This is a genomic window from Pseudomonas sp. RIT623 (genome assembly GCF_004519305.1).
Taxonomy (GTDB): Bacteria; Pseudomonadota; Gammaproteobacteria; order Pseudomonadales; family Pseudomonadaceae; genus Aquipseudomonas.
Window position 1 is genome coordinate 1 of record NZ_SOZA01000007.1, and the last position, 191731, is coordinate 191731.

Sequence of the window (191731 nt, forward strand, 5' to 3'; positions counted from 1 at the left end):
CACGCGCCAGGGCCATGCCCGGCAGGCTGTATTCCCCGGCGCCCGCAGCCGCGCGCCACCCCTTTCGATCCAGGTCTGACCACAACGCTATCAACGCCCGAAGCCAGGAGGCTTCGCGCTGACTCATGACTGATCGACTGGAATCATTATGTCCGGCTGCACCCCTGTTTTTGCCCTTTCCCTGCGTGGGACCATCGCCGTGCTGTGCGGCTCGCTGCTCGCGCCACTGGCCCTGGCCGCCGAAACCGGCCACGAAGACCACATCCACGACACGGCCGAGCTGAGCCCGACGGTGATCACCGCCATCGCCCCGAGCTCGCCGCTGACCGTGGTCACCAACCCCAAGGACCCGCGCCAGCCCGTGCCGGCCAGCGACGGCGGTGACTACCTCAAGACCATCCCCGGTTTCTCGGTGATCCGCGCTGGCGGCACCAATGGCGACCCGGTGCTGCGCGGCATGTTCGGCTCGCGCCTGAACATCCTCACCAACGGCGGCATGATGCTCGGTGCCTGCCCGGGCCGCATGGACGCCCCGACCTCGTACATCTCCCCGGAAACCTACGACCGCCTCACCGTGATCAAGGGCCCGCAGAGCGTGATCTGGGGCCCGGGCGGCTCCGCTGGCACCATCCTCTTCGAGCGTGACCCGGAGAAATTCGGCGAGCTCGGCAGCCGCGTAAACGGCAGCGTGCTGGCCGGCTCCAACGGCCGCTTCGACAAGGTGCTCGACGCCGCGGCCGGCAACCAGCTTGGCTATGTGCGCTTCGTCGGCAACCAGTCGCACTCGGATGACTTCGAAGACGGCAACGGTGACACCGTGCCGTCGCGCTGGGACAAGTGGAACGGCGATGTCAGCCTCGGCTGGACCCCGGACGCCGACACCCTGCTCGAACTGACCGCCGGCAAGGGCGATGGCGAGGCGCGCTCCGCCGGGCGTGGCATGGACGGTTCGCAGTTCAAGCGTGAAAGCCTGGGGCTGCGTTTCGAGAAATCCAACATCGGCGAGGTGCTCGACAAGGTCGAGGCGCAGGTCTACTACAACTACGCCGATCATGTGATGGACAACTACACCCTGCGCTCGCCCGGCATGATGGCCATGGTCAGCAATGTCGACCGCCGTACCCTGGGCGCGCGGATCAAGGCCACCTGGCGCTGGGCCGATATGCAGTTGATCAGCGGCATCGACGCGCAGACCAACGAACACCGCAAGCGCGGCGGCATGGGCATCGACGCCTACAAGGGCAAGCCCTGGGACAAGGACGCCGACTTCCATAACTACGGCGTGTTCGGCGAGTTGACCTGGTACGCCACCGGCGAGGACCGGTTGATCACCGGCGCGCGCCTGGACCGCGCCTCGGCCCGCGATTTGCGCACAGGCATCGCCACCAGCGGCGACACTCGCGCCGACACCCTGCCCAGCGGCTTCGTGCGCTACGAGCACGACCTGGCGGCCGTGCCCGCCACCACCTACATCGGCCTGGGCCACACCCAGCGCTTCCCGGACTACTGGGAGCTGTTCTCGCCGACCCTGGCCCCGACCGGTTCGGTGAACGCCTTCGACGGCATCAAGCCAGAAAAGACCACCCAACTCGACTTCGGCATCCAGTACCGCGACGAGCGCCTGGAGGCCTGGGCCTCGGGTTACGTCGGGCAGATCCGTGACTACATCCTGTTCGACTATGTGCCGGGCAAAGGCGGCATGGGCAGCAAGTTGGTGTCCCAGGCGCAAAACATCGACGCCCGCATCATGGGCGGCGAACTGGGCGCGGCCTACAAGCTGACCGAGAACTGGAAGGCCGACGCCACGCTCGCCTACGCTTGGGGCAAGAACAGCAGTGATGGCAAGGCGCTACCGCAAATGCCACCGCTGGAAAGCCGCCTGGGCCTGACCTACAGCCGCGACACCTGGAGCGTCGGCGCCCTTTGGCGGCTGGTAGCGGAGCAGAACCGTATCGCCAAGAACCAGGGCAACGTGGTCGGCAAGGACTACGACACCAGCTCAGGCTTCGGTGTGTTCTCGCTCAACGGCGCCTACAAGATCAACAGCAACCTCAAGCTCAGCGCGGGCGTCGACAACCTGTTCGACAAAACCTACGCCGAGCACCTGAACCTGGCCGGGAACGCCGGGTTCGGCTACCCGGCGAACAGCGTGCAGCCGGTCAACGAGCCAGGCAGGACCTTCTGGACCAAGGTCGACTTCAGCTTCTGACAACAACAAACGGGCGCGGGACCTGACCGCGCCCACTCAAGGTCTACGGGAGCCTCCCATGAACAAACCAAACGTTTCCTTCTACAACCTGGCGTGGCGCTGGCATTTCTATGCCGGGCTGTTCGTGGCACCGTTCATGATCCTGCTGGCGCTTACCGGGATCATCTACCTGTTCAAGCCGCAGCTCGACCCATTGATGTACCGCGAACTGATGGTGGTCGAGGCCGGCCATCACCGACAGGCTGCCGATACGCTACTGGCAAACGTGCGCCAGGCTTATCCACAGGGACAGGTGGGCCAATACCTGCCAGCGATCGACGCCGAGCGCAGCGCGCAGTTCGTGGTGCACGACGGCGGTCGTGAGCTGAATGTGTTCGTCGACCCCTACAGCGGCAAGGTGCTGGGCGATCAGGACGGCAAGCAGAACCTGCAGGCCATTGTCCGCGCCCTGCACGGCGAACTGATGGTCGGCACGGTCGGTGACCGGCTGGTGGAACTGGCGGCAGGCTGGGGCATTGTCCTGGTGGTGTCCGGCCTCTATCTCTGGTGGCCACGCGGGCGCAGCAGCGCGGGCGTGCTGTGGCCACGTTTCAGCGCGCGCGGCCGCTTGCTGTGGCGCGACCTGCATGCCGTCACCGGCTTCTGGGGTTCGGCCCTGCTGCTGTTGATGCTGCTCAGCGGCATGACCTGGACCGGGCTGTGGGGCAAGCAGTACGCCGACCTGTGGAACCGCTTCCCGGCGGCCATGTGGAATGACGTGCCCAAGTCAGATAAAGAAGCGCGCGACCTCAACAGTGCCCATCGCCAGACCGTGCCATGGGCGATGGAAAACACGCCAATGCCAGTGTCCGGCGCCCATGCCGAGCATGCCGGGCACCACATGATGGACCAGGCCCCGGCGGCGCCGCAGGTGAGCCTGCAGCAGGTCGAGGACGTCGCCACCTTGCGCAAGGTCGAACCGGGCTACAGCATCACCCTGCCGACCAGTGCCGAGGGCGTGTTCACCATCGCGGTGTTCGCCGACGACCCGCGCAACGACGCCACCCTGCATGTCGACCAGTACACCGGCCAAGTGCTGGCCGACGTGCGCTGGCAGGACTACAGCCCCGTGGCCCGCGCCACCGAGCTGGGGGTAATGCTGCACGAGGGCAAGATGTTCGGGGCGTTGAACCAGCTCGTCATTCTGCTGGTGTGCCTGATGATCCTGCTGGGCTCGGTGAGCGGGCTGGTGATGTGGTGGAAACGTAAGCCCAACGGCGGATTGGGGGTGCCGCCGCTGCGTCATGACCTGCCGCGCTGGAAGATGGCGGTGGGGGTGATGCTGGTGCTGGGCGTCGCCTTCCCGCTGGTGGGGTTGTCCATGGTGGTGATGTGGGTGGTGGATAGCCTGGTGGTCAGGCGCCGGGGCATGGTCCAGGCTTGAGACCTGTTCGCCGGCAAGCCGGCTCCTACGGGATCGTCGTAGGAGCCGGCTTGCCGGCGAAAGGGCCAGCGAAATCAATCATTGATTCCCGTCATGTCGAGCACCGCGCTGTACCGCCAAGATCGTGCCGATCTGCCACACCCGCGATTGGAACGCGACGTGATAGCCTACTCGGCTTTCGCTCACAAAAAGACTGACCCTCAATGGAATGCAGCCTATGACCCGGACCTCCCAGACACCCTCCGAAGAGCAGCACCTGCAACGCAACCTGACCAACCGTCATATCCAGCTCATCGCCATTGGCGGCGCCATCGGCACCGGCCTGTTCATGGGCTCGGGCAAGACCATCAGCCTGGCCGGTCCGTCGATCATCTTCGTCTACATGATCATCGGCTTCATGCTGTTCTTCGTCATGCGCGCCATGGGCGAGCTGCTGCTGTCGAACCTCAACTACAAGTCGTTCATCGATTTCTCCGCCGACCTGCTCGGCCCCTGGGCCGGCTACTTCACCGGCTGGACCTACTGGTTCTGCTGGGTGGTCACCGGCATCGCCGACGTGGTGGCGATCGCCGCCTACACGCAATTCTGGTTCCCCGACCTGCCGCAGTGGATACCGGCGCTGAGCTGCGTGGCGCTGTTGCTGTCGCTGAATCTGGTGACGGTGAAGATGTTCGGCGAAATGGAATTCTGGTTCGCCCTGATCAAGATCATCGCCATCATGGGCCTGGTCGCCACCGGCCTGTACATGGTCATCACCGGCTTCCAGTCACCGAGCGGGCATACCGCCACCCTGACCAACCTGTGGAATGACGGCGGCATGTTCCCCAACGGCCTGCTCGGCTTCTTCGCCGGCTTCCAGATCGCCGTGTTCGCCTTCGTCGGCATCGAGCTGGTGGGCACCACCGCGGCCGAAGCGAAGAACCCCGAGCGCACCCTGCCGCGGGCGATCAACTCGATCCCGGTGCGGATCATCGTGTTCTACGTGCTGGCCCTGATCGCGATCATGGCCGTGACCCCCTGGCGCGACGTGGTGCCGGGCAAGAGCCCGTTCGTCGAGCTGTTCGTGCTGGCCGGCCTGCCGGCGGCGGCGAGCATCATCAACTTCGTGGTGCTGACCTCGGCGGCCTCGTCGGCCAACAGCGGCGTGTTCTCCACCAGCCGCATGCTGTTCGGCCTGGCCCAGGAGGGCGATGCGCCCAAGGCGTTCGAGAAACTCTCGCGCCGCGCCGTGCCGGCCAACGGCCTGTACTTCTCCTGCACCTGCCTGCTGCTGGGCGCGGTGCTGATCTACCTGGTACCCAATGTGATCGAAGCCTTCACCCTGGTGACGACGGTGTCGGCGGTGCTGTTCATGTTCGTCTGGACGCTGATCCTGCTGTCGTACCTGAGCTACCGCAAGCAGCGCGCGGCGCTGCATGAGCAATCCACCTACAAGATGCCCGGCGGGCGCTTCATGTGCTACGTGTGCCTGGTGTTCTTCGCCGGCATCCTGGTGCTGTTGAGCCTGGAGGCCGATACGCGCTCGGCGCTGGTGGTGACGCCGATCTGGTTCCTGATCCTGGCGGTGACCTATCAGTTCGTGCGTAGCAGGCGCCAGCCGCGTACCGCCGTGCGCGGGGCGTCGAACCGCTGATCGCGGGGGCTGCTGCGCAGCCCATTCGCCAGCAAGGCTGGCTCCTACAGGTACAGCGCACGCTCCGAAACCTGCGCTGGACCTGTAGGAGCCAGCCTTGCTGGCGAATGGGCGCGCAACACCCCTACTGTCTCAACCCTGCTCCAACCCCTCGAGCACCGCCTCGGCCAACGCCAAGCCTTTCTCCAACGAATTCTCCGTCGCCGTCAGCAAACTGCGCAACGGCTCCCCCGCCTTCTCCAGCGCGGCGGCATTGGTCTCATACGCCGCCTTCAACGCCGCCACGGCGCACACCAGCGCATCCTCGCTATCGACGCCAGCCTGTACCGAAAGCATCGGGGCATGGGCGTGATTGCAGGTGCCGAAACGGGAACTGGCGGTGACCGGACGTGATTTGCGCGGGGTGAGGTTGACCAGCGATTCCTGGTTCATGGCTGCACCTCTCGATGAAAGGCGGCGATCTCGATAAATGCGAACGGTGGATCGGGAACGATCTTCTTGAGCATGGTGCTACTCCTTGCAACATTTCCGAAGTGTTTCTCCGAGCCCATACGCCAATATGGGTGGACGGAGCCGTGCGGGTTGGCGTTACCGGTCGGAAGGCCGGCGAGCCCGAAGGCTCCCACACACAGCTCCGCCCATAACGGGTGCAACCATGCGGGGCACAGATTTCGCGAGAGCGAAGTGCCCGGTTCCGAATCCGGGACGCCAATCCCGAACCGCAGAATCTACTGCGGTGCGGCACGGTACTCAAGTAACTGGGGTGTGTCAAAATGTTCACCGGCAACGCCCACTAACAGTGCGCGGACTCAAACCCGCGCACCCAATCGGCGCACAAATTGCCCCGCCCTGGACAATTCCACGCCTACCCAGCCCGGCACGTGCCTTGCTTGAGCATCGAGCACAGTTTGCAGCCTTCCGCCTTGCGAGACCGCACCATGAATTATCAGCTGCGCGATGCCCTGCCCGACGACCTGCCGGGCATCCTCGACATCTACAACGACGCCGTGGCCAACACCACGGCGATCTGGAACGAAACCCCGGTGGACCTGGCCAACCGCCTGGCCTGGTTCGAGGCGCGTGCGCAACAGGGTTACCCGATCCTCGTCGCAGTCGATGAATCCGGTGTGTTGGGCTATGCCTCGTTTGGCGACTGGCGGCCGTTCGAGGGCTTTCGCCATACCGTCGAGCACTCGGTCTACGTGCGTGGCGACCAGCGTGGCAAGGGCCTGGGCCCCGACCTGATGGAAGCGCTCATCGAGCGTGCGCGCCGTTGCAACAAGCATGTGATGGTCGCCGCCATCGAGAGCGGCAACGCCGCCTCGATCCGCCTGCACGAACGCCTGGGCTTCAACATCACCGGGCAAATGCCACAGGTGGGCGTGAAGTTCGGGCGCTGGCTGGACCTGACCTTCATGCAGCTTTACCTGGATGACAACCCTCTCCCCCCTTCAAGGAACTGAAGCCCATGAACAGCGCGCAAACGCACCGCGTGACCCACGAAGGCCTGGCGTACTACCGCGACGGCCTGGTGAACCTTTTGCTCGATGCGGTGCGTCAGGGCGCTTCGGTGGGTTTTCTAGCCGATATCGATGAGCAGCAAGCCAAGGCCTACTTCGATGAGGTGAAGGCAAAGCTGGCCAGTGACGAGCAGTTGCTCTGGGTCATTGCGCAAGGGCAGGAGGTGCTGGGTAGCGTGCAACTGGGGCTGTGCCTGAAGCCCAATGGACTGAACCGGGGCGAAGTGCAGAAATTGCTGGTGCACAGCGATGCCCGACGGCTTGGGCTGGGGCAGCAGTTGATGGGCGCACTGGAGGCCGAGGCGCGGCGGATTGGGCGGGGGATGTTGTTTCTCGATACCGAGGCGGGGTCTGCGGCGGAGGCGTTCTATCGGGCGCTGGGGTACAGCAAGGCGGGGGAGATTCCGGACTATGCCTGCGGGCCGGAAGGGGGGTACCGGGCTACAGCGTTGTACTTCAAGGTGATCGCGAAAGCTTCATGAACCTGGGGGCGCTTTGCGCCCCTATCGCGACACAAGGCCGCTCCTACAGGGGAACGCGATCTCCTGTAGGAGCGGCCTTGTGTCGCGATAGGGCTGCGCAGCAGCCCCAGGATCTGATCTCACAGGCCATACCCGTCACATCTGGGTAAACCGCCCCAACCGCTGCTTCAGCATGCTGTTCTCGCTGCGCAACTGCTGCACCTCTTCCAGCAATTCCAGCGCCAGCGCCACCCCTTCCCACTCCAGTTCCAGTTGCTCATGCAACTTCACCGCGCGCTTGAGCGTCACCGGCGCGCGGTCGTCGAACACCCACTCCTCCGGCGTTCGCCCCGAAGGCTCAACAATGCCGTGCTCGACGATCTCGATCACGCAATCGGCCGTGATATCGGCCTCCTGACACAGGGTACGCATGTCCAGTTGAACGATCAGGGTGCTGCTCATGATCACTTACTCCATTGAGTCCTCGGGTTGAACGCGGCTTTCTCGGAGAGCTGGGTCCACAGTGCGCGAGTTGCGTCATCGGATTGGGCGGGCATCACTACCTTGAGCTGGGCGTACAGGTCGCCACGCTCGCCCTGCTTGTTCAGCAGGCCCATGCCCTTGACCCGCAGGCGCTGGCCGCTCTGGCTGTCGGGGCGGATGGTCAGGTTGATCTTGCCGGTCAGGGTCGGCACGGCCACCTTGGCGCCGAGCGCCGCTTCCCACGGTGCCAGGGGCACGGTGATGATCAGGTCATGACCTTCGACATCGAACAACGGGTGCGGTGCCATGCGGATGGTCAGGAACAGGTCGCCATTGGCGCCACCACCCACGCCCGGCGCGCCCTGGCCCTTGAGGCGAATGCGCTCGCCGTCGGTCACCCCGGCAGGGATCTTCACGTTCAGGGTCTTGGTGGTGAACCCGGTGCGCTGCCCGGCGGCATTGGTTTGCGGCACCTGGAAGCTGATCTGCTTGGATTCCTTGTTCAGGGTTTCCTCGAGGAACACCGCCAGTTCCAGTTCCACGTCCTGCCCTCGCCTGCCAGCACTGCGTTGTTGCCGGCCACCGCCGCCACCGAAGGGGTTGCTACCCCGGGCGCCGAAGATCGAGCTGAAGAAATCGGAAAAATCGCCGCCCTCGAAGCCACCGCCGCCGCCATTACCGCCACGTGATTGCCAGCCAGGCGGTGCCTGGAACGGCCGGCCATGCTGGCCGCCATACTTGCGGATCTCGTCGTACTCGGCGCGCTTGTCCTTGTCGCCAAGCACTTCATAGGCCTCGTTGGCCTCCTTGAACTTGTCCTCGGCGTCGCGCTCCTTGCTGACGTCGGGGTGATACTTGCGCGCGAGCTTGCGGTACGCGGCCTTGATCGCCTTGTCGTCCGCGCTCGCCTCGACGCCGAGTATCTTGTAGTAGTCTTTGAAGTCCATCTGGGGATCACCGATGTGAATGTGCGTATTGCTACTGAAGATTGGGGTCAAGCATAGCCTTTCAAGGTGCATCCGGGGTTGCGCTATCGCAGACGACCGGTCTTGATTTAGCCGCAGACTGGCATAAACTGCGCGGCCGTTTTGCCTCCGGAAGCACTCCCCCATGTCTGACGTATCCCCGGCCCGCGCCCTCGGCATCGACTTCGGCACCTCCAACTCCACGGTCGGCTGGCACCGCCCGGGCGTCGAATCGCTGATCGCCCTGGAAGACGGCAAGATCACCTTGCCCTCGGTGGTATTCTTCAATATCGAGGAGCGTCGCCCGGTGTACGGCCGCCTGGCCCTGCACGAGTACCTTGAAGGCTACGAAGGCCGCCTGATGCGCTCGCTGAAAAGCCTGCTGGGCTCCAAGCTGATCAAGCACGACACCAGCGTGCTGGGCAGCGCCTTGCCGTTCAAGGACCTGCTGGGCATGTTCATCGGCGAGCTGAAAAAGCGCGCCGAGGCTGCCGCCGGTCGTGAATTCGAGCAAGTGGTGCTGGGCCGCCCGGTATTCTTCGTCGACGAAGACCCCGCCGCCGACCAGGAGGCCGAGGACACCTTGGCGGAGGTGGCGCGCAAGATCGGCTTCAAGGACGTATCGTTCCAGTACGAGCCGATTGCCGCGGCGTTCGACTACGAGTCGGGCATCAGCCGTGAAGAGCTGGTACTGATTGTCGATATCGGCGGTGGTACCTCGGACTTTACCCTGATCCGCCTGTCGCCCGAGCGCCACCTTGTGGCCGAGCGCCAGAGCGACATCCTCGCCACCGGCGGCGTGCACATCGGCGGTACCGACTTCGACAAGCAACTGAGCCTGCAGGGCGTGATGCCGCTGTTCGGCTACGGCAGCCGAATGAAGAGCGGCGCACTGATGCCCACCAGCTACCACCTCAACCTGGCCACCTGGCACACCATCAACGCCCTGTACTCGCAGAAATCGCAGTTGGCCCTGGGCAGCATGCGCTACGACATCGAGGACACCCTGGGCATCGACCGCCTGTTCAACCTGATCGAACAGCGCGCCGGGCATTGGTTGGCGATGGAGGTGGAGGCCAGCAAGATCGAGCTGACCGAGCGCGACAGCCGGAGCATCGACTTCGGCCGGATCGAGCCGCAGCTGTCGGCCGAGCTGACCCGGGTGCTGTTCGAGGAGGCTATCGACGGGCTGCTGGAGCGGGTGCGTGGCAGCGTCAGCGAGTTGCTGGCCAAGGCCGGCGTCAGCGAGGGGCAGGTGGACACGGTGTTCTTCACCGGTGGTTCCAGCGGGATTCCGGCGCTGCGCAACAGCGTGGCGGCGATGCTGCCCAATGCGCGGCATGTGGAAGGCAACATTTTCGGCAGCATCGGCAGCGGGTTGGCGATCGAGGCGCGCAAGCGTTACGGCGCGGCCTGAGGCTCCCGTCCTGTAGGAGCCAGCTTGCTGGCGAACCAGGCGCCGCGGTGGATGGCACCGGCTACGCCGGTGTTCGCCGGCAAGCCGGCGAACAGGATCAAACCAACTCCGCCCGCTTCAGCTCACTCTTCAGGTAGGCGTAATAGATCGGCCCCGCCACCACCCCAGGCAAGCCGAACGCAGCCTCGAACACCAGCATCGCCAGCAACAGCTCCCAGGCCTTGGCGCTGATCTGCCCACCGACGATCCGCGCGTTGAGGAAGTACTCGACCTTGTGGATCACGATCAGGTACCCCAGCGCCGCCATCGCCACCCAGATCGACAGCGACAAGCCGACGATGGTGATCAGGGTGTTGGACATCAGGTTGCCGATCACCGGCAGCAGCCCGAGCAGGAAGGTCAGCACGATCAGGGTCTTGGTCAGCGGCAGGTGCACGCCGAACAGCGGCAGCACCACGGCCAGGAAGACGCCAGTGAACACGGTGTTGAGCAGCGAGATCTTGATCTGCGCGAAGACGATGTTGCGAAACGCCTGCACCAGCAGGCTCAGGCGCTCGAACAGGGCCGCGGCCAGCGGCTTGCGCCGTGACACATCGGGGATGCGCTGCAAGGCGACGATGGCGCCGAGGATCATGCCGATCAGCAACGTCACGAACATGTGCGCCATGCCCTTGCCCACCAGTTGCAATTCGCTCAGGTGGCTCTTGAGCCAATCGCCGATGGCCACCTTGAACTCGGCGGCGCTGGCCGGCAGGTAGGCGTCGATGAACGGCGGCAACTGGCCACGGGCGCGCTCGACCAGGCCCATGAACTTGTCCAGCGAGGCGCCGGGGTTTTCGGCCTCGTGCAGAAGGAAACTGAAGGCGCCGGCGATCAGCAACGTCAGCGTGCTCACCACCAAGGTGCCGAGCAGCGCCACCGCCAGCCAACGCGCGCGCTGTCCGGCGATCAGCGGCTGCAGGCGCGGGGTGAGCATGTTGACCAACTCGAACACCAGCAGCCCGGCGAGCAGGCTCGGCAGCAACTTCAAAGGCAGCGCCAGCAGCAGCCCGGCGACGACGATGAGCAGGCTGGCAAGGGTGATCTGGCGGGGGGTGAAGGTCATACAGCCTCGACGGCAGACAGCGGAAAGACCCGCAGTCTGCCAGCCTTCCTGGCAGAGGCATAGGCGCAGGTCATTTCTTCTTCAGGCAGTCGCTCATGAAGGCTTTACGCTCGTCGCCCTTGAGGGCCTTGGCCTTGGGGTCGGCATTGCAGGCTTTCATGCGCTCTTGCGGGGTCATCGCCTTGGCCGGCTCGCCCTTTTTCAGGCACGTGCTCATGTATGCCTTGCGCGCATCGCCCTTGAGCGCCTTGGCCGTGGCGTCGGCATTGCAGGTGGTCATTTTTTCCTGTTGCGCGGTGGCGGCGAATCCTTGCCCGGCGATCAACATGCCCAACACCAGCAGAGGTACGTGCAGCAGCTTCATGGAGTGGTCTCCTTGTTCCCGCGCCCGATGCGCGGTCGTCGAGCAGAGTGTAGACAACAATTCTTACATCTCTGTCCGCGCTTGCCGCCGGTACTGCTCCGGTGTGCAGTGGGCCTGACGCTGGAACATGGCGATGAACGCCGAGGCGCTGCTGTAGCCAAGGTCGAAGGCGATGGCCTGGATCGGCAGGCCCGCCTCCAGCGCCTCGATGGCCCGCAGAAAACGCAGGCGCAGGCGCCATTCGCCAAAGCTCATGCCCAGTTCGCGCAGGCAGTGGCGCGCCAAGGTGCGTTCGCTGACATGCACCTGGGCGGCCCAGTCGGCCAGCGGGCGGTTGTCGCCGGGCTCGGCATGCAGCGCCTCGAGTACCCGGCGCAAGCCCTCGCTACGGGCGTAGGGCAGGTAGCAGGCCTGGGTCGGCGCCAGATGCAACTGGTCGATCAGGACCTGGACCAGGCGCTGGTCACGCTCGTCCTGGGCGATGTGCAGGTCGCGACGGGCAAAGTCACCAAGGATCGCCTTGAGGATGTCGCTGATCACCAGGCTGCAGGGCTGCGTCGGCATCTCGGCGCACAGGCTGCGCTCCAGGTAGACCGAGCGGTAGATGATGGCCTGAGGGTTGTAGCAGCCGTGCTCGGTGTCCGGCGGTACCCAGACGGCGTAGTGCGGCGGCGAGATGAAGCGCTGGCCCTCGACGTCCAGGTGCATCAGGCCATGGGAGGCATAGTTGAGCTGGCCCCAAGGGTGGCGATGGGGGGCGCTGTGGGTGTCGGCGCCGAACTCGTCGTAGCGGAAGTACACCGGGGCCGGGAGTTGCTCGAAACGGGGAATGTCGAGGTATTTGCGGGCCATGCTGTCTGCTTCGCGGGGCGGGTTGTCTGGATGGAAGTATAGGCTTACTAACAGACAGGCGATAATCATCGCCAGCCTGGACGGCCTTGCGGCCCCCAGGAAATCCCGCATTACCGAGAACCTGTGCAGCATGAACTACCTCTTCCCCCTCCTCGCCATCCTCATCTGGGCCGGCAACACCGTGGTCACCAAGATGTCCGCCGGTGCCATCTTCCCCGCCGAGATCGGCTTCTATCGCTGGCTGCTGGCCGGCCTGCTGTTCACCCCGTTCCTGCTGCCCAAGGTCTGGCGCAACCGCGCGGCGATTCGCCCGCACCTGGGCAAGGTGTTCGTCCTCGGCGTGCTGGGCATGGCCATCTACCAGAGCCTGGCCTACTTTGCCGCCGGCATCACCAGCGCCACCAACATGGGCATCATCCTTTCGCTGATGCCGCTGATGTCGCTGGCGCTGTCCATCGCCTGGCTCGGCCAGCGCCTGAGCTACGGCGCGCTGCTGGGGGCGCTGGTGTCGTTCGTCGGCGTGCTGGAGGTGGTCTCGGCCGGACAGCCGGCGACGCTGCTGCACCAGGGCCTGAACGGCGGCGACCTGCTGATGCTGGTGGCTACCCTGGCCTATGCGCTGTACAGTTTCCTGCTGAAGAAATGGCAACTGCGCCTGCCGCCGCTGCAACTGCTGTACCTGCAAGTGCTGGTGGCGATTCTGGTGCTGTTGCCGCTGTTCGTGCTGTCGCCCAAGACTGGCCTGAACAGCCATAACCTGGGCCTGGTGCTGTACGCCTGCGTGCTGGCCTCGATGGTGGCGCCGTTGGTATGGATGCAGGCCGTGCACCGTTTGGGGCCAAGCCGTACCACGCTGTTCTTCAACCTGCTGCCGGTGGTCACGGCGGTGATTGCGGCGGCGGTGCTGGATGAGCAGTTGGCCAGTTATCACCTGGTCGGCGGCCTGCTGACCTTGGTCGGCGTGCTGCTGGCCGAGCGCTGGACCACGCCTGTGCGTCGTTGACAGAGCGGGAGCGCTACGCGCTCCTTTCGCGGCACAAGGCCGCTCCTACGAGCGAACGCAATTCCCTGTAGGAGCGGCCTTGTGCCGCGAAAGGGCTGCGAAACCGCCCCAGGCTTCTCACAGCCCCGCAGCCTTGAGGCGGGCGGCATGCTCGGTGAACAGCCGCACCGGCTCGGCGCCCTTGCCCACCGCACCCAGCGACTGGTTGACGATATCCAGGTGATCGAGCGGATAGTCGTCACCAATCACCTGGCCCAGGTGCGAACTGAAGCGCCCGACCATGCCATCGCACTGCCCCTTCTCCCTGACGAAACTGCGGGCGAACAGCCGGCAAAATCGGTTGCTGCCATCGAAGCGATTCAGGCCCTGGTCGGTACGCCCGGGCTGCAGGGTGCCGGACCAGGAGTAGTAGCGCACCCCGTTCACCTGCGCCGCGCCCTCGCCACCCCAGACCTGCGGCAGTCCCTGTGGATAAGCCTGGTTGAACAGCGCCACCCCGGCGCTGGTCAACGATTGGTGCGAGGCATGCACATCGATAGGCAGCGGATCGCGTCGCCAGCCGGTCTCCAGCCAGCCCAGCACGATGGCCAAGGCATGCAGCGCGGCCTTGAGGATACGCCCCCGGGCTGAGTCGCCCGGCGCCGTGCGCTCCAGGTGATCGGCCAGCTCGGAACCGTGGTTGGGGCCGGCCACCGAGGTCACCGAGGCCACCCGCTCAGGCCGAATCGCCGCCGCATAGCGGGCACTGAGCGCACCCTGGCTATGGCCGACCAGGTTGACCTTGTCGGCCCCGGTGCGCTGGCAGATGTCCTCGATGATGCCGAGCAGCTGTTCGCCCCGCACCTCGCTGGAATGCAGCGGCGACACCTGCACCGGGAACACCTGCGCGCCGCCCCGACGCAATGCCGGGACGATGCCGAACCAGTAGGGATACACCAGCGCCCGGACGAAGCCGAGCATGCCCGGTACCAGCACCAGTGGATAACGCGTGGCCAGCTCCTGACTCATCAGCCTTGCCCTCTTCCGTGGACGAGCGACCCACACTACAGCGCGCCCCGGGTCATTCGCAATCGAACTCCCGGCGCCCCCTGCGGTTCCAAGCAGAACAGACCCTGAGCAAGGAGCGGGACCATGTACAAGCAGACCCTGGCCATCCTTCTGGCGAGCGCCACCCTGGTGGCCTGCGGCAGCCGCCCGGAAAACCCGGTGGACTACGTCACCTACCGCGACGAACCGCTGGTCAAGCAGGTGGAGCATGGCATGACCATGCAGAAGGTCATCGCCATCGGCGGCAGCCCGTCGAACGTGATCGACCTGCCCCACGGCGGCACCTGCAACGACTACATCCTCAACCGCGACGGCCACCAGCAGCCCTACTACGTGCGCTTCGACGCCACCGGCCACGTCGATGCCAAGGGCTTCAAGACCTGCAAGCAACGCCAGGAAGACAGCGACGCCGTGCACGGCGCATGACACCCCATGACCACCCTGATCGTTTCGGAGATGAACATGAGCGTTGAACTGACCGATGTGAAGACCCTGCGCGAACGTGCCCGCCAGCATGTCGAGCAAGGCGCGGTGACCGAGGGCTACCACGCCGACCGCGAGAAGATCCTGCGCCTGCTCAACGAGTCGCTGGCCACCGAGCTGGTTTGCGTGCTGCGCTACAAGCGCCACTACTTCATGGCCAGCGGCATCAAGGCCAGCGTCGCCGCGGACGAGTTCCTCGAGCATGCCAACCAGGAAGCCGAGCACGCCGACAAGCTGGCCGAGCGCATCGTGCAGCTCGGCGGCGAGCCAGACTTCAATCCGGACAACCTGACCAAGAACTCCCACGCCCAGTACGTGGCGGGCAGTTCGTTGAAGGAGATGGTGCTGGAGGACCTGGTGGCCGAGCGCATCGCCATCGACAGCTACCGCGAGATCATCCAGTACATCGGCGACAAGGACCCCACCACCCGGCGCATCTTCGAGGACATCCTGGCCCAGGAGGAAGAGCACGCGGACGATATGTCCGATCTGTTGCAGGGGCTGTGATTTCTGGGGGCGCTGCCCCTGAATCTGGTGCTGGACCTGTGGGAGCCGAGAGGGCCGCAAAGCGGCCCTATTTCTTGCCTTTCACCGCCGCCGGCGCCTTGCCGGCGCGCATCTGCTGCAGCAACGGCGTGCACTGGTTGGGCGCATCGCCGCTGCTCGGCGCAATCAGCGCCAGCAGCCCCGCCGCCGGCCCGACCACCACGCCCAGGGCCACCATCCCGGCGCCGCGCAACGCCAGCGGCACCGCCTGCACCCCGGCACTGGGCTTGGCGAACGGCCCGCGTACATACAGGGGCGAGCGCAGCGAGAACAAGCGCAGGCCTTTCGATTCCGGGGTGATCTTCAAATCCAACTGCTCGCTGGCGAAATTGGCCGTGCCGTTGATATAGATGATCGCGTTCTCGGTATCGAACACGAACAAGCGGGTAGTGGCCAGGCCATCCTTGATGCCGACATCGGCCGCCGCGCAGTTGATCTTCACCTCTTCGTCGCCGAACAGCTTGCCGATCACGTAGTTGCCGACGTTGAGCCCGGCGATTTCCATCAGGCTGCGGCTGATCGCGCCGTCGTTGATCAACAGGCGCAGGTCACCGTTGGCGGTGCCAAGCAAAGCTGCCACCGAGTTGCCCCGGCCCGTGATGTCGGCGTCGCCATTGAGCTCGCCGAAACTGGTCTGCATGGGCGCGAAGCTGGGGAACAGCTGCTTGAGCTTGAAGCCGCGCGCGGTCAGCTGGGCACGCCCCTGCATCGGCGTGCTGCGCCCGTCCAGACGGATGTTCGACGCCAGGTTGCCACCGGCCACGCCGAAACGCAGCGGCTCCAGGCGCAACAGGCCGTCCTCGAGGATCACATGGGCCGACAGGTCGTTGAACGGCAGCTTCTCGCTGTGCACGATGCGCTTGCCGGCGAAGGTCACGTCGGCATCCATGGCCCGCCAGCGCTCGGTACGAAATTCCTCCACCGGCAATACCTTGTCCGCCGGTTGCTTGCTGGCGCCACCCCGGGCCTTCTGCTCGCTGTTGGAGTCGGCGCCGATCAGCGGCGCCAGGTCCTTGAACAGCAATTGGTTGGACACCAGGTTGCCGGACAGCTTGGGCCGGGGCTGACTGGCGACGAAGGCCAGGTCGCCATGGATATCGCTGTCGCCGATCTTGCCGTTGAAGCCCTCATAGTGAAAGCGCGCGCCCTGCGGCGCATGCAGGTTGGCAGTCAGGTGGCCGTCGGTGGCGTACGCCGGGGTATCCGGCAGGGTCACCCCGGTCAGCGGATACAGGTTGCCCAGGCTGCTGCCGGCAAGTTTCAGGCGCAGGTCGAGGGCGCCGAGGTTGCGTGGGTCGGTCAGGGTTCCGGCGAGGGCGACATGGGTGTCGCCGATGCGCACGTCGGCCTGCAAGGGGAACGGCTGGGCGGCGTCCTGCAATGCCAGCAGGCCACCGATCTTGCCGGTGCCGACCACCGCCTGGCCCTTGTAGCTACCCTGGGCCTTGAGGCCGAAGGCGTAGTCCTGGGCATTGCCGGCTTTCTCGGCGCGGGCCTTGCCGACGATGTCGCTGAACGGCACCGGCTTGCCCAAGGGGTCCACCTGGACCTTCATGCGGGTCTTGAAGGTCTGGTCGTCGAAGCTGATGTTGCCCTGGTCGAAACCGATGGCACCGATATCCAGCTCCCAGCTGGAGGGTGCCTGGTTCTCGTCCTTGGGCCCGAAGTCGAACACCCAGTTGGCCCGGCCATCGGCCAGCCGGGTCAGGCTGGCAGTGGGCTTGACCAGGTCGATCCGCGGGATGCTGATGCGCTGGACGATCAGCGGCAGCGGTGCCAGGCGGAACTCCACCCGTTCCAGGCCGACCATGCGCGGCTCCTTGAGCCAATCGGGGTTGCCCAGGCTCAGGTCCTCGGCGGTGAAATGCGGCCAGGGCACGAACGCCCGCCAGCCGCCCTCCTCGGGCTCGGTGCGCCAATGCACGGCGAGGTTGCCATTGATGGCGAAGGGGCGGTGCAGGGCCTCGGAAACTTTCTCGTTGAGCAGCGGCTTGACGCGGTTCCAGTCGAAGGTGGCGATGACCACCACCAGGATCGCCAGCAAGGTGGCGAGGGTGGCGAAGGTCCAGATGAGGATTCTGGCAGGGCGCGTCATTGCGGGATTCTCCTGACTGCATGGCACAAGGGCGGCGCGATAATGGCACTCATTATGTCGGACTGATGAAAACCCGCCGGGTTTAATCCGCAGGCCATGATAACCAGGTTTTTCCTGACGCCTTTCTCAGCTTTTGGTCGGTGGCGATCGCCGTTGTTACCGGGTCATTGGCGTGCCACTTTCTTGGAGGGGGCCCTGTAAACATTGCGCCAGAGCGCCTGCGACTCAGTATCAATCACGTCGATTGTTACCATTATCCTGATGAACTTCTCTCTGTGGTTACCGAGCGTAGCATTGGCTCCGTACCCACTTTCCAGCCCCCGAGAGGAGCACCGAATCATGAAACGCCATCTGCTGCTGAGCCTGACCCTGTCTGTCCTTGCTGCCAACGCTTTCGCCCTGCCGGCCGCCGACCAGCATCTGAACGCTGAATCGCGCTCCAGCACGGCCACTGTAGCGCAACCGCTGAACACCCTGGCAGAAGGTGGCGCCGAACGCCTGCAAGAACGCGCCGGCCGTGTTGCCGAAGGTGGCTCGGATCGCTTGATCGAACGCAACAACCGTGTCGCCGAAGGTGGCTCGGATCGCCTGATCGAACGCAACAACCGTGTCGCCGAAGGTGGCTCGGATCGCCTGATCGAACGCAACAACCGTGTCGCCGAAGGTGGCTCGGATCGCCTGATCGAACGCAACAACCGCGTCGCCGAAGGTGGCTCGGATCGCCTGATCGAACGCAACAACCGTGTCGCCGAAGGTGGCTCGGATCGTCTGGTCGAACTCAGCCGTGTGAGCTGATCGTCATGGCCGAAAACAACAGCCCTGCGCACAGCAACTGCTCCCCTCCAAGCCCGGTCCATTGACCGGGCTTCGTTTTTCTATCCAGAATGCCCAGCCGTACCGTCATAGAAGCCTGCCCCATGCTGCCGCGCGCCGAACAGAAGCTACAAACCCGCCAGGCCCTGCTGGATGCCGCCTGCCAGCTCATGGAGAGCGGCCGAGGCTTTGGCAGTATCAGCCTGCGTGAGGTGGCCAAGGCCGCCGGTATCGTGCCCACCGGTTTCTATCGCCACTTCCCCGACATGGACGCCTTGGGCCTGGCCCTGGTGGCCGAGGTCGATACCACGTTCCGCCAGACCATCCGCCTGGTGCGGCACAACGAATTCGAGCTGGGTGGCATCACCGACGCCTCGGTGCGCATCTTCCTCGATGTAGTCACCGCCCACCGCGCGCAGTTCCTGTTCCTCGCCCGCGAGCAATACGGCGGTTCGCAAGCGGTGCGCCAAGCCATCGCCCGCCTGCGCCAGGACATCAGCAGCGACCTGGCCACCGACCTTGCGCGCATGCCGCGCTGGCGACACCTGGACGGCGCCGCCCTGGCGGTGATGGCCGACCTGGTGGTCAAGACCGTGTTCGCCACGTTGCCCGAGCTGATCGACAGCCCCGAACCGGGCCATGCACAGGCGCTGACGGCACAGGAAAAGATCACCCAGCAACTGCGCTTCATATTCGTCGGTGCGCGGCACTGGCAGGGCCTGGGCAATCCTGGTTGACGCTTTTGCCCAAACCGGATCGTGGGAACGAACCCCTTGTCACTTCTGCTACCATGGCGCCCTGCCCGACCGTCACGAGCGTCACCATGTCCAACCCCTGCCTTGCATTGACCCGTTTCCGCCAGCATTTCGCCGAGCGCATCGTGCCGCTGTGGCAGGGGCCTGGCTGGAACGCCGACATGGCCCTGCCGTACGAAGCCCTGGACACCCTGCACCGGCCACTGCCAGTGCAACGCTATCGGGCCATGGCCTGCGCCCGCCAGCTGTACCTGTTCAGCAGCCGCATCGAACAACCTGGCGCGGCCGAACGCGCCGCGGCATTGTTCCGTTCGTTGCAGAAGCATTTCCACGACGCCGAGCACGGCGGCTGGTTCTATAGCATCGACGCCCAAGGCAAGCCGCTGGATCGGCGTAAGGACCTCTACACCCATGCCTTCATCGTCTTCGCCTGCGCCCATTACCTGGGCAAGGTCGGCGAAGGGCTGGTGCAAGCCACGCTCAATGGCGCCCTCGAGGTGATCCACGAACAGTTCGCCCGCGACGATGGCCTGTACGAGGCCAGCCTGGGTGAGGATTGGTCGGACCTGGGCAGCGGCCCGCTGCAGAACCCGCAGATGCACCTGGCCGAAGCCTTCCTGCAGGTGCTGGCCGTCCGTGAGGACGAAGACGTTCGCGATTCGCTGCTGCGGCTGTGCGAAGCGCTGCAGGCGCAGTTCATCGAACCGGCCCATGGCCTGATGCTGGAGAAGCCGCGCGGGGCTGTGGATAACTGGTTCGAGCCGGGCCATCAGTTCGAGTGGTTCTACTTGCTGGACACCTCGCCGCTGCTGCGCGGGACAGCGCTGCACGCCTCCATCACCCGCGCCTTCGACTACGCCGAGCAGTGCGGAGTGAAGGATACGGCGGTGCTGGCAATGCTGGATGTGGACGGCAAGGTCATCGATGCCACTCAACGGATCTGGGCCCAGGCCGAGTACCTGCGGGCGCTGGCCTTGCGGCCAGGAAGCGAGGTGAGGTTGCTGGCGCAACTAGAGGCGCTGGAATCGCGATTCCTGCATGACGGTGGCTGGCATGAGTGCCGTGATGGCAATGGCGCGGTCAGCCGCCACGACATGCCATCGACGACGCCGTATCACCTGGCGACCTGCCTGGAAGGCTTGCAGCGCCTGAACTGACGCTTTCGCGGGTAAACCCGCTCCTACAGGGACCGCGTCACGTTCTAGATCGGCGCCATGCCTGTAGGAGCCGGCCTTGCCGGCGAATGGCCCGCAAAGCGGGCCCCATCACAAGATTCAGCCCTTGACCGAGCGGTCGATGGAGAACCCTGCCCAGTCCTGGCTCACCGGCATCAGCTCAAGGCTGTTGATATTGATGTGCGCCGGCTGGTTAAGGATCCAGAAGATGGTCTCGGCGATGTCCTGCGGCTGGATCGGCTCGGCACCGGCGTAGGTGGCGTCGTACTTGGCCTGGTCGCCGCCGAAGCGCACCAGCGAGAACTCGCTTTCGCACAACCCCGGCTCGATGTTGCTCACCCGTACCCCGGTGCCACGCAGGTCGCAGCGCAGGCTCAGCGAGAACTGACCGACGAAAGCCTTGGTGCCACCATAGACGTTGGCGCCCGGGTACGGATAGTTACCCGCCACCGAGCCGACGTTGAGGATCGACGCGCCGCGCCCATGGGCGATCAGCCGCGGCAGCAGCAGGCGGGTGGTGTACATCAGGCCCTTGATGTTGGTGTCGACCATGGTTTCCCAGTCGTCCAGGCTGCAGTTCTGCGCGGCATCCACGCCCAGCGCCAGGCCGGCGTTGTTGACCAGCCCCTGGAGCTTGTCGAAGCTCGGCGGCAGGCTGGCGATGGCGGCCTCCATCGCCTGGCGATCACGCACATCGACCACCAGGCCGTGCACTTCGGTCTTGGCCGACAGTTCCTCGCACAGCGCATCCAGACGCTCCTTGCGTCGACCGGTGAGCACCAGTTTCCAGCCGGCGTCGGCGAACCGGCGGGCGGTGGCCTCACCGAAACCGGAAGTCGCGCCAGTGATGAATACGGTGGACGTCATGCTCTTCTCCTTTCCTTAGCGGTGGGTTGCCTTTTGCAAGCCTCGCAGCATGCCCAACGCGCGGCTTGCCGACAACCGTTTCCAGCACTGTGCAAAAAACCAACAGATGCACCAAGCCCCCGCAACAGATGGCTTTGCCAAGGCTATGCGCATCTTATCCACAAGGCTTTCCCCATGGATTGGGGGCAACTCGTCGGGTCAGGGGAACCCAGGGCTGCCGCGGAAATCCGCCCATGATGGCTCAAGGCTTTCAAGCATGCTGCCTGTGGCGGTCTGTCCAAGGTTTTTGCACAGAGTTATCCACAGCATTGAGCAAGGCTGGGCAGCAATGCCGAATGGTCGAAAATACGCTGTGGAATCAGCCAGCAAGGGGACTGATCAAAAAACAAACAACTCGCTACAGGCTTTGAGAATCAAGGGATAGCGAGAGATGCCACCATGTTTTCCACAGGCGGTTCCACATAATCCGTGGAAAGTTTTCCACCTGTGGAAACAAGGGCTTGCAGCGGGGTTGTGGAGTGCTTCAAGAAAGATATGCGACAAGTTGTCCACATTTGCCGTCTGGCATAAAACGCATCGCGGGGCAAGCCCGCTGCCACGTAGCCAATAGGCACCCGTGGCAGCGGGCTTGCCCCGCGATCTTTGCAAACTCAATCAGTGCCCGCCTAGATAGGCGCTGCGCACCTCCTCGTTGACCAACAGCTCCTGCCCGGTGCCCGTCATGCGGATCTGTCCGTTGACCATCACGTAGGCGCGGTCCGACAGCTTCAGCGCATGGTTGGCGTTCTGCTCGACCAGGAAGATGGTCATGCCGGTCTGCGCCAGCTCGCGCAGGGTCGCGAAGATCTGCTTGACCACGATCGGCGCCAGCCCCAGCGACGGCTCGTCAAGCAGCAGCAGCTTGGGCCGACTCATCAACGCCCGGGCAATCGCCAGCATCTGCTGCTCACCGCCGGACATGGTCATCGCGCGCTGGTTGCGCCGCTCCTTGAGCCGCGGGAACAGCTCGTACATGCGCTGCATGTCGGCATCGGCGTGCTTGTCGCCAATGGGAATGGTACCCATCATCAGGTTTTCCTCGACGGTCATGTCGGGGAACACCCGGCGCCCTTCCGGGGACTGGGCGATGCCGTTGGAGGCGATGTAGTGCGACGACTTGCGGGTGATGTCGGTGCCGCGGTAGACGATCTGCCCGGACGCCGCCCGCGGCTGGCCGAAGATCGACATCAGCAGCGTCGACTTGCCCGCGCCGTTGGCGCCGATCAGGCTCACCGTCTCGCCCTCGTCGATGTGCATCGAGACCTTTTTCAGCGCCTGGATCGGCCCGTAGAACACGTCCAGGTCCTTCAGCTCGAGAATGGGTGCACTCATACCAGTTCCTCTTCATCGGCACCCAGGTAGGCGGCGATCACCGTCGGGTTGTTGCGGATATCCTGCGGCGCGCCCTCGGCGATCACGTTGCCGTGATCGAGCACGACGATATGGTCGGAGATGCTCATGACCATGCCCATGTCGTGTTCGATCAGCACCACGGTGATGTCGTGCTCGTCGCGCAGCACGCGGATCATGCGGCTCAGCGCCTCGGTTTCCTGAGGGTTGAGGCCAGCGGCCGGTTCATCCAGGCAGATTATCTTCGGCCGCGTGCACATTGCCCGGGCGATTTCCAGACGCCGCTGCTGGCCGTACGACAGCTCGCCGGCCAGGCGGTTGGCGCAATCCACCAGGTCGACCACCTCCAGCCAGTAGAAGGCATGGTCCAGCGCGTCGCTCTCGGCCTTGCGATAACCGGGAGTGTTGAGCACCCCGGCCAGCAGGTTACGGTTGACCCACATGTGCTGGGCCACCAGCAGGTTTTCCACCACCGACATTTCCTTGAACAGGCGAATGTTCTGGAACGTTCGCGCCAGGCCTGCGCGGTTTACCAGATGGGTACCGCCGAACATCTTGTAGTACAGGCGGTTGGCGAAGCGCGCCGGGGAGACGAAGTCCGCCGCCTGGAAGCGTTCGCCCAGCAGTTGGATGACATTGGTGGTGCTGCCGCGCACGTTCAGCTCGATGCACCCGCCACTGGCCTTGTAGAAGCCGGTCAGGCAGTTGAACACAGTGGTCTTGCCGGCACCGTTGGGGCCGATCAGGGCGAAGATCTGGTTGCGCCGGACCTTCAGGCTGACATCGCTGAGCGCCTTGATCCCACCGAACTGCATCATCAGGTTGTCGACCGACAGAATGATATCGTCGCTCATGGCGCCACTCCTTTACGCGGGACCACGCCGGTACGGCTGATGCGGATCAGCCCTCGCGGTCGCCAGATCATCATCAGCACCATCAGCACGCCAAACAGCAGCACCCGGTATTCCGAGAAGCTGCGCAGCAGCTCCGGCGCCACGGTCAGCACGAAGGCGGCGATTACCACGCCCACGGTCGACCCCATGCCGCCAAGCACGACGATGGCGAGGATCAGCGCCGACTCGAAGAAGGTGAACGACGACGGGTTGACGAAGCCCTGGTAGGTGGCGAAGAACACCCCGGCCAGGCCGGCGGTGGAAGCCCCCAGGGTGAACGCCGAGAGCTTGACCAACACATGGTTCAGGCCCATCGAGCGGCAGGCGATCTCGTCTTCGCGCAACGCTTCCCAGGCGCGCCCGACCGGCATGCGGGTCAACCGGTGCTTGATGTACAGCACCGCCAGCACCACCAGGAACAGCACCGCGTAGATGAACACGAACTTGAGGTTGGCGTTGTATTCGAAGCCGAAGAACTCATGGATCGGCACCCCGCCGTCCTTGGCCCGGCGGCCGAACTCCAGGCCCAGGAAGGTCGGCGCCGGCGCTGGCATGCCGTTGGGGCCGCCGGTGAACGACAGCCAGTTGTTCAGCACCAGGCGGATGATCTCGCCAAAGCCCAGGGTGACGATGGCCAGGTAGTCGCCGTGCATCCGTAGCACCGGGAAGCCGAGTATGCACCCGGCCAGCGCCGCGGCGATGGCCGCCAGTGGCAGCACGCTCCAGAAGCCCAGGCCCAGGTACTGGTAGCCCAGCGCCAGGCCGTAGGCGCCGATGGCGTAGAACGCCACATAGCCGAGGTCGAGCAGGCCGGCCAGGCCCACCACGATGTTCAGCCCCAGGCCCAGCAGCACGTAGATCAGGCCGAGGATGACCACCGTCAGCAGGTACTTGTTGGCGAAGATAGGGAACACGATGGCGATCACGATCAACGCCGGGATGATGTAGCGCAGCCGCGTCTTGTAGTTGGGCGCCAGCACATGCACGCCGGAGCCGCCGCTGTCGAAGCCTTGCTGGATGCGCTGGCCGGCGGCGGTCTGCAGGAACAGGCTGAGCACGAAGCGCCCCAGCATCACCGCGCCGACCAGCCAGGCCACGCGGGAGGGTTGGGCATTGAAGCTATAGCCGTCGAGCACCACGCCGACCACCGGGCCGAACACGATCAGCGCCAGCAGGCCGGCGACCAGCGTTTCGATCAGGCTGCGCTTGAGGTCGAAACCTTTGCTTTGTATAGCTTGGGCAGTATTGGCAACAGACATGTTCACACCTTAGCCACGAGTGGGCGGCCCAGCAGGCCTTGTGGACGGAAGATGAGGATGATCACCAGCAGCGAGAAGCTGAACACGTCCTTGTAGTCGGAGTTGATCATGCCCGAGAACAGCGACTCGGAGATCCCCAGGATAATCCCGCCGAGCATGGCCCCCGGCAGCGAGCCGATACCGCCGAGCACCGCGGCGGTGAAGGCCTTGATGCCGATGATGAAGCCGGCGTAGAAGTCGAAGGTGCCGTAGTTCATGGTGATCAGCACGCCGGCCAGCGCGGCCATCACCGCACCGATGACGAACACGTAGGAAATCACCCGGTCGGTGTTGATGCCGAGGATCGAGGCCATCTTGCGGTCTTGCTGGGTGGCCCGGCACATGCGTCCGAGCTTGGTGTACTTGATCACGTAGGTGAGCAGGCCCATGCCGACGAAGGCGGCCACGAGAATGAAGATCTTGGTGTAGGTCAGTTGCACGAAGCCTGTGCCCACCTCCACGCGCATGGCCCCTTCGAGCAGGGTCGGCACGCCTTGCTGGCGGGCGCCCTGGCTGATCTGCGCGTAGTTCTGCAGGATCAGCGAAATACCGATGGCGCTGATCAAGGGCGCCAGCCGTGTGGAGTTGCGCAGGGGTTTGTAGGCGATGCGTTCGATGGTGAAACCATAGACCCCGGTGACCACGACGGTGAACAACAGCGTGCCGAGCATCAGCAGCGGGAACGACTCGATGCCGAAATAGGCCAGCAATGCCAGGCTGATCGCCGCCAGGTACGCGGAGATCATGTACACCTCGCCGTGCGCGAAGTTGATCATGCCGATGATGCCATAGACCATTGTGTAGCCGATGGCGATCAGGCCGTAGACCGACCCGAGGGTCAGGCCGTTGACCAGTTGCTGCAGGAAAATACCATCCATAACGCAATCTCACCTGATTGAGATTGCACGAGCGCCGACCACGCAGGGCCCGGATGCAGCGGCCCTCGCAGCGCAGAACTGTGCACATCTACTGACAATGACAGGTACCGCGGGGCAGCGGCCCGGGGCGTCGCGCGCCCGGGCCGGAGGCCGTTGTTATTGTTGTTTTTCCAGCTGGTGGTACTTGCCGTTGGCATCCCACTGGTAGACCACGTAGTCGGAGACGGTCAGGTCGCCCTTGCTGTCCCACTTCTTCTCGCCCATGACGGTCTTGACCGGGTTGGCCTTGAGCCACTTGGCGGCGTCCTCGCCCTTGTTCGACTTGGCGCCGTTGAACGCGGCGGCCAGGGCCTGGACCGAGGCGTAGGCATACAGGGTGTAGCCTTCTGGCTCGGTGCCGTTCTTGCGGAACTCCTCGACCACCGCCTTGCTGTCGGGCAGCAGGCGCGGGTCGGCGCCGAAGGTCATGTACACGCCGTTGGTGTACTGGGCGCCGCCGGCGGTGGCCACCAGTTCGTCGGTGACGATGCCATCGTCGGACATGAACGCCACGTCCTTCAGGCCCTGCTCGCGCAGCTGGCGTACCAGCGGGCCGGCCTCCGGGTGCAGGCCGCCGAAGTAGACGACATCGGCACCTGCGGCGCGGATCTTGGTGACCACGGCGCTGAAGTCTTTCTCGCCGCGGGTCAGGCCCTCGTACAGCACCGGGGTGACGCCGCGCTTGACCAGCTGCGCCTTGGTCGCGTCGGCCAGGCCCTGGCCATAGGTGTCCTTGTCGTGCAGCACCACCACCTTCTTGCCCTTGAGCACGTCGACGATGTAGTTGCCGGCGACGATGCCCTGCTGGTCGTCACGGCCGCACATGCGGAACATGGCGTTCAGGCCGCGCTCGGTGACCTGTGGGTTGGTTGAGCCTGGAGTGATGGCGATCACCCCGGCCTCGTCGTAGACCTCGGAGGCCGGGATGGTGTTGGAGGAGCAGAAGTGGCCGACCACGCCGATCACCTTGTCCTGGTCGACCAGGCGGTTGGCCACGGCCACGGCCTGCTTGGGCTCGCAGGCGTCATCGCCCTTGACCAGGACGATCTTCTCGCCGTTGACGCCGCCGGCCTTGTTGATCACGTCGGCCGCGGCCTGCGCACCTTTCATGTACTGCTCGCCAAACGCTGCGTTGGCTCCGGTCATCGGGCCCGCGACGCCGATCTTGATGTCGGCCTGAACATACGAAGAAACACCCAGTGCGGTGGCTACAGCCAGTGCCAGGAAACCTTTCTTGTAAAACGTCTGCGACATGAGGTGGTGCTCCTAGAATATTTTTTTTGGTTGGCACTACAACTTCTCAGCCCTCTGCTCCGAGCAAGGGCCGTGCCATTGGATTTGTCTTCTGGGAAAACACACTGTGAAGGGCGCGGGGATGCGACCGACGGCCTTTTCTTTATTGAGCGTGCAACCGTCTGCCATGAGGCAAGCGCCACCGACACGCCTAGACAAGGAGCAACCGTCGAGTGCCATCATTGCAACCCTGGCAAGTGTTAACGTGCAACCACGCTGTAACAGCGGACGTCACCGAACTGCACACCACTGGTGCGCGACTGCTACAGGGAGCACTGTTTGAAGGCTAGCTGGCGCACGGAAAATTACCTGCTCGGCCACCAGGTGTAGGTTGCCTGTAGGAGCCGGCTTGCCGGCGAAGAGGCACATCAAAGCCGCAAAGGCTGGCACAATACCCAGCATTGCCCGCCCTGGAGCTTCCCCCTGATGAGCGAGAGCGCATTCGCCGAGCGCATCGTGCACAACCTGCTCGACACCGACTTCTACAAACTGACGATGATGCAGGCCGTGCTGCACAACTACCCGGACGCCGATGTCGAATGGGAGTTTCGTTGCCGCAATGGCGAGGACCTGCGCCCCTACCTGGGCGAGATCCGCCACCAGCTCGAGCTGCTCGCCGAGCTCACCCTGGATGACAGCCAGCTGGCCTTCCTCGAGCGCATCAGCTTCCTCAAGCCGGACTTCCTGCGCTTTCTGCGCCTGTTCCGCTTCAACCTGCGCTATGTGCGTATCGGCATCGACAACGACCAGCTGTTCCTGCGCCTGAAAGGCCCATGGCTGCACGTGATCCTGTTCGAGGTGCCGCTGTTGGCGATCATCAGCGAAGTGCGCAACCGCCACCTGCATCCGCGCATGCGCCTGAGCGAAGCCCGCGACCAGCTGCACCGCAAGTTCGACTGGCTGCGCGCCCACGCCAGCGCCGACGAGCTGGCCGAACTGCAGGTGGCCGACTTCGGCACCCGCCGGCGCTTCTCCAGCCGGGTGCAGGCCGAGGTGGTGCAGGTGTTGCGCGATGACTTCCCGGGGCGCTTCGTCGGCACCAGCAACGTCGACCTGGCCTGGAAACTGGACATCAAGCCGCTGGGCACCATGGCCCACGAATGGATCATGGCCCACCAGCAGCTCGGCCCACGGCTGATCGATAGCCAGATCGCCGCGCTGGACTGCTGGGTCCGCGAGTACCGCGGCCTGCTCGGCATCGCCCTGACCGACTGCATCACCATGGATGCCTTCCTGCGCGACTTCGACCTGTACTTCGCCAAGCTGTTCGACGGCCTGCGCCACGACTCGGGCGACCCAGTACAGTGGGCGGAAAAAGCCATCGCCCATTACCAGAAGCTCGGCATCGACCCGATGACCAAGACCCTGGTGTTCTCCGATGGCCTGAACCTGACCCGCTCGCTGGAAATCTTCCGCGCCCTGCGTGGGCGCATCAATGTCAGCTTCGGCATCGGCACCAACCTGACCTGTGACATTCCCGGCGTGGCGCCCATGAGCATCGTGCTTAAAATGACCGACTGCAACGGCTCGCCGGTGGCGAAGATCTCCGACGAAGCCGCCAAGACCCAGTGCCGCGACGCCAACTTCGTCGCCTATATGCGCCACGTATTCAAAGTCCCCAGCAAGGAGTAACCCATGCAAGCCGTACAGCAAGAGATTGCCCAGGCACTGAAGGTGCAGCCGCCGTTCGCCGATGCCGCCGCGCTGGAGACGGAAGTCGCCAGGCGCGTGGCGTTCATCAAGGACTGTCTGGCCAATGCCCGGCTCAAGACCCTGGTGCTGGGCATCAGTGGCGGTGTCGACTCGCTGACCGCCGCCCTGCTCGCCCAGCGCGCCATCAACGAACTGCGCGCCGAAACCGGCGACAAGGCCTATACCTTCATCGCCGTGCGCCTGCCGTACCATGTGCAGCACGACGAGCACGACGCCCAGGCCTGCCTGGACGTGATCAAGGCCGACGAGGTGCACACCATCGACATCGCCCCAGCCGTAAAGGCCTTGGCGGCGGAGGTCGAGGAACTGAAAAACGGCTCGCCGACCCTGGTCGACTTCGTCGTCGGCAACGTCAAGGCGCGCACGCGCATGGTCGCCCAGTACACCGTCGCCGGTGCCCGTGCTGGCCTGGTGATCGGCACGGACCATGCGGCCGAAGCGGTAATGGGCTTCTTTACCAAGTTTGGTGATGGTGCCTGCGACCTGGCGCCGCTGAGCGGGCTGGTGAAGAAGCAGGTGCGGGACATCGCGCGCAGCTTTGGCGCGCCGGAATCGCTGGTGGAGAAAGTACCGACCGCAGACCTGGAAGATCTCGAACCGGGCAAGCCGGACGAAGCGTCCCACGGCGTGACCTACCAGCAGATCGACGCCTTCCTGCACGGTGAGTCGGTGAGCCAGGAGGCGTTCGACATCATCGTCGCCACCTATCGCAAGACCCAGCACAAGCGCGAACTGCCGTTCGCCCCTTGATCAGGTGTAGAAACAATTGTGGGAGCGGCGGTGCGCCGCCGCTCCCACAGGGCATTGCGTCAGGTTTTGATTACTTGACGACGACCTTGCCCTTCATCATCGAGATGTGGCCCGGGAAGGTGCAGAAGAAGCTGTAGTCGCCGCCGGCTTCCAGCTTGGCGGTGTCGAGCTTGATGGTGTCTTTTTCGCCGGCGCCGATCATCTTGGTGTGGCCGATGATCGCGGCGTTGTCGGCCTTGATGTAGTCCTTGTCCAGGCCTTGCGACATGCCTTCGGTCGCGATGGCCTGCATATCAGCGGTCTTGCTGATGACCAGGTTGTGGCCCATGACGTTCTTCGGCAGGCTGCCACCGTGGGTCAGTTCGATCTCGACGGTCTTGCAGCTCTTGTCGATGGTGAATTCCTTGGTGTTGAACGACATCTGGTCGGTCGAGTCGACAGTCACCTTGCAGTCGGCGGCAAAGACGGAGGCGCTGGCGAGGGTCAGCAGGGATACCGCTACAGCTTTCGCAAACATCATGAATCTCCTTGGCAGGGTTTTATCAATTGCGAGATTGCCTGAAACCGGAACGCCCGTCCCTGATATGGGTCAAGAGCCGTCAAGTGGCCAGGCAGTAAATTTGTTCAATAGATTGTATACAACCAATCAAAGTGCACATCATGCCCTCTTGATAGACGATGGGACAACCTCTCATTTAGGAGTTGAATGAAATGTCCCTTGCCAGTTTCATGAACAGCCTGCTCGCCGCCTATGCCCACGGTGCCAGTGGCGCCATCTGCGAGTTCGCCCGCCCCGAATGATCTGCTTGGAAGCGACAGGCATGCGCCTTACCCTGTGCGCGCATGTAAAGGGAGATAAGCAATGCCTGTACGTTCCGTTTGTGTCTTCTGTGGCGCCAGTATCGGTGCCAACCCTGCCTACCGTGAAGCGGCCATCGCTCTCGGCCAGGCCATCGCCCGCCGCGGCCTGACCCTGGTCTACGGCGGTGGCGCGGTCGGCCTGATGGGCACCGTCGCCGACGCCGCGCTGGCCGCCGGTGGCGAAGTCATCGGCATCATTCCGCAGAGCCTGATGAACGCCGAGATCGGCCACAAGGGCCTGACCCGCCTGGAAGTGGTGGACGGCATGCATGCGCGCAAGGCGCGCATGGCCGAGCTCAGCGACGCCTTCATCGCCCTGCCCGGTGGCCTGGGCACGCTGGAGGAATTGTTCGAGGTATGGACCTGGGGGCAACTGGGCTATCACGCCAAGCCGCTGGGGCTACTGGATGTGAATGGCTTCTATGAAAAGCTCAGTGGTTTCCTCGACCATATCGTCGAAGAGGGCTTCGTGCGCCCACAGCACCGGGCGATGCTGTTGCTCGGGGAGCAACCAAATGAACTGCTGGACGGGATGGAGCAATTCGTCGCGCCGGTGGCGCCGAAGTGGGTCGACAAGAAACCGGATTGAACGCTAAGGGGACCGCTTTGCGGTCCTTTCGCGGCACAAGGCCGCTGCTACAGGGCAATGCGCTCACCTGTAGGAGCGGCCTTGTGCCGCGAAAGGGCCGCAACGCGGCCCCGTGCATGATCAGCGCGGAATGACCGGCTGACGCGGCTTCTTGCCCTTGCCGCCACCACCCTTGGCCGCTTCCTTGCGCTCCTTGGCCGCCTGCTGGTTGCGGGCGAACGCCTCGGCCTTGGCCTTCTCGCGCTTGTCCCACGGCTTGCTGCCATCGCTGGCGCGTGGCGGCAGGCCGCTGTGCTGGGTGAGGATCTTCTGGTCCTTGCCCACCTTGTGGCTGCCGGCCGGGGTCGAGTTCTTGCGCCGGGCACTTTGGTAGCTATCGGTCTGCGGCTGGTGCAGCGGGATCAGCTGGTGCTTGCCCGGCCCGATCAGGTCGGCACGGCCCATGCGCTGTAGCGCTTCACGCAGCATCGGCCAACCTTTCGGGTCGTGGTAGCGCAGGAACGCCTTGTGCAGGCGACGCTGCTCCTCGCTCTTGACGATCTCAACCCCTTCGCTCTTGTAGGTGACCTTGCGCAGCGGGTTCTTGCCCGAGTGGTACATGGCCGTGGCCGAGGCCATGGGCGAGGGATAGAACGCCTGCACCTGGTCGGCGCGGAAGCCGTTGCCCTTGAGCCACAAGGCCAGGTTCATCATGTCTTCGTCGGTGGTGCCCGGGTGGGCGGCGATGAAGTACGGGATCAGGTACTGCTCCTTGCCCGCCTCTTTCGAGAACTTCTCGAACATGCGCTTGAAGCGGTCGTAGGTGCCGATCCCCGGCTTCATCATCTTGTCCAACGGACCACGCTCGGTATGCTCCGGGGCAATCTTCAGGTAGCCACCGACATGGTGGGTGACCAGCTCGCGCACGTACTCCGGCGATTCCACCGCCAGGTCGTAGCGCAGGCCCGAGGCGATCAGGATCTTCTTCACCCCCGGCAGTGCGCGAGCCTTGCGGTACAGCTCGATCAACGAGCTGTGGTCGGTGTTGAGGTTCTCGCAGATGCCCGGGAACACGCACGACGGCTTGCGGCAGTGCTTCTCGATGTCATGGCTCTTGCAGGCGATGCGGTACATGTTGGCGGTCGGCCCGCCAAGGTCGGAGACCACGCCGGTGAAGCCCGGCACCTTGTCGCGCATTTCCTCGATCTCGTGCAGGATCGACTCGTGCGAGCGGTTCTGGATGATCCGCCCTTCGTGCTCGGTGATCGAGCAGAAGGTGCAGCCACCGAAGCAGCCACGCATGATGTTGACCGAGAAGCGGATCATCTCGTAGGCCGGGATGCGCTCCTTGCCATAGGCCGGGTGCGGGATGCGCGCGTACGGCATGCCGAACACGTAGTCCATTTCCTCGGTGGTCATGGGAATGGGTGGCGGGTTGAACCACACATCCACCTCGCCATGCTTCTGCACCAGGGCGCGGGCGTTACCCGGGTTGGTCTCCAGGTGCAGCACGCGGTTGGCGTGGGCATAGAGCACCGGGTCATTGCGCACCTTCTCGAACGACGGCAGGCGGATGACCGATTTCTCGCGGGTCACGCTCGGGCTGTCGAGGATCTGCACCACCTTGGCTTCGTTCGGGTCTTGCTGGTCGCCCTTGGCCTGCTCGATGGCGCAGGCCTGGGTGTCCTGGGTGTTCACATAGGGGTTGATGATCTTGTCGACCCGGCCCGGGCGGTCGATGCGGGTGGAGTCGATCTCGAACCAACCCTCGGGGGTGTCACGGCGCACGAAGGCGGTGCCGCGAATATCGGTGATGCTTTCGATACGCTCGCCCTGGGACAGGCGCTGGGCCACCTCGACGATGGCGCGCTCGGCGTTGCCGTACAGCAAGATGTCGGCGCTGGCGTCGATCAGGATCGAATGGCGGACCTTGTCCTGCCAGTAGTCATAGTGGGCGATGCGGCGCAGCGAGGCCTCGATGCCGCCGAGCACGATCGGCACATGCTTGTAGGCTTCCTTGCAGCGCTGGCTGTACACCAGGCTGGCGCGGTCCGGGCGTTTGCCGGCCAGGCCGCCAGGGGTGTAGGCGTCGTCGGAGCGGATCTTCTTGTCCGCGGTGTAGCGGTTGATCATCGAGTCCATGTTGCCCGCGGCCACGCCGAAGAACAGGTTCGGCTCGCCGAGCTTCATGAAGTCGTCTTTGGACTGCCAGTTGGGCTGGGCGATGATGCCTACACGAAAGCCCTGGGCTTCGAGCAGGCGGCCGATGATGGCCATGCCGAACGAGGCATGGTCGACGTAGGCATCCCCGGTCACGATGATGATGTCGCAGGAATCCCAGCCGAGCTGATCCATCTCCTCCCTGCTCATGGGCAGGAAAGGCGCCGGCCCGAAGCATTCGGCCCAGTACTTGGGATAGTCGTAGAGTGGTTTGGCTGCTTGCATGTCAGTGACCGGTTCTGGTGTGCAGGAAAATCGCGGGCGCGGAATATAGCACAAATTTTGACCAAATCCGACGGTGATGGTCGGATTCATGGGCGAGCGATACCAGCCTGCTCGCCGGCAAGCCGGCTCCTGCATCCACCCATAGGAGCCGGCTTGCCGGCGAAGCGGCCAGTGGCTTATTCGTCGTCGTCGAAGTTGTACATGCCCGGCGCGAGATTCTCGAAGCGGGTGTACTTGCCGATGAACGCCAGGCGGATAAAGCCGATGGGGCCGTTACGCTGCTTGCCGATGATGATCTCGGCCACGCCCTTGTGCTCGGTCTCGGGGTGATACACCTCGTCGCGGTAGACGAACATGATCACGTCGGCGTCCTGCTCGATCGCACCGGATTCACGCAAGTCGGAGTTCACCGGGCGTTTGTTCGGGCGCTGCTCCAGGGAGCGGTTGAGCTGCGACAGGGCGATCACCGGGCAGTTGAATTCCTTGGCCAGGGCTTTCAACGAGCGGGAGATCTCGGAAATCTCGTTGGTCCGGTTGTCGCCGGCAGAGCCTGGAATCTGCATCAACTGCAGGTAGTCGACCATGATCATGGCGATCTCGCCGTGTTCACGGGCCAGGCGCCGGGTACGCGCGCGCATTTCCGACGGGCTGATGCCGGCGGTATCGTCGATGAACAACTTGCGATCGTTGAGCAGGTTCACCGCCGAGGTCAGGCGTGGCCAGTCGTCGTCGTCCAGCTGGCCGGAACGCACCTTGGTCTGGTCGATGCGCCCGAGCGAGGAGAGCATACGCATGACCAGCGACTCACCTGGCATCTCGAGGGAAAACACCAGTACCACCTTGTCGCTGCGCAGCACGGCGTTTTCCACCAGGTTCATGGCGAAGGTGGTCTTGCCCATCGACGGACGGCCGGCAACGATGATCAGGTCGGCCGGCTGCAGGCCGCTGGTCTTCTCGTCCAGGTCGGTGTAGCCGGTGGAGATGCCGGTAATGTCGCTGTCGGAGTTGAACAGCGTGTCGATGCGGTCGATGGCCATGGTCAACAGCTCGTTGACCCCCACCGGGCCGCCGGTCTTCGGCCGCGCTTCGGCGATCTGGAAGATCTGCCGCTCGGCGTCGTCGAGGATCTCCTCGGCATTGCGCCCTTGCGGGTTGAAGGCGTTGTCGGCGATGTCGGTACTGATGCTGATCAGCTGGCGCAGCGTGGCCCGCTCGCGAATGATCGCGGCGTAGGCCTTGATGTTGGCCACCGACGGGGTGTTCTTGGCCAGCTCGGCCAGGTAGGCCAACCCGCCGACCTGGGTCGACAGGCCTTCCTTGTCCAACTGCTCGTGCAACGTGACCACGTCGAACGGCTGGTTCTGGTCCGCCAGCTTGTGGATGGCGCGGAAGATCAGGCGATGGTCATGCCGGTAGAAGTCACCGTCCGAAACCTGGTCCAGCACCCGCTCCCAGGCGCTGTTCTCCAGCATCAGGCCACCGAGCACGGCCTGTTCGGCCTCGATGGAATGCGGCGGCACCTTCAGCGCAGCGGTTTGCAGGTCGAGCTGTTCGGAGGTAGTGATCTCGTTCATGGCCACGAAAAAATTCTGGAAGATGAAAAAGACAAAGGGCACGGCCTGTAGGAAACAGGACCGTGCCCGATGTTAACCGCCTGACCCACCAGGGGCCAGTCGATTAAAGCCGCTTAGGCAGCTACGACGACCACGCGTACGGTGGCTTCGACGTCGCTGTGCAGGTGCACGGCTACGTCGTATTCGCCAACCTGACGGATGGTGCCGTTCGGCAGACGAACTTCAGCCTTGGCCACTTCAACGCCGGAGGCGGTCAGGGCGTCAGCGATGTCGTGGGTGCCGATCGAACCGAACAGCTTGCCTTCGTCGCCAGCGGTGGCAGTGATGGTCACTTCCAGCTCGGCCAGTTGGGCAGCGCGGCTTTCAGCCGAAGCTTTCTTGTCTGCTGCAGCTTTTTCCAGCTCGGCGCGGCGCTCTTCGAACGCGGCCAGGTTGGCGGCGTTGGCAACGGTGGCCTTGCCGAACGGCAGCAGGTAGTTACGGCCGTAACCAGCCTTAACGTTTACTTTGTCGCCCAGGTTGCCCAGGTTGGCGACTTTTTCCAGCAGGATCAGTTCCATTTGGTAAAACCTCTTAACTTTTAACCTTCACCGTTCGCGGAGTCATCACCCTGTGAAGGGGACTTGCGACCGCGAAAATCAATCAGGCTGTCGACAATGGCCAGAACCACGAGCAACGGATAAATCAGCTGCATGAGCAGCGGTAGCGTCACGTACAGCCCCACCAGCCAGAAGCCGGCGAGTCGCCCCTGCGCCACCAACCCATGAACCAGGGCGATGGCTGCCAGCAGCAGCACCAGGCTGGAGGCCGATGCCAGCACGATGAACTGCGGCCCGAGAAACGGACCCAGTACCATCAGCGACACCAGTGCCAGCATGGGCACTTTCGGCAACCGCAGTTCGCGAAATTCGCGACCGAAGCCACCGGGGTTGTACAACGCCGCTTGCCAGTAACGCGCCAGCATCAACGCCAGCACACTGAACAACTGCAGCATTACCGCACTGGAGGCGATCAGCAACGGACTGATCAGCTCACCGGGCAGCACCGGCTTGCCTTCGAACTGCGGCAGGGCTTTTTCAAGCGCCTGGGCCAGCATTGCGAAGGTGTCACGCAGTACCACATCAAGGACCAGGCCATACAGCAATGCCAGCACGATGCTCGACAACAGTATCCGGGCCCAGCTGTGCTCGGCGCGCAATAGCGCGGCCAGCCCCAACGTTCCCAGAAACACCAGCAAGGTGCTTGGCTCGCCGAATACCCACATCGCCACGCCAGGCAAAAGGCCCCAGGCAATGACCGATGATGCATCCTTGAACCCGCGCCGCAGGAACACCAGGCTCCCGGCGGCGGCACTCAACCAGAACAGCAGCGGCAGTACCGCGCTGATGACCACCACGAGGGTGGCCTGCACACGACCGCGCATGATGAAACTAGCTAACGCTCGCATGCGTATCCCTTGCTACCTAGTCGACGACCCGGTCTCAGCGGCCGTGGCTGTCGGTGTAGGGCAGCAGGGCCAGGAAGCGGGCGCGCTTGATAGCGGTAGCCAGCTGACGCTGATAACGAGCTTTGGTACCGGTGATGCGGCTTGGAACGATCTTGCCGGTTTCGGATACGTAAGCTTTCAGGGTGTTGAGATCTTTGAAGTCGATCTCTTTCACGTCTTCAGCAGTGAAGCGGCAGAATTTACGACGACGGAAGAAACGTGCCATGTGATTGGCTCCTCAAGAAGGTCCGTGGATTACTCGTCAGCGTTGTCGCTGTTGTCGCTGTCATTGCTGTCGTCGCCATCGGCGCCATCAGCATTTTCAGGACGTTCACGACGCTCACGGCGCTCGCTGCGGTTCTCTTCGGCCTTGAGCATCTCGGACGGGCCGGTGACGGCTTCGTCGCGACGGATGACCAGGTTACGGATCACGGCATCGTTGTAGCGGAAGTTGTCTTCCAGCTCGGCCAGGGCCTTGCCGGTGCACTCAACGTTCAGCATCACGTAGTGAGCCTTGTGAACATTGTTGATTGCGTAGGCCAGCTGACGGCGGCCCCAGTCTTCCAGGCGGTGGATCTTGCCACCATCTTCTTCGATCAGCTTGGTGTAACGCTCAACCATGCCGCCGACTTGCTCGCTCTGGTCCGGGTGAACCAGGAAGATGATTTCGTAATGACGCATGAATGCTCCTTACGGGTTAGTAGTCTGCCAGCAACCTGGTCAGACAAGGAGTGAATGACACTGTATGTCTTGCCCTGAGCGAAGGCGCATGCGCGCCTGCCAACTCGGCAAGGGGCGCAATTGTAGAGAAGGCCGCAGGGACAAGCAAGGTGATTGGCGATTATTTGAACAACCCGGCATCGATCGTTCTTGTAGGAGCCAGCCTTGCTGGCGAAACAGGCACCACAGTGCATGGCACCGGCTACGCCGGTGTTCGCCGGCAAGGCCGGCTCCTACAGAGATAACGCCAGCTTTCAGGTTTTCTGACGCTGACGCACGGCCTCGAACAGACACACCCCGGTGGCCACCGAGACGTTCAGGCTGCTGACACTGCCGCCCATCGGCAGCTTCACCAGGAAGTCGCAGTGCTCGCGGGTCAGGCGGCGCATGCCCTTGCCTTCGGCGCCCATGATCATCACCAGCGGGCCGGTCAAGTCCTGCTGGTAGATCTCCTGCTCGGCCTCACCGGCGGTGCCGACCACCCACAACCCGCGCTGCTGGAGTTTCTCCAGGGTACGGGCGAGGTTGGTCACGGCCACCAGCGGCATCACCTCGGCAGCGCCGCAAGCGACCTTGCGCACCACGCCGGTGAGCGTGGCCGACTTGTCCTTGGGAATCACCACCGCGGTGGCGCCGGCAGCATCGGCGGTGCGCAGGCAGGCGCCAAGGTTGTGCGGATCGGTGACACCATCGAGCACCAGGATCAGCGGCGGGGTTTCGCTGCGCTCGAGCAACTCGTCAAGCATCGCTTCGCCCCACACCTGGCTCGGGCTCACCTCGGCGACCACGCCCTGGTGCACACCCTCGACCCAGGCATCGAGCTCGCGGCGCTCGGCCTGGCCGACCTGCACGCGGTTCTGCGCGGCCAGCTCCAGCAACGCCTGGATACGCGGTTCGCTACGCCCCTCGGAGAGCCAGATCTGCTTGACCCGCTTGGGGTGGTGTTGCAGCAGCGCCTGGACGGCGTGCACGCCGTAGATCTTTTCCAGCTGACTCATGACTTGCTCTTGCCCTTACGTGGCGCGCCGGATTTCGACGGCCCCTTGCGATGCTTGGTCTTGCCCGACGCCTTGGCGCCCTTCTCCGGCTTGCTGCCGGCATGGCGCGCTTCGCCCATCAGGGCCTTTTTCATTTCGCGGCTCTTGCGCACTTCGGCGTTGCGCTGCACGGCGTCTTTCGGGAAGTACGCCTCGGCGGCCTCGCTCTTGCGGCTGCGCGGCTTGGGCGAAATCTTCGCCTCGGACGCTGGGGCAGGCTCGGACACAGCCTTGCCGGCTGCAGCAGCCTTGCCTGCGGCGGCGGGCTTGCGGCCGACCGGCGCGTTGACCGTGGCTTCGGACATTTCGAAGTCGATCTTGCGCTGCTCGAGGTCGACGCGCATGACCTTGACTTCCACGGTGTCGCCCAGGCGGAAGCTGCGGCCACTGCGCTCACCCGACAGGCGGTGGTGCACCGGGTCGAAGTGGTAGTAGTCGCCCGGCAAGGCGCTGACGTGGACCAGGCCCTCGACATAGATATCGGTCAGCTCGATGAACAGGCCAAAACCGGTCACCGCGGTGATCACCCCGGGGAAGGTCTCGCCCACGCGGTCGCGCATGTATTCGCACTTGAGCCAGTTGACCACGTCGCGGGTGGCCTCGTCGGCGCGACGCTCGGTCATCGAGCACTGCTCGCCCATCTGCTCCAGGCTGTTCTCGTCGTACGGGTAGATACGCGCCTTGGGGATGCTCATGGCGCCGGCACGCTTGACGTGCGGGGTGTCGACCTTGGAGCGGATCACGCTGCGAATGGCACGGTGCACCAACAGGTCCGGGTAGCGGCGGATCGGCGAGGTGAAGTGGGTGTAGGCCTCGTAGTTCAGGCCGAAGTGGCCGTTGTTCTCGACGCTGTACACCGCCTGGCTCAGCGAGCGCAGCATGACGGTCTGGATCAGGTGGAAGTCCGGGCGTCCGGCGATGCTCGCCAGCAGGGCCTGGTAATCCTTGGGCGACGGGTCCTTGCCCTTGTGCAGGGTCAGGCCCAGCTCGCCGAGGAAGGCGCGCAGTTTTTCCAGGCGCTCCGGCGGCGGGCCGTCGTGCACGCGGTACAGCGCTGGCACATTGTGCTTTTGCAGGAACTCGGCGGTGGCGACGTTGGCCGCCAGCATGCACTCCTCGATCAGCTTGTGGGCGTCGTTGCGCACGGTCGGACGAATTTCGTCGATCTTGCGGTCATCGCCGAAGATGATCCGGGTTTCCTGGGTTTCGAAATCGATCGCACCGCGGGTATGGCGGGCATCGACCAACACCTTGTAGAGGTTGTACAGGTTCTTCAGGTCCGGCAGGACCTCCTTGTACTCCTCGCGCAGCGCCTTGCCCTCACGGGTACGAGCATGCTCGAGCATGCTGCTGACCTTGTTGTAGGTCAGGCGCGCATGGGAGTGGATGACGCCTTCGTAGAACTGGTAGTCGACCATCTGACCGGCCTTGTTCATGGTCATTTCGCAAACCATGGCCAGACGATCGACGTGCGGGTTCAGCGAGCACAGGCCGTTGGACAGTTCCTCGGGCAACATCGGGATCACCCGCTCGGGGAAGTACACCGAGTTGCCGCGCTGCTGGGCCTCGACGTCCAAGGCCGAACCCAGGCGCACGTAGCTGGACACGTCGGCGATCGCCACGTACAGGCGCCAGCCACCGGAGAACAGGCGCAGCTTGCCCAGGGGTTCGCAGTAGACGGCGTCGTCGAAGTCGCGGGCGTCCTCGCCATCGATGGTGACGAACGGCAGGTGGCGCAGGTCGACGCGCCTCTCCTTGTCCTTCTCCTCGACCTCGGAGCGGAACTTGCGCGCTTCCTTGATCACGTCCTTGGGCCAGACATGCGGGATGTCGTAGCTGCGCAGGGCGATGTCGATCTCCATGCCCGGGGCCATGTAGTTGCCGATCACCTCGACCACGTCACCCTGCGGCTGGAAACGCGGGGTTGGCCAGTGGGTGATCTTGATCGAAACGAACTGACCGATCTTCGCCCCACCGTTGCGCCCGGCGGTGACCAGCACTTCCTGCTGGATCTTCGGGTTGTCCGGGGTCACGTAGCCGATGCCGCCTTCTTCGAAGTAGCGGCCGACCACGCTTTCGTGGGCACGGGAGATGACTTCGACCAGCACGCCTTCGCGCCGGCCACGACGGTCGACGCCAGAGACGCGGGCCAGGCCACGGTCGCCGTCGAACACCAGGCGCATTTGCGCCGGGCTGAGGAACAGGTCCTCGCTGCCGTCGTCGGGGATCAGGAAGCCAAAGCCATCGCGGTGGCCGGAGACACGGCCGCAGATCAGGTCGAGCTTGTCCACCGGGGCATAGGTGCCGCGCCGGGTATAGATGAGCTGACCGTCACGCTCCATCGCGCGCAGGCGGCGACGCAGGGCTTCAATTTGGTCTTCTTCATAAAGACCGAATTCTTCGGCCAGCTGTTCGCGGGCTGCCGGTTCGCCGCGGTCGGCGAGGCGCTGCAGGATCAGCTCACGGCTAGGAATAGGATTGTCGTATTTTTCCGCTTCGCGAGCGGCCTCGGGATCGAGGGATTGCCAATCGGCCATCAGAAGGGGTTCACCTTGGGGTATATAGATAGGAATTCTGGCATAGGCGTATTGAAACCGGAAATCTCAGCCTTGGACAGCCCCGACACGGTGCTTGGCGAGCGACAATAGGCCTGCGGAATCAACAAGTTGAATTTTTTGAGATTTTTTTTGATCGGGGGCTTTACAGGCATCAGGAGCGTCCGTATAGTGCGCACCACAACGACGGACAACCCCGAAGTTGTAGTAGAGATCAACGACGCTGTAAAGCCTCTTTAATCTCGAATGTGTGCCCAGGTGGCGGAATTGGTAGACGCGCTGGTTTCAGGTATCAGTGGCTTAACGGCCGTGGAAGTTCGAGTCTTCTCCTGGGCACCAAAATTTTTCAAGTAACAGATGACCAAGGATCTGTTACTACTGTGTGAAAGCGTACGATAGTCGCCTTCGACAGATGATGCAAAGCTTTGCCCAGGTGGCGGAATTGGTAGACGCGCTGGTTTCAGGTATCAGTGACTTAACGGTCGTGGAAGTTCGAGTCTTCTCCTGGGCACCATACAAAAACCCACTAGCTTGCTAGTGGGTTTTTTCTTGCCTGCGTTTTTTTGCAGGCAACCAAAGCCCTCTCCTACAAACTCATGAATTTCCCGTCATGCGCCCATTTGAGAAACGATTTCGTTTACCATTGTTTCCAAATATGTAGCCGTAAGCGAGGAAGTACCCGCATGACGATCCGCCCGCAACCGCTGATGCGCACCCTGGCCGCTGCAGTTCTGAGCCTGGTGATCGGCGCTCCGGCCGCCCTGGCAGACGACCCCGTCACGTTGACGATGTACAACGGCCAGCACAAGGAAATCGGCGAAGCCATAGCCAAGGCCTACGAGGCCAAGACCGGCATCCACATCAATATCCGCAAGGGCAGCAGCAACCAGCTGGCCAGCCAGATCATCGAGGAAGGCGCGCGCTCGCCGGCCGACATCATCTACACCGAGGAATCCCCGCCCCTGAACAACCTGGGCGAGCTGGGCCTGCTGGCGAAGATCGATGACGCCACCGCGAACATGATGCCCAAGGAATATGTAGGCGCCAACGGCACCTGGATGGGCATCACCGCCCGCACCCGCATCGTGGTGTTCAACCCGAAGAAGATCGACGAGAAAGACCTGCCGACGACGGTGATGGACTTCGCCGGCCCTGAATGGGACGGACGCGTCGGCTATGTCCCCACCAGCGGCGCCTTCCAGGAACAGGCCGTGGCCATCCTGAAGATGCACGGGCGCGAAGCCACCGAGGAATGGCTGACCGGCCTGAAAGCCTTCGGCAAGACCTACACCAACAATATGGTTGCCCTCAAGGCCGTGGAAAAAGGCGAAGTGGCCGCGGTACTGGTGAACAACTACTACTGGTATGCCCTTGAGCGCGAGCGCGGCAAGCTGGACTCCAAGCTTTACTACTTGGCCGATGGCGATGCCGGCAACCTGGTCACCGTTTCCGGCGCCGCGGTGGTCAAGGCCAGCAAACACCCCAAGCAAGCCCAGGCCCTGCTCAACTGGATGGCCAGTGAAGAAGGCCAGCGCGTGATCACCCAGACCACCGCCGAGTATCCACTGCACAAGGGCATGGTCTCCGATCGTGGCCTGAAGCCATTCGACGAACTGCGCCCACCGCAGATCTCGCCAGCCGACCTGGGCAACGCCGAGGAGGCCATCGAGCTCGAACGTGAGGTTGGCCTGCTCTGATGACCGCCGCCCTGCCCTCGCCCGCCCTGGCCCGCTTCGTTCCACGGCGCAAGCGCCCATCCGTCTGGGTGGTACTGCCCGTGCTGTTCCTGGTGGCCATGAGCGTGCTGCCCTTGCTGTACGTCGGGCTCAAGGCCTGGGATGCCGGCTGGCACGAGGCGCTGCGCCTGCTGTGGCGCCCGTTCGTCTGGGGCCTGCTGCGCAATACCCTGCTGCTGATGGTCGGCGTCACCGCGCTGTGCCTGGTGGTCGGCGTGGCCCTGGCCTGGCTGCTGGAGCGCAGCGACCTGCCGGGCCGTCGCCTGTGGGGCGTGGTGCTGTGCCTGCCGTTCGCCGTGCCGTCGTTCGTCAGCAGCTTCACCTGGGTGTCGCTGAGCTCGGACTTCGAAGGCCTCGGCGGGGCGATCCTGGTGATGGCGCTGTCCAAGTACCCGCTGGTGTTCCTGCCGGTGGCCGCCACCCTGCGCAACCTCGACACCGCGCTGGAAGAGTCTGCGCGCACCCTGGGCTGCAGCCGCTGGGGCGTATTCCACAAGATCACCCTGCCGCTGCTGTGGCCATCGATGCTCGGCGGCGCGCTGCTGATCGCCCTGCACATGCTGGTGGAGTTCGGCGCGCTGTCGATCCTCGGCTTGCAGACCTTCACCACGGCGATCTACCAGCAGTTCGAGCTGGAGTTCAGCAACGCCAATGCCGCGATGCTTTCGGCCGTGCTGCTGGCGCTGTGCCTGGCGATGCTGTGGCTGGAGCTGCGGGTGCGCGGCAAGGCCCGCCACGTGCGCATCGGCCAGGGCGTGGCGCGCCGCGCCCAGCCGCTGCGCCTGCGTGGCTGGATGCCCCTGGGGCAGCTGTTCTGCCTGGCGCTGGCGGTGCTGGGCAGCGGCATTCCGCTGGCGATGCTCGGCTACTGGCTGAGCGTCGGCTCGTCGGCGGCGTTCCCGGTTGCGGCCATCAGCAAGGCCCTGGTCACTTCGTTGTCGGTGTCGCTGGGTGGCGCCGGCTTCTGCGTGCTGCTGGCATTGCCGATCAGCTTCCTGGTGGTGCGCTACAAGGGGCGCCTGGCGATCTGGGCCGAACGCCTGCCATACCTGCTGCACGCCCTGCCCGGGCTGGTGATCGCGCTAACCCTGGTGTTCTTCGCCTTGCACTATGTGCCGGCGCTGTACCAGACCACCGCCTTGCTGATCCTGGCCTACGCGCTGCTATTCCTGCCGCTGGCCCAGTCGCCGGTGCGCACGGCGCTGAACAAGGCCTCGCCGAACCTGGAAGAGGCGGCGCGAACCCTGGGCGCGAGCAGCTTCGCGGCGTTCTGTCGGGTCACCCTGCCGATCATCTTCCCGGCGATGGCGGCGGCGTTCGCCTTGGTGTTCCTGGATGCGATGAAGGAACTGACCGCGACCTTGCTGCTCAGCCCCACCGGCATGACCACCTTGGCCACCGAGGTATGGGCGCATACCGCCAACGTCGAGTTCGCGGCGGCGGCGCCTTATGCGGCGTTGCTGATCGTGGTGTCGGGGCTGCCGGTGTACCTGCTGACTACGCGGATGTATCTGAACAAGGCGTGAGCCCCTGTTCGCCGGCAAGCCGGCTCCTACAGGTTTCGTGTAAGAGCCAGCTTGCCGGCGAACAGGGGTCTCGTGTAGGAGCCGGCTTGCCGGCGCACCTCAGGCCCTGAACTGCCCCAGGCTGGCGCGCAACTGCGCGGCCAGGTCATCCAGCACCTTGCTGCTGGCGGTGGTCTGCATCACCACCTCGGCCGAACGCTCGGCCTGAGCGTGGATGGTTTCCACTCGCCCGCGCACCGCCTGCGCGCCATTGGCCTGCTGCTCCGCCGCGCGGGTGGCCAGGCCGATCGCCGCATGCACCTGCTCCACCGCAGCCTGCACCGATTGCTGACGCCGCTCGTTGTCGCGCAGCACCAGCAAGCCTTCGCTGGCCTGGCGCCCTGCCTGGCTGATGGTCGCCACCGCCTCCTTGGCGCCCTGCTGCAGGGCAGCGATGTGCGACTGGATGTCCCCGGTCGAACTCTGCGTCTTGCTCGCCAAGGCACGTACCTCATCGGCCACCACGGCGAAGCCACGCCCGGTCTCCCCCGCCCGCGCCGCCTCGATGGCCGCATTGAGCGCCAGCAAGTTGGTCTGCTCGGCGATGCCGTGGATCACCGTCAGCACCACCTCGATCTGCTCGCTCTGCTGGGCCAGCCGCTCGATCACCTGGGAACCGGTCTGCACCTCGCCGGCCAGGTTCTCGATCAGCCGCGCCAGCTGCGTGGTCGCCTGGCTGTTCTCATCGGTGGCCTGGCGAATGCCCACCACCTGCTGCAATGCCGCCTGCATGGCATGGCTCTCGGCCTGGGCCTCGTCAGCCATGCTCGACAGGTCGCGCAGGCTGGCAGCCACTTCGTCGCGCTGCAACGCGGCGGCGGCATCGGCCCCGGCGTTGCGCTGGGCCATGCTGTCGATCTCCACGCCAGTACGCTGGGCCACCTCGCCAGCTTCGCGGACGATGGGCTGCAGCTTGTCGACGAAGCGGTTGACCGCCGAGGCCATGTCGCCGATCTCGTCGCGGCTGTCGAGCTTGACGCGCTTGGTCAGGTCGCCCTCGCCGGCGGCCAGGTCGTTCAACGCGGCGATCAGCAGGCCAAGCTTGCTGAGTACACGGCGCCCGAGCACCACGGCCACCACCAGCAACACACCCAACCCTACCAGCACCAGGCCCAGGCCGATGCGCCAGCGTAGCTCGGCGGCGGCATCACGCACGGTCTGCGCGGTATTGGCCTGCATCGCCGTGGCGCTGTGCTGTGCTGTCTCCAGGCGCGCACGCAAGGCCTTGCCGCTGTCGGCGGCGGCGGCCACCAGGCTGTCCCCGACCAGTTGCTCGCCACTGGCGATCAAGGCCGCGAAGCGCTGATCGAGGGCCTTCAGTTCCTGGTCGATGCCCGCAGTGGACACGCCCATCAGCACCTTGCCGATCTCTGCGCCGTTGGGGTTGATCGACGCTTCGACGAAGTACACCGACGGATCCTTGCGCGCGGCATCCAGCACCTTGTCCAACGCGCGCTCACCCTGGCCCTTTTCCATCAATGCCTGGTTGATCGGGTTCTGCCGGTTGAGGTAGCGGGTCAGGTGCTGGCCCTGGACATCGTCGTAGATCACGAACAGCACATTGGGATTGCGCTGGGCACGGCGAGCGAAGTCCGAGAGCATCGGCACGTCGTTGTCCCAGATCGCCCGTGGCGCGACCGAGGCCAACAGATCGGCCATTTCATGGGCCGAGTCCCTGAGATTTTCCTCCAGCGTTGCGCGCAGCTGCTGCTGCTCATCCTGCAGACGGCTGGACAGGCCCGCACTCAAACGCTGGCGCGTACTGACCGAAAGGCTGTCGAGCCCAGCCCGGACATCCTCCCCGGCCTGTTCCAGTTCGCCAGCCAGTTTCTGGCTGTCATTGCCCAGGCGCGCCCCCAAATCGGCCTCCAAGGCGGTGACCGTGCTCCGCGTCAGTGCGACGGCAACCAGCACCTGCACCAGAAGAGCGATACCAAGCGCAACAAACACAGGCCGCAACAGGCGGCTTCGTAACAGTGAAAGGATGGCGGACACGTTGTAACCCTCGTGTTTCTGGGGCCATTACTTTGATGGCATTTACAGAAACTTCTTACAGCAAGGGTTGTGCCGGAGGCAGCAGGCATAAACGCCAAAGGGAAGCGCGAGGCAAGGCATTTGTGCGCGCACGCGGGCTGCCCACATGAAAACGCCGCGCCTCCTTGCGGGGGCGCGGCGTTCAGTCGGCTAGCGGGGTAGCTGATCAGGCGAACGGATGACGCAGCACGATGGTCTCGTTGCGGTCCGGGCCGGTCGAGATGATATCGATCGGCGCACCCACCAGCTCCTCGATGCGCTTGATGTAAGCGCGCGCGGCGGCTGGCAGTTGCTCCAGGGTTTTCACGCCCAGGGTCGATTCGCTCCAGCCTGGCATCTCTTCGTACACCGGCTCCAGGCCGATGTAGCTGTCGGCGTCGGAAGGCGCGTCGATGACGGTGCCGTTCTCGTTCTTGTAGCCCACGCAGATGTTGATGGTCTCCAGGCCGTCCAGCACGTCCAGCTTGGTCAGGCAGATGCCCGAGATGCTGTTGACGTCGATGGCGCGACGCAGGATCACGGCATCGAACCAGCCGCAGCGACGGGCACGGCCGGTGGTCGAACCGAACTCGTGGCCACGCTTGGCCAGGGTGGCGCCGGTCTCGTCGAACAGTTCGGTCGGGAACGGGCCGGAACCGACGCGGGTGGTGTAGGCCTTGGTGATGCCGAGGATGTAGTCCAGGTACATCGGGCCAACGCCGGAACCGGTGGAGATGCCGCCGGCGGTGGTGTTGGAGCTGGTGACGTACGGGTAGGTGCCGTGGTCGATGTCCAGCAGCGAGCCCTGGGCGCCTTCGAACATGATGTCCTTGCCGGCGCGGCGCAGGTTGTGCAGCTCGGCGGTGACGTCGAGCATCATCGGCTTGAGCTGCTCGGCGTAGGCCATGCACTCGTCCAGGGTCTGCTGGAAGTCGATGGCCGGCTCTTTGTAGTAATTGACCAGCTGGAAGTTGTGGTAGTCCAGCAGCTCACCGAGCTTGGCGGCGAAACGTTCGCGGTGGAACAGATCGCCGACGCGCAGGCCACGGCGAGCGACCTTGTCTTCGTAGGCTGGGCCGATGCCACGGCCGGTGGTGCCGATCTTGGCTTCGCCACGGGCCTTCTCACGGGCCTGGTCCAGCGCCACGTGGTAGGACAGGATCAGCGGCGCGGCCGGGCTGATGCGCAGGCGCTCACGCACCGGTACGCCCTTCTCTTCGAGCTTGGTGATTTCACGCATCAGGGCGTCCGGTGCAACGACCACGCCGTTGCCGATCAGGCACTGTACGCCTTCACGCAAGATGCCCGAAGGAATCAGGTGCAGAACGGTCTTCTCACCGTTGATCACCAGGGTGTGACCCGCGTTGTGGCCACCTTGGTAGCGCACTACGGCGGCAGCATGTTCGGTCAGCAGATCGACGATCTTGCCTTTGCCCTCATCACCCCACTGGGTGCCCAGGACGACGACATTCTTACCCATAACACTTGTCCTCATTCACGCAAACTTGGTTGCCGGCCCATTGCCGGCGCAGAATCTCAATGGGTCAGCGGCAGAACCTGCCAGCGCCCGTCTTGCTGAATCAATTGCCGATCACAATCCGCCTCGAGAGCAGCACTCAGCGGCTGGCCAGGCAGAGCCTGGACCACACGCTGGCCCTCGTTGCGCAACTGGCAGACCATCTGCCAGAGGGCCGCATCGCTGCTGTCGGGCATCCAGATGCCGCCAGTTGGCAATACGACCTCCGCTCGCCCCAGTGTGACCAGGGTCTTCAAATCCGTGGAGAAACCGGTGGCCGGGCGGGCCCGGCCGAAATCGGCGCCGATGTCGTCGTAGCGCCCGCCCTGGGCGATCGATTGACCCTCGCCCGGGACGAACACGGCGAACACCACGCCGGTGTGGTAGTGGTAACCGCGCAACTCGCCGAGGTCGAAGTACAGCGGCAACTGCGGGTAGCGCGCGGCCAGGCGGTCGGCGATCGCCAACAGGTCGTCCAGCGCCGCCAGCACGCTGGCTGGGGCGCGGCCCAGACGCACGCGGGCCTCGGCCAGCACCTCACGGCCACCACACAGCTCGCACAGGGCGCGCAGCATGTTGCCCAGGTCCTTGGGCAGGTCGGCGGTCAGCGCCTGCACTTCATCGACGGCCTTGCGCTGCAAGGCGTCGAACAGCTGCTGCTCGACCGCGCCGGACAGGTTGGCAGCACGGGCCAGGCCACGGTAGATACCGACATGGCCGAGGTCCATGTGCACATCCGCCACGTCGGTCAGCTGCAGCGTGGCGAGCATCAGGCTGATGATCTCGACATCGCTGGTCGGGCTGGCGTCGCCGTACAGCTCGGCGCCCAGCTGGATCGGGCTGCGCGAGGTGGACAAAGCACGTGGCTGGGCGTGCAGCACGCTGCCGGCGTAGCACAGGCGGCTCGGGCCTTCACGGCGCAGGGTGTGGGCGTCGATGCGCGCCACCTGCGGGGTGAAGTCGGCGCGGAAGCCCATCAGGCGGCCCGATTGCGGGTCGACCACCTTGAAGGTGCGCTGGTCCAGGTCCTGGCCGGCGCCGGTAAGCAGCGACTCCAGGTACTCGATATGCGGCGTGACGACCAGTTCGTAACCCCAACTCTGGAACAGGTCCAACACCTGGCGACGCGCGATTTCGATGCGCGCGGCTTCAGGTGGCAGTACTTCCTCGATGCCATCTGGCAGCAGCCAGCGGTCTACCGTTGCCATTACGCCATTTCCCCTCTGGTCCGGGCGGCCTGCCAGCTGGCGAGCCGTGAGTAAAGCAGGCATTGGCGCACAATAGCGGGCAGCACCGATCCCAGCGCAACCACCGTAGCCAATACCCTCGAATTGCCTTGCGTCCTGACCAAACCGTCAACAGGCCAGCGGCCAATCAACCTTGCAGACGCAAAAAAGCCGGGAATTTCCCGGCTGCCGCATCATACACCCCTTTTCATTCAGGATGCACCCCGCCTGGCATTTTAGCTGCCAGACGGGGCGTTCCCTCATGCGGGCGCCATCAGGGCTTGCTCTTGTCCAGGTAGCGGAAGAACTCGTTCTTCGCGTCCAGGACCAGCACGTCGCTCTTGCTGGAGAAGCTTTCGCGATAGGCCTTGAGGCTACGGTAGAACGCGTAGAAATCGGCGTCCTGGGTGTAGGCCTTGGCATAGATGGCCGCCGCCTGGGCGTCGCCATCACCGCGGGTCTCTTCCGCTTCACGGTACGCTTCGGCCAGCAGCACGCGGCGCTGACGGTCGGCGTCGGCACGAATACCTTCGGCCAGTTCGTTACCCTTGGCGCGGTGCTCGCGGGCCTCACGCTCACGCTCGGTGCTCATGCGGTCGAACACGCTGCGGTTGACTTCCTTCGGCAAGTCGATGGCCTTGACGCGCACGTCGACCACCTCGATGCCCAGCTCCTTGCTGGCCATGCGGTTCAGCGAAGCGGTGATGTCGGCCATCAGCGCGTCACGTTCACCGGAAACCACCTCGTGCAGGGTACGTTTACCGAACTGGTCACGCAGGCCGCTTTCCAGACGACGCGACAAGCGTTCGTCGGCGATCTGCTTCATGCCCGAGGTCGCGGTGTAGAAACGCTCGGCGTCCTTCACCCGCCACTTGGCATAGGCATCGACCATCACCGCTTTCTTCTCCAGCGTCAGGAAACGCTGGGTCGGGGCGTCGAGGGTCATCAGGCGGGCGTCGAACTTGCGCACCTGGTTCACGTAAGGAACCTTCACATGCAGGCCAGGCTGGACATCGGCCTTGACCACGCGACCGAACTGCAGCAGTACCGCGCGTTCAGTTTGCGAGACGATGTAGAAGCAGTTCCAGGCGACGATCGCCAGCACCACGGCGCCGATCAGGGCGAACAGCGATTTATTGCTCATCAGCGGCTCTCCCTGGAACGCAGCGGCGGTTGTGGTTGCAGGTCCTGGGCGGCGCGCGCGGCGGCGTCATTGACCGACGGCGAAACGCTGCTGACCGGCGCTGCAGGGTTGCTGCGGCTGCCTTCGACCATCTTGTCCAACGGCAGGTAGAGCAGGTTGTTCTGCCCGTCCTTGGCCGTGACCAGGACCTTGCTGGAGTTGCTGTAGACCTCCTGCATGGTGTCCAGGTACAGGCGCTGACGCGTGACTTCCGGCGCCTTGCGGTACTCGGTGACCAGCTTGCTGAAGCGATCGGCCTCACCCTTGGCGCGGGCGATGACTTCGTCGCGGTAGCCGTTGGCGTCCTCGATGATGCGCTGCGCCTGGCCACGGGCCTCCGGCACCACGCCATTGGCGTAGGACTCGGCCTGGTTGCGCGCACGCTGCTCGTCCTCACGGGCACGGATCACGTCGTCGAAGGCTTCCTGCACTTCACGCGGGGCTGCCGCGCTCTGTACGTTGACCTGGGTGACGGTGATACCGGTACGGTAGGTGTCGAGGAAACGCTGCAGACGCTCGCGGATGTCCACGGCCATCTGCTCGCGGCCTTCGGTCAGCACCTGGTCCATCGAGGTGGAACCCACCACGTGGCGCAGGGCGCTGTCGGTCGCATGCTGCAGGCTGACTTCCGGCTGGTCGACGTTGAGCACGAAGTCCTGCAGGTTGCTGATGCGGTACTGCACGGTCAGCGGCACTTCGACGATGTTCTCGTCTTCCGTGAGCATCTGCCCCTGCTTGGTGTAGGCCCGCTCGCGGGTCACGTTTTCCATGTACTTGCGGTCGATCGGCGGGAAATAGATATTCAGGCCGGGACCGACGGTCTCGTAGTACTTGCCGAAGCGCAGCACCACGGCCTGCTCCTGCTCGTCCACCACGTACACGGCGTTGTACAGCCAGATTGCCGCCAGAGCCGCCAGGCCGATGCCCAGCAGGCCGTAGCCGCCACCCTTGCCGATATTGCGGTCACCGCCGCCGCCACGTTTCTTGCCACTGCCGAACATGCCGTTCAGGCTGTCCTGCAGCTTGCGGAAGGCCTCGTCCAGATCCGGTGGACCTTTCTTGTCGCCACCACCGCCGCCGCCATTACGGCGACCGCCCCAGGGATCCTGATTGTTCGAGTTGCCACCCGGCTCGTTCCAAGCCATAGCGCTCTCCATCTGATAAAGCAAAGACGCGCCCACGGCGCGCCGTCCAATGCTACAGAATGCCTGTCACCGCTGCCCGCCGACCTCGACGGGCATTTATTGCAAAGTGTGTTGCTCGACAAACACTTGCGGCTCCATGCCTTCGCGGCTGACCAGGCGATTCAGCTCGACCCTGGGCAGTCGCACGCTCAGCAGGCTGCGCCCTTCTTCATCATGCTCTTCACTCTGCACGGCACCCAGGGCAAAGAATTGCGCGCGCAAGCGGGCAAATCGCTGCTCCAGGCACAGGGTGCCGACATACAAGTCGTCCCCCAGCAACTCGGCCACCGCCTGGCCAACCAGCTCCAGGCCACGTCCATCGCGTGCCGATACCCAGACCCGTTGCGGCTTGCCATCGGCATCGCGCTGAATCTGCGGCTCGACATCTTCGAGCAGGTCGAGTTTGTTATACACCTCGAGGATCGGCAAGCTCTCGGCGCCGATCTCGCCCAGCACCGCCAGCACCTGCTCGATCTGTTCCATGCGCTCGGGCTCATGGGCGTCGATCACGTGCAACAGCAGGTCGGAGTTGCTCGACTCTTCGAGCGTAGCCCGAAATGCCTCGACCAGCTTGTGCGGCAGGTGGCGAATGAAGCCCACGGTGTCGGCCAGCACGATCGGCCCCAGGTCGGCCAGCTCGAGCCGGCGCAAGGTCGGGTCGAGGGTGGCGAACAGCTGGTCCGCGGCATACACCTCGGATTGGGTGAGGGCGTTGAACAGGGTCGACTTGCCGGCGTTGGTGTAGCCCACCAGCGACACCGATGGAATGTCCGCGCGCTTGCGCCCGCGACGGGCCTGTTCGCGCTGGCTGCGCACTTTTTCAAGGCGTGCCTTGATCTGGCGCAGGCGCACCCGCAGCAGACGGCGGTCGGTTTCCAGCTGGGTCTCACCCGGGCCGCGCAGGCCGATACCACCTTTCTGTCGCTCAAGGTGGGTCCAGCCGCGCACCAGCCGCGTGCTCATGTGCTCGAGCTGGGCCAGTTCGACCTGCAGCTTGCCTTCGTGAGTACGCGCCCGTTGGGCGAAGATATCGAGAATCAGCCCGGTACGGTCCAGCACGCGACACTCGAAGACACGTTCGAGGTTGCGTTCCTGGCTGGGCGTGAGGGTGTGATTGAAAATCACCAGGTCGGCTTCGGCTGAATGGACCAGGTCGCGTAGCTCCTCGACCTTGCCGCTGCCGATCAGAAACTTGGCGGTGGGCTGATGCCGCGCCACTGTTACCAGCGAGACGATATCGGCTCCGGCCGACAGCGCCAGCTCCTGAAACTCCTGCGGGTCTTCGCGCGCCTCAGGGTTCTGACCTTCCAAGTGAACGAGCAGCGCTCGCTCACCACCACCGTGGCGCTCAAAGAACAATGCAGGCTCCTACTTTCAAGCGTTGCCTGGCTCGCTATCGCCGTGATCGGCATCAGTCGGGCTTGGCAGGCGAACCGGACGGGCAGGGACGACAGTCGAAATGGCGTGCTTGTAAACCATCTGGCTGACGGTGTTCTTCAGCAGCACAACGAACTGGTCGAAGGATTCGATCTGGCCCTGCAGCTTGATCCCGTTGACCAGATAGATCGAAACCGGGACTTTTTCTTTTCTCAAGGTGTTCAAGTAAGGGTCTTGTAGCGAATGCCCTTTTGACATATGCCGCACTCCTGTAAGGATCAATAGTAGAAAATCAAGAAAATCGATAAATTATGCCGCCCCTTCGCAAGAATAGACGGCATTTGGCAGGGACTCAGCTCAATATGGAGACGGTCCCCAGGTATTTCAAGGTGCGGGACAGATTGTCGCAGGCCAGGCTATCCAGCCAGTGCACGCCTTCCCAGCCGCGCAACCAGGTGAATTGGCGCTTGGCCAGCTGGCGCGTGGCAATGATACCGCGTTCACGCATCTCATTCTCAGACAGCTTGCCGTCGAGATAGTCCCAGACCTGTCGATATCCCACTGCCCGTATAGACGGCAGTTCCGCGTGCAAGTCACTTCTGGCCCGCAGCGTTCGGACCTCGTCGACGAAGCCCTGTTCCAGCATCTGCGAAAATCGTAACGCAATTCGCTCATGCAAAATGTGACGATCTGTAGGCGCTATCGCCAGGCTGGCGACAGTATAGGGCAAATGCTCGCCCGCGCTTGCGTCTGCGCCGCGACTTTCCGCGAATTGACGCTGGCGGTGGGCGGTCATTGTCTGGCCGCTCACACGGTACACTTCAAGCGCGCGAACCAGCCGTTGCGGGTCATTCGGATGGATACGCGCGGCCGATTCCGGGTCGACCTCGGCCAGTTGCCGATGCAATTCGGCCAGGCCCAACGTGCCGGCCTGGGCCTCGAGCTCGGCGCGCACTGACGGATCGGCGGCCGGCATGTCGGCCAGGCCCTCTACCAGCGCCTTGTAATAAAGCATGGTGCCGCCGACCAGCAACGGGATCTTGCCGCGCGCGGTGATCTCGGCCATGGCCTCGTGGGCATCAGTGCAGAAGCGCTTGGCCGAATAGCTTTCGGCAGGGTCGATGATGTCGATCAGCCGATGCGGGTGGGCGGCCAGCACTGCTTTGGAGGGCTTCGCGGTGCCGATGTCCATGCCGCGATAGACCAGGGCCGAGTCGACGCTGATCAACTCACAGGGCAGCACCTTGGTCAGCTCGATGGCGAGGTCGGTCTTGCCGGCCGCGGTCGGGCCCATCAGGAATATCGCCGGGGGTTTCGCGCTCATCTCATCGACCCCGCAGGAACAGCTTGTCCAGGTCGTCCAGGCCCATCTGGGTCCAGGTCGGCCGGCCGTGGTTGCACTGGCCGCTGCGCTCGGTGTTTTCCATGTCGCGCAGCAAGGCGTTCATTTCCGGGATGGCCAGGCGCCGGTTGGCGCGCACCGCGCCATGGCAGGCCATGGTCCCCAACAGCTCGTTGAGGTGCGCCTGGATACGGTCGCTGGTGCCGTACTCCATGAGGTCGGCGAGCACATCCTGCACCAGGCGGTTGGCCTCGGCCTGCTTGAGTAACGCCGGAATCTGCCGGATCGCCAGGGTCTCGGGGCCCAGGCGCTGCAGTTCGAAGCCCAGCCGCTGGAACCACTGGGCATGCTCCTCGGCGCAGTCGGCTTCGCGCTGGCTCATTGCCAGCGACTCCGGCACCAGCAGCGGTTGGCCGCTCAGGCCTTCACTGGCCATGGCCACCTTGAGGCGCTCGTACATGATGCGCTCATGGGCCGCGTGCATGTCCACCAGCACCAGGCCGACGGCGTTTTCAGCCAGGATGTAGATACCCTTGAGCTGAGCCAGGGCGTAGCCCAGCGGCGGAATGTCGCCCTGGCTATCCGGCAGGCTGCTGGGCGCAGCGCTGGCGGTATCCAGCGGCGCGTAGAATTCGCGATAGGCCGCCTGGGCCTCGCCGACATTCAAAGGCTGCGCAGGTCGCGGCGTGTACTGGTACTGATAGCCCGCACCCGAGCCACCGCCGGAGAACGTCGGGCGTTGCTCGGCCTGGGGCTGCTCGAGCACCGGCGAAGCCAGGCGCATCTCGCCCTGGGGGCCGAACTCGCCAGCTTGCTGGCCGCTGGGACGGACCATTTCGCTCGCCGCCGCCGGGGCCGCGAGCTGGTCTTCCGGGCGCACATCGGCCAGGGCCCGGTGCAAGGTGCCATAGAGGAAGTCGTGGACCATGCGCCCTTCACGAAAGCGCACTTCGTGCTTGGTGGGGTGGACGTTGACGTCCACCCCGGTCGGGTCGCACTCGAGGAACAGCACGAAGGTCGGGTGCCGGCCATTGAACAGCACGTCGCGATAGGCCTGGCGCACCGCGTGGGCGACCAGCTTGTCGCGCACAGCGCGGCCATTTACGAAGAAGTACTGCAAGTCGGCCTGGCTGCGCGAGAAGGTCGGCAAGCCCACCCACCCCCAAAGGCGCAGGCCGTTGCGCTCGACATCGATCGGCAGCGCCTGTTCGAGGAAGCCCGGGCCGCAGATGGTGCCGACCCGCCGAGCCCGGGCCATCTCATCGCCAGCCTCATGCAGGCTGAAGATGGTCTTGCCGTTGTGGCGCAGGTGGAAGCCTACGTCGAAACGCGCCAGCGCCAGGCGTCGAATCACTTCTTGCAGGTGATCGAATTCGGTCTTCTCAGCCTTGAGGAACTTGCGCCGGGCCGGGGTATTGAAGAACAGGTCGCGGACCTCGACCGAGGTGCCGACCGGGTGCGCCGCGGGCTGCACCCGTGGGAGCATGTCACGGCCTTCGGTCTCCACCTGCCAGGCCTCGCTGGCCTCGGCGGTGCGCGAGGTCAGGGTCAGCCGGGCGACCGAACTGATCGATGCCAGGGCCTCGCCGCGAAACCCAAGGCTAAGTACGCCTTCGAGATCCTCCAGTTCGCGGATCTTGCTGGTGGCGTGACGCGCCAGGGCCAGCGGCAGGTCATCGGGGGCGATGCCACTGCCATTGTCACGCACCCGCAGCAGCTTCACGCCGCCCTGTTCTACCTCGACTTCGATGCGCCGGGCCCCGGAGTCCAGGCTGTTCTCCAACAACTCCTTGGCCACCGAGGCGGGGCGCTCGACCACCTCGCCGGCGGCGATCTGGTTGGCCAGCCGTGGGCTGAGCAGCTGGATACGCGAACCACCACTCATTATTGCGACGCCAAGGCAGTGGTGGGGATATCCAGGTGCTGGCCGACTTTCAGCTCGTCGCTCTTGAGGCTGTTGCTGCTGCGCAGGGCAGCAACGCTCACCTGGTAGCGCACGGCGATCATCGCCAGGGTCTCGCCGGGACGCACGGTGTGCTCGCGCGGGCCCTGGGCGATCTTGCCGCTGTCACGCAGCCAGGCGATGTAGGTGCCTGGCGGCGGGTTCTGCTGGAAGAACTGCCGAACCCCGGTGTGGATCGAGCGAGCCAGGGCCTGCTGGTGGCCACGGGTGGCCAGCTTGGCGGCCTCGTTGGCGTTGGAGATGAACCCGGTTTCGACCAGGATCGACGGGATATCCGGCGACTTCAGCACCATGAATCCGGCTTGTTCCACGCGCTGTTTGTGCAACGGCGTGACCCGGCCCATGTTGCCCAGCACCTTCTGCCCGACATTGAGGCTGGAGCTCAAGGTGGCGGTCATCGACAGGTCGAGCAGCACGCCTGCAAGCATGCGGTCCTTGTCGTCGAGGCTGACGTTGCCGGCACCGCCGATCAGGTCGGAACGGTTTTCCGTGTCGGCCAGCCAGCGCGCGGTCTCGGAGGTGGCACCACGGTCGGACAGGGCAAATACCGAGGCACCGAAGGCGGCCTTGGACGGCGCGGCGTCGGCGTGGATCGAGACGAACAGGTCGGCACCTTTCTTGCGAGCGATCTCGGTGCGTTTGCGCAGCGGGATGAAGTAGTCGCCGGTACGGGTCAGTTCGGCGCGGTAGCCCTTCTCGGTGTTGATCTGGCGCTGCAGCTCCTTGGCGATCTGCAGCACGATGTCTTTCTCGTGCTGGCCACGCGAGCCGGACGCGCCTGGGTCTTCACCGCCGTGACCTGCATCGATGGCGACGACGATGTCACGCTTGCCACTCGGTGGCGGTGGCAACTTGATCGCCGGCTGCGCCGGAGTGACGGGCACCGCCGGCGTGGTGGCCGGTGGCTGCGGTGTCGGCGGCGGCGTCGGGTTGCTGGCGGCGATGGCGTCGGCCTCCTGGTCGTACAGATCGACCACCAGGCGATTGCCGTACTGGGCATTCGGCGCCAGGGTGAAGCTCTTCGGCGACACGGCCTTTTTCAGGTCGACCACCACCCGCAGGTCGGTAGGCGTGCGCTGCGCCGAACGCACGCTGGTGATCGGCGTGTTCGAGGTGGAGACGTTCAGCGGCGCGCCCAGGGTGGCGCCGTTGATGTCGATCACCAGGCGATCGGGAGCGGTCAGGGTGAAGACGCTGTGCTGCACAGGCCCGGACAGGTCGAAGACCAGCCGCGTGTTGTCCGGAGCGCGCCACAGGCGCATGCTCTTGACTTGAGTGACGGCCAGAGCGTCAACGGTCACCGCGGTCAGCAGCAGCCCAACGACAGCGACCAGTGCGCGTATGCGCATACCTTTCCCCACTTACTGTATGAATTCTTTGGCCAGAACGGCACACCAGGCTTCGCCGCGAGCCCCCTGCGGCGACAGGTTCAGCGAACGTCCGCCCGCTTGCGGGCTTATGGTAATGGTCAGGTCAGGCTTTGGCAAAACGCCCGCGCCTTTATCGGGCCATTCGAACAGGCACAATGCATCGCCCTCGAAATAATCGCGAATGCCCATGAACTCGAGCTCTTCCGGGTCGACCAAGCGATAGAGGTCGAAATGGAAGGCGCGAACCTCGCCAATCTCGTAGGGTTCAACCACGGTAAATGTCGGACTTTTTACCGGCCCGATATGGCCCAGGCCACGAATCAGCCCTCGGGACAGGGTAGTTTTGCCGGCCCCCAGGTCGCCCTCGAGAAAAATCACACCATGACCTTTGGTCACTTCGGCCAGTTTCGCGCCAAAGGCGACGGTGGCGTCCTCGTCGCCCAGAAACAGGGTTATGCCTGACACGCTGAATGCTCCTCCAATAACGCTCTTATGACCGGCACCAGATCACTGGCCGCCAGCCCTCTACCTTTGACACCCAACCGCTCGCCGGCACACGCATGCAGCCACACCCCCAGGCACGCGGCCTGCCAGGCATCCAGCCCCTGGGCCAGCAAGGCTGCCAGCACGCCGGTCAACACATCGCCCAATCCGGCACCGGCCATGGCTGGGTGCCCACGGCCGCAAAACGCCAACTGCCCGCCAGGGTCGGCCACCAACGTGCCGGCGCCCTTGAGCACGCAGACGCTGGCGTAGCGACGCGCCAGCTTGCGTGCCGCACCCGGCCGGTCGGCCTGCACCGCCTCGGTGGAAATCCCCAGCAGGCGCGCGGCCTCGCCGGGGTGCGGGGTGAGGATGCTGCCGCTGGGCAGTGCCAGTGGCGTGCGTGCCAGCAAGTTGAGCGCATCGGCGTCCCACACCTGTGGCCGGTGGGCATTGGCCACCGCCGACAACAGGCTGCGCCCCCAACCGGCCTGGCCGAGACCAGGGCCGACCACCAGCACCGTGGCACGCTCGAGCAACGCCATCAGCTGGTTGGCCGAGCTCACGCCCAACCACATGGTCTCGGGCAGGCGTGTCAGCCCCGCAGCTACGTGCTCGGGGCGGGTAGCCACGCTGACCAGGCCGGCGCCGCAACGCAACGCCGCCTCGCCACTGAGCATGACCGCGCCGCCTGTGCCGAGGTCGCCACCGACCACCAGCACATGGCCGAAATCGCCCTTGTGGGCATCAGCGGCACGTGGCGGCAACCTGGCCAAGGTCAGGCTGCTGAGCGGTAATGGGGGGTGTTTGGTCTGAGGCATGGGGTCAAAGGCTCCGATGTCTGGCAGAATTATACGCACCTCCGCTTGTAATGCTTGTTCATCCATGTCCGCCGACCTTCCAGACATCGCCACACTGGCCCAATCGATCAAGGATTGGGGCCGCGAACTCGGTTTTGCCCATGTCGGCATCGCCGGTGTCGACCTTGGCGAGCACGAACAGCACCTGCAGCGTTGGTTGGCCGCCGGCCACAACGGTGAGATGGAGTACATGGGCGAGCATGGCAGCAAGCGCTCGCGCCCGGCCGAGCTTATCCCCGGTACGTTGCGGGTGATCTCGCTGCGCATGGACTACCTGCCCGGCGACACGCAGATGGCCAAGCGCCTGGCGGACCCTGAAAAAGCCTACATCTCGCGTTACGCTCTGGGCCGCGACTACCACAAGCTGGTGCGCAAGCGCGTGCAGCACTTCGCCGACCGCATCCAGGAGGCCATCGGCCCGTTCGGCTACCGCGCCTTCGTCGACAGCGCCCCGGTACTGGAGAAGGCCCTGGCCCAAGAGGCTGGCCTTGGCTGGATCGGCAAGAACACCCTGCTGCTCAACCGCAAGGCGGGCAGCTATTTCTTCCTCGCCGAACTGTTCGTCGACTTGCCGCTGCCGATCGACGGCGTGCAGGGCAGCGATCATTGCGGGCGTTGCCAGGCCTGCCTGGATATCTGTCCGACCCAGGCGTTCGTCGGGCCCTATCAGCTCGATGCCCGGCGCTGCATCTCGTACCTGACCATCGAATTGCGCGGGGCCATTCCACTGGAACTGCGCTCATTGATCGGTAACCGGGTGTTCGGTTGCGACGACTGCCAGATCGTCTGCCCGTGGAACCGTTTCGCCAAGACCACTACAGAAGACGACTTCATGCCGCGCCGGGGGCTGGACAATATCGAGCTGGCCGAGCTGTTCCTGTGGGATGAAAAGCGCTTTCTCGGCTGTACCGAAGGCTCGCCATTGCGCCGGGCGGGGTATGAACGGTTCCTGCGTAACCTTGCGGTGGGGCTTGGTAATGCGCCCTCGACCATCCCGGTACTGGAGGCGCTCAATGCCCGACGGGATGATCCTTCGGAGCTGGTACGCGAGCATGTGGAATGGGCGCTGGCCCGCCACAACGCCCTTTAACGTAGCCCGCAGCCTACTACCCACTCACCCCTCTCGCTTTGGCTTTGGCTTTGGCTTTGGCTTTGGCTTTGGCTTTGGCTTTGGCGATCATCAGGTTATCCACAGCACTCGCTAGCGACAGCTGCGCCAGTGCAGGCGCCGCCCGTAACTTCGCGACTTCAGGAGGCCGAACGCAGGCCTTGCGTAGGGAGGTGACGGGCATGGATGCCCGTCAAGCGCTGGGGCCCAGGATGGGCCCTACAGCGCGGTCCTCCCGGGAGCAAGGCCGGAGTGAGGGAACCCGGAGCGTAGCGGAGGGCCGGATGAATGGAGCGAGGATTTTTTGCTTACTTTTTGATCCTTCAAAAAGTGAGCCGCCGTAAGGGCGGAAAGGTGATTGAGCGTCGACATAGCAAATGAATGCGCTTACACCTGTAGAAACCCACACCGAACGACTTTGACTTTGACTTTGACTTTGACTTTGACTTTGACTTTGACTTTGACTTTGACTTTGACTTTGACTTTGACTTTCAGAGCGTGGGTTTCGAAAGTTATACGCGCATTCATTGGCGATGGCGACGCACACTCACCTTTCCGCCCTTACGGCGGGTCCCTTTTTGAAGGATCAAAAAGGAACCAAAAAATCCTCGCTCCATTCATCCGGCCCCTACGCTTCGCTCCGGGGTTCCCTCGCTCCGTTCTTGCTCCCGTGGGGACCGCGCTGTACGCCCCATCCTGGGGCGCAGCGCTCGACGGCCATCCATGGCCGTCGCCCCACTACGCAAGAACTCCGCTCGGCCTCCTGAAGTCGCAATTTGTGTCGCCTGAACTATCGCGCGCTTAGAAGCAAAATCAAAAACAGAGCAAGAGCAAGAGCAAGAGCAAGAGCAAGAACCTTGAGCGGCTATCGAAGCACTGCTGCGTACATACAGTGATGACCTCTCGCCGGCAAGCCGGCTCCTACAGGGAAACTGAAAACTTCAACGCATTGCCGATGTCACTGTTGATCGTTGTAATGAAACTTCGGCATTTCCCAATGAAACCGAATCGCCAACAACCGCACGAGAAAACCACCGAACAAGGTCAGGAGCATGGCCTGCTCCGCCGGCACCTTGAAGTAAACACACCCCAGATAGAACCAAGCCGCCGCGAACGAAACACTGGCATATAGCTCACGCCGAAACACCAACGGAATATCGTTGCAGAAGATGTCCCGCAGGATGCCGCCAAACACCCCGGTAATCACCCCGCTGATGGAAGCGACAAGGAACCCTTGCCCCATCTCCAGCGCGGTCATGCAGCCGATCAGGGTGAACGCCACGAGCCCCAGGGCGTCGAGCACCAGGAACAACGACCGCAGATGGCGCATCAAGGGCGCGATGAAGATGGTCAGCAGCGCCGCGAAGCTGGTCAGCACCAGGTACTCAGGGTGCTTCACCCAGGTCAGCGGGTAGTGCCCGAGCAGCACGTCACGCACTGAGCCGCCACCCAGCGCGGTAACGCAGGCAATCAACACCACGCCGAACCAGTCCATGCCCCGTCGGCCGGCAGACAACGCGCCGGTCATGGCTTCAGCGGTAATGGCGATGAGGTAGAGCATCAACAACATGGTGCGGCCCCGAGCAGGAAAGGCGCGCAGTCTACCCAGTCGCACGCGGCACCAAAAGAGGGCGCGCCGACAATCGCCGGCGCCCGGCAGGTCAAACCTTGATGAAATGCTCGCGGTAGTGACGCAGCTCGGCAATGGACTCGCGAATATCGTCCAGGGCCAGATGGGTACCACCCTTCTTGAAGCTGTCACGCACTTCCGGCGCCCAGCGCGCGGCCAGTTCCTTGAGCGTGGACACATCGAGGTTGCGATAGTGGAAGTAGTTTTCCAGCTCGCGCATGTGGCGATAGAGGAAACGGCGGTCCTGGCAGATGCTGTTGCCACAGATCGGCGACTTGCCCTTCGGCACCCACTGCTCGAGGAAGGCAATGGTCTGCGCCTCGGCCTCGGCCATGCTTACCTTGCTCTCGCGCACGCGCTGGGTCAGGCCCGAGGCGCCGTGGGTGCGGGTATTCCACTCGTCCATGCGCTCCAGCACTTCGTCGCTGTGGTGGATGGCGATCACCGGGCCTTCGGCCAGGGTGTTCAACTCGCTGTCGGTGACGATGGTGGCCATCTCGATGATGACATCGTTGTCCGGATCCAGGCCGGTCATCTCCAGATCGATCCAGATCAGGTTCTGTGGGTTGTGCATGCAGGTGCTCCTCGAATAGCCCGTCATATTAGCCTAGCCAGGCGGCTCATGGGCGTAGCGTGCTAAACTGCCGCCGTTTTCTTTCTGCCCCGCCGACACGGAACCTTCATGGCCAAACGCCAGCTCAACCGCCGCCAGAACTGGCGCATCGAAAAGATCCAGGGTGAACGCGCCGCCCGCGCCGCCAAACGCGAGCAGCACGTGCTGCAAGAGCTGGAAGGCGGCGACCTGGGGCCGGAGCAACTGGGCCTGGTGATTGCCCACTTCGGCGTGCAGGTCGAGGTCGAGGCCCAGGACGGCGAAGCCGCCGGCCAGGTTTTCCGCTGCCACCTGCGGGCCAACCTGCCGGCGCTGGTGACCGGTGACCGTGTGGTCTGGCGCGCCGGCAACCAGGGCATCGGCGTGATCGTCGCGCAGATGCCGCGCAGCACCGAGCTGTGCCGGCCGAACAACCATGGCCAGCTCAAGCCGGTGGCAGCCAACGTCGACCTGATCGTCATCGTCTTCGCCCCGGCCCCCGAACCGCACCCCAACCTGATCGACCGTTACCTGGTCGCCGCCGAGCATGCCGGCATCCGCCCGTTGCTGCTGCTGAACAAGGCCGACCTGATCAACGACGAGAACGCCCCGACCCTCAATGCCATGCTCGAGGTCTATCGTGGCCTGGGCTACCCGCTGCTGGAGGTTTCGGCGCACCAGGGCGATGGCATGCAGCGCTTGCAGCAGACGCTCGATGGCCATATCAGCGTGTTCGTCGGCCAGTCGGGCGTGGGCAAGTCCTCGCTGGTCAACAGCCTGCTGCCAGATGCAGGCACCCGTGTCGGCGACCTGTCGGAATGGTCCGGCCAGGGCACCCACACCACCACCACCGCACGCCTCTACCATTTCCCCAATGGCGGTGACCTGATCGACTCGCCGGGCATCCGCGAATTCGGCCTGGGCCATGTCAGCCGCGATGATGTCGAGGATGGCTTCATCGAGTTCCGCGAACTGATCGGCAACTGCCGCTTCCGCGACTGCAAGCACGACCGCGAGCCAGGCTGCGCGCTGCTCAAGGCGCTCGAGGACGGCAGCGTCACGCAACAGCGCATGAACAGCTACCGCTCGATCATCGCCAGCCTGCCGGAAGACAGCTACTAATCCACTCGGATGTAGGGCGCATTACCGAGCGGCGTAGGACCGCTCCGGTTTTGCGGTCGCCTATTGTCCCGCTCCAGGCTTTCCCCGATGTTCATGGCTTCATGTTGGCCTGGATCAGGGAGGGCATGCCAATGCCGGTATTTATCAGCTATCGCCACGCTGGACGACTCGACGCCTTCATTCTCAACGAGCGCCTGCTGCTCGAAGGCATTACCACACAACTAGTGATGGTCGATAGCCTGGGGCAAACCTTCGACGACCTGCATGGCGGTTTTTGCCAACAACTGGCCGATGCCACGCACTGGGTCGGCGTGCTGACCGCCGGCGACGAGGGAGACTGGTGGACCGCCTGGCTACTCGGCGCAGCCGCAATGACGGGCCGGCGCGTGAGTTTCTATCTGGGCTGCACAGCTGAAGCGCCTTCACGCCTGGGCAAGTGGCCGGTCATGCGCGAGCGCGAGCACATCGACTTGTTCGTGTGGGCCTACCACGACGAGCGGACGTTCGGCCGAGGGATCCACCCCTCGATGCCACGAGGGGGCGCGGCAGATCGGGACAATGCGGACTTCTTCCATGCCGACCTCAAGGCCAAGATCAGGCGCGGCTTCTAAGCGCCAGGCAAGCAGGCTTTAGCAGGGAACGACCGAGTGGCAGCGGGCTGGTCCTGCGATGGCGTCAAACCAGGCCACCGCTATCGCGGGGCAAGCCCGCTCCCACAAAGCTCAACCGCAGCACGCTGGCGCATGCAGCGTTTCTTTATTGATCCTTGGCCTCATCCATCTTCAACACGCCATCCTCGAAGATGTTCAGCTTCTGGCGCAGCTCGCGCGGCTGCATCGGCGTATCGCCCGGTGTCGCGGCCGCACCTGATTCAGCGCCCGCGGGCGGTGCTTCAGCGGCAGGCGGCGCAGCGTCCGGCTTGCCCTGCTCACCCTCGATATCGCGCTGGGCCTTCTTGGTCAGGACGATGATATCGATGCGCCGGTTGACCGGGTTGAACGGGTTGGCCCGGTCGAACAGCGACGACGACGCATAACCGACCACCCGCGCCACCTGTTCATCCGGATAGCCACCAGCGACCAACGCACGACGCGCCGCGTTGGCGCGGTTGGCCGACAGCTCCCAGTTGCCGAAGTCGCCGGTACCGGAGTACGGCTTGGCATCGGTATGGCCACTGATGCTGATCTTGTTCGGCACCGCCTTGATGGTGTCGGCCATCGCCAGCAGGATGTCCTCGAAGTACGGCTGCAAGCGCGCGCTGCCCAGGTCGAACATCGGCCGGTTCTCGGCGTCCATGATCTGGATGCGCAGGCCGTCCTGGGTGATCTCGAACAGGATCTGGTCCTTGAACTTCTGCAGCTGCGGATTTTCCTCGACCTTGTTCTGCAGCTCTTGCAGCAACAGCTCCAGGCGTTCGCGCTCAACCTGCTCCGCCATGGTCTCGACCTTGTCCTTGTCCAGCTGCAGGCTGGTATCAGGCGTCGGCTCGGACTTCTCTTCCGGGTTGATGGTCCTTTCCGGCGCCAACTGCGGCGTGCCGCCCAGGTCGATGATGTACGGGGTGCCGCTCTCGGAGAAACCGATCGGGTCCTTGAAGTAACCGGCGATGGCGATCTTCTGCTCGGGCGTGGCGGTGGACAGCAGCCACAGCACGAGGAAGAACGCCATCATCGCCGTGGCGAAGTCGGCGAAGGCGATCTTCCAGGCCCCGCCGTGGTGGCCGTCGCCAAAGCGCTTGACGCGCTTGACGATGATGGGCTGATTGTTCTCCATGGCTTAGCGACCGCGTACTGCTTGTTCCAGCTCGGCGAAGCTCGGACGGTGCGCCGGGAACAGCACCTTGCGCCCGAATTCCACGGCCAGCGACGGCGGCATGCCGGAGGCCGAGGCCACCAGCGAGGCCTTGATCGCCTCATAGACGTTCAGCTCTTCCTTGGCGTCGTGGCGCAGGGAGTTGGCCAGCGGCCCGAAGAAGCCGTAGGCGGCAAGAATACCGAAGAAGGTACCGACCAGCGCCGCACCCACGTGCAGGCCGATGGACTTCTGGTCGCCGTCCCCCAGCGAGGCCATGGTCACCACGATGCCCAGTACCGCCGCGACGATACCGAAGCCGGGCATGCCGTCGGCGATGCCGGTGACCGCGTGCGACGGGTGCTCGAGCTCTTCCTTCATGCTCAGCAGTTCCATGTCGAACAGGCCTTCGAGCTCATGGGGCGCCATGTTGCCGGTGGACATGATGCGCAGGTAGTCGCAGATGAACGCGGTCATGCGCTCATCGCCGAGTACCGCGGGATATTTGGCGAAGATCGGGCTGGCCGCCGCGTCCTCGATGTCGCCCTCGATGGCCATCATGCCTTCACGACGGCTCTTGTTGAGGATCTCGTACACCAAGCCCAGCACTTCCAGGTAGAAGGTGTGGGTGAAACGGGTGCCGAACATCTTCAGCGACTTCTTGATCACATGCATGGTCATGTAACCAGGGTTGGCCTGGAGGAACGCACCAAAGGCCGCACCGCCGATGATCAGCACCTCGAACGGTTGGATCAGGGCCGCGATCTTGCCGTGGGAAAGCACGTAGCCGCCGAGCACGCTCGCGAATACGACGATGATGCCGATAATTTTAGCCATAAGTTGGAAGCACTTGCTGTCGTGGTCAGGATGGGGGACGGAAGCTTGAAAACTCTTCTTCTACTTATCGGCAGAACTGCGCCAGACTATAGCCACTCATTGCGAAAAGCCAGTTCGGACTGATGTCAATATGCCAATTGAAACCAAGGTGCCAAGTCAGCCGCCATCGAGTCTAGAGGCCTGGGTAAAGCTGCTCGACGGGATTCGAGTACCCGTGCCCAAAGACAGCCACGACCGCGTTCTACAGGCCATCAACGACAGCCGTCGATCCCTGCGCGACATTGCCGAACTGATGCAGGATAGCCCCGCGCTGGTGCTGTGCGTGATGCGCGAGGCCAACCATTCGGCCAATGCCAGCCAGGCCGAGCCCGCCGAAAGCCTGGAAATCGCCCTCAACCGCCTCGGCCTTGCACGCACCAGCCAGCTGCTGGCGCGCCTGCCAGCGCTGCCGGCCGACGAGATCCCGCCGGTGCTGCGCCAGTTCCTGCTGATCAGCCAGCACGCCACGCAACAGGCCAACGGCCTGTTCGCCAGCCGCCTGGCGCGCCTGTGGCAAGAAATCCACTGGGGCAGCCTGCTGTTCCTCTCGCCGATGTGGCCGCTGGCCCTGGCCTACCCCAAGCTGCTCGACACCTGGGAACTGCGGGTTATCCACAAGGGCGAGGACGCCGCCGCAGTCGAGCAGGAGCTGTTCGGAGTGCGCCTGATGCAGCTGTGCCGCAGCCTGGCCGAACACTGGCGCCTGCCCGAGTGGGTCATCCAGGGCTATCGCCTGCTGCTCGAAGAGCGCGAGCAACTGGCCCAGGTGCTGGCCATCGCCCGCGAACAGGACCCACTGGCGCAGCAGCAACGCCTGGATGAACAGCCGGCCCTGCGTCGCTGGTTCAACCAGCCGCCGAACACCGTGTTGCTGGCCAACGGCCTGGCCCTGGCCGCCCAGGTCGGCTGGGACAACCCGCACCTGCTGCGCTGGCAGCTGCTCACCGCGCTATACCTGCAAACCAGCCTGGACGACGTCCAGCAGCAGGTTCACCAGCAGGCCGCGGCCAGTGCCCGCCATCACGCCCGGCATGCCCTGTTCCATCCGGCCGAGGCACTGATCTGGCCGTGGCACCAGCGCCGCCCGCACCCGGACATGCTCACGCCGCCACCGCCCAGCACCGAGGACCTCGGCCGCTGGCGCGCGCTGTGCCAGACCTTGCTGGCCCAGCCCAGCCCATTCAGCAACGGCGTGCACCTGGCCAGTCAGGCCCGCGATGCCTTGCTGGCCTGCGGCATGCAACGGGTGATGCTGTTGAGCCTGGACAAGGCCAGCGACTACCTGCGCGTGCAGCAAACGGCCGGCCTGCCGAAAGAGGCCGCGGCCATGGCGCTGTCGCTGCCACAGCACAAGCTGCTGCAAAAACTGATGAGCAAGGCCGGCCAACTGCGCCTGACGCCAGACAACCACGCCCAGTTCAGCGCCTTGCTGCCGGCGCCGCTGCGCGCCTTCTTCCGTGGTGAACACTTGCTGCTGCGCTCGCTGGCGGTCGGCGACCAGGTGCTGATGCTGGCGGTGGCCGACCAGGCCGGCAAGCCCCTGGCCGATGTCAGCGTGCAGGCCTTCGGTAAAACCGCGCAATGCATCGAGCGCGCCCTGGCCACCTTCGGCAACCGCAATTGATGAGCCTTGCGCTACAATCGCCCCCTTTGCACCCTGGAGACCGTGGATGACTGACTTTTCCGGCTTGCCCCTGGTGATCGAACCCGGGGACCTGCTGCCGCGTCTGGATTCGCCGCAGTTGATCCTGGTCGATCTGACCAGCGTCAACCGCTACGGCAGCGGCCACATCCCCGGGGCCCGTTTCGTCGATCCCAAGCGCACCCAACTGGGCCAGCCACCGGCACCGGGCCTGCTGCCGGCTCGCGCCGACCTGGAAAAACTGTTCGGTGAGCTCGGCCACCGCGACGACGCGGTATACGTGGTGTACGACGACGAAGGCGGCGGCTGGGCCGGGCGCTTCATCTGGCTGCTCGACGTGATCGGCCACAAGGCCTACCACTACCTCAACGGCGGTATCCAGGCCTGGCCGGCGGACACACTGTCCACCGAGGCGCCTGAAAACGCCGACGGCACGGTAAGCCTACGACTGCATGACGAACCCACTGCCACCCGTGAATACCTGCAGAGCCGCCTGGGCGCCACCGATCTGGCTATCTGGGATGCTCGTGCACCTGGAGAGTACCGTGGCGAGAAAGTCCTGGCGGCCAAGGGTGGGCATATTCCCGGCGCGATCAACTTCGAGTGGACCGCCGGCATGGACCTCAACGACCACCTGCGCATCCGCAAGGACATCGCCGAAGTCCTGCAAAACCTGGGCATCACTCCCGACAAGGAAGTGATCACCCATTGCCAGACCCACCACCGCTCCGGTTTCACCTACCTCGTGGCCAAGGCCCTCGGCTATCCACGGGTGAAGGGCTATGCCGGTTCCTGGGGCGAATGGGGCAACCACCCCGACACGCCCGTCGAAGTTTAAGGACGCTCAATGAAATCCCGCTTGTTCATCATCAGCCAGTACCTGCTGCCGCACCACCTGCTGTCGCGGCTGGCCGGCTGCGTCGCCGAGTGCCGCGCGCGCTGGTTCAAGAACGCCTTCACCGCCTGGTTCGCCAAGCGCTACCAGGTGAACATGTCCGAGGCACTGGTCGAAGACCTCAGCGCCTACGAGCACTTCAACGCCTTCTTCACCCGTGCCCTCAAGCCCGGCGCCCGTCCGCTGGACGAGACCCCCGGCGCGATCCTCTGCCCGGCCGACGGCGCGGTCAGCCAGCTCGGCCCGATCGAGCACGGCCGCATCTTCCAGGCCAAGGGCCACGGTTACAGCGCCCTGGAGTTGCTGGGCGGCGACCCGGCCCTGGCCGCGCCGTTCATGGGCGGCGAATTCGCCACCATCTACCTGTCGCCCAAGGACTACCACCGCGTGCACATGCCGCTGGCCGGCACCCTGCGCGAAATGGTCTACGTGCCGGGCCGGCTGTTCTCGGTCAACCAGACCACCGCAGAGAACGTACCGGAGCTGTTCGCCCGCAACGAGCGCGTGGTATGCCTGTTCGACACCGAGCGCGGGCCAATGGCCGTGGTGCTGGTTGGCGCGATGATCGTCGCCTCGATCGAGACTGTCTGGGCCGGCCTGGTCACGCCGCCGAAGCGCGAGCTGAAGACTTTCCGCTATGACGACGCCAGCCGTGCGCCGATCCACCTGGAAAAAGGCGCCGAACTGGGCCGCTTCAAGCTGGGTTCCACCGCCATCGTGCTGTTCGGGCCAGAGCAGGTGAAGTGGGCCGAGAACCTCGGTGCCGGCTCCGCCGTGCGCATGGGTGAGTTGCTGGCGCAACCGGCCCAGGCCTGATTGACTGCTGCAACAAGAAAGGCCCTGCTCAGCAGGGCCTTTTTCATTGGGACCGCTACGCGGTCCATCGCCGGCAAGCCGGCTCCCACAGTGAGAACGCAAACCTCTGTAGGAGCCGGCTTGCCGGCGAAAGGGCTGCAGCGCAGCCCCAAGGCTCAAGATCAACCGCGCGCTTCGCGATCGCGTACGCCGAGCAGGTACAGCACACCATCCAGGCCCAGGGTCGAGATCGCCTGCTTGGCCGACTGACGCACCAGCGGCTTGGCGCGGAAGGCCACCCCCAGGCCGGCCAGGGACAGCATCGGCAGGTCGTTGGCGCCATCGCCCACGGCGATGGTCTGCTCGAGCTGCAGACCTTCTTCACTGGCCAGTTGCTGTAGCAGATCAGCCTTGCGCTGCGCATCGACGATCGGCTCGACGGCCACGCCAGTGACCTTGCCGTCGACCACCTCCAGCTCGTTGGCGAATACGTAGTCAATGCCCAGGCGTGCCTGTACCTGCTTGGCGAAGTAGGAGAAACCGCCGGAAAGGATCGCAGTTTTGTAGCCCAGGCGCTTGAGCTCGGCGAACAGGTGCTCGGCACCCTCGGTCAGGCGCAGCGAGGCGCCAATCTGGTCCAGTACGCCGACGTCCAGGCCCTTGAGCAGCGCCATGCGCTCTTTGAAGCTGGCGCGGAAATCCAGCTCGCCACGCATTGCGCGCTCGGTGATCGCAGCGACCTGTTCACCGACACCGGCAGCCTTGGCCAGCTCGTCGATGACCTCAGCCTCGATCAACGTCGAGTCCATGTCGAACACCGCCAGGCGGCGGTTGCGGCGGAACAGGTCGTCGCGCTGGAAGGCGATGTCGATGTTCAGCTCTTCGGACAGGGCGAAGAAGTCGCCGCGCAGGGCCTGGGCGTCGCTGGCTTCGCCACGCACGGAGATTTCCAGCGCGGACTTGCCCTTCTCGATCTGGGCACCCAGCGCCACGCGGGCCGACAGGCGCTCGATGCGCTCGATAGTCAGGCCGTATTGGCTGATGATGGCGCTGACCCGCTGCAACTGTTGTGGCGTGACTCGGCGGCTGAGCAGGGTGACGATGTGGCGTGCCTCGCCCTGGCTGTCGGCCCAGTGCTGGTAGTCGGCCTCGGAGATCGGCGTGTAGCGCGCCTGCAGGTTCAGCTCATGGGCCTTGGCCTGTACGCTCTGCAGCAGCGCGGTGGCCACCTCGTTGTCGGGGATGTCGACCAGAATGCCGAACGACAGCGTGCCGTGCATGACAGCAAGGCCGATGTCGAGAATGTTCACACCGCCCTGGAGCAGGACGCCGGTGATGGCCGCGGTAAGACCTGGACGGTCCTCCCCAGTGATGTTGATCAGGACGATTTCGCGCAAGACCGGGCTCCAACTCGATGAAAAATGCGCATTCTACCGATTTTCCGTGACCATCGGGTGCCAACGCCACTTTGCCGACAAAACACGTATCGCTATACTGCGCAGCAACTTTCTCGCCATGAAGAGCCGCGCTCTGTGAACCGGCCCACGCCCGTCAAACCCGACAACTTCTTCCTGATGATCTACCGAGCCCTGAGCCAGCGCCGAATCCCCTTGGCCCTGCGTATCGCCAGCCACAATATTTTCCTGGTGGCCCTGGCCCTGGTGATCTATGCCTGCGTCATGGGCCTGCAGTTCAAGCAGGCCATGCATGAGCAGGCCGACGCCGTGGGTCAGAGCCTGACCACGCAGACTGCCACCTCGGCGACCGAGCTGCTGGTGTCCAACGACATCCTCAGCCTCAACGTGCTGCTCGGCAACCTGGTTAAGAACCCGCTGGTGGCCCACGCCGCCATCTACAGCGTGGACAGCCGAATCCTCGCCGAGGCCGGCCAGCGCCCGCGCAACAGCTTGCTGGGCGAAGCCGAGGGCGTGTACCAGACCAAGATCACCTTCCAGGATGTGACTGCCGGCCAGCTGCGTATCAGCCTGGACATGAGCCAGTTCCAGCAGCCGATGCTGATCAGCCTGCAGAGCATGGGCATCCTTGCCGCCATCTTGCTGGCCCTGGCGCTGACCCTGAGCCTGCGCCTCGGGCGCTTCATCTCCACGCCGCTGCTGCAACTGCGCGTATGGCTGCGCGACCCGCACCCCTACACCCCGGCCATCGACCGCCAGGACGAAATCGGCGACCTCGCCCGCCAACTGCACGCGCGCCTGGCCCCGCCGCCGCCGCCGGAGCCCGAAGTCGAGGACGATGAAGACGACTTCGACGAGCTGCCCGCGCCCAAGCCGGCGCCGCGGGCGACGGCCGTTGCCCAGCCTCAGGCCCAGGCCCAGGCCCAGGCGCATGAGGATGACGACGATGCCTTCGCCGACCTGATGGACCCGCAGAGCGAACCGGCCAAGCCGGCCGTGGTCGAGTCCGACGAGCCGCAGCACAGCGCCGTGCTGGCCGTGCAGCTAGGCTCCCAGGAGCAACTGCGGCGCCTGCCGCGTACGCGCCTGACCGAGTTGCTGGAGCGCTACCGCGACTGCCTGGACCAGGCCACCTCGCTGTACGAAGGGGAAATCCACACCCTCAACGACGGCAGTACACTGCTGCTGTTCCACAGCCGTGACAGCGGTGAAGACTACCTGACCAACGCCATCTGCTGCGGCGAACTGCTGCGCGCCCTGGGGCATGCCCTGCAGATCGAGGTGGCCGATAGCGGCATCACCCTGCAATTGCAACTGGGCCTGGTGCTGGCCGACGACCTGCAGGGCTTGGATCAGGTCGATCTGTTGATGACCGAGCAGGCTCAGGACGCCCTGGCCCTGTCACAGCACAGCCGCAACCTGCTGCTGGTGGAGCGCCGTATCAGCGATGATGCTCTGGTCCGCCAGCGTGCCCGCATCCGCCCGATCGCCAGCCCAGAAGGCGCATGCTGCGTGGAACGCCTGATGGAGCCTTACCCGTCGATGCTCGAGCGCCAGCTGGCGCGGATGGACGAGCACCGGGGCTGAGATTTGGGGGTTATGCGATCCCTGTAGGAGCGGCCTTGTGTCGCGAAAGGGGTGCGAAGCGCCCCCAGGATCTTCGTTCTATCTGAAATCCCCTGGGGCTGCTTTGCAGCCCTTTCGCGACACAAGGCCGCTCCTACAGGGGATCGTGCTCCTGGCTGGGACAAGTCACACAAAAAAGCCCGCATCGCTGCGGGCTTTTTTGTGGCTGTCGCCATCAGAAGCGGAACACTTCCATATCGGTGCGAATCGGCGAGGCCATCGGGATCTTCGGCTTCTCCGGTTCTTTCTTCACCTGTACCGGCGCGGCCTGCTTGCGCGGAGTCTCTTCGGCGATGGCCGGCTGGTTGGCCAGCGGCTTGACCGCCGTGCTCAGTTGTTCGGCCAGCTTTTGCAGCAATTGTCCCTGGGCCTGGACCTGGGCCGACTCACTGCCGGCATGCGGCTGCTCGAGGTGAACGATGCGGTTGTCACGCACCTGGCCACGGCGATCGAGCACACGCCACTGGGCATCGAGGATCGCTGGCTGGTCCTTGCCGGAGTCCAGGCGGGTGATCGACAGCAGCACCTGCACGTCCGGGGTGAAGCCGGCGCTGGCCGGTGCCAGGACCACGCGCTGGCTGTCCAGGCGCCAAGCCAGCTGGCGCACCAGCAACTGGTCGATATCCGACGAAAGGCTGCCGGCCCAACGACCGTCGGTCGCAGCGGTCAGACTGCCATCGGTCTGGCGCTGCAAGAAGGTTTCGCGTTGCAGGTAATCGGCCACCGACACGGGGCCAAGCACCACCGCCATGCCCGCCGCCTGGGTCGGCTGGCCGGGTTCACCGCTGTCGAGCTGATACAGGGCGACTGGCTGGTGCATGCTGCACCCACTCAGGCCCAGCAGGCCAGTCATCAGCAGCGCAAATGGAAGGCGCAGAAATTTCATTCATCCCATCCAGGCGGTCGTCACGGACAGACCGCAGTGATACTCGTGTAGATTCAATCGGGCACTCGGCCACGCCGGCGCCGCAAGGGCCCTATCATCCGCGAAATAGCCGCCAGACTCCAGCATTTCCGCCTCAAGCGGCGCCGAAAGCGCCGCTGCGGACGGCCCATTCACTCAAGCGGGGGTTTCCACCAGCAAGGCATCGACGCGCTGGAAACCACGCGGCAATTTGCTACCACGACGCCCACGCTCGCCCTTGTAATGCTCCAGGTCATCCGGCTTGAGCGACAGCGTACGCTTGCCGGCCTGCAATACCAGGGTCGCCCCCTCGCTGATCACCGCGAGGTCGGTGACATACTCTTCGCGACTGGCCACCCGGTCGCCCGGCACGCCAATGATCTTGTTGCCCTTGCCCTTGCCCAGCTGCGGCAGGTCGGCCACCTTGAACACCAGCAGGCGGCCCTCGGTGGTCACCGCGGCCAGCCAATCCTGCTCGCGGTTGGTCACCGGGCGTGGGGTCATGACCTTGGCGCCATTGGGCAGGCTGAGCAGACCCTTGCCGGCCTTGTTCTTGGCTTGCAGGTCCTCGCCCTTGACCACGAAGCCGTAACCGGCGTCGGAGCCGACCACATACAGCGCATCGTCCTCGGGCAGCAGCACGCACTCGAAGGTAGCGCCCGGCGGCGGCGTCAGGCGACCGGTCAGCGGCTCGCCCTGGCCACGGGCCGACGGCAGGCTATGGGCGGCCAGCGAGTAGCTGCGGCCGGTGGAATCGATCAGCACCGCGAACTGGTTGGAGCGGCCGGCGGCGGCGGCCTTGAAGCCATCGCCCGCCTTGTACGACAGCCCCGTGGCGTCGATATCGTGGCCCTTGGCGCAGCGCACCCAGCCTTTCTCCGACAGCACCACGGTGACCGGCTCGGTGGGCATCAGCTCGTTTTCCGACAGGGCCTTGGCCTCGGCACGCTCGACGATCGGCGAGCGGCGATCGTCGCCGTAGGTTTCGGCATCTTCCAGCAGCTCGCTGCGTACCAGCTTGCGCAGCTTGGCATCGCTGCCCAGCAGGGTGGTCAGGCGCTTCTGTTCCTTGAGCAGTTCGTCCTGCTCGCCACGGATCTTCATCTCTTCCAGGCGGGCCAGCTGGCGCAGGCGCGTCTCGAGGATGTAGTCGGCCTGGATCTCGGTCAGGTCGAAGCGGGCGATCAACGCCTGCTTGGGGTGCTCCTCGGTGCGGATGATGTGGATTACTTCATCCAGGTTGAGGAACGCGGTGAGCAAGCCATCCAACAGGTGCAGGCGCCGCTCGACCTTGTCCAGGCGGTGCTGCAGGCGGCGACGAACGGTGCCGACCCGGTACTCCAACCATTCCAGCAGCAGCTGGCGCAGGTTCTTCAACTGCGGCCGGCCGTCGAGGCCGATGATGTTGACGTTGACCCGGTAGGTGCTTTCCAGGTCGGTGGTGGCAAACAGGTGCTGCATCAGCTCGGCGGCATCCACTCGGTTGGAGCGCGGGATGATGACAATGCGGCAGGGGTTTTCGTGGTCCGACTCGTCGCGCAGGTCGGCGACCATCGGCAGCTTCTTGGCCTGCATCTGCGCGGCGATCTGCTCCAGCACCTTGGCCCCGGAGACCTGGTGCGGCAGCGCGGTGACGACGATGTCGCCATCCTCGATGCGGTACACCGCGCGCATGCGGATCGAGCCCTTGCCGCTCTCGTACATCTTCAGGATGTCGGCGCGCGGGGTGACGATCTCGGCTTCGGTCGGGTAGTCCGGGCCCTGGATATGTTCACAGAGCTGCTCGAGGGTGGCCTTGGGCTCGTCGAGCAAGCGCACGCAGGCGCTGGCTACTTCCCGCAGGTTGTGCGGCGGCACGTCGGTGGCCATGCCCACGGCGATGCCGGTGGTGCCGTTGAGCAGGATGTTCGGCAGGCGCGCCGGCAGCACGGCCGGCTCCTGCAGGGTGCCGTCGAAGTTCGGCACCCAGTCGACGGTGCCCTGGCCCAGCTCGCTGAGCAGTACCTCGGAGTAGCGCGACAGGCGCGCCTCGGTGTAACGCATGGCGGCGAACGACTTCGGATCGTCCGGCGCACCCCAGTTGCCCTGGCCGTCGACCAGGGTGTAGCGGTAGCTGAACGGCTGGGCCATCAGCACCATGGCCTCGTAGCAGGCCGAGTCGCCGTGGGGGTGGAACTTGCCGAGCACGTCGCCGACGGTACGCGCCGACTTCTTGTGCTTGGAATCGGCGTCGAGCCCCAACTCGCTCATGGCATAGACGATGCGCCGCTGCACCGGCTTGAGGCCGTCACCGATATGCGGCAGGGCGCGGTCCATGATCACGTACATGGAGTAGTTGAGGTAGGCCTGTTCGGTGAAGTCAGCCAGGGAACGGCGTTCGACGCCTTCGAGACTGAGTTCGAGTGAGTCGCTCATGCGGGCCTCGTCATTTCAGGTTCTGGCGCAGCAGCATGGTGCCGCCGCGCTGGGTAAATTCAAGTTGTTTCAGGGCGCTCATGCCCAGCAGCACGGCCTGGCCATCCAGGCCGGGCACCACCAAGGCGCGCACGTCGCGCAGCTGGATATCGCCTAGCCGTAGGCTATCGAGCCGGGTGCGGTAACCCTCGGTACGGCCATTGGCGGTGCTCAGTTGCACCGCTGCGCCACGGACCAGGTCCAGATCGCGCGCCAGGGCCTCGGGGATCGCCACATCGGTGGCGCCGGTGTCGAGCATGAAATGCACCACCTGGCCATTGATCGCGCCATCGGCGACGAAATGCCCCTGGCCATTGCTCAGCAGACGCACCTCGATGAAACCGTCGCCCTTTTCGCTGCGCACCACGCTATTGGGATTCTGCTGGCGGTCTTCCCACTGGCCGAAAAAGCGCGTGGCAAGGAACATCGCCGCCGCCCAGGCGACGATCAGCAACACCCTGCCCGCGCGCTTGCCCGGCGGCTGGCTCATGGCCGGGCGCTCCAGCCACCTTGCGGCGCGGCGAAGCGCCAGACCACCGGCCGGCTTTCACCGTCGGCGCGCGGACGATCGTTGTTGTCCACGCCAATCCAGGCTCCATCCTTGTCGATAACCAGAGCTTCGGTCAGGCCATAGGCCTGGTCGTAGCGCCGGCTGTCCTGCAACGCTTCGGCGGCGAACGACCAGCAACGCTCCACCGCGCCACTGTCGGCGTCACGCCGGCAGATGCGATAGGCATTACGCTCGAGGGTGTACAACTTGCCCTCGAACCAGGCCAGGTCGGCGAAATCCCGCGCTACCGGACGCGCGCCGGGAAACTGCGGCGGCTGCATCTCGACCCCGGCCTCGCTGAGCAGTACGCAGCTGCGCCCGCAGGTCCACACCGACTGCTGGCGCTGCACCGACAACAGCCCGCGGCGCTCGCGCTCGGCGGCCAGCCACAGGCGGTCGCCCGCCGGGTTGATCGCCAGGCCTTCGAACAACGCATTGAAGTGCAGCAGCATGCCGCTGGCCCGCGCCTGGCGGACCATGGCCTGATCGATGCGCAACCAGTCCGGTTCGCCTTCCACTGGCAACTGCAGCACTGCGGCGTGGGCCTCGCTGACGATCAGGATATTGCCAACCTGGTCACAGGTGATGCCTTCGAAATCCAGCGCGCCGCCTCGGATATAGGACGCCGCCCAGTTGCGCGACTTCAGCCCCCAGGGCAGGCCGGTGTCCGGTGCCTCGGGCGGGGTGAAGGTCAGCGGCTGGGCATGCCAGGGGCCAGGCTCCTGGTCGAGTCGGTAGATGCGGTCGTCGTCGCGGTCGGACACCGCCCACAACGCACCGCGACAGAACGCCAGGCCCGACAGGTTGCCACCGCGCATGCCTTCGACCACGTGTTCGCTGCTCAGCTTGAGCTCTGGCCAGCTGTCCGCCTGGGCCTGCAGGGCGCACAACGCCAGGCAGGCCGCCAGCAGCAGACGCATCAAACCAGGACCTCGGCCAGGTTGCCTTTGGTCTCCAGCCAGTTCTTGCGGTCGCCTGCACGCTTCTTGGCCAGCAGCATGTCCATGATCTCGGTGGTGCCCGCCAGGTCGTCCAGGGTCAACTGCACCAGACGGCGGGTGTTCGGGTCCATGGTGGTTTCGCGCAGTTGCGGCGGGTTCATCTCGCCCAGGCCCTTGAAGCGAGTAACCTGCGGCTTGCCGCGTTTCTTCTCGGCGACCAGGCGATCGAGGATGCCATCACGCTCGGCGTCGTCCAGGGCGTAGTAGATTTCCTTGCCCAGGTCGATGCGGTACAGCGGCGGCATGGCCACGTAGACGTGCCCGGCCTCGACCAACGGACGGAAGTGCTGGACGAACAGCGCGCACAGCAAGGTGGCGATGTGCAGGCCGTCGGAGTCGGCGTCGGCGAGGATGCAGATCTTGCCATAGCGCAGTTGGCTGAGGTCGGTGGCGCCGGGGTCGACGCCGATGGCCACGGCGATGTTGTGCACCTCCTGGCTGGCCAGGACCTCGCCACCATCGACCTCCCAGGTGTTGAGGATCTTGCCGCGCAGCGGCAGGATCGCCTGGTACTCCTTGTCCCGTGCCTGCTTGGCCGAACCACCGGCCGAGTCACCCTCGACCAGGAACAGCTCGGCGCGCATCGGGTCCTGTCCGGCGCAGTCGGCCAGCTTGCCCGGCAGCGCCGGGCCCTGGGTGATGCGCTTGCGCTCGACCTTCTTGCTCGCCTTCAGGCGGCGGCCAGCATTGCTGATGGCCAGCTCCGCCAGTTGCATGCCCAGCTCGGGATGGGCGTTGAGCCACAGGCTGAAGGCGTCCTTGACCACGCCGGAGACGAACGCCGCCGCCTCGCGGGACGACAGGCGTTCCTTGGTCTGGCCGGAAAACTGCGGTTCCTGCATTTTCATCGACAGCACGAAGCTGATTCGCTCCCAGACGTCCTCGGGGGCCAACTTGACCCCGCGCGGCAGCAGGTTGCGGAACTCGCAGAACTCGCGCATGGCATCCAGCAGGCCCTGGCGCAGGCCGTTGACGTGGGTACCGCCCTGGGCGGTGGGGATCAGGTTGACGTAGCTTTCCTGAATGCTGTCGCCGCCCTCGGGCAGCCACAACAGAGCCCAGTCCACGGCTTCCTTGTTACCGGCCAGGCTGCCGCAGAACGGCTCGTCGGGCAGGCGCTGGAACTCGCTGACCGAATCGACCAGGTAGGAGCGCAGACCGTCCTCGTAGTGCCACTCGACCTTCTCGCCGGTGCCCTTGTCCTCGAAGCTGATGGACAGCCCCGGGCACAATACCGCCTTGGCCTTGAGCACGTGCTTGAGGCGGCTGATGGAGAACTTCGGCGAATCGAAGTACTTCGGATCGGGGCTGAAGTACACGCTGGTGCCGGTGTTGCGCTTGCCGACGGTGCCGACCACTTCCAGCTCGCTGGCCTTGAAGCCGTCGGCAAAGGTCATCTGGTACTCGTTACCGTCGCGCTTTACGCGCACGCGGACCTGGCTCGACAGGGCGTTGACCACCGAGATGCCGACACCGTGCAGGCCGCCGGAGAACTGGTAGTTCTTGTTGGAGAACTTGCCACCGGCGTGCAGCTTGGTAAGGATCAACTCGACACCGGATACGCCCTCCTCGGGGTGGATGTCCACCGGCATGCCGCGGCCATCGTCGCTGACTTCCAGCGAGTGGTCGGCGTGGAGGATCACCTGCACGGACCGTGCGTGGCCTGCCAGGGCCTCGTCGACGCTGTTGTCGATGACTTCCTGGGCCAGGTGGTTGGGCCGGCTGGTGTCGGTGTACATGCCCGGCCGCTTGCGGACCGGGTCAAGGCCCGAGAGGACTTCGATGGCGTCTGCGTTATAGGCGCTAGCGCTGGGATTGGCCATGGGTTCTCGTCGTCAGTCTGGTGAGTGCAAAAGTCAAAATACAGAAAAATCCAGCGCCGCATACTGCCCGCGGGCAATACCGGCGAACGCCAGCAGGGCCGGCAGCTGTGCGGCGAAGCCCTGGTAGCTGTGGTCGCCACCGGCCTGGATACGCAGGGCGCAGGCGCGGTAGTAGTGCTCGGCCTGGCGATAGTCCAGCGTTTCATCGGCGGTCTGCAACCACACTTGATAGCGAGCGGCATCCTGCGGTGCCGGCACTTCCAGTTCGGCCAGGGCGTCCACGTGGTCGTGGGTGAGCTCCCAGGCTTCATCGGTATAGAGGTTGCGCTGGGTGCCGAGGTAGCCGTCGAACAGCCGGTGCGGGGCCACCGCCGGGTTGACCAGCAACGCCTTGAGCGCGTGGCGCTCGGCCAGATGGGTGGCATAGTAGCCGCCGAGGGAGCTGCCGACCAGCAGCGGCGCACCCAGCTCACCGATGGCTGCCTCCAGCTGGGCGATAGCCTGGCGCGGGTGGTGGTGCAAGGCCGGGACGCGCAGTTGCTCGGACAGGCCGAGCTGCTGCATCACCGCCTCGAGCTGACGGGCTTTCTTCGACAGCGGCGAGCTGTTGAAGCCATGGATATAGAGGATGGAACCCGACATGCTGCCCCCGAACGCAAAGACGCGCAGTGTAGCGTGTTCGATGGTCATTGGCGCAGCCTGGGGATTTTCGCAACAAAATCTTCAAATGACAGGGGCAACTGCGCGGCCCTTCAGTAGCCGGGGCTGTCGAAATCCAGCTTCACCACGAAATCCCGCGCCCGCTCTACCCCGGTCTCCAACCGCCCGTCGGCATGCAGACGCAGCCAGCGGTAACCCGGCTGTTCCTCGCTGACCTTGAAGTCCTCGCTGCGCGGCGCGAACTGGATGCAGGTCGAAGGCGTGGCAAGGAAACGGATGCCGTCACGCACTTCGTCCCATTCCTGGTGGATATGCCCCCACAGCAGCGCCTTCACCTGTGGATAGCTGCGCAGACGCCGCAGCAGCTCATCGGCATTACGCAGCCCGATCGGCTTGATCCAGGCGCACCCGATATCCACCGGCTGGTGATGGCAGCACACCAGGCAATGGCGCTCGCCCGCACCGTTCAGCGCCTGGTCCAGCACGAGCAGCTGGTCGTCGGCCAGCAGACCGAAGGTGGCACCGACCACTGCCGAGTCGAGCATGACGATGCGCCAGGCGCCGATATCGGTCACTGCCTGCACCAGTTCCGGCGCCACCTCGGTCATGACCCGCGCCTCGTCATGGTTACCCGGCAGCCAGCGCGCTGGCGCGCCGAGCGTCGACGTCAACTCGCCAAAGGCCACGTAGGATTCGACGCTGGCATCCTGGGAAAGATCGCCCGTGCACAGCAGCAGGTCGATGCGCGGTTGTTCGCGGCGTACCTGGCCGACCACGTGCCCGAGGCTTGCGCGGGTATTGAGGCCCAGCAAGGTGCCCGCCGGGTCGGCGAACAGATGGGCATCGGTCAGTTGCACCACATGGACAGGTGACGGGGGTGAAAGTGGTTGCGGCAACGGCCGTCTCCTCGAACGGATTCAGCACGGATTATGGCGGCGGATTGCTTTCGAGCAAATACTCGAAACCGACGCGCATCACATTTCAGCGCACGGCTTCCAGTTCGTGGCCGCAGGCCAGGCAGTGGCTCAGCCATTCACCGAGGAACAGATTGAGCTGGGCCTTCTCGTCCGGCTGGTGCATCGCCGTGTTGGGATAGGGGTAGATGCTGCGCAGGCGACGCGCATGCTCGGCACTGACCACCTCGGCCATGCGCGCGTCATGGTAGACCTGCACCTCCAGCTCGGGCACCGGCAGCCAGGGCAGGCTGTGCTCCTGGCGCACCTTGAGCGTGGTGGTGTAGGGGCAGGCCAATAGCACTTCAAGCACCAGCACACCGAGCATCTGGTCGCCCTGGGTCATGCCGATACGGCGCGAGCTCTGCGTAGTGCGCATGTCAGGCAACAGGCGCATCAGGCGGGCATAGTTGGCCTCGCAGGCCGATTGCAGCCCGACCAGGTCGACCCGATAGCGCTCGCGCAGCAGGTTCACTTCCACATACCTCGTACTTCGTCTCGGTTCAGCGCCAGCCATTGCAACCCGATGATCGTGGCGGCGTTGCAGATACGCCCGTCGCGTACGGCCTGCAGGGCATCCTCGAACGACCATACGCGCACGCGAATGTCCTCGCTTTCTTCTTCCAGGCCATGCAGGCCACCGGCACCCTCGCTGATGCAACGGCCCAGGAACAGGTGGACGTACTCGTCGCTGCCGCCCGGTGACGGAAAGTACCTGGTCATTGGCCACAGCGCCGAGAAGGTCAGGCCCGCTTCTTCCTCGGCTTCGCGGTGGGCAACCTCCTCGGGTTGCTCGTCCTTGTCGATCAGCCCGGCGACCATCTCGATCAGCCAGGGGTTGGCCACCTTGCCCATGGCGCCAACGCGAAACTGCTCGATCAGCACCACCTCGTCGCGCTGAGGATCGTAGGGCAGCACGCAGACCGCGTCATGGCGCACGAACAGTTCACGGGTGAACTCGCGGCTCATGCCCCCGGCAAACAATTCGTGGCGCAGGTGCAGCTTGTCGAGCTTGTAAAAGCCCTTGAACAATGGCTCCCGCCGCGCGATCTCGACCTGCGTCGGTACTGAATTCAACGTGTCCGTCATGCCAACTCCTTGATACCTCGTTTACCGCATCGCGCAATCCTACTCTGCCAACCGCCCGGTTTCACCCCTTTGCGTCGACCGTTCGGGCGGCCGGGACAGGCGCGACGCTCTCTGTTAGCTTAGTGGCGAACCGAAGGCCGCGCAGGCGGTCCAAGGCCGATCATCACTGCCCCGCAAGGATCAACATGAGGCTAGTCAAACTGACTTCCGTGGCCGTTCTGGCACTGGCGCTCGGCGCCTGCCAGAGCCTGTTCACGCCCAACTACCGGGCCCCGCTCGAGGTCAAGCGCGAGGCCTGGGAGCACGTGAAACCCGGCTGCAGCGAAAGCGACTGCCCGCTGGTGAACATCGACACCGTGCACTTCCCGGCGCTGCCGAAACTCGACGCCATCGTCGAGAAACGCCTGCTGCAACTGACCGAGGACAACCAGCGCGGCACTGCGCCAAGCTCGCTGCAAGCCTATGAACAGGCTTACCTGGCCCGCGCCGACAAACGCAACAGCAGCTACCTGCAGGCCAAGGTACGCGAACAGCATGACGGGCTGGTGATCGTCGAGCTGTCCAGCTACCTCGACAGCGGCGGCGCCCACGGCATGCCGGGGCGTGGCTTCATCAACTACTCGCGCAAGCTGGACAAGGTGCTGACCCTGGATGACATGCTACTGCCCGGCCAGGCCGCGACCTTCTGGAAGACCGCCGAGGAGTCCCACCGGGCCTGGCTGATCAGCACCGGCATGGACAAGGACCCCGAGTTCGTCAAGACCTGGCCGTTCAAGCAGTCGCCGCACATCGCCCTGACCTACGGCGCGCTGATCGTGAAGTACGAGGTCTATGCCATCGCGCCCTACTCCATGGGCCACGTCGAGCTGAAGATCCCCTACCCGCGCCTCAACGGCGTGCTCAAGCCCGAGCTGTTTCCCGGCCGTGGCTGATCGCTAGCAGCCGGTATAGCCCCCCTGCCAGCAGCAGTGCCGGCAGGGTCGCGCCCAACTGCGGCGCCAGGTTGGCCATCAGGTGATAAGCCACCACCCCTGCCGTCCAGGCCAGCAGCGCCTGCCAGCGCAGCCCCTCGACCAGCGTCGGCGAACGCCGACGACGCACCACGAAGTGGTCCATCAGCACCACACCGAACAACGGCGCGAACACCGAACCGATCAGCAGCAGGAAATTCTGATACTGGGCCAACGGCGCCAGCAGGGCGATCAGCGTGCACAGCACGCCGATAGCCAAGGCCAGGTGCTCGACCTTCATTTTCACCAGCAGGCCAGTGGACACTGCCGCCGAGTGGATATCGGCAAAGGCGTTTTCCGTCTCGTCCAGCAGGATCAGCAGCAATGGAATTCCCAGCCCGGCGCCGGCCAGTGCCAGCAGCAGGGCATTTACCTCGCCGCTGGGCGCGAACGCCAAGGTGTAGGCCACGCCCAGGCTCATCAGCCAGGCATTGCCGATGAAGAAGCCCAGCGCGGTACCGCCGAACACCCGGCTGGCACGCTGGCCGAAGCGCGAGTAGTCGGCGATCAGCGGCAACCATGACAGCGGCATGGCAATCACGATATCAAAGCCCAGGGCCAGGGACAGCGAGCCATCACCCGGGCGGCGCCACAGCGCGGCCAGGTCGGCCTTGGCAAACAGGTTCCAGGTCAGCCAGACGCAGGCGCCGAGCAACAGCCAGATCCCCCACTTGCGCAGCACCTTGCGCACGAACGCCAGTGGCCCGCTGACCGCCAACAGGGTGGCCAGGACGCCGAAGCACAGGGTCCACAGCAGCGTGCTGCTCCAGCCGCTGCCCTCGCCGAACGCGCGTGCGCCCAGCAGGCTCGCGGCATCGCGCATGACGATGATCTCGAACGAACCCCAGCCGATCAGTTGCAGCAGATTGAGCACGGCCGGCAGGCGCGCGCCGTGGCTACCGAGCGTGAGGCGCAAGGTCGCCATGGCCGACAGGCCGGTATCGCTGCCGATTACCCCCACCGCGGCCAGCAGCAATACCCCCACCGCCGTGCCCAAGGTGATCGCCAGGATCGAGCCCGCCAGGCCCAGGCCCGGCGCCAGCAGGCCGCCGACCTGCAGGACCATCAGGCCGATACCGAGGGAGAACCACAGCGAGAACAGGTCGCGGGCGCCGAACTGGCGATGGTGGGTGGGGACGGGGTGGTCGGGGGAGAAGTGGCTAGTTGAAGTCATGGGGAAGTTCGCCGGAATGTTGGGGGTGGCGTTGGCGAGGACTAGGTCCTCGTTTCGCGGCACAAGGCCGCTCCTACAGGGAGTTGCGGTCTCCTGTAGGAGCGGCCTTGTGCCGCGAAAGGGCCGCAACGCGGCCCCCAAGGTCTACTTACACCTTCTGGTAAAGCTGGCTGCCTTCCTGGCGGAACCGCTCGGCCTGCTCGCGCATGCCCTGTTCGACCGTGACATCCACGGTTTCGATCTTGGCGGCGTACTCACGGACTTCCTGGGTGATCTTCATCGAACAGAACTTCGGCCCGCACATCGAGCAGAAGTGCGCGACCTTGGCCGATTCCTTGGGCAGGGTCTCATCGTGGAATGAGCGCGCGGTGTCCGGGTCCAGGCCCAGGTTGAACTGGTCTTCCCAGCGGAACTCGAAGCGCGCCTTGGACAGCGCGTTGTCACGGATCTGCGCGCCCGGATGCCCCTTGGCAAGGTCGGCGGCATGCGCGGCGATCTTGTAGGTGATGATGCCGGTCTTGACGTCGTCCTTGTTCGGCAGGCCCAGGTGCTCCTTGGGCGTGACGTAGCAGAGCATGGCGCAGCCGAACCAGCCGATCATCGCCGCGCCGATGCCGGAGGTGATGTGGTCGTAGCCCGGAGCGATATCGGTGGTCAGCGGGCCTAGGGTGTAGAACGGCGCCTCGTCGCAGCATTCGAGCTGCTTGTCCATGTTCTCCTTGATCAACTGCATCGGCACGTGGCCGGGGCCTTCGATCATGCACTGCACATCGTGCTTCCAGGCAATCTTGGTCAGCTCGCCAAGGGTCTCCAGTTCGCCGAACTGCGCCGCGTCGTTGGCGTCGGCAATCGAACCCGGGCGCAGGCCGTCACCCAGCGAGAAGCTGACGTCGTAGGCCTTCATGATTTCGCAGATCTCGTCGAAGTGCGTGTACAGGAAGTTTTCCTTGTGGTGCGCCAGGCACCACTTGGCCATGATCGAGCCGCCACGGCTGACGATGCCGGTGACCCGCTTGGCGGTCAGCGGCACATAGCGCAGCAAGACGCCAGCGTGGATGGTGAAGTAGTCCACACCCTGCTCGGCCTGTTCGATCAGGGTGTCGCGGAACAGCTCCCAGGTCAGGTCCTCGGCCACGCCATTGACCTTCTCCAGGGCCTGGTAGATAGGCACGGTACCGATCGGCACCGGCGAGTTGCGGATGATCCATTCGCGGGTTTCGTGAATGTGCTTGCCGGTGGACAGGTCCATGACCGTGTCCGAGCCCCAGCGAATGCCCCAGGTCAGCTTGGCCACTTCTTCCTCGATCGAGGAACCCAGGGCGCTGTTGCCGATATTGCCGTTGATCTTCACCAGGAAGTTGCGGCCGATGATCATCGGCTCAAGCTCGGTGTGGTTGATGTTGGCGGGGATGATCGCGCGGCCGCGGGCGATTTCCTCGCGGACGAACTCGGCGGTGATCTCTTTCGGGATGCTGGCACCGAAGCTGTGGCCGGCGTGCTGCTGGCTGAGCAGGCCGGCGGCACGGGCCTCCTGCAGCTTCATGTTCTCGCGGATGGCGACGTATTCCATCTCGGCGGTGATGATGCCCTGGCGGGCATAGTGCATCTGCGTGACGTTGGCGCCGGCCTTGGCCCGGCGCGGGTTGCGCACATGGGCGAAGCGCAGCTTGGCCAGCTCGGCGTCGTTCAGGCGTTGTTGGCCGAAGTTCGAGCTCAGGCCCGCGAGGCGCTCGGTGTCGCCACGGGCGTCGATCCATGCCGAACGCACATCGCCCAGGCCCTTGCGCACGTCGATGATGACCTCGGGGTCGGTGTAGGGACCCGAGGTGTCGTACACCAGCACCGGGGCATTCTTCTCGCCGCCGAAATCGGTCGGGGTGTCGTGCAGGCTGATTTCGCGCATGGGCACGCGGATGTCGGGGCGCGAACCCTGGACATAGACCTTGCGCGAATTGGGCAAGGGTTGCACGGACTGCTGATCGACTTGCGCCGACTCGCTGAGGTGGATCGATTTTTCTTGTTTGCTCATCACAGGCTCTCCAGACAGCTTCCAGCGGTGGAATGTCGGGGTGAACCTGAAAGGCGTGGACGCACTCGGGGTGACGAGTGCAGTGCCGGATGTGGGGTGCCCTGGGCTGCAAGCAGCTGTGGCGATCCCGGACCTGGCACAAGAGGCTCCCGGGACTTGAGAGCAATCTTGTTCCCTACGCAGGCGCTAACCTGATCAGGTTCAACGGGATCCGCACCTCTGCGATCTCAGCCTTTGCTTCAAGGCACCCCGACAAGAACATGCGCAGTCTAGACTGGAGTGGTCGGCAAAGCCAAGCGGGTATATCCAGGCGCGATAAATGGCGCAAGCAGCGGATTGTTGGCGAAAGCGCGTGGCACTACACTGGCCAATCGCTCGATACCCGACAGTACAGTAAATAAATCTCGATCAAGGATTGCCCTATGCTGCGCAAACTCTCACTGGCGATTGCCGTGTCTTGTGCGACCAACGGAGTGGCGTGGGCAGTGGACACGCCCACGACGGTGAAAACCGACCTGGTCAGCGTCTACCAGGAAGCGGTCGACAACAACGCCGACCTGGCGGCCGCCCGCGCCGACTATGGCGCCCGCCGCGAAGTGGTGCCCCAGGCCCGTGCCGGCCTGTTGCCCAACCTTTCGGCCGGCGCCGAAATGATGAACACCCGCACCAAGCTCGACGAACCGTCGGTCACCTCCAACCGCAGTGGCAATGCCTGGAGCGCCACCCTGGCCCAACCGATCTTCCGCGCCGACCGCTGGTTCCAGCTACAGGCGGCCGAAGCGGTCAACGAACAAGCCGCGCTGGAGCTGTCGGCCACCGAGCAGAACCTGATCCTGCAAACCGCCGAGAACTACTTCGCGGTGCTGCGCGCCCAGGACAACCTGGCCTCCACCAAAGCCGAGGAGGCGGCGTTCAAGCGCCAGCTGGACCAGTCCAACGAGCGCTTCGACGTCGGCCTCTCGGACAAGACCGATGTGCTGCAATCGCAAGCCAGCTACGATACCGCCCGGGCCAACCGGATCATCGCCGAGCGCCAGGTGCAAGATGCCTTCGAAGCCTTGATCACCCTGACCAACCGTCAGTACTCGGCGATCCAGGGCGTGGTCCACAGCCTGCCGGTGCAGGTGCCGATCCCCAACGACGCCAAGGCCTGGGTCGAGACCGCCGGGCGGCAGAACCTCAACCTGCTGGCCACCAACCACGCCGTGGCCGCGGCCGAAGAGACGGTACGCCAGCGCAAGGCTGGCCACGCACCGACCCTGGACGCAGTGGCCAAGTACCAGAAAGGCGACAACGACAACCTGGGCTTCACCAACCCCTCGCAGAACGGCGTGCGCTATGGCGGTGACGTCGAGCAGACCAGCGTCGGCCTGCAGTTGAATATCCCGATCTACAGCGGCGGCCTGACCAGCTCCCAGGTGCGCGAGGCTTACTCGCGGCTGACCCAGAGCGAGCAGCAACGCGAGAGCCTGCGCCGCCAGGTGGTGGAGAACACGCGCAACCTGCACCGCGCGGTGAACACCGATGTCGAACAGGTGCAGGCGCGCAAGCAGTCGATCATCTCCAACCAGAGCGCGTTGGAGGCCACCGAGATCGGCTACCAGGTCGGCACCCGCAACATCGTCGACGTGCTGGATGCACAGCGCCAGCTGTACACCTCGGTGCGTGACTACAACAACAGCCGCTACGACTACATCCTCGACAACCTGCGCCTCAAGCAGGCCGCCGGCACCCTGAGCCCGCAGGACCTGCAGGACCTGGGCCGGTACCTGAAGGCTGACTACAACCCGGACAAGGATTTCCTGCCGCCGGACCTGGCAGCTGCGGCAGCGAAGAACTTCGAGCGCAGGCCTTGAGCCAAGGAAACACGCGGGCGGTGTAGGAGCGGCCTTGTGTCGCGAAAGGGCCGCACAGCGGCCCCGGCGATCCTGCGGGAGTGCGCAGATCCTGGGGGCGCTTCGCCCCCCTATCCGACCGGCCCGACGCCTCGGCAAGGCCGCGCCTACAGGGATCGCAGCATTTCACAGATCAGCGGATCAACGCAGCCAAGCCATCCAGCAACCGCTGCAACGCCCCCTGGTTGGCCTGCATCACCGCCCTGCCCGCCTCACCCATGCGTCGGGCATCCTGCGGCAGCTCGATCAAGCGGCGCACCGCGCCAGCCAAACCCTCGGCATCGTCCACCTGCTGCAACGCCCCGGCCTCGCGCAACATGGCGCTGATCTCGAGGAAGTTGAACACGTGCGGCCCCATGATCACCGGCAATGCCAGCGCCGCCGGCTCCAGCGGGTTGTGCCCGCCGGTAGGCACCAGGCTGCCGCCGACGAAGGCAATATCGGCCAAGGCATACAGGAACAGCAGTTCACCCATGGTGTCGCCCATCAGTACCTGGGTGCCGGCCTCGACCGCCGCGCCGCCCGAGCGGCGCACCGTGGCGAACTGCCCGGCGCACAACCCATGCACGGCATCGAACCGCTCGGGGTGTCGCGGCACCAGGATCAACAACGCGTCGCTGTGCACCTTGAGCAGTTCACGGTGGGCCTCGAGAATCAGCGCATCTTCGCCTTCATGGGTACTGGCGGCGATCCACACCGGGCGCTGCGTGGCGCCCCACTGCCCGCGCAGCGCCTGGGCGCGGGGCAACAATTGCTCGTCGATCTTCAGGTCGAACTTGATCGAGCCGGTCACCTGCACGCACGCAGGACGCGCGCCCAGGTCGCGGAAGCGCTGCGCCTCGGTCTCTGTCTGCACGGCGATCAGGCTCATCTGCTCGAGCATCGGCCGGGTCAGACCGGCGAAGCGGGCATAGCCACGGGCCGAGCGCGCGGACAGCCGCGCATTGGCCAACGCCACCGGGATGCCGCGCCTGGCGCACTGGTGGATATGATTGGGCCACAGCTCGGTCTCCATGATGACCCCCAGCCGCGGGCGCACATGGTCGAGAAAGCGCCCGGCCGCCCAGGGCAGGTCGTACGGCAAGTAGCAATGCTGTACCCGCGGCTCGCCTTCGAACATCGCGCGGATGCGCTCGGAGCCGGTCGGCGTCATGCAGGTGAGGGTGATCGGCATATCCGGGTACTGCTTGAGCAGGGCGCGGACCATTGGCGCGGCGGCGATGCTTTCGCCCACCGACACCGCATGCACCCAGATCCCCCCCTGGCGCAGCGCCGGCAGCCGACAGGCGAAGCGTTCGCCGATGCGCTGGCGGTAGGCTGGCGCCTTGCGTCCGCGCAGGAACAGGCGCAGCGCGACCAGCGGCAGGCCCAGGTGAAATAGCAAGGTATAGAGAGTTCTGTTCATGGCGGCGGAGTTTACTAGGAAGCGCGGCAAAAGGCCTGCACCCAGTCAAGCCTCAACCGATCGCCCGCAGGTGCACGGCGAAGCGTTCGGCCAACCATTGCGCCGCCGGGCCCAAGGGTTCGTCGCGGCGCCAGGCCAGCTCCACCACCAGCGCTGGCGGGCGCCACTCGCTGTCGAGCTCGACCATCTGCGTCTGGTAGGTGGGGTACTGCACCACATGGCGCGGCAGCCAGGCCCAACCCAGGCCACGCATCAGCAATTCGGCCATGGCGTAGAAACTGTCGCAACGCCAGACTTGCGGGCTGATCGCCTCGCCGCCAGGGTAACCGCTCTGCTGCGGGGTAATCAGCAGTTGCCGGTGGCGCGCCAGTTGCTGGCGAGTGACCTTGGCCAGGTGCGCCAACGGATGATCGATGGCGCAGACCGTGACCATCTCGACGCTGCCCAGGGCCCGTCGCTCCAACGAGGCCGGTATGCTTTCGTGGTGGAAAAACAGCCCCAGGTCGGCGCGCCGCTCCACCAGCTTGCGCGCCACATCGCCCTGGGCGCCGCTGGCCAGTTGCACTTCCAGGTACGGATAGCGGGCGGCGAGTTCATCCAGACTGTCGATCACCGGTTGGTAAGGCATGGCCTCGTCCTGAGCCACCCGCAGCAACGCCTCCTGCCCCCGCATCAATGCCAGCGCGCGACCGTCGAGGCGCTCGCACTGGCGCAGCAGCTCGCGAGCATCCTCGAGCAGCGCGGCGCCGCGCTCGGTCAAGCGTGGCTGGCGGCCGCTGCTGCGCTCGAACAGGGTCACGCCCAGGTCGGCCTCGAGCAGCGCGATGGCAGTGCTCACCGCCGACTGCGCCTTGTGTTGCTCGCGGGCCACGGCGGAGAACGAACGCAGCTCGGCGGTGCGCACGAATAGACGAAGCTGCTCCAGGTTCCACTGCTCAGGCATGGCGACCTATCTCCAAAACAGATAGGAAATGACTTTACCGCATCCAGGGATTCCCTAGAATGCCCATCCAGCAACGGAGGACCCGCACCATGAACGCCTACACCTATCTCGCCATCGCCATCTGCGCCGAAGTCATCGCCACCGCGTCCATGAAGGCTGTAAAAGGCCTGAGCACGCCACTGCCGTTGTTGCTGATGGTGTGCGGCTATGGCGTGGCGTTCTGGATGTTGACCCTGGTGGTGCGCAGCATTCCGGTGGGCATCGCCTATGCCATCTGGTCGGGCCTGGGGATCGTGCTGATCAGCGTGGCGGCGCTGGTGATCTACGGGCAAAAGCTGGATATACCGGCGATGCTGGGCATGGCCATGATCGTCGGCGGCGTGGTGGTGATCCAGGTGTTCTCCAACACCGCGGGGCATTGATGCTCCCCTGAGGATTATGCGGCCGCTTTGCAGCCCCAGGATCGCAAAGCCCACGCCGGCCCGACGCTGTATACTGCGCACCTGTCCCAGCTTTCGAGGTGCCCGCATGCCATCTGCCATTTCCACTGACGTGCTGATCGTCGGCGCCGGGGTCGCAGGCCTCTGGCTCAACGCCCGCCTGCGCGGCCAGGGCTACTCGACGGTGCTGGTGGAACGCGCCAGCCTTGGCGGCGAACAGACCATCAAATCCCAGGGCATCATCCACGGCGGCACCAAGTACGCCCTGCACGGCGCCCTGACCGGCGCCTCCGAGGCCATCGCCGACATGCCGCGGCGCTGGCGCGAAGCGCTGGCCGGCAACGGCGAGCTGGACCTGAGCGGCACCCGCCTGCTGTCCGAGGCCCATTACCTCTGGTCCCCCGGCACCCTGGCCGGCAACCTCAGCAGTTTCTTCGCCAGCAAGGCCGTGCGCGGCCGGGTCGACCAGGTCAAGGGCGAGCAACTGCCGCCGGCCCTGCAAGACCGCGCGTTCAAGGGCAAGGTCTACCGCCTGGCCGAACTGGTCATCGACGTACCCAGCTTGCTGGCCAACCTCGCGCAACTGGCGGGTGACAGCCTGCTGGCCGGCGAGCGAATCGAACCCCTGCGCGACGGCGATGAGCTGGTCGGGCTGACCGTCGATGGCCGCGAGATTCGCGCGCAACGCATCGTCCTCAGCGCCGGTGGCGGCACCGAAGCACTGCTGCGCGCCCTCGGCCTCAGCCAGCCAGCCATGCAGCGCCGGCCGCTGCACATGGTCCTGGCCAAGGGCCCAAACCTCAAGCCGTTGTACGCCCACTGCCTCGGTGGCGGGCCCAAGCCGCGCATCACCGTGACTACCCACCCGGCGGCCGACGGCCAGTGGGTGTGGTACCTCGGTGGCGACCTGGCCGAGGCCGATGGCGTGGCCCGCGAGCCTGCCGCGCAGATCGCCGCGGCACAAAAGGAAGTCGCCAGCCTGATGCCTTGGGTCGATCAAAGCCAGATGCGCTGGGCAACCCTGCGTATCGACCGCGCCGAGCCCGCGCAATCGGGCCTGGTGCGCCCGGACAACGCCTTCCTCGCCGAGCAGCAGCGCCTGCTGGTGGGCTGGCCGACCAAGCTGGCCCTGGCGCCGGACTTCGCCGACCGCGTAATGGCCAGCTTCGAACGCGATGGCATCCGCCCAGCCGCTCAGGCAGAGCTCGCCGACCTGCCCCGCCCGGCGCTGGGCGTGCCGGCCTGGGAGCAACTGCTGCCATGAGTCTGCCAACCCTGCACAATCATCACCGCCCGCTGGGCAGCACCGGCCTGCGGGTTTCGCCATTGGGCCTGGGCACAGTCAAGCTTGGCCGCGACCAGGGGGTGAAATACCCCAACGGCTTCACCATCCCCGATGACGATACCGCCCGCCTGCTGCTGGCCCAGGCCCGCGAGCTGGGCATAAACCTGATCGACACCGCACCCGCCTATGGTCGCAGTGAGGAACGCCTCGGCCCATTGCTGCGCGGCCAGCGCGAGCAGTGGGTGATCGTCAGCAAGGTCGGCGAAGAGTTCGACGCCGGCCAGTCGCACTTCGACTTCAGCGCCGCCCATACCCGCCGGTCGGTGGAACGCAGCCTCAAGCGCCTGGAAACCGACCGTATCGAACTGGTACTGGTGCACTCCGACGGCAACGACCTGGCCATCCTCGAGCAGCAGGGCGTGTATGAAACCCTGGCGGCGCTCAAGCAGGAAGGCAAGATCCTCGGCTATGGGCTGTCCGGCAAGACCGTCGCTGGCGGCCTGAAAGCCCTGGAGCAAGGTGATTGCGCCATGGTCACCTACAACCTCAACGAGCAGGCGGAACGCCCGGTGCTCGACTACGCTGCCGAACACGGCAAGGCCATCCTGGTGAAGAAGGCACTCGCCAGCGGGCATATCTGCCTGGCCCCCGGGGTCGACCCGGTGCAGGCCAGTTTCGAGTTGCTGTTTGCCCACCCCGGCGTGAGCAGTGCCATCGTCGGCACTATCAATCCGCTGCACCTGGCCCATAACGTGGCCACCGTCGCCCGCATTCTCGGCCGGCCCTGAGCCGCCCGGGCCGGAGTCAACGCAAGGAGGAGCCTCGTGCCGCGCACGCTGATCCGCAAGAATCCGAGCAATTTCAAGACCCTGCCGCTGCATGTTGAAGCCAGCCCCGAGGGCCTGAGCTACCAGAGCATCGGCATGCCGCTGAACTTCGCCCAGACCCTGCAGCGGCGCAAGGCCATCCAGCTGGCCGACTCGCAGCGCTTCGTGGTCGAGCTGGCCAACCTCGGCGTGTCGGTGCGCCTGACCTTGCACTGGCAAGGCCGCGACTACTGGGTACTGGTGCGCCAGCGCCGCCAGGACCGCGGCGACGTGGTGCTCAAGCTGATCTCCGGCTACGTGCCCGCCCACGAGTTGAATCTACCGCTGCACACCGCCATCCAGGAAGTCGCCGAGGAGTGCCTGCTGGAAACCCCGGAGGGCTGGCTGGGCGGGCGCTTCAACGACACCTGGCTGCCAGCGCCCTACGCTGCCGCCCTGCATTACCGCGAAGCCCTGCCCTTCGTGCTGACGCCCGAATCCGGTGCCGCTCGCCCGGTGCACTGCGCCAACCTGATGCTATTGGAACGGCCGCGGGCCTATGTCCACCTGCCCACCGCATCGCTGCAACTGATCTACGACCTGCGCCTGCAAGTGCCACGCGAGGCCAAGGGGCTGAGCCTGTTCCATGTCGACGAACGGCTCGAAGGCGATCAATTGGTGGCGCGGCTCAACCGCAAGCGGCCGGATCTCTACCTGATGCCGCTGCAAGAAGGTCAACCGCTGGCTGAGCTGTACACCCTGAAGAAAGACCAGTTGATACAGGCGAGCACGCGCGGCCTGTGGCTGGCCGAGAGCTTTGCGCAGCAGGAGGGCTGGGTGGTGCGGGATGAACGGGTACGCTGGAAGGATTGGCTGAAACTGCAGGGCCTGGTGGAGCGCAAGCGCGAACCGGCGTCGCACCTGGAGCGCTTCAGCGAAAAGGCCAAAAAACTGCTCGCCCGCGTCCTGTAGGCGCCGGCATTGCTGGCGAATACCGCAGCGCCTGGTTCGCCAGCAAGGCTGCCTCCTACGGGTGATGGATGCTGTAGGAGCCGGCTTGCCGGCGAACACCGCAGCGCCTGGGTCGCCAGCAAGGCTGGCTCCTACGGGCGATGGATGCTGTAGGAGCCGGCTTGCCGACGAACACCAGCACAGCCGGTGCCAGGCACCACGCTGATCCGCCTCAGTGCTTGCGGATCTTCTCGACGATCGCCGTGGTCGAGCTGTTTTCCACCAAGCCCAACACCTTCACCGTGCCGCCATAGGCCTTGACGATATCGGCGCCAACCACCTGGTCGATGCCATAGTCGCCGCCCTTGACCAGCACATCAGGTTTCACTTGGCGCAACAGGTTCTCCGGGGTGTCCTCGGGGAAGCTGATTACCCAGTCCACCGCACCGAGGCCGGCCAGCACCGCCATGCGCCGGTCGACGCTGTTGATCGGCCGCCCAGGGCCTTTCAAGCGGCTGACCGAGGCATCGTCGTTGATTGCGACGATCAGCCGATCGCCCTGGGCGCGAGCCTGTTCCAGGTAAGTGACATGGCCGGCATGCAGGATGTCGAAACAGCCGTTGGTGAAGACGATCTTCTCGTTGTGCGCGCGGGCATCGTCGATGGCCAGCAACAACTGCTCCAGGCCCAGCACACCGCGCTCGGAACCTTCCTCGCGCTGGATCGCCCGACGCAGCTCAGGCGCGCTGATGGCCGCGGTACCCAACTTGCCAACGACGATACCGGCGGCCAGGTTGGCCAGGGCCACGGCGTGGGGCAGGTCCTCGCCCGCGGCGATGGCGGCGGCCAGGGTGGAGATCACGGTGTCACCGGCGCCGGTGACATCGAACACCTCGCGGGCTCGGGCCGGCAGGTGCAGGGCCGGATGGCCGGTGCGCAGCAGGGTCATGCCGTGCTCGCCACGGGTCACCAGCAAGGCACCCAGGTCCAGCTCCTCGAGCAGCTTCAGGCCTTTGCCGACCAACTCGGCCTCATCGGCGCAACGGCCGACAATGGTCTCGAACTCGCTGAGGTTCGGGGTGATCAGGCTGGCGCCGCGGTAGATCGAGAAGTCCTTGCCCTTGGGGTCGGCCAGCACCGGGATGCCCTTGGCCCGAGCCGCCTGGATCAGCGCCTGGTGGTTCTTCAGCGCGCCCTTGCCGTAGTCGGACAGCACCAGCACCTTGACGCCTTCGAGCAGGCCATCGACCTCGGCGCCCAGCGACAGAGCGTCGGTGGCGAAGGGCTCTTCGAAATCGATGCGCAGCAGTTGCTGGTGACGGCTCATCACCCGCAGCTTGACGATGGTCGGCTGGTGGGCGATGCGCTGGAAGATCGAGCGCACGCCTGCGGCTTGCAGGCTGTTGGCAAGGCTGTCGGCAGCCTCGTCCTGGCCGGTGACGCCAACCAGCGCCGCTGGCGCGCCGAGGGCGGCGATGTTCAAGGCAACGTTGGCCGCACCGCCGGGGCGGTCCTCGATCTGATCGACCTTGACCACCGGCACCGGCGCTTCAGGCGAAATACGTGAAGTACCGCCATGCCAGTAGCGGTCGAGCATGACATCGCCGACCACCAATACGGGGGCTTGATCGAAACGCGGCATGGACAACTTCATGGGCAACCCATATTGAAAAAGTGAACAGGGGCGGGATATTAGCACAGGGCCAATGTCACCACTTCAACTGCCGATCCGACGCACCCAGAACAGCTCATGGCGGCGCACCGCCTTGCGGAAGAACTCGTTTTCGCCACTGGCCGGCCAGCGACGTCCGGCCAGCCAATGCTGGAGCCAGCGGCGCAAGCGGCGCTTGAGCGGCAGTGGTCCCTGCAAGTCGTGCTGCATGCCCAGAGCCATGGCTTTATCCAACTGTTGCGCCTGGTCAAGCAGTGGGCTCCACAAGCGATCGGCAGGCAACGCCTCGATCGCTGGCGGCAAAGCGATGCCCATGCCTGCCGGGCCCATCGGCCAGCGGTCGTTGTCATGCAGGTGGTTGGCATAGAACAACGCGGTATCCGGTTTGCAGCTGCTCAGGGCGATGGCCTGGACAATCGCCTGGGTGGTGGCGACATGGTCTGCATGGGGGTCCAACTCAGGGTGCGGGGTAATCACCACCTCGGGACGGTAGTGTTCCAGCAGCGCAACCAGGTCGGCCACCAGGTTGTGCCAGGTGGGCGCGCCATCCTGGTCGCCCGGCAACAGCAGCGGATTGTGCTGGCGCACGCTGCGGATATCGCTTTCGCCGGACTCGCGGGAGCCGAACGCCTGCATCGGCTGGGCAGCCATCTGCGGCAGTTGCAGACAGTAGTAGCCCAGCTGCACGCAATGGCTGGCCGGCACCCCGCCCCACAACGGCACGGCCAGGGTGTCCCAACTGCGCAGGCGGCCCTTGAGCCGCGCGGCTGCGGCTTGCGACAAGCCCAGCCGCTGGTAGGCCTCGGCCTCGATTTCGCCCTGGGTCAGGGTAACGATGGCCACGTCGGCGCAGCGGCTGTAATAGCCAAACGCAGCCAGCTCGGCATCGTCGGCATGGGGCGCCAGGATCAGCGTGCGCTGACGGCTATAGTCCGGGTTGCGCATAACATGCAGTTCGCCCTCGCCGGCCAGTCGGCAACGCCGGCCACGCAACGCCAGCTCACCACTGGCCAAGCGCTCGCGCTGACCGGACAGATTCAGGTAGCGCAGGCCGTTCACGCCGCGCTCGAAGTCCTGGCGGTCGTCGCCCACCTCGACGAACGGGTCCAGCCAGCGCCCCAGCCAGCCATGACGCACGCGCAGCGCCAGTACCAGGGTTTCGCCCTCGGCCAGCTCGCCGGACAAGCGCACCCGCCCACCGACAATGCTCACCGCCTGACTGGCGGCATCGTCAGGGAAAGCGTACTGGTAGTCGTCGCTGCCGCGGTAGAACAGGTGGTCGGCGAACCATGCCTCATGGGCCACCCAGCCCAGCACCAGCAGCAGCGGGACCAGCCACCAGGCCAAGGTCACCCCCACCACCAGCAACGCCAACAGGGCTACCAGCAGGGCGATGCGTTTGGCGCGCCGGTGTTTTTTCAACAGCAGTTGCTTGCGTGCGCTCATGGTTCAGACCTGATAGACCGGCACGGTACGACACCAGCGGTCCTTGTATTCGCGATCGGCACGCCCGAACGAGTAGCGCAGCGGTTTGCCCACGGCCCTGGCATCGGCCCAGGCCTGCTGCGTATTGACGAAGCTGAGCACGCTGCCGGGACTGAATTCGCGACTTTGCGGATCGACCCCACCGTTGATGTACTCCAGCGACACCCAGCCCGGCGCTTCGACACGGTATAGCACCTGGATCGCCACCGGCACATCCGCCAGCAGCGCCACCGAACCGGTCATGAATTCGCGCAGCAGGGTAAACACCTCGACCAGGCCTTGCTTGCCCGCCACCTCGAAGCCCCAGCGGCGTTCGAACAGCTCGGTATACATGGCCGCCTGCTGGGCGGGGGTGAAATCCGCCATCGGCCGCAACACCCCGCCGGCTTCCTCGAGCAGGCGCAGTTCACGGCGCTGGTTGTAGCGGAACTTCTTTGAATAGTCCTCGGGCTCGCGGGCCAGGGCCAAGCCTTCGGGCTGACTGCGCAGGGTGGCGATGCGCCCGGCATTGAGCTCGGACACATAGCGCATGCGCTGGCGCACCGGCACCTGCAGCGCTTCGGCCACTGGCAGGATGATCTCGGCGTTGCCCAAGTCCAGCAGGTGGCGCTTGCCTTCGCGCTTGAGCACTTCCTTGGCCAACGCCAGGTAGCGTCCGGAACACGGCATCGCGGCCAGCAACTGGCCGTCGACGTGCCAGCCGAGGTAGCGCACCGGTAACCCGATGAACGCCGACAGCCGCGCCACCACCTCGGGGTGCGTGGCGAAACTGCCGCCAAACTGGTGCCAGGCCCTGGCGTAGTCTGCCTGGTCGATTTCCTGCCAGCCCCGCTCCCGCCATACGCGCAACAGGCTCAGCATGCATCGACCGCTTGTGCAGGTTTACCGTCGTCGTCCTCGAACTCTCGCGCATGCAAACGGGCGTAGTGGCCGTTGCGCGCCAACAACTCGCTGTGCGAACCGCGCTCGACGATCCGTCCTTCCTCCATGACCAGGATCAAATCGGCTTTTTCGATGGTCGACAGGCGGTGGGCGATGACCAGGGTGGTGCGGTTTTGCATCACATGGTCCAGCGCCGCCTGGATATGCCGCTCGGATTCGGTGTCCAGCGCCGAGGTCGCCTCGTCGAGGATCAGCAGCGGTGCGTCCTTGAGCAAGGCACGGGCAATCGCCAGGCGTTGGCGCTGGCCGCCGGACAGCAGCACGCCGTTTTCGCCCACCAGGGTGTCGTAGCCCTGCGGCATCTTGCGGATGAACTCGTCGGCATAGGCTTCGCTGGCGGCCTTGCGCACCGCCTCGAGCGGCGCGCCGGCCAGGTCGCCATAGGCAATGTTATTGGTCACGGTGTCGTTGAACAGGGTGACTTGCTGGCTCACCAGGGCAATGTGCCGACGCAGGTTGCGCAGGGTGAATGCCTGCACCTCGTCGTCATCGAGCAGAATTTGCCCTTGCTCATGCTGGTAGAAGCGCGGGATCAGCCCGGCCAGGGTCGACTTGCCGCTGCCGGAGCGACCGACCAGCGCCACCATTTGCCCGGGCTCGACCACGAAGCTGATGTCGTCGAGCACCTTCTTGTCGGTACCGGGGTACTCGAAACTGAGGTTGCGCACCTCCAGGCGACCCTGCACGCGCTCACGCTCGATGCTGCCGTTATCCACCTCGGGTGCTTCGTCGAGCTGTTCGAAGATGCTTTCGGCGCCAGCCACGCCACGCTGGATGGTCGAGCTGACCTCCGACAGCTGGCGAATCGGCTTGGGCAGCAGGCCAGCCATGGTGATGTAGGCAACCAGGTCGCCGGCCGAGGCCTCGCCACGCAGCAGCAGCACCAGGAACATCACCACCGCCATGGCGCTGTAGGTCACCAATTGCAGGGTGGGGGTATAGACCGCGCCGGTCTTGGTCATCGACAGCTGCTTCTCGGTGTTGCTCTGGCTGGCCTGCTGGAAGCGTGCCTTCTCGTAGCTTTCACCGCCGAAGCTGCGGACCACTCGATAGCCATGGATGGTCTCGGACGCCACATGGGTCACGTCGCCCATGGACACCTGGATCTTCTTGCTCTGCTTGCGGAACTTGCGACTGGTGCTGCTGACCATCAGGGCGATGATCGGCAGGATCGCCACCATCACCAGGGTCAGCTTCCAGTTCATCCACAGCAGCGTGCAGAACAGGAACACCACGGTCATGCCCTCGCGGATCACCACCTTGATGGCGTCGGTGGCCGCGCCGGTGACCATGGTCACGTTGAAGGTAATGCGCGAAATCAGGTGCCCGGAGTTGTGCTGGTCGAAGTAGCGGTTGGGCAGCTCGAGCAGCTTGTTGAACAGCACCACCCGCAGGTCATGCACCAGGCCCAGAGAAACCCTAGCCAGGAAGTAGTTGCCCAGGTAGGAGCCCACGCCCTGCCAGGCGGCGATGGCCACGATCATCAACGGCACCGCCTGCAGCAAACGCAACTCGCCCAGGTACGGATTGTTGGGGAACAGCACCGCATCCGGGTTGGCCAGGCCGTCGACGAAATACTTGAGGATGTAGGCCAGCATCGGCTGCGTCGAAGCGAACAGCAGGAAGCCGGCGATACTGAGCAGGAACAGCCCGAGGTAAGGGCGCACATACGTCAGCAGGCGGAAATAGATCGCCAATGTGGACTGGGGGCGAGGTTCAGGACTGCTCATGGGAATCCGCACACGAAAATGAGGAGGCGATCATAACACAGGGTGTTTTTCGCCAATGAAACCGAGCACGGGCCAGGTCGCGACAAGTCGGCTAAGATAGCCGGCCTGTCGATCGGAGGTTACGCATGCAAGCAATGGATCATCCCACCTACCTGGCCCTGCGCGAGGGCGCCCAGGTGCTGGAAGCCGACGGCTCCGGCGACAAGGTGCTGCGCTTGCGTGACGGGTTGATGCTCAAGCTGTTCCGGCGCAAGCGCCTGCTCAGCTCGGCGCTGCTGTTCCCCTACGCGGGACGCTTCGAGCGCAACGCCCAGGCCTTGCGTGACTTGGGCATTCCCTGCCCCGAAGTACTGGCCACCTATCGCATCGCCAGCATCGAGCGCGACGCCGTGTACTACCGGCCATTGCCCGGGGACACCCTGCGCCAGCTGCTGGACGATCAAGCCCAGGCCCAGCCGCTGCGCAGGCAACTGGGGCAGTTCGTTGCGCGCCTGCACGAAGCCGGGGTGTATTTCCGCTCGCTGCACCTGGGCAACGTGGTGCTGACCCCCGACAACCAGCTGGGGCTGATCGACATCGCCGACCTGCAGCACCAGCGCCGAGCCCTGCGTGACAGCCAGCGCGAGCGCAACTTCCACCATATGCTGCGCTACCCCCAGGACCGCCAGTGGCTGCTGGGCGAGGATGGCGGCGCCACCTTCCTGCAGGGTTATTGCCAGGAGCTGGAGCGGGGCCAGCACAAACCCCGCCCGCGCCTATTGAGCAACCTGCGTCAGTTGCTCGGCTGAGCCGTCAGCGACCAATCACCACGAAGGTCGCTTTCTTGCGGTTGGCAAAGCTGGCCAGCACGCGCATCTGGTGCTGCTCCAGCCAGGCCGTCAGCCAGGGCTCGTCTGGCCGGGCTTCGAACACGAAGTAGTTGTACTGCTGCGCCTTCGGCCCCTCCAGCACCTGCTCGCGCGCGGGCAACGTGGGGTATCCGCGACCCGCGTAGTAGCTGACACGGCTGTCTTCGAAATAGACCTTGGCTTGCGGATCGACGTTGGCGGCGACCCAGCGCCCCGCCTCGACGATATGTGGCTTGCCGGCACCGGTGGAGATGACATTGGCCAGCATGACCAGCAGCGCCACCGCCACCAACGCCTTGCCCAGCCGCGGGAAGCGCTGGGCAAACAGCATCGCGCCCACCGCCAGCAGCGGCAGCGCCAGGAGATTGAGGAAACTCAGGTAACGACTGTTCATGAACTGCTGGGCGATGAAGAACAGCAAGAGCACCAGGCCATAGATCAGCGCAGCCCAGGCAAACGGCCGGAACTCGCGCAAGTAGGTGCGCAGCGCCTGCCAGGTGCCACGCTGCAGAAACGGCAGGCAGAACGGTCCACTCAAGGCAATGAACTTGATGATCAGGGCCGCCAGCAAGCCGAAGAACACGATTCGCCCGGCCTCGTCGCGGGAATACTTGTGCTTGAGGCTGTCACCGAACTGCTCCGCCAATGCCTGGAAAGCCGTCAGCACCTTGCGCGGGTCGACCAAGCCGAGGAAGTAGTCCACTCGCCCCAACGACAAACCACCCTTGGCCAACAGCACCATGGCCGCCGCGATACCGGCAATCAGCGGCACGCAGATGAACTGGACGAATGCCTTCAGGCTGCTGCGTTCGCGCAGGCCAACCAGCATCCACAGGCCCAACGCGCCTTCGAGCATCAGCGCCTCCAGGCGGAACAGCACGGCACCGGCGATCGCCACATGGATGCTGGCCGCGCGCAACCAACCGCCCCGCAGCTGCCATTGCAAGGCCAGCCACAGCGCCAGCACGCTGAAGAACCAGAAGCCATACTCGCGAATGATGTCGTTGCGGAACTGATTGACCGCCGGCATTGCCAGCACCACCAGCAACGCCCAGCCGGCGGCGGCCGGCACGCGCTGGCGTACCGAGTCGACCAGCAGCGCACAGGTACCGGCCATGAACAACGCGCACCACAGGTAGGCGCACCACTCCATCGGCAACCGGGTGACGCCATGGGTGGCGGACAGCAGGAAAGTGAACCACGGCCAGTCGAACGCCTGCCAGGCCACCTGCGGGCCTTCGCTGCTGATGCGTTGGGCGACACTCATGTAGAGCGCCGCGTCGCGGCCCAGCGCGCTGGTACCCAACACGGCGATCAACGAAAGCAACAAGCTACCGATAAATGCCAGTCGTACCGGGTAGGTGCCGACCATCCTTGAAACGTAAGAACCCACCGCGTTCCCCATCCTGTTCAACAGTTAAGTGTGTTTGTTTCAGGCCTTGAGCAAACGCAGGGCCTTGCGCAAATAGGTCCAACGCGCAGCCTGCAAAGGGCTCAGGCGCAGGGCCTTGGCATAGAAGCGCCTTGCCGAGCGGCGGTCGCCAGCCAGCAACGCGGCGCGGAACAGCGACAGGTAGCGCTGCGCCGTATAGCGCCGACGCAGCACCTGGCACTCGGCAGGCAAACTGGAGAACACTTCCCGGACCATGCCCAGGGCGTATTCTTCTTCGTTGTCGCGGTTGTGGCGCAGGCTGTCGGCATGCTTGTGGATGCGCGCCAACGGCTGATTGGTCAATGCGACCTGGGCATTGACCAGCAGGTAGGCGAACACCGGGATATCCTCGCCAGTACGCAGCCCCTGTGGGTACGGACGGCGCAGCAACAGGTCGCGGGCGAACAAGGTGCAGCAGTGCGAAATGGAAATGCGCTTTTCCAGCAGGTAGCGCCGCGCCAGCGCCAGGGCCCCGGCACGCGGCACGGGCGTCGGCAGACGCAGACGCTCCTCGCCGTCGGGGAACACCGAGATCTGCGCCCCCAGCACCAGCCCGGCCTGCGGGTTGGCGGCCAGCACCTCGCGCAGGATGGCAATGGCGTGCGCGGTCAGTTCGTCGTCGGCATCCAGCAGCAGCACATAGGCACCGCGCGCCTGCGCGATGCCGTGGTTGCGCGCGGCTGCCGCGCCCGCATTGGCCTGGTCGAGCACCTGCAGCTGCGGATAGCGCGCGGCATAGCCCGCCAATACTTCACGGGTGTTGTCCGTGGAGCCATCGTTGACCACGATCAGCTCCAGGTCATCCGCCCATTGGCACAACACCGAATCCAGCGCCCGTGGCAACAGGTTCGCGTAGTTGTAGGCCGGCATGACCAGGCTGATCAGCACCTCAGGCGTCGGCATACGCCGGCGCACCGTCTTTGACTACCAGGATGTCTTCCATGATCAGGTACTGCAGGTCCGAGCCGAAGAACATGTTCAGGGCATCGGTCGGCGAGCAGATCATCGGTTCGCCACGACGGTTCAGCGAGGTGTTCAGCGACACGCCGTTGCCAGTCAGGTCCTCGAGGGCCTTCATCATGTCGTAGTAGCGCGGGTTGTACTCACGCTTGAGCACCTGGGCACGGGAAGTGCCGTCCTCGTGGACCACTTCCGGCACACGGGTCTTCCACTCTTCTGCCACTTCGAAGGTGAAGGTCATGAACGGTGCCGGATGATCGATCTTGATCATCTGCGGCGCCACGGTGTCGAGCATCGACGGGCAGAAAGGCCTCCAGCGCTCGCGGAACTTGATCTGGTGGTTGATGCGATCGGCCACGCCCGGCACGCTCGGGCAGCCGATGATCGAACGCCCACCCAGCGCGCGCGGACCGAACTCCATGCGGCCCTGGAACCAGGCCACCGGGTTGCCATCGACCATGATCTTGGCGATCTGCTCGGGCATGTTCTCGAGCTTGCGCCAGGCGGGCTGGTTCGGGTGACGGGCACAGGCGGCGATCACGTCTTCGTTGGAGTACGCGGGGCCCAGGTAGACGTGCTCCATCTTCTCGACCGGCACGCCACGGGCGTGGGATACGTAGGCAGCGGCGCCGACCGCGGTGCCTGCGTCGCCGGACGCTGGCTGGACAAACAGCTCCTTGACGTCGTCGCGGGCGATGATCTTCTGGTTCAGCTTGACGTTCAGCGCGCAGCCACCGGCGAAGGCCAGCTTGCCGGTCTCTTTCAGGGTGTCGCCCAGGTAGTGGTCGATCATCTGCAGCGCCAGCTTCTCGAACAGTGCCTGCATGCTGGCGGCGTAGTGGATGTACGGCTCGTCGGCGATGTCGCCTTCGCGTTTCGGGCCCAGCCACTCGATCAGCTTGGGCGAGAAGTAGAAACCCTTGCCCTTTTCTTTGTAGCGGCGCAGGCCGATGACGTTGGCGTACTCGGTATTGATCACCAGCTCGCCGTTTTCGAAGCTGGCCAGGCGCGAGAAGTCATACTTGCTGGCATCGCCATACGGCGCCATGCCCATGACCTTGAACTCGCCATCGAGCATCTCGAAGCCGAGGAATTCGGTGATCGCGCCATACAGGCCACCCAGGGAATCCGGATCGAAGAATTCCTTGATCTTGTGGATCTTGCCGTTTTCGCCATAGCCGAAGAAGGTGGTGGCGTACTCACCCTTGCCGTCGATGCCGAGGATCGCGGTCTTCTCTTTGAAGCCCGAGCAGTGGTAGGCGCTGGAGGCGTGGGCCAGGTGGTGCTCGACCGGCTCGATCTTGATCTTCTTCGGATCGAAGCCCAGCTGCTCCAGGCACCAGACGATCTTCTTGCGATAGCGCTTGTAACGGCGGTTGCCCATCAGCAGCGCGTCGAGGGCGCGATCCGGGGCGTACCAGTAGCGCTTGGCGTAGTGCCAGCGGGCCTTGCCGAACAGGCTGATCGGGGCGAATGGAATGGCCACCACGTCGACGTCCGACGGTTTGATGCCGGCCTGCTCCAGGCAGAACTTCGCCGACTCGTAGGGCATGCGATTCTTCGCATGCTTGTCACGCACGAAGCGCTCTTCTTCGGCGGCGGCAATCAGCTTGCCGTCGATGTACAGGGCCGCGGAAGGGTCATGGCTAAGGGCGCCGGACAGGCCAAGAATCGTCAGTGCCAAGGGGTTAGCCTCTCAAATCGGTATGAAGTGCGCCACCGGCCATTCAGGCGGATGGCGGCTAAAGGGCGGGATTATAACGCAAAGATGGCGGACACACCGCCCCCTTGTAGGAGCGGCCTTGTGTCGCGAAAGGGGCGCGAAGCGGCCCCAGAGTTTCAGCTTCGCAGCTGAAATTGCAGGGGGCTGCCTTGCAGCCCTTTCGCGACACAAGGCCGCTCCTACAGAGGGGCGCGCACCCCAGGCTACTCGGCGATCAGCCAGTCCATGCGGTAGCTGCCGGCGGTCTGTGCCAGTTCCTTGGCCAGCCACGGCAGCAGTGCCTTGAGCTCGTCCTCAAGGCCCCACGGCGGGTTGGCGATGGCCAGGCCCGAGCCGTTCAGGCCCTGGGGGCTGTCCTGGTGATGCACATACAGCTCCACCCGCAACAGCTTCGGCGCGCCAGTGCTGGTGAGGTCCTGGTAAAAGCGGGTCAGCGAGCGCTGGTCCTTGATCGGGTACCAGATGGCCGCGACGGTCTGGCGCATGCGACCGATCGCCTCCTTCATCGCCACGGTGCAGCGCTTGAGTTCGTCGGCCTGCTCGAACGGCGGGTCGATCAGCATGATCGCGCGCTTTTCTTGCACCGGCAGCAGCGCCCGCGGGATATGCCAGCCCTCGCCCAGGTGCACGGTGACTCGCGGGTCCTTCTTCATGTTCTCTTTGAGCAGCACGCCGTCTTCAGGGTGCTTTTCGTTGAGCTGTGCACGGTCCTGCTCGCGCATCAGGCGGCGAGCCAGTTCAGGCGAGCCTGGGTAGTAGCGCAGCTCGCCGTTCTTGTTCAGGCGCTTGATGACGCCCAGGTAGTCGGCGGTGACGGCCGGCAGGTCATCGCGATTCCACAGGCGGGCGACGCCTTCGAGGTATTCACCGGTACGGCTCGCCTGGTCGCCCTGCAGGTCGTACAGACCAAGCCCTGCATGGGTATCGATATAAGCGAACGGCTGTTCCTTGCGCGACATCAGGGCGATGAGGCGGGTGAGCACGATGTGCTTGAGGACGTCGGCGTGGTTGCCGGCGTGGAAGGCGTGACGATAATTCATGAGGACTCCTGCGGGAGCGCCAAGTTTACCTTGCCTTGCAGCCGGCAAAAAGCATCGCGAGCGATGCGGCGGCCCGACAAGCCCGCCCCCACAAATGCCCGAGGGCGCCTGGGAGCGGGCTTGCCCCACGATAGGGACAACGCCGAGTCAGCAGGTATTACTTGTCGGCGTGATACTGCGCATCAGCGGTTTCAAAGCGCGAAACCATGCTGTTCGACGGGCTGCCAAGCTTGCTCACCACGAAGATCGCGATGCTGGCGAACAGGAAGCCTGGGATGATCTCGTACAGACCCAGGCCGACGTAGCTTTTCCACAGGATCACGGTCAGGGCACCGACGATGATGCCGGCCAGGGCACCGTTACGGGTCATGCCCTTCCACAGCACCGAGATCAGCACTACCGGACCAAAGGCGGCACCGAAGCCGGCCCAGGCGTAGGCCACCAGGCCCAGCACGCGGTTCTCAGGGTTGGCGGCCATGGCGATGGCGATCAGCGCGACGGCCAACACCATCATGCGACCGACCCATACCAGTTCCTTCTGCGAAGCGTTCTTGCGCAGGAAGGCCTTGTAGAAGTCTTCGGTCAGGGCGCTGGAGCACACCAGCAACTGACAGCTCAGGGTGCTCATCACCGCCGCCAGGATGGCCGACAGCAACACACCGGCGATCCACGGGTTGAACAGGATCTTGGCCAACTCGATGAACACACGCTCGTGGTTCTCGGTGACAGGGCCTGCCAGCTCAGGATGCGCCGAGAAGTAGGCGATGCCGAAGAAGCCCACGGCGCAGGTACCGGCCAGGCACAGGATCATCCAGGTCATGGAGATGCGACGGGCGTTGGCGATCGACTTGACCGAGTCGGCGGCCATGAAGCGCGCCAGGATGTGCGGCTGGCCGAAGTAGCCCAGGCCCCAGCCCATCAGCGAAATGATGCCGATGAAGGTAGCGCCCTTGAACATGTCGAAGTGCGCCGGGTTGACCACCTCGATGGCGGCGAAGGTCTGGTCGAAGCCACCGGTGGAGATCAGCACGATCACCGGGGTCAGGATCAGCGCGAAGATCATCAGCGACGCCTGCACGGTGTCGGTCCAGCTCACCGCCAGGAAGCCACCGACGAAGGTATAAGCAATGGTCGCCGCGGCACCGGCCCACAGGGCGGTCTCGTACGGCATGCCGAAGGTGCTTTCGAACAGGCGGGCGCCAGCAACGATGCCGGAGGCGCAGTAGATGGTGAAGAACACCAGGATGACGATTGCCGAGATGATCCGCAGCAGGCCGGTCTGGTCTTCGAAACGACTGGAGAAGTAGTCCGGCAGGGTCAGGGCGTCACCGTTGTGCTCGGTCTGCACCCGCAGACGGCCAGCGACGAACAACCAGTTCAGGTAGGCGCCGACGGTCAGGCCGATGGCGATCCAGGCCTCGGAAAGGCCGGCGAAGTAAATGGCGCCCGGCAGGCCCATCAACAGCCAGCCGCTCATGTCCGATGCGCCGGCGGAAAGCGCGGTGACCACGCTGCCGAGACTACGGCCGCCGAGAATATAGTCGGAAAGGTTCTTGGTGGAGCGATAGGCGGCGAAGCCGATCAGCACCATTGCCGCAATGTAGACCACGAAGGTGATCGTTAGTGGATTGCCCATGAGTTGTGCCCTGGCGTTGTTTTTATCTCTTGCGACCGCCGTGCAGCAGACGGTTGCACCCAGGCGGCGCATCCTATGCAACAACATGAATCAGGTGCAACCATTTTTCATTTGCAAGTTGCACCCGACCCTGCATTTTCAGAAAAAACCCTTTTCTTGCTCCATTTCGGAGCAAAAACAGCCTTTTTCATACTTAAATGCACCAAAGATGGCCATTTCGGCTGTTCAGAAACGCCCTTCAGACGAGTTGCACCCAAGGCACGAAAAATTCGGGTTGCACCCGGTTGCACCCCAATTGTCCTACAGGCTAATCTTGCCGCCAGCTTAGGCCACATCCGTGGCCAATAACGAGGATAAGAAATGGCGACGACCACCCTTGGGGTCAAACTCGACGACCCGACCCGTGAGCGACTCAAAGCAGCTGCGCAGTCCATCGACCGCACGCCGCACTGGTTGATCAAGCAAGCGATCTTCAACTATCTCGAGAAGCTCGAGGGTGGCGCCACCCTGAACGACCTCAACGGCCATGCCGCCGCTGGCGACGACGCCGGCGAAGTCGCCGCCGACCACGCCCACCAGTGCTTCCTGGAGTTCGCCGAAAGTATCCTGCCGCAATCGGTACTGCGCTCGGCGATCACCGCCGCCTACCGTCGCCCCGAGCAGGAAGTGGTGCCGATGCTGCTGGAGCAGGCACGCCTGCCAGCCGCCCAGGCCGAAGCCACCAACAAGCTGGCCGCAAGCCTGGCCGACAAGCTGCGCAACCAGAAGAGCGCCGGTGGCCGCGCCGGTATCGTCCAGGGCCTGCTGCAGGAGTTCTCGCTGTCCTCGCAAGAAGGCGTGGCGCTGATGTGCCTGGCCGAAGCCCTGCTGCGCATCCCCGACAAAGGCACCCGTGACGCACTGATCCGCGACAAGATCAGCACCGGCAACTGGCAGCCGCACCTGGGCAACAGCCCGTCGCTGTTCGTCAACGCGGCGACCTGGGGCCTGCTGCTTACCGGCAAGCTGGTCAGCACCCACAACGAATCCGGCCTGACCTCCTCGCTCACCCGCATCATCGGCAAGAGCGGCGAGCCGATGATCCGCAAGGGCGTCGACATGGCCATGCGCCTGATGGGCGAGCAGTTCGTCACCGGCGAGACCATCGCCGAGGCCCTGGCCAACGCCAGCAAGTTCGAAGCCAAGGGCTTCCGCTACAGCTACGACATGCTCGGCGAAGCCGCGCTGACCGAGCACGACGCGCAGAAATACCTGGCCTCCTACGAGCAGGCGATCCACTCGATCGGCAAGGCCTCGCACGGCCGTGGCATCTATGAAGGCCCGGGCATCTCGATCAAGCTCTCGGCCCTGCACCCGCGCTACAGCCGCGCCCAGTACGAGCGCGTGATGAGCGAGCTGTACCCGCGCCTGCTGTCGCTGACCCTGCTGGCCAAGCAATACGACATCGGCCTGAACATCGACGCTGAGGAAGCCGACCGCCTGGAGCTGTCGCTGGACCTGCTCGAGCGCCTGTGCTTCGAGCCGTCGCTGGCCGGCTGGAACGGTATCGGCTTCGTCATTCAGGCCTACCAGAAGCGCTGCCCGTACGTGATCGACTACGTCATCGACCTGGCCAAGCGCAGCCGCCACCGCCTGATGATCCGCCTGGTGAAGGGCGCCTACTGGGACAGCGAGATCAAGCGCGCCCAGGTCGAGGGCCTGGAAGGCTACCCGGTGTACACCCGCAAGGTGTACACCGACGTGTCCTACGTCGCCTGCGCACGCAAGCTGCTGGCCGTGCCAGAAGCGATCTACCCGCAGTTCGCCACGCACAACGCCCACACCCTGTCGGCCATCTACACCATCGCCGGGCAGAACTACTACCCGGGCCAGTACGAGTTCCAGTGCCTGCACGGCATGGGCGAACCGCTGTACGAGCAAGTCGTGGGCAAAATCTCCGAGGGCAAGCTGAACCGTCCGTGCCGCGTGTACGCACCGGTCGGCACCCACGAGACCCTGCTGGCCTACCTGGTCCGCCGCCTGCTCGAAAACGGCGCCAACACCTCGTTCGTCAACCGCATTGCCGACCACTCGATCTCCATCCAGGAACTGGTTGCCGACCCGGTCGCCAGCATCGAGCGCATGGGCACCCAGGAAGGCAGCATCGGCCTGCCGCACCCGCGCATCCCGATGCCGCGTGAGCTGTATGGCAGCGAACGGGCCAACTCGGCCGGTATCGACATGGCCAACGAACACCGCCTGGCGTCGCTGTCGTGCGCCCTGCTGGCCACCGCCCACAACGACTGGAAAGCCGCCCCGCTGCTGGCTTGCGCCGCCAGCGAGCAGCCGACCGCGCCGGTGCTCAATCCGTCCGATCATCGCGATGTGGTCGGCCATGTGCAGGAAGCCACCGTCGCCGACGTCGACAATGCCATCCAGTGCGCACTGAACGCCGCACCGATCTGGCAGGCCACTCCGCCCGCCGAGCGCGCCGCGATCCTCGAACGCGCCGCCGACCTGATGGAAGCCGATATCCAGCCGCTGATGGGCCTGCTGGTGCGCGAAGCCGGCAAGACCTTCGCCAACGCCATCGCCGAAGTGCGCGAGGCGGTGGACTTCCTGCGCTACTACGCGGTGCAGGCACGCAACGACCTGCGCAACGACAGCTGCCGCCCACTGGGCCCGGTGGTGTGCATCAGCCCGTGGAACTTCCCGCTGGCGATCTTCTCCGGCCAGGTGGCCGCGGCCCTCGCCGCCGGCAACCCGGTGCTGGCCAAGCCGGCCGAACAGACCCCGCTGGTCGCCGCCCAGGCCGTGCGCCTGATGCTCGAAGCCGGCATCCCCGAAGGCGTGCTGCAACTGCTGCCGGGCCAGGGCGAAACCGTCGGCGCCGGCCTGGTCGGTGACGAGCGCGTCAAGGGCGTGATGTTCACCGGCTCCACCGAAGTCGCCCGCCTGCTGCAACGCAACATTGCCGGACGCCTGGACAACCAGGGCCGTCCGATCCCGCTGATCGCCGAAACCGGCGGCCAGAACGCGATGATCGTCGACTCCTCGGCGCTGACCGAGCAGGTGGTGATCGATGTGGTGTCTTCGGCCTTCGACAGCGCCGGCCAGCGTTGCTCGGCCCTGCGCGTGCTGTGCCTGCAGGAAGACTCCGCCGACCGCGTGATCGAGATGCTCAAGGGCGCCATGGCCGAAAGCCGCCTGGGCAACCCAGAGCGCCTGTCCGTTGACATTGGCCCGGTGATCGACGCCGAAGCCAAGGCCGGCATCGAGAAGCACATCCAGGGCATGCGCGACAAAGGCCGCAGCGTTTACCAGGTGGCCATCGCCGAGGGTGAAGAGATCAAGCGCGGTACCTTCGTGATGCCGACACTGATCGAACTGGAAAGCTTCGACGAGCTCAAGCGCGAAATCTTCGGCCCGGTACTGCACGTGGTGCGCTACAACCGCAAGGACCTGGACCAGTTGATCGAGCAGATCAACGCTTCCGGCTACGGCCTGACCCTGGGCGTGCACACCCGCATCGACGAGACCATCGCCAAGGTGGTGGACAACGTCAACGCCGGCAACATGTACGTCAACCGCAACATCGTCGGCGCCGTGGTCGGCGTGCAGCCGTTCGGCGGTGAAGGCCTGTCCGGCACCGGCCCGAAAGCCGGCGGCCCGCTGTACCTGTACCGCCTGCTGTCGACCCGCCCGGCCGACGCCATCGCCCGCCACTTCCAGGCCGACGACGCGCGCGTTGCCGCCGACACCACTCTGCGCGACCAGCAGCTCAAGCCGCTGACCACCCTCACGACCTGGGCGGCCAGCAGCCAGATGAGCGACCTGACCGCGCTGTGCGAGCAGTTCGCCGAGCAGTCGCAGAGCGGCATCAGCCGCGTGCTGCCAGGCCCAACCGGCGAGCGCAACACCTACAGCGTGCTGCCACGCGAACACGTGCTGTGCCTGGCCGACAACGAGGCCGACCTGCTGGCCCAACTGGCGGCGGTACTGGCCGTGGGCAGCTCGGCGGTGTTCCAGGACGGCGAGCCGGCCAAGACCGTGCGCGCTCGTCTGCCGAAGGAGCTGCAAGCGAAGATCAAGCTGGTGGCTGACTGGAGCAAGGACGAGGTGGCCTTCGACGCGGTCATCCACCACGGTCACTCCGACCAGCTGCGCGGCGTCTGCGAACAGGTGGCCAAGCGTGCCGGCGCGATCGTCGGCGTGCATGGGCTGTCGAGCGGCGATCACCAGATCGCCCTGGAGCGCCTGGTGATCGAGCGGGCGGTGAGCGTGAACACCGCGGCAGCGGGTGGTAACGCCAGCTTGATGACCATCGGCTGACACCGACGGTCTAACAAAAGGAGAGCTTCGGCTCTCCTTTTTTGTGGGCGCTAGGCCTAATCGTCATAGTGGTAACGGCACTGCAGGATGGTCAGGGTTCCCGCCTCGTAGAAGTAGACCAATCGGTGTTCGCGAGTGATACGGCGAGACCAGAAACCTGACAAGTCGCCTTTGAGCGGCTCTGGCTTGCCGGTGCCTTTGAAAGGGCTGCGCAGACACTCACAGATCATCGTGTTGATGCGCTGGAAGATAGCGACATCACTGTTTCGCCAGTGGCCGTAGTCTTCCCACCCCTCGGCAGTGAAGGCCACGCTTGTGGTGCTTCGCGCCTCAGTCTTGTTTCGTTGCTTGGCTTTCACATTCATCGAGTGCCAGTTCCTGGGTAACGGCCTTACCAGCCCGGAGCTGAGCAATGGAAGCGCGAAGACGCTTGGCGTTCGCGGACGACTCCAGCAGGTACATGGTCTCGCGCATGCCGTTGTAGTCCTCGAGCGAAATCATCACGACCGGCTCGCCACGCTGACGTGTGATGACTGCCGGCTCATGGTCCCGGCATACGTCGTCCATTGTCTGCTTCAGGTCGGCGCGTGCCTGGCTGAACGTCAGTACATGCATTTTTCTTTCCTTTCCAGGTACCGCCTGGATCAGTTCTCGGTGGTCAACAGGCCTTGATGGCAGGTCGGCGCTGTACAACCTGCCTGCCAAACATTGTACAAACTTGCGTACAACTCGCAAGGCCGAACCCTGAAACTATTTGGAGAACTGATTGCCGTTGGGAAAGGTGGATATGGAACCGGAATTCCCGCAGCGGCAGAACAGCGTTAAATCCTGCTGCCATGTAGGAGCCGTCCCAAACCGGCGCTTGGCGCGATATCAAGACAGCCCCACTCCCGCAGCAGTACCCAGTGGCGTGAGAGCGGGGTTGCCCCTCGATGTCCTTTTGGGGCGTTAACGCCCCATGCCCAGTTCGGCATCGTCCATCAGCGCCTTGGCCAGCGCGCTCAGGTAATACGACGCCCAGAGCAACTGGGGCTTTTCCTCCATGATCCCGGTGATGGTCAGGTCGCGTACGCAGCCCATCAGTTCCGAGGCCTGGTCGCGGGCGTGCTGGCAGGGGATGCCGGGCTCGATGCAGAACAGCGGGTCGGTCATGCCTTCGCCTTGATAGAACTTGGTCTTGCCGGCGGTGGTGGGGGTGTTGCCTGTGGTCATGGTTGTTCTCCCTGAAATGGTCGGTGCCCCGCGATGTGACTCAATGCAACGTCGGCGCCTGCGCTGGCATCTGCACCTGGATCAACGCCGCTTCGAGCAACACACGCAGCGATTCCATTTCATGCATCGACGCCATCATCAACACGGCGGCCGGCGACCTGGGTTTGAGCTGTACGGCGTGATGGGCCACGGTCAAGGCGCACAGGGCGTATTCGGTGGCCTGGATGAGGGTGTCTTCGAGGGAGTGAGGGTTGTGGGGTGGATCGGGGACAATCTTCAGCATGATGAATCCTCAATTTGAGATGGAACCATCACCGTTCGCTGTCAAACAAAGGGTGGCAGCTGTACATGGGTTGACAGACCGGTCAAATAGAGGAAACCCGGCGCACCCAAAGATGCCCCACGCACAGCCGCCATAAAGACAAAGCCATACGGTTCGTATTTGAGTCGGCCTGTCAAAGCCGGTCGCTGATTTTGCAGCGACCGTCCGAGACTAGAGACCAACCCAGAGCACCGCAATGGCTTGAAAGGGCTTGGCAGTATGTTTGGGAATTGGACTACATGGAATAGGGAAAGTCTTGGAATATGCGTAGGAAACGCACTTCGGCTCGGCCATCAGAGCCATAGGGGTGACTGGAAAACTGCGATCAATTTGAGGCTAAGCGGCCATCAGGCCGACTTCTTTTTCACCGTAAAATCAACTTCCAGATCGGCGTTCGCCAGAATATTCACCAGTGCATCCAGCGAAAACTTGTCTATCTTGCCATTGAGCAAGTCACTCAAGCGTGGCTGAGTCAGATGCAGTCGCCGTGCTGCATCTTTCTGCGGCAGATCCCAGGATCGGACCATCTTGGTCAACACCCGCATCAGCTTCGCCCGAAGCCGCAGGTTCTCGGCCTCTTCGGGTGAGTCGAACAGCGCATCCCATACTGAAGTGGAGCGTTCGTTTGTCATCGCAAATCCCTCTGTGCATCCATCTCGTTCATACAGTACTGCCGGTTCTGGCTCAGCAGGCGCCCAACAATTTGTACCGCGCTCTCGCCAGATCGATATCACGCTTTTCCGTCTTCTCGGTCGTCTTGCGAAACGCGTGCAGGACGTAAACCGCTTCTGGTCTACTCACGACGTAGAACACTCGAAATGCCCCGTCCCGACACTTGATGCGGATTTCTCGCGTCCCCGGACCAACGCTTTCCATTGGCTTCCAGTCGAAGGGGTCTTCACCGTCCTGAATCAGCTCCAGCTGGTACCCGGCCCGCTGCCTTGCCACAATCGGAAAGTCCCGCAGGTCCTGCTTGCTGCTACCCAACCATTCGATTGGCTTTTGCTCATCATGCATCCTGCACGCTCCCGCCAATGCACTTGCCTGGCTTGTCCTTATCGGAGGCGTAAGCTCTCCATGAGCGGCAACGATAAAACTATATCGATATCGATATAAGGGCAATTGCGTGACAAGACTTTGCGACGAGTAACACCCAGGTCCATAGCGCCCGGCGCAACCCAGGGAGGCCTGGGCGATGGCAACTTCTGCCCCCATATCACCCACACCAATTAACCTGTCCCCTGCCCCACCACCCCGCCTAGACTCGCTGCATCCCGAACCAGGAATGCAGCCATGTCCGAGCAACTCCTCAGCAGCCGCAACCTCGCCTTCGAACTCTACGAAGTCCTCGACGCCGAGGCCCTGACCCAGCGTCCGCGCTTCGCCGAGCACAGCCGCGAGACCTTCGACGCGGCGCTGACCACCGCCCGCACCATTGCCGAAAAGTACTTCGCCCCGCACAACCGCAAAGGCGATGAAAACGAGCCCCGCTACGTGGACGGGCACGCCGAGCTGATCCCGGAAGTGAAACCGGCCGTGGACGCCTTCCTCGAAGCGGGCTTCCTCAACGCCAACCGCGACTTCGAAGTCGGCGGCATGCAGCTGCCCAGCCTGGTATCGCAAGCCTGCTTCGCCCACTTCCAGGCGGCCAACGCTGGCACCACGGCCTACCCGTTCCTGACCATGGGCGCGGCCAACCTGATCGAGAGCTTCGGCAGCGAAGAACAGAAGCGCCTGTTCCTGCAGCCGATGATCGAGGGCCGCTACTTCGGCACCATGGCCCTGACCGAGCCCCATGCCGGCTCGTCACTGGCCGATATCCGCACCCGCGCCGAACCCGCAGGCGACGGCAGCTACCGGCTCAAGGGCAACAAGATCTTCATCTCCGGCGGCGACCACGAGTTGTCCGAGAACATCGTGCATATGGTCCTGGCCAAGCTGCCGGACGCACCAGCCGGGGTGAAGGGCATCTCGCTGTTCATCGTGCCCAAGTACCTGGTCAACCCCGACGGCAGCCTGGGTCCGCGCAACGATGTGCTGCTGGCCGGCCTGTTCCACAAGATGGGCTGGCGCGGCACCACCTCCACCGCGCTTAACTTCGGCGACAACGGCCAGTGCGTCGGCTACCTGGTCGGCCAGCCGCATCAGGGCCTGGCCTGCATGTTCCAGATGATGAACGAGGCGCGCATCGGCGTCGGCATGGGCGCGGTGATGCTCGGCTACGCCGGTTACCTGTATTCACTGGAGTACGCCCGCCAACGCCCACAGGGCCGCCTGCCGGACAACAAGGACCCGCACAGCCCCGCCGTGCCGATCATCGAGCACAGCGACGTCAAGCGCATGCTGCTGGCGCAGAAGGCCTACGTGGAGGGTGCTTTCGATCTGGGCCTGTACGCCGCCCGGCTGTTCGACGACACCCACTCTGCGCCGGATGAAAACACCCGCCAGCAAGCCCAGGAATTGCTCGACCTGCTCACCCCGATCGTCAAGTCCTGGCCTTCGGCGTTCTGCCTCAAGGCCAATGAACTGGCAATCCAGATCCTCGGCGGCCATGGCTACACCCGCGAATACCCGGTCGAGCAGTACTACCGCGACAACCGCCTCAACCCGATCCACGAAGGCACCGAGGGCATCCAATCTCTCGACCTGCTGGGCCGCAAGCTGGCACAGAGCGGCGGCTCCGGGCTCAAGCAGCTGATCCGCCTGATCGCCGGCACCTGCGAGCGCGCCAGCCATCACCCGAACCTCGACACACTGCGCCAGCCGCTGGAGCAATTGGTCAATCGCCTGCAGAGTGTGACCCTCGTCCTGCTCGGCGATCTAGCCCAGGGTAAAGTCGCCGGCGCACTGGCCAACTCGGCGCTGTACCTCAAGGTGTTCGGCCATTGCGTGCTCGGCTGGCGCTGGCTGGAGCAGGCCATTCATGCCGAAGTCGGTCTGCTCAAGGGCGGCGACCGCGATTTCTACCAGGGCAAGCTCCAGGCCGCGCGTTATTTCCTCACCTGGGAAGTACCGGGCTGCCATAATGACCTCGCGTTGCTCGAGGCCCGCGACGACACTTGCCTCGCAATGCAAGAGGGGTGGTTCTAGGGGGAGCCACCGCGCACACGGAGGTTCCCGCATGTTCGATTCCAGCGCCCTGCTGCGCCAGCGCTTCGCCGCGCTGCGCAGCACGGCCGAAGTGTTCTCGCTTCGCCATGTGAAGCAATCGCACCAGTCCCTGTCGGTTCGACGCAACGTCGCCGAACCGCCGTACTTCAGCCGCGACGAAGGCGCCATGCTCACCGTACGGGTTGCTGGCGTCGAGGCCTACGCGGCCACCGCCGACCTGTCGCAGGGCGGCCTGCAAAGGGCCCTGGAGCAGGCCGAGGCACTGGCCCGGCGAATCAAGGCGCACAGCCTGCTCGACCTCAGCGGCCAACCCGCGCCAAGCGCGCGCCACGACCATGTCTCGCCGAACTTCGCGCAAGCCCTGCCAAACCTCGCCGACTGCCTTGATCTGCTCGCCGCCGAATCGGCCAGCGTGCCCAAGGACGAACGCCTGGTGGACTGGCAGGCCAGCCTGGGCATCAGCCTGGTCGAGCAGACCTACCTGAACTCCGCCGGCGCCGAACTGCGCCATGCCCAACGCTTCATCTACCCAGGCCTGGGCGTCACCGCCAGTAACGGCCAGGACAGCCAGAGCCGCACCCTGGGCCGCGACAACTTCGGCCAGCAGGGTGGTTTCGAGGTGATCGAGCGCTGTGGCCTGGTCGGCGCGGCCCGCCGCGTGGCCGACGAAGCGCTGCAATTGCTGCTGGCGCCCAATACACCCAGCGGCACCCGCGACCTGCTGCTGATGCCCGACCAGATGATGCTGCAGATCCACGAGTCCATCGGCCATCCGCTGGAAATGGACCGCATTCTCGGCGACGAACGCAATTACGCCGGCACCAGCTTCGTCAAGGTCAGCGACTTCGGCCATCTGCAATACGGCTCGACGCTGCTCAACGTGACCTTCGACCCAACCATCGGCGAAGAACTGGCCAGCTACAGCTTCGACGACGACGGCACCCCGGCCCGCAAGCAGTTCCTGATCCGCGACGGCCTGTTGCAGCGCCCGCTGGGCGGCGCCCTGTCGCAACTGCGCTCAGGCCTGGACGGCGTGGCCAACAGCCGCGCCTGCGGCTGGAACCGCGCGCCGATCGACCGCATGGCCAACCTCAACATCGAGCCGGGCGAGCAGACGCTTGCGCAACTGATCGCCGGCATCGAGCACGGCATCCTGATGCGCACCAATCGCTCGTGGTCCATCGACGACGCGCGCAACAAGTTCCAGTTCGGCTGCGAGTGGGGCCAGTTGATCGAAGACGGCGAGCTCAAGGGCATCGTCAAGAACCCGAACTACCGCGGCATCTCCGCCGACTTCTGGCGCAACCTGTCGGCGGTCGGTGATCGCAGCACCTTCCAGGTGCTCGGCACGCCCAACTGTGGCAAGGGCGAGCCCAACCAGGTGGTGCGGGTTGGCCATGCCTCGCCGGCCTGCGTGTTCCGCCAGATCGACGTATTCGGGGGAGACGCCTGATGAGCAGTTATCAACAACGTTTCGAAGACCTGCTCGGCGCCCTGCGTGACGCCGTGGCGGCAGATGAGCAGTTCACCCTCGGCTACAGCGCCGAGCACTCGCAGTTCGTGCGCCTGAACCATGCCAAGGTGCGCCAGGCCGGGCTGGTCAGCCAGGCCAGCGTACAGCTGCGGCTGGTTCGCGAAGGCCGTCAGGCCGAGCAGCACATCACCCTGGGCGACGATGTCGGGCTCGACCGCCAGCGCCTGCAAGAAGGCCTCGAGCAACTGCGCCAGACCCTGCCGCTGCTGCCGCTAGACCCCTACCTGAGCCTCGACGAAAGCGCCTGGCACAGCCACAGCCTGCTGCAGCCGACGCTGCCTGAGCTGGACGAAGTGCTGGCCTTGATCGCGCGCGAAGCCGGCGACCTGGACCTGGTCGGCATCCATGCCGCCGGCCCCATCTGCCGGGGTTTCGCCAGCTCCTTCGGTGCCTTCGGCTGGCACCAGGCCAACAGCTTCAACATCGACTGGAGCCTGTTCCACGCCAATGGCGAGGCGGTCAAAGCCAACTATGCCGGCCAGCACTGGAGCGCCGAGACCTTCGTCGCGCGCCTGCGCCAGGCCCGCGAGCAGCTTGCGCATCTCGGCCGCCCGGCGATCACTCTCAAGCCCGGCAGCTACCGCGCTTACCTGGCCCCGGCGGCGATGGACGAGATCGCCGGCATGCTTGGCTGGGGCGGTTTCTCGGCCCAGGCCCTGGCCACCGGCAACAGCCCGTTGCAGCGCCTGTACAACGGCGATGCGCGGCTAAGCTCGCAGGTGTGCTTCAGCGAACAGATCAGCGGCTCGCTGAGCCCGGCGTTTTCCGATGAAGGCTCACCACGCCGCGACCTGCTGCTGATCAACGAAGGCCAGGCACGGGAACGCCTGGTCAGCGCCCGCAGCGCCGCCGAGTTCGCCCTCCAGGCCAATGGCGCCGACAGCTACGAGTCGCCCTGCGCGCTGAGCCTGGCACCGGGTAACCTGCCCGGCGAGCAGATTCTTGAACGCCTGGGCACCGGCCTTTATATCAGCAACCTCTGGTATCTGAACTACTCGGACCTGCCAGCGGCGCGCATGACCGGCCTGACCCGCTTCGCCACCTTCTGGGTGGAAAACGGGCAGATCCAGGGGCCGGTGAGCACCATGCGTTTCGACGACAGCCTGTACAACCTGCTGGGCAGCCAGCTGGAGGACCTGACCCAGGAGCGCGAGATGATCCTGTCGACCAGCACCTACAGCGAACGCAGCACCGGGTCGAGTCATCTGCCTGGGGCGCTGGTCAAAGGGCTGACCCTGACCTTGTGATCAGCAGGATCGAGCTGTTCGCCGGCCAGCCGGCTCCTACAGGAGGTTGTCCGTAGGAGCCGGCTTGCCGGCGAACAGCTCGGAACGCACAACAGGAGAGGCCAATGCCCGATCGTGCCCCGCTGGACCCCGTCACCGCTCGCTGGATCCCCTGGGTGGTGGCCATCGCCTTCTTCATGCAATCGCTGGACGGCACCATCCTCAACACCGCGTTGCCGGCCATGGCCCGCTCGCTGGCCGAGGACCCGCTGCGCATGCAGGGGGTGATCATCGCCTACATGCTCACGGTGGCCCTGTTGATCCCGGCCTCGGGCTGGATCGCCGATCGGTTCGGCACCAAGCGCATCTTCTTCAGCGCCATCCTGCTGTTCAGCTTCGGCTCGCTGTTGTGCGCCATGGCCAACAGCCTCGGTTTCCTGATCTTCGCCCGGGTGGTGCAAGGCCTCGGCGGCGCACTGATGCTGCCGGTCGGAAGGCTGGTGGTGTTGCGCGCCTACCCGCGCAGCGAACTGGTGCGGATCATGAGTTTCATCACCATCCCAGGCCTGCTCGGCCCGCTACTCGGCCCGACGGTGGGCGGCTGGCTGGTGGAAATCCTCAGCTGGCACTGGATCTTCCTGCTCAACCTTCCGGTGGGCGCCGTGGGTTGCTATGCGGTGTGGAGGTTCATCCCCGACCTGCGCGGCGCCGAGCGCACCACCTTCGACGGGCCGGGCTTCCTATTGTTCGGCGCGGCGATGGTGCTGATCACCATCGCCATGGAGGGCCTGGGCGAACTGCACCTGCCGCACCTGCGGGTGATGCTGTTGCTGTTCGCCGGCATGGCCTGCCTGGCCGCCTACTGGCTGCGCGCCGGACGTGACCCGGAGCCACTGTTCTCACCGTCACTGTTCCGCGTGCGCACTTTCGCCATCGGTATCCTCGGCAACCTGTTCGCCCGCCTGGGCAGCGGCGCGCTGCCGTTTCTGGTGCCGTTGCTGCTGCAGGTGGCGCTGGGCTACTCGCCGGCCCAGGCCGGCATGAGCATGATTCCGCTGGCAGCGGCGGCGATGCTCGCCAAGTCGGTCGCCCGGCCGCTGATCGAGCGCCTGGGCTACCGCATCGTGCTCACCGGCAACACCCTGCTGCTGGGTCTGCTACTGGCCAGCCTCGGGCTGGTCGACGAGCAGACGCCGTATGCGGTGCTGCTGGCGCAGCTGGCCATGCTGGGCGCGGTGAACTCGATGCAGTTCACGGCGATGAACACCGTGACCCTGATCGACCTCGACGACGCCAGCGCCAGCAGCGGTAACAGCTTGTTGTCGGTGGTCGCGCAACTGTCGCTGAGCCTGGGCGTGGCCTGCGCCGGCGCCCTGCTCGGCGGCTTCACCGCCGCCGGCAGCGCCGATGGCGTGGAGACCACCCTGGGCGCGTTCCAGCTGACCTTCGTCACTATTGGCGTGATGGCCATGCTGGCGGCGGCGATCTTCCTGCAACTGGCGCCGACAGACGGAAGGCGCGCCCGTCGTCCGGAAGAGCACGTCGAGTCGTAGGGCGAATGGCCATGAGGCTGGTAGACTGTGCGACATTTTTCGCTTTGCACAACAGGCCCGCCTCGTGACCGTTGAAAACACCGCCTTTGCCACCCTCCCGCTGTCCACCGCCATGCTGGCCAACCTGGACGCCCTGGGCTATGCCTCGATGACCCCGATCCAGGCCCAGAGCCTGCCGGTCATCCTCAAAGGCCAGGACCTGATCGCCCAGGCCAAGACCGGCAGCGGCAAGACCGCCGCCTTCGGCATCGGCCTGCTCAACCCGATCAACCCGCGCTACTTCGGCTGCCAGGCGCTGGTGCTGTGCCCAACCCGCGAACTGGCCGACCAGGTGGCCAAGGAGTTGCGCCGCCTGGCCCGCGCCGAGGACAACATCAAGATCCTCACCCTGTGCGGCGGCGTCTCGCTGGGCCCGCAGATCGCCTCGCTGGAGCACGGCGCGCATATCATCGTCGGCACCCCGGGCCGTATCCAGCAACACCTGGACAAGGGCACCCTGGTGCTCGACGGGCTCAACACCCTGGTGCTCGACGAGGCCGACCGCATGCTCGACATGGGCTTCTTCGACGCCATCGCCAACATCATCGGCAAGACCCCGACGCGCCGCCAGACCCTGCTGTTCTCGGCCACCTACCCAGCCGGCATCGAGCAACTGGCCAAGGACTTCATGCGCCAGCCGCAGCAGGTCAAGGTCGAGGCGCTGCACAGCGATAGCCAGATCGAGCAGCGTTTCATCGAGATCGACCCGCAGCAACGCCTGGAGGCGGTAACCCGTGTGCTCGGCCACTACCGCCCGCAGTCCTGCGTGGCGTTCTGCTTCACCAAGCAGCAGTGCGAGGACGTGGTTGCCCACCTCACCGCCAAGGGCATCGTCGCCCAGGCCCTGCACGGCGACCTGGAGCAACGCGACCGCGACCAGGTGCTGACGATGTTCGCCAACCGCAGCAGCTCGGTACTGGTGGCCACCGACGTCGCCGCCCGCGGCCTGGACATCGATGGCCTGGACCTGGTGATCAACGTCGAGCTGGCCCGTGACGCCGAGATCCACGTGCACCGCGTCGGTCGCACTGGCCGCGCGGGCGAGAAAGGCGTGGCGATCAGCCTGGTGGCTCCAGCCGAAGGCCACCGCGCCCAGGCCATCGAGGACCTGCAGAGCAAGCCGCTGCGCTGGGAGCAGTTGGACAACCTCAAGAGCAAGGGCGGCGAGCCGCTGCTGCCGGCGATGACCACCCTGTGCATCGGCGCCGGGCGCAAGGACAAGCTGCGCCCGGGCGACATCCTCGGCGCGCTGACCGGCGACGCCGGGCTGCCGGGCAAGCAGGTGGGCAAGATTGCCATCTTCGACTTCGTGGCGTTCGTCGCCGTGGAGCGGGCGGTGGCCAAACAGGCCATGCAGCGCCTGAACAGCGGCAAGATCAAGGGCCGGGCCCTGAAAGTCCGTATCGTCTGACCTATTTTGGGGTCGCTTCGCGACCCTTTCGCGGCACAAGGCCGTTCCTACAGGGGATCGCGTACATCCTGTAGGAGCGGCCTTGTGCCGCGAAAGGGCTGCACAGCAGCCCCGGCAATTCTGAAGAGGTAACACCGTGCACTCCACCGACGTGATCATCCTCGGCGCCGGCGCCGCCGGCCTGATGTGCGCATTGCTCAGCGCCCAGCGCGGGCGCCGGGTGCTGGTGCTCGACCACGCCAACAAACCGGGCAAGAAGATCCTCATGTCCGGCGGCGGGCGCTGCAACTTCACCAACATGTACACCGAGCCCGCCAACTTCCTCTCGCACAACCCGCACTTCTGCAAGTCGGCGCTGGCCCGCTACACCCAGTGGGACTTCATCGAGCTGGTGTGCAAGCACGGCGTGCCGTACCACGAGAAGAAGCTCGGCCAGCTGTTCTGCGACAACAAGTCCAGCGACATCCTCGACATGCTCCTGGCCGAGTGCGACCAGGCCGGCGCCGAGCTGCGCATGAACACCAGCATCGACAAGATCGAAAAGACCGCGGCCGGCTACACCCTGCAGACCAGCGCCGGCCCATTCATCTGCCAGTCGCTGGTGATCGCCACCGGCGGCCTGTCGATCCCGACGCTCGGCGCCAGTGGCTTCGGCTATCAGGTTGCCCGCCAGTTCGGCCACGAACTGCTGCCCACCCGCGCCGGCCTGGTACCATTTACCATCACCGAGCCCCAGCTCAAGGCACTGTGCACCGAGCTGTCGGGCACCTCGCTGGACTGCATCGCCAGCTGTAATGGCACGAGCTTTCGCGAGAACCTGCTGTTCACCCACCGCGGCCTGAGTGGGCCAGCGATCCTGCAGATCTCGTCGTTCTGGGAGGCCGGCGACACGGTGGAAATCAACCTGCTGCCCGATCGCGACGCGCTGCAATGGCTGCAAGGCCAGCAGGCCGAACGTCCCAACAGCGAGCTGAAGACCGTGCTGGGCGAGGTGTTCACCCGCAAGCTGGCCAACCTGCTGGCCGAGCAGTGGTTCGTTTCGAAACCGCTGAAGCAGTACACACCGGCGGAATTGACCCAGGTCGCCGAACAGCTGTCGGCCTGGCAGGTGGTCCCGGCCGGCACCGAAGGCTATCGCACCGCCGAGGTCACGCTCGGTGGCGTGGATACCCGCGAGGTGTCCTCCAAGACCATGGAATCGCTGAAAAGCCCGGGGCTGTACTTCATCGGCGAGGTACTGGATGTCAGCGGGCACCTGGGAGGCTTCAACTTCCAGTGGGCCTGGGCATCGGCCAACGCGGCGGCGCAGTTCGTATAGAGTAGAATCCATTCAGCAGCACGGAACGCTTCTTGCTGGTCTGTGCTCGGAGTGCCATTTCGGGGCTGCCTTGCAGCCCTTCGCCGGCAAGCCGGCTCCTACAGGAAAGCGCAATCCCCCGTAGGAGCCGGCTTGCCGGCGAACGGCCTCGAAGCTACTCAACCGATCTCAGCCCAGGGCCATCATGTCATCGAGCTCGTTCCGCCATTCATTGCGTCGCCTGTGGGGCCAAGACAAGTTCAGCTACGCCATCCGCGTGACCATCGCCCTCACCGGCAGCATGGCCTGGTGCTGGTACCAGAACGAGATGAGCCTGCTGATCCCGTTGTTCCTCGGCATCATCGCCAGCGCCCTGGCCGAGACCGACGACGGCTGGCAAGGCCGCCTCAGCGCCCTGGCCGTGACCCTGGTGTGCTTCGCCATCGCCGCGCTGTCGGTGGAGCTGCTGTTCCCCTACCCCTGGATCTTCGCCATCGCCCTGGCCCTGGCGGCCTTCGGTCTGACCATGCTCGGTGCCCTGGGCGAACGCTACGGGGCAATCGCCTCGGCCACGCTGATCCTCTCGGTGTACACCATGATCGGCGTCGACCAGCGCGGTGGCCAGGTCAGCGACTTCTGGCACGAACCGCTATTACTGGTGGCCGGCGCGGCCTGGTACGGAATGCTGTCGGTGCTGTGGCAGGCGCTGTTTTCCAACCAGCCGGTGCAACAAAGCCTGGCCAGGCTGTTCTACGAGCTGGGGAGCTACCTCAAGCTCAAGGCCAGCCTGTTCGAGCCGGTGCGCACCCTCGACGTCGAGGCCACGCGCCTGGAGCTGGCCCGGCAGAACGGCAAGGTAGTGGCGGCACTCAACGCCGCCAAGGAAATCATCCTGCACCGGGTCGGCAACAGCCAGCCCAACTCCAAGGTCAGCCGCTACCTCAAGCTGTACTTCCTGGCCCAGGACATCCATGAGCGGGTCAGCGCCTCGCACTATCCGTACAACGCCCTGACCGACGCCTTCTTCCACAGCGACGTGATGTTCCGCTGCCAGCGTCTGCTGCGCAAACAGGGCGCGTCCTGCCAGGAACTGGCCCGCTCGATCCGCCTGCGCCAGCCGTTCGTGCTGGCCAGCGGCTACCCCGAGGCCCTGGAAGACCTCAACGCCTCGCTGGAGCACCTGCGCACCCAGCACAACCCGGCTTGGCGCGGCCTGCTACGCTCACTGCGCGCCCTGGCCGCAAACCTGTCGACCCTGGACCGCCTGCTCAGCGCCGCCAGCAACCCGGACAGCCTGGCCGATGCCAGCGACAGCAGCCTGCTCGACCGCTCGCCGCGCAACCTCAAGGACGTGTGGAAGCGCCTGCGCACCCAGCTGACGCCGACCTCGCTGCTGTTCCGTCATGCCTTGCGCCTGTCGCTGGCATTGTCAGTAGGCTACGGCATGGTGCACCTGATCCACCCGACCCAGGGCTACTGGATCATCCTCACCACCCTGTTCGTCTGCCAGCCCAACTATGGGGCGACCCGGCGCAAGCTGGTGCAGCGCATCTTCGGCACCGCCGTTGGCCTGACCGTGGGCTGGGCGCTATTCGACCTGTTCCCCAACCCGCTGGTGCAATCGGCGTTCGCGGTGGTGGCCGGGGTGGTGTTCTTCGTCAACCGCACCACCCGCTACACCCTGGCGACGGCCGCGATCACCCTGATGGTGCTGTTCTGCTTCAACCAGATCGGCGATGGCTACGGGTTGTTCCTGCCGCGCCTGTTCGACACCCTGGTCGGCAGCCTGATCGCCATCCTCGCGGTGTTCCTGTTCCTGCCCGACTGGCAGGGGCGGCGTTTGAACAAGGTGCTGGCCAACACCCTGGCCTGCGCCAGTGAATACCTGCGCCAGATCATGCAGCAGTACGCCCATGGCAAGCGCGACGACCTGGCCTACCGCCTGGCCCGGCGCAATGCGCACAACGCCGACGCGGCGTTGTCCACCACGTTGGCCAACATGCTGATGGAGCCCGGACATTTCCGTAAGGAAGCCGATGTGGGCTTCCGCTTCCTGGTGCTGTCGCACACCTTGCTCAGCTACTTGTCGGGGTTGGGCGCGCACCGTGATACCGCGCTGCCGGCGGAGGTGCATGAGCACTTGATCGATGGCGCCGGGAAAGCCCTGGCGGCGAGCCTCGACGAAATTGCCAATGGGCTAGCGGCGCGGCTACCGGTGGCGATCCACAGCGATGCCGAGGAAGCCCTGGCCAACACCCTGGAGCAGATGCCCGAGGAACTGGACGAGCATCAGCGCCTGGTGCAGACGCAATTGGCGCTGATCTGTCGCCAGCTGGGGCCGTTGCGGACCTTGGCCGGGCATCTGATCAAGGAAGGTCAACCCGCCTGATCGCGCGGCGGGCTCAGAAACCATGCTGGCGCAACAGGCGGGCGTAGCTGCCGTCGGCCTTCATGGTGGCGATGGCCTTTTCGAAACGCGCCACTATCTTCTTGTGCTCTGGGTGCTTGAGGCTTACCAGGATGTGCAGGCTGTTCTCGCCCAGCGGCGGGTCGACGAAGGCCACGCCCTCACGCACCTGCTGCGGCTCGCGCTGCAAGTTGTAGCGCGCCACGTATTCATCCTCCACCGCCAGGTTCACCCGCCCGGCCGCCAGCATGCGCACCGCCGACGAAAAGTTGCGCACCAGCACCTTGTTCAGGCGTTCGTCGCGGTCGAATTCGGGGGAATAGGCGTAATCGCGCACCACGGCGATGGTGTAGGGGTACAGGTCAGCCTGACGGACATAGGCAAAAGCCTCGCCTTCACGTTTGAGCAGGCGGATGCGGTTGACCAGGTAGGTCGCGGAGAACTGGCCGATCAGGGTGCGCTCCTGGTTGTACCAGGCATTGATCAAAACATCGTAGCGTCCCTCGCCCACCCCCATCAGCGCTCTGGCCCAGGGCACCTCCTCGAACTCGGTGGCATAGCCGGCGCGGGTCAGCGCGGTGGTGACGATACTGGTGGCCAGGCCGCCGCCGGGCATTGCGCTGTCGGTGAACGGCGGCCAGCTGTCGGCCACCAGCCGCAGCTTGCCATGGGCCATGGCTGGCCCCGCGCATAACAGTCCCAGTAACCCAAGAACGCAAAGCAGTGGCCGCATGCTCAAATCCTTTCGCAGTTGGGGGCCCACGCTGGTGATGGCGATCTCTATTTGCAACCACGATTGCAGATTACACAAGCCGCATCCTGGCGACAGCGGACGATAGTGTCATTTAGCCTCTATTTTGGCCGAACCTGGTACGGTGGTTGGGCCGAGCTGGATTTGCGATGATCGACGGTCAATCCAAGGAGTCCCTGTCCATGTCCATCGAATGGATCTGCAAGCACCATACCGACCTCACCAAGGAACAACTCTACGCCATCCTGCAACTGCGCACCGCAGTGTTCGTGGTCGAGCAACGCTGCCCCTACCAGGAGGTCGACGGGCTGGATCTGTGTGGCGACACCCTGCACCTGATGGGCTGGGACGGCGAGCAGTTGGTGGCCTACCTGCGCTTGCTCGACCCACAATCACAGAGCGGTGAGGTGGTTATCGGGCGGGTGGTGACGGCCGCAGAGGTGCGCGATCAGAAATTGGGGCACCCCCTGCTGCTCAAGGGGTTGGAGGCGGCCGAGCATTGCTGGCCCGGCACCCCGGTGTACTTGTCTGCGCAGGCTCATCTGCAAGCGTTCTACGCCCGGCATGGCTTCGTGGTGGTGGGCGAGGAATACCTCGAGGACGACATTCCTCATATCGGCATGCGCAAGGGCTGAAAGCGCCGGGGGCGCGTCACCTTCAAGGCCAGTAGGAGCGTTGCCCCACTGCGACCACACAGAGATCACGGATAGCCCAGCACATCCCTGATCTGGCGCAGGTGCTGGATGATCCACTGCTTGTCGATCGCCCCCCAGTCACGAATCCGGTAATGCCCGGCATGGTTGCGTGCCCCGGCCTGCTGCTCGAACTCGCAGACGATGTCCAGGTCAGCCAGCGCGGTGATGGTGTCCTGGGCGGTACGCCGCGGCATGCCGGTGGCCTCCATCAAGGCCGGCACGCTGGTGGCGGTCTGGCTATCGATCAACCAGGCCACGTACAGGCGGCGGTAAAAGCTGCTGCGAGTCTTGCTCACTTCCATGGTCATGGGGTACGTGTCCCTCAGGTGTTGCCCGGCAGCTCCCGATAGGTCAGGTAGACGCGCAGGTCGAATTCCAGTTGATGGTAGTCCGGTTCCATGTGCTGGCAGAGCTGGTAGAACGCCTTGTTGTGATCGCGCTCCCTCAGGTGCGCCAGCTCATGCACCACGATCATGCGCAGGAACTGCGGCGCTGCCTCGCGGAACAACGAGGCGACGCGGATCTCCTTCTTCGCCTTGAGCTTGCCGCCCTGCACCCGCGATACCGCCGTGTTCAGGCCCAATGCACGGTGGGTGAGGTCCAGGCGGTTGTCGAACAGGACCTTGTCCAGCGGCGGCGCACTACGCAGGTACTGCTGCTTGATCTCTTGGGCATAGCCGTACAGGGCCTTGTCGCTCTGCACGTCATGGCGTTCGGGATAGCGCTGGCGCAGGTAGTCGCCCAGGCGATCGCTGGCGATCATCTGGCGCACCTGTTCCTGCAGGTGCGGCGGGTAGGCTTGCAGGTAACGTAGGGCAGTCATGGCAGGCGGGTCGGCACAAGGAGACGCGAGTTTAGCCAATCACGAGGCCCATGGGAAAACCGCCGGGAAGTTGCCAGCATCCGCAGCGGTCATCGGCCGCGCCACCAGGAAGCCTTGTACGTAGGCGCAACCGTTGTCCTTGAGCCATTCGGCCTGGGCCTGGGTCTCCACCCCTTCGGCGATCACGGTGATGCCATAGGCCGCGCACAGGCCGATGACACTGCGCGCCAGGGCGATATCGGTGGCCGAACCCGGTAGACGCGCCACCAGATGGCGATCCAGCTTGAGGGTGTCGATGGGCAGGTCGCGCAGCATGCGCAACGAGCAGTCGCCGGCGCCAAAGTCGTCCAGCGCCACGCGGATACCCAAGTCGCGCAGGCGGTGCACCTGTTTCACCGCTGCGTCAATGTTGTACATCAGCGAGGTCTCGGCCACCTCTACCTCGAGCTGGGAAGGCTGCAGTTGTTGCTCATCGATCACCCGCGCCAATTCATCCACCAGCCCGGGCATGGTGAACTGTGCGCGACTGAGGCTGATGCCCAGCACCAGCTCGGGGCCGAAGCGCTCGCCCCAGAGCCGGCGCTGGGCCGCGCCCTTGCGGTAGATCCAGCTGGCCAGGCGGTTGATCAGGCGGGCCTCCTCCAGCAGTGGGATGAACAGCCCTGGCGGCACGTCGCCGACACTCGGGTGCTTCCAGCGCAGCAAGGCCTCGAAGCCCCGCAGCCGGCCATCGTCGAACGCCACCTGCGGCTGGTAGACCAGGCTGAAATCGTTCTGCTCGATGGCCGTGCGCACGCTGTCTTCGAGCATCAGCCGCGAGCGGGCGCGACCGTTCAGTTCCTGGTCGTAGAACCGATACTGCTGGCGCCCAGCCTGCTTGGCGGCGTACATCGCGGCATCCGCCGCGCGCAGCAGCCCTTCGACATTGGCCCCGCAGTCGGGGTAGGTGGCGATGCCTATGCTGACCCCCAGGCTGACGTCCAAGCCATCCACTTGCTGGAAGCTCGACATGCGTTCCAGCAACTTTTCGGCATGGCGCCCAGCCTGCTCGGGGTACGGCAGGCCATCGAACAGCGCGGTGAACTCGTCTCCGCCCATGCGCGCCAGCAACGCCTCGCTGCCCAGGCACTCCTTGAGCTGCTCGGCGACCCAGCGCAGCACCTTGTCACCGGCATCATGGCCCAGCAGGTCGTTGATCCGCTTGAAGCCGTCCAGGTCCATGTACATCAGGGCCTGGGCCTTGTCCGAGCGTTCGCTGCGCAACAATGCGCCCTCGGCGGCCTGGTAGAAACCCCGACGGTTGAGCAGGCCAGTCAGCGGATCGGTCACCGCCTGGTATTCCAGTTGCTGGTGCAGGCTGCGCACCACCGACATGTCCAGCACCGTCACCACCATGGCCTTCTGTTCGGCCGGCAACGGCGCGCAGGACAGCGCCACCGGCACCAACTGCCCGGCCAGGGTGCGCAATTGGGCGTCATGCACGCGGAAAATCTGCCGCCCGAGGTAGGCCTGGTAGAAGTCCGACTCGTGCCACAGGCTGGCGCAGGGCAACTGGATCAAGTCCAGCACATGGGCACCCTGCAGTTTTTCCACAGGCGCATCGAGTAGCCGCGAGATGGCCGGGTTGGCGAAACCTATGGTGCCCGCCTCGTCCACCACCAGGATGCCCTCGGCGGCGTTTTCCAGGATCGAGGCGTTGAACGCCCGCGCTGCCTCCAGCTCACGGGTTAGCCGCTGCAACATGCGCCGGTTGCGCTGCTGTTCCAGCAGGGCCTGCACCTTGGGCTTGAGAATTTGCGGGTCGAAAGGTTTGAACAGATAGTCCACCGCACCACTGGCGTACCCCTTGAGCACGGCGGCTTCGGATTGTTCGTTGGCGGTCAGGAAAATGATCGGCGTCAGCCGCGTGCGCTGGCTGCCACGCATCAGCCGGGCGACCTCGAAACCATCCATTTCGGGCATCTGCACGTCGAGCAGGACCAGGTCGACGTCGTGTTCGAGCAGGGCGCTCAGGGCTTCCATCCCTGAGCTGGCAGTCACGACCTGCCAATCCTGGCGGGACAGCAAGGCCCGCATACTGATGAGGTTCTCCGGATAGTCGTCTACGACCAGCAGCACCGAACTGCTTTCCGGGGTATATGAATAAGCGCCATCCATGTTGCTTCTCTAAGTAAGTCCGACTGCGACTTGCGATTGGATCCGATGGTTACTCTAGCCCCGGCGGGCAAAGACGCAATGGCTGCAGATGGCTATAAGCCATGCGTGATGGTGTTAGCCGACTAACGGTAGAACCGTGCTGGATGGCGCCGGCTGACTGGGGGCCCAGGCACAAAAAAACCCGCATCGCTGCGGGTTTTTTCGAGCAGTGCCGGATCAGTTGATCTTGGCCGCGAGTTCGCCCTTGGCATAGCGCTGGAACATGCCTTCCAGGGAGATCGGCTTGATCTTCGAGGCGTTGCCGGCGGTGCCGAAGGCTTCGTAGCGAGCGATGCACACGTCACGCATGGCCTTGACGGTTTCGCCGAAGAACTTGCGTGGGTCGAACTCGCTCGGGTTCTGCGCCATCAGGCGACGCATGGCGCCGGTGGAAGCCAAGCGCAGGTCGGTGTCGATGTTGACCTTGCGTACACCGTACTTGATACCTTCGACGATTTCTTCGACCGGTACGCCATAGGTCTCTTTGATGTCGCCACCGTACTGGTTGATGATCGCCAGCCACTCTTGCGGCACCGAGGACGAACCGTGCATCACCAGGTGGGTGTTGGGGATGCGCTTGTGGATTTCCTTGATGCGGTCGATCGCCAGCACGTCACCGGTCGGTGGCTTGGTGAACTTGTAGGCGCCGTGGCTGGTGCCGATGGCGATGGCCAGGGCGTCCACCTGAGTCTTCTTGACGAAGTCGGCGGCTTCTTCCGGATCGGTCAGCATCTGGCTGTGATCCAGCACGCCTTCGGCGCCGATGCCGTCTTCTTCACCGGCCATGCCGGTTTCCAGCGAACCCAGGCAACCCAGCTCGCCCTCTACCGAAACGCCGCAGGCGTGCGCCATGGCAACGGTCTGCTGGGTAACGCGAACGTTGTACTCGTATTCGGTCGGGGTCTTGCCGTCTTCGCCCAGCGAGCCGTCCATCATCACCGAGCTGAAGCCCAGCTGGATCGAGCGCTGGCACACGTCAGGGCTGGTGCCGTGGTCCTGGTGCATGCACACCGGGATATGCGGGAACTCTTCGATGGCCGCCAGAATCAGGTGGCGCAGGAATGGGGCACCGGCGTACTTGCGGGCACCGGCGGAAGCCTGGACGATGACCGGAGAGTCGGTCTTGTCGGCGGCTTCCATGATGGCGCGCATCTGCTCGAGGTTGTTGACGTTGAAAGCCGGCACGCCGTAACCGAACTCGGCGGCGTGGTCCAGCATCTGGCGCATGCTAATGAGTGCCATGGTGTATCTCTCTCCCGACAAGCGTCGTTTGTTTCGTGCAAGCCTGCCGCAGGGGCGCTTGCTGTTCAAGTAGTGTGGGCCACCTGCGCGGCCCGGCCAGTCACGGTGCCTTGCAGCCCCGCCCAATCAGATCGTTGGTCGCCACCCAGTACACCAGGCCTTCCTCGCCCTTGGTGTGGAAGGCCAGCATGCCATCGCTGTACAGCGCGCCCGAGGCGCCCGGCTCGGCCTTGAGCCGGTAGACCTGGTCAGAGCCGCCAAGGCGCACGTCAACCGCGTCCTGCTGTGCGTCGGCGAAGCGCCAGAGCACTTCGGCCTGGCTGTCGCAGACCCAGCGGGTCCAGTTATCCGCCGGGGCGGGTTTGGCCGGTTGCAACAGCGCGCAGCCTGCCAGGGGTGCCAAGGCCAACAGGGCCAGTAGCGCTTTCATCCGCTAAACCTCGTCGGGGGCTGCTGTGCAGCCCCAATGTCCAAGACCACAAAACCTGCGTTAGGTTGCCCAGGCCCCGATCAAGGGCAGCCCGGCGCCTTGCGCTGGTGTTCGTCGTCGTACTTTTCCAGGCCATCCGGGCCCAAGCGCTTGTTGATCACCGGTACTGTTTCGGCCTGCCACTGGGACTGGTAGCAACCGCCCTTGGGCGGCTGCGCCGGATCGGCATCGCTGCCCTTGCCGCTGGAACAGGCGCCCAGCAGCATGGCCACGATCATCACAGGCAATTGCTTGACCATCAGGTCGCTCCCTTTGCCAGGCGCCGTCAAAATCAGGCCTTGGCCCGCTCTTCCAGGATTGCCACCGCTGGCAGGACCTTGCCCTCGACGAACTCGAGGAACGCACCGCCACCGGTAGAAATGTAGGAGATATCGGCACCGACACCATACTTGTCGATGGCGGCCAGGGTGTCGCCACCACCGGCGATGGAGAACGCGGCGCTGTCGGCGATGGCCTTGGCCAGCACCTTGGTGCCGTTGCCGAACTGGTCGAACTCGAACACGCCGACCGGGCCGTTCCACAGGATAGTCTTCGAGGTCTTCAGCAGCTCGGCGAACTGCTCGGCGGTTTTCGGGCCGATGTCCAGGATCATGTCGTCGGCGGCCACATCGGCAATCGACTTGACGGTGGCTTCGGCGCTCTCGGCGAATTCCTTGGCGACCACCACGTCCACCGGCAGCGGCACGCTGACCTTGGCGGCGATGGCCTTGGCGGTCTCGACCAGGTCAGGTTCGTACAGCGACTTGCCGACCGGGTGGCCGGCGGCAGCCAGGAAGGTGTTGGCGATGCCGCCGCCGACGATCAGCTGGTCGCAGACCGCGCTCAGGCTGTTGAGCACGTCCAGCTTGGTCGACACCTTGGAGCCGGCGACGATGGCGGCCATCGGCTTGGCCGGGGCCTTCAGGGCCTTGCCCAGGGCGTCCAGCTCGGCAGCCAGCAGTGGGCCGGCGGCGGCGACCTTGGCAAACTTGGCGACACCGTGGGTGGAACCCTCGGCGCGGTGGGCGGTACCGAAGGCGTCCATGACGAACACGTCGCACAGGGCGGCGTACTTCTGCGCCAGCTCGTCGGCGTTCTTCTTCTCGCCCTTGTTGAAGCGCACGTTCTCGAACAGCACCAGGTCACCGGCCTGCACCTGGACACCGTCGAGGTAGTCGGCAACCAGCGGCACGTCGCGGCCCAGAGCCTTGCTCAGGTAATCGGCGACCGGCTTGAGGCTGTTCTCGGCAGAGAACTCACCTTCGGTCGGGCGGCCCAGGTGCGAGCAGACCATCACCGCCGCGCCTTTTTCCAGGGCCAGCTTGATGGTCGGCAGCGCTGCCAGGATACGCGCGTCGCTGGCTACCACACCGTCCTTCACTGGGACGTTGAGGTCTTCGCGGATCAGTACGCGCTTACCTTGCAGGTCGAGGTCGGTCATCTTCAACACGGTCATGAATGCAGTCCTTCAGGGCTGTTTGCTGCGGGTTGGGTGAACGACGCGCAGATAGTGTTCCGCGACGTCGAGCATACGGTTGGCGAACCCCCATTCGTTGTCGAACCAGGCCAGCAGATTCACCAGGCGAGGGCCGGAAACGCGGGTCTGGCTGGCATCGACGATGGCCGAATGCGGGTCATGGTTGAAATCACAACTGGCGTGGGGCAGCTCGGTGTAGGCCAGCAGGCCCTTGAGCGGGCCATCCAGGGCGGCCTCGCGCAGCACCCGGTTGACCTCTGCGGCATTGGTGTCGCGGGCGGTCTGCAGGGTGATGTCCAGGCACGACACGTTGACGGTCGGCACGCGTACCGCTTTGGCCTGGATTCGCCCGGCAAGTTCCGGCAGCAGGCGTTCGATACCACGCGCCAGACCAGTGGACACCGGGATCACCGACTGGAACGCCGAACGGGTACGACGCAGGTCCTCGTGGTGATAGGCATCGATCACCGGCTGGTCGTTCATCGCCGAGTGGATCGTGGTGATCTGCACGTACTCGATGCCGAACGCCTGGTCCAGCACCCGCAACAGCGGCACGCCGCAGTTGGTGGTGCAGGAGGCGTTGGACACCAGCAATTCGCGACCGGTCAGGCAATCCTGGTTGATGCCATAGACCACGGTGGCGTCGACATCCGCCTCGCTGGCCATGGGCTGGGAGAACAGCACCCGCGGCGCGCCGGCGTCGAGGAAGCGCTGGCCGTCGGCACGGGTGTTGTAGGCGCCCGAGCACTCCAGCACCAGGTCGACGCCCAGCGCGGCCCAGTCGATGCCTTCGGGGGTGGCGCTGCGCAGCACTTTCACGCAGCCGCCATTGATATGCAGACAATCGCCGTCGACCTTCACCTCGCCGGGGAAACGCCCGTGGGTGGAGTCGAAGCGCGTCAGGTATTCCAGGCTGGCCTGATCGGCCAGGTCGTTCAGCGCGACGATCTCGGAATCGGCCTTCGCTCCCCGCTCGAACAGTGCGCGCAGGACACAGCGGCCGATGCGGCCGTAACCGTTGAGTGCAACTTTGTAGGGACGCGGGTGGGGCATTCGATGGCTCGCTAGCGCATGATGGCTTTTGGGGCCGCGTTGCGGCCCATCGCGACACAAGGCCGCTCCTACAGGGTACGGTGTACGCCATACCTTGTAGGAGCGGCCTTGCGTCGCGAAACGAGGGCAACGCCCTCGCCTCGCACAGTCTGAATCAGTCTTCCAGCAGCTCTTCGGCGGTGCCCAGGATGTTGTCCAGGGTGAAACCGAACTCCTCGAACAGCGCGGAGGCCGGGGCCGACTCGCCGTAGGTGGTCATGCCGATGACGCGACCTTCGAGGCCGACGTACTTGTACCAGAAGTCGGCATGGGCAGCCTCGATGGCGATACGCGCACCGACTTCCAGTGGCAGGACCGACTGTTTGTAGGCAGCGTCCTGTGCGTCGAACACGCTGGTGCTCGGCATCGACACGACGCGGACCTTGCGGCCCTCGGCGCTCAGTTTGTCGAACGCCTGGACGGCCAGGCCCACTTCGGAACCGGTGGCGATCAGGATCAGCTCAGGCTCGCCGGCGCAGTCCTTGAGGACGTAACCGCCACGGGCGATGTCGGCGATCTGCTGGGCGTCGCGGGTCTGGTGCTGCAGGTTCTGGCGCGAGAAGATCAGCGCCGACGGGCCGTCCTTGCGCTCCAAGGCGTGCTTCCAGCACACGGCGGATTCCACCGCGTCGGCTGGGCGCCAGGTGTCCAGGTTCGGCGTGCTGCGCAGGCTGGTCAGTTGCTCGATCGGCTGGTGGGTCGGGCCGTCTTCGCCCAGGCCAATGGAGTCGTGGGTGTAGACGTGGATCACGCGCTGCTTCATCAGTGCCGACATGCGCACGGCGTTGCGGGCGTATTCCATGAACATCAGGAAGGTCGCGCCATAAGGCACCAGGCCGCCGTGCAGGGCGACGCCGTTCATGATCGCGGTCATGCCGAATTCGCGCACGCCGTAGAACACGTAGTTGCCGCTGGCGTCATTGGCCTCGACACCCTTGCAACCTTTCCACAAGGTCAGGTTGGAACCGGCCAGGTCCGCCGAACCACCGAGGAACTCCGGCAGCAGCGGGCCGAAGGCGTTCAGGGTGTTCTGGCTGGCCTTGCGGCTGGCGATGGTTTCGCCCTTGGCGGCGACTTCGTTGATGTAGGCCTGGGCCTTCTCGGAGAAGTCGGCCGGCAGGTCACCTGCATCACGGCGCTTGAACTCGGCAGCCAGTTCCGGGTAAGCCTTGGCGTAGGCGTCGAAGCGCTCGTTCCAGGCAGCTTCGGCCTTGGCGCCAGCGGCTTTGGCGTCCCACTCGGCATAGATGTCGGCCGGGATCTCGAACGGACCGTGGTTCCAGTTCAGTTCCTTGCGGGCCAGGGCGATTTCGTCGTTGCCCAGCGGTGCGCCGTGGCAATCTTCCTTGCCCTGCTTGTTCGGCGAGCCGAAGCCGATGATGGTCTTGCAGCAGATCAGGGTCGGACGGTCGCTCTTGCGAGCGGTGTCGATGGCCATCTTGATCTCGTCGGCATCGTGACCGTTGACGTTGCGGATCACCTGCCAGTTGTAGGCTTCGAAGCGCGCCGGGGTGTTGTCGGTGAACCAGCCGTGCACTTCGCCGTCAATGGAGATGCCGTTGTCGTCGTAGAAGGCGATCAGTTTGTTCAGGCCCAGGGTGCCGGCCAGCGAGGCGACTTCGTGGGAAATGCCTTCCATCATGCAGCCATCGCCGAGGAACACGTAGGTGTTGTGGTCGACGATATTGTGGCCTTCACGGTTGAACTGCGCGGCCAGTACTTTTTCCGCCAGGGCGAAGCCCACGGCGTTGGCGATGCCCTGACCGAGCGGGCCGGTGGTGGTCTCGACGCCCGGGGTGTAGCCGAACTCCGGGTGGCCCGGGGTGCGGCTGTGCAGTTGGCGGAAGGCCTTGAGGTCATCGATGGTGACATCGTAGCCGGTCAGGTGCAGCAACGAGTAGATCAGCATCGAGCCGTGACCGTTGGACAGCACGAAGCGGTCACGGTCGGCGAAGCTTGGGTTGCTCGGGTTGTGTTTCAGGTAGTCGCGCCACAGCACTTCGGCGATATCCGCCATGCCCATGGGGGCACCTGGGTGGCCGCTGTTGGCCTTTTGCACGGCATCCATGCTGAGGGCACGAATGGCGTTGGCACGTTCACGACGGCTGGGCATCGCTGAGTCTCCTGAGGCTTGAATTAGGTGGTGAAGCGAAAAAAGGTGGCCATTTTCGCCCACTGGGGGGGCCGGGGGCAAACTTTTAAGCGCCAAGCGGCAAGCTTCACGCTGCAAGCCACGCTAGACGGACACCCGATACGCTCTTTCTCTTGCAGCTTGGTGCTTGCCACTTGCAGCTTATCGGCAATATCAAAACTTTTTGATATTGGCCTTGCTAGGCTACCGTTGCCTGTCTAGACTCCCGCCCCATGAACCTGCACGCGCCCATTACCCCTCACCGCAGCGAAGAGCTGGCCGCCCTGTGCAAGGCCGGCGGCGATCCGCTGCGCCTGAACGTGCTGCGCGCGCTGGCCAACGATTCGTTCGGCGTACTGGAGCTGGCGCAGATCTTCGGCATCGGCCAGTCAGGCATGAGTCATCACCTCAAGGTGCTGGCCCAGGCCGAGCTGGTGGCCACCCGCCGCGAGGGCAACGCGATCTTCTACCGCCGCGCCCTGCCCGACAGCCAGCGCCTGGGCGGCCGCCTGCACTCGGCGCTGCTCGAGGAGGTCGATGGCCTCGGCCTGAGCCATGAGGTGCAGGCACGTATTGCCCAGGTGCAGCAGCGCCGCGCCGCCACCAGCCAAGACTTCTTCCTCAAGGTCGAAGAGAAGTTCCGCGCCCAGCAAGACCTGATCGCCGGCCTGCCGCAGTACCGCGAAAGCCTGCTGGCACTGCTCGACAAGCTGAGCTTCGAGGCTGGCGCCAGTGCCCTGGAGGTCGGCCCTGGCGACGGCGGTTTCCTGCCTGACCTGGCGCAGCGTTTCGCGCAGGTCACGGCCATGGACAACAGCCCGACCATGCTCGAGCTGGCCCGCCAGGTCTGCGTGCGCCACGCCCTGAATAACGTAAACCTGCAGTTGGCCGATGCACTGGGTGCAACGGATGTGCAAGCCGACTGCGTTGTGCTGAACATGGTCCTGCACCATTTCAGCGACCCGGCCCTGGCCTTGCGCCTGCTGGCCAAACGGGTGAAGGCAGGCGGCAGCCTGCTGGTCACCGAGCTGTGCAGCCATGACCAGGGGTGGGCCCGCGAAGCCTGCGGCGACCTCTGGCTGGGCTTCGAGCAGGACGACCTGGCCCGTTGGGCCAACGCTGCTGGGCTGACCCCCGGGGACAGCCTCTACGTGGGCTTGCGTAACGGTTTCCAGATCCAGGTCCGGCATTTCCAGCGGGCCACTGGCGACACACACATCGGTAAATTTTAGGAACCCCTCGAGATGAGCGAATACTCCCTTTTCACTTCCGAGTCCGTGTCCGAAGGGCATCCGGACAAGATCGCCGACCAGATCTCCGACGCGGTCCTGGACGCGATCATCGCCCAGGACAAATACGCCCGCGTGGCCTGCGAGACCCTGGTCAAGACCGGTGTCGCCATCATCGCCGGTGAAGTCACCACCTCGGCCTGGGTCGACCTGGAAGACCTGGTGCGCAAGGTGATCATCGACATCGGCTACAACAGCTCCGACGTCGGTTTCGACGGCGCCACCTGCGCCGTGATGAACATCATCGGCAAGCAGTCGGTGGACATCGCCCAGGGCGTCGACCGCTCCAAGCCGGAGGACCAGGGTGCCGGCGACCAGGGCCTGATGTTCGGCTACGCCAGCAACGAAACCGAAGTATTGATGCCAGCGCCGATCTGCTTCTCGCACCGCCTGGTCGAGCGCCAGGCCGAGGCGCGCAAGTCCGGCCTGCTGCCGTGGCTGCGCCCGGACGCCAAGTCGCAGGTCACCTGCCGTTACGAAAACGGCAAGGTGGTCGGCATCGATGCGGTGGTGCTGTCTACCCAGCATAACCCTGAGGTTTCGCAAAAAGACCTGCAGGAAGCGGTGATGGAGCTGATCGTCAAGCACACCCTGCCGGCCGAACTGCTGCACAAGGGCACCCAGTACCACATCAACCCGACCGGCAACTTCATCATCGGTGGCCCGGTGGGCGACTGCGGCCTGACCGGCCGCAAGATCATCGTAGACTCCTACGGCGGCATGGCCCGCCACGGTGGCGGCGCGTTCTCCGGCAAGGACCCGTCCAAGGTCGACCGCTCGGCTGCCTACGCCGGTCGCTACGTGGCCAAGAACATCGTCGCCGCCGGCCTGGCCGAGCGATGCGAGATCCAGGTGTCGTACGCCATCGGCGTGGCCCAGCCGACCTCCATCTCGATCAACACCTTCGGCACCGGCAAGGTTTCCGACGACAAGATCATCCAGCTGGTGCGCGAGTGCTTCGACCTGCGTCCTTACGCCATCACCACCATGCTCGACCTGCTGCACCCGATGTACCAGGAAACCGCTGCCTACGGTCACTTCGGCCGTACTCCGCAGCAAAAGACCGTCGGTGACGACACCTTCACCACCTTCACCTGGGAGCGCACCGACCGCGCCGACGCCCTGCGCGACGCCGCCGGCCTGTAAGCCTTCAGCAGCAATGAAAGCCCCTGCCGAGCGATCAGCAGGGGCTTTTTAACATCTGGCACAAAAGACCAAATGGCCAAGAAACATCGCGAAATAACTGATCCTGGGCAAGAAACCGCTACCCAGGGTTTATAAACCGGAAAAACCAAGGCAGGATTTGCCCCTACTTTTTTGCCGCCCGCCCCGTCAAGGAGGCTTTCATGCAACGCACTTCCATTCTCGCCGTGCTGGCAACCGTCGGCCTGCTCGCCGGCGTCGCGCAGGCCGCCCAACCCGATCCCGGCCTGACTGGTTGCGCCGCCAAACGCAGCGCCATCGAAAACCAACTGAAGATCGCCCGTGACCACCGCAATACCGACCAGGTTGCAGGCCTTGAAGAAGCGCTGCGCGGGGTCGAAAACTGCACCGATGCCAGCCTGCGCAAGGAACGCGAGCAGAAGGTGCTCGATGCCCGTCACGAAGTGGCGCAGCGCGAGAAAGACTTGAAAAAAGCCGAGAAGAAAGGCGACTCCGAGAAGATCAACAAGCGCAAGGACAAGCTGGCCGAGTCGCGCAAGGAATTGCAGGAAGCAGTGGACGACCTCGACCGCTGAGCCCCGCGCCAAACGCGGTCAGTGTAGGAGCGACCTTGTGTCGCGAACGGGTCGCGCAGCGGCCCCGGCGATTGACGCATCGAGGCTGAAATCCTGGGGCCGCTGTGCGGCCCATCGCGACACACGGCCGCTCCTACAGGGATTTGCGGCAGCGCCTGGATGTCGAGAGCGTTCGCTACAACATGCCATCAATGATTGCGGAACTCGCTATGACAGGCCTTGCACGCCGCCTCGACCTTGTCCATCGGTGCTTTGAGCTGCGCGGCGTCCAGTGGCTGGCTGCGGGTCACCGCGACCAGCTCGCCGGTGACGCCCTCGAGCTGCCGAGCCAGGTCATGGAACCGCGCCTGACGCTCCCAGACATCCGCCCGTGCGCTGCTGTCACCCTCGTCGCGCACCTGCGGGAAGTGCTGCCACGGCTCATGGGCCAGGGTATCCAGCTTCACCGCGCCCTCGGCGAACTTCACGCCATCGAAGGGCAACCGCCCGCGCAGCATGCCGCCCATGTCTTCACTGGTCTTGAGCATCTGCTTGAAGATCGCCTTGCGCTGGCCCAGCGGCGAGTTGGGGTCGACGCCATCACAGGCGCTCAAGGCAAGGGCGGCGAGCAGTACCACGGTCAATCGCTTGTACATCACGGTCTCTTTGGCCAGGAAAACGGGCGGCCAGTATCGCCCCGCACCGGGCAAAGACCAATAGCCACACAGAAAACAAGGGCGAATATTCATGTTTCGCCCCACACAGGACCGATCCGATGAAATCCGCATTGCGCCATCTCGCCTGGGCCCTGCCGGCCTTGGCGCTGCTGGCCGGCTGCAACGGTGGCGAAAGCGCCAAGCCGCAACCTCACGCCATCGCCACCTACGTACCGGCCACCTGGAAGGACCTGCCCCAGGTCAGCGACGACGACCTGCTGGCCGGCTTCTACGCCTGGCGCAGCGGCTGCGAGAAACTCAAGCGCGACCCAGTGTGGGCCGCCACCTGCGAAGCAGCGGGCAGCGCCATGGCGAGCGCCGCCCAGGTGCGTACCTTCCTCGAGCAGAACCTGCAGGTGTATGGCCTGCGTGCTGCCGACAACAACGCCAACGGCCTGATCACCGGCTATTACGAACCGGTCTACCCCGGCAGCCTGGCACGCACCGAGGCGGCGCAGGTGCCGGTGTATGGCGTGCCCGAGGACATGATCGTGGTCGACCTGGCCAGTGTCTATCCCGAGCTCAAGGGCAAGCGCTTGCGCGGGCGCCTCGAGGGCCGGGTCCTCAAGCCCTACGACACCGCCGAGGTGATCAACCGTGACGGCGCCAAGGCACCGGTGGTGGCCTGGCTGACGGACCCGATGGACTTGCAGTTCCTGCAGATCCAGGGTTCGGGGCGGGTCCAACTGGATAATGGCCGCCAACTGCGCCTGGGCTATGCCGACCAGAACGGCCACCCCTATCGTCCGATCGGACGCTGGCTGGTGGAACAGGGCCAGTTGCCCAAGGAGCAAGTGACCATGGGCAGCATCCACGCTTGGGCCCAGGCCAATCCGCAGCGGGTACCGGAGCTGCTGGCGAGCAACCCCAGCTATGTGTTCTTCAGCACCCGCCCGGACAGCAACGAAGGCCCGCGCGGCTCGCTGAACGTGCCGCTGACTGCGGGCTACAGCGTGGCGATCGACCGCAAGGTGATTCCGCTGGGTAGCCTGTTGTGGCTGTCGACCACACGGCCAGACGGCTCGCCGGTCGTACGCCCGGTCGGCGCTCAGGACACCGGCGGCGCGATTACCGGCGAGGTGCGCGCGGACCTGTTCTGGGGCACCGGGCCCGAGGCCGGCGAGTTGGCAGGGAACATGAAGCAGCAGGGACAGATCTGGATGCTGTGGCCCAAGGGCCAGCCGTTGCCAGAGGTGCCGAAGGCCCCATGACGCCCCCGAACCCCACCCTGTAGGAGCCAGCTTGCTGGCGAACCACGTGCCTCGGTGCATGACACCGGCTATGCCGGTGTTCGCCGGCAAGCCGGCTCCTACGGGCGAATCAGCCCCGCGCGAGGCTAGATCGACACGACAAAGAACGACACGATCAGCGCCATCCCGACGAACCACACCAGCGAACGCAGCACCGCCCAATCCGCCAGGTAGCAGATGATGTAGAGCAGCCGGCTGGTGATGTACATCACGCCCAGCACGTCCTGGGTCACTTGTTCGGCATTGCCGACGATATCGGCCACCAGCACTGCCGCGGCAAACGCGGGAAACGCCTCGTAGCCGTTCAACTGAGCGGCATGGGCCCGCCGGGGCAGCCCTTCGAGCTTGTCCAGGAACGCACGCGGGTCGTGATTGGCACGCAGGCCGAAATACCCGCTGCTGAGTTTGGCGATCAGTGCGCACAGCGGCGGCAGGACCAGCGCGACGAGAATGCACCACAGGGCTACGGTCATCTACAGGACTCCTTGTTCATAGAGATTCGCTTCAGAGCTTCATCACCAGCATGCCGGCCAGCACCAGCCCGCAAGCTAGGAGTCTTGGCCCGCCAAAAGGTTCTTTGAGGTAGCGCATGCCCAACAGCACCACGAGGATCACGCTCAACTCGCGCAACGCTGCAGCTTCAGCCACCGAGCCCAGGTGCATGGCCCAGAGCACCAGAGCGTAGCTGAACAATACGCAGAATCCGACCGCCAGGCCCAGCTTCCATTGGGTTCGCCAGAACAGCATGAACGGCCCACGTCGGGCCACCACGGCCAGCAGCGGGAACGGCCAGGAGCTGAGCAGGCTCAGCCACACCAGGTAATCCCACGGTTTGCCCCACAGGCGTACGGCCTGGCCGTCGAACCAGGTGTAGCAGCCGATGCACAGGCCAATCAGCGCCACCACCGGCAGCATCGACCAGGGCAGGCGGTCGCCGCCGCCGCCCTGCCAAAGCAAGCACGCCATGCCACAGGGGATCAGCAGGATGCCGATGATCTGTTGCTGGCTCAGCGACTCGCCGGCGAAGGCCAGGGTCAGCCCCAGCACCACCAGCGGCGACAGGCCGCGCATCAACGGATAGACCAGGCCCAGGTCGCCAACCCGATAGGCCTGGATCAGCAGAAAGCGGTACAGCTGCTCGGCCAGCGCCGAGGCCAACAGCCAGGGCCAGATCTCGGCGGGCGGGAAATCTACGAAGGCTACCGCCAGCATGGCGAAACTCAGCGCCACCACGTCCATGCTGGCGATCACCAGCAGCCGCTCGGCGCTGAACTTGATCAAGGTATTCCAGGTGGCATGGAGCAGGGCTGCGACCAGTACGAGGGAAGTTGCCAGCACGCCTTGGAATCCTTGTTGTCGTTTGGTGGGGACCACTATATAGCGCCTGGCATGTTATGGCCCATCGCGGGGCAAGCCCGCTCCCACGCCATTGCCTGACAGGAACCAATTGGAGAAATCCGGTCATAAGGTGTGTCCCGAACGCCGCGCCAGATCATCAAAGAACTGCCCGAGCCACTCGGGTAACGACTTGGAAGCCACTGTCACAGGATTCGGGATGCTTGAATTAGTTGCCGCGTTTATCTGCCTCACCACCCTCCTCACTTATGTGAACTACCGCTTCATCGGCCTGCCGCCGGCCATCGGCGTGATGGTCACCGCCTTGCTGTTCTCCCTCATCCTGCAGGGTTTGAGCCTGATCGGCTTCCCTGGCCTGGAAGAACGCGTCGAAGGCCTGATGAACCAGATCGACTTCAACGACCTGCTGATGCACTGGATGCTCTCCTTCCTGCTGTTCGCCGGCGCCTTGCACGTCAACCTCAGCGATCTGCGCAGCTACCGCTGGCCCATCGGCCTGCTGGCCACCCTCGGCGTGCTGATCGCCACCGTGGTGATCGGCTACCTGGCGCACTGGGTGTTCGCCCTGTTCGGCTGGCAGGTGCCGCTGATCTATTGCCTGCTGTTCGGCGCGCTGATCTCGCCGACCGACCCGATCGCCGTGCTCGGGGCGCTGCGTACCGCCAATGCCTCCAAGCCGCTGAAGACCACCATCGTCGGTGAGTCGCTGTTCAACGACGGCACCGCGGTGGTGGTGTTCACCGTGCTGCTGGGCATCATCCAGCTGGGCGAAACGCCAAGCGTCGCCGACACCGCCATCCTGTTCGCCCGCGAGGCCCTTGGCGGTATTGCCTTCGGCGGCCTGATCGGCTACGCCACTTATCGCATGATCAAGAGCGTCGAGCAGTACCAGGTGGAAGTGATGCTGACCCTGGCGCTGGTGATCGGCGGCTCGGCCATGTGCTACGAGTTGCATGTCTCGGCGCCAATCGCCATGGTGGTTGCCGGCCTGATCATCGGCAACCTGGGGCGCAACCTGGCGATGAACGATATGACCCGCCGCTACATGGACGGTTTCTGGGAGTTGATCGACGACATGCTCAACGCCCTGCTGTTCGCCCTGATTGGCCTGGAGTTGCTGCTGCTGCCGTTCAACTGGCTGCACTTGGCGGCCGGTGGCGTGCTGGCGGTGGCAGTGCTGGCCTCGCGTCTGCTGACCGTGGCCCCGGCGATCGTCCTGCTGCGCCGCTGGCGCAAAGTACCGCAGGGCACCATCCGCGTGCTGACCTGGGGCGGCCTGCGCGGTGGCGTATCGGTGGCCCTGGCGCTGTCGCTGCCACAAGGCGAGGAGCGTGACCTGCTGCTGTCGATCACCTATATCGTGGTGCTGTCGTCGATCCTGGTGCAGGGTCTGACGGTCGGCAAGGTGGTGCGCAAGGTCAGCACACAACCTTGAGACTCTGGGGCCGCTGCGCGGCCCTTTCGCGACACAAGGCCGCTCCTACAGTGGATCGCGTGCTCTGTAGGAGCGGCCTTGTGTCGCGAAAGGGCTGCACAGCAGCCCCGGGATCGTCATTCCACCGCAGAGTCCGGGAACTGGTCCTGGATGTACTTGATCTCGGTACGCCCGTGCGCCGCTGGCAGGCCGTCCTCGCCGAGGTTGACGAAGACCATCTTGTCGACCGTGAGAATCGCCTTGCGGGTGATCTTGTTGCGCACTTCGCACTTGAGGGTGATCGAGGTGCGACCGAACTCGGTGGCGGTGATGCCCAGCTCGATGATGTCACCCTGACGCGAGGCGCTGACGAAGTTGATCTCCGAGATGTACTTGGTCACCACCCGCTGGTTGCCCAGCTGGACGATGGCGTAGATCGCCGCCTCTTCGTCGATCCAGCGCAGCAGGCTGCCACCGAACAAGGTGCCGTTGGGGTTGAGGTCTTCGGGTTTTACCCATTTGCGGGTGTGAAAGTTCATCTTTACTCCTGACCGGCTTGGCTAACGTGCAGCCATGATGGCAGACCACCTGGTCACGCTCCATTGAACATCGACTATCGTCTCGATAAATCGACAGAAAGTCTTGGGTGTGTCATCTGCCCACGGCTATAATCTCCGCCGATTCAAATGGCCCCCGCTGGGGCGGCCATCCCGCCACCCGACCGAGGGGCGCTGCAGCAGGTTCGTCCTGTCAGGCTCGGTTGGGGCGTTGTCCGCCAAGCGGACGCTCAACGCACAACGGCGCCCATTCGCACACTACGAATGGAGGCTCTCGATGAGCGCTGTAAACACGCCTGCTGGTTTTTCCGACTTCAAGGTCGCCGACATCTCCCTGGCCGACTGGGGCCGCAAGGAAGTCATCATCGCCGAATCGGAAATGCCGGCACTGATGGGCCTGCGCCGCAAGTACCAAGCCGAACAACCGCTCAAGGGCGCGAAGATCATCGGCTGCATCCACATGACCATCCAAACTGCCGTGCTGATCGAGACCCTGATCGCCCTGGGCGCTGAAGTACGCTGGTCGTCCTGCAACATCTTCTCGACCCAGGACCAGGCCGCTGCCGCCATCGCCGCCGCCGGTATCCCGGTGTTCGCCTGGAAAGGCGAGACCGAGCAGGAGTACGAGTGGTGCATCGAGCAGACCATCCTGAAAGATGGCCAGCCATGGGATGCCAACATGGTGCTGGACGACGGCGGCGACCTGACCGAAATCCTGCACAAGAAATACCCGGCCATGCTGGACAAGATCCACGGCGTGACCGAAGAGACCACCACCGGCGTGCACCGCCTGCTCGACATGCTGGCCAAGGGCGAGCTGAAAGTCCCGGCGATCAACGTCAACGATTCGGTCACCAAGAGCAAGAACGACAACAAGTACGGCTGCCGTCACAGCCTGAACGACGCCATCAAGCGCGGCACCGACCACCTGCTGTCGGGCAAGCAGGCCCTGGTGATCGGCTACGGTGACGTGGGCAAGGGCTCGGCCCAGTCGCTGCGCCAGGAAGGCATGATCGTCAAGGTCACCGAAGTCGACCCGATCTGCGCCATGCAAGCATGCATGGATGGCTTCGAAGTGGTCTCGCCGTTCAAGGACGGCATCAACACCGGTACCGAAGCCGGCATCAACGCCGACCTGCTGGGCCGCATCGACCTGATCGTCACCACCACCGGTAACGTCAACGTCTGCGATGCCAACATGCTCAAGGCCCTGAAAAAGCGCGCCGTGGTCTGCAACATCGGCCACTTCGACAACGAGATCGACACTGCCTTCATGCGCAAGAACTGGGCATGGGAAGAGGTCAAGCCGCAGGTGCACAAGATCCACCGCACCGGCGCTGGCGTGTTCGACCCGCAGAACGACGACTACCTGATCCTGCTGGCCGAGGGCCGCCTGGTCAACCTGGGCAACGCCACCGGCCACCCAAGCCGCATCATGGACGGTTCGTTCGCCAACCAGGTGCTGGCACAGATCTTCCTGTTCGAGCAGAAGTTCGCCGAACTGCCAGCCGCGAAGAAGGCCGAACGCCTGACCGTGGAAGTGCTGCCGAAGAAACTCGACGAAGAAGTGGCCCTGGAAATGGTCCGCGGCTTCGGTGGCGTGGTCACCCAGCTGACCCCGCAGCAGGCCGAGTACATCGGTGTGACCGTCGAAGGTCCGTTCAAGCCGGACGCCTACCGCTACTAAGCGGCAAGTTTGAAGCTGCAAGCGGCAAGATACGGCAGACCGTGTCGTTGCTGCTTGCGACTCAGCCTTGGAAGCTCTTGTAATGCGCCCAAGCCAGATCGGCCATCACCGATCTGGCTTTTACTTGCAGCTTGCCGCTTGAAGCTTGCTGCTTGAGGAACGAGTGATGTCCCAAGAACGCCGCTACAGTTTCGAATTCTTCCCGACCAAGACCGACGCCGGCCACGAAAAGCTGATGGGCGTCGCCCGCCAGCTGGCCAGCTACAACCCGGATTTCTTCTCCTGCACCTATGGCGCCGGTGGTTCGACCCGCGACCGCACGCTGAACACCGTGCTGCAGCTGGAGAACGAAGTGAAGGTTCCGGCCGCCCCGCACCTGTCCTGCGTGGGCGACAGCAAGGACGACCTGCGCGCCCTGCTGGCCGAGTACCAGGCCGCCGGCATCAAGCGCATCGTCGCCCTGCGCGGCGACCTGCCTTCGGGCATGGGCATGGCCAGCGGCGAGCTACGCTACGCCAGCGACCTGGTCGAGTTCATCCGCCAGGAAACCGGCGACCATTTCCACCTGGAAGTCGCCGCCTATCCGGAGATGCACCCGCAAGCACGCAACTTCGAGGCGGACCTGGCCAACTTCGTGCACAAGGTCAAGGCCGGCGCCGACAGCGCCATCACCCAGTACTTCTTCAACGCCGACAGCTACTTCTACTTCGTCGAGCGCGCAGGCAAGCTGGGCGTGGACATCCCGGTGGTGCCGGGCATCATGCCAATCACCAACTACAGCAAGCTGGCGCGCTTCTCCGACGCCTGCGGCGCCGAGATCCCACGCTGGATCCGCAAGCAGCTGGAAGCCTATGCCGACGACACCGCCAGCATCCAGGCCTTCGGCGAGGAAGTGATCAGCCGCATGTGCGAACAGCTGCTGCAAGGCGGCGCTCCAGGCCTGCACTTCTATACCTTGAACCAGGCCGAGCCGAGCCTGGCGATCTGGAACAACCTGAAGCTGCCCCGCTGATGGTCGCGGGCAAGGCATTGGCCCCGGCCAGCGCCTTGCCCATGCCAACACCCAGCGACAAAAGCCCACTGGTCTTGCCTGGGCTGCCAGCGTAATCTCGCGCTATGCGCCTGCTGATCCCCTCCCTCCTGCTGTTGCTGCTCGCCTGCCTGAGCCCGCTGGCACAGGCGGAACGCTTGCGCATTGTCAGCGACGACTGGGCGCCCTACCTGTTCCAAGCCAACAACCAGCCCCAGGGCATCGACTACGAAGTGACCAACGAGGTGTTCCGACGCCTGGGCATCGAGGTGCAGTGGCAGTTCCTGCCTTGGCGGCGCTGTCTGGCCATGGTCGAGCAAGGCCTGGCGGACGGCGTGATGGATATCTTCCAGGTCGAATCGCGCCGCGACTATCTGGTCTACCCGAACGAACCAATGTCGCAGGTCGAATTCGTCCTGTACCAGGCTCGCAGCCGACCACACCCGGTACAGCGCCTGGAAGACCTGGCCGGGCTGACCGTGGGCACCTCGCCGGGCTACGCCTACAACCCCGCCTTCAGCGACTCGCCGCTGTTCCGTCGCGAATCGGCCCCCAGCCATGAAGCCAACTTTGGCAAGCTGATGCGCGGGCGCATCGACCTGCTGGTGACCGATCGCCGTCTCGGCCACTACCTGAGTCGGCAACTGGGCATCGAGCACGCCGTCGAAGCGCTGCCGCTGGTAATCAGCCGCCACCCACAGTACCTGGGGCTGGCCCGCAAGCCTGGGCGCGAGGCCCTGGCCCAGGCCTTCGCCGAGGAACTGCGACGCTTCAAGCAGGAACCGGCCTATGCCGCGATCAGCACCCGCTACCTCGGCCAGCAGGATTTTCCTTTCGCCGTTGAGCAGCAGGAAAGCGGCACACGCTGATTGCTCTGTTATACTCGAGCCTTCCCGCCCGGCTTACGCCCGGACGCTCGGCCTCGCCATCGGCATCTCGACCCGCAGCAGCGCACCCCTGGTGCCCGCCCGCCGCCTCCAGGATGCGTAGTGAACGCCCAGCTGGACCGGACGCGATCGCATCCCACCGATGCCCGTCGCGCCAGGCAGAACACCCCATCGGGCCCAGCCCCCACGAGAACAGGATTGCCCATGTCCTTTGCTTCCCTCGGTCTCTCCGAGGCTCTTGTCCGCGCTATCGAGGCTGCGGGCTACACCCAGCCAACCCCGGTGCAACAGCGGGCGATTCCCGCCGTGTTGCAAGGTCGCGACCTGATGGTCGCCGCCCAGACGGGTACTGGTAAAACCGGCGGCTTCGCCCTGCCGATCCTCGAGCGCCTGTTCCCGGGTGGCCACCCCGACAAGTCGCAACGCCACGGCCCGCGCCAGCCGCGCGTGCTGGTGCTGACGCCGACCCGCGAGCTGGCCGCCCAGGTGCATGACAGCTTCAAGATCTACGCCCGCGACCTGAATTTCATCAGCGCCTGCATCTTCGGCGGCGTCGGCATGAACCCACAGGTCCAGGCCATGGCCAAAGGCGTCGACGTACTGGTCGCCTGCCCGGGCCGCCTGCTCGACCTGGCCGGCCAGGGCAGCGTCGACTTGTCTCGCGTCGAGATCCTGGTGCTGGACGAAGCCGACCGCATGCTCGACATGGGCTTCATCCACGATGTCAAGAAAGTGCTGGCTCGCCTGCCGGCCAAGCGCCAGAACCTGTTGTTCTCGGCGACCTTCTCCAAGGACATCACCGACCTCGCCGACAAGCTGCTGCACAACCCCGAGCGCATCGAGGTCACGCCGCCGAACACCACCGTCGAGCGCATCGAGCAGCGTGTCTACCGCCTGCCGGCCAGCCACAAGCGCGCGCTGCTGGCGCACTTGATCACCCTGGGTGCCTGGGAACAGGTGCTGGTGTTCACTCGTACCAAGCACGGCGCCAACCGCCTGGCCGAGTACCTGGAAAAGCACGGCCTGAGCGCCGCCGCGATCCACGGCAACAAGAGCCAGAACGCCCGCACCAAGGCCCTGGCCGACTTCAAGGCCAACACCGTGCGCGTGCTGGTGGCCACTGATATCGCTGCCCGCGGCCTGGACATCGACCAGTTGCCCCACGTGGTCAACTTCGAACTGCCCAACGTCGAGGAAGACTACGTTCACCGTATTGGCCGTACCGGCCGCGCCGGTCGTTCGGGCGAGGCCATCTCGATGGTCGCCCCGGATGAAGAGAAGCTGCTCAAGAGCATCGAGCGCGTCACCAAGCAGCGGATCCCGGACGGCGACCTGATGGGCTTCGACGCTTCGCAGGTCGAAGCGGAAAAGCCGGAAGTACGCGAGCGCCCGCAAAACAACGGTCGCGGTGGCCGCAACCAGCAGCCGCGCGGCGAAGGCAGCAAGGACAGCGGTGGTCGCAAGGACAAGGGCAAGGACAAGGGCCGTAACAAGCCTGCGGCCGAGAAGCCTGCCGAGAAGGAAAAGTCCGGCGACAAGCAGCAAGGCCAGCAACGCAAGCCGCGGGACAAGAAACCCCGCCAGCAGCAGTCTGCCCAAGGCCAGAAGGCCATGCCAACGGTACCTGCCGACCGTGACCCGGAAGAATTCCTCGACGACGACGTCGACAACTTTGGTAACCGCGCCGACTACGTCAGCCCCTACCAGAACGCCAAGAACCAGGGCCGCAATCGCCGTCCAGGTGGCGGTGGCCAGGCTCAAGGCCAGGGGCAGCGCAGTGGTGGTGGCCAAGGCCAGGGGCAAGCCCGTGGCACTGGCCAGCAGCGTCAAGGCCAGGGTGGCGACAAGCGTCCGCGCAACGGCGGCGGCAATGGCGGCGCCCGTCGTGACAACAATGCCGGTCGCAACCGCCGTGACGACTCGGCCCGCCAGGAACCGGCAGTGCGCAACCCGCGCGAGTCGCAGAGCGCGCCGGTGATCATCCGCAAGGAATCCAAGCTCGACCGCTACCCGACGCCCGAGCAACTGGACGACCTGCCAGCTCGCCCACGCGGCGAGCGCCCGGCCCTGCTGACGCGCAAAGGCTGATTGAAACACCGAGGGGCTGTTATGCAGCCCTTTCGCGACACAAGGCCGCTCCTACAGGTACTGCGCTCCGCCAAAGGGCTGCGCTGAACTTGTAGGAGCGGCCTTGTGTCGCGAAAGGGCCGCGTAGCGGCCCCTCGGTCGTTCAACTAACGCGGATTACTTCTGCTTCACGCCTTCGACACTGATATCCAGATCCAGGGTTTGCGAAGTCGGGCCTGGGCCTTTGATCCCGAAGTCGTTCAGGTTCAGCGTGGTCTTGGCGTTGAAGCCGGCGCGCTCGCCACCCCACGGATCCTTGCCCTCGCCATTGAACACGGCCTTGAAGGTGACCGGCTTGGTCACACCGTGCAGGGTCAGGTCGCCGGTCACGTCGGCGGTCTTGTCACCGGTCGACTTGACACTGGTGGAGACGAACTTGGCATCCGGGTACTTCTTCACATCGAGGAAGTCTTTGCTGGCGATGTGCTTGTCACGCTCGGCGTGATTGGACCACAGGCTGGCAGTCTTCAGGTCGACGCTGATCTTACTGGCTTCAGGCTTGGCGCTGTCCCAGGTGAAGTTGCCGTCGAAGTCCTTGAAGGTGCCATGGATGAAGCTGTAGCCCAGGTGGCTGATCTTCCAGTCAACGAACGCGTGCTGACCTTCCTTGTCGATCTTGTACTCGGCAGCCATGGCCTGGCCAGCGGAGATCAGAGCGGTACCGAGCGCCAGAGCGGCAAAAGTCTTTTTCAACATCCTTACTTCCTTCCTTTGCAATTGAGGTTGAGATTCAAGCTTTGCGGCCCAGCATGCGGGTGAGGGTCGCGTCACGGTCGATGAAATGGTGCTTGATGGCGGCCAAGGCGTGCAGCACGGCGAAAATCACCAGGCCCCAGGCCAGCCACAAGTGGATAACGCCAGCGGTATCGGCCTGGTCAGGTAGGTCACTGACCAGCGCAGGCACTTCGAACAAGCCGAATACAGGTATACCCACACCGTCGGCGGTGGAGATCAGGTAGCCCGCGGCCATGACCGCGAACAACCCCAAATACAGCGCCAGGTGCCCCAGCTTGGCGGCCAGGCGCGTGGCCTTGCCGTGGTTGACCGGCGCCGGTGGCGGCGGGCTGACGAAACGCCAGAGCACGCGCAGCAGCATCATCGCCAACAACACCAGGCCAATGCTCTTGTGCAGATCAGGGCCGGACTTGCGCCATGGGCTGTAATAGTCCAGGCCGACCATCCACAGCCCCAGGCCGAACAGGCCGAAGACCGCCAGCGCCACGCCCCAGTGCAGGATGATGCTGACCAGGCCATAGCGAGAAGATGAATTGCGCAGTTGCATGTTGGCGTATTTCCCCGTGAAAGCTGTGCACAAGACTAGCGCGTAACTTATCGAATAAAAGCGGAAAAAATTGCTTCGGATGATCGAGAAATCCGATATTAAGTCTGCAAGCTTCCTATTAAGGAAACATTAACGATAGACGTTCAAAGGGGAGATGCCAGGACCCGATCGCGGCCAAGCCCGCTCCCACCTCGAGAGGTGGGAGCGGGCTTGGCGAGCTGGCAGCTATCGATCAGTTGGCCTTGGCCTGGGTATTGACCACAGCTTTCTTGGCAGGCTCACCCTTGGCAGTGGCCTTTTTCGCCGGTACTGGCTTGGCCGCAGGTTTATGCACAGGCTTGGCCGCCGGTTTATGCGCGGCGGCAGGCTTGGCCGGCGCGACCTTGACCGGTTGCTGCTGGACCACCGGTGCCGGGGCCACGGGCGCAGGCGCCGCAGCAGGTGCCGGCGCGACCTCTTCGGCCTTGGCGATCGGCGCGGCCTTGGCCTCGGGCTTGTCGCTCGCCCCGAACAGGCGCGAGAAGAAGCCTGGTTTGTCATCCTTGGCCGCCTCGGCCTGGGCCGGGGCCTTCTTGGCAGAGCCTCCAAACAGCTTGGAGAAGAACCCACCCTGGTCTTTCGCCGCTGCGGCACCGACAGCCGCCGCCGCTACCGGTGCGGCCTTGACCGGATCGAACGACTTGCCCGCGGCCAGCTCCTGGACCTGCCCGGCGGCGCGCTGGCCACTGCGCAGGGCGCCTTCGAGAGTACCGGGATACAGCGCATCGGTGTGCTCGCCGGCAAAAGCGATGCGCTGCACCGGACGCTCCCACAGGCGCCAGTACTTGCTGATCTGCCCTGGGCCGAAGGCCAGGTAGGCGCCGCCCATGCCGGCGTCGGTGCTGTAGCGACGCACCTCGTAGCCGGTGAAGGCGCCCCGGGCCTGCGGGTAGAAGGCATGCAGGCGGATCAGCACCTGGTCGACCATCTGCTTGTCACCGAACGCCTGCAACAGGCGAGCGTTATCGCCGGACAGGTTGATCACCACGTTAGCCCCGCCCTTGAGCGCAGGCTCGATCCACAGCATGCCCAGGCCAGTGTTGCTGAAAATTTCACCGGACATCCGCGCGCGGCTTTCCCAGACCGGGTTCTTGAACTTGAGCATCAGCTGGTCGCGCCAGCCGTAGTTGGTGCCTTTGAGCGCCGCCAGGTGCTGGTTGTCCAGGCCTGGGGTCATCTGGATCTTGGCCAGCGCGCGCAGGGGCACGGCCATGACCAGGTAATCGGCCTGGTAGCCCACCGCGCCGACCTTGACGGTCACGCCATCCTTGTCCTGGACAATGGAAGTGACCGGCGAGCTGGTCTTGATGGTCTTCAACTGCTTGACGAAGGCCTGGGCCAATACAGGGCTGCCGCCAGGCAGGCGCGCGGCGCGCAGGTCACGGTCGCTGACATTGCGGTAGACGCGGTTCTGCTGGGCGAAATACAGCAGCGACAGGCGCGATGGCTCGTCATAGCGGGTACGGATCTGCTGGTTGACCAGCTGACGAGCGGTGGCGGGCAATTGCAGCTTGTCGAGCCAGGTGGAGACGTTCATCTGGTCGAGAGCGAACAAGGTGCTGTTGGCCGCCGGGTTGAGCGGGTCGTCGATCGAGCGGGCCAGGTCGTCGAGGGTCTTCTCGTAACGCTTGAGCGCCTCGGCGGTGGCTGGCTGCTTGGCGGCCAGGTCAGCGGCGCTGAAGTACTCGCCGTCGATCAGGTAGCCGGGGGTCCGCACGAACTCCGGCGCCGGCAAAGTCGCAACCTTGAACTGCTGCAAATAGCGGTTGAGCACCGGCTGGGTCTTGTCGTTGCCTATCCATTCGCTGGTGGCCAGGCCCGAACGCCCACCCATGCCTGACTTGGCCTCCAGCAGGGTCACCTGCCAGCCCTTGTTCTGCAGCTCATAGGCCGCCGTCAGGCCCGCCAGGCCACCACCGACGACGATTGCCGTCTTGTCCTTGGCCAGCGCGGCACCGCTGGACACACCAATCAATACCAACGCGCACAGGCGCACCCAAGCAGCAGCCATGATGGCGAACTCCGGTTGTAGAACGACAGAAAGATCGGGGAAGAACGCCCCGGGAGAGATGCGTTAAGAATACGTCACCCTCGCAGACCCTGCCAGCGCAGTGACATCAAGTGCTTTTGGCAACTGGTAATTTTGTCAGTTGCCCACTCGCCGCTTGGCTAGCAATCTGGGCAGGGCCCCATCAGTATCGGACTCATCACCGTGAGCCAAACCGCGCACGCCTTATCATCAAGACATGACTGGAACCGCTCGACGGGTTGGAAAATCTCGACCCAGGGGGATGTGCTATGGTCGCACTACATGACAGCACAGGGTGAGCGCGCCGTTCAGCTCACACTTACCGGTGAATGCGACGTCACCATCGACTTCCGCCGCCCCGTGCACGATCTATCGCTGGATACGAAAATTTGTCGTTTTGGCGCGCAAGTCGTGCATGCCTACTGGCTGACTTTTTTTGACGGTGACAATGTCTTTGTCCCCAGCCCCACCCAGTTCGGCCACCACCTGCACGAACAATCCAGCCCCCTGTGCAGCCTGACCCTCTCTACCGGCCCGCAATCGACCGTGCACCTGCGCTCCCTGCAATGGTCACCGCTGCGTCTGCATTGAGCGGTTATCCAGCGGTTGTCCTGCCCTCCGGCTTTGCTTAGGCTTACGCGGTCAAACTCGCCGTAACGCCAGGAGCAAAGCCCATGGGCCTCAACGATCAGTGGATGCAACGCGACCTCAAGGTCCTGTGGCACCCCTGCACCCAGATGAAAGACCACGAACAACTGCCGCTGATCCCGATCAAACGCGGTGAAGGGGTCTGGCTCGAGGACTTCGAAGGCAAACGCTACCTGGACGCCGTCAGCTCCTGGTGGGTCAACGTGTTCGGCCACGCCAACCCGCGGATCAACCAGCGCATCAAGGACCAGGTCGACCAGCTCGAACATGTGATCCTCGCCGGTTTCAGCCACCAGCCGGCGATCGAACTGTCCGAGCGCCTGGTGGCGATGACGCCGGCCGGGCTGGACCGGGTGTTCTACGCCGACAACGGCTCGTCGTGCATCGAAGTGGCGCTGAAGATGAGCTTCCACTACTGGCAGAACACTGGAAAGCCGCAGAAGAAACGCTTCGTCACCCTGACCAACAGCTACCACGGCGAAACCATCGCCGCGATGTCGGTGGGTGATGTGCCGTTGTTCACCGAGACCTACAAGGCCCTGCTGCTGGACACCATCAAGGTACCCAGCCCCGACTGCTACCACCGCCCTGAAGGCATGGGCTGGGAAGAACATTCGCGCAACCTGTTCGCCGCGATGGAACACACCCTGGCCGAACACCACGAGACGATCTCGGCGGTTATCGTCGAGCCGCTGATCCAGGGTGCCGGCGGCATGCGCATGTACCATCCGGTGTACCTCAAGCTGCTGCGCGAGGCCTGCGACCGCTACGACGTGCACCTGATCCATGACGAAATCGCCGTGGGCTTCGGCCGTACCGGCACGATGTTCGCCTGCGAACAAGCCGGCATCCGTCCGGACTTCCTGTGCCTGTCCAAGGCCCTGACCGGCGGATACCTGCCGCTGGCGGCCTGCCTGACCACCGACAAGGTGTACCAGGCCTTCTACGACGACTACCCGACCCTGCGCGCCTTCCTCCACTCGCACAGCTACACCGGTAACCCGCTGGCCTGCGCCGCGGCGCTGGCGACCCTGGATATCTTCGCCCAAGACAACGTGATCGAGGCCAACCAGGCCCTGGCCGCGCGCATGGCCAGCGCCACCGCGCACCTGGCCGACCACGCCCATGTCGCCGAGATCCGCCAGACCGGCATGGCCCTGGCCATCGAGATGGTCCAGGACAAAACCAGCAAAGCCGCCTACCCGTGGCAGGAGCGCCGCGGCCTGAAGGTCTTCGAGCACGCCCTGAGCCGCGGCGCGCTGTTGCGCCCGCTGGGCAGCGTGGTGTATTTCCTGCCGCCATACGTGATCACCCCCGAGCAGATCGACTTCCTCGCCGAGGTGGCCAGCGAAGGCATCGACATCGCCACCCGCGATAGCCTCAGCGTGGCGGTGCCGGCCAACTTCTACCCCGACTTCCGCGACCCAGGCTAAACCCCATGCCTTTACGCCGCCTCCTGTAGGAGCGGCCTTGTGTCGCGAAAGGGCCGCAGCCCCGGCAGTTTCTGCCGCGAAGCTGAAAACCTGGGGCTGCTGCGCAGCCCTTTCGCGGCACAAGGCCGCTCTACAGGAACGATGCCTTCATCAGATTCCGAGTAGCCCCATGAGACTTTCCCGCTTTTTCATCGACGCCCCCTTGAGCCTCGGCGAGCACGACCTCCCCGAAGCCCAGGCCCACTACATCGGCCGCGTGCTGCGCATGGCCGCCGGCGACGCCGTGCAATTGTTCGACGGCAGTGGCCAGGAGTTCCTCGGCCAGTTGCTGGAGGTGGGCAAGAAAAGCGTGCGCGTGCAACTCGACCAGGCCTTGCCAGGCCTTGCCGAGTCGCCGCTGCATATCCACCTCGGCCAGGGCCTGTCCCGGGGCGAGCGCATGGACTGGGCGATCCAGAAAGCCACCGAACTGGGCGCCAACCTGATCACCCCGATCGTCAGCGAACGCTGCGAGGTGCGCCTGAAGGACGAACGCGCCGACAAGCGTCTGGCCCACTGGCGCCAGGTGGCGATCAGCGCCTGTGAGCAATGTGGCCGCTCGACCTTGCCGGTAATCCAGCCGCCGGTGACCCTGGCCGAATGGCTGAAAAGCACCGAGGCCGACCTCAAGCTGGTCTTGCATCCGGTGGCGGCGCCGCTTACCAGCCACGAGCAACCGACCAACCTGGCGTTCCTGATCGGCCCCGAAGGCGGCCTGAGCGACGCCGAGGTCGAGCAGGCCAAGGCCGCTGGTTACCATGCCGCGCGCCTTGGCCCCCGCGTGCTGCGCACCGAGACAGCCCCGGTGGTGGCGCTGTCGGTGGCACAGCAGCTTTGGGGAGATTTCTGACCCGCCACCCGCCTATGCCAGGGTTTAGCTCGGACTTTTCCGAAAAACTCATGCCAAACAGCCACTGGCAGTTTTGCCAGTAGCGCCCGGCAGGCCGCTCTCATAAGGTTCCCGATTGTGGAAACTTCCGGAAGTGGCGGCGATGAGAATGTTGACCTTGCTTGGGTTCCTGGCCGTTTGCGTGCTGACCGGCCTGCTATTTTTCGAGCGCAACACGCTGGCACTGCAGCCCGGGCCGGCCCCCTGCAAAGCGGACGCGCCCTGCCCTGCAGTGCAGCCCCACGAGCAAAAACTCGCGTTGTGCAAGGCCGCGATGAAGCAGCGCGGACATGACGGTAAACCCAGGATGCACTTTGGCTTCTGCTACATCGACGCGCTGACGCCAGGGCTGCACGCGACGCTGCTCGCAGGTGCCCAGGCGCTCAGGCCACCGCCGGTGCTGGAGCAGTACGTCGGCCTGGCGCTGGCGGACTTCAACCGCGAGCACCCGGCTGCCGACCCGGCCACTATCGACAGCACACGCCAAGCACTGATCGCCGAGTTCAACGCCCTCTGGCCCCTGATCAAGACAGACCCCACCCCCGAAGCGCCTGCGCAAGGCGGTCACATCGTCCAGACCCTGCGGCGGTTCAATGAGCACTGGTGGAGCGAGCACGCCGAACGCTTCCATGACCACCTCAGAACCACCCAGCGCTTGTGCCAGAGCCACCCGAACAGCTGCGTGATGGGGAATTACAACTGACCTGGCCCTGAGGACCGGTCAGGATACGTAGAAAAACACCGCCACGAAGTGCATCAGGCTGCCAGCGATGACGAACAGGTGCCAGATGCCGTGGGCATGGCGCAAGCGGCTGTCGAGGGCGAAGAAGATGATGCCCACGGTGTACAGCACTCCGCCACTCGCCAGCCAGACAAAGCCGGCGGTACCGAGCGAACGCAGCAACGGCTTGACCGCCACCAGCACGATCCAGCCCATCACCGCGTAGATGACGATCGACAGGATCCGCGCCTCGGAACGTGGCTTGATCTCCTGCAGCATGCCGATCAGCGCCAGCCCCCAGACCACCCCGAACAGGCTCCAACCCCAGGGCCCGCGCAGGCTGACCAGGCAGAATGGGGTGTAGCTGCCGGCGATCAGCAGGTAGATCGACAGGTGGTCGAGCTTGCGCATGACCCTCTTCGCCCGGCCGCGGGTGCTGTGGTAGAGGGTGGAGATGCTGTAGAGCAGCAGCAAGGTGGTGCCGTAGATGGAAAAACTGACGATCTTCCAGGGATCGCCCTGCAACCCGGCCACGACGATCAGCCAGATCGCGCCAATACAGGCCAGGACAGCACCGACCAGGTGGGTCCAGGCATTGAAACGTTCACCGTAGTACATGCAAGCACAGACCTCCCCCACAGCCTCAAGTTTCAAGCTACAAGCGTCAAGAAAGAGCAGATCGCATACACGAGGGTCCTGCCCGCGCGGCCAACCTGCCCTCATCAGCTTGCCGCTTGAAGCTTACAACTTGAAGCTAGCGAAGCTCAGCTTCGCGCACCATCCGCTCCAACCCCGCCAGGTCCGGGACCCGAGCCACCTGCTCGCCCACCTGTACCGCCGCCAGTTCCAACGCGGCCAGGGGCACGTCCACGTAGTTGAGCTGGCTGTCGAGCTTGCACGAACGCGGAATGTCCTGCAGCAACACCGCCAGAAAACGCAACCCGGTATCGCCCAGGGCATTGAGCACGACGATCCGCGCCCGCTCGCCACAGAGGCTCTGCCCGCCGCAGGCGGCCTCGAAACCGATCAACGGCAAGCGTTGCTGGCGCCAGTCGACCCAACCCAGGTGCCACTGCGGTTCGCCCGCCTCGCAGGCAATGGCGCGATGGCCGATCAACTCGGCCACCGCCACGTTGGGCAGCACCAGCGTGCGGTCGCCCAGCGGCAACAACAAACCGGTCAGGCTACTGCGTTGGCCGGCGATATGTTCAAGCATGGTGCTGGCTCCAGTGGGCGATGCTCTGCAACAGCAGCGACTCTTGATACGGCTTGCCCAGGTATTCGTTGACGCCAATGGCCATGGCCCGCTCGCGGTGCTTCTGGCCGGTGCGCGAGGTGATCATGATGATCGGCAACTGCTTCAAGCGCTCGTCACGACGAATTCGCGTCGCCACCTCGAAACCGTCCATGCGCGGCATCTCGATATCCAGCAGCAACACATCGGGGCGATGCTCCTCGAGCAAAGCCATGGCATCTAGCCCATCCTTGGCCGTCAGCACGCTCATGCCGTGGCGTTCCAGCAAGCGGCTGGTGACCTTGCGCACGGTGACCGAGTCGTCCACCACCATCACCAGCAAGGGCCGCCGTGGCGCCGGGCCGATCAGCGCACGCTGGCTGTCGAGCGCGCCGGGCAGGCGCGCCAGGCGACGCTGCTGGCCACGCAACTGGCCGAGCAGGTCGAGAATCAGCACCACCCGGCCATCACCGAGCAGGGTCGCGCCAGACAGCCCCGGTACAGCGGCGAACTGCGGCCCCAAGCTCTTGACCACGATCTCGCGGCTTGGCGACAGGCTGTCGACTTGGATGGCGAACGACTGCTCGTGGGAGTGGGTCAGCAGCACCGGCAAGGGCACGCTCAGGCCCAGCAGGTTCGGCTGGCCGCCGCCCTGCAGCAACTCGCCGAGGTAGCGCAGCGCGTAGTCGTGCCCGGCGTAGGTGTAGCGCGGCGGATCCAGCCTGTAGCAGGCCTCGAGCTCGGCCGGCGGCACCCGGACGATGCCTTCGATGGTGTTCAGCGGGATGGCGTACTGTTCGTCGTCGACATGCACCATCAGCGCCCGGTTCACCGATACGGTGAACGGCAGGCGAATCAAGAAGCGCGCGCCCTTGCCGGGGCTGGACTCGATACTCATCGAGCCACCCAGTTGCTTGACCTCTTCGTGTACCACGTCCATGCCCAGGCCGCGCCCGGAGATCTGGGTGATCTTCTCGGCGGTGGAGAACCCCGGGCGCAGGATGAACTGCAGGATCTCGTGGTCACTCAGGCGCGCCTGCGGATCGAGCAGACCGCGTTTGATCGCCTTTTCGCGCACCGCCGTCAACGGCACCCCGGCACCGTCATCGCTCATTTCGATGACGATGTCGGCGCCTTCGTGCAGCAGGTTCAGGTGGATGGTGCCCAGCTCCGGCTTGCCAGCCGCCAGGCGCGCCTCGCGGGATTCCAGGCCATGGTCGACGGCATTGCGTAGCATGTGCTCCAGGGGGGCGACCATGCGTTCGAGCACGCTGCGGTCCAGCTCGCCCTCGGCGTTGCCGACCACCAGTTCGACCTGTTTGCCCAGCTCGCTGGCCACCTGCCGTACCACCCGCTGCAAGCGCGGCACCAGGCGCTCGAACGGCACCATCAGGGTGGCGGTCAGGCCTTCCTGCAACTGGCTGTTGACCCGTGCCTGCTGTTGCAGGAGGTTGTGCGCCTCCTGGGTGCGCTGGAGCAGGGTTTCCTTGAGGTCGAGCAGGTCCGAGGTGGACTCGAACAAGGCCCGCGACAATTGCTGCAATTGCGAATGGCGGTCCATCTCCAGCGGATCGAAGTCGTCGTAGGCGTCACCCTCGAACTGCTGGCGGCTGGAAATTCGCCCCTGGGTCTCGATATCCAGGCGCAACAGCTGGTCGCGCATGCGCTCCAGCGTGGTTTCCATTTCATTCAGGGCGAACTGGGCATCATTGACCTGTTGCTCGATGCGCCCACGGATCACCGAATGCTCACCGGCCAGGTTGCCCAGGTCGTCGAGCAACTCGGCGTCGACCTTGACCATGTCCCCGGCGCGTTCCGTCGCGGCGGCCGGCACCTCGGCGGGAGCGGCCTCGGCCTGGGGCTGGGTGGTCGCGCTGTCGGTCAAGGCGGCGCTGGAGAAGTTGCGGATGTAGTCGATCAACGCCGCAGCGGTATGCAAGGGCTGATCCAAGCGGACGGCATCGAGCATGTGCGCCAGGCGGTCGTGGCAGTTCTGCAGCAGGCTGAACAGCGCCGGGGTCGGCGGCAGGCGCCCGGCGGCCAGCAGTTCGTAGAGAAATTCCAGCTCATGGGCCAGGTCGCCAATCGCGGCGATCTCGACCATGCGCGCGCCGCCCTTGAGGGTGTGCAGGTCGCGCAGCAGGTTTTCCACCTCCACTGTGCTGCGCGGGTCGGCCTGCCAGCGCGCCAGCGATTCGGCGGCGCTCTCGACGATGTCCGAGCTTTCCTCGAGGAAGACTTCCAGCAGTTCCTTGTCGCCCTCGGCGCTCTGCTCATCGTCCAGCGCTTCGGGCTGGCCCGGCGGCGGCGCATGATGGCGAAACTCACGCAGCTCGCCGAGCAGCGCCACAGCCGACAGTGGGGCATGGCCTTCGCCCAGGCTGTGCAGCATCTCGGCCAGCGCGCCATGGCTGCGGCGCAGCAGCTCGAACAGTGCCGGGCTGGCGCCCAGGCGGCGGTCGACCAGGCCCTCGTAAAGCAACGCCAGTTCCTGGGCGAGCACTTCGATGGCGCCGATCGCGGCCATCTGCGCGCCGCCCTTGAGCGTCTGGATATCGTGCTGCAGCGTGGACAGCGCCGAGACGCTGTCCGGGTCGTGCTGCCAATGCTGCAACGCCTGGTTGGCGCCATCGAGGATATCGCCGGCTTCCTCCAGGAACAGGTCGACCACCGCCGGGTCGGTCAGGTCGCCCAGCGGTGCCAGCGGCGTCACCCCCTGGGCACCGACCACGCCCATGGCAGTAGGGTCGAGGGCATCGTCAAGCAGCCCATGCAAGGCCGCCAGGCATTCCGGGCGGGCACTGAGGTCCTGGCCGGCGGCCACTTCGTCGAACAGGTCGAACAAGGCCTCGTGGGACTGCCGGGCCACCTCGAATATCCGTGGGGTCACCGCCAGGCTGCCCTCCTCCACCGCGCCATACAGGTCGAGCAAGCCTTCGCAGATTTCATCCACCTGCCACAGTTCAGCCTGGTGCGCGCCGTGGCCGAGGGTGGTCATTTCGTCGAGCAGCATTTGCAGTTCATGGTGCTGCGCCGGCTGGGCCTGCCAGTTGGCCAGGCGGGTCTCGGCGTCGAGCAGAATGTCCATGCCCAGGGTCAGGAAGCTGGCGATCATCTGCGGGTCACGCCGCTGCCGGCGCTGCGGATGGCCCTCGGTCTGATGCTGGGCGAGCCGGGCATCGACCACCTGACCGACCTGCTCGATCAGCGCCGCGGCCCCCGGAATCGGCGCCAGCGGCGTGCTGCCCAGTTGCGCCAGGCCAAGGTGGAACAACGCGCGGGCGGCCTCCAGCAGTTCGGCCTCGACCACCTGCAGGGGCAACTGGTGGCCCTTGTATTCGCGTACCAGGCGGTCAAGGGCGGTGGCCAGCTCCGCCACCGGCATCACCCCGGCCATGGCGGCGCTGCCCTTGAGCGTGTGCAGCGCACGCTGCAAGCCATCGCTGACCGGCGTGCCGCGGGCGTCGAGGCTGTGCAAGAAGGCGTCGAGCCCGGCCAGGTGGCCCTGGGCCTCGTTGCGGAAGATCTCCAGCAACTGCGGGTCGAGGCCGTCGATATTGGCGCTGGGCGGCACATCGTTGCGCGCAAGCGCATGCAGGTGGCCGGCCAGTTGTTCAATTTCGCGGCTCGCCGGCATCTGCCCGGCGGCGAAGTCGGCCAGTAGGTCGGGCAGGCGCACGAATACCTGCTGCAACGCCACCAACCCTTCGGGGCTAAGCAGGATGCGCCCTTCGAGCACCCGGTTGAGCAGGTGCTCAGCGCCCCAGGCCAGCTCCGCCACGGCCTCGGCATGCACCATGCGACCGCTGCCCTTGAGCGTGTGCAGGGCCCGGCGCACCTCCACCAGCGCCTCGCGCAGGTCGTTGTCGGCGCGCCAGCGCAACCAGTGCCGCTCGATCTCCGGCAACAACTCGCCCGCCTCTTCGAGAAACACCGCACGCAGCTCGTCGTCGATGCCGTCCAGCGCTGGGGCGTCAGCGGCCGTCTCCACCCGCTGGCACTGCACACCCAATGCGCCCAGGCTGGCATGGGCCATGTCGATGAAACCCTGGGCATCGGCAAGCGGATCGGCCACCTGCCATTGCAGCCAGGCCTCTGCGGCACTCAGGGCATCGGCCAGGTGCGCCAGTTCATCGGGCAGCGGCTCGTCTTCCAGGTGCACCAGCCAGCCCTGCACGTAACCGGCACAAGCACCGAACACTTCGCCGGCCACCGGCAGCATCAGCATCGCCAGGGCCCCGCGCACCTGCTGCAACAGGCCGGGCAAGGCCTGCAGGCGCTGACGCGACCAGTCCGACTCGAGGCAGTCGCCAATCAGGTCCTTGGCCTGCTGCAGGACATTGAGCGATTCGTTGAGCACCAACTGGCGGATCTCGGCCAGATCGGAGCCCGGCAGGTTACCTGGGGTGGTCTCCTCAAGTGGGCCGACCATGCCATTGAGGGTGGCCTCCACGTACAACAGCGCCCCGGCGACGTCCATCAGCACCGCCTCGTCCACCGCGCCGTCCTGCTCGACCAGGGCTTGCAGCGCCAGCACCTGGTCGATGATCACCCGCCGCGGCTGCTGAAACCCCAGCACGGCCAAGGTATCGGCGACATGCCGCAGCGGCGCGAGCAGTGCCTGCAGCGGCTCCTTGGGCGGGCGTTCGCCGCCGACGAAGGGGTCGAGACGGTCCTTGATGCGCATCAGGTCGTCACACAGCGCCATCACCACCGAGCGCAAGGCATCACGACCGGGGCCGGCCTGCATGTGCTCGCGCCAGTTGCCCAGGGACAGGTCAAGGTCGGCCAGGTCCGCCGACCCGGCGATGCGCTGGCCGAGTTCGCCGAGCAGGCTGGCCTGGGCCAACGGCTCGGCGCCGCGGCAGGTGCGCAACTGGTTGAGCAGCGGCAGCACCACCAGTGGCAGGTCGTGCCGCGCGCCGCGCAAGCGGTCCAGGTACGGCGGCAACTGCTCGAGGCCGCGGAACAGCGCACCCAGGCAGTCGCCGCGCGGACTCACCTGGCCATCGGCGATGGCCCGGGCCAACAGCTCAAGTTCTTCGGCCAGGCGCGTGGCCCCAGGCAGCTCGAGCATGCGCAGGCAGCCGTGCACCAGGTGCAGGTTGTCGACAAAGAACGCCAGCAACGACAGGTCGCCCGGCTCACCGGAAAAACGCTCCAGGGCCTGACGGGCCTGCCCCAGACAGTCGAGGATCGGCGCCCGGGCCCAGGCCAGGGCGACCGTGTCGTGACGCGCGTGGTGCAGCGCGGTTGCCGTCATGCCCGCGCCCTCACGACCGCTCTGCCGGTTTTGGCAAGGTGAAACCGGACACCGAGCGGCGCATCTCGCTGGCCATGCGCGCCAGGTGACGAATGCTGTCGGCGGTGGCCCCTGAGCCGGCGGAAGTTTGCGCGGTGATTTGCTGGATCACTGCCATGGTGTGGGAAATCTGCCCGGCGGAAGAGGTTTGTAGCTGGGCGGCGTCGGAAATGCTGTGGATCAGCTCGGCCATGGTCTGCGACACGCCCTCGATCTCGGCCAGGGCCACCCCGGCGTCCTGGGCCAGGCGCGCGCCGCGTACTACCTCGGCGGTGGTCTGCTCCATGGAGATCACCGCCTCGTTGGTATCGGCCTGGATAGTGCGCACCAGCGCCTCGATCTGCCGGGTCGCCGAGGACGAGCGCTCGGCCAACCGCTGCACCTCGTCGGCGACCACGGCAAAGCCGCGCCCGGCCTCGCCGGCCAGCGAGGCCTGGATCGCCGCGTTGAGGGCGAGGATGTTGGTCTGATCGGCAATGTCGTCGATCAGACTGACAATATCACCGATCTCCTGGGATGACTCGCCCAGGCGCTTGATCCGCTTGGCGGTGTCCTGGATCTGCTCGCGAATGTTGTCCATGCCATGGATGGTATTGTGAACCACTTCGTTGCCCTTGTTGGCGATGGCCACCGAACGCTCGGCCACCTTGGCCGACTCGTAGGCGTGGGCCGACACGCGGTCGATCGACTCGACCATGTCGCCCACCGCCTCGGAGGCTTCGCTGATCTGCTCGGCCTGGTGCTCTGACGCCTTGGCCAGTTGGCGCGCGGTGTTCTGCGTGTCCTGCACCGCGGCGGCCACCTGCTCGGCGCTGTGGTTGATGGTGGCGACCAGGTCGCGCAACTGATCGACCGAGTAGTTGATCGAGTCGGCGATGGCGCCGGTGAAATCCTCGGTGACCGACACGGTGACCGTGAGGTCGCCGTCGGCCAGCTCCTCGATCTCGTCGAGCAGGCGCATGATCGCCTGCTGGTTGCGCTCGTTCTTTTCTGCCGTGTCGCGCAGCTGGCGACTGGTGGCGCGCACCATCACCAGGCCGATGAGGATGATCGAGGCCAGCGCCAGCAGGCCCAGGACATAGCCGCCGACGGTATCCAGGGTACGCCCGCCGGCCAGGTTCTCGAAGCCGTTGGCCAAGTGCGAGGCTTCATCGAGCAGGGTTTGCGACAAGCTGAAGATATTGCTCGCTGCCTCGCGCACCCGGAACAGTTCCGGCGAAGTCTCGAGGATCTCGTCCACGGAGCCGGCGACGAACTGGAACAGCTCGGCGATCTCGGCCAGTCGCGCCCGGGCGTCGGCGTCCTCGACCCGGGTGACCTGCAGGGCCGGGTTGCCGGCGAGCATGCCCTCGAGCACCTGGCCGAAGCGGCTGGCGTCGCGACCAAAGGCATCGGCGGCCTGCACCGAGGTTTCATCGCCGGCCAGCACGGTGTTGACCGAGCCCAGGATGCGTTCGGCCAACAACAACTGGCGCTGGGCCACCGCTACCTGGCTGGCCGGGGCACCGCTCTGCAGCAGGATCTCGACGACCTTCTCGTACTCCACCTGCAACTGCGGCACGGTCTCGGCCAGGGTCGCCGCCACCTGGTGCAACGACAGCACGGTCTGCTCGCTGGCAAGGATGGTGTCGGTGTTCTTGCGCAGGTTTTCCCAATCCTGGCGCACCGCGTCCATCTCGTCGCGCACTGTCGCTGGCGCGGCCGGCAGGCCGGTGGTCTGGTCACCTTCGCGCAAGTAGCGCCAGCGCCGCTCGAAGTCATTGCGTGCATCGCTCAGCAGGCGAAACGCCAGGGCCTTGCCCGCCGCCGCCTCGGTGGCATTCTTGGCGATGCGCTGCGACAGCACGCGCAGCTCGCCGGCATGGCCGATGTACTGCTTGTCGTGGTTGGCCTGGGTGTTGAGGTAGGCGAAGTTGGCGAACAGCAGGACGATCGACAGGATCAGCACCACGAACAGCACGGTGATCTGCGCCGTGCTGCGCGGGCGCTGGGCCACGGCGGCCGGGGACACGGCGGCGGGGATGCTGGCAGTGGGAACAGGCTGGCTCACGAAAAAGTCCTCTACAGCGCCACATCGAGAAAACCCGGCGCCTGGGCCAGGGCGAACGGGCTGAAGATCGCCCAATTGCGTTCACGGGGGAAATGCCCCTGCACGAAGGGCACGGCGGCGCGAATCAGCGGTTGCGGCGGCGACAGCTCGAGGCTGCTCAGGGCAAAGTGCTGCAGGCCCACTACCTCGTCCACCAGCAACCCGGCGAACAGCTCTTCGTGGTCCAGCACCAGCACCCGGCGCTGCTTGCCGGCAGCGGCAGGGCCGAGGCCGAAGAATGCGCACAGGTCCATCACCGGTAACAATCGCCCGCGCAGATTGGCCACCCCGCGGACCCAGGGTTGTACCCCCGGCACCCGACTGCTGCGGGGCTCGCGCAGCACTTCGGCGACTTCACCCATGGGCGCGACGAACCACTGTCCGGCAACACGAAAGCCGATGCCGCTCCATTGTTGCAGGCGGATATCCTGCGGTGGCTGGTCGGCCACCAGCAGGCGGCAGCGCCGGTCGATGTCCAGCAGCAGCTCGAAGGCGGTCAGCGACGCGCCCTGGGGCCGGGTGGTCAAGCCTGCAGCACTTCTTTGAGCTTGGCGATCAGCGCGTCTTCTTCCACAGGTTTGGTCAGGAAGTCGCGGGCGCCCTGGCGCTGGGCCCAGATCCGGTCGGTTTCCTGGTCCTTGGTGGTGACCACGATCACCGGGATGGCGCTGGTTTCCGGGTCCTTGCTCAACTGGCGGGTGGCCTGGAAACCGTTCATGCCGGGCATGACGATGTCCATCAGCACCGCGTCGGGCTTCTCCTGTCGCGCCAGGGCCACGCCGTCGGCGCCGTTGTCGGCCTTGAGCACCCCATAGCCGTGCTTCTCCAGCCATTCGGTCAATCTGTACATTTCTGTCGGCGAGTCGTCGACAATCAGAACTCGGGCCATGCTGTTTCCCCATCAGGAAAAGAGAGACGCCGCCCTGCGTGGGCGGCGTCAGGGTGCGTGTGGATCCTGCGCGGCGAAGCCGGGCACGCAGGCACGGATCGCGTCGAGCAATTCTTCCTTGCTGAACGGTTTGGTCAGGAACTGGTCGGAACCGACCACCCGGCCGCGGGCCTTGTCGAACAGGCCGTCGCGGGAAGAGAGCAGGATCACCGGGGTGTCCTTGAACTCGCTGTTGTGCTTGATGATGGCGCAGGTCTGGTAACCGTCGAGGCGCGGCATCAGCACGTCGACGAAGATGACCCGCGGTTTGTGGTCGACAATCTTGGCCAGGGCGTCGAAGCCGTCACTGGCGGTGATCACCTCGCAGCCTGCCTCGCCGAGCAACATCTGCGCGGTGCGGCGGATCGTGCGGGAATCGTCGATCACCATCACCTTCAGGGGTTGTTCCATAGTTGCGCTTCTGCCTGGGAGCGAATTCGCCAAAAGGCCGTGCAGGCCATGTGCCTGGCCTTTTTAGCACACTCCCGAGGGCCATTCCATCCGCCCGCCCCTTGACCGTGGGCGCGCCCGGCGCCACCCTGAGCCACTTTTTCTTTCGTGCCATCGCGGCCAAGCGCCGCCAAGAGGAACTACCCCATGAGCGTTCGCCTCGGGATTGTCATGGACCCCATCGCGTCCATCGCCTATAAAAAGGACAGCTCGCTGGCCATGCTGCTGGCTGCCCAGGCCCGTGGCTGGAGCCTGTTCTACATGGAGCAGCGCGACCTGTACCAGGGCGAAGGCAAGGCCCGCGCCCGCATGCGCCCGCTCAAGGTGTTCGCCGACCCGGCCCGCTGGTTCGAGCTGGGCGAGGAACAGGACAGCCTGCTGAACGAGCTGGACGTGATCCTGATGCGCAAGGATCCGCCCTTCGACATGGAGTTCGTCTACAGCACCTACCTGCTGGAGCAGGCCGAGGCCGAGGGCGTGCTGGTGGTCAACCGCCCGCAGAGCCTGCGCGACTGCAACGAGAAACTGTTCGCCACCTTGTTCCCGCAGTGCACCCCGCCGACCCTGGTCAGCCGCCGTCCGGACATCATCCGCGAGTTCGCCGCCAAGCACGGCGATGTGATCCTCAAGCCGCTGGACGGCATGGGCGGCACCTCGATCTTCCGTCACCGCGCCGGTGACCCCAACCTGTCGGTGATCCTCGAGACCCTGACCGCCCTCGGCGCCCAGCAGATCATGGCCCAGGCCTACCTGCCGGCGATCAAGGATGGCGACAAGCGCATCCTGATGATTGACGGCGAGCCGGTGGACTACTGCCTGGCGCGTATCCCGGCCAGCGGCGAGACCCGTGGCAACCTGGCCGCCGGTGGCCGTGGCGAGGCCCGTCCGCTGAGCGAACGCGATCGCTGGATCGCCGCCCAGGTTGGCCCGACCCTGCGCGAAAAGGGCCTGCTGTTCGTTGGCCTGGACGTGATCGGCGACTACCTCACCGAGATCAACGTCACCAGCCCAACTTGCATCCGCGAGATCGACGCCGCGTATAACACCAACATTGGCGGCCAGTTGATGGATGCCATTGATCGCAAGCTGCAGGCGCGCTGACCGAGGACAGGTGGCAAAGCCGCGCAGTGGGGTATGATGCCGGTCCCTCTCGACTGAACCACTGCCCCGCCTCGCGGTTGCTGGATACCCGATGACGTTGCCCGCCGATATTCCCGCCGACCTGCTGCCACCGCGCATTCGCCCGGTGGACCGGCTCGGTTTCACCCTGTTCCTGGCTGCCGTGGTGCACCTGGCGTTGATCCTTGGCGTGGGCTTCACGGTGGTCAAGCCGGCCGATATCCGTCACACCATGGACATCACCCTGGCCACCTTCAAGAGCGAGAAAGCGCCCGAGAAGGCCGATTTCCAGGCCCAGGACAACCAGCAGGGCAGCGGCACCCTGGACAAGAAGGCGCTGCCCAAGACCACCGAGGCCGCGCCGTTTCAGGACAGCAAGATCAACAAGATCACCCCGCCCCCGGCCGCCCGTCCGGAAACGCCGCCGGCGCCCGCCAAGTCGGTGGTCGCCACCCAGGCGCCGAAACCGCAGAAGGTCGAGCCCAGGCCGAAGGAAAGCAAACCGCAACCCAAGCCCGAGACCAAGGTGCCGGCCTTCGACAGCTCGCAGCTGTCCAGCCAGATCGCCAGCCTCGAGGCCGAGCTGTCCCACGAACAGCAGCTGTATGCCAAGCGCCCGCGCATCCACCGCCTGAACGCCGCCTCGACCATGCGCGACAAGGGCGCCTGGTACAAGGAAGAGTGGCGCAAGAAGGTCGAGCGCATCGGCAACCTCAACTACCCCGAAGAGGCCCGGCGTCAACAGATGTACGGCAGCCTGCGGATGATGGTGTCGATCAACCGCGACGGCTCGCTGTACGAAGTGCTGGTGCTGGAGTCCTCCGGCCAGCCGGTGCTGGACCAGGCGGCCCAGCGCATCGTGCGCCTGGCGGCGCCGTTCGCGCCGTTCACCGGCGACCTGGCCGAGTTCGACCGGCTGGAGATCATCCGCACCTGGCGGTTTGCCCGGGGTGACAAGCTGTCGAGCAATTGACGCAAGGCTTGCTTGCCGGTCCCGCGAGGGTCACCGACAGCCACTCGCGCACCTTGTCAGCCTCGCCACCTGGCGCCACACTAGCGGACATGAAAACCCTCGCCCCCAGCTACCTCAAGCACCAGTTCCTGATCGCCATGCCGCACATGGCCGACCCGAACTTTGCCCAGACCCTCACCTACATCGTCGAGCACAACGCCAACGGCGCCATGGGCCTGGTGGTCAACCGCCCGCAGGAGCTGAACCTGGCCGACATCCTTGAGCAGTTGCGCCCGGACGATGAGCCGCCTGCCAGCACCCTGCACATCCCGATCTACCAGGGCGGCCCGGTGCAGACCGACCGCGGCTTCGTGCTCCACAGCAACGACCGCAGCTACCAGGCCACGGTCGAGCTGGAGGACCTGTCGCTGTCCACCTCCCAGGACGTGCTGTTCGCCATCGCCGCCGGCGAAGGTCCGCGCAAGAGCCTGATCACCCTGGGCTACGCGGGCTGGGAAGCCGGCCAGCTGGAGGCAGAGCTTGCCGACAACGCCTGGCTCAACTGCCCGTTCGACCCCGAGATCATCTTCGGCATGGCCAGCGACATGCGCCTGGACGCCGCCGCCGCCAGCCTGGGGATAAACCTCAGCCTGCTGACCAGCCAGGCGGGCCACGCCTGATGGCCGAACTGCGCTTGCTGCTTGGCTTCGACTACGGCACCCGGCAGATCGGCGTGGCCGTCGGCCAGGTCATCACCGGCCAGGCCCGTGAACTGTGCACGCTCAGGGCGCAGAACGGCGTGCCGGACTGGAACCAGGTCGAGAAGCTGATCAAGGAATGGAAACCCGACGCCATCGTCGTCGGCCTGCCGCTGAACATGGACGGCACGCCCAGCGAGATGAGCGAACGCGCCGAAAAGTTCGCCCGTCGCCTGCACGGCCGCTACAACCTGCCCGTACACACCCACGACGAACGGCTCACCACCTTCGAAGCCAAGGGCGAGCAGATGGCCCGCGGCGGCCGACACGGCAGCTACCGCGACAACCCGGTCGACGCCATTGCCGCGGCCCTGCTGCTGCAAGGCTGGCTGGAGGCCAACACTTAAATCCGCTTTGCCGCCGGCGGCCTGCCGGCGCCCGCCTTCCCGAGGAGCACGCAATGAGCCTACCCAATCCCGCCGAGCTGATCCGGCAGATGGCCGTCGACCTTCGCGCCCACCTGGCCCGCCGCGCCATCGCCGAGCCACGCTTCATCGGCATCCGCACCGGCGGCGTGTGGGTGGCCCAGGCCCTGCAGGCCGAACTCGGCGAGCAGAGCCCGCTGGGCACCCTGGACGTGTCCTTCTACCGCGACGACTTCAGCCAGAACGGCCTGCACCCGCAGGTGCGCCCATCAGAGCTGCCGTTCGAGATCGAAGGCCAGCACCTGGTGCTGGTGGACGACGTATTGATGAGCGGTCGCACCATCCGCGCCGCCCTCAACGAATTGTTCGACTATGGCCGCCCCGCCAGCGTGACACTGGTGTGCCTGCTCGACCTGGATGCCGGCGAACTACCGATTCGCCCCAACGTGCTGGGCGCCACCCTGTCCCTGGCGGCCCATGAACGGGTAAAATTGACCGGACCCACGCCGCTCGCCCTCGAGCGCCAGGACCTCGCTTTTGCACCAGCCCTTTAAGAGTCCCCCGCGATGACGCCATTCGACGCCAAGCGCCCGCTGCAGCTCAATGATCAGGGCCAGCTACGCCATTTTCTCTCGCTCGACGGTTTGCCCCGCGAACTGCTCACCGAGATCCTCGACACCGCCGACTCGTTCCTCGAAGTCGGCGCCCGAGCCGTGAAGAAAGTCCCGCTGCTACGCGGCAAGACCGTGTGCAACGTGTTCTTCGAGAACTCCACCCGTACCCGCACCACCTTCGAGCTGGCCGCCCAGCGCCTGTCGGCGGACGTGATCAGCCTGAACGTGTCGACCTCCTCGACCAGCAAGGGCGAGACCCTGTTCGACACCTTGCGCAACCTCGAGGCCATGGCCGCCGACATGTTCGTCGTGCGCCATTCCGACTCCGGTGCCGCACATTTCATCGCCGAGCACGTATGCCCGGACGTGGCCGTGATCAACGGCGGTGACGGCCGCCACGCCCACCCGACCCAGGGCATGCTCGACATGCTCACCATTCGTCGGCACAAGGGCAGCTTCGAGAACCTGTCGGTGGCCATCGTCGGCGATATCCTGCACTCGCGCGTGGCCCGCTCCGACATGCTCGCGCTCAAGGCCCTCGGCTGCCCGGACATCCGCGTGATTGGCCCGAAGACGCTGATCCCGGTGGGCATCGAGCAATACGGCGTGAAGGTCTACACCGACCTCGCCGAAGGCCTGAAAGATGTCGACGTGGTGATCATGCTGCGCCTGCAGCGCGAACGCATGGCCGGCGGCCTGCTGCCCAGCGAGGGCGAGTTCTACCGCCTGTTCGGCCTGACCACCGCGCGCCTGGCCGGGGCCAAGCCTGACGCCATCGTCATGCACCCGGGGCCGATCAACCGTGGCGTCGAGATCGAGTCGGCAGTGGCCGACGGCAAGCATTCGGTGATCCTCAACCAGGTCACCTACGGCATCGCCGTGCGCATGGCCGTGCTGTCCATGGCCATGAGCGGGCAGAACGCGCAACGTCAATTCGAGCAGGAGAACGCCCAGTGACCATCAGCATCATCGGCGCCCGGGTCATCGATCCTGCCAGCGGCCTGGACCAGGTCACCGACCTGCACCTGGACGGCGGGCGCATTGCCGCCATCGGCGCCGCCCCGAGCGGTTTCAGCGCCAGCCGCGTGATCCAGGCCGACGGCCTGGTGGCCGCCCCGGGCCTGGTCGACCTCGGCGTGTCGCTGCGCGAACCGGGCTACAGCCGCAAGGGCAGCATCGCCAGCGAGACCCGCGCCGCGGTCGCCGGCGGCGTCACCAGCCTGTGCTGCCCGCCGCAGACCAAGCCGGTGCTGGATACCTCGGCGGTGGCCGAGCTGATCCTCGACCGCGCGCGCGAAGCGTCCAACAGCAAGGTCTACCCGATCGGCGCCCTGACCAAGGGCCTGGACGGCGAGCAACTGGCCGAGCTGGTGGCCCTGCGCGACACCGGCTGCGTGGCCTTCGGCAACGGCCTCAAGGAAATCCCCAACCACCGGACCCTGGCCCGTGCGCTGGAATACGCGGCCACCTTCGACCTGACCGTGGTGTTCCACTCCCAAGACCGCGACCTGGCCCAGGGCGGTCTGGCCCACGAAGGCCCGATGGCCAGCTTCCTGGGCCTGCCCGGCATCCCCGAGACCGCAGAGACCGTGGCCTTGGCCCGCAACCTGCTGCTGGTCGAGCAGACCGGGGTGCGTGCCCACTTCACCCAGATCACCAGCGCCCGTGGTGCCCGGCTGATCGCCCAGGCCCAGCAACTGGGGTTGCCGGTGACCGCCGACGTGGCGCTGTACCAGCTGATCCTCACCGACGAAGCCCTGCGTGACTTCTCCAGCCTCTACCACGTGCAGCCACCGCTGCGCACCGCCGCCGACCGCGACGGCCTGCGCGAGGCGGTGAAGTCGGGGGTGATCCAGGCCATCTCCAGCCACCACCAGCCCCACGAGCGCGATGCCAAGCTGGCGCCGTTCGGTGCCACCGAGCCAGGCATCAGCAGTGTCGAGCTGCTGTTGCCGCTGGCCATGACCCTGGTGGAGGACGGCCTGCTCGACCTGCCGACGCTGCTGGCACGTTTGAGCAGCGGCCCGGCGGCGGCCATGCGCCTGCCGGCGGGTGAGCTGAAGGTGGGCGGTGCGGCGGACCTGGTGCTGTTCGATCCCAAGGCCTCGACCGTGGCCGGCGAGCAGTGGTTATCGCGCGGCGAGAACTGCCCGTTCATCGGCCACTGCCTGCCGGGCGCGGTGCGTTATACCTTGGTCGATGGGCACGTCTGCCACGAGGCCTGACAAAGCTCGCAACCTGCTCTTGTAGGAGCGGCCTTGTGTCGCGAAAGGGCTGCGTAGCGGCCCCCGGATCTCGGCATCATGCGGAAATCGCCGGGGCCGCTCTGCGGCCCTTTCGCGACACAAGGCCGCTCCTACAGTGACCGCCTCCAGCCCAGACGGGCAGCAACCATTCATCCACTGTGGTTGAAATCCTTCCCCCCTCCCCCCATATGAGTCTGCATCAGGCATTTTCGCCCCGCTGCGTGGAGACTCTCCCTTGACTACCATCGTTTCTGTCCGCCGTAACGGCAAAGTCGTCATGGGCGGCGACGGCCAGGTTTCCCTCGGCAACACCGTGATGAAAGGCAACGCCAAGAAAGTCCGGCGCCTGTACAACGGCCAGGTCATCGCTGGCTTCGCCGGTGCCACCGCCGACGCCTTCACCCTGTTCGAGCGCTTCGAAGCCCAGCTGCAGAAACACTCCGGGCACCTGGTGCGCGCCGCCGTCGAGCTGGCCAAGGAATGGCGTACCGACCGTTCCCTGAGCCGCCTGGAAGCGATGCTGGCGGTGGCCAACAAGGACGCGTCCCTGATCATCACCGGCAACGGCGACGTGGTCGAGCCCGAGGATGGCCTGATCGCCATGGGCTCCGGTGGTGCCTACGCCCAGGCCGCGGCCCGCGCCCTGCTGAACAAGACCGACCTCTCAGCCCGCGAAATCGCCGAGACTGCCCTGAACATCGCCGGCGACATCTGCGTGTTCACCAACCACAACCTGACCATCGAGGAGCAGGACCTGGCCGAGTGATCAGCTGTTCTGGCGCCCCATCCCGGTGATGGGGCCTTCCCACGCTGAATCACTCTGCTCGAGGACCATTTTCATCATGTCCATGACCCCCCGCGAGATCGTCCACGAACTCAACCGTCACATCATCGGCCAGGACGACGCCAAGCGCGCCGTGGCCATCGCCCTGCGCAACCGCTGGCGGCGCATGCAGCTGCCGGCCGAGCTGCGCGCCGAGGTGACCCCGAAGAACATCCTGATGATCGGCCCCACCGGGGTCGGCAAGACCGAAATCGCCCGGCGCCTGGCCAAGCTGGCCAACGCACCGTTCATCAAGGTCGAAGCGACCAAGTTCACCGAAGTCGGCTATGTCGGCCGTGATGTCGAATCGATCATCCGCGACCTGGCCGATGCCGCGCTGAAGATGCTACGCGAGCAGGAGATCGTGCGCGTGCGCCACCGCGCCGAGGACGCCGCCGAAGACCGCATCCTCGACGTCCTGCTGCCGCAGGCGCGGGTCAGCAGCTTCAGCGAGGAAGCCCAGCAGTCGAGCAGCGACTCCAACACCCGCCAGCTGTTCCGCAAGCGCCTGCGCGAAGGCCAGCTGGACGACAAGGAAATCGAGATCGAAGTCGCCGATGCCGTGGGCGTCGAGATCGCCGCGCCGCCCGGCATGGAAGAAATGACCAACCAGCTGCAGAGCCTGTTCGCCAACATGGGCAAGGGCAAGCGCAAGGCGCGCAAGCTGAAGGTCAAGGATGCCCTGAAGATGGTCCGCGACGAAGAAGCCAGCCGCCTGGTCAACGACGAAGACCTCAAGGCCAAGGCCCTGGAAGCGGTCGAGCAGCACGGCATCGTGTTCATCGACGAGATCGACAAGGTGGCCAAGCGTGGCAACGTCGGCGGCGCCGATGTATCCCGTGAAGGCGTGCAACGCGACCTGCTGCCGCTGATCGAAGGCTGCACCGTCAATACCAAGCTGGGCATGGTCAAGACCGACCATATCCTGTTCATCGCTTCCGGCGCGTTCCACCTGAGCAAGCCGAGCGACCTGGTGCCCGAGCTGCAGGGTCGCCTGCCGATCCGTGTCGAGCTCAAGGCCCTGACCCCGGAAGACTTCGAGCGCATCCTCAAGGAGCCGCACGCCTCGCTGACCGAACAGTACCGCGAGCTGCTCAAGACCGAGGGCCTGCACATCGAGTTCGCCGACGAGGGCCTCAAGCGCCTGGCCGAGATCGCCTACCAGGTCAACGAGAAAACCGAGAACATCGGTGCCCGCCGCCTGCACACCCTGCTCGAGCGCCTGCTCGAGGAGGTGTCGTTCAGCGCCGGTGACCTGGCCAGCGCCCACGAAGAGACGCCGATCAACATCGACGCGGCGTACGTGAACAGCCACCTCGGTGAGCTGGCGCAGAACGAAGACCTGTCGCGCTACATCCTGTAAGACCGCAGAGGGCCGCTTTGCGGCCCTTTCGCGACACAAGGCCGCTCCTACAGAGGATCGCGTTTCCCTGTAGGAGCAGCCCCCTTGCACAATGCCTGGAATCACTCGAAGCTTGCAGCTTGACGCTCAAGAGAGATAACCCATGGCCCGCCTGCCCACCGCCATCAACCTGCACAAAGCCTCCAAGACCCTCACCCTCACCTACGCCCCCGGCGAGGTCTACCACCTGCCTGCCGAATTCCTGCGCGTGCATTCCCCCTCTGCCGAGGTCCAGGGCCACGGCAACCCGATCCTGCAGTTCGGCAAGATCAACGTCGGCCTCAACGGCCTGGAACCGGCCGGTCAGTACGCACTGAAACTGACCTTCGACGATGGCCATGACTCAGGATTGTTCACCTGGGAGTACCTCGAGCAACTGTGCCTGCGCCAGCAACAGCTGTGGGACGAATATCTCGATGAACTGCACAAGGCCGGGAAGTCCCGCGACCCGTCCGAATCCGTGGTTAAACTGATGCTCTAGCGCAAGGCCACCAGGCTTTAGAGCGCATTTTCTAATCTCATCTGCTTGAATGCCTAAATGGCAGCCAATGACTGGCTGTCTTGCGCATTACACGAAAGTCGGGTAACCAATGGGGCTGGCAAGTTCCCTGCATTGTGTTTCACGCAGGCAGGGCCAGGCCGGTATGTACAGGTCGCGAGCGAAAGCAGGTTGTCTTCATACGCACCAACCCCCGCAGCTCATCACCGCCACGCATCCGGTCGCAGCACCGCTGTTCCTTATCACTGGTCACCCGAGTAGCAGTACCGGGCTGTCACAGCACGCCGGTACTCGTCTCAGGACAACGGAGCGTCGTAGATGAGTAACAAGAACAACGATGAGTTGCAGCGGCAGGCCTCGGAAAACACCCTGGGGCTCAATCCGGTCATCGGCATTCGCCGCAAGGACCTGCTGACCTCGGCGCGCACGGTGCTGCGCCAGGCCGTTCGCCAGCCGTTGCACAGCGCCCGCCACATGGCGCATTTCGGCCTGGAACTGAAAAACGTGCTGCTGGGCAAGTCGGCCCTGCAACCGGAGGGCGACGACCGTCGCTTCAGCGACCCGGCCTGGAGCCAGAACCCCCTGTATCGCCGCTACCTGCAAACCTACCTGGCCTGGCGCAAGGAGCTCAACGACTGGATCGGCAGCAGCGACCTGTCGCCGCAGGACATCAGCCGCGGCCAGTTCGTCATCAACCTGCTGACCGAGGCCATGGCGCCCACCAACACCTTGTCCAACCCGGCGGCGATCAAGCGCTTCTTCGAAACCGGCGGCAAGAGCCTGCTCGATGGCCTGTCCCACCTGGCCAAGGACATGGTCAACAATGGCGGCATGCCCAGCCAGGTCAACATGGAAGCCTTCGAGGTGGGCAAGAACCTGGGCACCAGCGAAGGCGCGGTGGTGTACCGCAACGATGTGCTGGAGCTGATCCAGTACAAGCCCATCACCGAGCAGGTGCACAGCCGCCCGCTGCTGGTGGTGCCGCCGCAAATCAACAAGTTCTACGTCTTCGACCTGAGTCCGGAGAAGAGCCTGGCGCGCTTCTGCCTGCGCTCGCAGCAGCAGACCTTCATCATCAGTTGGCGCAACCCGACCAAGGCCCAGCGCGAGTGGGGCCTGTCCACCTACATCGACGCCCTCAAGGAAGCGGTCGACGCGGTGTTGGCGATCACCGGCAGCAAGGACCTGAACATGCTCGGCGCCTGCTCCGGCGGCATCACCTGCACCGCGCTGGTGGGCCATTACGCCGCGCTGGGCGAGAAAAAGGTCAATGCCCTGACCCTGCTGGTCAGCGTGCTCGATACCACGGTCGACACCCAGGTGGCGCTGTTCGTCGACGAGCAGACCCTCGAGGCGGCCAAGCGCCACTCCTACCAGGCCGGGGTGCTCGAAGGCAGCGACATGGCCAAGGTGTTCGCCTGGATGCGCCCCAACGACCTGATCTGGAACTACTGGGTCAACAACTACCTGCTGGGCAACGAACCGCCGGTGTTCGACATCCTGTTCTGGAACAACGACACCACCCGCCTGCCGGCCGCCTTCCACGGCGACCTGATCGAGATGTTCAAGAACAACCCGCTGACCCGCTCCGATGCCCTGGAAGTCTGTGGCACCGCCATCGACCTGAAGAAAGTCGAGTGCGACATCTACAGCGTGGCCGGCACCGCCGACCACATCACGCCCTGGCAGTCGTGCTACCGCTCGGCGCACCTGTTCGGTGGCAAGATCGAGTTCGTGCTGTCCAACAGCGGGCATATCCAGAGCATCCTCAACCCACCGGGCAACCCCAAGGCGCGCTTCATGACCGGCGAGGACCGCCCTGACGACCCGCTGTCCTGGCAGGAGAACGCGGTCAAGCACGCCGACTCCTGGTGGCTGCACTGGCAAACCTGGCTGGGCGAGCGCGCTGGCGAGCTGAAAAAAGCGCCGGCACGGCTGGGCAATCGCGCCTATGGCGCAGGCGAAGCCGCACCCGGTACCTACGTCCACGAACGTTGAGCTGAACCGCCGCGCAGCCTACCGGCCTCGCGCGGCGCTACTTTCACCCCAGAGTCACGCGCATGCCGGAACCGTACATTTTCAGGACCGTCGAGCTGGACCAGCAGTCCATCCGTACCGCGGTCCGCCCGGGCAAGCCACACCTGACGCCGCTGCTGATCTTCAACGGCATCGGCGCCAACCTTGAACTGGTGTTCCCGTTCATCGAGGCCCTGGACCCGGACCTGGAGGTCATCGCCTTCGACGTGCCCGGGGTCGGTGGCTCGTCCACCCCGCGCCACCCCTACCGCTTTCCTGGCCTGGCCAAACTGACCGCGCGCATGCTCGACTACCTGGACTACGGCCAGGTCAATGTCATCGGCGTATCCTGGGGCGGCGCCCTGGCCCAGCAGTTCGCCCACGACTACCCCGAGCGCTGCAAGAAGCTGGTGCTGGCCGCCACCGCCGCCGGCGCTGTGATGGTGCCGGGCAAACCCAAGGTGCTGTGGATGATGGCCAGCCCCCGACGCTATATCCAGCCTTCCCACGTGATCCGCATCGCCCCGCTGATCTACGGTGGAGGCTTTCGCCGCGACCCGGACCTGGCCATGCACCATGCCTCGAAGGTGCGCTCCGGCGGCAAGCTGGGCTACTACTGGCAGCTGTTCGCAGGCCTGGGCTGGACCAGCATCCATTGGCTGCACAAGATCCACCAGCCAACCCTGGTGCTGGCCGGCGACGACGACCCGCTGATCCCGCTGATCAACATGCGCCTGCTGGCCTGGCGAATTCCCAATGCCCAGCTACACATAATCGACGACGGCCACCTGTTCCTGATCACCCGAGCCGAGGCCGTCGCCCCGATCATCATGAAATTCCTCCAGCAGGAGCGCCAACGCGCGGTCATGCACCCACGACCCGCTGCGCGCACCTGAGGAGCTGGCGTGGGAGCGGGCTTGCCCCGCGATCGGCCGGATTGCTAAACGATGGAGTGTTGGCATGAAAGACAAACCGGTGCCCGCCACCAGCATGAACGTGCAGAACGCCATCACCGGCCTGCGTGGTCGTGACCTGATCTCGACCTTGCGCCAGGTCGGCCGGATCGGCCTGCGCAACCCGCTGCACACCGCGCATCACCTGCTGAGCCTGGGCGGCCAGTTGGGCCGGGTGCTGATCGGCGACTCTTCGCTGCAGCCACACCCGCGGGACGCTCGCTTCAGCGACCCGACCTGGCAGCACAACCCGCTCTACCGCCGTGGCCTGCAAGCCTACCTGGCCTGGCAGCGGCAGACCCGCCAGTGGATCGAGGAAAGCAGCCTGGGCGACGACGACCGCGCCCGCGCGCAGTTTCTGTTCAACCTGGTCAGCGATGCCGTGTCGCCGAGCAACTCGCTGCTCAACCCGCTGGCGATCAAGGAGCTGTTCAACAGCGGCGGGCAGAGCCTGCTGCGCGGCGCCAGCCACCTGCTCGACGACTTGCGCCACAACGATGGCCTGCCGCGCCAGGTGGACGAGCGCGCCTTCGAGGTCGGCGGCAACCTGGCCGCCACCCCCGGCGCGGTAGTGTTTCGCAACGAGCTGCTGGAGCTGATCCAGTACAAACCCATGAGCGAGAAGCAATATGCCCGCCCGCTGCTGGTGGTGCCGCCGCAGATCAACAAGTTCTATATCTTCGACCTGGGCTCGACCAACAGCTTTGTCCAATACATGCTCAAGCAGGGCTTGCAGGTGTTCATGGTCAGCTGGCGCAACCCCGACCCGCGCCACCGCGAATGGGGGCTGTCGAGCTATGTACAGGCCCTGGAAGAGGCGCTCAACGCCTGCCGCAGCATCAGCGGCAGCCGCGATCCCAACCTGATGGGCGCCTGCGCTGGTGGCTTGACCATGGCCGCGCTGCAAGGCCACCTGCAGGCGAAAAAACAACTGCGCAAGGTGCGCAGCGCCACCTACCTGGTGAGCCTGCTCGACAGCCAGTTCGACAGCCCCGCCAGCCTGTTCGCCGACGAGCAGACCATCGAGGCGGCCAAGCGCCGCTCCTACCAGCGTGGCGTGCTGGACGGCGGCGAGGTGGCGCGGATCTTCGCCTGGATGCGGCCCAACGACCTGATCTGGAACTACTGGGTCAACAACTACCTGATGGGCAAGACCCCGCCGGCCTTCGACATCCTCTACTGGAACGCCGACAACACCCGCCTGCCGGCGGCCTTGCACGGCGACCTGCTGGACTTCTTCAAGCTCAACCCGCTGACCTTCCCTGCCGGGCTGGAGGTGTGCGGCACGCCGATCGACCTCAAGCAGGTCGCCCTGGACAGCTTCACCGTTGCCGGTAGCAACGACCACATAACCCCGTGGGACGCGGTGTACCGCTCGGCACTGCTGCTGGGCGGCGAACGGCGCTTCATCCTGGCCAACAGCGGGCATATCCAGAGCATCATCAACCCGCCCGGCAACCCCAAGGCCTACTATCTGCACAACCCCAAGCTTTCCAGCGACCCGCGCGCCTGGTTCCACGACGCCGAGCGGCGCGACGGCAGTTGGTGGCCGCTGTGGCTGGACTGGATCAGCCAGCGCTCCGGCACGCTCAAGGCGCCGCGCCCCGAATTGGGCAACGCCACCTATCCACCGCTGGGCCCCGCGCCAGGCACCTACGTACTGGCCCGCTGACCGGATGAAGACCCGCGACCGAATCCTCGAATGTGCCTTGCAACTGTTCAACCGCCAAGGCGAGCCAAATGTTTCGACCCTGGAGATCGCCAATGAACTGGGCATAAGCCCCGGCAACCTGTATTACCACTTTCACGGCAAGGAGCCGCTGGTGATAGGCCTGTTCGAGCGCTTCGAGGAGCAGCTGATGCCGCTGCTCGATCCGCCGCTGGACGTGCGCCTGGACGCCGAGGACTACTGGCTGTTCCTGCACCTGATCGTCGAGCGCATGGCGCAGTACCGCTTCCTGTTCCAGGACCTATCCAACCTCACCGGGCGCCTGCCCAAGCTGGCCCGGGGCATGCGCAGCCTGATCAACGCGCTCAAGCGCACCCTCGCCGCGCTGTTGGCCAGCCTCAAGAGCCAGGGCCAGGTGACCAGCGAAACCCAGGCGCTGGGGCAGTTGGTGGAACAGATCACCCTAACCTTGATGTGCTCGCTGGATTACCAGCGGGTGCTGGGCCGCGAGGGTGACGTGGGGGTGGTGGTGTACCAGGTGATGATGCTGGTGGCGCCACACCTGCACGCCCCGGCGCGCAAGGCTGCGGAGCAACTGGCGATGCGCTACCTGGAGGCGTAGCAAGCGGCCTTCGCGGCGCCTGGTTCGCCAGCAAGGCTGGCTCCTACGGGCAGGCAGGTCGCAGATGCGTAGGAGCCGGCTTGCCGACGAACACCGGCATAGTCGGTGCCATCCACCGCAGCGTCTGGTTCGCCAGCACGGCTGGCTCCTACAAGCCGGCGCGCCAGCTCAGCCGCTGCCCATCACCGCGGCGCGATGCGATGCGATGCGGGCATCACAGGCTGAACCGGCCCACCATCCCGCGTAATTGCTGCCCCAGCTGCTCCAACTCGCCACTCGACACCGCGGTCTGCTCACTGGCCACGCTGGTTCGATCGGACACATCGCGCACATTGATCACGCTGCGGTTGATCTGCTCGGCCACCACGCTCTGTTGCTCGCTGGCCGTCGCGATCTGCTGGTTCATGCCCTGGATGGTCGACACCGTCGCGGTGATCTGCCCCAGCGCGTCGCCGGCTTTGCGGCTGAGCTCGACGCTCTTGCTGGTGAGGTCCTTGCTGTTGTCGAGCAAGCGGGTCACTTCGTCAGTACCGCGATGCAGGTTGTCGATCAGTTGCTCGATTTCCTCGGTCGACTGCTGCGTACGCTGGGCCAGCCCGCGCACCTCGTCGGCGACCACGGCGAACCCCCGCCCGGCCTCACCGGCCCGCGCCGCCTCGATGGCGGCGTTGAGCGCCAGCAAGTTGGTCTGTTCCGATACCGACTTGATCACATCGAGAATCGAGCCGATCCGCTGGCTCTCGCCCGACAGGTGGCCCATGGCCTCGAGACAGTGGTCCATCTGCCCGGCCAGTTGCTCGATGCGTGAGATTGCCTCGGCCACCACCTGGTCACCCAACTGTGCCTGGCTATCGGCGGTGGTCGCGGCCATCGACGCCTGCTCGGCATTTTGCGCCACCTCCTGCACCGTGGCGCTCATCTGGTTCATCGCCGTGGCCACCTGGTCGGTTTCTTCACGCTGCTGGTTGATCCGCTCGCGGGTGTCGACGCTGGAAGTCGCCAGCTCCGCGGCGGCCCGGGACAGGTGGCCAACGCCCTGGTCGATGCCGCCGAGCAGATCGCGCAGGCTCAGGGTCATTTCCCGCATGCTGGCCTGCAATTGGCCCATCTCATCGCGGCGTTCGACCGTCTCCACCTTGCTGAGGTCGCCCCGGGCAATGCGCGCAGCCTGTGCCAGCACCTGGTGCAGCGGGCCGGTGATCTGACGGGTGATGACCCAACCGGCAATCACGCCCACCAGCAATGCCAATACCGCAACGCCGGTCAGTAGCGAGCGGTCGGCCACGGCCTCGCTATCGCGTTGCTTGATCTTGCGATCGCCCAGCTGCAGGCTGGCAGCGCGCAATTGCTCGCCCATCTTCTCCATGTCGTCCTGCAGCCGCTCCACCTCCAGCGCGACCGTGCGATAGCGTTGCAGACTGGTGCGATAACGGCCAAGTTCGGTGCCGGGACGTTGGGTCAACTGCGTCGATAACTCCAGCGGCGCGACACCGCGCAACAACTGTTCGAGACTGGTGTCCGCCGCTTCCAGCGCGGCATCGCCTACCTTGGCGAAGCTTTCACGTGGGCCGAAGGAGTAAGCCGGCACCTTGCTCTGCTGGCTAGCCGTTTCGACATGGCGGCTCAGGGTGTCCATCAACCCCAGGACGCTACCCTGCTGGCCATCGCCAGGCATTTTCAACAGCGCCTGGGTTTGCAGGTCGTCGACGACCTTCTGCAGGGTCTCGAGTTGCTCCAGCATTGCCGTGCGCAGGCCCTCGCGGCTGTCGACGGCGCGCTGCAGGGCGCTGAAGTCGTCCTGCAGCCGCTGCAACAGCTCGATCATCTGGTCCAGCAACTGGCGTGACTCGTCGACATTGCTGCGTTGATGCAACGTGCTCAGGCGGCTTTGCATCTGGTCGAGCACGCTGCTGATACGGGCCTTGCTGTTGTTGTCGTTGAGCACGCGAAAGGTGATGCGCTCAGCCCGCAGGTCCTTGGTCAGATCGTTGATCGCACCGATCTCGCTGAGCTGTACCGAGCGGCTGATGGAGCCATCCAGCGCGCGCCAACCACTGATGGTAGTGGCCAGGGTGAGCAGTAGCACCACGGCGAAGCCCAGGGCGAGCTTGTGCCTGACGCCGAGGTTGCCGAGTTTGCGGTCGAGATAAGTGAACATGGCGGGTCTCCGTCCAGTTGAGAGAAGGCCATAGCGGCACTTTGCCGCTATGGTCATCGCTCATCGACAGAGAAGCTGCCGGACGGGGCCTGCAATTCGGGTAGGAAGAGTCGTTGCGGGCTGAAGGAAAATTCCTGCGGCCCGCAACGGCGCGGTTTACAGACGGAAGCGCCCGACCAGGCCTTGCAGGTGGGTGCCCAGGCGCGCGAGCTCGACGCTGGAGCTGGCGGTCTCCTCGCTGGCCGCCGAGGTCTGGTCGGAGATATCGCGCACGTTCATCACGCTGCGGTTGATCTCCTCGGCCACCGCGCTCTGCTGCTCGGCGGCAGTGGCGATCTGTTGGTTCATCGCCTGGATCGACGACACGGTGTGGGTGATGGTGGCCAACGAACCACCGGCGCGACGGGTCAGTTCGACGCTGCTGTCGGTCAACGCGCGACTGCTGTCCATGACGTTGGCCACCCGCTCGGTGCCGCTCTGCAGACCGGCGATCAGTTCCTCGATCTCCTCGGTGGACTGCTGGGTGCGCTGGGCCAGGCTACGCACCTCGTCGGCGACCACGGCGAAGCCGCGCCCGGCCTCGCCGGCCCGGGCCGCCTCGATGGCGGCGTTGAGTGCCAACAGGTTGGTCTGCTGGGCCACCGCCTTGATCACGTCGAGCACACTGCCGATCTTGTCGCTTTCGGCCTTGAGCTGATTCATCGCCTCGCTGGAGTTCACCACTTCGCTTGCCAGGCGCTCGATCTGGGCGATGGCCTGGCCGACCACCTTGTCGCCCTCACGGGCCTGCTGGTCAGCCGCCAACGCCGCCTCCGAGGCTTGCTCGGCATTGCGCGCCACTTCCTGCACGGTGGCGGCCATCTCGTTCATGGCGGTGGCCACCTGGTCGGTCTCGACCTTCTGGTTGTTGACCCCGGCGCTGGTCTGTTCGGTCACCGCCGACAGCTCCTCGGCCGCGCTGGCGATCTGCGTGACGCCGTCACCGATGCCACCGATCAGCTCGCGCAGGCTCTGGGTCATGCGTTGCATGCTCGCTTGCAACTGACCCAGTTCGTCGCGGCGCTCGGCCTTGAGGTCCTGGCGCAAGTCACCGCCGGCCACCCGCTCGGCGGCGGCGAGGGTCTGGCGCAACGGCACGATGATCTGCCGGGTGATAGCGAAGGCGGCCAGCACGCCGAGCAGCAGGGCCAGGGCGGTGGCACCGGCGAGCAGGGTCTTGGCTTGCTGGGTACCCTGGTCGCGAACCTGGGTCTGCGAGGCGCTCATTTGCAGGCTGGTGTCCAGCAGCACGGTGCCCTGCGCAGCCATATGCGCAAGCGCCTGTTCACTGGCAGCCTGCGCGTTACCCACCTGCAACACGGCATCACGGTACGCGGCCAAGGCACTGGCGGCGTCGTCGAGGCCGGCGGCGTACTCGGCGGGTAGCTTGGTTGGCAACGCCTTGAGCACCGCCAGCGCCTGGTCGATGGCCTGCAGCGCGGTCTGCTGGAACTCGGCCTTGCCACTGTAGGTGTATCCGCGCACCTGGAAGCGCGCCTGCTGCAACTGCGTGCTGACTTCCACGGCGGGCTGGTACTGGCTGATATCGCCGGCCTGCAGCAGGCGCTGCTGGACCTCGCCGATCAGCTCGGCGGCCTGGTCGGCGCTGTCGCCCAGCACCTGGCGGCTGGCACTGCGCCGCTGGTCGGCCTGCTTGAGGTCGTTGAACGCCTGCTGGTACTGGCGCACGGCATCGCGCTGCTGCTCCAGGCGCTGGCGGTCGGCTGGCAGTTCGATCTGGCCGAGCATGGACTGCACCTGACGCTCGAGGTTGGCCAGGGCCTTCTCCAGCTCGGTGACGCCGGCCTGGTCGCGGTTACGCTCATAGTGCTGGCGGGCGATGCGCAGGTCCTGGGTGTACTGGTGGATCACCGATATATTGCCGAGCTTGTCGCCACGGCTGGTTACGCTGTCCAGGCCCAGCCAGCCGGTGAAGGTGATGGCAAGGGTCAGCAGCAGGACCAGGCCGAAACCTATCCCCAGCTTGCGGTTGACGCTCATATTTCCCAGAGACTGGGCGAACCAACGGTACATAGACGACTCCCCGACGCGTGGCAGTGCGGATTATTGTTTTCTTGCACAGGCCATCGGCGCGCGTCGGGGAAACTTGATGAGAAAAAGCTGACCTGCTTGTCAGAAAATTCGCGAAAGCAAGGCAGTCACAGCCGTTTCTACTCGCAGGATCCGGTCGCCTAGCTGTACCGGCGCCAGCCCGGCCTTGCCCAGCAGGTCGATTTCATAGGGAATCCAGCCGCCTTCCGGGCCAATCGCCAGGGTCACCGCTTGCTCAACAGCGCGCGGACAGGCGGGATAAGGCCCGGGGTGGCCGACCAGGCCAAGGGTGCCGGCGGCGATCGCGGGCAGGCGGTCTTCGACGAACGGCTTGAAGCGCTTCTCGATGATCACCTCAGGCAGCACCGTGTCACGCGCCTGCTCAAGGCCGAGGATCAGGTTTTCGCGGATGCTCTCGGGGTTGAGGAACGGCGTCTGCCAGAAGCTCTTTTCCACTTTGTAGCTGTTGACCAGGATCAGCCGCGGCACGCCCAGGGTGGCGACCGTCTGAAACAGCCGGCGCAACATCTTCGGCCGTGGCACGGCCAACACCAAGGTCAGTGGCAACTTGGCCGGAGGGGGCTGGTCGAAAGCCACCTGCAATTCGGCTTCATGGCCTGCAAGGCGCACCACCTCGGCCTTGCCCATGAGCCCGCCAATACGCCCCACGCGCAGGCTGTCACCCACCGCCACGCGGTGGATTTCCTGCATGTGGGTGAAACGGCGATCGGCCAGGATGACGCGGTCGGCCGACACGAAGTCGGCCTCTTCGAGGAGCAACAGGTTCACGATTGGGTCGCTGGCGGCTGGTCGTTATGGTCGTTACCGGCTTCTTCGCGCGCATGGCTGCGTTTGCGGATTAGGCTGCCACACAGCACGCCGACCTCGAACAGCATCCACATCGGCACGGCCAGCAGGGTCTGGGAGAAGATATCCGGTGGGGTGAGGATCATGCCGACCACAAAGCAACCGATGATCACGTACGGGCGGATCTTTTTCAGGTACTGCACATCGACCACGCCGATCCACACCAACAGCACCACCGCCACCGGGATCTCGAAAGCGACCCCGAAGGCGAAGAACAAGGTCATGACGAAGTCCAGGTAACTGGCGATATCGGTCATCATCGACACGCCTTCAGGGGTGGCGCTGGCGAAGAAACCGAAGATCAGCGGGAACACCAGGAAGTAGGCGAAGGCCATGCCGGCATAGAACAGGAAGATGCTCGACACCAGCAACGGGATGGCGATGCGCTTTTCGTGGCGGTACAGGCCCGGCGCGATGAAGCCCCAGATCTGCTGCAGGATGAACGGAATCGCCAGGAACAGCGAAACGATCATGGTCAACTTGAACGGTGTCAGGAACGGCGAGGCCACGTCGGTGGCGATCATCGTCGCATTGGCCGGCAAGTGCGCGCGCAGCGGCGCCGAGACCAGGGTGTAGATCTGCTGGGCGAAGGAGAACAGCCCAGCGAAGATCAGGAAGATGGCGGCGACGCAACGCAGCAGGCGGGTGCGCAGTTCGGTCAGGTGCGAGACCAGCGGCATTGGCTGGTCATGTTCCGGATTCTCGCTCATGGGGCTCGCGGCGGTGGTGACGGTTCGGAGGATGGCGTTGCGCTTGGCTGCGTGGGCGCAGACTCGGCGGCAGGTGTGGCGGGCGTCTCGGTGCTGGCCGGGGGCTGAGCGGGCGCCAGAGGGTTGAGGATGCGCTTGGCCTCCTGCTCCATCTGCAGGATGTGCTCGTTATGCAGCTGGCGGCGGATGTCGTCGGCACCGATCTCGCGCTCGACCTCCATCTTGATCGCGTTGAAGCTGCGCTTGAGGCGGCCGATCCACAGCCCGGCGGTGCGCGCGGCCCCCGGCAGGCGCTCGGGGCCGAGCACCAGCAGGGCGACCAGGCCGACCAGCAGCAGCTCGCTGAAACTGATGCCGAACATGGCTCAGTCTTTCCGCTGCGGCTCTTGGACCGGCTGGGCCTGGCCCTCGATGGTCTGGCCCTGAGCCTGTTGCGCGGTGTTCTGCACCGGCGGCACTGGCTGGGCTGGCGGCGGGGTCTGCTCGGCCGGCTTGGTTTCTTCTTCGTTCATGGCCTTGCGAAAGCCCTTGATCGACTCGCCCAGGTCGCTGCCGAAGTTCTTCAGCTTCTTGGTGCCGAACACCAGTACCACGACGACCAGCAGGACGATCCAGTGTTTCCAGTCAAAAATGCCCATTTCGTACTCCTGAAAAATATGTGTCGGTCTATCGGGCCCTGGGGGCTGCTGTGCAGCCCATCGCGGCACGGCCCCTGTAGGAAGCGGCCTTGCGCCGCGAAAGGGGCGCAACGCGCCCCTCTGCAATCATTCAGGCAGACGGCTGCCGCGCCGCCTTCTCGTCATGCCCGGAAAGCCCGAAGCGGCGCTCCAGCTCATCGAGCACCGCCTGCGGATGCTGGCCCAGCGCGCTGAGCATGACCAGGCTATGAAACCACAGGTCCGCGGTTTCATAGATGACATCGCGGTAATCCTGGCTGGCGGCGGCATCCTTGGCGGCGATGATGGTCTCGATGGACTCTTCGCCGAGCTTCTCGAGGATCTTGTTCAGACCCTTGTGATAGAGACTGGCCACGTAGCTGCTGTCTGGCGCCGCGTGTTTGCGTTCCTCGAGCACCTCGGCGAGGCGATTTAGCGTGTCGCTCATGTTCAGTGCCCTGCGCTGTAGATGGCGTGCGGATCCTTCAGGACCGGATCGACGGTTTTCCACTGGCCGTCCTCGAAGACCCGGTAGAAGCAGCTTTCACGGCCGGTATGGCAGGCGATATGGCCCAGTTGCTCGACCATCAGGATGATCACGTCGGCGTCGCAGTCCAGGCGCATTTCGTGCAGTTTCTGCACATGGCCGGACTCCTCGCCCTTGCGCCATAGCTTACCCCGCGAGCGCGACCAGTAGATGGCGCGATGCTCGGCGGCGGTCAGGGCCAGGGATTCACGGTTCATCCAGGCCATCATCAGCACGCGCCCGGTCTTGTGGTCCTGGGCGATGGCCGGTACCAGGCCCTCGCTGTTCCACTTGATCTCGTCCAGCCAGTCTTTCATCGTCGACTCCAAACGGGCCCGCTCCCGTACCGGGCCCCTGTGCGCTAGTGTGCCAGCCAGCCGCGCGGCTGGCTATCGGCGCACGATCAGGTAAAGGCCGGCAGCCAGCATCAACCAGGCGGGCCAGGCGGCCGGGGCGCTGAGGCTGGCGGCACCGGCGGCCAGGGTCGCGCCACCACCAAGCAGGCCGGCGCCGAGCAGGCGTAGCGCCCAGTTGTCACCGGCGCGGCGGCGCTCGGGCAGTTGCGGGTCGTGCAGGTGCGGCTGCGACAGGCGCTCGAGCAGGTCGCGGGTCATGTCGGCCAGGTGCGGCAGTTGCTCGGCCTGGCTGTACAGGTTGCCGATCACCGCCTTGGGGCTCATGCGCTCGCGCATCCAGCGCTCCAGGAACGGCTTGGCGGTGCTCCACAGGTCCAGGTCGGGGTACAACTGACGACCGAGGCCCTCGATGTTGAGCAGGGTCTTTTGCAGTAGCACCAGCTGCGGCTGGACTTCCATGTTGAAGCGCCGCGCGGTCTGGAACAGGCGCATCAGCACCTGGCCAAAGGAAATATCCTTGAGCGGTTTCTCGAAGATCGGCTCGCACACGGTGCGGATCGCCGCCTCGAACTCGTTGACCTTGGTCTGTGCCGGTACCCAGCCAGAATCGATGTGCAACTGGGCGACACGGCGATAGTCACGCTTGAAGAAGGCGATCAGGTTGCGCGCCAGGTAGTCCTGGTCCTCGGCCGTCAGGCTACCGACGATGCCGCAGTCGATGGCGATGTACTGCGGGCTCCACGGCTTGACCGTGCTGACGAAGATGTTGCCCGGATGCATGTCGGCGTGGAAGAAACTGTCGCGGAAGACCTGGGTGAAGAACACCTCGACGCCACGCTCGGCGAGCATCTTCATGTCGGTGCGCTGGTCGGCCAAGGTGGCCATGTCGGTGACCGGCACGCCATAGATACGCTCCATCACCAGCACCTTGGGCCGGCAGAAGTCCCAGTACACCTGAGGCACGTACATCAGCTCGGAGCCTTCGAAGTTGCGCCGCAGCTGGCTGGCGTTGGCCGCCTCGCGCAGCAGGTCAAGCTCGTCGTAGATGGTCTTCTCGTAATCGCCGACGATTTCCACCGGGTGCAGGCGGCGGGCGTCGGCCGAGGCGCGCTCGGCGGCCTTGGCGATCAGGAACAGCCAGGCCAGGTCCTGGGCGATCACTGGCTTCAGGCCGGGGCGCACCACCTTGACCACCACCTCTTCACCGCTCTTGAGCCGCGCGGCGTGCACCTGGGCCACCGAGGCCGAGGCCAGCGGCTCGACATCGAAGCGGCTGAACACTTCGCCGACCTTGGCGCCGAGTTGCTCCTCGATCAGCGCCACGGCCCGTTGTGGGTCGAACGGCGGCACGCGGTCCTGCAGCAGCATCAGCTCGTCGGCGATGTCGGTGGGCAGCAGGTCACGGCGGGTAGAGAGCAACTGGCCGAACTTGATGAAGATCGGCCCCAGGTCCTGCAAGGCCAGGCGCAGCCGAGCGCCACGGCTGAGTGCGGAGGGCTTGCGCGGCAACCAGCGCCAGGGCATCAGCAGGCGCAGGCTGGCCAGCCACCAGGGCAGCAGGGGTTGTTCGAACAGCAAGTCATCGAGGCGGTAGCGGATCACGACGCGCTGGATGCGCAACAGACGGCGGACGGCGAGCAGCTTCATGCGTTATCGCTGGTATCAGGAGAATGGGCGGCGAGGCGGCGCAGGCGCGCCTCGAGGCGTTCGATGTCGATCTTGAGGGCGTCGAGCTCGCTGAAGGCGGCTTCGGCCTCGCGCTTGCCGACCAGGGTACGGGATTCTTCGGCCAGGTACTCGGAGAGGTTCTGGCTGAAGCGGCTCAAGCCCTGCCGGGTCCAGCGCGTGCGCAGGCGCACGTGGCCGGCGATCAACGCGGTGGCCACCGGGCCTAGCCAGCGCGACAGCTCGTACTCCCAGTCCAGCTCGAGATCCTGCAGCACGCCGACCAGGTCGAGCAGCACGGCACTGTCGCCATGCAACGCCACCTGGGGGCTGTGCAGCACCGCGGTCTTGTCCTGTGCCAGGGCCAACTGCGCCAGGCGCCCGGCGGGGGCGCGCAGGGTGCAGTCGACCTCGCCCTCCCAATGGGCGGCGAGCATCAGGCCCTCGTCGTCGGGCAGCACGAACAGCTTGAGCGCTGGCTGCACACAGTCGATCTCGATGACCTTGCCTTCCAGCGCGGCCAGGCGCGGCATCGCGGTGCTGTCCATGCGCAGCACACGGTTGAGCCCGTGCTCGACGCTGGCAAGCAGGCCGGCGAGCAGCATCAGGGCTTGATTCCCCGGTGCACGGCGACGATGCCGCTGGTCATGTTGTGGTAGCTGACGCGGTCGAAACCGGCCTCGACCATCATGCTCTTGAGCGTTTCCTGATCGGGGTGCATGCGGATCGATTCGGCCAGGTAGCGGTAGCTTTCCGAGTCGTTGGTGATCAGCTTGCCGGCCAGCGGCATGAAGGCGAACGAGTAGGCGTCGTAGGCCTTGGACATCAGCTTGTTGGTCGGTTTGGAGAACTCCAGGATCAACAGCCGGCCGCCGGGCTTGAGCACGCGCAGCATCGAGCGGATGGCCGCGTCCTTGTGCGTCACGTTGCGCAGGCCGAAGGCGATGGTCACGCAGTCGAAGTGATTGTCCGGGAACGGCAGCTTCTCGGCGTCGGCCTGGACGAACTCGATGTTGCCGGACACGCCGCGGTCGAGCAGGCGGTCACGGCCGACCTTGAGCATCGACTCGTTGATGTCGGCGAGCACCACTTGTCCGCTCGGGCCTACGAGACGCGAGAACTTGGCCGCCAGGTCTCCGGTACCGCCGGCGATGTCCAGCACGCGGTTGCCGCTGCGCACACCGGACAGTTCGATGGTGAAGCGCTTCCACAGGCGGTGCATGCCGCCGGAGAGCACGTCGTTCATCAGGTCGTATTTGGCGGCCACCGAGTGGAAGACCTCGGCGACTTTCTTCGCCTTCTGGCTTTCCGGCACGTCCTGGTAACCAAAGTGGGTGGTGGGTTCGGCGTGGTCGCCTTTGCGCTGGTCGGTCATTTCGCTTCACC

General features: G+C 64.7%; 171 protein-coding genes, 2 tRNA genes, 3 pseudogenes and 2 riboswitches. Of the genes and pseudogenes, 71 read left to right on the plus strand and 105 right to left on the minus strand.

The genetic code is table 11. From position 1 onward, the window contains the following. The 4 genes and pseudogenes from E3U47_RS06885 to cycA all read left to right on the plus strand — a co-directional run. A pseudogene (locus E3U47_RS06885) lies at positions 1 to 79 on the plus strand (DUF2946 domain-containing protein); the annotation flags it as partial. A 69-nt stretch (positions 80 to 148) separates the two neighbouring features. Further along, positions 149 to 2209 carry a TonB-dependent copper receptor gene (locus E3U47_RS06890; protein ID WP_134690248.1) on the plus strand — a complete coding sequence of 687 codons (2061 nt, stop codon included), beginning with the start codon at positions 149 to 151 and terminating at the stop codon, positions 2207 to 2209. A 58-nt stretch (positions 2210 to 2267) separates the two neighbouring features. Then, entirely contained in the window at positions 2268 to 3632 is a 1365-nt protein-coding gene (locus tag E3U47_RS06895) for a PepSY domain-containing protein (RefSeq protein ID WP_134690249.1), read from the plus strand. Between the two features lie 217 nt (positions 3633 to 3849). Beyond that, complete coding sequence (gene cycA / locus E3U47_RS06900; protein ID WP_134690250.1) at positions 3850 to 5265, plus strand: D-serine/D-alanine/glycine transporter; 1416 nt, start codon at positions 3850 to 3852, stop codon at positions 5263 to 5265. 132 nt (positions 5266 to 5397) lie between these two features. Here cycA and E3U47_RS06905 read toward each other — a convergent pair whose 3' ends face one another. Continuing rightward, positions 5398 to 5697: a hypothetical protein gene (locus E3U47_RS06905; RefSeq protein WP_134690251.1), complete on the minus strand. Its 300-nt coding sequence runs from the start codon at positions 5695 to 5697 to the stop codon at positions 5398 to 5400. Between the two features lie 506 nt (positions 5698 to 6203). Between E3U47_RS06905 and E3U47_RS06910 the strand changes: the two genes are divergently transcribed. Beyond that, positions 6204 to 6728, plus strand: coding sequence for a GNAT family N-acetyltransferase (locus E3U47_RS06910; protein ID WP_134690252.1), 525 nt, complete (start codon positions 6204 to 6206; stop codon positions 6726 to 6728). Positions 6729 to 6733: 5 nt separating this feature from the next. After that, positions 6734 to 7267 carry a GNAT family N-acetyltransferase gene (locus tag E3U47_RS06915; RefSeq protein WP_134690253.1) on the plus strand — a complete coding sequence of 178 codons (534 nt, stop codon included), beginning with the start codon at positions 6734 to 6736 and terminating at the stop codon, positions 7265 to 7267. A gap of 135 nt (positions 7268 to 7402) precedes the next feature. Here E3U47_RS06915 and E3U47_RS06920 read toward each other — a convergent pair whose 3' ends face one another. After that, positions 7403 to 7708: a chaperone modulator CbpM gene (locus E3U47_RS06920; RefSeq protein WP_134690254.1), complete on the minus strand. Its 306-nt coding sequence runs from the start codon at positions 7706 to 7708 to the stop codon at positions 7403 to 7405. Positions 7709 to 7710: 2 nt separating this feature from the next. After that, positions 7711 to 8676: a curved DNA-binding protein gene (gene cbpA, locus E3U47_RS06925; protein ID WP_134690255.1), complete on the minus strand. Its 966-nt coding sequence runs from the start codon at positions 8674 to 8676 to the stop codon at positions 7711 to 7713. Between the two features lie 163 nt (positions 8677 to 8839). Between cbpA and E3U47_RS06930 the strand changes: the two genes are divergently transcribed. Further along, entirely contained in the window at positions 8840 to 10111 is a 1272-nt protein-coding gene (locus tag E3U47_RS06930) for an Hsp70 family protein (RefSeq protein WP_134690256.1), read from the plus strand. A 97-nt stretch (positions 10112 to 10208) separates the two neighbouring features. Here the strand turns inward: E3U47_RS06930 and E3U47_RS06935 are convergent, their stop codons facing one another. The 3 genes from E3U47_RS06935 to E3U47_RS06945 all read right to left on the minus strand — a co-directional run bounded on the left by E3U47_RS06935 (position 10209) and on the right by E3U47_RS06945 (position 12432). Continuing rightward, positions 10209 to 11216, minus strand: a complete 1008-nt coding sequence (locus tag E3U47_RS06935; RefSeq protein WP_134690257.1) for an AI-2E family transporter — start codon at positions 11214 to 11216, stop codon at positions 10209 to 10211. A 70-nt stretch (positions 11217 to 11286) separates the two neighbouring features. Continuing rightward, positions 11287 to 11580 (minus strand): PsiF family protein, encoded by a 294-nt coding sequence (locus E3U47_RS06940; protein ID WP_134690258.1) that lies wholly within the window; start codon positions 11578 to 11580, stop codon positions 11287 to 11289. A gap of 63 nt (positions 11581 to 11643) precedes the next feature. After that, positions 11644 to 12432 carry a helix-turn-helix transcriptional regulator gene (locus E3U47_RS06945; RefSeq protein WP_134690259.1) on the minus strand — a complete coding sequence of 263 codons (789 nt, stop codon included), beginning with the start codon at positions 12430 to 12432 and terminating at the stop codon, positions 11644 to 11646. 130 nt (positions 12433 to 12562) lie between these two features. Here E3U47_RS06945 and E3U47_RS06950 point away from each other — a divergent pair, with 130 nt between their 5' ends. Then, complete coding sequence (locus E3U47_RS06950) at positions 12563 to 13435, plus strand: DMT family transporter (protein WP_134690260.1); 873 nt, start codon at positions 12563 to 12565, stop codon at positions 13433 to 13435. Between the two features lie 117 nt (positions 13436 to 13552). Here E3U47_RS06950 and E3U47_RS06955 read toward each other — a convergent pair whose 3' ends face one another. Then, positions 13553 to 14443, minus strand: a complete 891-nt coding sequence (locus tag E3U47_RS06955; protein WP_134690261.1) for a triacylglycerol lipase — start codon at positions 14441 to 14443, stop codon at positions 13553 to 13555. 123 nt (positions 14444 to 14566) lie between these two features. Between E3U47_RS06955 and osmE the strand changes: the two genes are divergently transcribed. Further along, entirely contained in the window at positions 14567 to 14908 is a 342-nt protein-coding gene (osmE, locus tag E3U47_RS06960) for an osmotically-inducible lipoprotein OsmE (RefSeq protein WP_134690262.1), read from the plus strand. Between the two features lie 6 nt (positions 14909 to 14914). Beyond that, positions 14915 to 15472, plus strand: coding sequence for a bacterioferritin (locus E3U47_RS06965; protein ID WP_256660241.1), 558 nt, complete (start codon positions 14915 to 14917; stop codon positions 15470 to 15472). A gap of 67 nt (positions 15473 to 15539) precedes the next feature. Here E3U47_RS06965 and E3U47_RS06970 read toward each other — a convergent pair whose 3' ends face one another. Beyond that, positions 15540 to 17606, minus strand: coding sequence for an AsmA family protein (locus tag E3U47_RS06970; protein ID WP_134690263.1), 2067 nt, complete (start codon positions 17604 to 17606; stop codon positions 15540 to 15542). Positions 17607 to 17945: 339 nt separating this feature from the next. On the opposite strand from E3U47_RS06970, the gene E3U47_RS06975 reads away from it, so the two are divergent. The 3 genes from E3U47_RS06975 to E3U47_RS06985 all read left to right on the plus strand — a co-directional run bounded on the left by E3U47_RS06975 (position 17946) and on the right by E3U47_RS06985 (position 20331). Then, positions 17946 to 18401 (plus strand): phage infection protein, encoded by a 456-nt coding sequence (locus tag E3U47_RS06975; RefSeq protein ID WP_134690264.1) that lies wholly within the window; start codon positions 17946 to 17948, stop codon positions 18399 to 18401. A 122-nt stretch (positions 18402 to 18523) separates the two neighbouring features. Beyond that, positions 18524 to 19156, plus strand: coding sequence for a TetR family transcriptional regulator (locus E3U47_RS06980; RefSeq protein ID WP_134690265.1), 633 nt, complete (start codon positions 18524 to 18526; stop codon positions 19154 to 19156). 86 nt (positions 19157 to 19242) lie between these two features. After that, positions 19243 to 20331: an AGE family epimerase/isomerase gene (locus tag E3U47_RS06985; RefSeq protein WP_134690266.1), complete on the plus strand. Its 1089-nt coding sequence runs from the start codon at positions 19243 to 19245 to the stop codon at positions 20329 to 20331. Positions 20332 to 20448: 117 nt separating this feature from the next. On the opposite strand, the gene E3U47_RS06990 is transcribed toward E3U47_RS06985, so the two are convergent. From E3U47_RS06990 to E3U47_RS07015, 6 genes are all read right to left on the minus strand, one after another. Next, entirely contained in the window at positions 20449 to 21216 is a 768-nt protein-coding gene (locus E3U47_RS06990) for an SDR family oxidoreductase (protein ID WP_134690267.1), read from the minus strand. A gap of 654 nt (positions 21217 to 21870) precedes the next feature. After that, entirely contained in the window at positions 21871 to 22587 is a 717-nt protein-coding gene (locus E3U47_RS06995) for an ABC transporter ATP-binding protein (protein ID WP_134690268.1), read from the minus strand. After that, complete coding sequence (locus E3U47_RS07000; protein ID WP_134690269.1) at positions 22584 to 23459, minus strand: ATP-binding cassette domain-containing protein; 876 nt, start codon at positions 23457 to 23459, stop codon at positions 22584 to 22586. Before E3U47_RS07000 ends, E3U47_RS06995 begins: the two co-directional genes overlap by 4 nt. Next, the gene (livM, locus tag E3U47_RS07005) at positions 23456 to 24757 is read right to left on the minus strand and encodes a high-affinity branched-chain amino acid ABC transporter permease LivM (protein ID WP_134690270.1); all 1302 of its coding nucleotides are present in this window, start codon (positions 24755 to 24757) and stop codon (positions 23456 to 23458) included. The genes E3U47_RS07000 and livM overlap by 4 nt, the downstream gene beginning before the upstream one ends. 2 nt (positions 24758 to 24759) lie before the next feature. Beyond that, complete coding sequence (locus tag E3U47_RS07010) at positions 24760 to 25674, minus strand: branched-chain amino acid ABC transporter permease LivH (RefSeq protein ID WP_134690271.1); 915 nt, start codon at positions 25672 to 25674, stop codon at positions 24760 to 24762. Positions 25675 to 25830: 156 nt separating this feature from the next. Next, entirely contained in the window at positions 25831 to 26967 is a 1137-nt protein-coding gene (locus E3U47_RS07015; protein ID WP_134690272.1) for a branched-chain amino acid ABC transporter substrate-binding protein, read from the minus strand. A 465-nt stretch (positions 26968 to 27432) separates the two neighbouring features. Between E3U47_RS07015 and pncB the strand changes: the two genes are divergently transcribed. Beyond that, positions 27433 to 28638 (plus strand): nicotinate phosphoribosyltransferase, encoded by a 1206-nt coding sequence (gene pncB, locus E3U47_RS07025; protein ID WP_134690274.1) that lies wholly within the window; start codon positions 27433 to 27435, stop codon positions 28636 to 28638. 3 nt (positions 28639 to 28641) lie between these two features. Beyond that, the gene (gene nadE, locus E3U47_RS07030; protein WP_134690275.1) at positions 28642 to 29469 is read left to right on the plus strand and encodes an ammonia-dependent NAD(+) synthetase; all 828 of its coding nucleotides are present in this window, start codon (positions 28642 to 28644) and stop codon (positions 29467 to 29469) included. A 70-nt stretch (positions 29470 to 29539) separates the two neighbouring features. Here the strand turns inward: nadE and azu are convergent, their stop codons facing one another. After that, complete coding sequence (azu, locus tag E3U47_RS07035) at positions 29540 to 29986, minus strand: azurin (RefSeq protein WP_134690276.1); 447 nt, start codon at positions 29984 to 29986, stop codon at positions 29540 to 29542. Between the two features lie 345 nt (positions 29987 to 30331). Between azu and E3U47_RS07040 the strand changes: the two genes are divergently transcribed. Continuing rightward, on the plus strand, positions 30332 to 30919 hold the full coding sequence (locus E3U47_RS07040; protein WP_134690277.1) for a TIGR00730 family Rossman fold protein: 588 nt from the start codon (positions 30332 to 30334) through the stop codon (positions 30917 to 30919). Between the two features lie 120 nt (positions 30920 to 31039). Here E3U47_RS07040 and E3U47_RS07045 read toward each other — a convergent pair whose 3' ends face one another. The 8 genes from E3U47_RS07045 to rnr all read right to left on the minus strand — a co-directional run bounded on the left by E3U47_RS07045 (position 31040) and on the right by rnr (position 40697). Then, on the minus strand, positions 31040 to 33343 hold the full coding sequence (locus E3U47_RS07045) for a YgiQ family radical SAM protein (RefSeq protein ID WP_134690278.1): 2304 nt from the start codon (positions 33341 to 33343) through the stop codon (positions 31040 to 31042). Between the two features lie 176 nt (positions 33344 to 33519). Continuing rightward, entirely contained in the window at positions 33520 to 34917 is a 1398-nt protein-coding gene (gene dnaB / locus E3U47_RS07050; RefSeq protein WP_134690279.1) for a replicative DNA helicase, read from the minus strand. A gap of 113 nt (positions 34918 to 35030) precedes the next feature. Further along, entirely contained in the window at positions 35031 to 35477 is a 447-nt protein-coding gene (gene rplI, locus E3U47_RS07055) for a 50S ribosomal protein L9 (protein ID WP_134690280.1), read from the minus strand. Between the two features lie 20 nt (positions 35478 to 35497). Next, positions 35498 to 36364 (minus strand): hypothetical protein, encoded by an 867-nt coding sequence (locus E3U47_RS07060; RefSeq protein ID WP_134690281.1) that lies wholly within the window; start codon positions 36362 to 36364, stop codon positions 35498 to 35500. 34 nt (positions 36365 to 36398) lie between these two features. Next, complete coding sequence (gene rpsR, locus E3U47_RS07065) at positions 36399 to 36629, minus strand: 30S ribosomal protein S18 (protein WP_003249563.1); 231 nt, start codon at positions 36627 to 36629, stop codon at positions 36399 to 36401. Positions 36630 to 36658: 29 nt separating this feature from the next. Further along, positions 36659 to 37084 carry a 30S ribosomal protein S6 gene (gene rpsF / locus E3U47_RS07070; protein WP_134690282.1) on the minus strand — a complete coding sequence of 142 codons (426 nt, stop codon included), beginning with the start codon at positions 37082 to 37084 and terminating at the stop codon, positions 36659 to 36661. Between the two features lie 293 nt (positions 37085 to 37377). Continuing rightward, positions 37378 to 38121 carry a 23S rRNA (guanosine(2251)-2'-O)-methyltransferase RlmB gene (gene rlmB / locus E3U47_RS07075; RefSeq protein ID WP_134690283.1) on the minus strand — a complete coding sequence of 248 codons (744 nt, stop codon included), beginning with the start codon at positions 38119 to 38121 and terminating at the stop codon, positions 37378 to 37380. Then, the gene (gene rnr, locus E3U47_RS07080) at positions 38118 to 40697 is read right to left on the minus strand and encodes a ribonuclease R (protein ID WP_134690284.1); all 2580 of its coding nucleotides are present in this window, start codon (positions 40695 to 40697) and stop codon (positions 38118 to 38120) included. Before rnr ends, rlmB begins: the two co-directional genes overlap by 4 nt. Positions 40698 to 40967: 270 nt before the next feature. Between rnr and E3U47_RS07085 the strand changes: the two genes are divergently transcribed. The 4 genes from E3U47_RS07085 to E3U47_RS07100 all read left to right on the plus strand — a co-directional run bounded on the left by E3U47_RS07085 (position 40968) and on the right by E3U47_RS07100 (position 43977). Beyond that, positions 40968 to 41054 (plus strand) — tRNA-Leu (locus tag E3U47_RS07085). A gap of 88 nt (positions 41055 to 41142) precedes the next feature. Beyond that, a tRNA-Leu gene (locus tag E3U47_RS07090) sits at positions 41143 to 41229 on the plus strand. A 169-nt stretch (positions 41230 to 41398) separates the two neighbouring features. After that, positions 41399 to 42412 (plus strand): extracellular solute-binding protein, encoded by a 1014-nt coding sequence (locus tag E3U47_RS07095; RefSeq protein ID WP_134690285.1) that lies wholly within the window; start codon positions 41399 to 41401, stop codon positions 42410 to 42412. Continuing rightward, positions 42412 to 43977 (plus strand): iron ABC transporter permease, encoded by a 1566-nt coding sequence (locus tag E3U47_RS07100; RefSeq protein ID WP_134690286.1) that lies wholly within the window; start codon positions 42412 to 42414, stop codon positions 43975 to 43977. The genes E3U47_RS07095 and E3U47_RS07100 overlap by 1 nt, the downstream gene beginning before the upstream one ends. Before the next feature lie 99 nt (positions 43978 to 44076). Here the strand turns inward: E3U47_RS07100 and E3U47_RS07105 are convergent, their stop codons facing one another. The 12 genes from E3U47_RS07105 to E3U47_RS07160 all read right to left on the minus strand — a co-directional run bounded on the left by E3U47_RS07105 (position 44077) and on the right by E3U47_RS07160 (position 58494). Then, entirely contained in the window at positions 44077 to 46011 is a 1935-nt protein-coding gene (locus tag E3U47_RS07105) for a methyl-accepting chemotaxis protein (RefSeq protein WP_134690287.1), read from the minus strand. Between the two features lie 205 nt (positions 46012 to 46216). Continuing rightward, positions 46217 to 47509, minus strand: a complete 1293-nt coding sequence (locus E3U47_RS07110; RefSeq protein WP_134690288.1) for an adenylosuccinate synthase — start codon at positions 47507 to 47509, stop codon at positions 46217 to 46219. A 56-nt stretch (positions 47510 to 47565) separates the two neighbouring features. Beyond that, on the minus strand, positions 47566 to 48753 hold the full coding sequence (locus tag E3U47_RS07115) for an ATP phosphoribosyltransferase regulatory subunit (RefSeq protein ID WP_134690289.1): 1188 nt from the start codon (positions 48751 to 48753) through the stop codon (positions 47566 to 47568). A 292-nt stretch (positions 48754 to 49045) separates the two neighbouring features. Then, positions 49046 to 49915: a protease modulator HflC gene (gene hflC / locus E3U47_RS07120; RefSeq protein WP_134690290.1), complete on the minus strand. Its 870-nt coding sequence runs from the start codon at positions 49913 to 49915 to the stop codon at positions 49046 to 49048. After that, positions 49915 to 51099, minus strand: a complete 1185-nt coding sequence (gene hflK, locus E3U47_RS07125) for an FtsH protease activity modulator HflK (protein WP_134690291.1) — start codon at positions 51097 to 51099, stop codon at positions 49915 to 49917. The genes hflC and hflK overlap by 1 nt, the downstream gene beginning before the upstream one ends. 96 nt (positions 51100 to 51195) lie before the next feature. Beyond that, positions 51196 to 52497, minus strand: a complete 1302-nt coding sequence (hflX, locus tag E3U47_RS07130; RefSeq protein ID WP_134690292.1) for a ribosome rescue GTPase HflX — start codon at positions 52495 to 52497, stop codon at positions 51196 to 51198. A 15-nt stretch (positions 52498 to 52512) separates the two neighbouring features. After that, a complete protein-coding gene (gene hfq / locus E3U47_RS07135; protein WP_134690293.1) occupies positions 52513 to 52773 on the minus strand; it encodes an RNA chaperone Hfq in 261 nt (86 codons plus the stop codon). 94 nt (positions 52774 to 52867) lie between these two features. After that, positions 52868 to 53839 carry a tRNA (adenosine(37)-N6)-dimethylallyltransferase MiaA gene (miaA, locus tag E3U47_RS07140; RefSeq protein WP_134690294.1) on the minus strand — a complete coding sequence of 324 codons (972 nt, stop codon included), beginning with the start codon at positions 53837 to 53839 and terminating at the stop codon, positions 52868 to 52870. A 1-nt stretch (position 53840) separates the two neighbouring features. Then, complete coding sequence (mutL, locus tag E3U47_RS07145; protein WP_134690295.1) at positions 53841 to 55742, minus strand: DNA mismatch repair endonuclease MutL; 1902 nt, start codon at positions 55740 to 55742, stop codon at positions 53841 to 53843. Next, the gene (locus E3U47_RS07150) at positions 55742 to 57181 is read right to left on the minus strand and encodes an N-acetylmuramoyl-L-alanine amidase (protein ID WP_372239489.1); all 1440 of its coding nucleotides are present in this window, start codon (positions 57179 to 57181) and stop codon (positions 55742 to 55744) included. Before E3U47_RS07150 ends, mutL begins: the two co-directional genes overlap by 1 nt. After that, on the minus strand, positions 57182 to 57655 hold the full coding sequence (gene tsaE / locus E3U47_RS07155) for a tRNA (adenosine(37)-N6)-threonylcarbamoyltransferase complex ATPase subunit type 1 TsaE (protein WP_134690297.1): 474 nt from the start codon (positions 57653 to 57655) through the stop codon (positions 57182 to 57184). Next, positions 57643 to 58494, minus strand: a complete 852-nt coding sequence (locus E3U47_RS07160) for an NAD(P)H-hydrate dehydratase (protein WP_134690298.1) — start codon at positions 58492 to 58494, stop codon at positions 57643 to 57645. Before E3U47_RS07160 ends, tsaE begins: the two co-directional genes overlap by 13 nt. 64 nt (positions 58495 to 58558) lie before the next feature. Here E3U47_RS07160 and queG point away from each other — a divergent pair, with 64 nt between their 5' ends. Next, complete coding sequence (queG, locus tag E3U47_RS07165) at positions 58559 to 59623, plus strand: tRNA epoxyqueuosine(34) reductase QueG (protein WP_134690299.1); 1065 nt, start codon at positions 58559 to 58561, stop codon at positions 59621 to 59623. Positions 59624 to 60599: 976 nt separating this feature from the next. Here the strand turns inward: queG and E3U47_RS07185 are convergent. Both E3U47_RS07185 and orn read right to left on the minus strand, forming a co-directional pair. Then, positions 60600 to 61211, minus strand: a complete 612-nt coding sequence (locus tag E3U47_RS07185; protein ID WP_023630647.1) for a trimeric intracellular cation channel family protein — start codon at positions 61209 to 61211, stop codon at positions 60600 to 60602. A 91-nt stretch (positions 61212 to 61302) separates the two neighbouring features. Then, a complete protein-coding gene (gene orn, locus E3U47_RS07190; protein WP_134690300.1) occupies positions 61303 to 61845 on the minus strand; it encodes an oligoribonuclease in 543 nt (180 codons plus the stop codon). 108 nt (positions 61846 to 61953) lie between these two features. On the opposite strand from orn, the gene rsgA reads away from it, so the two are divergent. Both rsgA and E3U47_RS07200 read left to right on the plus strand, forming a co-directional pair. Continuing rightward, positions 61954 to 62985 carry a small ribosomal subunit biogenesis GTPase RsgA gene (gene rsgA, locus E3U47_RS07195; RefSeq protein ID WP_134690301.1) on the plus strand — a complete coding sequence of 344 codons (1032 nt, stop codon included), beginning with the start codon at positions 61954 to 61956 and terminating at the stop codon, positions 62983 to 62985. A 131-nt stretch (positions 62986 to 63116) separates the two neighbouring features. Continuing rightward, positions 63117 to 63596 (plus strand): molecular chaperone Tir, encoded by a 480-nt coding sequence (locus tag E3U47_RS07200; RefSeq protein WP_134690302.1) that lies wholly within the window; start codon positions 63117 to 63119, stop codon positions 63594 to 63596. 145 nt (positions 63597 to 63741) lie between these two features. Here E3U47_RS07200 and motB read toward each other — a convergent pair whose 3' ends face one another. Beyond that, on the minus strand, positions 63742 to 64758 hold the full coding sequence (gene motB / locus E3U47_RS07205; protein ID WP_134690303.1) for a flagellar motor protein MotB: 1017 nt from the start codon (positions 64756 to 64758) through the stop codon (positions 63742 to 63744). A 3-nt stretch (positions 64759 to 64761) separates the two neighbouring features. After that, positions 64762 to 65613, minus strand: a complete 852-nt coding sequence (motA, locus tag E3U47_RS07210; protein WP_134690304.1) for a flagellar motor stator protein MotA — start codon at positions 65611 to 65613, stop codon at positions 64762 to 64764. A gap of 130 nt (positions 65614 to 65743) precedes the next feature. Here motA and E3U47_RS07215 point away from each other — a divergent pair, with 130 nt between their 5' ends. Genes E3U47_RS07215 through asd form a run of 3 tightly spaced genes read left to right on the plus strand, consistent with a single transcriptional unit; the run spans position 65744 to position 69005 of the window. Further along, positions 65744 to 67276: an HDOD domain-containing protein gene (locus tag E3U47_RS07215; protein WP_134690305.1), complete on the plus strand. Its 1533-nt coding sequence runs from the start codon at positions 65744 to 65746 to the stop codon at positions 67274 to 67276. A gap of 46 nt (positions 67277 to 67322) precedes the next feature. Then, positions 67323 to 68132, plus strand: coding sequence for a thiosulfate sulfurtransferase (gene rhdA, locus E3U47_RS07220; RefSeq protein ID WP_134690306.1), 810 nt, complete (start codon positions 67323 to 67325; stop codon positions 68130 to 68132). A 9-nt stretch (positions 68133 to 68141) separates the two neighbouring features. Beyond that, a complete protein-coding gene (gene asd, locus E3U47_RS07225; protein ID WP_134690307.1) occupies positions 68142 to 69005 on the plus strand; it encodes an archaetidylserine decarboxylase in 864 nt (287 codons plus the stop codon). A gap of 161 nt (positions 69006 to 69166) precedes the next feature. Here the strand turns inward: asd and serB are convergent, their stop codons facing one another. After that, a complete protein-coding gene (gene serB / locus E3U47_RS07230; protein ID WP_134690308.1) occupies positions 69167 to 70381 on the minus strand; it encodes a phosphoserine phosphatase SerB in 1215 nt (404 codons plus the stop codon). A 135-nt stretch (positions 70382 to 70516) separates the two neighbouring features. On the opposite strand from serB, the gene E3U47_RS07235 reads away from it, so the two are divergent. Beyond that, positions 70517 to 71986 carry a histidine kinase gene (locus E3U47_RS07235; RefSeq protein ID WP_134690309.1) on the plus strand — a complete coding sequence of 490 codons (1470 nt, stop codon included), beginning with the start codon at positions 70517 to 70519 and terminating at the stop codon, positions 71984 to 71986. Between the two features lie 214 nt (positions 71987 to 72200). On the opposite strand, the gene E3U47_RS07240 is transcribed toward E3U47_RS07235, so the two are convergent. The 9 genes from E3U47_RS07240 to E3U47_RS07280 form a co-directional block, all read right to left on the minus strand. Then, positions 72201 to 72911: a membrane integrity-associated transporter subunit PqiC gene (locus E3U47_RS07240; RefSeq protein WP_134690310.1), complete on the minus strand. Its 711-nt coding sequence runs from the start codon at positions 72909 to 72911 to the stop codon at positions 72201 to 72203. 174 nt (positions 72912 to 73085) lie between these two features. After that, positions 73086 to 75344 (minus strand): DNA topoisomerase IV subunit A, encoded by a 2259-nt coding sequence (parC, locus tag E3U47_RS07245; RefSeq protein WP_134690311.1) that lies wholly within the window; start codon positions 75342 to 75344, stop codon positions 73086 to 73088. Between the two features lie 10 nt (positions 75345 to 75354). Next, a complete protein-coding gene (locus E3U47_RS07250; protein ID WP_134690312.1) occupies positions 75355 to 75873 on the minus strand; it encodes a TIGR02281 family clan AA aspartic protease in 519 nt (172 codons plus the stop codon). Next, positions 75870 to 76856, minus strand: a complete 987-nt coding sequence (locus E3U47_RS07255) for an esterase-like activity of phytase family protein (RefSeq protein WP_134690313.1) — start codon at positions 76854 to 76856, stop codon at positions 75870 to 75872. Before E3U47_RS07255 ends, E3U47_RS07250 begins: the two co-directional genes overlap by 4 nt. After that, entirely contained in the window at positions 76853 to 78757 is a 1905-nt protein-coding gene (gene parE, locus E3U47_RS07260; RefSeq protein ID WP_134690314.1) for a DNA topoisomerase IV subunit B, read from the minus strand. Before parE ends, E3U47_RS07255 begins: the two co-directional genes overlap by 4 nt. Positions 78758 to 78790: 33 nt before the next feature. Beyond that, positions 78791 to 79399 carry a YqiA/YcfP family alpha/beta fold hydrolase gene (locus tag E3U47_RS07265; protein ID WP_134690315.1) on the minus strand — a complete coding sequence of 203 codons (609 nt, stop codon included), beginning with the start codon at positions 79397 to 79399 and terminating at the stop codon, positions 78791 to 78793. Positions 79400 to 79509: 110 nt separating this feature from the next. Beyond that, positions 79510 to 80313 (minus strand): 3',5'-cyclic-AMP phosphodiesterase, encoded by an 804-nt coding sequence (gene cpdA / locus E3U47_RS07270; protein ID WP_134690316.1) that lies wholly within the window; start codon positions 80311 to 80313, stop codon positions 79510 to 79512. Between the two features lie 85 nt (positions 80314 to 80398). Further along, positions 80399 to 80851, minus strand: coding sequence for a DUF1249 domain-containing protein (locus E3U47_RS07275; protein WP_023630808.1), 453 nt, complete (start codon positions 80849 to 80851; stop codon positions 80399 to 80401). Continuing rightward, the gene (locus E3U47_RS07280) at positions 80842 to 81459 is read right to left on the minus strand and encodes an NUDIX domain-containing protein (protein ID WP_134690317.1); all 618 of its coding nucleotides are present in this window, start codon (positions 81457 to 81459) and stop codon (positions 80842 to 80844) included. Before E3U47_RS07280 ends, E3U47_RS07275 begins: the two co-directional genes overlap by 10 nt. Positions 81460 to 81644: 185 nt before the next feature. Between E3U47_RS07280 and E3U47_RS07285 the strand changes: the two genes are divergently transcribed. After that, a complete protein-coding gene (locus tag E3U47_RS07285) occupies positions 81645 to 82391 on the plus strand; it encodes an RsiV family protein (RefSeq protein WP_134690318.1) in 747 nt (248 codons plus the stop codon). Here the strand turns inward: E3U47_RS07285 and cytX are convergent. Both cytX and thiC read right to left on the minus strand, forming a co-directional pair. Continuing rightward, positions 82360 to 83643, minus strand: a complete 1284-nt coding sequence (gene cytX / locus E3U47_RS07290; protein WP_134690319.1) for a putative hydroxymethylpyrimidine transporter CytX — start codon at positions 83641 to 83643, stop codon at positions 82360 to 82362. The genes E3U47_RS07285 and cytX overlap by 32 nt on opposite strands. Before the next feature lie 148 nt (positions 83644 to 83791). Beyond that, complete coding sequence (gene thiC / locus E3U47_RS07295; RefSeq protein WP_134690320.1) at positions 83792 to 85672, minus strand: phosphomethylpyrimidine synthase ThiC; 1881 nt, start codon at positions 85670 to 85672, stop codon at positions 83792 to 83794. A 155-nt stretch (positions 85673 to 85827) separates the two neighbouring features. Continuing rightward, positions 85828 to 85934: riboswitch (TPP riboswitch) on the minus strand. Between the two features lie 160 nt (positions 85935 to 86094). On the opposite strand from thiC, the gene E3U47_RS07300 reads away from it, so the two are divergent. Continuing rightward, positions 86095 to 87528: a TolC family outer membrane protein gene (locus E3U47_RS07300; protein ID WP_134690322.1), complete on the plus strand. Its 1434-nt coding sequence runs from the start codon at positions 86095 to 86097 to the stop codon at positions 87526 to 87528. Between the two features lie 172 nt (positions 87529 to 87700). Here the strand turns inward: E3U47_RS07300 and waaA are convergent, their stop codons facing one another. Both waaA and E3U47_RS07310 read right to left on the minus strand, forming a co-directional pair. Beyond that, positions 87701 to 88972 (minus strand): lipid IV(A) 3-deoxy-D-manno-octulosonic acid transferase, encoded by a 1272-nt coding sequence (waaA, locus tag E3U47_RS07305; protein ID WP_134690324.1) that lies wholly within the window; start codon positions 88970 to 88972, stop codon positions 87701 to 87703. A gap of 52 nt (positions 88973 to 89024) precedes the next feature. After that, on the minus strand, positions 89025 to 89915 hold the full coding sequence (locus E3U47_RS07310; RefSeq protein ID WP_134690326.1) for a LysR family transcriptional regulator: 891 nt from the start codon (positions 89913 to 89915) through the stop codon (positions 89025 to 89027). Positions 89916 to 90004: 89 nt separating this feature from the next. Here E3U47_RS07310 and E3U47_RS07315 point away from each other — a divergent pair, with 89 nt between their 5' ends. The 4 genes from E3U47_RS07315 (at position 90005) to E3U47_RS07330 (ending at position 93418) form a co-directional block, all read left to right on the plus strand. Continuing rightward, complete coding sequence (locus tag E3U47_RS07315; RefSeq protein WP_134690328.1) at positions 90005 to 90337, plus strand: multidrug efflux SMR transporter; 333 nt, start codon at positions 90005 to 90007, stop codon at positions 90335 to 90337. A gap of 106 nt (positions 90338 to 90443) precedes the next feature. Further along, positions 90444 to 91619, plus strand: coding sequence for an FAD-binding oxidoreductase (locus E3U47_RS07320; protein ID WP_134690330.1), 1176 nt, complete (start codon positions 90444 to 90446; stop codon positions 91617 to 91619). Next, a complete protein-coding gene (locus E3U47_RS07325) occupies positions 91616 to 92428 on the plus strand; it encodes an aldo/keto reductase (protein WP_134690332.1) in 813 nt (270 codons plus the stop codon). Before E3U47_RS07320 ends, E3U47_RS07325 begins: the two co-directional genes overlap by 4 nt. Positions 92429 to 92464: 36 nt before the next feature. Continuing rightward, positions 92465 to 93418, plus strand: coding sequence for a metal ABC transporter ATPase (locus tag E3U47_RS07330; RefSeq protein WP_134690333.1), 954 nt, complete (start codon positions 92465 to 92467; stop codon positions 93416 to 93418). A 211-nt stretch (positions 93419 to 93629) separates the two neighbouring features. Here the strand turns inward: E3U47_RS07330 and hldE are convergent, their stop codons facing one another. From hldE to msbA, 4 genes are all read right to left on the minus strand, one after another. Further along, complete coding sequence (gene hldE / locus E3U47_RS07335; RefSeq protein ID WP_134690335.1) at positions 93630 to 95051, minus strand: bifunctional D-glycero-beta-D-manno-heptose-7-phosphate kinase/D-glycero-beta-D-manno-heptose 1-phosphate adenylyltransferase HldE; 1422 nt, start codon at positions 95049 to 95051, stop codon at positions 93630 to 93632. Between the two features lie 63 nt (positions 95052 to 95114). Further along, a complete protein-coding gene (locus tag E3U47_RS07340; RefSeq protein ID WP_134690337.1) occupies positions 95115 to 96515 on the minus strand; it encodes a PIG-L deacetylase family protein in 1401 nt (466 codons plus the stop codon). A gap of 3 nt (positions 96516 to 96518) precedes the next feature. Further along, positions 96519 to 97415: a GNAT family N-acetyltransferase gene (locus E3U47_RS07345; RefSeq protein WP_134690339.1), complete on the minus strand. Its 897-nt coding sequence runs from the start codon at positions 97413 to 97415 to the stop codon at positions 96519 to 96521. Continuing rightward, positions 97409 to 99226, minus strand: a complete 1818-nt coding sequence (gene msbA / locus E3U47_RS07350; protein ID WP_134690341.1) for a lipid A export permease/ATP-binding protein MsbA — start codon at positions 99224 to 99226, stop codon at positions 97409 to 97411. Before msbA ends, E3U47_RS07345 begins: the two co-directional genes overlap by 7 nt. Before the next feature lie 125 nt (positions 99227 to 99351). Between msbA and E3U47_RS07355 the strand changes: the two genes are divergently transcribed. Continuing rightward, positions 99352 to 100014 carry a phosphotransferase gene (locus tag E3U47_RS07355; RefSeq protein ID WP_134690343.1) on the plus strand — a complete coding sequence of 221 codons (663 nt, stop codon included), beginning with the start codon at positions 99352 to 99354 and terminating at the stop codon, positions 100012 to 100014. Positions 100015 to 100018: 4 nt separating this feature from the next. On the opposite strand, the gene E3U47_RS07360 is transcribed toward E3U47_RS07355, so the two are convergent. From E3U47_RS07360 to putP, 5 genes are all read right to left on the minus strand, one after another. Further along, a complete protein-coding gene (locus E3U47_RS07360) occupies positions 100019 to 101467 on the minus strand; it encodes a hypothetical protein (protein ID WP_256660242.1) in 1449 nt (482 codons plus the stop codon). A 39-nt stretch (positions 101468 to 101506) separates the two neighbouring features. Further along, complete coding sequence (locus tag E3U47_RS07365) at positions 101507 to 102409, minus strand: glycosyltransferase family 2 protein (protein WP_134690345.1); 903 nt, start codon at positions 102407 to 102409, stop codon at positions 101507 to 101509. Then, positions 102396 to 104150 (minus strand): carbamoyltransferase, encoded by a 1755-nt coding sequence (locus E3U47_RS07370; RefSeq protein ID WP_134690347.1) that lies wholly within the window; start codon positions 104148 to 104150, stop codon positions 102396 to 102398. Before E3U47_RS07370 ends, E3U47_RS07365 begins: the two co-directional genes overlap by 14 nt. 242 nt (positions 104151 to 104392) lie before the next feature. Further along, a complete protein-coding gene (locus tag E3U47_RS07375; RefSeq protein WP_134690349.1) occupies positions 104393 to 105229 on the minus strand; it encodes a 23S rRNA (adenine(2030)-N(6))-methyltransferase RlmJ in 837 nt (278 codons plus the stop codon). 157 nt (positions 105230 to 105386) lie between these two features. Continuing rightward, positions 105387 to 106865 (minus strand): sodium/proline symporter PutP, encoded by a 1479-nt coding sequence (gene putP / locus E3U47_RS07380; RefSeq protein ID WP_167659446.1) that lies wholly within the window; start codon positions 106863 to 106865, stop codon positions 105387 to 105389. Positions 106866 to 106940: 75 nt separating this feature from the next. On the opposite strand from putP, the gene E3U47_RS24920 reads away from it, so the two are divergent. Together E3U47_RS24920 and putA are read left to right on the plus strand one after the other, a co-directional pair. Next, complete coding sequence (locus E3U47_RS24920) at positions 106941 to 107213, plus strand: hypothetical protein (RefSeq protein WP_167659447.1); 273 nt, start codon at positions 106941 to 106943, stop codon at positions 107211 to 107213. Positions 107214 to 107225: 12 nt separating this feature from the next. Beyond that, the gene (gene putA / locus E3U47_RS07385; protein ID WP_134690351.1) at positions 107226 to 111176 is read left to right on the plus strand and encodes a trifunctional transcriptional regulator/proline dehydrogenase/L-glutamate gamma-semialdehyde dehydrogenase; all 3951 of its coding nucleotides are present in this window, start codon (positions 107226 to 107228) and stop codon (positions 111174 to 111176) included. Between the two features lie 56 nt (positions 111177 to 111232). Here the strand turns inward: putA and E3U47_RS07390 are convergent, their stop codons facing one another. The 6 genes from E3U47_RS07390 to E3U47_RS07415 form a co-directional block, all read right to left on the minus strand. Next, positions 111233 to 111541, minus strand: coding sequence for a Txe/YoeB family addiction module toxin (locus E3U47_RS07390; RefSeq protein ID WP_134690353.1), 309 nt, complete (start codon positions 111539 to 111541; stop codon positions 111233 to 111235). Further along, the gene (locus E3U47_RS07395; RefSeq protein WP_023630627.1) at positions 111507 to 111791 is read right to left on the minus strand and encodes a type II toxin-antitoxin system Phd/YefM family antitoxin; all 285 of its coding nucleotides are present in this window, start codon (positions 111789 to 111791) and stop codon (positions 111507 to 111509) included. The genes E3U47_RS07390 and E3U47_RS07395 overlap by 35 nt, the downstream gene beginning before the upstream one ends. 333 nt (positions 111792 to 112124) lie before the next feature. Next, positions 112125 to 112388, minus strand: coding sequence for a DUF3077 domain-containing protein (locus E3U47_RS07400; protein WP_134690355.1), 264 nt, complete (start codon positions 112386 to 112388; stop codon positions 112125 to 112127). Between the two features lie 40 nt (positions 112389 to 112428). Further along, positions 112429 to 112671 carry a hypothetical protein gene (locus E3U47_RS07405; RefSeq protein ID WP_046854291.1) on the minus strand — a complete coding sequence of 81 codons (243 nt, stop codon included), beginning with the start codon at positions 112669 to 112671 and terminating at the stop codon, positions 112429 to 112431. A gap of 386 nt (positions 112672 to 113057) precedes the next feature. Further along, on the minus strand, positions 113058 to 113342 hold the full coding sequence (locus E3U47_RS07410; RefSeq protein ID WP_134690357.1) for a helix-turn-helix domain-containing protein: 285 nt from the start codon (positions 113340 to 113342) through the stop codon (positions 113058 to 113060). Between the two features lie 52 nt (positions 113343 to 113394). After that, positions 113395 to 113727 (minus strand): type II toxin-antitoxin system RelE/ParE family toxin, encoded by a 333-nt coding sequence (locus tag E3U47_RS07415; protein ID WP_134690359.1) that lies wholly within the window; start codon positions 113725 to 113727, stop codon positions 113395 to 113397. 276 nt (positions 113728 to 114003) lie between these two features. Between E3U47_RS07415 and E3U47_RS07420 the strand changes: the two genes are divergently transcribed. From E3U47_RS07420 to yccS, 7 genes are all read left to right on the plus strand, one after another. Further along, positions 114004 to 115800 (plus strand): acyl-CoA dehydrogenase, encoded by a 1797-nt coding sequence (locus tag E3U47_RS07420; RefSeq protein WP_134690361.1) that lies wholly within the window; start codon positions 114004 to 114006, stop codon positions 115798 to 115800. Positions 115801 to 115831: 31 nt separating this feature from the next. After that, positions 115832 to 117274 (plus strand): TldD/PmbA family protein, encoded by a 1443-nt coding sequence (locus E3U47_RS07425; protein ID WP_134690363.1) that lies wholly within the window; start codon positions 115832 to 115834, stop codon positions 117272 to 117274. Continuing rightward, positions 117274 to 118602 (plus strand): TldD/PmbA family protein, encoded by a 1329-nt coding sequence (locus tag E3U47_RS07430; RefSeq protein ID WP_134690365.1) that lies wholly within the window; start codon positions 117274 to 117276, stop codon positions 118600 to 118602. The genes E3U47_RS07425 and E3U47_RS07430 overlap by 1 nt, the downstream gene beginning before the upstream one ends. A 104-nt stretch (positions 118603 to 118706) precedes the next feature. After that, positions 118707 to 120134, plus strand: coding sequence for a multidrug transporter subunit MdtD (gene mdtD / locus E3U47_RS07435; protein ID WP_134690367.1), 1428 nt, complete (start codon positions 118707 to 118709; stop codon positions 120132 to 120134). A gap of 112 nt (positions 120135 to 120246) precedes the next feature. Then, positions 120247 to 121584 (plus strand): ATP-dependent RNA helicase DbpA, encoded by a 1338-nt coding sequence (dbpA, locus tag E3U47_RS07440; RefSeq protein ID WP_256660243.1) that lies wholly within the window; start codon positions 120247 to 120249, stop codon positions 121582 to 121584. Positions 121585 to 121720: 136 nt separating this feature from the next. Next, positions 121721 to 122902: an NAD(P)/FAD-dependent oxidoreductase gene (locus E3U47_RS07445; protein WP_134690371.1), complete on the plus strand. Its 1182-nt coding sequence runs from the start codon at positions 121721 to 121723 to the stop codon at positions 122900 to 122902. Positions 122903 to 123086: 184 nt separating this feature from the next. Further along, positions 123087 to 125270 carry a YccS family putative transporter gene (gene yccS, locus E3U47_RS07450; RefSeq protein WP_134690373.1) on the plus strand — a complete coding sequence of 728 codons (2184 nt, stop codon included), beginning with the start codon at positions 123087 to 123089 and terminating at the stop codon, positions 125268 to 125270. 13 nt (positions 125271 to 125283) lie between these two features. Here the strand turns inward: yccS and E3U47_RS07455 are convergent, their stop codons facing one another. Beyond that, positions 125284 to 126021, minus strand: a complete 738-nt coding sequence (locus E3U47_RS07455) for an ABC transporter substrate-binding protein (protein WP_134690375.1) — start codon at positions 126019 to 126021, stop codon at positions 125284 to 125286. A gap of 200 nt (positions 126022 to 126221) precedes the next feature. On the opposite strand from E3U47_RS07455, the gene E3U47_RS07460 reads away from it, so the two are divergent. Next, entirely contained in the window at positions 126222 to 126674 is a 453-nt protein-coding gene (locus E3U47_RS07460) for a GNAT family N-acetyltransferase (RefSeq protein ID WP_134690377.1), read from the plus strand. Between the two features lie 65 nt (positions 126675 to 126739). Here the strand turns inward: E3U47_RS07460 and E3U47_RS07465 are convergent, their stop codons facing one another. From E3U47_RS07465 to tkt, 9 genes are all read right to left on the minus strand, one after another. Beyond that, positions 126740 to 127036, minus strand: a complete 297-nt coding sequence (locus E3U47_RS07465) for a helix-turn-helix domain-containing protein (protein ID WP_134690484.1) — start codon at positions 127034 to 127036, stop codon at positions 126740 to 126742. 20 nt (positions 127037 to 127056) lie between these two features. Further along, positions 127057 to 127557 carry a M48 family metallopeptidase gene (locus E3U47_RS07470; protein ID WP_023631708.1) on the minus strand — a complete coding sequence of 167 codons (501 nt, stop codon included), beginning with the start codon at positions 127555 to 127557 and terminating at the stop codon, positions 127057 to 127059. Positions 127558 to 127596: 39 nt separating this feature from the next. Next, positions 127597 to 129714, minus strand: a complete 2118-nt coding sequence (locus E3U47_RS07475) for a bifunctional diguanylate cyclase/phosphodiesterase (protein ID WP_134690379.1) — start codon at positions 129712 to 129714, stop codon at positions 127597 to 127599. A gap of 216 nt (positions 129715 to 129930) precedes the next feature. Next, on the minus strand, positions 129931 to 130995 hold the full coding sequence (gene fba / locus E3U47_RS07480) for a class II fructose-bisphosphate aldolase (RefSeq protein WP_011536013.1): 1065 nt from the start codon (positions 130993 to 130995) through the stop codon (positions 129931 to 129933). 100 nt (positions 130996 to 131095) lie between these two features. Next, positions 131096 to 131425 (minus strand): MliC family protein, encoded by a 330-nt coding sequence (locus tag E3U47_RS07485; protein ID WP_134690381.1) that lies wholly within the window; start codon positions 131423 to 131425, stop codon positions 131096 to 131098. Between the two features lie 80 nt (positions 131426 to 131505). After that, on the minus strand, positions 131506 to 131757 hold the full coding sequence (locus E3U47_RS07490; protein WP_134690486.1) for a hypothetical protein: 252 nt from the start codon (positions 131755 to 131757) through the stop codon (positions 131506 to 131508). Beyond that, a complete protein-coding gene (locus E3U47_RS07495; protein ID WP_134690383.1) occupies positions 131757 to 132920 on the minus strand; it encodes a phosphoglycerate kinase in 1164 nt (387 codons plus the stop codon). The genes E3U47_RS07490 and E3U47_RS07495 overlap by 1 nt, the downstream gene beginning before the upstream one ends. A gap of 12 nt (positions 132921 to 132932) precedes the next feature. Beyond that, the gene (gene epd / locus E3U47_RS07500; protein ID WP_134690385.1) at positions 132933 to 133994 is read right to left on the minus strand and encodes an erythrose-4-phosphate dehydrogenase; all 1062 of its coding nucleotides are present in this window, start codon (positions 133992 to 133994) and stop codon (positions 132933 to 132935) included. Positions 133995 to 134148: 154 nt separating this feature from the next. After that, positions 134149 to 136146 carry a transketolase gene (gene tkt / locus E3U47_RS07505; RefSeq protein ID WP_134690387.1) on the minus strand — a complete coding sequence of 666 codons (1998 nt, stop codon included), beginning with the start codon at positions 136144 to 136146 and terminating at the stop codon, positions 134149 to 134151. 251 nt (positions 136147 to 136397) lie between these two features. On the opposite strand from tkt, the gene E3U47_RS07510 reads away from it, so the two are divergent. The 3 genes from E3U47_RS07510 to E3U47_RS07520 all read left to right on the plus strand — a co-directional run bounded on the left by E3U47_RS07510 (position 136398) and on the right by E3U47_RS07520 (position 139192). Further along, a complete protein-coding gene (locus E3U47_RS07510) occupies positions 136398 to 137396 on the plus strand; it encodes a metalloregulator ArsR/SmtB family transcription factor (RefSeq protein WP_134690389.1) in 999 nt (332 codons plus the stop codon). A 12-nt stretch (positions 137397 to 137408) separates the two neighbouring features. Then, positions 137409 to 138599, plus strand: a complete 1191-nt coding sequence (gene metK, locus E3U47_RS07515; protein WP_134690391.1) for a methionine adenosyltransferase — start codon at positions 137409 to 137411, stop codon at positions 138597 to 138599. 200 nt (positions 138600 to 138799) lie between these two features. Then, on the plus strand, positions 138800 to 139192 hold the full coding sequence (locus tag E3U47_RS07520) for a DUF1090 domain-containing protein (protein WP_134690393.1): 393 nt from the start codon (positions 138800 to 138802) through the stop codon (positions 139190 to 139192). 188 nt (positions 139193 to 139380) lie between these two features. On the opposite strand, the gene E3U47_RS07525 is transcribed toward E3U47_RS07520, so the two are convergent. Next, positions 139381 to 139827 (minus strand): cytochrome c, encoded by a 447-nt coding sequence (locus tag E3U47_RS07525; protein ID WP_134690394.1) that lies wholly within the window; start codon positions 139825 to 139827, stop codon positions 139381 to 139383. Between the two features lie 119 nt (positions 139828 to 139946). Between E3U47_RS07525 and E3U47_RS07530 the strand changes: the two genes are divergently transcribed. Further along, positions 139947 to 141098 carry a murein transglycosylase A gene (locus E3U47_RS07530; RefSeq protein ID WP_134690396.1) on the plus strand — a complete coding sequence of 384 codons (1152 nt, stop codon included), beginning with the start codon at positions 139947 to 139949 and terminating at the stop codon, positions 141096 to 141098. Between the two features lie 125 nt (positions 141099 to 141223). Here E3U47_RS07530 and E3U47_RS07540 read toward each other — a convergent pair whose 3' ends face one another. Further along, the gene (locus E3U47_RS07540; RefSeq protein ID WP_046853941.1) at positions 141224 to 141610 is read right to left on the minus strand and encodes an MAPEG family protein; all 387 of its coding nucleotides are present in this window, start codon (positions 141608 to 141610) and stop codon (positions 141224 to 141226) included. A gap of 31 nt (positions 141611 to 141641) precedes the next feature. Next, positions 141642 to 142475 carry an EamA family transporter gene (locus E3U47_RS07545; protein ID WP_134690398.1) on the minus strand — a complete coding sequence of 278 codons (834 nt, stop codon included), beginning with the start codon at positions 142473 to 142475 and terminating at the stop codon, positions 141642 to 141644. Between the two features lie 217 nt (positions 142476 to 142692). On the opposite strand from E3U47_RS07545, the gene E3U47_RS07550 reads away from it, so the two are divergent. Next, positions 142693 to 143928 carry a sodium:proton antiporter gene (locus E3U47_RS07550; RefSeq protein ID WP_134690400.1) on the plus strand — a complete coding sequence of 412 codons (1236 nt, stop codon included), beginning with the start codon at positions 142693 to 142695 and terminating at the stop codon, positions 143926 to 143928. A 116-nt stretch (positions 143929 to 144044) separates the two neighbouring features. Here E3U47_RS07550 and E3U47_RS07555 read toward each other — a convergent pair whose 3' ends face one another. Then, the gene (locus tag E3U47_RS07555; protein ID WP_003257757.1) at positions 144045 to 144446 is read right to left on the minus strand and encodes an acyl-CoA thioesterase; all 402 of its coding nucleotides are present in this window, start codon (positions 144444 to 144446) and stop codon (positions 144045 to 144047) included. A 178-nt stretch (positions 144447 to 144624) separates the two neighbouring features. Next, a riboswitch (S-adenosyl-L-homocysteine riboswitch) is annotated at positions 144625 to 144720 on the plus strand. A gap of 21 nt (positions 144721 to 144741) precedes the next feature. Between E3U47_RS07555 and ahcY the strand changes: the two genes are divergently transcribed. The 4 genes from ahcY to E3U47_RS07575 all read left to right on the plus strand — a co-directional run bounded on the left by ahcY (position 144742) and on the right by E3U47_RS07575 (position 150156). Further along, positions 144742 to 146151 carry an adenosylhomocysteinase gene (ahcY, locus tag E3U47_RS07560; protein ID WP_134690402.1) on the plus strand — a complete coding sequence of 470 codons (1410 nt, stop codon included), beginning with the start codon at positions 144742 to 144744 and terminating at the stop codon, positions 146149 to 146151. A gap of 166 nt (positions 146152 to 146317) precedes the next feature. Further along, on the plus strand, positions 146318 to 147163 hold the full coding sequence (gene metF / locus E3U47_RS07565) for a methylenetetrahydrofolate reductase [NAD(P)H] (protein WP_134690404.1): 846 nt from the start codon (positions 146318 to 146320) through the stop codon (positions 147161 to 147163). Between the two features lie 104 nt (positions 147164 to 147267). After that, complete coding sequence (locus E3U47_RS07570; protein ID WP_134690406.1) at positions 147268 to 148050, plus strand: ABC transporter substrate-binding protein; 783 nt, start codon at positions 147268 to 147270, stop codon at positions 148048 to 148050. A 222-nt stretch (positions 148051 to 148272) separates the two neighbouring features. Then, a complete protein-coding gene (locus E3U47_RS07575) occupies positions 148273 to 150156 on the plus strand; it encodes a DEAD/DEAH box helicase (protein WP_177414210.1) in 1884 nt (627 codons plus the stop codon). Between the two features lie 156 nt (positions 150157 to 150312). Here the strand turns inward: E3U47_RS07575 and E3U47_RS07585 are convergent, their stop codons facing one another. The 3 genes from E3U47_RS07585 to E3U47_RS07595 all read right to left on the minus strand — a co-directional run bounded on the left by E3U47_RS07585 (position 150313) and on the right by E3U47_RS07595 (position 153527). After that, entirely contained in the window at positions 150313 to 150891 is a 579-nt protein-coding gene (locus E3U47_RS07585; RefSeq protein ID WP_134690409.1) for a YceI family protein, read from the minus strand. 34 nt (positions 150892 to 150925) lie between these two features. Next, positions 150926 to 151477 (minus strand): cytochrome b, encoded by a 552-nt coding sequence (locus E3U47_RS07590; RefSeq protein ID WP_134690411.1) that lies wholly within the window; start codon positions 151475 to 151477, stop codon positions 150926 to 150928. Positions 151478 to 151709: 232 nt separating this feature from the next. Continuing rightward, entirely contained in the window at positions 151710 to 153527 is a 1818-nt protein-coding gene (locus E3U47_RS07595) for a flavin monoamine oxidase family protein (protein ID WP_134690413.1), read from the minus strand. Between the two features lie 300 nt (positions 153528 to 153827). Between E3U47_RS07595 and E3U47_RS07600 the strand changes: the two genes are divergently transcribed. From E3U47_RS07600 to E3U47_RS07615, 4 genes are all read left to right on the plus strand, one after another. Beyond that, entirely contained in the window at positions 153828 to 154136 is a 309-nt protein-coding gene (locus E3U47_RS07600) for a hypothetical protein (protein WP_134690415.1), read from the plus strand. An 83-nt stretch (positions 154137 to 154219) separates the two neighbouring features. Then, entirely contained in the window at positions 154220 to 155626 is a 1407-nt protein-coding gene (locus E3U47_RS07605; protein ID WP_134690417.1) for an adenosylmethionine--8-amino-7-oxononanoate transaminase, read from the plus strand. 169 nt (positions 155627 to 155795) lie between these two features. Then, positions 155796 to 156515: a 16S rRNA (uracil(1498)-N(3))-methyltransferase gene (locus E3U47_RS07610; RefSeq protein ID WP_134690419.1), complete on the plus strand. Its 720-nt coding sequence runs from the start codon at positions 155796 to 155798 to the stop codon at positions 156513 to 156515. 142 nt (positions 156516 to 156657) lie between these two features. Continuing rightward, complete coding sequence (locus tag E3U47_RS07615; RefSeq protein WP_134690421.1) at positions 156658 to 157257, plus strand: hypothetical protein; 600 nt, start codon at positions 156658 to 156660, stop codon at positions 157255 to 157257. Positions 157258 to 157275: 18 nt separating this feature from the next. Here the strand turns inward: E3U47_RS07615 and E3U47_RS07620 are convergent, their stop codons facing one another. The 7 genes from E3U47_RS07620 to pilG form a co-directional block, all read right to left on the minus strand. After that, entirely contained in the window at positions 157276 to 157893 is a 618-nt protein-coding gene (locus E3U47_RS07620) for a hemolysin III family protein (RefSeq protein WP_134690423.1), read from the minus strand. Positions 157894 to 158029: 136 nt separating this feature from the next. Next, positions 158030 to 158491: a chemotaxis protein CheW gene (locus tag E3U47_RS07625; RefSeq protein WP_134690425.1), complete on the minus strand. Its 462-nt coding sequence runs from the start codon at positions 158489 to 158491 to the stop codon at positions 158030 to 158032. Further along, positions 158484 to 163772: an Hpt domain-containing protein gene (locus E3U47_RS07630; protein ID WP_134690427.1), complete on the minus strand. Its 5289-nt coding sequence runs from the start codon at positions 163770 to 163772 to the stop codon at positions 158484 to 158486. The genes E3U47_RS07625 and E3U47_RS07630 overlap by 8 nt, the downstream gene beginning before the upstream one ends. Positions 163773 to 163782: 10 nt before the next feature. Further along, positions 163783 to 165822 (minus strand): methyl-accepting chemotaxis protein, encoded by a 2040-nt coding sequence (locus tag E3U47_RS07635; RefSeq protein ID WP_167659451.1) that lies wholly within the window; start codon positions 165820 to 165822, stop codon positions 163783 to 163785. A 50-nt stretch (positions 165823 to 165872) separates the two neighbouring features. Next, positions 165873 to 166427 carry a chemotaxis protein CheW gene (locus E3U47_RS07640; RefSeq protein WP_134690429.1) on the minus strand — a complete coding sequence of 185 codons (555 nt, stop codon included), beginning with the start codon at positions 166425 to 166427 and terminating at the stop codon, positions 165873 to 165875. Next, on the minus strand, positions 166424 to 166789 hold the full coding sequence (gene pilH, locus E3U47_RS07645; protein ID WP_046853925.1) for a twitching motility response regulator PilH: 366 nt from the start codon (positions 166787 to 166789) through the stop codon (positions 166424 to 166426). The genes E3U47_RS07640 and pilH overlap by 4 nt, the downstream gene beginning before the upstream one ends. Positions 166790 to 166837: 48 nt before the next feature. Continuing rightward, positions 166838 to 167239, minus strand: a complete 402-nt coding sequence (pilG, locus tag E3U47_RS07650; protein WP_046853924.1) for a twitching motility response regulator PilG — start codon at positions 167237 to 167239, stop codon at positions 166838 to 166840. A 186-nt stretch (positions 167240 to 167425) separates the two neighbouring features. Here pilG and gshB point away from each other — a divergent pair, with 186 nt between their 5' ends. The 14 genes from gshB to E3U47_RS07720 all read left to right on the plus strand — a co-directional run bounded on the left by gshB (position 167426) and on the right by E3U47_RS07720 (position 181316). Next, positions 167426 to 168379 (plus strand): glutathione synthase, encoded by a 954-nt coding sequence (gene gshB / locus E3U47_RS07655; RefSeq protein ID WP_134690431.1) that lies wholly within the window; start codon positions 167426 to 167428, stop codon positions 168377 to 168379. 91 nt (positions 168380 to 168470) lie between these two features. Further along, entirely contained in the window at positions 168471 to 169370 is a 900-nt protein-coding gene (locus E3U47_RS07660; protein ID WP_134690433.1) for an energy transducer TonB, read from the plus strand. 89 nt (positions 169371 to 169459) lie between these two features. Beyond that, positions 169460 to 170029, plus strand: coding sequence for a YqgE/AlgH family protein (locus tag E3U47_RS07665; RefSeq protein WP_134690435.1), 570 nt, complete (start codon positions 169460 to 169462; stop codon positions 170027 to 170029). After that, entirely contained in the window at positions 170029 to 170454 is a 426-nt protein-coding gene (ruvX, locus tag E3U47_RS07670; RefSeq protein WP_134690437.1) for a Holliday junction resolvase RuvX, read from the plus strand. Before E3U47_RS07665 ends, ruvX begins: the two co-directional genes overlap by 1 nt. Before the next feature lie 53 nt (positions 170455 to 170507). After that, positions 170508 to 171026 carry a bifunctional pyr operon transcriptional regulator/uracil phosphoribosyltransferase PyrR gene (gene pyrR / locus E3U47_RS07675; protein ID WP_134690439.1) on the plus strand — a complete coding sequence of 173 codons (519 nt, stop codon included), beginning with the start codon at positions 170508 to 170510 and terminating at the stop codon, positions 171024 to 171026. A gap of 12 nt (positions 171027 to 171038) precedes the next feature. Next, positions 171039 to 172043, plus strand: a complete 1005-nt coding sequence (locus E3U47_RS07680; protein ID WP_134690441.1) for an aspartate carbamoyltransferase catalytic subunit — start codon at positions 171039 to 171041, stop codon at positions 172041 to 172043. After that, complete coding sequence (locus E3U47_RS07685; protein ID WP_134690443.1) at positions 172040 to 173311, plus strand: dihydroorotase; 1272 nt, start codon at positions 172040 to 172042, stop codon at positions 173309 to 173311. The genes E3U47_RS07680 and E3U47_RS07685 overlap by 4 nt, the downstream gene beginning before the upstream one ends. 256 nt (positions 173312 to 173567) lie before the next feature. Continuing rightward, entirely contained in the window at positions 173568 to 174098 is a 531-nt protein-coding gene (hslV, locus tag E3U47_RS07690) for an ATP-dependent protease subunit HslV (RefSeq protein ID WP_134690445.1), read from the plus strand. A gap of 76 nt (positions 174099 to 174174) precedes the next feature. Beyond that, positions 174175 to 175518 carry an ATP-dependent protease ATPase subunit HslU gene (gene hslU, locus E3U47_RS07695; RefSeq protein WP_134690447.1) on the plus strand — a complete coding sequence of 448 codons (1344 nt, stop codon included), beginning with the start codon at positions 174175 to 174177 and terminating at the stop codon, positions 175516 to 175518. A gap of 142 nt (positions 175519 to 175660) precedes the next feature. Beyond that, a complete protein-coding gene (locus tag E3U47_RS07700) occupies positions 175661 to 176038 on the plus strand; it encodes a gamma-butyrobetaine hydroxylase-like domain-containing protein (RefSeq protein ID WP_134690448.1) in 378 nt (125 codons plus the stop codon). Positions 176039 to 176374: 336 nt separating this feature from the next. Further along, positions 176375 to 178054 carry a class II poly(R)-hydroxyalkanoic acid synthase gene (gene phaC / locus E3U47_RS07705; protein ID WP_134690450.1) on the plus strand — a complete coding sequence of 560 codons (1680 nt, stop codon included), beginning with the start codon at positions 176375 to 176377 and terminating at the stop codon, positions 178052 to 178054. Positions 178055 to 178116: 62 nt separating this feature from the next. Then, positions 178117 to 178968 carry a poly(3-hydroxyalkanoate) depolymerase gene (gene phaZ / locus E3U47_RS07710; RefSeq protein WP_134690452.1) on the plus strand — a complete coding sequence of 284 codons (852 nt, stop codon included), beginning with the start codon at positions 178117 to 178119 and terminating at the stop codon, positions 178966 to 178968. Positions 178969 to 179032: 64 nt separating this feature from the next. Further along, entirely contained in the window at positions 179033 to 180697 is a 1665-nt protein-coding gene (gene phaC, locus E3U47_RS07715; protein ID WP_134690454.1) for a class II poly(R)-hydroxyalkanoic acid synthase, read from the plus strand. Between the two features lie 4 nt (positions 180698 to 180701). Continuing rightward, on the plus strand, positions 180702 to 181316 hold the full coding sequence (locus E3U47_RS07720; RefSeq protein ID WP_134690456.1) for a TetR/AcrR family transcriptional regulator: 615 nt from the start codon (positions 180702 to 180704) through the stop codon (positions 181314 to 181316). 214 nt (positions 181317 to 181530) lie between these two features. On the opposite strand, the gene E3U47_RS25460 is transcribed toward E3U47_RS07720, so the two are convergent. The 13 genes and pseudogenes from E3U47_RS25460 to ubiE form a co-directional block, all read right to left on the minus strand. Next, positions 181531 to 182403 (minus strand): methyl-accepting chemotaxis protein, encoded by an 873-nt coding sequence (locus tag E3U47_RS25460; protein ID WP_372239491.1) that lies wholly within the window; start codon positions 182401 to 182403, stop codon positions 181531 to 181533. After that, a pseudogene (locus tag E3U47_RS25465) lies at positions 182386 to 183531 on the minus strand (methyl-accepting chemotaxis protein); the annotation flags it as partial. The gene E3U47_RS25460 and the pseudogene E3U47_RS25465, both read right to left, overlap by 18 nt. A gap of 99 nt (positions 183532 to 183630) precedes the next feature. Then, on the minus strand, positions 183631 to 184503 hold the full coding sequence (locus E3U47_RS25470; protein WP_372239492.1) for a methyl-accepting chemotaxis protein: 873 nt from the start codon (positions 184501 to 184503) through the stop codon (positions 183631 to 183633). Then, positions 184486 to 185547: pseudogene (locus E3U47_RS25475) on the minus strand (methyl-accepting chemotaxis protein); the annotation flags it as partial. The gene E3U47_RS25470 and the pseudogene E3U47_RS25475, both read right to left, overlap by 18 nt. 99 nt (positions 185548 to 185646) lie before the next feature. Continuing rightward, the gene (locus tag E3U47_RS07735; protein WP_134690462.1) at positions 185647 to 186354 is read right to left on the minus strand and encodes a 16S rRNA (uracil(1498)-N(3))-methyltransferase; all 708 of its coding nucleotides are present in this window, start codon (positions 186352 to 186354) and stop codon (positions 185647 to 185649) included. Next, the gene (gene tatC / locus E3U47_RS07740) at positions 186351 to 187142 is read right to left on the minus strand and encodes a twin-arginine translocase subunit TatC (RefSeq protein WP_134690464.1); all 792 of its coding nucleotides are present in this window, start codon (positions 187140 to 187142) and stop codon (positions 186351 to 186353) included. Before tatC ends, E3U47_RS07735 begins: the two co-directional genes overlap by 4 nt. Further along, on the minus strand, positions 187139 to 187504 hold the full coding sequence (gene tatB, locus E3U47_RS07745; protein WP_134690466.1) for a Sec-independent protein translocase protein TatB: 366 nt from the start codon (positions 187502 to 187504) through the stop codon (positions 187139 to 187141). The genes tatC and tatB overlap by 4 nt, the downstream gene beginning before the upstream one ends. A 3-nt stretch (positions 187505 to 187507) precedes the next feature. Further along, positions 187508 to 187780: a twin-arginine translocase TatA/TatE family subunit gene (locus tag E3U47_RS07750; RefSeq protein ID WP_110994127.1), complete on the minus strand. Its 273-nt coding sequence runs from the start codon at positions 187778 to 187780 to the stop codon at positions 187508 to 187510. Between the two features lie 130 nt (positions 187781 to 187910). Beyond that, on the minus strand, positions 187911 to 188246 hold the full coding sequence (locus E3U47_RS07755) for a phosphoribosyl-ATP diphosphatase (protein ID WP_134690468.1): 336 nt from the start codon (positions 188244 to 188246) through the stop codon (positions 187911 to 187913). Between the two features lie 2 nt (positions 188247 to 188248). Next, a complete protein-coding gene (gene hisI, locus E3U47_RS07760; protein ID WP_134690470.1) occupies positions 188249 to 188641 on the minus strand; it encodes a phosphoribosyl-AMP cyclohydrolase in 393 nt (130 codons plus the stop codon). Positions 188642 to 188713: 72 nt separating this feature from the next. Beyond that, complete coding sequence (gene ubiB, locus E3U47_RS07765) at positions 188714 to 190327, minus strand: ubiquinone biosynthesis regulatory protein kinase UbiB (protein WP_134690472.1); 1614 nt, start codon at positions 190325 to 190327, stop codon at positions 188714 to 188716. Further along, on the minus strand, positions 190324 to 190950 hold the full coding sequence (locus E3U47_RS07770) for an SCP2 domain-containing protein (protein ID WP_134690474.1): 627 nt from the start codon (positions 190948 to 190950) through the stop codon (positions 190324 to 190326). The genes ubiB and E3U47_RS07770 overlap by 4 nt, the downstream gene beginning before the upstream one ends. After that, positions 190950 to 191720, minus strand: coding sequence for a bifunctional demethylmenaquinone methyltransferase/2-methoxy-6-polyprenyl-1,4-benzoquinol methylase UbiE (gene ubiE / locus E3U47_RS07775; protein WP_134690476.1), 771 nt, complete (start codon positions 191718 to 191720; stop codon positions 190950 to 190952). The genes E3U47_RS07770 and ubiE overlap by 1 nt, the downstream gene beginning before the upstream one ends. Positions 191721 to 191731 lie beyond the last annotated feature (11 nt).

Excerpts from the sequence above, each read along its gene's own strand:
- E3U47_RS07660 (WP_134690433.1), top strand. The coding sequence starts at position 168,471 with ATGACGTTGCCCGCCGATATTCCCGCCGACCTGCTGCCACCGCGCATT.
- E3U47_RS07590 (WP_134690411.1), bottom strand. The coding sequence starts at position 151,477 with ATGCAACTGCGCAATTCATCTTCTCGCTATGGCCTGGTCAGCATCATC.
- hldE (WP_134690335.1), bottom strand. The coding sequence starts at position 95,051 with ATGAAGTTGTCCATGCCGCGTTTCGATCAAGCCCCCGTATTGGTGGTC.
- E3U47_RS06955 (WP_134690261.1), bottom strand. The coding sequence starts at position 14,443 with ATGAGTCAGGAGCTGGCCACGCGTTATCCACTGGTGCTGGTACCGGGC.
- E3U47_RS07265 (WP_134690315.1), bottom strand. The coding sequence starts at position 79,399 with ATGTCGGGTTCCATCCTCTATATCCATGGCTTCAACAGCTCGCCGCTG.
- E3U47_RS07455 (WP_134690375.1), bottom strand. The coding sequence starts at position 126,021 with ATGCGGCCACTGCTTTGCGTTCTTGGGTTACTGGGACTGTTATGCGCG.
- E3U47_RS07600 (WP_134690415.1), top strand. The coding sequence starts at position 153,828 with ATGACAGCACAGGGTGAGCGCGCCGTTCAGCTCACACTTACCGGTGAA.
- E3U47_RS07280 (WP_134690317.1), bottom strand. The coding sequence starts at position 81,459 with ATGACGGACACGTTGAATTCAGTACCGACGCAGGTCGAGATCGCGCGG.
- rpsF (WP_134690282.1), bottom strand. The coding sequence starts at position 37,084 with ATGCGTCATTACGAAATCATCTTCCTGGTTCACCCGGACCAGAGCGAG.
- E3U47_RS07100 (WP_134690286.1), top strand. The coding sequence starts at position 42,412 with ATGACCGCCGCCCTGCCCTCGCCCGCCCTGGCCCGCTTCGTTCCACGG.
- hfq (WP_134690293.1), bottom strand. The coding sequence starts at position 52,773 with ATGTCAAAAGGGCATTCGCTACAAGACCCTTACTTGAACACCTTGAGA.
- E3U47_RS07325 (WP_134690332.1), top strand. The coding sequence starts at position 91,616 with ATGAGTCTGCCAACCCTGCACAATCATCACCGCCCGCTGGGCAGCACC.
- E3U47_RS07395 (WP_023630627.1), bottom strand. The coding sequence starts at position 111,791 with ATGCATGTACTGACGTTCAGCCAGGCACGCGCCGACCTGAAGCAGACA.
- E3U47_RS07215 (WP_134690305.1), top strand. The coding sequence starts at position 65,744 with ATGCCAATTGAAACCAAGGTGCCAAGTCAGCCGCCATCGAGTCTAGAG.
- E3U47_RS07400 (WP_134690355.1), bottom strand. The coding sequence starts at position 112,388 with ATGACCACAGGCAACACCCCCACCACCGCCGGCAAGACCAAGTTCTAT.
- E3U47_RS07405 (WP_046854291.1), bottom strand. The coding sequence starts at position 112,671 with ATGCTGAAGATTGTCCCCGATCCACCCCACAACCCTCACTCCCTCGAA.
- E3U47_RS07720 (WP_134690456.1), top strand. The coding sequence starts at position 180,702 with ATGAAGACCCGCGACCGAATCCTCGAATGTGCCTTGCAACTGTTCAAC.
- E3U47_RS06890 (WP_134690248.1), top strand. The coding sequence starts at position 149 with ATGTCCGGCTGCACCCCTGTTTTTGCCCTTTCCCTGCGTGGGACCATC.
- gshB (WP_134690431.1), top strand. The coding sequence starts at position 167,426 with ATGAGCGTTCGCCTCGGGATTGTCATGGACCCCATCGCGTCCATCGCC.
- E3U47_RS06920 (WP_134690254.1), bottom strand. The coding sequence starts at position 7,708 with ATGAGCAGCACCCTGATCGTTCAACTGGACATGCGTACCCTGTGTCAG.
- pilG (WP_046853924.1), bottom strand. The coding sequence starts at position 167,239 with ATGGAACAACCCCTGAAGGTGATGGTGATCGACGATTCCCGCACGATC.
- pncB (WP_134690274.1), top strand. The coding sequence starts at position 27,433 with ATGAGCGAGAGCGCATTCGCCGAGCGCATCGTGCACAACCTGCTCGAC.
- E3U47_RS07315 (WP_134690328.1), top strand. The coding sequence starts at position 90,005 with ATGAACGCCTACACCTATCTCGCCATCGCCATCTGCGCCGAAGTCATC.
- E3U47_RS07750 (WP_110994127.1), bottom strand. The coding sequence starts at position 187,780 with ATGGGCATTTTTGACTGGAAACACTGGATCGTCCTGCTGGTCGTCGTG.
- E3U47_RS07530 (WP_134690396.1), top strand. The coding sequence starts at position 139,947 with ATGAAATCCGCATTGCGCCATCTCGCCTGGGCCCTGCCGGCCTTGGCG.
- E3U47_RS07605 (WP_134690417.1), top strand. The coding sequence starts at position 154,220 with ATGGGCCTCAACGATCAGTGGATGCAACGCGACCTCAAGGTCCTGTGG.
- hflC (WP_134690290.1), bottom strand. The coding sequence starts at position 49,915 with ATGAGCAATAAATCGCTGTTCGCCCTGATCGGCGCCGTGGTGCTGGCG.
- E3U47_RS06940 (WP_134690258.1), bottom strand. The coding sequence starts at position 11,580 with ATGAAGCTGCTGCACGTACCTCTGCTGGTGTTGGGCATGTTGATCGCC.
- putP (WP_167659446.1), bottom strand. The coding sequence starts at position 106,865 with ATGGGCAATCCACTAACGATCACCTTCGTGGTCTACATTGCGGCAATG.
- motA (WP_134690304.1), bottom strand. The coding sequence starts at position 65,613 with ATGGCTAAAATTATCGGCATCATCGTCGTATTCGCGAGCGTGCTCGGC.
- rpsR (WP_003249563.1), bottom strand. The coding sequence starts at position 36,629 with ATGGCACGTTTCTTCCGTCGTCGTAAATTCTGCCGCTTCACTGCTGAA.
- parC (WP_134690311.1), bottom strand. The coding sequence starts at position 75,344 with ATGAGCGACTCACTCGAACTCAGTCTCGAAGGCGTCGAACGCCGTTCC.
- E3U47_RS06915 (WP_134690253.1), top strand. The coding sequence starts at position 6,734 with ATGAACAGCGCGCAAACGCACCGCGTGACCCACGAAGGCCTGGCGTAC.
- azu (WP_134690276.1), bottom strand. The coding sequence starts at position 29,986 with ATGTTTGCGAAAGCTGTAGCGGTATCCCTGCTGACCCTCGCCAGCGCC.
- E3U47_RS07550 (WP_134690400.1), top strand. The coding sequence starts at position 142,693 with ATGCTTGAATTAGTTGCCGCGTTTATCTGCCTCACCACCCTCCTCACT.
- E3U47_RS07540 (WP_046853941.1), bottom strand. The coding sequence starts at position 141,610 with ATGACCGTAGCCCTGTGGTGCATTCTCGTCGCGCTGGTCCTGCCGCCG.
- epd (WP_134690385.1), bottom strand. The coding sequence starts at position 133,994 with ATGCCCCACCCGCGTCCCTACAAAGTTGCACTCAACGGTTACGGCCGC.
- E3U47_RS07425 (WP_134690363.1), top strand. The coding sequence starts at position 115,832 with ATGTTCGATTCCAGCGCCCTGCTGCGCCAGCGCTTCGCCGCGCTGCGC.
- dbpA (WP_256660243.1), top strand. The coding sequence starts at position 120,247 with ATGCTGGCCAACCTGGACGCCCTGGGCTATGCCTCGATGACCCCGATC.
- fba (WP_011536013.1), bottom strand. The coding sequence starts at position 130,995 with ATGGCACTCATTAGCATGCGCCAGATGCTGGACCACGCCGCCGAGTTC.
- E3U47_RS07615 (WP_134690421.1), top strand. The coding sequence starts at position 156,658 with ATGAGAATGTTGACCTTGCTTGGGTTCCTGGCCGTTTGCGTGCTGACC.
- E3U47_RS07665 (WP_134690435.1), top strand. The coding sequence starts at position 169,460 with ATGAAAACCCTCGCCCCCAGCTACCTCAAGCACCAGTTCCTGATCGCC.
- E3U47_RS07475 (WP_134690379.1), bottom strand. The coding sequence starts at position 129,714 with ATGGATGGCGCTTATTCATATACCCCGGAAAGCAGTTCGGTGCTGCTG.
- E3U47_RS07310 (WP_134690326.1), bottom strand. The coding sequence starts at position 89,915 with ATGCCTGAGCAGTGGAACCTGGAGCAGCTTCGTCTATTCGTGCGCACC.
- E3U47_RS07465 (WP_134690484.1), bottom strand. The coding sequence starts at position 127,036 with ATGGAAGTGAGCAAGACTCGCAGCAGCTTTTACCGCCGCCTGTACGTG.
- E3U47_RS07430 (WP_134690365.1), top strand. The coding sequence starts at position 117,274 with ATGAGCAGTTATCAACAACGTTTCGAAGACCTGCTCGGCGCCCTGCGT.
- E3U47_RS07625 (WP_134690425.1), bottom strand. The coding sequence starts at position 158,491 with ATGCTTGAACATATCGCCGGCCAACGCAGTAGCCTGACCGGTTTGTTG.
- cytX (WP_134690319.1), bottom strand. The coding sequence starts at position 83,643 with ATGACTTCAACTAGCCACTTCTCCCCCGACCACCCCGTCCCCACCCAC.
- E3U47_RS24920 (WP_167659447.1), top strand. The coding sequence starts at position 106,941 with ATGCAACAACATGAATCAGGTGCAACCATTTTTCATTTGCAAGTTGCA.
- E3U47_RS07415 (WP_134690359.1), bottom strand. The coding sequence starts at position 113,727 with ATGCATGATGAGCAAAAGCCAATCGAATGGTTGGGTAGCAGCAAGCAG.
- mdtD (WP_134690367.1), top strand. The coding sequence starts at position 118,707 with ATGCCCGATCGTGCCCCGCTGGACCCCGTCACCGCTCGCTGGATCCCC.
- E3U47_RS06970 (WP_134690263.1), bottom strand. The coding sequence starts at position 17,606 with ATGACGCGCCCTGCCAGAATCCTCATCTGGACCTTCGCCACCCTCGCC.
- E3U47_RS07250 (WP_134690312.1), bottom strand. The coding sequence starts at position 75,873 with ATGAGCCAGCCGCCGGGCAAGCGCGCGGGCAGGGTGTTGCTGATCGTC.
- rhdA (WP_134690306.1), top strand. The coding sequence starts at position 67,323 with ATGACTGACTTTTCCGGCTTGCCCCTGGTGATCGAACCCGGGGACCTG.
- E3U47_RS07510 (WP_134690389.1), top strand. The coding sequence starts at position 136,398 with ATGAACCTGCACGCGCCCATTACCCCTCACCGCAGCGAAGAGCTGGCC.
- E3U47_RS07575 (WP_177414210.1), top strand. The coding sequence starts at position 148,273 with ATGTCCTTTGCTTCCCTCGGTCTCTCCGAGGCTCTTGTCCGCGCTATC.
- E3U47_RS07520 (WP_134690393.1), top strand. The coding sequence starts at position 138,800 with ATGCAACGCACTTCCATTCTCGCCGTGCTGGCAACCGTCGGCCTGCTC.
- E3U47_RS07040 (WP_134690277.1), top strand. The coding sequence starts at position 30,332 with ATGCCTGTACGTTCCGTTTGTGTCTTCTGTGGCGCCAGTATCGGTGCC.
- cbpA (WP_134690255.1), bottom strand. The coding sequence starts at position 8,676 with ATGGACTTCAAAGACTACTACAAGATACTCGGCGTCGAGGCGAGCGCG.
- hflK (WP_134690291.1), bottom strand. The coding sequence starts at position 51,099 with ATGGCTTGGAACGAGCCGGGTGGCAACTCGAACAATCAGGATCCCTGG.
- ubiB (WP_134690472.1), bottom strand. The coding sequence starts at position 190,327 with ATGAAGCTGCTCGCCGTCCGCCGTCTGTTGCGCATCCAGCGCGTCGTG.
- hisI (WP_134690470.1), bottom strand. The coding sequence starts at position 188,641 with ATGAAAGACTGGCTGGACGAGATCAAGTGGAACAGCGAGGGCCTGGTA.
- E3U47_RS07420 (WP_134690361.1), top strand. The coding sequence starts at position 114,004 with ATGTCCGAGCAACTCCTCAGCAGCCGCAACCTCGCCTTCGAACTCTAC.
- E3U47_RS06980 (WP_134690265.1), top strand. The coding sequence starts at position 18,524 with ATGCTGCCGCGCGCCGAACAGAAGCTACAAACCCGCCAGGCCCTGCTG.
- E3U47_RS07525 (WP_134690394.1), bottom strand. The coding sequence starts at position 139,827 with ATGTACAAGCGATTGACCGTGGTACTGCTCGCCGCCCTTGCCTTGAGC.
- E3U47_RS06895 (WP_134690249.1), top strand. The coding sequence starts at position 2,268 with ATGAACAAACCAAACGTTTCCTTCTACAACCTGGCGTGGCGCTGGCAT.
- E3U47_RS07700 (WP_134690448.1), top strand. The coding sequence starts at position 175,661 with ATGGCCCGCCTGCCCACCGCCATCAACCTGCACAAAGCCTCCAAGACC.
- E3U47_RS07340 (WP_134690337.1), bottom strand. The coding sequence starts at position 96,515 with ATGAGCGCACGCAAGCAACTGCTGTTGAAAAAACACCGGCGCGCCAAA.
- motB (WP_134690303.1), bottom strand. The coding sequence starts at position 64,758 with ATGGAGAACAATCAGCCCATCATCGTCAAGCGCGTCAAGCGCTTTGGC.
- osmE (WP_134690262.1), top strand. The coding sequence starts at position 14,567 with ATGTACAAGCAGACCCTGGCCATCCTTCTGGCGAGCGCCACCCTGGTG.
- mutL (WP_134690295.1), bottom strand. The coding sequence starts at position 55,742 with ATGAGTGGTGGTTCGCGTATCCAGCTGCTCAGCCCACGGCTGGCCAAC.
- E3U47_RS07495 (WP_134690383.1), bottom strand. The coding sequence starts at position 132,920 with ATGACCGTGTTGAAGATGACCGACCTCGACCTGCAAGGTAAGCGCGTA.
- E3U47_RS06935 (WP_134690257.1), bottom strand. The coding sequence starts at position 11,216 with ATGACCTTCACCCCCCGCCAGATCACCCTTGCCAGCCTGCTCATCGTC.
- E3U47_RS07375 (WP_134690349.1), bottom strand. The coding sequence starts at position 105,229 with ATGAATTATCGTCACGCCTTCCACGCCGGCAACCACGCCGACGTCCTC.
- E3U47_RS25460 (WP_372239491.1), bottom strand. The coding sequence starts at position 182,403 with ATGCGGGAAATGACCCTGAGCCTGCGCGATCTGCTCGGCGGCATCGAC.
- E3U47_RS07630 (WP_134690427.1), bottom strand. The coding sequence starts at position 163,772 with ATGACGGCAACCGCGCTGCACCACGCGCGTCACGACACGGTCGCCCTG.
- E3U47_RS07110 (WP_134690288.1), bottom strand. The coding sequence starts at position 47,509 with ATGGGTAAGAATGTCGTCGTCCTGGGCACCCAGTGGGGTGATGAGGGC.
- E3U47_RS06950 (WP_134690260.1), top strand. The coding sequence starts at position 12,563 with ATGAACTACCTCTTCCCCCTCCTCGCCATCCTCATCTGGGCCGGCAAC.
- E3U47_RS06905 (WP_134690251.1), bottom strand. The coding sequence starts at position 5,697 with ATGAACCAGGAATCGCTGGTCAACCTCACCCCGCGCAAATCACGTCCG.
- ahcY (WP_134690402.1), top strand. The coding sequence starts at position 144,742 with ATGAGCGCTGTAAACACGCCTGCTGGTTTTTCCGACTTCAAGGTCGCC.
- yccS (WP_134690373.1), top strand. The coding sequence starts at position 123,087 with ATGTCATCGAGCTCGTTCCGCCATTCATTGCGTCGCCTGTGGGGCCAA.
- E3U47_RS07460 (WP_134690377.1), top strand. The coding sequence starts at position 126,222 with ATGTCCATCGAATGGATCTGCAAGCACCATACCGACCTCACCAAGGAA.
- E3U47_RS06990 (WP_134690267.1), bottom strand. The coding sequence starts at position 21,216 with ATGACGTCCACCGTATTCATCACTGGCGCGACTTCCGGTTTCGGTGAG.
- E3U47_RS07755 (WP_134690468.1), bottom strand. The coding sequence starts at position 188,246 with ATGAGCGACACGCTAAATCGCCTCGCCGAGGTGCTCGAGGAACGCAAA.
- cycA (WP_134690250.1), top strand. The coding sequence starts at position 3,850 with ATGACCCGGACCTCCCAGACACCCTCCGAAGAGCAGCACCTGCAACGC.
- E3U47_RS07045 (WP_134690278.1), bottom strand. The coding sequence starts at position 33,343 with ATGCAAGCAGCCAAACCACTCTACGACTATCCCAAGTACTGGGCCGAA.
- E3U47_RS07585 (WP_134690409.1), bottom strand. The coding sequence starts at position 150,891 with ATGTTGAAAAAGACTTTTGCCGCTCTGGCGCTCGGTACCGCTCTGATC.
- hslU (WP_134690447.1), top strand. The coding sequence starts at position 174,175 with ATGTCCATGACCCCCCGCGAGATCGTCCACGAACTCAACCGTCACATC.
- dnaB (WP_134690279.1), bottom strand. The coding sequence starts at position 34,917 with ATGAACGAGATCACTACCTCCGAACAGCTCGACCTGCAAACCGCTGCG.
- rplI (WP_134690280.1), bottom strand. The coding sequence starts at position 35,477 with ATGGAACTGATCCTGCTGGAAAAAGTCGCCAACCTGGGCAACCTGGGC.
- orn (WP_134690300.1), bottom strand. The coding sequence starts at position 61,845 with ATGCACAACCCACAGAACCTGATCTGGATCGATCTGGAGATGACCGGC.
- miaA (WP_134690294.1), bottom strand. The coding sequence starts at position 53,839 with ATGAGCGCGAAACCCCCGGCGATATTCCTGATGGGCCCGACCGCGGCC.
- E3U47_RS07610 (WP_134690419.1), top strand. The coding sequence starts at position 155,796 with ATGAGACTTTCCCGCTTTTTCATCGACGCCCCCTTGAGCCTCGGCGAG.
- E3U47_RS07115 (WP_134690289.1), bottom strand. The coding sequence starts at position 48,753 with ATGGCAACGGTAGACCGCTGGCTGCTGCCAGATGGCATCGAGGAAGTA.
- E3U47_RS07000 (WP_134690269.1), bottom strand. The coding sequence starts at position 23,459 with ATGAGCGACGATATCATTCTGTCGGTCGACAACCTGATGATGCAGTTC.
- E3U47_RS07355 (WP_134690343.1), top strand. The coding sequence starts at position 99,352 with ATGCAAGCAATGGATCATCCCACCTACCTGGCCCTGCGCGAGGGCGCC.
- thiC (WP_134690320.1), bottom strand. The coding sequence starts at position 85,672 with ATGAGCAAACAAGAAAAATCGATCCACCTCAGCGAGTCGGCGCAAGTC.
- metF (WP_134690404.1), top strand. The coding sequence starts at position 146,318 with ATGTCCCAAGAACGCCGCTACAGTTTCGAATTCTTCCCGACCAAGACC.
- E3U47_RS07320 (WP_134690330.1), top strand. The coding sequence starts at position 90,444 with ATGCCATCTGCCATTTCCACTGACGTGCTGATCGTCGGCGCCGGGGTC.
- E3U47_RS06965 (WP_256660241.1), top strand. The coding sequence starts at position 14,915 with ATGACCACCCTGATCGTTTCGGAGATGAACATGAGCGTTGAACTGACC.
- E3U47_RS07620 (WP_134690423.1), bottom strand. The coding sequence starts at position 157,893 with ATGTACTACGGTGAACGTTTCAATGCCTGGACCCACCTGGTCGGTGCT.
- E3U47_RS07470 (WP_023631708.1), bottom strand. The coding sequence starts at position 127,557 with ATGACTGCCCTACGTTACCTGCAAGCCTACCCGCCGCACCTGCAGGAA.
- E3U47_RS07160 (WP_134690298.1), bottom strand. The coding sequence starts at position 58,494 with ATGCCTCAGACCAAACACCCCCCATTACCGCTCAGCAGCCTGACCTTG.
- E3U47_RS07680 (WP_134690441.1), top strand. The coding sequence starts at position 171,039 with ATGACGCCATTCGACGCCAAGCGCCCGCTGCAGCTCAATGATCAGGGC.
- msbA (WP_134690341.1), bottom strand. The coding sequence starts at position 99,226 with ATGAGCAGTCCTGAACCTCGCCCCCAGTCCACATTGGCGATCTATTTC.
- E3U47_RS07095 (WP_134690285.1), top strand. The coding sequence starts at position 41,399 with ATGACGATCCGCCCGCAACCGCTGATGCGCACCCTGGCCGCTGCAGTT.
- E3U47_RS07555 (WP_003257757.1), bottom strand. The coding sequence starts at position 144,446 with ATGAACTTTCACACCCGCAAATGGGTAAAACCCGAAGACCTCAACCCC.
- ubiE (WP_134690476.1), bottom strand. The coding sequence starts at position 191,720 with ATGACCGACCAGCGCAAAGGCGACCACGCCGAACCCACCACCCACTTT.
- E3U47_RS07060 (WP_134690281.1), bottom strand. The coding sequence starts at position 36,364 with ATGCGAGCGTTAGCTAGTTTCATCATGCGCGGTCGTGTGCAGGCCACC.
- E3U47_RS07010 (WP_134690271.1), bottom strand. The coding sequence starts at position 25,674 with ATGGATGGTATTTTCCTGCAGCAACTGGTCAACGGCCTGACCCTCGGG.
- rsgA (WP_134690301.1), top strand. The coding sequence starts at position 61,954 with ATGGCCAAACGCCAGCTCAACCGCCGCCAGAACTGGCGCATCGAAAAG.
- pilH (WP_046853925.1), bottom strand. The coding sequence starts at position 166,789 with ATGGCCCGAGTTCTGATTGTCGACGACTCGCCGACAGAAATGTACAGA.
- E3U47_RS06930 (WP_134690256.1), top strand. The coding sequence starts at position 8,840 with ATGTCTGACGTATCCCCGGCCCGCGCCCTCGGCATCGACTTCGGCACC.
- ruvX (WP_134690437.1), top strand. The coding sequence starts at position 170,029 with ATGGCCGAACTGCGCTTGCTGCTTGGCTTCGACTACGGCACCCGGCAG.
- queG (WP_134690299.1), top strand. The coding sequence starts at position 58,559 with ATGTCCGCCGACCTTCCAGACATCGCCACACTGGCCCAATCGATCAAG.
- metK (WP_134690391.1), top strand. The coding sequence starts at position 137,409 with ATGAGCGAATACTCCCTTTTCACTTCCGAGTCCGTGTCCGAAGGGCAT.
- phaC (WP_134690454.1), top strand. The coding sequence starts at position 179,033 with ATGAAAGACAAACCGGTGCCCGCCACCAGCATGAACGTGCAGAACGCC.
- rnr (WP_134690284.1), bottom strand. The coding sequence starts at position 40,697 with ATGGCCGATTGGCAATCCCTCGATCCCGAGGCCGCTCGCGAAGCGGAA.
- E3U47_RS07365 (WP_134690345.1), bottom strand. The coding sequence starts at position 102,409 with ATGCCGACGCCTGAGGTGCTGATCAGCCTGGTCATGCCGGCCTACAAC.
- E3U47_RS06975 (WP_134690264.1), top strand. The coding sequence starts at position 17,946 with ATGAAACGCCATCTGCTGCTGAGCCTGACCCTGTCTGTCCTTGCTGCC.
- nadE (WP_134690275.1), top strand. The coding sequence starts at position 28,642 with ATGCAAGCCGTACAGCAAGAGATTGCCCAGGCACTGAAGGTGCAGCCG.
- E3U47_RS06910 (WP_134690252.1), top strand. The coding sequence starts at position 6,204 with ATGAATTATCAGCTGCGCGATGCCCTGCCCGACGACCTGCCGGGCATC.
- rlmB (WP_134690283.1), bottom strand. The coding sequence starts at position 38,121 with ATGAGTCAGCTGGAAAAGATCTACGGCGTGCACGCCGTCCAGGCGCTG.
- phaC (WP_134690450.1), top strand. The coding sequence starts at position 176,375 with ATGAGTAACAAGAACAACGATGAGTTGCAGCGGCAGGCCTCGGAAAAC.
- E3U47_RS07410 (WP_134690357.1), bottom strand. The coding sequence starts at position 113,342 with ATGACAAACGAACGCTCCACTTCAGTATGGGATGCGCTGTTCGACTCA.
- tatC (WP_134690464.1), bottom strand. The coding sequence starts at position 187,142 with ATGAGCGAGAATCCGGAACATGACCAGCCAATGCCGCTGGTCTCGCAC.
- E3U47_RS06985 (WP_134690266.1), top strand. The coding sequence starts at position 19,243 with ATGTCCAACCCCTGCCTTGCATTGACCCGTTTCCGCCAGCATTTCGCC.
- E3U47_RS07300 (WP_134690322.1), top strand. The coding sequence starts at position 86,095 with ATGCTGCGCAAACTCTCACTGGCGATTGCCGTGTCTTGTGCGACCAAC.
- E3U47_RS07015 (WP_134690272.1), bottom strand. The coding sequence starts at position 26,967 with ATGTCGCAGACGTTTTACAAGAAAGGTTTCCTGGCACTGGCTGTAGCC.
- E3U47_RS07345 (WP_134690339.1), bottom strand. The coding sequence starts at position 97,415 with ATGCTGAGCCTGTTGCGCGTATGGCGGGAGCGGGGCTGGCAGGAAATC.
- E3U47_RS07570 (WP_134690406.1), top strand. The coding sequence starts at position 147,268 with ATGCGCCTGCTGATCCCCTCCCTCCTGCTGTTGCTGCTCGCCTGCCTG.
- E3U47_RS07770 (WP_134690474.1), bottom strand. The coding sequence starts at position 190,950 with ATGCTGCTCGCCGGCCTGCTTGCCAGCGTCGAGCACGGGCTCAACCGT.
- E3U47_RS06945 (WP_134690259.1), bottom strand. The coding sequence starts at position 12,432 with ATGGCCCGCAAATACCTCGACATTCCCCGTTTCGAGCAACTCCCGGCC.
- phaZ (WP_134690452.1), top strand. The coding sequence starts at position 178,117 with ATGCCGGAACCGTACATTTTCAGGACCGTCGAGCTGGACCAGCAGTCC.
- putA (WP_134690351.1), top strand. The coding sequence starts at position 107,226 with ATGGCGACGACCACCCTTGGGGTCAAACTCGACGACCCGACCCGTGAG.
- E3U47_RS07390 (WP_134690353.1), bottom strand. The coding sequence starts at position 111,541 with ATGAATGTGAAAGCCAAGCAACGAAACAAGACTGAGGCGCGAAGCACC.
- tkt (WP_134690387.1), bottom strand. The coding sequence starts at position 136,146 with ATGCCCAGCCGTCGTGAACGTGCCAACGCCATTCGTGCCCTCAGCATG.
- E3U47_RS07595 (WP_134690413.1), bottom strand. The coding sequence starts at position 153,527 with ATGGCTGCTGCTTGGGTGCGCCTGTGCGCGTTGGTATTGATTGGTGTG.
- pyrR (WP_134690439.1), top strand. The coding sequence starts at position 170,508 with ATGAGCCTACCCAATCCCGCCGAGCTGATCCGGCAGATGGCCGTCGAC.
- E3U47_RS07240 (WP_134690310.1), bottom strand. The coding sequence starts at position 72,911 with ATGAAATTTCTGCGCCTTCCATTTGCGCTGCTGATGACTGGCCTGCTG.
- livM (WP_134690270.1), bottom strand. The coding sequence starts at position 24,757 with ATGTCTGTTGCCAATACTGCCCAAGCTATACAAAGCAAAGGTTTCGAC.
- waaA (WP_134690324.1), bottom strand. The coding sequence starts at position 88,972 with ATGAACAGAACTCTCTATACCTTGCTATTTCACCTGGGCCTGCCGCTG.
- tatB (WP_134690466.1), bottom strand. The coding sequence starts at position 187,504 with ATGTTCGGCATCAGTTTCAGCGAGCTGCTGCTGGTCGGCCTGGTCGCC.
- asd (WP_134690307.1), top strand. The coding sequence starts at position 68,142 with ATGAAATCCCGCTTGTTCATCATCAGCCAGTACCTGCTGCCGCACCAC.
- E3U47_RS07485 (WP_134690381.1), bottom strand. The coding sequence starts at position 131,425 with ATGAAAGCGCTACTGGCCCTGTTGGCCTTGGCACCCCTGGCAGGCTGC.
- E3U47_RS07200 (WP_134690302.1), top strand. The coding sequence starts at position 63,117 with ATGCCGGTATTTATCAGCTATCGCCACGCTGGACGACTCGACGCCTTC.
- parE (WP_134690314.1), bottom strand. The coding sequence starts at position 78,757 with ATGGCCAATCCCAGCGCTAGCGCCTATAACGCAGACGCCATCGAAGTC.
- E3U47_RS07185 (WP_023630647.1), bottom strand. The coding sequence starts at position 61,211 with ATGTTGTTGATGCTCTACCTCATCGCCATTACCGCTGAAGCCATGACC.
- E3U47_RS25470 (WP_372239492.1), bottom strand. The coding sequence starts at position 184,503 with ATGCAACGCATGACCCAGAGCCTGCGCGAGCTGATCGGTGGCATCGGT.
- E3U47_RS07285 (WP_134690318.1), top strand. The coding sequence starts at position 81,645 with ATGAGGCTAGTCAAACTGACTTCCGTGGCCGTTCTGGCACTGGCGCTC.
- E3U47_RS06995 (WP_134690268.1), bottom strand. The coding sequence starts at position 22,587 with ATGAGTGCACCCATTCTCGAGCTGAAGGACCTGGACGTGTTCTACGGG.